The following is a 228657-nucleotide window of genomic DNA, read 5'->3' as shown; positions in this document are numbered from 1 at the left end:
TGCTCCTCCTCCACCTCCGCGACCGGAGGACCGAGGGCGGATGGGAGGTCGCCGACCTGCTCGCGGCCGGCGCGACCCAGTCCGAGGCCGCGGCACGACTCGGCATCACCGAGAGTTCGGTCAGTCGCCGGGTCGCGGCCGCCGGAGTCCGAGCCGAAGCCGCGGCGACCACCGCGCTCATCCGCCTCCTGGCGAAGCTCGACCAGGACGCCTCCGTGCACCACCCCGACGACCGAAAGGACGAGCGATGAACCTCGTCACGCTCACGCCCATCACCTGGCCGACCGTCATCGGCCTTCTCGGAAGCGCGCTCGTCTTCCTCCTGCTGGCCCGGATGCTGAGCGCGCGTCTCGCGGATCGTCTCATGGTCGTGGCGGCGGCCCTCATGGTGGTCGGGGCCTTCCTGATCGCGCTCGTCCCCTCGGTCCCGCCGACCGGTCCTGCACTCGTGCTCCTCGGCGTCTTCGTCCTGGCCGTCGCGGTCGCCGGCGGTGGTCCGGTCGCCTCCTTCGTCCTCACCCTCGCGACGAAGGGCAGCGTCGCCCCCGGAATCCACGGCGGCATCCTCGTGGAGCGCCGGAACCCGAGCGCCTCGCAGGTCGTCGGACGTCCCATCGAAGTGCTGCGCGGCGGGACCGCCATCGGGATCCTCGAACGGCTCGCCCTCGTCGCCGCGTTGTTCTCCGGCTATCCGGAGGCGATCGCGGTCATCGTCGCGGTGAAGGGTGTCGGACGCCTCACCGAACTCGACTCGGCCGAGGCGCGCGAGCGGTTCATCATCGGCTCGCTCGCCAGCATCCTCTGGGCTGCCGGGGTGGCGTCGATCCTGCTGCTCGCGCGAGGCTGAGTCGGCGGATCAGTCCACGGCCCTGGGAGAGCGGCGGTAGGGCGAGACGGTCGTCTCCCCCGGCAGCACGAACCGCCACGGGTAGGCGGCTCCCCCACCGACCCCGCTGACGCCAGTCCGCGGACCGGCCGCCGAGGCGAGCGGGCGCTCGGGCAGCAGCAGATCGAAGGGCGGCTCGGCGAGGTCGTCACCCGACTGGTCGAGCGCGATCCCGAGCGCCACGGTGAGCCGCGCCGGTCCTCTGGCCAGGTCGCGATCCGGCACCCGTTCACCGCGTCGCAGCCGCGCGAGCTCCAGGCCCGCGACGACCTCGCCGGCACGCAGGAGGACGGCCGACGCCGTGCCGACGGGTGAGCACACGACGTTGACGCACACGTGCATGCCGTAGCTGAAGTAGGCGTACAGATGCCCGGGCGGACCGAACATCGGACTCGTGCGCGGGGTCGGACCACGGTGCGCATGGGATCCGGGATCCTCACCGACCCCGAGATAGGCCTCGACCTCAGTGAGACGGACCGACACGGTGCCCTCGGGCGTCGTGTGGGACAGCACCGCTCCGAGCAGCGCGGGCGCGACCTCGAGGGCCGATCCCGAGGTCAGTGCCCGCAGCGGACCGGCCGTCGTCATCGGACCCCGCCCCGTCTAGAGCGAGAGGGCCTGTGACAGCGCGCCCACCCGCCCGACGAGTGTCACGAGCTGGTCCTGGACCCGCTCCGGCGCAGTCCCGCCGGCGCCGAGTCGGCTGCCGATCGAGCCGTCGACGGTCAGGACGCTCCGCACGGCCGGGGTGAGATGTTCCGAGACACCAGCCAGTGCGGCGTCGTCCGGTTCGTCGAGTGCAAGGCCGCGCTCCTCGCAGTACCGCACGAGCTCGCCGCTGATCTCGTGCGCGTCACGGAAGGCGACACCCTGCTTGACGAGCCACTCGGCGACGTCCGTCGCGAGGGAGAACCCCTCCGGTGCGAGCTCGCGCAGCCGTGCCGTGTCGAAGCGGAGCGTCGCCACCATCCCGGTGAACGCCGGCAGCAACACCTCGAGCTGGTTCACGGAGTCGAACACCGGCTCCTTGTCCTCCTGCAGGTCGCGGTTGTACGCGAGCGGCAGCGCCTTCAACGTCGCCAGCAACCCGGTCAGGTTCCCGATGAGTCGCCCGGACTTCCCGCGGGCGAGTTCGGCGATGTCGGGGTTCTTCTTCTGCGGCATGATGCTCGAGCCGGTCGAGTAGGCGTCGTCCAGGGTCACGAACCCGAACTCGCGGGTGTTCCAGACGATGATCTCCTCGGCGAACCGGGACAGGTTGATCCCGATGAGCGAGGTGATGAACGCGAACTCGGCGACCACGTCGCGGCTGGCGGTGGCGTCGATCGAGTTCTCCGTCGGCCGGTCGAGCCCGAGTTCGTGCGCGACGAGCACCGGGTCGAGCCCGAGGGAGCTCCCGGCGAGCGCTCCGGAACCGTACGGCGATGCGCTCGCCCGGGCGAGCCAGTCGCGGAGCCGTTCCAGGTCGCGGGTGAGCGGCCAGGCGTGCGCGAGCAGCTGGTGGGCGAGCAGCACCGGCTGGGCGTGCTGCAGGTGCGTGCGGCCGGGCATGACCGCGTCCGGGTGTGCTTCGGCCTGGGAGACGATCGCGTCGACCAGGTGGATGACGTCGCGGGCGATCACCCGTCCGTGATCGATGAGGTAGAGGCGCACGAGCGTCGCGATCTGGTCGTTCCGGCTCCGGCCGGCACGCAGCTTCCCACCGAGTTCCTTGCCGGCCCGTTCGACGAGCCCGCGTTCCAGCGCCGAGTGGACGTCCTCATCGCTCGCCGCCGCGACGAACGTCCCGTCGGCCACGTCGGCGTCCAGGACGTCGAGGGCGGCGAGCATCCCACCGAGCTCGTCCTCGTCGAGGTACCCCGCCGACGCGAGCGCTTTGGCGTGGGCACGGGAACCCGCGATGTCGTATGCGGCGAGGACCCAGTCGAACTGCGTGGACTTGCTCAGACGGGCGAGTTCCGGTGACGGGCCGCTCGCGAAGCGTCCACCCCAGAGGGCCCCGGATTCGCCTGCTCGATTCTGCTGATCTGCCACGATGGGCCTCCTGTACTGCTGGCGTCCGGAGTGCTCCGGACTGGTCGGTCGGCCGCAGCCGGGGAAGGGTCAGGCCGCAGAGCCGGCGTGCTGCTGCTCGAGCAGCCACACGAGCAGGGCCTTCTGCGCGTGGAGGCGGTTCTCCGCCTCGTCCCAGATGATGCTCTGTGCCCCGTCGATGACCTCGGCCTCGACCTCGAAGCCGCGGTCGGCGGGCAGGCAGTGCATGAAGACGGCGTCGGAGGCTGCGAGCCCCATGAGCCTGCGGTCGACCCGGTAGCCGCCGAAGATGGCGACGCGTTGCGCCTTCTCGTCCTCCTTGCCCATCGACACCCAGGTGTCGGTGATCATCACGTCGGCATCCGTCGCCGCAGTGTCGGGGTCGGTGGTCACGAGCACTGATCCTCCCGTCGTCGCGGCGATGCGCTCCGCGTCGGCGACGACGTCCGCAGCCGGGGCGAACTCGGCCGGGGCGGCGATACGGACGTGCATCCCCGCCGTCGCGCCGGCCAACAGGTAGGAGTGGGCCATGTTGCTCGCTCCGTCGCCGAAGAACGACATCGTCAGACCGGCGAGCCGGCCCTTGTGTTCGCGGATCGTGAGGAGGTCGGCGAGGAGCTGGCACGGGTGGAAGTCGTCGGAGAGCGCGTTGACGACGGGCACGGTCGTCCCGGCCGAGATCTCCTCGAGACCGGACTGGGCGTAGGTCCGCCAGACGATCGCCGCGACCTGACGTTCGAGGACGCGGGCGGTGTCGGCGGCCGTCTCCTTGCCGCCGAGCTGGCTGTTGGCCGTCGAGATGATGAGCGGTGATCCGCCGAGGTCGGCGATCCCCACGGCGAAGGAGACGCGTGTCCGCGTCGAGGACTTGTCGAAGATGACCGCGACGGTCTGCGGGCCTTCGAGTGGCTTGCGAGACCAGCGGTCACGCTTCAGCTCGGTGGCGAGATCGAGGATCTCGGCCTGCTCGGCCGGGCTGAGGTCGTCGTCGCGGAGGAAGTGACGGGTCATGGCTGGTGGTCCTGTTCGTGTGGGTCGATGGCCGGTCAGGCCTGGACGGCGTCGAGCGCCGCGCGGAAGAGGGAGGTGAACTCGTCGATCTCTGCGTCGCCGATGATGAGCGGCGGCGCGATCCGGATGCTCGTCGCGTTCGGGGCGTTGATGATGAGCCCACGGTCGAACGCAGCAGCAGACAGCTCGGCCGCCACCGGGGCGCTCAAGCCGATGCCGATGAGCAGCCCGTGTCCGCGGACCTCCTCGACGAGCGGGGAACCGATGGCGGTGATGACGCCCCGCAACTGCTCACCACGCGCGGCGGCGTTCTGCACGAGACCGGCGCGCTCGATCTCCTCGAGCACCGCGTTCGCCGTCGCGGTCGCGAGCGGGTTGCCGCCGAACGTGCTGCCGTGCTGGCCGGGTCCGAACAGCTCGGAGGCGGCGCCGAAGGTGACCAGGGCGCCGATCGGCATGCCACCGCCGATCCCCTTGGCGACGGTGATCGCGTCCGGGACGATGCCGTCCCGCTGGAACGCGAACCACTCCCCCGTCCGACCGGCCCCGGTCTGGATCTCGTCGATGATGAGCAGCACGCCGTGTGCCTCGGTGAGTGCCCTGGCACGGGCGAGGTAGCCCTCCGGCAGGTCGATGACGCCGGCTTCGCCCTTGATCGGTTCGATGATCAGCGCGGCGACCCGGTCGTCGATCGCCGCCTCGAGTGCCTCGATCGTAGTCGGGATGTGCTCGACGCCGCCCGGGAGCGGATGGAACCCCTCCTGCAGCGCGGGCTTTCCGGTCAGGGCCAGCGCGCCGAAGGTCCGCCCGTGGAAGGAGTTCTCCAGGGTGAGCACGCGGGTCCGCGATCCGTCGCCGTGGTTGAGTCGGGCGAGCTTGAACGCCGCCTCGTTCGCCTCGGCACCGGAGTTCGCGAAGTACACCCGACCGCCCTCGTCCGCTCCGGCGAGACGCTTGAGTCGGGCCGCGAGCTCGAGCTGCGGCGGACTCGAGAAGTAGTTGGAGACGTGCGCGAGCGTGCCCGCCTGTCGCGTGATCGCACCGACGAACGCCGGATGCGCATGTCCCAGTGCGTTCACCGCGATGCCCGCGAGGAAGTCGAGGTAGCGGTTGCCCTCGGCGTCCCAGACATGGCATCCCTCACCGCGCGTCAGCATGGCGATCGGCGTGTTGAACGTGCGCATCATGTCGCGGTCGACGCGGCTCTTCCAGTCGCTCATGAGTCCTCCGGGACGACCTCGGTGCCTGAGCCGTTCTGGGTGAACACCTCGAGCAGGATGGAGTGGGGTACGCGGCCGTCGATGATGGCAGCCTTGGCGACCCCGCCGTCGACGGCGTCGAGGCAGGCGGTCATCTTCGGGATCATGCCCGATTCGAGCGAGGGCAGCATGGCTCGGAGTTCACTCGTCGTGATCTGCGAGACGAGCGAGTCGCGGTCGGGCCAGTCGCTGTACAGGCCGGCGACATCGGTCAGGATGACGAGCTTGGCGGCACCGAGTGCGACGGCGAGCGCCGCGGCGGCCGCATCGGCGTTCACGTTGAGCGTCTGGCCGGGCTGGTCGAGGTCGGGGGCGATCGAGGAGACCACCGGGATGTTGCCGGCGTCGAGGTAGGCCTGCACCGAGGTGGGGTCGACGCTGACGACGTCGCCGACGAGCCCGATGTCCACGGTCTCGCCGTCGACGACGATCGAGCGACGACGTCCGCCGAACAGGCCCGCGTCCTCGCCGGACAGTCCTGCGGCGAGCGGGCCGTGTTCGTTGATCCGCCCCACGAGCTCGGGGTTGACCTGGCCAGTGAGGACCATGCGGACGACCTCCATGGCCTCGGGCGTCGTGACCCGGTACCCGCCGCGGAACTCGCTGTGGATGTCGAGCCGGTCGAGCATCGCGGAGATCTGCGGGCCACCACCGTGCACGACGACGGGCTTCAGCCCCGCGTAACGCAGGTAGACCATGTCCTCGGCGAACGCCTGCGCGAGCTCGTCGCTCACCATCGCGTTGCCACCGAACTTCACGACGATCGTCTGGTCGCGGAAGGTCTTCAACCAGGGAAGGGACTCGATGAGGGTGGCGGCCTTGATCGCCGCCTCCTCGGGAGAATTGTCTCGGTACTGGGTCATCATCAGCTCGCGTAGGCGCTGTTCTCGTGCACGTAGTCGTGCGTGAGGTCGTTCGTCCAGATGGTGGCTCCCGTGTCACCGGCATGGAGGTCGATGAGCACGTGCACTGCGCGCGGTGAGAGGTCGACGAGGTCGCGCGGCTGATCCGGCTCGCCGGCCGTGCACACCTGGACGCCGTTCATGGCCACGTCGATCCCGTACGGGTCGAACTCTGCGCCCGTGGTCCCGACGGCCGCGAGCACCCGGCCCCAGTTCGGGTCGTTGCCGAAGATGGCCGCCTTGAAGAGGTTGCTGCGGGAGACCGCGCGGGCGACCTCGACCGCGTCGTCCTCGGACACCGCGCCGACGACCTCGATCGCGACGTCGTGGGCCGCGCCCTCGGCATCGGCCTGCAACTGCAGGGTGAGGTCGCGACAGACCTCCGTCAGCGCCTCGGTGAAGGAGGACAGCTCCGGGGTGACGCCGCTCGACCCGGAGGCGAGGAGCGACACCGTGTCGTTCGTGGACATGCAGCCGTCGGAGTCGAGGCGGTCGAAGGTGACGCGGGTCGCGCTGCGGAGCGCCTGATCGAGCTGGGACGGCTCGAGCACGGCGTCGGTCGTGATGACGACGAGCATCGTCGCGAGCCCGGGGGCGAGCATGCCCGCGCCCTTCGCCATGCCACCGACGGTCCATCCGTCCGCGCTCCGCACGGCCTGTTTCGGCTTCGTGTCGGTCGTCATGATGGCGGTCGCCGCGGCGAGCCCGGCCGCTTCGCTCGCACCGTCCTGGCCGGCGACCGCGCGGGTGGCGTCCCACACGCCTGCGGTCAACTTGTCGAGGTCGAGCTGTTCGCCGATGAGCCCCGTGGAGCAGACGAGGACGTCGCCGGCCGAGACCGCGAGTCGCTCGGCGACGGCCTCCGCGGTCGCGTGCGTCGTCTGGAAACCGCGCGTCCCCGTGTAGCAGTTCGCGCCGCCGGAGTTCAGGACGATCGCCGAGACGATGCCGTCCTGCATGACCTGCTCGCTCCAGAGGATCGGGTTGGCCTTGCACCGGTTGCTCGTGAACACCGTCGCCGCGTGCTGCAGCGGACCGACGTTGTGGACCACCGCGAGGTCGAGGCCCCCGGAGGTCTTGAGGCCGCAGGCGACGCCCGCCGCGAGGAATCCTGCTGCTGCTGTCACACTCACGGTGCCACTCCATTCACACTCAAGCCGGTCGTCTCGGGAAGCCCGAGCGCGATGTTCGCCGATTGGATCGCCGCGCCGGCGGTCCCCTTCACGAGGTTGTCGACGGCGGTCACGACGACGACCCGTCCCACCGTCTCGTCGACGGCGAGTCCGATCAACGCGGTGTTGGCGCCGAGGACGTCGGCCGTCCGTGGGAACGAGCCCTCCGGCAGCACCTGGACGAACGGTTCGTCGGCGTAGGCCGTCTCCCAGGCTTCGCGGACGGCTGCCGCCGTGGTGCCCGGGACGATGCGTGCCGTCGAGGTGGCCAGGATGCCGCGCGACATCGGGACGATGACCGGGGTGAACGAGATGGAGGCGCGATCGGCACCGGCCGCCCGGAGGCTCTGCGTGATCTCGGGGATGTGCCGGTGGGTACCGCCGACGGCGTAGGGGTTGGCCGTGCCGAGCACCTCGCTCGCGAGCAGGTTGACCTTCAGGCTCTTCCCCGCACCGGACGGCCCGACCGCGAGCACGGAGACGAGGTCGAGCGGCTCGATCACCCCCGCGGCGATGCCGGGCGCGAGGGATAGGGCGACCGTGCTGGCGTTGCATCCGGGAGCGGCGATCCGCTTGGCGCCGGCGAGAGCGTCGCGCCCCCGACCGGTGGACGTCTGGAGCTCCGGCACGCCGTAGGCCCAGGCGCCGAAGTAGTCGCCGCCGTAGAACGCGTCCCAGTCGGCTTCGTCGACGAGCCGGTGGTCGGCTCCGCAGTCGACGACGAGGGTCTCCGGTGGAAGCGATGCCGTCACCTCACCCGACTTGCCGTGCGGCAGGGCGAGGAAGACGACGTCGTGTCCCGCCAGCACCTCCGGCGTCGTCGCCTCGAGGACAAGATGCCGGAGGGAGCGGAGGTGTGGCTGGTGGTCGACGAGCGGTTGACCGGCGTTCGCGTGCGCGGTCACCGTCCTGACGTCGAAGTCGGGGTGGTCGGCGAGCAGCCGAAGCAGCTCGCCTCCTGCGTAGCCGGATGCTCCGGCCACCGCTACAGAGAAGGACATGGCTCTACCTTATTGAGTGGACGCTCGAGGGGCGGAGGCGGCGACTCCTGGACGACGGCACGATCACCTGGACCGTGCGAGCACCGGGGTCGCCTATCGTCGCTCTGCGGTAGCGCGCGCGGACACGGGACGGCGGAGGGCGCGGAGCGTGATCGCCCGCGAAGAACCCTGTGCCTGGAAACGTGCCATGTCGAGAGCGTACTACGACGACGAGGATGCCGACGAATCCGCGCCCGGCGCAGCCCGCTCCGCGATGAGCGCCGCCTGCACCCGCGACCGCGCGTCGAGCTTCACGAGGATCCGGGACACGTGCGTCCGGGCCGTCGCCTCCGACAGCCCGAGCACGGTCGCGATCCCCGCGTTGCTCAGGCCCTCGCGCAGTCGCTCGAGGACCTCACGCTCCCGCGGTGTCAGCGTGGCCAGACCGGGGTGCTCCGGAGCCGGTGCCGGCACGACCGGAGGTCTGGCCGCGGCGAGACGTTCGATGACTCGGCGGGTCACCTCCGGCGCGAGCACCGCCTCGCCCGCGTGCACTCGTCGGATCGCATCGACGAGGCCGGCAGCGGAGACCGTCTTCACCAGGAAGGCGTTCGCCCCGGCCGCCAGCGCCTCGTCGACGTACCGGTCGAGCGCGAAGGTCGTGAGCATGATGATGCTCGGCGGTGGGGTGGCCGCGGCGAGGATGGCCGGGATCGCGTCGATCCCGGAGGCACGCGGCATCTGGACGTCGAGCAGCACGACGTCCGGTCGGTGTCGCACGGCTTGCGCGACGACGGCCTCCCCGTCCGCCGCCTCGGCGATGACCTGGATGTCGTCCGGCTCGTCGAGCAGCGCCCCCAGACCCGCTCTGACGGCCGCGTGGTCGTCCGCGATGAGGACCGTGATGGTCATGACGCCCCTCCTGCGGTGACGACCGCGGGGGTGGCCGGCGACGCCAGGGTCGGCACGGTGAGCGCCGTCCGCCAGTCGGGACCGTCCGGCCCCGCGGCGAGGTCGCCTCCGACCAGGCGTGCCCGCTCGGCCAGGCCGACGAGGCCGACCCCACCGGACCCGGCGAGCACCGAAGACACGGTCGCCGTCGGCAGCGGGTTGCTGAGCGTGACCGACAGGGCACCGGGCGGGAGCGAGACCTCCACCCGCACGGAGGCACCCGGAGCGTGCTTCGCGGTGTTCGTCAGGCCTTCGACGAGCGTGCGGAGGCCGACGATCGAGGTCTGCGCGGGGACCTCGGCGAGCGCCGCGTCGTCCGGCGCCCGCACCTCCACCTCCAGTCCGTTGGCACGGGCGACCTCGACCGCGCGGCGCACCGACTCGGCCGTGAGTCGGTCTGGTGCCTGGGCCAGGTCGTCGGTCGACTGGTCACCACGGAGCACGTCGATCATCGTGCGCATGTCGGCGAGCGCGTCGAGACTGCTGGTCCGGACGAGTGCCAGGCTGCGCCGCAGCGCCACCGGGTCGGTGCCGTCGCGTCGTTCCAGTGCCGCCGCCGACTGCATCGCGATCGCCGAGAGGTGACCGGCGATGACGTCGTGCAGCTCCCGGCTGAGCTCGAGCCGTTCACGGGTCACGGCGTCCTGCCGGAGCGCAGCCGCTGCCTGGGCGATCGTGTCCGCGCGCTCGCGCTGGCGTTCGGCCTCGAGGCGGGGGTACCGGACCATCCTGCCGTACCAGATCGAACTCGCCAGGATGACCGGGACGATGATGAGCGAGCCGAGGACCACTCCGCGACCGAGCCGGGCGATGGCCTCGACGTCGTCGGTGAACCAGATCACCGCGAAGACACCGACCGACACGACGGCGAGCGCGGTGCAGGCGAACGCGGCGACGTCGATGACCCGGGACCGCGAGTAGAGCGCCGCCGCGTAGGCGAGGTCGGACACGACGATGAGCATCCCGAGGCCGCTGCCTCCGGTGGTGAGCGCCTCGGCGAGGGCGATCAGGATGCCGACGGCCAGCGTGGTCAACGGGCGTCGGCGGCGGAGCAGGTGCACCGCCAGGATGGCCGTGAGGAAGACGAGCGTCAGGAGGAGCGGCGGTTCCGACACGGTCGTCCCCCAGGGGACATGGATCCCGAGGAGGGCGAACAGGAGTCCCATGGCTGCGCACACCGTGGTGATGACCGGCTCGCGGTGTCGATCCACCCATGCGCGCGGTCCTTCGAGAGCAGCCATGCCTCCATCACATCAGCTCGAGCCGCGCGGCGCGAGCGTCGGAGGGACGAACCCGCCTACGCAGTTCCGCTGACCCCGTCGCCGGAGGATCAGCAGCACGGTCGATGTGGCACGGCATCATCCCGCGACACCATCGGAACATGGACAGCTTCACTGAACTCTTCGGCACGAGCCCGCTCATCTGGGCCATCCTCGGCGCGGAGGCCGCGTTCTGGATCCTCCTCTTCGGCGGGCTCGCGGTCCGCTACCTCCTCCGGCGGCGGCGGCTCAGCGCGATCATGTTGATCGGTGTACCGATCGTGGACCTCGTCCTCCTCGTCCTGACCGCGATCGACCTCGCGTCCGGCGAGGAGCCCAACGTCACGCACCTCCTCGCGACCATCTACCTGGGCTTCACGGTGGCGTTCGGGCACGCGCTCATCACGAAGGCGGACGTCTGGTTCGCACACCGGTTCGCGGGCGGTCCAGCACCCCGGCCCAAGCCGAAGTCCGGTCCCGCGTACGTCCGTGCCGCCTGGTCGGAGTGGCGTCGGGTGGTCCTCGCCGTCGTGATCGCGATCACCGGGCTCCTCGCGATGCAGGCCATGATCGGCTGGAGGGTCCCCGCGTCCTTCGCCCTCGCGAACGAGGACGTCATCTGGGGCATGATCATCAAGCTCGTCGCGATCACGGCCATCTGGTTCGTCGCAGGCCCGGTCTACGCCGCCGTCTTCCGGAGCTCCGCGCCAGCGCCTGACACCACGGAGCGGGTTTCGAATGCAGCCGAGTCACCTCAGGGGCGCCCCTAACGGCGTTCTATCTCATATCTGAGATAGAGTGACGACATGGAAGACACGGCAACGTTTGAACGAACGGACCCTGCGGCACCGCTCCGGCAGGTCGGAGCACTCATCCGCGGCGCCCGACAGGGACGCAAACTCACCCAGGCCCAGCTGGCGGAACGCGTCGGCACGAGCCAGAGCGCGATCAACCGGATCGAGCAGGGTAGTCAGAACATCAGCATCGACCTCCTGAGCCGGATCAGCACCGCGCTCGAGAGCGAGATCGTCAGTTTCGGCGAACAGAAGAAGAACTCGCACCTCCGCGTCCAGGGCGGCCGACAGCTGCACGGGACGATCGCGGTGCGTTCGAGCAAGAACGCCTCGGTCGCGCTCCTGTGCGCCGCACTCATGAACCGCGGCCGCACCACGCTGCACGGCATCGCCCGGATCGTCGAGGTCGACCGCATCATCGACGTCCTGCGCAGCCTGGGCGTCTCGGTGGTCTGGTCGCCCGACGGCCAGGACGTCGAGATCCACGTCCCGGACGACCTCTCGCTCGAGAGCATCGACGAGGACGCTGGTCGCCGGACCCGCAGTGTGCTGATGTTCCTCGGTCCGCTGCTCGGCCGCTACGACACCTTCGCCCTCCCCTACGCCGGTGGTTGCGACCTCGGGACCCGCACCGTCGAACCGCACCTCATCGCGCTCCGGCCGTTCGGCCTGTCCATCGAGGCGACCGCCGGCTGGTACCAGGCCACCGTCGCCCCCGACGTGCCCGAGGAGCTGAGCGTCGTGCTCACCGAGCGGGGCGACACCGTGACCGAGAACGCCATCATGGCCGCCGCGGTGCGCGACGGCGTGACGATCATCCGCAACGCCAGCCCGAACTACATGGTGCAGGACCTGTGCTTCTACCTGGAGCTCCTCGGCATCACCATCGAGGGCATCGGGAGCACGACGCTCCGGATCACCGGTCGCAGCGTCATCAACGAGGACGTGGACTACTGGCCGAGTGAGGACCCGGTGGAGGCGATGAGTCTGCTCACCGCGGGGATCGTCACCGACTCGGAGATCACCGTCACTCGCGTGCCGATCGAGTTCATGGAGATCGAGCTCGCGACGCTCGGCGAGATGGGACTGCGCTACACCCGCTCCCCCGAGTACGCGGCGGCGAACGGTCGGACCCGACTCGTCGACGTCACCGTGCACCCTTCGAAGCTGCACGCCCCGATCGACAAGATCCACCCCATGCCGTTCCCGGGGCTGAACATCGACAACCTCCCGTTCTTCGCGGTCATCGCGGCCTGCGCCGAGGGCGACACGCTCATCCACGACTGGGTGTACGAGGGCAGGGCGATCCACCTCACCGATCTGACGCGGCTCGGCGCCAACGTCCGTCTGCGCGACCCGCACCGCATCGACGTCTCCGGGCCGACGCACTGGTCCGGCGCCGAGGTGAGCTGCCCTCCCGCGCTGCGACCGGCCGTCGTCATCCTGCTCGCCATGCTCGCCGCGAAGGGTACGAGCGTGCTCCGCAACGTCGACATCATCGCTCGCGGGTACGAGCAGCTGCAGGAGCGGCTCATCGCCCTGGGTGCGTCGATCGAGACCTTCCGCGACTGAGTCCGTCCCGCCAGACGGACGCGGCCCCGCAGATCGTCGATCCGCGGGGCCGCTGTCGTCCGGTACGACCGGCTCAGTCCCGGATGCTCGCGCCGAAACGCTCGGCCGCCACTGCCGCGCCGGCGAGCTTCGCGTCGCTCGCCTCCGCCGCGGTGAGCGTGCGGTCCGGCGCCCGGAACCGCAGGGCGAAGGTCAGGCTCTTGCCGCCCTCGGGGACACCCGAGCCGCGGTAGTCGTCGACGAGGCGGATGTGCTCGAGCAGCGAACCGGCGCCGACGCGGACGGCGTCGAGGACCTCACCCGCTGCGACCGTCGCGGGGACGAGCAGCGAGAGGTCCTGCGTCGCCGCAGGCAGGGTGCCGATGCCGACGGCCTCGGGCAGTGCGTTGCCGAGCGCGATGATGCGATCCAGGTCGAGTTCCGCGACCGCCACGACGCGCGGCAGGTTCGCCTCCTCGGCGACGGCCGGGTGCACCTCCCCCGCATACCCCACCAGGACGTCGCCGACGTGCAAGGCCGCGGTCCGTCCGGGGTGCAGTGCCTGGTGGCTGCCCTGCGAGACGGTGATGTCGACGCCGGTCGCCACCGCGACGGCCTGGACGGCCTCGAGCGCGTCGGCGATACCGGCCGCGACCGCGGGCTGGCCCGGCTGCTTCGGGACGGCGTTGCCGACCGCGAGGAAGCCGAGATGACGCGGTTGAGCCGGGACGCCCGCCTCGAGCTCCTGGAGCTGGGCCTCGCTCGGACGGACCGCCGCCTGCGGGAGTTCGGCCTGGCCGAACGCACCGTGACGGGACGGGCGGAACACCGCGCCGACCTCGAAGATCGAGAGGTCGGTCAGACCACGCGAGACGTTCCGGTGGGCCACCGCGAGGAGACCGGGCAGGATCGACGCGCGGAGGAAGGGGGCCTTCGCGTCGAGCGGGTTCGCGAGCTTCACGGCCGGGAACTCACCTGGTTGCGGTGCGCCGAACCGCGCGTTCTCCTCGGCGGAGACGAACGGGTAGGCCAACACCTCGGTGGCGCCGCCGTAGGCGAGCGCATCGGAGACCCCGCGGCGCAGCCGCTGCGAACGCGAGAGCCCGCGTCCCGGAGGCGCGACGGGGAGCACCGACGGGATGCGGTCGTATCCGAGGATCCGCGCCACCTCCTCGGCGAGGTCCTCCTTGCCGGTGATGTCGTGGCGCCAGCTCGGCGGCGTCACGAGCAGGCCGCCATCGGTCGCCTCGACGGCCGCGCCGATCTCGGCGAGCGCGGATCGTGTCTCGTCCGCTCCGAACGTGACGCCGATGAGGCCGTTGATGTAGTCGTCGGGGAGCAGGATCGGCTCGCGATCGGGCGCCGTGGTGACGGTGGAGCCGAGGTCGTCCGTCCGGCCACCGGCCAGGTCGACGAGCAACTGCGCGACGCGACCGGCGGCCGCAACGGCGATCTGTGGATCGACACCGCGCTCGAACCGCTTGGACGCCTCGCTCGGCAGCTTGTGGCGACGTGCGCTCCGCGCGATGGACACCTGGTCGAAGTTCGCGGCCTCGATGAGGACGTTGCGCGTGGCATCGGTGATCTCGGTGTCGAGGCCACCCATCACGCCGGCGAGCCCGATCGGGCCCGAGTCGTCGGTGATTAGCAGGTCCTCGTCGTGGAGCTTCCGCTCCTGGCCGTCGAGCGTGACGAAGGTCTCGCCGGACTGCGCGCGCCGCACGACGATGCCGCCCGTGAGCTTGTCGAGGTCGTACCCGTGGATCGGCTGCCCGAGCTCGAGCATGACGTAGTTCGTGATGTCCACGACGAGCGACAGCGAGCGGATGCCCGCGAGCTTCAACCGGGCCACCATCCACGGCGGGGTGGGCTTCGTCGGGTCGACGTCACGCACGACGCGCGTGACGAAGACGCTCGACCCGACGCGACCGCGGATCGGCGCTGCATCCTCGATCGTGACGGGGAAGCCGTCGAGTGGCCCGGTGAACGCCTCGGGGACGCTCCCGGCCGGGTCGCGGAAGACCGCACCGGTCGCGTGGGAGTACTCGCGTGCGACCCCTCGGATCGAGAACGCGTAGCCGCGATCGGGCGTCACGTTGAGCTCGACTGCAGCGTCGTCGAGACCGAGCAGGCTGATCGCGTCGGTGCCGACAGGCGCCTCGACCCCGATCGTCGAGAGGCGCAGGATCCCGTCGTGGTCCTCACCGAGACCGAGTTCGCGAGCCGAGGCGATCATCCCGTCGGACACGTGGCCGTAGGTCTTGCGAGCGGCGATTGGGAACGGACCGGGCAGCACGGCGCCGGGCAGCGTGACGACCACCTGGTCGCCGACGAAGAAGTTGCCGGCGCCGCAGACGATGCCGCGCACGGCCCCCTCGGCGTCACCCTCGGCGACGCGGACCTGGCACCAGCGGATGGTCTTGCCGTTGGACTGCGGCTCCTCGACGAACTCGAGGACCTCGCCGACCACGATGGGACCCGTCAGCTCGAAGCGGTGGACGTCCTCCTCCTCGAGTCCGACGCGCACGAGCGCTGCGTGGACGTCCTCAGGGGTGGTCCCCGGGGCGAGTTCGACGAACTCCCCGAGCCAGCTCAATGGAACACGCACGACTACACCACCATCCCGAACTGCTGGGAGAAGCGGACGTCGCCCTCCACCATCTCTCGCATGTCCTGCACGCCGTCGCGCAGCATCAGGCCGCGCTCGACACCCATCCCGAAGGCGAAGCCCGAGTAGACCTCGGGGTCGATACCGGCGGACCGGAGCACGTTCGGGTTGATCATGCCGCACCCGCCCCACTCGATCCAACGCGGTCCGTCCTTGAAGGTCGGGTGCCAGAAGTCGAGCTCGGCGCTCGGCTCGGTGAAGGGGAAGTAGCTGGGACGCAGGCGGACCTTCGCGTCGTCGCCGAAGACGCTCTTCACGAAGTGGTCGAGCGTTCCGCGCAGGTGCGCCATCGTCAGGCCCTTGTCGACGGCGAGACCCTCGAACTGCATGAAGACGGGCGTGTGCGTCGCGTCGAGCTCGTCGGTGCGGTACACGCGCCCGGGGGCGAGCACGTACACGGGGAGCTCGCGCTCGAGCAGCGAGCGCACCTGGACCGGCGAGGTGTGCGTCCGCAGGACGAGGTGCGACTCCAGCGGCTCCACGAAGAAGGTGTCCTGCATCGCACGGGCCGGGTGGTCGGCGTCGAAGTTCAGGGCGTCGAAGTTGAACCACTCGCTCTCGACCTCGGGGCCCTCGGCGATCTCCCACCCCATGCCGACGAAGATGTCGGACACGCGGTCCTGGAGCAGCGTGAGCGGGTGCCGGGCACCGGGCACGCGACGCAGCGGAACGGCGGTGACGTCGATCGCCTCGGCGGCGAGGCGTGCCTCCGTCTCGGCGGCGACGATCTCGCCCTCGCGCTCGCTCAACGCCTTCGAGACGCGCCCGCGAGCCTGACCGACCAGCTTGCCGAGCGCGGCCTTCTGGTCGTTCGGCACGCTGCGGAGCGATCCGTTGAGGGCGGCGAGCGGTGACGCCTCGCCGGCGTGGGCTGATCGGACCGCTTTCAGGGCGGCCGAGTCGGTGGCTGCGGCGATCGCTTCGAGAGCGGCGTCGACCGCGGCGTTCACCGCTGGTTCGGAGATTGGGGATGCGTCGGACACGAGAGCCAAGTCTACCCAGGCGGTCGGCCCGCATGGGCGACCGTCCTCGCCCCGACGGCGAGCCGGTCGACCGGTCACCGTCGGGACGACGTCAGATGCTCGCGCCGGACGACTGGTTCCCCGCCTGGATGCCGAGGATCTTCGTCGTCGTGTCCTCGGTCACGGCCTGTTCCTTCGGCGTCCGCGGCGACCGTCGGGTGCGCACCTCGACAATCTTCGCGACGCCCGAGAGGATCAGGCAGAGCACGATGTAGATCGAACCCATCACGATGATCGAGGGGATGATCGGGCTACCGTAGAGCGCCTGCGACCCGAACTGCTTCGCGAGGTAGAGGAGCTCCTGATAGGTGATCAGGAAGCCGAGCGCCGTGTCCTTGAGCGCGACGACGAGCTGGGCGATGATCACCGGCAGCATCGCGCGGATCGCCTGCGGGAACAGGATGAGGCGCAGGACCGCGGACTTGCGCAGGCCGATGGCGTAGGCGGCCTCGCCCTGTCCCTTCGGCAGCGACTCGATGCCCGCTCGGAAGATCTCGGAGAACACCGCGCCGTTGTACAGCGTCAGCGCGACGGCGACGGCGACGAACGGCGTCACGAAGGTGAAGCCGAGGGGCGGCAACCCGTAGTACATGAGCATCATCAGGATGAGGACCGGGACCGCCCGGAAGAACTCGATGAAGATCGTGAAGGGGACGTTGATGACCTTGTGGTCGGACAGTCGGCCGATCGCCAGCACCAGTCCGAGGACGACGCTGCAGACGGCGGCGACCGCGAACGCGGACAGGGTCGCGCCCGTCGCCTGGAGGATCTGCTCCCAGACGCGCGGGAAGGTGAAGAGCTTCCACTTCGAGGCGGTGAACTGTCCGGTCTCGATGAAGCGGAAGACGACGAAGGCGAGGATGCCGGCGACGACGAGCACCGTCGCCGCACCGATCCAGCGATAGCGGACGATGGCCTTCGGGCCGGGGGTGTCGAACAGGACGGAGCTCATCGCGCGATCCTCCACTTCTTCTCGAAGGCCCGTTGGGCGAGGGACAGGAGCGACACGAGGGCCACGAAGATGAGGGCCACCCACAGCAGTCCGATGAGGAGCGGCTCGCCGCGCTCGGACAGGTTCGCGCGGATCGCGCCCGCTTCGGCGACGGAGAAGCCGGCGGCGACCGTCGTGTTCTTGAGCAGGGCGATCAGCACGCTGAACAGCGGTGGCAGGACGGCACGGAACGCCTGGGGCAGGATGACGAGCGTCATGGTCTGTCCGAACGGGAGCCCGATCGCGCGTGCGGCCTCGGCCTGCCCGATCGGCACCGTGTTGACGCCGGACCGCAGGACCTCCGCGACGTAGGTGGCGGTGTAGAGGCTCAGCCCGATGATCGCGAGCGTCGTGTAGCTCACTTCGGGGAGCCCGAGCTTCGGGTAGCCGAACGCGAAGAAGAAGAGGATGAGGGTCAGCGGGGTGTTGCGCACCGTGTTGACGTACACGGTGCCGAAGAGGCGCATCGCCGGGACCGGCGAGACCCGCATGGCACCGACGATGGTGCCGAGGACGAGCGCGAAGAACCCCGACACCACGAAGAGCAGCAGGGTGTTGCGGAAGCCCGTGACGAAGAGGTCGAGGTTGTCGAGCAGGACGTTCATGTCGCGCACGCCTTTCGGGAGGGGGACGCCCGTGGCGGGCGCCTGGGCGGAGTCGACGGGACAGCTCCACCGGACGGCCGCTGGTCGGCGGCCGCCCGGGGCGCTGCTTAGTAGTCGTCGACCGCCGGCTGGGTCACCTTGGTGCCGGAGGCGCCGAGGGTGGCGTCGTAGATCTTGGTCCAGGTGTCGCCGCCATCGGTGAACATCGTGTTGATGAAGTGGCGGAGGGCGTCGTCACCCTTCGGCAGACCGATGCCGTACAGCTCGGTGCTGAACGGCTCGCCCACGACCTTGAGCTCGTCGGGGAACTGCGCCGCATACCCGATCAGGATCGCCTGGTCGGTCGTGACCGCGTCGACCTTGCCGTCGTTCAGGGCCTCGACACACTGCGAGTAGGTGTCGAACTCCTCCGTCTTGGTGTCGGGGAAGTTGTCCTTGATGTTCTGGATGGGCGTCGAGCCCGTCGCCGAACACACGGTCTTGCCGGCGAGGTCGTCCTCGCCCTTGATGTCGTCGTTGTCCGCGGCGACGAGCAGGCCCTGGCCGGTCTCGAAGTACGGTCCGGCGAAGTCGATCTGCTCCTTGCGCTTGTCGGTGATCGAGTAGGTGCCGACGTAGTAGTCGATGTCACCGTTCACGATGGCCGACTCGCGGTTGGCGCTCGGGATCGCCTTGAACTCGATCTTGTCGGCGTCGAAGCCGAGCGACGCGGCGATCCAGGTGGCCATCTCGACGTCGAAGCCGGAACGCTCGCCGGTGGCGGCGTCGAGGTAACCGAGACCGGGCTGGTCCTCCTTGACGCCGATGCGGACCTTGTCGGCCTTCACCATCGCGTCGTACGTGGGGCTGCCCTCGAGCTGGACGTCGGTGGCGACCTCGAAGAGTGCGCCGCCGTCGGACGCGCCGTCGGTCGATCCGGTGCCGGCGTCGCCGCCGCTGCACCCGCTGAGCGCGAGCGCTGCTGCAGCGACTCCCGCGGTGATGAACATGAGCCTCTTGCGCATGTTGTCCTTCCTTCCTTGGTGCCCGGGACGGGCCGATCGGTTGGTCAGTTCCGGGTCGCCGCGCGGGTCGCGCGATCCGGAGTCGGATGGGTCAGTGGGTGAGCAGCTTCGACAGGAAGTCCTTCGCCCGCTCGGACTGCGGGTTCGTGAAGAACGACTCGGGGTCGGTGTCCTCGAGGATCTCGCCATCGGCCATGAAGACGACGCGATCGGCGGCCTTCCTGGCGAAGCCCATCTCGTGGGTGACGACGATCATGGTCATGCCCTCACCGGCGAGCTGCACCATGACGTCGAGGACCTCGTTGATCATCTCGGGGTCGAGGGCCGAGGTCGGTTCGTCGAACAGCATGACCTTCGGCTTCATCGCGAGGGCGCGGGCGATCGCCACGCGCTGCTGCTGCCCGCCGGACAACTGTGCCGGCAGCTTGTCGGCCTGCACGCCGATGCCGACGCGCTCGAGCAGCACCTTCGCCGCATCGTCGGCGTCGCGCTTCTTCTGCTTGCGCACCTTGATCGGGCCGAGGGTGACGTTCTCGCGGATCGTCTTGTGCGCGAACAGGTTGAACGACTGGAACACCATGCCGACGTCGGCGCGCAGCTCGGCGAGCTGCTTGCCCTCCTCCGGCAGCTTCTTGCCGTCGATCCGGATCTCCCCCGAGCTGATCGTCTCGAGCCGGTTGATCGTCCGGCAGAGGGTCGACTTGCCGGACCCGGACGGTCCGATCACGACGACGACCTCGCCCTTGTTGACGGTGAGGTTGATGTCCTTCAGGGCGTGGAACTCGCCGTAGTGCTTCTCGACGTTCTCCATGACGACGAGGGGCTCGCCGCGCCCTGCCTGGATCGGGTTGCTCGTGGTCTCGTATACGCCGGCGGCACCATGCGAGGCTGCTGCATCGGGTTCCGTCGGGCCGGAGTTCGGGGACACTGTTGGCTCCATGTAACCCAAACTAGGTGACCGTGTGTTTCGTGCGCATGACGGAAGCGCTACGGTTACCGTTTCGTAACCTCGACGGTCGACGCCTCAGACGCTCAGGCGTGCTGCGCGAACGCGCTCTCGAAGACGCACACCGACGCCGCGGTGGCCAGGTTCATGCTCTCGGCACGGCCGTAGATCGGTACCGTAACCGCACGGTCGACGAGCTCGAGGTGCTCGTCGGTGAGTCCCCTGGCCTCGTTGCCGAACACCCATGCCGTCGGCTTCGCGAGCACGCCTTCCGACCGGACCACGAGGAGGTCCTCGCCCTTGATGTCGGCCGCGAGCGTCTGCAGTCCCGCCGCACGGGCCCGTTCCAGCACGGCGGGCAGCTCGACACCGACCGCGACGGGCAGGTGGAAGAGCGAGCCGGTCGTGGAGCGCACGACCTTCGGGTTGTAGAGGTCCACGGTCCGTCCGCTCAGGACGACGGCGTCCGCTCCGGCGGCGTCGGCGGCTCGGATGATCGTCCCGAGGTTGCCCGGATCCCGGACCTCCTCCAGGATGACGACGAGCTGCGGCTCCCCGGCGAAGATGTCCTTGATGGAGGTCGGGAACTGCTGCGCGACCGCGATGAACCCCTGCGGGGTGACGGTGTCGGCCATCGACTCCAGCACCTGCTCGGTGACGAACTCGACCTCGAGTCCCGCATCGGTGGCCGCGGCCCCGATGTCGGTGTAGCGCTCGAGGGCCGTCGGCGTCGCGTACAGCTCGAGGATCAGGTCGGGCCGGAACTGCAGGGCCTCCGACACCGCCTGCGGTCCTTCGAGGAGGAACAGGCCGGTCTCCTGTCTCGCCGGACGCTTGGCGAGTTTGGCGACGGAACGGACGCGCGGTGACCGCGGATTGTCAAGCACGCACCCATCCTATGGGTCGCACTCCGGACAGACGAAACGGCCCGATCCCTGGTGGGATCGGGCCGTTCGAACACGTCGTCCGGTCGGACGCAGGGCTTCCGACTAGGCGGAGACCTTGGGTGCCGAGGTGTCGGCGGGCAGTGCGGCCTTGGCCGACGCGACGAGGGCCGCGAAGGTGGCGGGCTCGTGCACCGCGAGGTCCGCGAGGATACGGCGGTCGACCTCGATCCCGGCGAGGCCGAGACCCTGGATGAAGCGGTTGTACGTCATGCCGTTGGCACGCGAAGCCGCGTTGATGCGCTGGATCCAGAGGCGACGGAAGTCACCCTTGCGCGCACGACGGTCGCGGTACGAGTAGACGAGGGAGTGAGTGACCTGCTCCTTGGCCTTGCGGTACAGACGCGAACGCTGACCGCGGTAACCGGCGGCGCGCTCGAGGATGACGCGACGCTTCTTGTGAGCGTTGACCGCCCTTTTGACTCTTGCCATGTTCCTAGTTCCTTACGGGTAAACGGTCTAGCGACCGAGCAGCTTCTTCATGACCTTGGCGTCGGCGGGCGCCAGCACCTGGTCCTGGTTCAGGCGACGGGTGCGACGGCTGGACTTGCTCTCCAGGTTGTGTCGCATACCGGCCTGCTGCTTCATCAGCTTGCCGCTGCCAGTGACCTTGAATCGCTTCTTGGCCCCGGAGTGGGTCTTCTGCTTCGGCATGGGATTCCTCGTTTCTTATCGGTTCTCGTCGGTGGATGACTCCACCGGAGCAGCCTCGTCGGCTTCGTCGGCTTCAGCCGGACGTGCCTTGGATGCCGCACGTTGTGCGTTGGCTTCGGCTTTCGCCTCGGACTTGTTCTTGAGCGGACCGACGACCATCACCATGTTGCGACCGTCGACCATGGGGGTGGACTCGACGGTGCCCCACTCGGACACGTCCTCGGCGAACTTCTGGAGCAGGCGGACGCCCTGCTCTGGGCGGGACTGCTCGCGGCCGCGGAACTGGATCATGGCTTTCACCTTGTCACCGGCCTTGAGGAAGCCCTCGGCGCGCTTGCGCTTGGTCTCGTAGTCGTGCTGGTCGATCTTGAGGCGGAACCGGACCTCTTTGAGGATCGTGTTCGCCTGGTTGCGCCGGGCCTCTTTGGCCTTCTGCGCAGCCTCGTACTTGAACTTGCCGTAGTCCATGATCTTCGCGACGGGCGGCTTGGAGTTGGGTGCGACCTCGACGAGGTCGAGATCCGCTTCCTGCGCGAGGCGAAGGGCGACCTCGATTTTGACGACGCCGACCTGTTCTCCGCCGGGACCGACGAGTCGGACCTCCGGGACGCGGATACGGTCATTGGTACGGGGATCGCTGATGCGGAGCTCCTCTGACTGGGTGGGATGCCACGCGACCAGGTCCGATACCTGCGACGCGACGAAATCGGTTCACCACACACCCGTACCCTCCGCCGGTGTTCAGAACACCTGTCGGAAGGCACCACGCCCTGCTACCCGAAGCGGTGAAGCGACAGGCGGAGCGTGACAACCCGGTAACCTTGTGAAGCGGTCGAGCGCGGGTGGGAGAATCTCCTCTTTCGTACCGAGACATGTCTCGGAGCACCGCACGAGTCTAACAGAGGATCCACGTGAACAACACCACCAGCCCGTACGACCACGACGACGAGTCGGGAGGGGCCGATCAGGCCACCCGGGACATCGCCGACGTCCCCGCCGTCGAGGTCATCACCACGGCCGCCGTGCACCTCATGAGCGCTGCAGCGGTCAAGTGCGGCCTCGCGGACGCGCCCGACGCCCAGACGGACCTCGACGAGGCCCGCAAGCTCATCAACGCCCTCGCCGGGCTCATCACCGCGGGAGCCCCGGAGATCAGCGACATGCATGCCCGCTCGCTGCGCGACGGCCTGCGATCCCTCCAGCTCGCCTTCCGGGAGGCGTCCACCATCCAGGATCCCATCGGCAAGGGTCCCGGCGAGAAGTGGACCGGGCCGGTCACCTGATCGCAGCGCGGCGCTCCGCCTCGCCGATCAGTCGGCGGGGCGGAGCGACACCGCGAGCGAGTCGACGCGCGTCGCGATGACCTCGTCCGCGGCCCAGCGCTGAGCGAGCCGCGCGAGCACCGCGTCGAGCTCCTGCTGGGTCAGTCCCTGCAGCAGGCCGAGCTCGACCACGAGCTCGGATCCGGTGAGCTTCGCCTCCGGGTCTCCGGCTCGCAGGCGCACGCTCACGACGGCGAGCTCCTGCTCGATCGACCGCTCGAACGCGCCGCGCACCAGCGGGTCCGCGAAGCTGGGCGTCCACGGCTGCGACTGCGCGATCGCCCATAGCGCGGGGCGGCGTACGGCGAACTCGGTGCTCGACGTCGGATCGAGGACCACGACGTCCGTCTGCTCGCTCGCGGCCGCCAGGGCGACCCTGACGCCGTCGGCCGGGATCGGCCTCGCCGTCCGGTTCCACGCGGACATCGCCTGCACCGAGCTGAACACCGGGAGCACGGTACGGCCGTCCGGACCCGTCACGGTCACGATGGACAGCTCCTGCGACTTGTCGACCAGCTGACCCTGCTCGTTCTCGCCGGCCTCGCCGAGGTGGGCCACGAGCGGGATGAGCAGGCGGGAGTCCCGGAACGCGTCGACGACCTCGGCCTCGCCGACCTCGCCGGCTCGGAAGCGTCGCAGGGACTCGATCAGCCGCTCGGGCGCACTGCCGTCGTCACCGGAACTCGCGTTCGGCTGGAAGCTCCGACCCGCCCAGGGCTGGCCGGCAGAGTCGGCACCACCTGCCGCCGGGTGGGCATGCCCGCCTGAGGGACCGTGCCGGTCGGGCGCGGAGGATTCGTCAGCGGCCCGAGACATCCAGCGCCTCGGCCAGGGTGAATGCGCCGTTGTAGAGCGCCTTCCCGATGATGGCGCCCTCGAGCCCCAGGGGGACCAACTCGCGCAGTGCGACCAGGTCGTCGAGGCTCGAGATGCCGCCGGAGGCCACCACCGGCCGCTCCGTGCGCTCGAGCACCTGTCGGAGTAGGTCGATGTTCGGCCCCTGCATCGTGCCGTCCTTCGTGACGTCCGTCACGACGTAGCGTGCACAGCCCGCCTCCTCGAGGCGGTCGAGGACCGTCCACAGGTCGCCGGCGTCCTGCGTCCAGCCGCGAGCGGCGAGCGTCGTGCCACGGACGTCGAGGCCGACCGCGATCGCCTCGCCGTACTGGGCGATGACGCTCGCGGCCCACTCGGGGTTCTCGAGCGCCGCGGTCCCGAGGTTGACGCGCGCGACGCCCGTCTCGAGCGCCTGCTCGAGGGAGGCGTCGTCGCGGATGCCGCCCGACAGCTCGATGTTGACGCCGCGCGCCTTCGAGATGACCTTGCGGATGATCGACCGGTTGTCACCACGACCGAACGCGGCGTCGAGGTCGACGAGGTGGATCCACTCCGCCCCCTGACGGGCCCAGTCCAGGGCTGCGTCGACGGGCTCACCGTAGTTCGTCTCCGAACCGGCCTCGCCGCGCGTCAACCGGACGGCCTTGCCGTCCACGATGTCGATCGCGGGGAGCAGCGTCAGTCCGGCCGTCGTGTTGAACTCGTTCATGATCCACCGTCTCTTCGGGAGCTGCGAGCCCCTCGGTTCCCGGCGCACAGCATGCCTCGCGGCACAAGCACCTGATCCTAGTCGGCTACAGGGTGCCGAGCCAGTTGGACAGCAGGCGGATACCGGCGTCGCCCGACTTCTCCGGGTGGAACTGCGTCGCCGACAGCGGACCGTTCTCGACGGCTGCGAGGAACGGCACGCCGTGGGTCGCCCAGGTGAGGCGCGGCTCGGGGAACGGCGGCATGACCTCGAGGGTCCACTGCTGTGCGGCATAGGAGTGGACGAAGTAGAAGCGCTCGTCGGCGAGGCCGTCGAAGAGCACGGACCCCGCGTCCGGCGACACCGTGTTCCAGCCCATGTGCGGCAGGACGGGCGCTTCGAGTTCCGTGACCGCACCGGGCCACTCCCCCAGGCCGTCGGCCTCGGACCCGCGCTCCACGCCACGCTCGAACATGACCTGCATCCCCACGCAGATGCCGAGGACCGGACGCCCTCCCGCGAGACGGCGGTCGATGACCTCGTCGCCGTGGGACGAACGGAGTGCGCCGATCACCGCGTCGAAGGCACCGACACCTGGCACGACGAGACCGTCGGCGGCCTGGGCCGCCTGACGGTCGCCCGTCAGCACGACGTCTGCGCCGGCGAGCTCGAGGGCCTTGACGGCGGAGTGCACGTTGCCGGAGCCGTAGTCGAGGACGACCACCGACGGGCGTGCACTCACAACGCGCCCTTCGTCGACGGGATGCCCTGGACCAGCGGGTCGAATGCCTTCGCCTGCCGGAAGGCCCGCGCGAACGCCTTGAACTCCGCTTCGGCGATGTGGTGCGGATCGCGTCCGCCGAGGACGTTCACGTGCACGGTGAGGCCCGCGTTGAAGGTGATCGCCTCGAAGACGTGACGCACCATCGAACCCGTGAAGTGCCCACCGATCAGGTGGAACTCGAATCCGGCCGGTTCCCCGCCGTGCACGAGGTACGGACGACCGGAGATGTCGACGACGGCCTGCACGAGGGCCTCGTCGAGCGGGACCAGTGCGTCGCCGTACCGGGAGATGCCGGCCTTGTCGCCGAGCGCCTGACGGATCGCCTGGCCCAGGACGATCCCGACGTCCTCGACCGTGTGGTGGACGTCGATGTCGACATCGCCCGTCGCCCGGACGGTCAGGTCGGTCAGCGAGTGCTTCGCGAAGGCCGTGAGCAGGTGGTCGTAGAACGGGACGGAGGTCTCGATGCTGCTCGTGCCGGTGCCGTCGAGGTCCAGTTCCAGCTCGATGCTGGACTCGCTCGTCGCGCGCTGGATCCGGGCCGTGCGCTGCTGGGTGGTCATGGGATCCAGTGTATCGAGCGCACCGAAGCTGCACGCCGTGTGTCGACGGGTGTGGATCGTCGCGTCATCCGGCTGCACCAGGCTCTGCCGACGCCTATCGTTGAGAGGTCATGACTTCCACACCCAGCATCGCCCCGGCCGTCCCACTCGACCAGGCGGAGATCGCCGCTCTCCGTGAACGGTTCCCGATCCTCGCCCGGGAGATGAACGGACACCCGCTCGTCTATCTGGACTCCGGCGCCACCTCGCAACGTCCGATCGAGGTCATCGACGCGGAGCGCGACTACGCGACGCACCGGAACGCCGCCGTCCACCGTGGAGCCCACCTCCTGGCCGCCGAGGCGACGGAGCTCTTCGAGGACGCTCGCGCGACCGTCGCCGCGTTCATCGGTGCCGATGAGCGGGAACTCGTCTGGACCTCCGGCGTGACCGCGGCCCTCAACCTCATCGCCGGGGCCATCGGGAACGCGAGCGCCGGTCTCGGCGGTGCTGCCGCCGAGCGGTTCCGACTCGGTCCAGGCGACGAGATCGTCGTCACGGAACTCGAACACCACGCGAACCTCATCCCCTGGCAGCAACTCGCAGCACGCACCGGTGCGACCCTCCGTCACCTCCCGGTCGACGACCACGGCGTGCTGCGCTTGGACGCCGTGGACGACATCATCGGCGAACGCACGCGCATCATCGCCTTCGCGCACGTGTCCAACGTCACCGGGGCAATCGCGCCGGTCTCCGAGCTCGTCGGCCTCGCCGAACGCGTCGGCGCGCTGACCGTGCTCGACGCCTGCCAGTCCGTGCCGCACCTGCCCGTCGACGTCGCGTCCCTCGGCGTCGACTTCCTCGTGTTCTCCGGCCACAAGATGCTCGGTCCCAACGGGATCGGTGCGCTCTGGGGTCGCCGTCAGCTGCTCGACGCCCTTCCGCCCTTCCTCACCGGCGGGTCGATGATCACGACCGTCACACTCGAGGGTGCGGAGTTCCTTCCCGCGCCGCAGCGGTTCGAGGCGGGGACCCAGCCGGTGTCGCAGGCGATCGCCCTCGCGAGCGCCGTCCGGTTCCTGCAAGCGGTCGGCATGGACCGTGTCCACGCCACCGAGGCGGCCTACGGACAGCGTCTCGCGGCCGGACTCGCCGCCACCCCCGGCGTCACGCTCATCGGCCCGCCGCCCGGGACACCTCGCGCCGGGCTCGCGAGCTTCGACCTCGCCGGCGTGCACGCTCACGACGTCGGTCAGTTCTTCGACGATCGCGGCATCGCGGTCCGCGTCGGTCACCACTGCGCACAACCACTCCACCGCCGATTGGGGCTCACCGCGTCCACCCGCGCCAGCAGCTACCTCTACACGACGGAGGCCGAGATCGACGCCTTCCTCGAGGCTGCCACGCTCGTCGGTCCGTTCTTCGGGGTGTCCCGATGAGCGGCCTGGAGAGCCTCTACCAGGAGCTCATCCTCGACCACGCCCGCCAGCGCCACGGCTTCGGCTTGCGGGAGGCGCCCGCCGCCGAGTCGCATCAGCTCAACCCCACCTGTGGCGACGAGGTCACCCTGCAGCTCCATCCCGGGCCCGACGGTCGTCTCGCACCGATCGCCTGGGAGGGGCACGGCTGCTCGATCTCGCAGGCGTCGAGCTCCTGCCTGAGCGACCTCGCGGCAGGCCTCACCCCGGCCGAGCTCGAGGCTCTGATCGACGAGTTCCGCACGGTGATCCGCTCGCGGGGCACGCTCGAGTTCGACGAGGAACGGTTCGGAGACGCGGCGGCGTTCAGTGGCGTCTCGCGCTACATCGCGCGCGTCAAGTGCGCCATGCTCCCATGGGTCGCGGCCGAGGAGGCCATCTCCCGCCTGCCGTGAGCGGCGCGCCACCTCCGCCCGCCGATGGCCTGGTCAGGCGGGGCTGATCGCCGCCAGGGCTTCGAGGAACGCGGTCGTCTCCGCTTCGGTGCCTGCGGTGACCCGCAGGTGGTTCGGGATGCCGACGTCGCGGATGAGGATCCCCCGCGCGAAGAGCGCCTCGAACGCCGCGTGCGGATCGGCGACGCCGCCGAACAGGACGAAGTTGGATCCGCTCCGCTTCGGGTCATAGCCGAGACGCGCGAGCTCGACGACGAGACGATCGCGCTGAGTCCGGATGTCGTCGACCATCGCCAGCATCTCGTCGGCGTGCCGAAGTGCGGCGGTCGCGGCCGCCTGCGTCAGGGCGCTCAGGTGATACGGGAGCCTGACGAGTCTCAGCGCGTCGACGACCGCGGGGTCGGCGGCGAGGTACCCGAGACGGACCCCGGCGAAGGCGAAGGCCTTGCTCATCGTCCTGGAGACGATCAGGCGCGGACGCCCCTCCAGCAGGGTGAGCGCGCTCGCCTCGTCGTCGGGTGCGAACTCCGCATACGCTTCGTCGACGATCACCATGCCCCGCGACGCCTCGTACACCGCGGTGACGGTCTCGAGCGACAACGGTGTCCCGGTGGGGTTGTTCGGTGAGCAGAGGAACACGAGGTCGGGATCCGCCTCGGCCACCTGACGCGCGGCGGTCTCGGGCGAGAGCTCGAACTCGGCGTCACGCGTCGCGGGGATCCACCTGGTGCCGACGCCGGCGGCCAGGAGCGGATACATCGAGTACGTCGGCGTGAACCCGAGGAGCGATCGCCCGGGACCACCGAAGGCCTGCAGGATGTGCTGCAGCACTTCGTTCGACCCGTTCCCCGCCCAGATCTGCTCCGGGGTCACCCCGTGGCCCAGGTATCCCGCCAGCGCCTCCCGGAGTTCCGTGAACTCGCGATCGGGGTACCGGTTCACCGTGAGGACCGCCGACGCGAGCGAGGCGACGATGTCGTGCGCGACCGCTTCAGGAATGGGGTGCGTGTTCTCGTTGACGTTGAGCGCCACCGGCACCAGGGCCTGGGGAGCGCCGTACGGGCGCTGTCCTCGGAGGTCGTCGCGGATGGGGAGGTCGTCGAGAGCGGTCACTCCACAATGCTAGCCACTCCGACCGGCGCGCTCACTCCGCCTGGCGCTCCCGACGAAGGACCTCGTGGCGGGGGCTCGCCGGGTTCAACAGCGAGTTGCGTCGCCCGTAGGCGAAGTAGACGATGAGGCCGATCACGAGCCACACCCCGAACCGTAGCCAGGTCTCCCAGTGCAGCTGCAGGATCAGGAAGCCGGACGCCAGGACGCCGAACGCCGGGACGAACGGCATCAACGGCAACCGGAAGGAGCGGGGCTCATCCGGCTTCGTGTACCGGAACACGATCACCGACACGCAGACCACGATGAAGGCGGCCAGGATGCCGATGTTCGTGAGGTCGGCGACCTGCTTGATCGGGAACACACCGGCGAAGACGGCTGCCGCGCCGCCGGCGATCCAGGTCACCCGCTGCGGCACGCCTCGTCGGTCCGTGCGCGAGAACCACCGCGGCAGGAGACCGTCGCGACTCATCGAGAACCACACGCGGGTGACGCCCAACAGGAACGTCAGCATCACGGTGAGGATCGACAGGACGGCGAAGACGGAGATGATCGTCGCGACCACGGGCAGACCGACGCTCTGGAACGCCGATGCGAACCCGGCCGTGGGGTCGATGTCGGTGTAGTTCTGCATACCGGTCAGGACGAGGGTGGCCGCGACGTACAGGAGCATCGCGATGATGAGGGAGAGGATGATCGCCTTCGGCATGTGCTTCTTGCCGTCCTTCGCCTCCTCGGCGGCCGTGCTCATCGCGTCGTATCCGAAGACCGCGAAGAAGACCGTCGCGGCACCGGCGAACACCGGCCCGAAACCGCTCGGGAGGAACGGATCGTAGTTCTGTCCGTCGATGTAGAAGACACCGAGGCCGATGATGAACAGGATGAGCAGGACCTTGATCCCGACCGCGACGAGCTCGAATCGACCGAAGGCCTTCGTCCCTCGGCTCAGGATGAAGGTCACGAGGAGACAGACGAAGATGGCGGGGAGGTTGACGAGGCCGCCCTTCCCCTCGTCGGCGGTCGAGGTCATCCAGTCCGGCATGTGGATCCCGATGCCGGACAGGAAGGCGTCGAAGTAGCCGGAGATCCCGATCGCGACCACCGCGACGATCGCGATGTACTCGAGCAACAGGTCCCAGCCGATGAACCAGCCGATGATCTCGCCGAGCGCCACATACCCGTAGGTGTAGGCGGACCCGGCTCTCGGGATCATGCCGGCGAACTCCGCGTACGACAACGCCGCGGCCGCGGAGGCGAGCCCCGCGATCAGGAACGAGAAGAGGACCGCCGGCCCGACAGCGGGCGAGGTATCGCTCCCGTGAGCGACGAGTCCGGCGAGTGAGAAGATCCCCACCCCGATGATGCCACCGACCCCGATGGCCGTGAGTTGCCAGAGCCCGAGACTCTTGAACAGCTTCGAACCGGAGGTCTCATCCTCGATCTCCGCGATCGGCTTCTTCCGGAGCAGCGAGCGGCTCCGATCGTCTGTACTCATGCTTGCCTCCGACGATGCTGCGGGCGTCGTTGCACCGCGCCATCGACGATAGCTGAGAACCAGCGCGGAGGGACCCGCCGATTGTCGGCCTACTCGGCCGCGTACCGCTGCGGGATCGCCAGGCGCTGCCCCGGCTCGACACCGGCGGTGCTGAGCTGGTTGAGGTTCATGATCTCGGCGATGACGTCGCGCGGGTCGGCGTCGGGTGCGATGGACTCGGCCAGCTGCCAGAGCGACTCGCCCGGGTCGACCGTGATGTACGTGAACGTGGCTCCAGCCGCCGCCGTGTTGGCCGCGGCACCGCCTGCGGAGAGTCCGACGACCGCGACGCCGATGACCAGCGGGATGGCGGCGAGCGTGGTGAAGACGACACGACCGCGCTTCGTCAGGCGGAGTCGGCGTGTAGACGGTGCGTCTGACGTCGGTACCTGCGCCGTCTGTGCGGGAAGCGCCCGGTGGGACCCGATCAGTGCTGCGCTCATGTCAACCCTCCAAGAGTGTGCTCATCGTGTGATGAGGACTCGTACCCGACACTCGGCCAGGAGTGCCGAATACGAACCTGTGTTCCGAATATATCTTCGATTGTTCGAATACTCAACCCTGTCTTCGTACCTGAGACGCGCGGGATCGGCGACACGCTCGAACAGATGTTTGTCTGGACGAGCCGGTGCGGATACAGTTTCGAGTGTTGGAAGCAGTACACCACCACCCACCGACATCGGTCACCGACAGCCGATCAGGGCAGGAGCGAAGATGGCAGCGAACACGGCGGGCGACGGAGCCCGGGAGCGCCAGATCGGCGGCACCCGGCGACGGAAGAGCCTGAGCGACAAGCAGCTGGCGATCCTCGACGTCATCCAACGCTCGGTCTCGCAGCGCGGCTATCCGCCGAGCATGCGCGAGATCGGCGACGCCGTCGGGCTCGCCTCCCTGTCGAGTGTCACGCACCAACTCGGACAGCTCGAACTCAGCGGATACCTCCGACGCGATCCCAACCGTCCCCGCGCCATCGAGGTGCTCATCGACCTGCCGAGCGCCGTCGAGGGCAGCGATCCCGACTCCGCTCCCCCGGTCGGTGACGCCGCCATGGTCCCGCTCGTCGGTCGCATCGCCGCCGGCATCCCGATCACGGCCGAGCAGCAGGTCGAGGAGATCTTCCCCCTGCCCCGCCAGCTGGTCGGCAAGGGCAGTCTGTTCATGCTGAAGGTCGTCGGCGACTCGATGGTCGACGCCGCGATCTGTGACGGTGACTGGGTCGTCATCCGCGAGCAGAAGACCGCTGAGAACGGCGAGATCGTCGCGGCCATGCTCGACGAGGAGGCGACCGTGAAGGTGTTCCGCCAGCGCGACGGCCACACCTGGCTGCTCCCTCGGAACTCGGCCTTCGAGCCGATCCTCGGCGACCACGCCGAGGTCCTCGGCAAGGTCGTCGCCGTGCTCCGGACGGTCTGACCGACCGGACCACTCCTCCACACCGATGTGGGCCGGACCGATCCGTGGATCGTCCCGGCCCACATCCGTGCCGGACCGACGACGTCAGCCGGTCGCACCGACTCGTGCGCGGACGACGCGCGTGGCCTCGACGATGTTGGTGAGGGAGGCGACCGTCTCCTCGTAGCCTCGCGTCTTGAGCCCGCAGTCCGGGTTCACCCAGACCTGGCGCTGCGGGATCCCCTCCAGCGCGATCTCGAGCAACGCGGTCACCTCCGCGACGCTCGGCACCCGAGGCGAGTGGATGTCGTAGACGCCCGGGCCGATGCCGTGGTCGAAACCACTCGCCCGGATGTCGGACACGACCTCCATCCGCGACCGAGCCGCCTCGATGCTCGTCACGTCGGCGTCCAGTCGTCGGATCGCGTCGATCACCACCCCGAACTCCGAGTAACAGAGGTGGGTGTGGATCTGGGTCTCGGCGCGCACGCCCGCGGTCGCCAGCCGGAAGGAGCCCACCGACCAGTCGAGGTACCCTCCCTGGTCGGCCCGCCGGAGCGGGAGCAGCTCGCGGAGTGCGGGTTCGTCGACCTGGATGATGCGGATGCCGGCCCGCTCCAGGTCGGCGATCTCGTCACGCAGGGCGAGGGCGACCTGGTTCGCCGTCTCGGCGAGCGGTTGGTCGTCACGCACGAACGACCACGCGAGGATCGTCACCGGGCCCGTGAGCATGCCCTTCACCGGCTTGGTGGTCAACGACTGCGTGTAGGCCGACCACTCGACCGTGATCGGCGCCGGTCGCGAGACGTCCCCCCACAGGATCGACGGACGGGTGCACCGTGAACCGTAGGACTGCACCCAGCCGTGCTCCGTCACGGCGAAGCCGTCGAGGTGTTCGGCGAAGTACTGGACCATGTCGTTGCGCTCGGGCTCGCCGTGGACGACGACGTCGATCCCCAGATCCTCCTGCAGCGCCACGACGCGCCCGATCTCCGCGCGCATCGTCGCGACGTAGGCCTCCTCGTCGAGTGTCCCTGCGACCCGCTGTGCGCGGGCGCGACGGATGTCCCCGGTCTGCGGGAAGGAGCCGATCGTCGTCGTCGGGAGGAACGGCAGGCCGAGCGCCTGCTCCTGCGCCGTTGCGCGCTCCTGGTAGTCGTCCCGGGTGAAGTCCGCTGGCGCGAGCGCCGCCGTCCGTGCGCGGATGGTGGCATCGACGACCCCGGGCGCGGCCAGCCGATCGTCGAGCGCGGCCGACGCTGCGGTGAGCTCGGTCGCGATCGCTGCGCGCCCTTGGGTGAGACCGCGTGCGAGGACCGCGATCTGATCCACCTTCTGGTCGGCGAAGGCGAGCCAGCTCCGGAGACGAGGGGCGAGCTTCGTCTCCACCGACACGTCGTGCGGGACGTGCAGGAGGGAGGTCGAGGTGGACACCGCGAGCTGCGGGAAGCGCTCCGCCGCGCGCTCCAGGAGATCGGCCGCGGCTGCCAGGTCGCCGCGCCACACGTTGTGGCCGTCGATCACTCCCGCGACGACGGTCTTCGTGGCGAGTCCGGGTGACGAGTCCGGCAGGCCTCCTCGGACGAGGTCGACACCGACGGCCTCGACCCCCGACTCGGCGAGCACCGGGAGGGCGTCGCCCAAGGCACCGTAGGGAGCCGCGACGAAGATCGCCGGGCGGTCCGACACGGCGGACAGGACGCTCGTCGATCGTTCGAGCGCCGCGAGGACCGTCGACCTCGGCACGTCGAACGTCTCCGACACCAGTGCGGGTTCGTCGAGCTGCACCCAGGGCGCGCCGGCAGCGGCGAGGCGCTGGAGGAGTTCCGCGTAGACGGGCAGCAATGCCTCCAGTCGATCGATCGGGGCGAATCCCGCTGAGGCCCCCTCGGCCGCCTTGGACAGCAGCAGGACCGTCACGGGGCCCACGATGACCGGCCGCGTCACGTACCCCTCGGCGAGGCCCTCGCGGAACTGCTCGACGACCCGGTCGTCGGAGAGCGCGAACGGCGTCGACTCGCCGATCTCCGGGACGAGGTAGTGGTAGTTCGAGTCGAACCACTTCGTCATCTCGAGCGGCGCGAGGTCGCCGGCGCCACGAGCGATCGTGAACGCCCCGGCGAGGTCGACCCGACCGTCGGCCCCGACGAGCGACGAGAAGCGCTCCGGGACGGCACCGACGGTGAGCGCGGCGTCCAGGACCTGGTCGTAGAACGAGAAGCTCTCGGGGATCGCGGCGTTCGTCGGGTCGAGGCCGAGCCCCGCGAGGCGGGCACGCGTGGCGGCGCGCAGCTCGGCGGCCGTCCGCTCGAGCGCCTCGGCGTCGATCCGGCCGGCCCAGAAGGACTCGACGGCGCGCTTCAACTCCCGGTTCGGCCCGATGCGCGGGTAGCCGAGGATGGTGCCGGCGGGGAATGCGGAGGTGGGGTTCATCGTGCGTCCTTGCTGGTGAGTGGATCGGGGATGGGATGACGGACCGGTCGGTCGCCCGGCACGGGGATGCCGGCACGGTGCAACACGTCGAGCACCGTCCGATGCTGGTTGAAGGCGTAGAGGTGTACGCCCGGCGCGCCGCCCGCGACGACGTCGCGGATGAGCCTCGCGGAATAGTCGATGCCGATGTCGATCCGTCCCGCTTCGTCCGGCTCGACCTCGAGCGCGATCGCCAGGTCGCTCGGGAGCGCCTCGCCGCTGAGCTCGAGCACCCGACGCAACCGCGCCGGACTCGTGATGGGCATCACGCCCGGCAGGATGGGCATGGTGACGCCGTGACGTCTCGCGCGTTCGACGAAGGCGAGGTAATCGTCGGCGTGGAAGAAGAGCTGGGTGATGGCGAGCGTCGCCCCAGCCGCCTGCTTGGCCAACAGGGTGTCGAGGTCCTGCGTCGTCGACCGCGACCGCGGGTGTCCGTTGGGGAACGCGGCGACCGCGATCCGCGGCCGATGGCGTCGCCCGAGCTGCACCGCGCCCGGGAGGCCGACCAGCGACCCCTCGGCGTAGGGCTCGTGCTCGGCACTGACCCGGCCGATGAGCTGCACGAGTTCCGCGGCACTCCCCAGATCACCGAGGAAGGCGTCGCCCTCGACGGCTCCGGCAGGCGGGTCGCCGCGGAGCGCGAGGAAACTGTGCACCCCGGCGTCGAGGAAGTCCTTGATGAGTCGGCTGGCCTGGGCGTGCGTCGACCCGACGCAGGTGAGGTGGGCCATCGGGTCCACCGAGGTCGACGTCCGGATGCTCCGCAGCACGTCCAGGCTCGCCGTTCGCGAGGAACCACCGGCGCCGAAGGTGACCGAGATGAACTCCGGGCCGGCGGCGGCCAGGTGCTCGACCGTCCGTGCGAGCGCGACGCCGCCGTCGAGCGTCTTGGGCGGGTACAGCTCGAACGAGAAGGGGGTGCGCCCGGGACAGGCGGGCTCCGTCGTGATCATGAGGTCTCGTCTCGGTGGCAGCGGATCGAGAGCCGGCGACCACGCAGCACGCAGCGGTTCCGCTGGTGTGTCGTGGGCGGGTGCCGGGCTCGGCTGTCGCTCCGATTCCGCCGGTGAGGGCGGGTACGATGCGCACGACGATAGCAACGCCCGACGATCCGCGCGACGGACATCCGTCCGACAGCGTCATCCTGCGACACATTCCCCTGGCGGCGCTCCGGTCCTACGCTGATGCCATGACCGTGGGCACCAGGCACCGGGGCGGCGAGCGCCGAGCACTCGGCTCGCGCGTCATCGGGTCCTGCGTGGCGGTGGTGCTCGCCGTATCCGGGTGCACGACCACCGGTGCGCCCCTGCCGCGGGCGACGCGCGCAGCCTCAGCGGAGGACCTCGTGATCGAGTTCCGCCAGAACCGCGACCAGTATGCGAGCGACGCCGCGATCGTCCGGGTCGGCAACGGCGGAGACGACGACATCACGATCGTCGGACTCGAGCTGGCGGGGTCGGCGTTCACCGCGCCGACCGTCCGGGACCGATCCTCGACGATCCGCGCTGGACAGACCACGGATCTCGCCGTCGAGCTGCCACCGGTCGACTGCGACGCACGCGACGAGGACGTGCAGGTCGATCTCCAGCTCAGACTCGACGACGGCGCCGTCCTCACCGCATCCGGCCTGTCCGATCCGACGAACGCGCTGCAGCGGATCCGTGCCTCGACGTGCACGGTGTCGGCGGTGCAGCGCATCGCCGAGGTGGCCGCCACTCCCGGGATCCGCCTCGAAGGTGCCGGAGCCACGACGGTCGCCGTCCTGACGATCACGGCCGTGCCGACCGGCGCTCCGGGTCGGCTGGAACTCGTCGCGCTGCGCTCGACGGTCCTGCTGCAACCGGCACCGAGGGACGGCGGCGGTGACCCACCCCAGGACTGGCCACTCAGCCTGACCGTCGACGCCGCAAGCGGTCCGCAGTCCATCGAGCTGCGGATCGTGCCGACCCGGTGCGACCCGCACGCCCTGGCGGAGGACAAGGTGGGGACCCTCTTCCCACTCGTCGTGCGGATCGACGACGGCCCGGAGGCCGTCATGACCCTCCCGCTCGACGCCGACACGGCGGAGGCGCTCAAGGATGCCGTCCGCGCGCGCTGCGTGTGAGGAGTCGGGTCAGCCGGCCACGGCTGGTGCCGGGACGACCTCGGCGAACGGCGCGAGGGCGGCGGCGAGCTCGGCACCGACCAGGGCGTGCACGATCGTGCCACGCTCGTCGTAGTCCGTCGACAGCACCTTGCCGCGTTCGTGCAGCAGCGTGACCAGGTCTCCGCGGTCGAAGGGCACGATGACGTGGACCTCGTTGCTCGGCGACGGGATCAGCGTCTCGATGCGCTCCATGAGCTCGTCGATCCCGAGACCGGTGCGGGCCGACACGAAGACGGCGTCCGGGACGAGACCGCGGAGCACGAGCAGCTGGCCGTCGTCCACGAGGTCGGCCTTGTTGAACACGACCAGCTCGGGGATGTGCCGAGCTCCGACCTCACCGATGACGTCGCGCACGGTGGCGATCTGGCCGGCAGGGTCGGGGTGCGCGGCGTCGACGACGTGCACGATGACGTCGCTGTCGGCGACCTCCTCGAGCGTCGAGCGGAAGGCTTCGACCAGCTGGTGCGGCAGGTTGCGCACGAAGCCGACCGTGTCGGCCAGGGTGTACTCGCGTCCGTCGGAGGTCACGTTGCGTCGGACCGTCGCGTCGAGCGTCGCGAAGAGCGAGTTCTCGACCAGGACGCCGGCCTTCGTGATGCGGTTCAGCAGGCTGGACTTGCCGGCGTTCGTGTAACCGGCGATCGCGACCGACGGCACCGTGTTGCGGCGGCGGTTCGCCCGCTTGGCCTCGCGCGCCGGCTTCATCGCCGTGATCGACTTGCGCAGTTTCGCCATCCGGGTGTGGATGCGGCGCCGGTCCAGTTCGATCTTCGTCTCACCGGGGCCCCTCGACCCCATACCGGCGCCGGCACCACCGACCTGACCACCGGCCTGACGGCTCATCGACTCACCCCAGCCGCGGAGGCGGGGCAGGAGGTACTCGAGTTGGGCGAGCTCGACCTGCGCCTTGCCCTCTCGGCTCTTCGCGTGCTGACTGAAGATGTCGAGGATGACCGCCGTGCGGTCGATGACCTTCACGCCGACCGCGTCCTCGAGTGCGCGACGCTGGCTGGGTGCGAGTTCCGTGTCGGCGATGACCGTGTCGGCGCCGAGCGCCTGGACGATGGACTTCAGTTCCTGGGCCTTGCCGCGACCGAGATACGTGCTCGGGTCGGGGTGCGGTTTGCGCTGCAGGAGCCCGTCGAGGACGACGGCGCCGGCGGTCTCCGCGAGCGCTGCGAGTTCGCGCAGGGAGTTCTCCGCGTCGTGCAGCGCACCCTGCGGGTAGACGCCGATGATGACGACGTTCTCCAGCCGGAGTTGCCGGTACTCGACCTCGGTGACGTCCTCGAGCTCGGTCGAGAGCCCGGCGACGCGACGGAGGGCCTGCCGGTCCTCACGGTCGTACTGTTCGCCGTCGTCGGAACTGCCTCCTGAGGCATCGCCGGTCTGCAGGGCCGCTGCACCGCTGCCGAACAGGGTGTACCCGTTCGATCGGGACGCGGCGCTCGTGAGCACGCGTGCGACGACGTCGTCGGGATCGGTGACCGAGGCGTCGTCCACCACCGCCTCGACATCGACATCGGTGTCGTCTGCGTGGTCCTGGGGTGCGTCCATCGGTGGTCTAGGCATCGCGTTAACCCTACTTCCTCCTGGTCCGGTACCGTTCCTGTATGTCGAACGAGCACTACTTCACCGCCGAACCCGCGAGCGAGTTGCAGCTCAAACCGATCACCGCACGCCTCGGCGGCGTCGACCGTTCGCTCGTCTCAGCGGGCGGCGTCTTCAGTCCGGGTCACCTCGATCAGGGCACCCAGGTGCTGCTCGCGAACACCCCTCCTCCCCCGCCGACGGGCGACCTCCTCGACATCGGCTGCGGCTGGGGCCCGATCGCCCTGTCGCTCGGGCTCGCGTCGCCGGACGCGACCGTCTGGGCGGTCGACGTCAACGAACGCGCGCTCGACCTGACCCGGATCAACGCGGAGCGCCTCGGACTCGTCAACATCCGTGCCGTCCTCCCAGACGACGTCCCCGACACGGTCCGCTTCGCGACCATCTGGTCGAACCCGCCGATCCGCGTCGGCAAGGACGAACTGCACCGCATGCTGATGCACTGGTTGCCGCGGCTCGACGACGAGGGTGACGCCTGGCTCGTCGTACAGAAGAACCTCGGCTCGGACTCGCTGCAGAAGTGGTTGCAGGAGCAGCTGCCGACGTCGTTCCACGTGGGCCGTGCGGCCATGGCCAAGGGCTTCCGCGTCCTGCACGCCCGGCGCCGGGAGATCCGTCCGGCCTGACCGGCTCAGGCCAGGGTGATCGTCCCGGAGTAGACGAGCGTCGCCGGACCGGCCAGCACCACGTGCTCGCCGTCTGCGCCGGGAACCATGCGCACCCCGAGCACCCCGCCGGGCACCTCGACGCGCCAGTCGTTCGGAGCCGCCGCGCCCGCCCAGTGGCGGAACGCGAGCGCCGCGGCAGCCGTCCCGGTGCCACAGCTCAGGGTCTCGCCGCTCCCGCGCTCGTGGACGCGCATGCGGATCCGGGCCACACCGTCGGCGATGAGCGGCTCACCCGGGACGACCAACTCGACGTTGGCACCGTGCGGCGGTACGGGGTCGAGCTGTGGGACGTAGTCCAGTTCCGCTCCGTCGAGTTCGGCGGCGTCGGCGACCGCGACGACGATGTGCGGGTTGCCGACGTCGATCCCGATCCCCGGGCGGGCCACGGGCAGCCCCTTCACCCGGACGAGCGTCTCCCGCTCGTCGAGGCTCCATCGGCCGAGGTCGACGACGTAGCCGAGCGGGTCGTAGCCGACCATCCGGACGCCGGCGCGGGTTCCGATGGCGAGCTGTTCGCCGGGGGCCAGCTCCACGAGCCCGCTCTCGAGCAGGTAGTGGAGGAACACCCGGATGCCGTTGCCGCACATCTCCGCGACCGAACCGTCGGCGTTGTGGTAGTCCATGAACCACTCCGCGGCAGGGTCTTCAGCGAGCACGGCAGCCCCGGCTTCGAGGTGCGCGGACCGGACGGCGCGGATGACGCCGTCGGCCCCGATCCCGAAATGCCGGTCGCAGAGCGCCGCGATCTGGCTCGGATCGAGGGCCTCCTTGCCGTCAGGATCGGAGAAGAGCACGAAGTCGTTGCCCGTGCCGTGGCCCTTCGTGAAGGAGAGTGTCGACGCCATTAGACCAGTCTACGGGCGCACCCGGCGGGCCAGTTCACTCGCCTCGGCGCTGCCGCCCTCCACCCAGGTGATCGCCGGATAGCGCTTGAACCAGCTGACCTGACGGCGCGCGTACCGCCTCGTCAGACGCTGGGTCTCGGCGATCGCCTCCGCTTCGGTGAGCTCCGACCGCAGTTGCGCCACCGCTTGGGCGTACCCGATCGCACGGCCGGCGGTGACACCCTGCTCGAGGCCGTGCTGAAGCAGCTCGGCAGTCTCCGCGACGAGTCCTGCGTCCCACATCATCTCGACGCGCCGGTCGAGGCGCTGGACGAGGACCTCTCGCGGCGTCGAGACCCCGATGACCTCGACCGGCCGCCAGGGGACGGGGCGTTCCGGAAGCGCTGCACCGTGGCCGCGCTCGGCCAACCCGTGCACTTCGAGTGCGCGCACGACTCGGCGGGCGTTCGCCGTGTCGATGCGCTCGGCGGTCGCGGGATCGGCCATGCGGAGCCGCTCGATGAGCGACGGGAGCCCTTCCTCCTCGAGTTCCCGTTCCAGGCGCTCGCGCAGGGCGCGGTCTCTCGGCGGGAAGCGGAAGTCATGGATGACGCTCGAGACGTACAGCCCGGAACCGCCGACGAGGATCGGCGTCACCCCACGCGCGGTGAGCTCGTCGATCACCGCACGAGCCGTCGGCTGGTACCAGGCGACGGACGCCTCCTCCGTGACGTCCAGGACGTCGAAGAGGTGGTGCGGGATCCCGCGCCGCTCCTCCATGGGCAGCTTCGCGGTCCCGATGTCCATGCCGCGATAGAACTGCATGGCGTCGGCGTTGACGATCTCGGCTGGACGGCCCGCCTCGCGGAGAGCGGTCGCCAGCTCGAGCGACAGTGCGGACTTCCCCGTCCCGGTCGCTCCGACGACCGCGAGGAAGCCGGTCACCGGCGTTCGCCGTCGCTCGGGTCGTAGATGGGAGAGGTGGTCACGCCGACGGTCGGTGCCCCGATGCGCAGGCCGGGCAAGCCGAGCGAGACGCGGCCTGGCTCCGCCGCGGCGGCCGTCGTCGGCACACCGCAGGAATCGGCCTGAGCTCGATCCCAGGCGTCTCCGGCACGCGTCCGACGGACCCGCAGGGGTTCACCGCCGGGTGTGTCGGCGATGAGGTGGAACGACGCGGCCTCGGTGATCGTCACGGTCACGACGTCACCCGGTCGCGGCACCTCGGAACCCGCCGGCACCTCGAAGTGGACAAGACGCGAGTCCTCGGCCCGCCCGCTCAGTCGATGCGTGGCGTCGTTCTTGCGCCCCTCCCCGACCGCGACGAGCAACTCGACCTGCCGGCCCACTTGACGCCGGTTCTCCTCGAGACTGATGCGGTCCTGCAACGCGATGAGGCGCTCGTACCGCTCCTGCACGACGGCCTTCGGGATCTGATCGGGCATCGTGGCCGCCGGCGTACCCGCTCGGATCGAGTACTGGAAGGTGAAGGCGCTGGCGAACCGTGCGGCCTCGACCACGCGGAGGGTCTCCTGGAAGTCCTCCTCCGTCTCGCCGGGGAACCCGACGATGATGTCGGTCGAGATGGCCGCGTGCGGAATCCTCGCTCGGACCCGGTCGAGGATCCCGAGGAAGCGCTCGGACCGGTACGAGCGACGCATCGCCTTGAGGATGCGGTCGGAACCCGATTGCAGCGGCATGTGCAGTTGCGGCATCACATTCGGTGTCTCGGCCATCGCGTCGATGACGTCGTCGGTGAAGGCAGCAGGGTGCGGGCTGGTGAACCGGACGCGCTCCAAGCCCTCGATCGTGCCCGCCGCCCGCAGGAGCTTGCCGAACGCCTGACGATCCCCGAACTCGACGCCGTAGGAGTTCACGTTCTGCCCGAGCAGCGTCACCTCGATGGCGCCGTCCTCGACGAGCGCGCGCAGCTCACCGAGGATCTCGCCCGGGCGACGGTCCTTCTCCTTGCCACGGAGCGACGGCACGATGCAGAAGGTGCACGTGTTGTTGCACCCGACGGAGATCGAGACCCAACCGCTGTAGCTGGAATCGCGTTTGGTCGGGAGGGTGGAGGGGAAGGTGTCGAGCGACTCCAGGATCTCCAACTGGGCCTCGTCGTTGTGCCGAGCCCGCTCCAGCAACGACGGCAGTGAGCCCATGTTGTGCGTCCCGAAGACGACGTCCACCCACGGGGCCTTCTGGAGGATGACCTCTTTGTCCTTCTGCGCCAGACAACCGCCGACGGCGATCTGCATCCCGCTGCGCTGCTTCTTGATCGATGCCAGGTGGCCGAGGTTGCCGTACAGCTTGTTGTCGGCGTTCTCGCGGACCGCGCAGGTGTTGATGACCACGATGTCGGCCTGCTCGCCGTCCGCCTTGACGTAACCGGCTGCCTCGAGCGACCCGCTGAGCCGCTCGGAGTCGTGCACGTTCATCTGGCACCCGTAGGTGCGGACCTCATAGCTCCGCTGCCGACCTGACTCGTCGATCGCGGCGGGTGAGGCGCTGATGACCGTGGGCGTCTCGACGATGCTGCTCATACCGGAAGTCTACGCGCGGCCCGAGAGGCTTCCGGTCAGCGGAAACTCACGCCGGAACGCTTCGACCCCGACAGGGCACGTGAGCACGCCTCACGGATGATCGCCGAGCCGTATCCGCGTCTCGCGAGATAGGCCGACAGACGTCGCTCGGCCGTCGCCTGATCGAGGGACCGAAGTTGACCGGCACGCTTCTCGGCGACCACCAGCGCTCGTCGGAGCTCGTCGTCGTCGTCGATGGCCTCGAGGGCCTCGGAGACGATCGTGGCGTCGATGCGTCGCGAGGAGAGTTCGCGGCCGATCACCGCACGGGACTGCCCCTTGCGGGTGTGCAGGCTCTCGACGAGTTGGCGTGCGAGTTCGGCATCGTCGAGATAGCCGCGTCGGCGGAGTTCGGCGAGGACGTGCTCGACCTCGTCGGGTGCCGCGTCGTGGCCGCGGAGGAGCTCCGCGATCTCCCACTCGGAACACCCGCGGCGGGCGAGTCGTCGCACCGCGAGCAGGTCGAGTTCGGCCAGCCGAACCTCCGGATCGACCGGAGCCTGGACCTCATCGGCTTCGGCGCGGTCGTCGGCGTCTTCCGGCGCCTCGACGGCCGAGGTCCAGGCGAGCGTCCGCGGATCGGGCTCGGGTGGTGTCGTCGGGCTGGTCGCCGCCGGGGCATCGCTCGACACGTCGCCCGGCGGGGTGCTCTCCCTCTCGACGCGCTCGGTGGACGTCCGGCGCAACGGAGCGACGGGACGCGCGACGGGCGCGGCCGCGACCGGAGCCTCGTCGGTCTGCCCGACGAACCAGCCGTCGGGTTCTGCCGTTGCATCGGGGGCCTGACGCCGACCACCGAACAGCGAGGTCACGGGGGCCAAGCGCTCCGACGACTCGTCGGCCGGACCGGCGGGAGGGAAGGAGACGACCATGGTGACCTCGCTGTTCGGGGCGCGCGCTACGCGCTGCGCTTTGCGGCGGACTTCGATGCGCCGGCGGCTGCGAGCTGCGGGGCTCCACCGGTCGCCGCCTCGAGCGCGGCGGCCTCGGCAGCAGCGACCTCGGCCGCGGCGGCATCCGCAGCCTTCTTGGTGGCGGCACCCTCGGCGCCGACACCGAGCTTGCCGAGGATCCGGCGCTCGATCTCAGCGGCGATGTCCGGGTTCTTCAGCAGGAAGTTCCGGGCGTTCTCCTTGCCCTGACCGAGCTGATCGCCCTCGTAGGTGTACCAGGCGCCGGCCTTCTTGACGATGGCGTGCTCGACACCGAAGTCGATCAACGAGCCCTCGCGCGAGATGCCCACGCCGTACAGGATGTCGAACTCGGCCTGCCGGAAGGGCGGAGCCATCTTGTTCTTGACGACCTTCACGCGCGTACGGTTGCCCACGGCCTCCGTGCCGTCCTTCAGCGTCTCGATGCGACGGATGTCGAGGCGGACCGAGGCGTAGAACTTCAGGGCCTTACCACCGGCGGTCGTCTCGGGGCTGCCGAACATCACACCGATCTTCTCGCGCAGCTGGTTGATGAAGATCATCGTCGTGTTCGTCTGGTTCAGGCCACCGGTCAGCTTGCGCAGTGCCTGCGACATGAGGCGGGCCTGCAGACCGACGTGGGAGTCACCCATGTCGCCCTCGATCTCGGCGCGGGGTACGAGCGCGGCGACGGAGTCGATCACGATGAGGTCGATGGAACCCGAGCGCACGAGCATGTCGGCGATCTCGAGCGCCTGCTCACCCGTGTCGGGCTGGGAGACGAGCAGCGAGTCGATGTCGACGCCGAGCTTCTTGGCGTACTCGGGGTCGAGCGCGTGCTCAGCGTCGATGAAGGCGGCGATGCCGCCGGCACGCTGGGCGTTCGCGATGGCGTGCAGCGTGAGCGTCGTCTTACCCGAGGACTCAGGCCCGTAGATCTCGACGATGCGGCCTCGCGGGAGCCCTCCGATGCCGAGCGCGACGTCGAGGGCGATCGAGCCGGTGGAGACGACCTCGACCGGTGCACGCTCGTCGCTGCCGAGGCGCATCACCGAGCCCTTGCCGAACTGACGGTCGATCTGGGCGAGTGCGGTTTCGAGGGACTTCTCGCGTTCAGCTGGACTTGGCATGGTGTGCTTCTCTCTGCTCGGTGTCGGGTGCCTATAGGCTGTCGCCGCGTGTTCCGGGACCCGCTTCTGCTGAAGATCGGGGCCCGAGGGCGACAAGGCGTCGGTCGTTCCTGGTGTCTCCGACGGTACGCGCCACCACCGACATGCGCCGATGGACGACCCGATCCGTGCAGAACGCACTCACGAATGATCCTGTGGAGGACACTAGCACCACTAGAACGGATGTTCGATACCGATCGGGCGGCGTGTCGAAGACCACTTCGCCCGTGAGGCGGGACGCGTCACGCGCCCGGCTGCAGCCGTCCGACACCGTGGCGTCGCTCGTCCGGCACGTCGGTCGCGGTACACAGCGCGATCCAGACGTCGCGGGGCGGGACACCCGCGCGCAACGCCTCCTCGGCGGTCTTCGAGCCGAACTCGGTGAGTCCGAGGTCACCGGTGAGCACCGCTCCGTACGCCACACCGAACTCGTCGGCCACGGCCGTCCTGAACTCGCTCAGCTTCATTCCTGCTCCTGTCCCTTCCTCCGTCGTCCGTCCGGACGCGGAAACGCCCCGGGAGAGGGATCCCGGGGCGTTCTGCTGCCGTGCTCGCTCGATCAGCGGGAGACGAGTTCGTCCAGCTCGTTGACCAGTTCGTCCGGAACGGTGTCCGGGATGTTCGGGGAGAGACCCTCGATGACCGCGAGGCGGTCACCGACCTCTCGCATGATGACGGAGATGGGGGTGTCGAGGGCGTCGGCCACCGAGGCGAGGATCTCGCTCGATGCCTCCTTCTGGCCTCGTTCGACCTCGCTCAGGTATCCGAGTGCGACGCTCGCCTTACTCGCCACCTGGCGCAGCGTGCGACCCTTCTGCAACCGGAAGTCCCTCAGCACGTCGCCGATCTCTTGACGGACTAGAACCACGTGACCCTCCCTCTGTGCTCTACGACCTCGTGTCGTACAGCGCTCTGCTTCTGCAACGCGGATTCACGTCGTCCCAGCTGATCGCCGTCTCGTTCGTGGATGGCCAACATTACAACCACCGTATGCCGAACAGTAACCAGGATCACTGGGCTTTTCTTGTGAATACGTCATCTGTAACGCGATGGAAACGGACGGTATTCCGCCGATCGGAGTCGGCGTTCACTCGAGTGCGTCGAGTTCGCGAACGAGCGCCTCCAACGCGAGCTCGACGGTCCGGTGTCGGATCTCCTGACGGCCTCCGTCGAGGGTGAGCGGCACCACCCGTCCACCCGCTCGCGTCACGATGCCCACGAAGACCGTCCCGACGGCCTGGCCGTCCTGCGGGTCCGGTCCGGCGACGCCGGTCGTCGCGATACCGACGTCGGCTGGAAGCCCGTCGATCGCCAGGGCACGGCGCGCGCCGTCGGCCATCTGCAGGGCCACCTCCGGGTGCACGGCACCGTGGAGCGCGAGGAGGCCGGCGTCGACTCCGAGCAACGAGTGCTTCAGGCGGGTGTCGTACGCGACCACACCGCCTCGGACCGTTGCGGACGCGCCGGGGACGCTGATGAGCGCCGCGGCCAGCAGCCCGCCGGTCAGGGACTCCGCGACACCGATCGTCAACCGGGCGTCGATGAGGGCGTGGACCGCCGAGGCGGCACCGGCGTCGGCCGACTCGACGGCATCGGACGTCATCGCTCGACCTGCCGGTCGGCGCGCGACCCGCGGACGGCGGTGACGACGTAGTCGATGCCGCTCGCGATGGTCAGGAGCACGGCGATGGTCATGGACACCGCGTTCACCCAGAGCACCCAGTCACCGAGGAGCACCCAGAACGGCGCGAGGGCGAGCGAGATCGCGACGGCCTGGGCCAGGGTCTTGAGCTTCCCCATCCACGCGGCGGCGACGACATGGTCGGAGATCACGATGAAGCGGTGGACGGTGATGCCGATCTCGCGCACGAGCACGACGATCGTGACCCACCACGGCAGTTCGCCGAGGATCGACAACGCGACGAGCGCTCCACCCGTCAGCACCTTGTCGGCGATCGGGTCGAGGATCTTGCCGAGGTCCGTCACGAGGTTGCGACTGCGGGCGATGTGTCCGTCGATGCCGTCGCTCGCGATCGCGACGACGAAGAGCAGGGCCGCCCACCACCGCAGTGCGCCGTCGGAACCGTCGTCCGCCAGCAGCATCCACATGAACACGGGCGCGAGCACGATCCTCGCCACGGTGATCGCGTTCGGGAGGTTCCAGTTCGAGATGCGCGGCTCAGCAGCCGACGCGTTCGATGCCGTCATGTCTACTCCCGACCGGTGAGACTCCAGGCGTCTTCGTCAGAACCGCCCTCGACCTCAGGATAGTCCTGGAACTGGGCCTCGACCGGGTCCGCGCCGTAGGGGTCGGGCTCGACGCCGCCGGCAGCGCCGGTGACCGGAGCGGCCGCAGCTGCTGTCGACGCCGCCGCCGCGGGGGCCGGAGCGGCCGAGCCGTCGTCCTCGCCGCGCAGGCGGGCCAGGACCCCCGGCAGCTGCTCGGCGGTGACGAGGACGTCTCGGGCCTTCGAGCCCTCGGACGGGCCGACGATCTCGCGGGACTCCATGAGGTCCATGAGCCGGCCGGCCTTCGCGAAACCGACCCGGAGCTTCCGCTGCAGCATCGAGGTCGATCCGAACTGCGTCGATACCACGAGCTCCGCTGCGGCGAGCAGCAGTTCGAGGTCGTCGCCGATGTCCGCGTCGATCTCCTTGCGCTCCGCGACGGCCTGGACGTCCTTCCGGTACTCCGGCCGCGCCTGGTTGGTGACATGCTCGACGACCCGCTGGATCTCGTTCTCGCCGACCCAGGCACCCTGCACGCGGATGGACTTGTTCGCGCCCATCGGCAGGAACAGGGCGTCACCCTGGCCGATGAGCTTGTCGGCGCCCGGCTGGTCGAGGATGACCCGCGAGTCGGTGACGCTCGTGACGGCGAAGGCGAGGCGGGAGGGGACGTTCGCCTTGATGAGGCCGGTGACGACGTCGACCGACGGACGCTGCGTCGCGAGGACGAGGTGGATTCCGGACGCACGGGCCAGCTGCGTGATGCGGACGATCGAGTCCTCGACGTCGCGGGGCGCGACCATCATCAGGTCGGCGAGCTCGTCGACGACGACCAGCAGGTACGGGTAGGGCTTCAGCACGCGTTCGCTTCCCGCGGGGAGGACGATCTCGCCTGCCACGACGGCCTTGTTGAAGTCGTCGATGTGCCGGTAGCCGAAGCTCGCGAGGTCGTCGTACCGCATGTCCATCTCCTTCACGACCCACTGCAGCGCTTCCGCCGCCTTCTTCGGGTTCGTGATGATGGGCGTGATGAGGTGCGGGACGCCCGCGTACGGCGCGAGCTCGACGCGCTTGGGGTCGATGAGGACCATGCGCACCTCACTCGGCTTGGCGCGCATGAGCAGCGAGGTGATCATCGAGTTGACGAAGACCGACTTCCCGGAGCCGGTCGACCCGGCGACCAGGAGGTGCGGCATCTTCGCGAGGTTCGCGACGACGTAGCCGCCGCCGACGTCCTTGCCGACGCCGATCGTCATCGGGTGGTTGCTGTTCGTGGCCGCCGTCGACCGCAGGATGTCGCCGAGGGTGACGATCTCGCGGTCGGTGTTCGGGATCTCGATACCGATGGCGCTCTTCCCCGGGATGGGCGAGAGGATGCGGACCTCGTTGGACGCCACGGCGTAGGAGAGGTTCTTGCTGAGCGCCGTCACGCGCTCGACCTTGACGCCCGGGCCGAGCTCGATCTCGTACTGCGTCACGGTCGGGCCGCGGGAGAAGCCGGTGACCTTCGCGTCGACGCCGAACTGGTCGAGGACGCTCGTGATCGCGGCGACCGCTTCGTCGTTGGCCGCGCTGTGGGTCTTCGCGGGCTCCCCCGCAGCCAGTGTCCCTGCGGACGGGAGACGGTAGGGCGTGTCGTCCTGGCCCTGCTGCGCCATCGGGCGCGCCGAGAAGTCGATCTGATCGGGTGCACCGAGGAGTGCGGGGTCGAGGTCTTCGATGACCTCCGTCGCGCCGGGGATGCTGTCGTCGTGCAGACCCGTCTGCGGCTTGATCTCGCCCGTGTTGAACCGCTTGACGGCGCTCTCCGCCGCTTCGAGGTCGCCGAGGAGCTCGGAGCCGAAGGCGTCGTGCACCGGCGCGGCTTTCGGCGACGCGGCAGGCGCGGCCACCGGTTCGAGCGGCGAGTCGAATCCGCCGGACGGCTTCTCGAGACCGAGGAGCTCGGTCATGTTGTCGCCCATGAGCGGGTCCTCGAACGTCGGGTCGTCCTCGCGGCGGCTCGTGTTGCGACGCCACCACGGCAGGGCCGCCGGCTCGTCGGGTTCCTCGTCGAGGTCGTCGAGTCGCTTCGTCCGCGCACGCTTCGGCTCTGCGGGCTCTCCCTCAGGTGCCTCCGGCTGCTCGCCGAACATCCAGGTGGAGAACTGCCGCACGCGGGCACCGACGCGGTTCGGGGGCGTCTTCGTCACGATGAAGAGACTGAGGAGGATCAGGAGCGAGATGAGGACGGTCGCGCCGATCGGGGTGATGATCGCGGCGAGCGGAGCGCCGAGGATCCACCCGAGGAGACCGCCGGCCTGCGCCAACGCGGGCAGGCCCTGACTCGGGTTCGGCTGGCCACCGTGGATGTGGCAGAGCGCCGAGATGCTGATCAGGAGCAGACCGAGGCCGATGCTGATGCGGCCGTTGTCGTCGACCGAGGCCGGGTGCCGGAACAGCCAGACCGCGAAGACGATCATGATGACCGGGAGCACGAAGGCGAGTCGGCCGAAGAGGCCTCCGAACGACCAGGCGTCGAAGGTCTGGGCGACCGGGTCGGCCGCGCCGAACCACTCGACGACGGCACCGACGACGGCGAGCAGGAAGAGCAGGAAGGGGAAGCCGTCGCGACGGTCCTCCTTGGCGATGCGCTCGGGACCGAGGGCGCGGACCGCTCCACCGACGCCGTGCGCGAGACCGAGCCACATCGAGGTCAGCACACTGCGCTGCTCCTCGGCGGCCGGATAGGCGACGGTCTTCTGCTGCTTCGTCGTCGACGCGCCCGCCTTGGGGCCGGCTTTGGTGTTCGTCTTCGTGCTCGTGGTGCGCGACGAAGCGCCGCTCGGCGAGGAAGCGCTGCGCGAACGGCTGGTCGAGTTGGAACGTGCGGCCATGCGTTCACGGTACTCGTCGCCACCGACGCAGCCCGGCAAGCTGGCGGGGTGTCCACGATCCGCGATCCGCCGGGCGGTCAGCGCAGATTCAGGACCATCGTGTCGCGGCTCCCCCGCCGGTCCACGGTCGCGAACCCCTCGGTGCGGTACAGCGAGACGGCGTGGTTCGCCCGCTCCACGCTCAGGCTGATGCGCTGGTACCCGGCCGCTCTGGCGAGCTGCACGGTCGCGCGGAGCAACTGCCGTCCGACGCCCTGTGCGCGGTGGATCGGACTGACCCCCAGGATGAGTTCGGGGACGCCGCCCGCCACGTACCCGAACCCGGGTGCGTCGGACGGGAAGAGTCGATACCAGCACGCCCCGACCGGCGCACCGTCCTGCCCGACGGCGACGACCCCGGCGTCGCCGGGGCGACGCCACCCGCGCACGTACCGGGTGTGCTGCGCATCGGCGAGGACGGCGGACCGGGGACGGGGCGCGACGGCGTTCCAGTTCGCCGCCTCGACCATCATGTCGGTGAGGACGCGCACATCAGCCACCGCGGCTTCGCGGATCGAGTAGACCGCCATGGACGGATGGTACGCCAACGGTGTTTCGAGCAGATGACGCGTGAGGGGTCGCCGGCGCTCAGTACCGGATGGCGTCGATCACCTTCACACGGACGGCGACGAGCGCCGGGAGGAGCCCGGCGATCGCGCCGACGGCCGTCGCGCTGACCAGCCCGAGGACCGCCGCCTCGATGGGGAACGGCGGGAAGTCCGTCACGAGCCCTTGACCGATGAACTGCTCGACGATCGGACTCTTCACGACGGCGACGGCGAGCATGACACCGATCACCCCGGCGACGAAGGTGGCGACGACACTCTCCATCATCACGGCGAAGAACACGCGCGGCGCGGTCGCCCCGAAACTGCGTCGGATCCCGATCTCGCGGATGCGCTGGCGGACGGTGACGAGCGAGAGGTTGATCAGCCCGAGGGCTCCGAGCAGGAGGATGAGTCCGGCGACGGCACCGACCACGAGCTTCAACGACAGGAGCGGGTCCTCTCCTGTCTGGCCGAAGTCGTTGCGGAACACCTCGACGCCGTACGTGTCGCCGAGTTCGGCACGCAGGTCGGACTGGATCCGCTGGATGAAGGCCTCTGCGTCCGCGTTCGGGACCCAGAACTCGAACTGCGGCAGCTGACCGGGCTGGCCCATGCCCTCCTCGGCGCCGGCCGCCGGACCGATGAGCGCCGTCCCCGCGGGCAGGATCGACAGCTGCGGTTCGGTGTCCCACTCATTGCTGGCGTACACCCCGACGACCACGGCCGTGACCGGATGTTCACCGTGGACGGTGACCGTCGGGTGCGTCTCGATGGGCGGCGACCCGAGGCGCTGCCAGAACGCCGGGTTCACGACGATCGCGGGTGCGAGGCGGTCGCCGTCGTCCTCCTGGAACCAGGTGCCCTCGTCGAGTCTGATGCGGTGCATCTCGCCGTAGGGGACATCGACGACGGTCGCGGGTACCGGCACGGTCCCGTCGGCGAACTGCACGTTCAACTGGGTGCTCCCGGATTGCGAGACGTACCCGATGCCGTACCGCTCGGCGAGGTCGTGCACCGCCGTGATGTACAGCTCCGGGTCGGGCTGCTCCACTCCCGTGCCGTAGACCGACGCCATGAGCGTGGCGGGTCGGCCGCCGTAGCGTTCCTGCGACTCGGTCTGGGCCTGCGCCGCGAGCGACGACATGCCGACCATGCTCGTGAGGGCGCACACCGCGACACCGACGCCGATGAGCGAGAGGATGACCCGGCCACGATGGATCCGCAGCTCCTGGGCGGCCTCGACGACCGCTCCGACGATCGAGGTCAGGATCCTAGACATCCGTGGCCTCCAGTTCGTGATCGGGGGTGAGCACGCCGTGATCGAGACGGTGGTGGGTCGTCGCGAGTCGGGCGATGGCCCGGTCGTGGGTGATCGTCACGAGGGCGGCCCCCGTGGAGGACGCCACCTCATCGAGCAGGGACATGACGGAGGTGCCGGTCTCGACGTCGAGTGCGCCGGTCGGCTCGTCCGCGAGGATGAGCCGTGGCCCACGGACCAGTGACCGTGCGATGGCGACGCGCTGCTGTTCGCCGCCGGACAGTTTCGTGGGCATCGCGTCGAGGCGGTCGCCGAGTCCGACGCGTTCGAGCATCGCGGCGGCGATCTCCCGACGGCGCCAGAACGAGCGTCCGCCGGCATACAGGAGCGGCGTCGTCACGTTCTCGAGCGCGGTCCGGCCGGGCAGGAGGTTGAACTGTTGGAAGACGAATCCGATCTGGGCGCCGCGCAGTCGGTCGCGCGCACCGGAGCCGAGGCGTTCCGCAGGTCGACCGTCGAAGACGAGCGACCCGGAGGTCGGCTTGTCGAGCAGGCCGAGGAGGTTCAGGAGCGTCGACTTGCCCGAACCCGATCGGCCGACGATGGAGACGCGATCGCCCTCGTGCACCTCGAGGTCGACGCCGTCGAGGATCGTCAGCGGCGGCGCATCGGGGATCTGGACGACCCTGGTGACGCCGCGGAGTTCGAGGAGCGTCACCCGACCGACCCGTCGCAAGCCATGCTGCCGTCCGGAAGCGTCGTGCATCCCTCGGGCGCGGGCGCGACGGCTCCAGGGACGAACTGGAGCACCGAGTCGCCTTCGGCGACGCCGTCGACGATCTGCACCTGCTGCCCGTCGTTCAGTCCCAGCGTGACCGGCCGTTCCTCCTGGGCGCCGTCGGCGCCGACGACCCAGACGGTCCCGGTTCCGGCCGAACCCTTGACCGCGGTCGTCGGGAGCACGAGGACGTTCTCGGCGACACCGCCCGCGAGTTCGATCGTCGCGGCGAGTCCGGCGAACACCCGGACATCACCGGGCACCGCGCAGGTCACGGAGGTTCCGCTGCCACCGGGTGTCTGCCCGGATCCACCGCCCGTCGTCGGCTCCTCCTCATCGCCGCCGCTCGACGGCGTCGTGACGCGAACGGCCGGACAGACGAACGGGGCCGGGCCGCCGTTGATGGTGACCGTCGCCTCGCCGGGGATGGTGAGCAGACGGTACTGCTTGTCGGCGCTCAACGCCCCGGTGATGGAGAACGTGGCCGGCGACACCTGCGCAACCGCGTCGCCGATCTGGACCGACTGCCCGTGGATGAGCTTGACGTTGCCGAGAGTGCCCGCGACCGGCGCGGTCACCTGCACGTACCGCTCCTTGCCCTCCTCGTCGATGGTCTTGACGTCGAGGATGGGATCACCCTCCGCGAGGACGGCCCCCTTGGCGGCGAACACCTCGTCGACGGTGCCGGCGACGGTCGACTTCGCCGTGCTGGCCGGGTCGGCGACGACCTGGCCCTCCACCGAGACGGTGTTGACCACGGTGCCGACCGCCGCCTGGACCTGTGGTTCCACGAGGCTCCCGGTCGGCTGCGTCGGCCCCTCCTCCTGCGGTGCGTCCGGGAAGAACGCGACCTTCACGAGCGCCACCGCGATCGCGCTGAAGACGAGCAGTTTCAGAATGGGGAACACCCAGGTGCGGACAACGCCCACGCCGACCTCCGGAATCCACCGCAGTCGGAGTGACGAGCGGCCATAGGAAGTTCCAAGGTAGCAACGCGGAAGGCGGCCGGACATCACCCTCGCGGATGATGTCCGACCGCCTCCTGGCGGGTGGGACCGAACGGACCCGTCCGGTGATCAGGCCTCGATGACGAGCGGGACGATCATCGGGCGGCGACGGAAGGACGTGTTGACCCAGCGGCCGACGGTCCGACGGATCACCTGCGACAGCGCGTGCGTGTCGCGGACGCCGTTCTCCGCCGCCTCGGCGAGTGCCTTCGCGACCTTCGGCTTGATGTCGGCGAAGACCTTGTCGTCCTCGGCGAAGCCCTTCGCGTGCACCTCGGGACCGGAGATGATGTGCCCGGTCTTCGAGTCGACGACGACGATGACCGAGATGAAGCCCTCCTCCGCCAGGATGCGACGGTCCTTGAGGTCGGCGTCGGTGATCTCGCCGACGGTCGAGCCGTCGACGTAGACGAGCCCGACGTCGAGCTGCCCGACGACCTTCGCGACGCCGTCCTTCAAGTCGATGACGATGCCGTCCTCGCCGATGAAGGTGTTCTGCGCCGGGACACCGCTGTCGATCGCGAGCTTCTGGTTCGCGACGAGGTGACGGTACTCACCGTGGACCGGGAGCACGTTCTTCGGCTGGAGGATGTTGTAGCAGTACAGCAGCTCACCGGCGGCCGCGTGACCGGAGACGTGGACCTTCGCGTTGCCCTTGTGGACGACGGTGGCGCCGAGCTTCGTCAGGCCGTCGATGACCCGGTAGACCGCGTTCTCATTGCCAGGGATCAGGCTCGAGGCGAGGATGACGGTGTCGCCCGGGCCCGGTTCGATCGCGTGGTCGAGGTTCGCCATCCGGCTGAGGACGGCCATCGGCTCGCCCTGCGACCCGGTCGACATGTAGACGATCTTGTCCTCGGGGAGGTCCTTCGCCTTCTTGTAGTCGATGAGCAGGCCCTCGGGGACGTTCAGGTACCCGAGGTCTGCTGCGATACCCATGTTGCGCACCATGGAACGACCGAGGAACGCCACGCGCCGGCCGTGGGTGTGAGCCGCGTCGAGGACCTGCTGGACGCGGTGCACGTGACTCGAGAAGCTCGCGACGATGACGCGGCGCTCGGACTTCGCGATGACCTGGTCGAGGACCGGCCCGATGGACCGCTCGAGCGGCGTGAATCCCGGAACGTCGGCGTTCGTCGAGTCGACGAGGAAGAGGTCGACGCCTTCTTCACCGAGGCGGGCGAAGGCGCGGAGGTCCGTCAGGCGGCCGTCCAGCGGCAACTGGTCCATCTTGAAGTCACCGGTCACGAGGACCGTGCCGGCGTCGGTGTCGATGAACACCGCGAGCGCGTCCGGGATCGAGTGGTTGACCGCGACGAACTCGAGGTCGAACGGCCCCAGCGCCTCGATCTGGCCCTCCTTCACCGGCAGGGTGTAGGGGACGATGCGGTGTTCCTTGAGCTTCGCTTCGATGAGCGCGAGCGTCAGGCCGGAACCGATCAGCGGGATGTCCTTGCGGAGCTTCAGGAGGTAGGGCACGGCGCCGATGTGGTCCTCGTGACCGTGCGTGAGCACGACCCCGACGATGTCGTCGAGCCGGTCCTTGATGGAGGTGAAATCGGGAAGGATCAGGTCGACGCCCGGCTGGTGTTCTTCGGGGAAGAGCACGCCGCAGTCGACGATCAGGATCTTGCCGTCGATCTCGAAGCAGGTCATGTTCCTGCCGATCTCGCCGAGTCCTCCGATGGGGATGACGCGGAGCGTCCCCGGTTCGAGGACTGGCGGATCGATGATGGTATTGGGCATGTAGCCCCCCTCTGGTTTGTCTAGCGAGTCGTACCGGCGACCTTGGGCAGCGCGCCACCGGCGGCGGCGTTGCGGTCTGGCCGGAAGTTGCGGAAGTCGACGCCTGGGATGTCCTTCACCAGGTCGATCTCATCCTCGATCTGCGCGGCCTCCCACTCCTCCGGACCGACCAGCGGAAGACGCACCCGCGGGCTCTGGATCCGGCCGAGGCCGTGCAAGATGTATTTGGCGGCGACGGTGCCGGGGACGTGGGTCATGACCGCGCGCACGAGCGGCTCGAGCTGCCGGTGAGCGGCGGTCGCCGCGACGAGGTCGCCGGAGTTCACCGCGTCGACCATGTGTCGGTAGGGCGTGGGCGCGATGTTGGCCGTGACGCCGATGAGGCCGGTGCCGCCGATGGCGAGCGTCGGCAGCGCGTTGGCGTCGTCGCCCGCGAAGTACATGAGGTCCGTCTGGTTCATGACCCGGCTCACCTCACTGAGGTCGCCCTTGGCATCCTTCACCGCGAGGATGTTCGGGTGTTTGGCCGCGCGCAGGATCGTCTCGTAGGTGATGGGGATGCCGGTCCGCCCCGGGATGTCGTAGAGGATGACGGGCAGATCCGTGGAGTCGGCGATCATGCGGAAGTGGGTGAGCACGCCGGCCTGGGTGGGCTTGTTGTAGTACGGGGTGACGATCATGTTGCCGTCGGCGCCCGCCTGCTCGCTCTTCTTCGCGAGCTCGATCGCGTGGGCCGTCTCGTTGGAGCCACCACCGGTGATGATCTTCGCGCGCCCGCCCGCGACGGCCTTGCCGACCTCGACGAGCTTCACCTTCTCCGGGTCCGTCAGCGTCGACGTCTCACCCGTGGTGCCGGTGACGACGATGCCGTCGGCCCCCGCGGTCACGACGTCGTCGATGTGTCGCTCGACGGCCTTCCAGTCGACCTCGCCGTCGGCGGTGAACGGCGTCACCAGGGCGACGAGGACTTGACCGAAGGGGTTCTCTGCACGCGACACGCTCTCAGGCTATCGGGTTTCCCCCGTGCGGGTCACCATCCGCACAGGCGTCACCTCGCGTCACAGAGGCTCAGGGACCGGTACCCGGACCCTATGCTGACGGACACCATGCACCCGCCGGCCGCCCTCTCGCTGATCCTCGTCCTCGTCCTGTCCACGACGGCGGTGGGTCTGATCGTGCGTGCACGGAGCGGGCGTGCGACGCACCGCACCGACGGCGACCGCCTCTCGCCGGCGGCACTCGGGACGACCTCTCCGCTCGGCCGATCGGCCACCCTGGTGCAGTTCAGCACCGAGTTCTGTGCCCTGTGCCCCGGCACCAGACGACTGCTGCACGAGCTGGCCGACGGGGAGGCGGGCGTGGGCGTCCTCGACGTCGACCTGACCCACCGTCCCGACCTCGCGGACCGCTTCGCCGTCCTGCAGATGCCCACCGTCCTCCTCCTCGACCGCGCCGGGGTCGTGCGCGGTCGGTTCTCCGGGGCCGCACGCCGTGCGGTGCTCGCCGGCGAGCTGCGATCCGTCCTCGGGAGACCGGCATGACCTCGAACCCTCCAGCAGCACAGCCGACCGGCATCGACCCGCGCAGCCCGCGGTTCGGCGCGACCGTGACCGCCGTGCTCCTCCTCGTCGCCGTCTTCCTCGCGCTGACGGCGCCGCTCGCCGACACGCCGCCCGCGCGGGCGGGCCAACCGGCCTTCGTCCTCGTCGCCGTCATCGCAGCCCTGTTCGCGTGGGGCGCGTTCGCCGGGATCCGACGCCACCCGTACGGCGTCGTCTTCCGACGCCTCATCCGCCCGAGGCTCGGCCCGCCCACCGAACTCGAGGCACCTGAACCACCGACCTTCGCCCAGGGCGTCGGCCTGGTGGTGGTCGCGATCGGACTCGTGCTGCACCTCATCGGGGTGCCGGGATCCCTCGCCGTCTCCGCCGGTGCCGCGTTCGTCGCCGCCTTCCTCAACGCGGCGTTCGGGTTCTGCCTCGGCTGCCGCCTGTATGTGCTCCTCCTCCGCGCCCGTGTCGTCGGGCGACAGGCGTGACGGCGGCCCGAAGCACCTGACGACACCGTTTGTCGACGGGGTGACCGTCCAGGTCGATCCGGTTAGGCTGACCCCACGAACACCAGCGCCGATGCGCTCCTGCACGGCCCGACGATGGAGGTTGCACCATGGCGGTAACAAGCGAAGCCACGACGGTTTGGAACGGCACGCTCTTCGAGGGATCGGGGCACACGAGCCTCGACACCTCCGAGGCGGCCGAGTTCGCGGTCGACTGGAAGGCACGCTCCGAGGGATCCAACACGACGACGACCCCGGAGGAACTGCTCGGGGCTGCGCACGCCTCCTGCTACTCGATGGCGTTCGCCAACGAACTCACGAGCGCCGGATTCCCGCCGGAGCGCATCCAGGCGACCGCAGCGGTCTCCTTCACCCCCGGCACCGGCATCACCGGCAGCCACCTGCTCGTCAGCGCGGTCGTGCCCGGCATCTCCGAGGCCGACTTCGAGCGCATCGCCACGGCGGCGAAGGACGGCTGCCCGGTCTCGCAGGCGCTCGCCGGCATCCCGATCACCCTCGAAGCCAGCCTCGCGTAACCACCACCGTCCAGCAGCACGACCAGGAAGGCGACGCGCATGCGCATCGTGATCGGCGGGGCCTCCGGGCTCATCGGAACGGCGCTCGGGCGCTCCCTCGAGACCGACGGCCATGAGGTCGTCCGGCTCGTACGACGTCCGGCGCGCGGTGCCGGAGAAGCGGAGTGGGATCCGCTGGCAGGAACGCTGGACCCGCGAGTCCTGAGCGGCGCCGACGCGGTCGTCAACCTCTCCGGCGCCTCCCTGGGCAAGCTGCCGTGGACGGCGGCCTACCGATCCACGATCCTCTGGTCACGACTCAGCGCCACCCGGACCCTCGTCGACGCCATGAACCGGGCGGAGCAGCCACCGGCCGCCTTCCTCAGTGGTTCGGCGGTCGGGTACTACGGCGACCGTCCCGGAGAGACCCTCACGGAGGACTCCTCCAGAGGGGCCGGATTCCTCGCCGACGTCGTCGTCGCCTGGGAGGACTCGGCGCTCGCGGCGCCCGACGCCGTCCGCACCGTGCTGCTCCGCAACGGCATCGTCGTCGACCTGGCAGGCGTGCTCAAGCCGCTGGCACCGCTCACCCGGTTCGGGGTCGCCGGGCCGCTCGGTTCGGGCCGCCAGTTCTGGCCGTGGATCGGGCTGCAGGACGAGGTCCGGGCGATCACCCACCTGCTGACCTCGACGCTCTCCGGACCGGTGAACCTGTGCGGCCCGCAGGCCGCCCGCGCCGACGACCTCATGTTCGAGCTCGCCAGACGGATGAACCGGCCCTATCTGCTGCGCGTCCCGACGTTCGCCTTGAAGGCGCTCCTCGGCGACGCCGCCGACGGACTGCTGCTGAGTGATCAGCGCGTCGAACCTCGTCGGCTCTTGGACGACGGCTTCACGTTCAGCACGCCGACCGTCGAGCAGGCGTTGGCCGAAGCACTCGCCCGCGACTGAACGACGGGACGCCGCCGCTCCGGTCAGCTCCGCGAGAGCCGGATCGCCTGTCGGATGGCCTGCCGTGCGCGGCGGCGGTCTCCTGCACCGTCGTAGACGAGTCCGAGGCGGTACCAGGATCGCCAGTCGTCGGGAGCGGCCTCGGCCGCGTCGCGGTACTTCGGGAACAACTCGTCTGCGGCATCACGCATCGGCCGGCCGCTCTCGCGGGTCTCGACCTGCTCGGGCGGAAGGCCGCCCTCGGCCTCGAGGCGGACTCCGAGTCGCTCGGCGCCCAGCCCGAATGCGATCTCGCGCCAGAGCGCCCAGACGCCGAGGATCGGCAGGACGATGAGCGCCGCACCCATGGCGATGCCGACAGGCTCACCCGTGCCGAGGAGGACGACGGCACGGTACCCGACGAGGACGATGTAGAGGACGAGCAGGGCCGCGATGACCGCGACCATGACGCGGGTCTTCACAGGGCGCTGGCCGCCGCGGCCTGGCCGGAGACGTGCTCGGGCGCCCCCTGGGCGGGCCGCCGACCCGTCGGCCCTGGGCGATCGAGTCCGAGGTCGAGCAGGCTGTCGAGACCGACGGTGACCCCCCGGGCGTCGCGGGCGGCGACGAGGGCGAGCCGGATGCCCCGCTCGTAGGATGCTGGCGAGATCGTGTCGTGCGTGATCGTGACGAGTTCGTCGACGCCACCGAACACGACCTCCTGGCGGGCGACGACGCCCTGGAGCCGCAGGCTGTGGATCGGGATGCTCGAGACCTGCTGTCCCCTCGCCCGCTGGTCGGTGTGCGGAGCGGCGACGGGCCCACGGTCGCCACGAGCGGCCATCATCAACTCGGCGGTGCGCACGGCGGTCCCGGAGGGCGAGTCCACCTTCGTGTCGCGGTGGGACTCGATGATCTCGATCGAGTCGAAGAAGCGGGCCGCGACGGTCGCGAGACTCGTCGACAGGACGGACCCCAGCGAGAAGTTGGGGATGATGACGACGCCCTGCTCGGGCAGCTCGGCGAGTCGGCGGTCGAGTCGCTGGATACGCTCGGCCGACCAGCCGCTCGTCCCGACGAGCACGTTGATCCCCTGAGCGACGGCGTGGTCGACGATCCGCTGGCTGACACCCGGGACCGTGACGTCGACGACGAGGTCCGCCTCGTCCATCTCGCTCAGCTCGCTCGAGGAACCGAGCGATGCGACCAGCTCGAAGTCGTCGAGTGAACCGATGATGCTGGTGAACAGTCGGCCCATCTTGCCGCTCGCGCCGGCCAGCGCCACTCGTGTCGTCATGCCCTCAGCTTACGTGCTGCCCGTCCGGGAGGAGGCGGGCCGCCGACTAGACGATGTGCGGCTCGGGAAGTCCCGTGCGGAGTTCCATGGGGAGGTGCGCGAGGTCGTTGTGGGTGATGAGGCTCCACGGACGCCCGGCGCGCTGGTGCAGCACCGTCAGTCCACCGTTGGCCTGGTTGATGCTCACCCAGCGCCATGCGGGCGCCTGGAGCGCCTCGCGGACGAGCCACCCGATGACGAAGTTGTGCGTGATGAGCAGCTCGTGATGGTCACCGCGCTTCGGCGAGAGGAACTCGGCCGCGGCGTCGGCCATCTGCGCTTCGCCCGCCTCGATCTCCGCCTCGGTGATCGAACCGAAGAAGGGGTCGAACGCCGACGGCGTCTCAGGTGTGCGACCGCTCGGGACACAGTCGAAGAGCAGCGACGACGGCTCCGGTGTGACGGCCGGCATCCGCTCGGCGATGATCTGGGCGGTCTCCGCGGCACGCTGCAACGGCGAGTGCCACGCCGCGGTCATCGGGACACCGCCGAGGCGCTCCGCGAGCAGCTGCGCCTGGCGCCGACCGCGTGCCGACAGCGGTCCGTCGGGCAAGCCGTGCTCAGCGTGTTGCTGCTCGCCGTGTCTGACGAGATACAGGTAATGGGACATTCAACGCACCCCCGCGATGATCGGAGCGAAGGTGTCCTCGTCGACGGCTCCGACCGCCGACACCGTGATGGGCTGCGCGGCGAGGTGCTGCGCGAGCTGCTGGACGTCGTCCTGACCGACCGACTGCAGGCGACGGATGCTCTCGTCGAGGTCGATGAACTCGCCGAGGGTCAGCTCCGCTCGACCGAGGCGGCTCATACGCGAGTCCGAATCCTCCAGCGCCAGCGCCGAGGCGCCGCTCAGCTGCCCGAGCGCGCGCGACAACTCCTCGTCCGTCACGCCGTGCTCGGCGAGCCGGTGGAGCTCGGCGAGCATGAGTTCGGCGACGGTCGCCGCCTTCGCCGTGGAGCAGGCTGCAGCGAGGCCGAAGACGCCGGCGTCCGAGTAGCTGCCGGCGAACGAGTACACCGAGTAGGCGAGCCCGCGTCGTTCGCGGATCTCCTGGAACAGGCGGCTGGACATGCCGCCGCCGAGGATGGAGTTGAGCATGCTCATGGCGAATCGTCGCTCATCGCCTGCGATGAGGCCCGCCCCGCCGATCTGCAGGTGGACCTGCTCGGTGGGACGGTGCACGACCGAGAGGGGCGAGCCTCCGACGATGGCAGCAGGAGCGAGCGTCCGACGCGCGACCGGTGCGGCCACCGCGTCCGCCGGCCAGCCCGCTTGCACGAGCGCCTCGGACACCTGGGCGACGAGCGCGTCGTGGTCGACCGCGCCGGCCGCCGTCACGATGACGTCGTTCGCGCGGTAGTTGGCCCGGTAGTGCGCCACGACGGCGTCCCGGCCGACCTCGATGATCGACTGCGGGTGACCGCCGATCGGAGGCCCGAGCGGGTGCTCGCCGAGCACGCGCTCGAAGAACCGTTCGTTGGCGACGTCCCCCGGATCGTCGTCCATCATCGCGAGCTCTTCGAGGATGACGCCGCGTTCGTTCTCGAACTCCTCCGGGTCGAGCAGCGAGGAGGTGAGCATGTCGGTGATGACGTCCACCGCCATCGGCAGGTCGCGATCGCGCACCTTGGCGTAGTAGCAGGTGTGCTCCTTGGCCGTGAGCGCGTTGTGCTCGCCGCCGACGGCGTCGAAGGCGACCGCGATGTCGAGGGCGGAACGCGACGGCGTGCCCTTGAACAGGAGGTGCTCCAGGAAGTGCGTCGAGCCGAAGGTCGCCGGTCGATCAGCGGTCGCCGGTTGTTCGTCGCGGGAACCGACGGCCACCCAGTAGCCGATCGTGGCGCTGCGGCTGCCCGGCATGTGTTCACTCAGGATGCGCAGCCCGTTGGGCAGGACCGTCCGGCGGACGAGCGCGTCCCCGGATGCGGTGAACGCGAGCTCGGGACGAGTGAGCGGAAAGTCGACGGCGGCGTTCATCACCCCAACCATACGTCAGGTTCCCGGGCGTCGCGCGCGAGCGTCGGTGCACGGGCGCCCGCCGGTCGACTCAGCGCAAGCGACCCGAGACGCGGTCGAGCTCGAGGATCTGCCCACGACTCAGCCGCACGTCGGCCGCCGCGATGAGCGAGTCGACGTGAGCCGGCTGGGACGCGCTCGCGATGGGCGCGACGACGCCGGGACGTGACATGGCCCAGGCGAGCGCGGCCGAGGCGACCGTGCAACGGTTCTCCTCCGCGATCTCGTCGAGGACGTGCAGGACCCGCAGACCACGGCGGTGGAGATGGGTCGCGGCGCGACTGCCGCGGGTGCTCGGGTCGAGGTCGGAGCGGGTGCGGTAGCGGCCCGTCAGGAACCCGTTCGCGAGGGCGAAGTAGGGCAGGACACCGAGGTGCTGGGCCGTCGCGACGAGCGCGAGGGTGCTCTCGTACGGCTCCCGGTGCATGAGGCTGTAGTGCGTCTCGAGCGCGACGAACTGGGTGAAGCCGCTCGCCGAGAGGATCCGCGCCTCCATCAGCCGCTCGGGGGTCGTGTTCGAGGTGCCGAGGTAGCGGACCTTGCCGGTCTCGATCAACCAGTCGACCGTCCCGAGGCTGTCCGCCAACGGGATGCTCGGGTCGTCGTCGTGGAAGGACAGCAGGTCGATGTGGTCGGTCTGCAACCGTTCGAGCGCCGCCTCGACCGCACGGATGATGCTCACCGAGCCGAGACCCGGGTAGTCGGGGTGCCGGCCGATCTTCGTCGCGACGACCATGTCGTCCCGGTTGCGGCGCTTCCGCATCCAGTTGCCGATGAGGATCTCGCTGCGTCCGCCAGCGTAGCTGTCGGCGGTGTCGACCATGTTGCCGCCGGAGTCGTGGAATCGATCGAGGATGTCCGACGTCGTGTCGGGGTCGACGGTCCAACCGAACACGCTGCCGCCGAGCACGACCGGGAAGACCGACAACTCGGAGTCGCCGATCGTGCGCCTCGGTGCCTCCGACGGCTCGGGGTCCTGGACGGGCGTCGGGAAGGACGGGTGCGGGACGAGCTGCTCGGGACGCCGACTCGCGTCGTCGTCGACGCCGTCCGCTGCTCCACCGACGAGAGAACTGCCACGGGTGCTCGACGAGCGCCAGAGGTGTGGCATCCCCTGCCCCTCTCTCGGTCCGCCGACCGGTGACGCGCTGCACCGTCGGGATCCGTGCGTGGAGCGACGGGCCGGTGCTTGCTCACCAGGCTAGAGGAGACCGGCGACTTCGGCTGGACGACATCACGACCGGGTGGCAACTGATTCGTAACGATTGCTGGAGTCGGTCGATCACCTCGGATCGACGGTCACCTCGGCACGGGCGAGCACGAGTCGCGCGTGCCGCAGGAGCGGCTCGTCGACCATGCGTCCCTCGTGCCGGAACACGCCGGCCGCTCCCGCTGCGGCGTCGAGCAGGGCCTGCGCCGCTGCCACCGACCGGGGGTCCGGGCGGTAGGCGGCGCGAACGGTCGGGACCTGTCCCGGGTGGATGCAGGCGGAGGCGATGCAGCCGACGGCGGCCGCGTCCGCCGCCTCGTCCGCGAGCCCGTCGAGATCGTCGATGTCGAGGTGGACCGCGTCGATCGCGGCCACCCCGGCGGCTCCCGCGGCGAGCAGCACCGAGGAGCGAGCCTGTCGGACGACGTCCCGGTATCGCCCGTCGGCCAGTCTGCTACTCGTGCCGCCCAGGGAGGCGATGAGGTCTTCAGAGCCCCACATGAGCGCGAGGACCGCAGGATGGGCGGCCAACGCGGGTGCCTGCACGACACCGGCAGCGGTCTCGCACAGCGCGATGATCCGGACGTCCGGGATCGCGTCCACGAGCCGGTCGAGCGCCGCGGTCGTCTCCGTCTTCGCCAGCATCACCGTGCGATAGGCGGTGTCCGCGAGTGCCGCGACATCGTCGTCGAAGTCGACGGTGCCAGCCGGGTCGACCCGGACGACCGTGCGTGAGGGATCGAGCGGATGGTCGATGATCGCCCGGCGGGCGGCCGGCTTGTCGGCCGGGGCCACGGCGTCCTCGAGGTCGAGGATGACGGCGTCCGCGCGCGCGGCCGCTTTCGCGAAGCGGTCGGGGCGGTCCGCCGGGACGAAGAGGATCGCCGGCCCCAGGTCGAACGCCGCGGCGCCGGTCACGATGCACCCGAGCACTGGACGAGCGTGCTCCTGGTCGCGGTCGCGACGACGACGCCGTCCTGGTTCCGACCCGTGTGGAGCAGGGTGACGACACCCTCGCCCGGCCTCGACGACGACAGCCGTTTGGCCGTCACGAGCGTCTCGGCGTACAGCGTGTCGCCGTGGTGCATCGGATTCGGGAAGGCGACGTCGGCGAAGCCCAGGTTCGCGACGATCGTCTGCTCGGTGAGCTGCGCGACCGACAGCCCCACGAGCGTCGAGAGGGTCAGCATCGAGTTCACGAGCCGTTCCCCGAAGGGCCCGGTCGCAGACCACGCGGCATCCACGTGCAGTGATTGCCCGTTCATCGTGAGGGTCGAGAACAGGACGTTGTCGGCTTCTGTGAGGGTGCGCCCGGGGCGATGGCGGTAGGTCGCACCCACCACGAACTCCTCGAAGTACAGACCTCGCTGCTCGATCACGGGGCCGGACGACGTCTCGGACGAGTCGGTCATCATGACCTCACGACGCGAAGCCGAGTTCGCGGGCGATGATCATGAGCTGCACCTCGGTGGTGCCCTCACCGATCTCGAGGATCTTCGAGTCCCGGTAGTGCCGCGCCACCGGGTTCTCGTTGAGGAACCCGTAGCCGCCGAAGATCTGGGTCGCGTCGCGGGCGTTGTCCATCGCGGCCTCCCCGGCGACCATCTTCGCGATGGAGGCCTCCATCTTGTAGGGCGCTCCCCGGAGCATGCGCGACGCGGCGTCGTAGTACGCCTGCCTGGCGGTGTGGACCCGCGCCTGCATCTTCGCGATCCGGAAGGCGATCCACTGATTGTCGCCGATCGCCCGACCGAACACGACCCGCTCCTTGGCGTAGCGGATCGCCTCCTCGAGGCAGCCCTGGGCTGCTCCGACGGCGAGCGCGGCCACGGCGATCCGTCCACCGTCGAGCGCGGTGAGGAAGTTGGCGTATCCGCGCCCGCGTTCGCCGAGCAGGTTGCCCTCCGGTACACGGACGTCCTCGAACCGCAGCGGGTGGGTGTCGGAGGTGTGCCAGCCGACCTTGTCGTAGGGCGGTAGCGCGGTGAAGCCCGGCGTCGGGACCGGCACGAGGATCGACGACAGCTCCTTCGTCACCCGGCCGTCGGATCGGACCCGCTCCCCCGTGACGGCCGTGACCGTCACGAGACGGGTGATCTCGCTCCCGGAGTTGGTGATGAACTGCTTCGTGCCGTTGATCACCCACTCACCGTCGACGAGCTCGGCGGTGGTCTCCGTCGCGCCTGCATCACTGCCGGCACGCGCCTCGGTGAGACCGAAGGCGGCGAGCGCCTGCCCGCTCGCGAGCTGCGGGATCCATTCCTCGCGCTGGGCGTCGGTGCCGTACAGGTAGATCGGCATGGCTCCGAGGCCGACGCCGGCCTCGAGGGTGACGCCGATGCTCTGGTCGACGCGTCCGAGCTGCTCGACGGCGAGGCAGAGCGCGAAGTAGTCCATCCCCCCGCCGCCGAGTTCCTTCGGGAACGGCAGCCCGAAGAGTCCCAGCTCCCCCATCTGCGCGATGATGTCGTACGGCAGACGCCGTTCCGTGTCGTACTGGTAGGCGGCGGGCGCGACGACCTCGTCGGCGAACGCCTTGACCGTGTCGACGATCCGCTGGTGCTCGGGGCTGAGCTCGGTGTTCATGCTGATGCTCCGTTCGTGGGTGCTGCATCGGTTGGGGCTGCGTTCAGGTGGGCTGCGACGTGGTCTGCGGCGATCGTCGCGACCGACTGACGGGTTGCGACCGTGCCACCCGTGGAGACGTGGAGGGTGACCGTGCCGTCGGTCGTGGCGGTGAGGAGGTGCTCCATCTTCATCGCTTCGACGGTGACGAGCGGCTGACCGGCGGTGACGGCGTCGCCGCTCGTGACGTGCACCGCAGTGACGGTGCCGGGCATCGGCGTCCGCACCTCCGGATCGACCGCACCTGCCGCAGTCGGATCCCCGCCGGCTGGGAGCGCCTCACGCGGGACCACCTCGACCACACTGATGGCACCGTCGAGTGCGATCCATCGTTCGTCCCCCACGCGGACGGTCTCCAGGAGGGTGCTGACACCGCCGTGCTCGAACCGCAGGGTGCCGTCCGACCGGCTGAGGACCGCGGCCCGCGTCGGTGCCGCGTCGTCGACGGAGACGCTCGCGTCGTCGCTCGAGCCGCGCACCTCGATGCGGACGATGCGTCCGTCCTCCAGTCGCAGGTGCTGTCGCGTCGGTGCTGCCGCGCCGAGGCGCCACCCACCCGGATCCGACCACGGCGTCCCGAGTCCGGCGGTCCGCGCTTCGGCCTTGCATCGCCGGTGCTCCGTTTCGGCGAGCGCCGCGGCGGTCAAAATCCGCTCGGACATCGAGTCGGACGGACGGTCGTCGAGCAGTTCGGCGATGAGACCGGTGTGCAGCCGTCCCGCGACGACGTCCTCGTCGGCGAGGAGCCGCCGGAGGAAGCCGAGGTTCGTGCGGACACCGAAGACCACCGTCGCCGCGAGCGCGGCGTCGAGTCGCCGGAGCGCGGTCCCGCGATCCTCGGCCCAGCTCACGATCTTCGCGAGCATCGGGTCGTACCACGGGCCGACGAACTGCCCGGCGACGATGCCGCCGTCGACGCGGACCCCCGGCCCCTGCGGCAGACACACCCGTTCGAGCACCCCGGTCTGAGGCAGGAAGCCGCTCGACGGGTCCTCCGCGTACAGCCGCGCCTCCACCGCGTGACCACGCAGGACGACCTCCTCCTGCGTCATCGTCAGCGGTTCACCGGCGGCGACGCGCACCTGCCACTCCACGAGGTCGAGCCCCGTGACGAGCTCGGTGACCGGATGCTCCACCTGCAACCGCGTGTTCATCTCGAGGAAGGCGAACTCGTCGGGTCGGTCGTCGGCGACGAGGAACTCGACGGTCCCCACCCCTCGGTAGCCGACGCTCCGGGCGACCGTGCAGGCCGCCTCGCCGAGTCGCGCCCGCTGCCGGTCGTCGATGAGCGGCGACGGGGACTCCTCAACCACCTTCTGGTGCCGACGCTGGAGCGAGCACTCGCGCTCCCCGAGGTGCACGACCGCACCGTGGGCGTCCGCGAGCACCTGCACCTCGATGTGCCGGGGTCTCGTGACGAACCGCTCGAGGAGGAGCGTGGCGTCGCCGAAGGCCGCCTCGGCCACCCGGTGCGCGGAGGCGATGGCCGATGGGAGCTCCTCGGTGCGTTCCACCACCTGCATCCCCTTGCCGCCGCCTCCGCCCGCCGGCTTGACGATGAGCGGGAAGCCGATGGCGACGCCGGCACGGACGAGCGCGTCGTCGTCGAGCGAGGCGTCGGCGACGCCCTCGATGATCGGGACGCCTCGAGCCGCGACGTGGTCCTTCGCCCGGATCTTGTCGCCCATGAGGACCAGGGCGCGCTCGTCCGGTCCGATGAAGACGATCCCGGCAGCGGCGAGCGCCCTCGCGAGCGCGGGTTGTTCGGACAGGAAGCCGTAGCCCGGGTGCACCGCCTCGGCTCCGGTCGTGACGGCGGCCCGGACGACGGCGTCGACATCGAGATAGCTGTCCGAGGCCGGCGCGGGTCCCAGGCGGACGGCGCGGTCCGCGAGCCGGACATGCGGGGCGTCGCGGTCAGCGTCGCTGAAGACCGCGATGCTCTCGATGTCCATCGCTGTGAGCGTGCGGATGATGCGACAGGCGATCTCGCCGCGGTTCGCGACGAGGACGGAGCGGAAAGGACGCGCGGATGCCTGGCCCGGCCGGTTCGGTGTCTGGATCGTCATGCCGTCACATCCTGAAGAGGCCGAAGCCGGGTTCCGGCAGTGGCGCGCGGGAGCACACCTCGAGCGCGAGTCCGAGGACCGTGCGGGTCCGGGCGGGATCGATGATGCCGTCGTCCCAGAGCCGCGCGGTCGAGTAGTACGGATTGCCCTGCTCCTCGAAGTCGGCGAGGATCGGCGCCCGGAAGTCATCCTCAGCCTGGGCGGTCCACGCCTCACCTCGGGCCTCGAGCTGGTCGCGCTTGACGGTCGCGAGGACACTCGCCGCCTGCTGTCCCCCCATGACGGAGATGCGCGCGCCCGGCCACATCCAGAGGAAGCGGGGGTCGTAGGCCCGGCCGCACATGGAGTAGTTGCCGGCGCCGAACGAACCGCCGATCACGACCGTCAGCTTCGGCACCCGGGTGGTCGCGACCGCGGTGACCATCTTCGCGCCGTGCTTGGCGATGCCTCCGGCCTCGGCGTCACTGCCGACCATGAAGCCCGAGATGTTCTGGAGGAACAGCAACGGGATGCCGCGCTGGTCGGCGAGCTCGATGAAGTGGGCGCCCTTCAGGGCCGACTCGCTGAAGAGGACGCCGTTGTTCGCGATGATGCCGACGGGGTGCCCGTGCAGCCTCGCGAACCCGGTCACGAGGGTGTCGCCGTACTCCCGCTTGAACTCCGAGAAGTCGCTGCCGTCGACGAGCCGCGCGATCACCTCACGGACGTCGTAGGCCGTCTGCAGCTCCGCCGGGACGACGCCGTACAGCTCCGCCTCCGGGACGACCGGCGGCACGCTCGGATGCACCTCCCACGCGCGCGGGTGGGGCGCCAGCAGCGTCGCGACCGCATCCCGGAGGATGTCGAGCGCGTGCGCGTCGTCGTCGGCGAGATGGTCGGTGACCCCCGACACCCGGGCGTGGAGGTCGCCGCCGCCGAGCTGCTCCGGCGTCACGACCTCGCCGATCGCGGCCTTCACGAGGGGTGGACCGCCCAGGAAGATCGTGCCCTGACCGCGCACGATGACGTTCTCGTCGCTCATGGCGGGGACGTACGCGCCGCCGGCGGTGCAGGACCCGAGCACGGCGGCGAGTTGCGGGATGCCGGCCGCCGACATCCTGGCCTGGTTGAAGAAGATCCGGCCGAAGTGGTCCCGATCGGGGAAGACCTCGTCCTGCGTCGGGAGGTTCGCTCCCCCGGAGTCGACGAGGTACAGGCAGGGCAGCCGGTTCGCGGCCGCGATCTCCTGGGCCCGGAGGTGTTTCTTCACCGTCATCGGGAAGTACGAGCCACCCTTCGCGGTCGCGTCGTTCGACACGACGAGCACGTGTCGTCCGTGGACGAGGCCGATCCCGGCGATGACGCCCGCGCCGGGGGTCGCGTCGTCGTACATGCCGTGCGCGGCCAGGGGCGCGATCTCCAGGAAGGGGCTCCCCTCGTCGAGCAGGCGGTCGACCCGATCGCGAGGCAGCAGCTTCCCCCGGGCGACATGCCGGGCCCGCGATGCCTCCGGTCCGCCCAGGGCCGCGGTGGCCATCGTCTGCTCGAGCACCGTCACGAGCGCCCGCTGCGCCGCTTCCTGCTCGCGGAATCGGGCTGAGGTGGGATCGGCACCGCTCGTGAGGGTGGGCACTCGGGCTCCTGTCGTCGTCGACCGTGAGTGCATTCAGTTACTCATCACTCACTGAAAGAGAGGTTACAGTTCATTAACTGAAAAAGTCCACCCCGAGGAGATCCGATGACCGGTCGTGACACACCGTCCCCGAACCCACCGCACCTCGGGCGCTCGGAGGCGAAAGCGGCACGTCGCTCGGCCCTCCTGCGGTCAGCGGCCGGACTGTTCGCCGAGCGCGGCTTCGCCGGGGTGTCGATGGAGGACCTCGGAACGGCCGTCGGCATGAGCGGGCCCGCCGTCTACCGCCACTTCCCGAGCAAGCAGGCCGTCCTCGCAGCACTCCTCGTCGGCGTCAGTCAGGATCTGCTGGACGGCGGGACCCGCGAGGTCGAGCAGGCTCCGGACAGCGATCGGGCGCTGCGTTCGCTGGTCACCTTCCACGTGGCCTTCGCCCTCGACGACCCCGACGTGATCCGCATCCAGGACCACGACCTCGACAGCCTGGCACCGGACGACCGCCGCGCGGTCCGCACCCTGCAGCGGCGGTACGTCGAGCGGTGGGTGGACGTCCTCACGACGCTGCATCCCACGATCCCCACGGCGGAACTGCGGGTCCGCGCGCTCGCGGGTTTCGGACTGATCAACTCCACGTCCCACAGCACCTCCCGCGGCAGGAACGAGGCCGGGACACCCGACCGCGAGGCGGTGCGCTCGACGCTCGAGCGGATGGCACTGGCCGCCCTGCTCGCCGAGTGAGGACGCGGGACGGGTTCAGTCGACGAGCACGGACAGGACGTTCCCCGCTGGATCGGTGAACCAGGCGATGTCCGGGCCGTTCCCGCGCATGATCCCCTTCGCGTCCGTCGGCAGGACGTCGTCGGGGTAGAGCTTCGTCACCACACCGCGCGCCTGCAGCTCGTCGACCGCCGTGTCGATGTCGTCGACCACGAGGTTCAGCACCGTGAACGAGGCCGGCGTGTGGTCCGGCTTGCCGTAGACGAGCACCGACCCGCCGGCGGGCAGCGCCACGTCCAGGAATCCCATGGCGTTGTCGGTGACCGTGAGACCGAGGACGTCCCGGTAGAACGTCCTCGCCGCGTCGATGTCGTCGACCGAGAACCCGCTGAAGACATCCGTGTACGTGACCATGAGCCGCTCCCTCGCTGATTCCCGATGCGTACACGATGCACGATGCCACGTCGCGGTCGTCGCGTCCAGGCCCGAACGGCCGCCGGGGCGGGTGAGCGCGAGGGCCTGGACTCGACGATCACACCATCGTCAGGACCATCGCCGGATCCGACAGCATCGTCCCGAGGTCGACGAGGAACCGGGACCCCTGCTCTCCGTCGATGAGTCGATGGTCGAACGACAGCGACAGCGTCACGACGTGTCGCAGCGCGACCTGCCCCTCGAATTCCCACGGCCGGCGACGGACGGCACCGAGCGCGATGATCGCCGCCTCACCGGGATTGAGGATGGGCGTCCCCGCGTCGACGCCGAAGACGCCGACGTTGGAGATCGTGATCGTCCCCCCTCGCAGTTCCGCCGGAGCGGTGCGTCCCTCGCGGGCCGTGCGGACGAGGTCCGCCACGGCGTCCGCGAGTTCGAACAGGCTGAGCTCCTCCGCCCGTGCGATGTTCGGGACGAGGAGTCCCCGCGGCGTCGCTGCGGCGATCCCGAGTCCGACGTGCCCGTACTCGACGATCTCCCCGGCAGCCTCGTCCCAGCTCGCGTTGACCGCGGGGGTGCGTCTCACGGCGATGCACACCGCCTTGGCGAGGACGGTCAGGATGTTGACCCGGTGGTCCCCGGTCCGAGGCGAGCGGGCGAGCGCGTCCAGCAGCGACATCGTCGGCGTCACGTCGACCGTCAGGAACTCCGTCACGTGGGGAGCCGTGAACGCACTGCTCACCATCGCCTCGGCGGTGCGGCGCCTGACCCCCGTGATCGGCCGACGCACCGACCCGTCGGCCGCCGTGGCCGCCGTGGCCGGCGTCGCTGGGGTCCCGGCCGGCGCCGCTCCCGCTCCGCGAGCACGCTCCGGCAGCTGCCCACTCGGGCCGGTCGCAGCGCGCTCGACCTCCTCACGCGCGATCCGACCACCGACGCCGGTGCCGACGAGCGTTCCGAGGTCGACGCCGAGATCACGGGCGAGTCGCCGGACCGGTGGTGTCGCGCGAGGCCGGGAACGCTCCGGCACCGGGGCGGTGTGCGCCGGTACGGTGTGCGCCGGGGCAGGTGTGTCATCGTCGCCGGACCGCGCACGGCGCCGTGGCCGTTCACCGCTCGCCGTGCGAGGGCCGTAGCCGACGAGGACCGGCTCGCGGTCCGCCGCCCCACTCGGGCGGTCGACCTCCGCCCTGTCAGCCTCGGGGACCGACGGGGACGGAGCGGTCTCCCCATCGGGCGCGAAATCGACGAGCGCCTCGCCGACGAGGACCGTCGTCCCCGGTTCGACGTGGAGCCTCGTGACCACGCCGGCGGTCGGCGCGGGCAGTTCGACGAGCGCCTTCGCGGTCTCGACCTCGGCGATCACCTGGTTGAGCTCGACGTGGTCGCCGACGGCGACGCGCCAGGACACGAGTTCGCTCTCGGTCAGACCTTCACCGAGATCGGGCAGGGAGAACCGCTTCATCGCCGTCCCTCCCCACCGGTCACAGGCCGGGCCTCGGCCCTGCCCGCGGCCGAGGCGGAGGACCGACGCCCCAGTGCGCGATCGACCCCGTCCAGGATCCGGTCGAGGTCCGGCAGGAAATGGTCCTCGAGCGCCGACGCGGGATAGGGCGTGTCGAACCCCGTCACCCGCACCGGGGCCTCTTCGAGGAGGTCGAAGCAGCGTTCGGTGATCGAGGCCGCCAACTCGGCGCCGATCCCTCCGGAACGCTGCGCCTCGTGCGTGATGACGAGTCGCCCGGTCTTCTCGACCGAGGCGGCGATCGCGTCGACGTCGAGAGGTGCGAGGGATCGGAGGTCGATCACCTCCAGGTCGACACCCTCGTCGGCCGCGGCCTCCGCAGCCTCGAGCGCCGTCTGGACGAGCGGACCGTAGGCGACCAACGTCGCGTCCGTGCCGGCGCGAACGGTCCGCGCACGGGTGAACGCGAGCGGATCGGCTGGGAGGTCGTCGAGCACCTCGCCCTTCGTCCAGTACCGCCGCTTCGGTTCGAAGAACAGCACCGGGTCGTCGCACGCGATCGCCTGACGGATCATCGTGTGCGCGTCCTGGGGGTCGGAGCACGTCACCACGCGCAGTCCCGCGGTGTGCGCGAAGTACGCCTCCGGGGACTCGGAGTGGTGCTCGACGGCGCCGATGCCCCCGCCGTACGGCACGCGGATGGTGACCGGCATCCGCACGGCACCCTTCGTCCGGTAATGCAGCTTCGCCAACTGCGCGACGATCTGGTCGAAGCCCGGATAGATGAACCCGTCGAACTGGATCTCGCACACCGGGCGGAAGCCTCGGAACGCCAGGCCGATCGCCGCTCCGATGATCGCGGACTCCGCCAGCGGCATGTCGACGACGCGATCGGCACCGAACTCAGCCTGGAGGCCGTCGGTCACCCGGAACACCCCACCGAGTCGGCCGATGTCCTCGCCAAGCAGCAGGACCCGGTCGTCGTCGGCGAGGGCGTGGTGCAGTCCGGCGTTGATCGCCTTGCTGAGGGTGAGCGTGGTCATCGGGCACCACCGTCGAACATCGCGAGGTACGAGCGGTACTCCTCGCGTTGCCGTTCGAGCCCGGGATGGGCGGTGGCGTAGACCTCGTCGAAGAGTGAGAGCGGGTCAGGGGCAGGCAAGGCGAGGCACCCCGCACGGACCCGGGCGGCCGCGGCGTCGGCGACGGACGCGACGTGGGCTCGGGCGGTCTCGTCGAGGGCCCCCTCGGACTCCAGCAGACGCTCGAGCCGGGCGATCGGATCCTTCGCACGCCACGACACGACCTCGCTCTCGTCCCGGTACCGCGTCGGATCGTCCGAGGTGGTGTGCGGCCCCATGCGGTAGGTGACGGCCTCGATGAAGGTCGGCCCACCACCGGACCGTGCGCGGTCGACGGCGATCCGCATCGCCGCCGTCACGGCGAGCACGTCGTTGCCGTCGACCCGCATGCTCGGCACCCCGAAGCCCGGTGCCCGGTCCGCGATCGGGCGCTGAGCCTGCAGCCCGACGGGCTCGGAGATCGCGTACTGGTTGTTCTGGCAGAAGAAGACCACGGGTGCCTGGAAACTCGCGGCCAGCACCAGCGCCTCGTTCACGTCGCCCTGACTCGTCGCCCCATCGCCGAAGTAGGCCACGGCCACCGCGTCGGACCCGTCGCGCTGACAGCCCATCGCGTAGCCCGTCGCATGGAGCGTCTGGGCACCGATGATGACCGCCGGCGTCGCCATGCCGACCGCGAACGGGTCCCAGCCCGACAGCGCGGTCCCCCGCCACATCGCCATCAGTTGGTCGAGTTCGACGCCACGGCAGTACGCCACGGCCTGTTCGCGGTAGCTCGTGAAGACGAAGTCCCCGCGCCGCAGGACCCGCGCCGACCCCACCTGGGCGGCCTCCTGCCCGAGCGACGGCGGCCACAGACCGATCTCGCCCTGCCGTTGCAGAGCCGTCGCCTCCGTGTCGATGCGTCGTGTGACGACCATGTCCTCGTAGAGCGCGAGCAGCTCGGCGTGACCGAGGTCGGCGACGAAGAGGTCGTACAGGGCGTCCTCCTGGCGGACGCCGTCCGGATCGAGGAGCTGGACGCACCCGTGGTCGACCGGGACCGGTTCGCGTGCATCACCGCCCCGCTCGTCGGAATCCTGCGGGAATTGGGTGTGAGTCTCCATCGACACGATGCACGCCGCCTTGAGTTCGGTGACCTCACGGCGGTGCCTCGTGAGCGATGCCGTGCCCTCGCGTCGTCGCGAGGTGGTCCGAGGCTACGCCGGATCACCCTGGCGCTCAACCGTCGACACTCCGCGCAACGGCGAACGCCCGCCCCGCAGAAGCGGGACGGGCGTTCGGATGCAGCCTGCGGCTTAGCCTTCGGCCGGGGCCTGCTCTGGAGTCCCCTCCCGAGCAAACGACCGTTCGACCGAGATCTAGCCTTCGGCCGGGGCCTCAGGGCCCTCGCTGGCAGCGTCGCTGCCGTGCGTGTCGGCCTCATCGGCGACGACCGGAGCGAGCGAGAGCTTGCCGCGGTCGTCGATCTTCGTGATCTCGACGAGGATCTTCTGGCCGACGCCGAGCACGTCTTCGACGTTCTCCACACGCTTGCCACCGGCGAGCTTGCGGACCTCGGAGATGTGCAGCAGGCCGTCCTTGCCCGGGAGCAGCGAGACGAACGCACCGAACGCGGCGATCTTGACGACGGTTCCGAGGAACTGCTCGCCGACCTCCGGGTTGGTGGGGTTCGCGATCGCGTTGACCTGGGCACGAGCGGCCTCGGCCGACGGGCCGTCGACGGCGCCGATGTAGACGGTGCCGTCCTCCTCGATGGAGATGTCGGCGCCGGTCTCGTCCTGGATCGAGTTGATCGTCTTGCCCTTCGGGCCGATCAGCTCGCCGATCTTGTCGACGGGGATCTGGACGCTGATGACGCGAGGCGCGGTCGGCGCCATCTCGTCGGGAGCGTCGATCGCCGCGTTCAGCACGGAGAGGATCGTCGTGCGGGCGTCCTTGGCCTGCTGGAGCGCACCGGTCAGGACCGAGGTCGGGATGCCGTCGAGCTTCGTGTCGAGCTGGATGGCCGTGACGAACTCGGAGGTACCGGCGACCTTGAAGTCCATGTCGCCCAGGGCGTCTTCGGCGCCGAGGATGTCGGTGAGCGCCGCGTAGCGGGTCTCACCGTCGACGACGTCGGAGATGAGGCCCATGGCGATACCGGCGACGGGTGCGCGGAGCGGCACACCGGCGTTCAGCAGCGACAGGGTCGAGGCGCAGACGGAACCCATCGAGGTCGAACCGTTGGACCCGAGGGCCTCGGAGACCTGACGGATCGCGTAGGGGAACTCCTCGCGGCTCGGCAGCACCGGCACGAGGGCGCGCTCGGCGAGGAAGCCGTGCCCGATCTCGCGACGCTTCGGCGAGCCGACCCGGCCGGTCTCACCGGTCGAGTAGGGCGGGAAGTTGTAGTGGTGCAGGTAGCGCTTCTTCGTGACGGGCGACAGCGAGTCGATCTGCTGCTCCATCTTGAGCATGTTCAGCGTGGTGACACCCAGGATCTGGGTCTCGCCGCGCTGGAAGATCGCGGAACCGTGGACGCGCGGGATGACCTGCACCTCCGCGTCGAGCGGACGGATGTCGGTCAGGCCACGGCCGTCGATGCGGATGCCCTCGCGGAGGACACGGCCGCGCATGACGACCTTCGAGACGGACTTGTACGCCGCCGAGAACTGCGTGAGCACCTCGGCGTCGAGCGAACCGGCCTCGACGCGCTCGGTGATCTCCGCCTTGACGCGGTCCTTGAGGGCGTCGTCGGCGTTCTGGCGCTCGATCTTGTCGGCGATCTGGTAGACGTTCACCAGTTCGTCGTGCGCGAGACCGGCGACGGTGTCGTAGGTCTCCTGCGTGTAGGGGAGGAACACGGGGTAGGCCGCGATCTCCTTGGCCGCCTGAGCGGCGAGTTCGCTCTGCGCCTTGACGAGCTGCTTGAGGAACGGCTTGGAGGCCTCGAGACCGGCCGCGACGACCGCCTCGTCGGGCTTCGTGGCGCCGCCCTTGATGAGGTTCCAGCTGTTCTCGGTGGCCTCGGCCTCGACCATCATGATCGCGACGTCTTCGTTGCCGTTGGCGTCGGTCACGATGCGACCGGCGACGATGATGTCGAAGACGGCCTCCTCGAGCTGGTCGACCTTCGGGAAGGCGACCCACTGGTCGGCCTCGCCGGCCTGCCCGGGGATCAGCGCGAGACGGACGGCGCCGATCGGACCGGAGAACGGCAGACCCGAGATCTGGGTGGACATCGACGCCGCGTTGATCGCGAGGGCGTCGTAGAACTCACCCGGAGCGATCGAGAGGACGGTGATGACGATCTGGACCTCGTTGCGGAGGCCGGTGACGAACGACGGGCGCAGCGGCCGGTCGATGAGGCGGCAGACGAGGATCGCCTCGGTCGAGGGGCGGCCCTCACGACGGAAGAACGAACCGGGGATCTTGCCGGCGGCGTAGGAGCGCTCCTCGACGTCCACCGTGAGGGGGAAGAAGTCGAAGTTGTCCTTGGGGTGCTTTCCGGCCGAGGTGGCCGAGAGGAGCATGGTCTCCTCGTCGAGGTACGCGGCGATCGCGCCCTGGGCCTGCTGCGCGAGGCGGCCGGCTTCGAACCGGACCGTGCGCTTGCCGAACTTGCCGTTGTCGAGAACGGCCTCGGCGAACTTGATTTCTGGACCTTCCACAGGTCTCTCCTTCGTACGTGTGCGCTCCCGTCGAGTGACGGGCCGCGCGTCCCGAATGGACGCGCCGTCGAGCGCGGTCGTGCATGATGCAGCGCGCAACACAGCCGCAGTACTTGCTCAAGCCGCCCGGTCTTCCGGGACTTGGCTGGCCACCAGTAGAACACCACCCGCGGATCGCGAGGGATACACCACCGAGGACCAGCTTCCTGTCGGCTGGCTGTGCGCGGAGCGGACCATCACGGTCCGCCGTCGGCCAGCCTAGCAGAGGGGGGTTCGGCGATCCCCGGAACGACACGGATCCTCAGGTGATGGGCGGGGTGCCGGGAGCGGCCGGAGACGCCGCGCGGCGGCGATCGCGTCCCCAGGACACGAGCAGGAGGAGCATCGCGACGGCCGCTCCGAGGAGGGTGTCGAGCACCCGCTCCCCCACGATCGCGAGCACCGGCTGCTTCGACGAGGACGTGCTGATGATGAGCACGAGCGGCGTGATGAAGACGAGCGCCAACGCGTAGTGCCGGATGACGACGAGCTCGATCGTGAACTGCAGGGCGGCCAGCACGAGGGCGAGGACGTAGCCGTGCGGCTGGAGCGAGGCCACGGTGAGGAAGATCCCGGCGCCGACGACCGTCCCGAGCACGCGGTGCACGCCGCGTGTCGCGCTCAGGGTGCGCGAGTGCCCGACGCTGAGGATCGCGACGGCGGACCCGGCGATCCAGTACCCGTGACCGAGGCCGAGGACCGCTCCGAGGACCGCGCTGATCGCGAGCGCGACGGTGAGGCGTGTCGCGATCCGGCGGTCGGTCGCGCTCAGCCGGTACTCGGGGAACAGCACGCGCATCGGCGTCGGCTTCCCCGCGCCGCGGCGGACCGCCGGCACGAGCAACGGCGCGACGACCACCAGGAAGGCGAAGGCCGAACCGGCCGCCACGAGCAGGATGACCAGCCCGCCGTCGAGCCCGGCGCCGCCGATCGGGACGGGCGCGGTCAGGTGGCCGGCGATGCCGAACACGAGGATGAAGAACAGCGCGCCCGGAGGGCCGAGGACGATGCCCTGCACCAGCCAGATCACCACCGACCCGACGACGATGAGACCGACCGCGGTCAGCGGCCGAGAACCCGACATCGCGACACCCAGCGCCGCGGCCGTGACGAGTCCTGCTCCGATGAGCGGCAGCACCCGCAGACGGTCCCGGCGGCTGAGCGGCGCGCAGTAGAGCGCGGTGAACGCCCCGAGGCCGGTGAGCAGGCCGAGCGGCGTGAGTCCGAAGAACGTCGCGACCGCGACCGGCACGGCCATCGCTATCGCGGCGGTGAGGGCGGCCGGCCAGCGCTTGGGCGATGGCGCGAAGCTGATCAGCGAGGTCTTCAGACCGCGTTCAGCCATCCGGTCCTCCGCTCTCGTGCAACCATCCAACGCTACGCCATCCTGAGCCGGGTGCCCGGGCCCCGTCGTCGCGCGGGCCGCCCCGGGCTACGCTGGTGCGGACCCCAGGAGGTGACGTTGACGCATCCCGCGCCGGCAGCCGCTCGCCCGAAGCAGCGCGTCCCGTTCTGGGACAACGCCCGTTTCGCGTGCATCACGCTCGTGGTCATGGGCCACGCGATCCAGCGTCTGACCTCCGAGTCCGACCCCGCGCTCGTCGTGTACCTGTTCCTCTACGCCTTCCACATGCCGGCGTTCGCGATCATCAGCGGGTACTTCTCGAAGTCGGCCCCTCCCGGACGACGACAGATGCGTCGGGTGATCACGGACATCCTCGTGCCCTACCTGATCATGGAGGGGATCTGGTCCCTCGTGCAGTTCCTCGTCGAGGGCAAACGCGCGTTCAACCCGACCCAACCGTCGTGGACCCTCTGGTTCCTCCTCGCGCTCGGCATCTTCCGCCTCGTCCTGCCCTATCTCGCCCTCCTGCGCTGGCCATTGCTCTGGAGCGTGGTGATCTCGATCGGCGTCGGCTACCTCGACAACGTCGACAGCACGTTCTCGCTCTCGCGCGCGCTCGGGATCCTGCCGTTCTTCGTGCTCGGGTGGCAGATCAACCGGTGGCGGCTCGTGGACCGCTGGCGTCTCGTCCGTACGAGGGCCTGGTGGATCCGGATCGCCGCCGCCGTCGTCCTCATCGCGTGGGCGGTCGTCCTCGTCCTCGGGATCGACCTGTGGCGCCGCATCGACCTGCGCTACTGGTTCTTCTACGACCGGGGGTACACCGCGCTCGGGAACGAGGACGGGACGGGCGGCCTGGTGCGACTCGCGGCCATCCTGCTGGCCGTCGCCCTCACCGCGGCGTTCTTCGTGCTCGTCCCCCGCGGCCAGTCGTGGATCACCCGGTACGGACAGTCGACGATGTACGTCTACCTGCTGCACTCCTTCGTGCTCTACCCCCTGCGAGAGTCGGGCGTCCTCACCGACACGGGCAACCCGGAGCTCGTGCTCGTCGGCCTGCTGGTGCTGTCGGTCCTGATCGTCATCGTGCTCTCCAGCGGACCCGTGCGCCGCATCACGAGACCGCTCATCGAACCCCGCGCGGCGTTCATCTTCAGTCGCAAGCGGGCCTTCGACCCGGAGCCCCCGCGAAGCGACCCGACCGGATCGCGCCGCGACGTCACGAGGTGACGAGGACGACCTTCCCGCGGACGTGACCGTCGATGAGGTGGCGGTAGGCGTCGACGACCCGCTCGATGGGCCACACGCTGTCGATCGGGAGGACGATCTCACCCCGCGCGATCGACTCGCCGAGCGCTGCCAGCTCGTCGAGCGTCGCGTCCTGTCCGCCGACGCCGCGGAACCCGTGCTCGGTGGCGAAGGGTCGGTCCGCGATCGTGTTGACCCGCTCCGGCGCGACGCCGAGATCGCGCGCCAGCTCGAGGGTCGGCCGGCCGTGCGTGTCGATGACGGCGGTGATCCCGCCGGGGGCCGCCTCGAGGACACGCTCGCGCAGGCCGTCGCCGTACTGGACGGGGATGACGCCGAGACCGCGGAGAAACTCCTGATTGGCCGCACCGGCGGTGCCGAGCACGACCGCGCCGGTCCGCCTGGCGAGCTGCGCCGCGAGCACGCCGACCCCGCCGGCCGCAGCACTCACGAGCACCGTGTCCGACTGCTGGACGCCGACGGCGGCGACCGATGCGATCGCCGCGCGTCCCGCGATGTCGAGGGCACCGGCCTGCTCGATGGTGAGCCCGTCCGGCACGTGGTGGAGGATGCCGGCCGGAGCGATGAGGAAGTCCGCCTGCGCGTGGAACCGGTGTCCGCCGTACACGTGGTCGCCCGTCGCGAATCCCTGGACGCCGCTCCCCACACCGTCCACCACCCCGGCGAAGTCGTTGCCGTTCCCGCTCGGGACGTCCCGCCCGAAGGAGGCGAGCGCTTCGGGTGATGACGCGAGCTTGTGGTCGACGGGGTTGAGCCCTGCGACGAGGACACGGACTCGGACCTCGTCGTGGCCGGGCACCGGGATGTCGCCCTCGACGAGGTGGAACACCTCGGGGCCACCGAACCGGTCGAACCGCACGAACCTCGCCATGACGCCTCCTCCGCCGGCTTCCGCCGACCTCCATGCTCACACGCTTCCCGGGCGAGGACCACCCTGGCCGCAGCGGACGTCACGCGCCGTTCACCCGGCCGAGCGAGAATCACGGGCATGGCATGGGTCGATGAGCTGCAGACGGCGATCACGGCGTGGTTGCTCGAGATCGCCGCGTCGGGCTGGGTGTTCCCTGCGCTGTACCTGCTGACGGTCGCCGACGCCTTCCTGGTCGTCCTACCGAGCGAGACCGCGGTGACGGCGCTCGGAGCGATCTCGGCGTCGAGCGGCTCGCCGGACCTCGCCCTCCTCATCGGCGTGGCCTGGGCGGGCGCCGTGACCGGCGACGTGTCCTGCTACCTCCTCGGTCGGCGGATCGGGACCACACGGTTCGCCTGGATGCGGCGCCCGCGGGTCGCGGCCGCGATCGGACGTGCGGGCGTCGCGCTCGAGCGCCGCGCCGCTGCAGCCATCCTCACCGCGCGCTACATCCCGTTCGCGCGCATCGCGGTCAACCTCGTCGCCGGTGCGAGTGGCCTCCGCCCACGTCGGTACCTCCCGATCACCGTCCTCGCAGGGCTCGCCTGGGCACTGTGGAACGTGGGCGTCGGAGCCGTCGTCGGCCGGTTCCTCCCGGACCACCCGGTACTCGCGACCGCCGTGTCGATCGTCGTCGCGGTCGGCCTGGGCGTGACCGTCGACCGGATCAGCGCCGCCCTGGCCGCACGACGGCGACGGACACGGGCCTCACTCGACGAGCTCGCCCCGCGCCTTCTTGCCGACGATGGAGTGCCGCCGGCTGTAGGCGAAGTAGATGATGAAGCCGAGCGCCAGCCAGACGAGGAACCGCACCCAGGTCAGCGTCGTCAGGTTGAGCATGAGCCAGACGCAGAGCACCGCTGAGAGGATCGGGAGGAACGGCGACCACGGGACGCGGAACGCGCGCGGCAGCTTCGGGTACTTCTTCCGCAGCACGATCACGGCGATGCTGACGAGCACGAACGCGGAGAGCGTCCCGATGTTGATCATCTCCTCGAGGATGCCCACGTCGGTCAGGCCGGCGATCAGCGCGACGAGCGCGCCGACGATGAGCTGCACCCGCACAGGTGTCTTGCGCTTCTCGGAGGTGACACTGAGTGAGCGCGGGAGCAGGCCGTCGCGGCTCATGGCGAAGACCACGCGGGCGAGGCCGAGCAGGAGCACCATGATGACGGTCGTCAGGCCGGCGAGGATGCCGATCGAGATCACCTGCGCCGCCCAGTCCGCACCCACCGCGATGAACGCCGTCGCGAGTGAGGGGTCCTCAGCCTCGGCGAGCGTCGTGTACGGCACCATGCCGGTGAGGACGAGGCTCACGCCGACATAGAGGACGGTCACGATGGCGAGGCCACCGAAGATGCCGCGCGGCAGGTTGCGCTGCGGGTTCTCGACCTCCTCCGCGCTCGTGGCGACGACGTCGAACCCGATGAAGGCGAAGAAGACGAGTGAGGCACCGGCGAGCAGACCGAAGACGCCGTACTGCGCGGGCGCGGCCCCCGTCATGAAGGAGAACAGCGACTGCGACCAGGCATCGGACGCCCCGCCCTTCGTCGGGACCTCGTCGGGGATGAACGGCGTGTAGTTCGCCGCCTTGACGAAGAAGGCGCCGACGACGATGACGAAGATGACGATCGCGACCTTGATGATCGTGAAGACGCTCGCGACACGCGAGGACAGCTTCGTCCCGAGGACGAGCAGGGTGGTGAAGACCGCGACGATGACGAACGCGCCCCAGCTGACCTTGAGCCCGAAGACGTCGAGCTCGCTCGGCACGTCCCAGCCCCAGAGCAGGAAGACGTTGCTGAGGTAGATGCCCCAGTACTTGGCGATGACGGCGGCCGCCGTGAGCATCTCCAGGATGAGGTCCCATCCGATGATCCACGCGAGGAGCTCACCGAGGGTGGCGTAGGTGAAGGTGTAGGCGGAGCCGGCGACGGGCACCGTGGAGGCGAACTCCGCGTAGCACATGATGGCGAGGGCACAGGTGACGGCCGCGAGGATGAACGCGAGCGACACGGACGGGCCCGCGTAGTTGCCCGCGGCCTTGGCTCCGACGGAGAAGATGCCCGCGCCGACCGCGACCGCGACACCCATGATCATGAGGTCCCAGGTGCCGAGCGTGCGCTTCAGGCTGCGCCCTTCGACGCTGGAATCCGCGAGGGAGTCCTCGATGCTCTTCGTCCGCCAGATGCTCATGGTGCTCCTTGCCGTGGTGCGGTACCTCGTGGCCTCGCGCGAAGCCGACTCTCGACCTTGCCAGATGCGGGCCCCCTGGTCGAGTCACGGACGAGTTTTTCTGCAGCTGTGGGGTTCCCGGTGGAACACGAACGGGCCGTCATCCGAATGGATGACGGCCCGTCACGAAGAAGCTCGCGGTGTCAGCGCCCTTCGACAGGCTCAGGGACCGTGGGTCCGATAAGTCGCCGGAGGGTTCAGAGCTGCCTGCCTAGCGGCGGAGTCCGAGGCGCTCGATCAGCGAGCGGTAGCGCTCGATGTCGACGGCCTGGAGGTAGCCGAGGAGGCGGCGACGCTGTCCGACCAGGAGCAGCAGGCCACGACGCGAGTGGTGGTCGTGCTTGTGCTCCTTGAGGTGCTCGGTGAGGTCCTTGATGCGGCGGGTCATGACCGCCACCTGGACCTCGGGGGATCCGGTGTCACCTGGGTGGGTTGCGTACTCTTCGATGATCGCCTTCTTACGGTCTCCTTCAAGCGCCATAGTGGTGATCCCCTCTCTGTTCGTTGCGCGGTGCCCGTCGCCTGATGCGTGGGCTCTCTTGATCCGCGGCCGTTCGACGGCAACCTTGTGATTCTAGCAGGTTCAGAGCGAGGGAGGTTCGCGGTGGGTCGAGCGGCGCTTCGCGTTCGCCCGCTCCTCCGCCTCGGTGGCTGCGACCCGGCGCCGACGACGCAACACGAGGATGAGGGCGAGCGCGATGAGGTCCAGGACCAGGAAGGCGAGGAGTAGCCAGACCCAGAGCGGCGGTCCGGCACCGGCGCTCGGCGCAGGCTCGGCCGCGGCCTCCGCCGCCTCGGCCGTCGTCGTGGAATCGTAGACGAGCCGGACCGGGTCGCCGAGTGTGGCCCCGCCGTCGGCGTTCGTCGACACGAGGGCGAGGGTGATGTCGTACTCCCCCGCGTCCGCTCCACGAAGCCACTGGGTCATGTTGATCCTGGTGGACCATCCGCCGTCGCTGCCGATCTCGATCGGCTGCCCGTCGAAGCGGAACTCGGTCGCCCCCGTCCCGCCGGTGGACTGCAGGTCGCACGAGGCGTCGTCTGCCGTCGAGCTGCTGAAGCAGGCCTTCGCCGAGTCGTAGAGGTCGATCGAGCGCCAGTAGGACAGCACGACGTCGGCACCCGCGTCGGCGGTGCCGGTGACGTCGAATCCGCTCACCTGCTCGCCGTCCAGGGTGTAGTCGACACGGTAGACGGTGTCGCCGTCGGTCGGGCTCTCGATCGTGCCGTCGCCGGCGGCCGACGCGGGAGCGGATGCGGCGAGCTGCAGGACGACGGATCCGGCGCCGAGCGACACCGCCACCACGGCGAGCGCCGCGGCACGAGCGGCACGCTGCAGCAGCGGACCGAGTCGACGCACTCCGGGGATCACCTGGCCACCACTCCCTCCGGCGACGCCGGACGGCGACGCACGCCTCCAGTATCCCAAAGTCCGGGGTGCCGAGCCTGGGAACGACGAAGGCGGGGACCGCACCCGGCGGTCCCCGCCCGCATCGGGGCGGTCGGGCGGAGTCGTCCGATCAGGCCCCGCGACCACCGAGCAGCTCGGAGAACGGGCGGTCGAGCGCGAACGGGTCGTTCAGGCGCCCGGAACGGTCCGAGGCCGCCACGAGTGCGCTCAACTCACCGGCCGCACGGTCGATCCGCGCCGGCAGGGCGCCGAGCTGCGCGTCGCCCGTCCCCCAGTCCTCGGAGGCCGCGAACACGGCGGTCGGCACGGTCACCGCCCGCAGGTAGGCGAACAGGGGACGCACGGCGTATTCGAGGGCGAGCGAGTGCCTGGCCGACCCACCCGTCGCACCGAGGACGATGGGCACCCCGGTCAGAGCGGTCGGCTCCACCACGTCGAAGAACGACTTGAACAAGCCGGAGTAGCTGGAGGAGAAGATCGGCGTCACGGCGATGACGCCGTCTGCGCCGGTCATGGCTTCGATCGCCTCGGACAACCGTGGACTGGGGAACCCGGTCAGCAGGTTGTTCGTGATGTCCTGAGCCAGGTCGCGCAGCTCGATCGACGTCGTCTCGACGTCATAGCCGTCCTGCTCAAGGTGCGCCACGGTGGCGTCGCGGAGGCGGTCGGCGAGGAGGCGCGTCGACGACGGCTGGCTGAGACCTGCCGACACGACGGCGAGCGTACGCTTCGCGGTCATCGGGTCGCCCCGACCGCCGCCGCGCCGAACGCCGAACCGGATGCGACCCGGCTCGTCTCGACCGCACCGGAGCGCGAAGCGAGTTCCGCCTCAGCGGCTGCGACCATCGACGCGTGCGTCGGCGCCTCCGGGACGTCGGCCGGACGGTCCTTCGCGAACTCCTTGCGCAGCACCGGCACGACCTCGCCGCCGAGGATCTCGAGCTGGTCGAGCACCGTCGCGAGCGGGAGCCCGGCGTGATCCATGAGGAACAGCTGACGCTGGTAGTCGCCGAAGTGTTCGCGCATCCCGGCGTACCGGTCGATGACCTGCTGCGGGCTGCCGACGGTGAGCGGCGTCTGCTCGGTGAAGTCCTCGAGCGTCGGCCCGTGACCGTAGACCGGGGCGTTGTCGAAGTACGGCCGGAACTGGGCGACGGCGTCCTGCGAGTTCTTCGCCATGAACGCCTGACCGCCGAGTCCGACGATCGCCTGCGCGGCCGTGCCGTGTCCGTAGTGCTCGAACCGCTGACGGTACAGCTGGATGAGGCGCATGTAGTGCTCCTTCGGCCAGAAGATGTTGTTCGCGAAGAAGCCGTCGCCGTAGTAGGCCGCCTGCTCGGCGATCTCGGGGCTCCGGATGGAGCCGTGCCACACGAAGGGCGGCACGCCGTCGAGCGGTCGCGGTGTGGACTGGAAGCCCTGCAGCGGGGTGCGGAACTGGCCCTGCCAGTCGACGTAGTCCTCTCGCCACAGGCGGTGGAGCAACGCGTAGTTCTCGATGGCGAGGTTGATGCCCTCGCGGATGTCCTTGCCGAACCAGGGGTAGACGGGCCCCGTGTTGCCACGGCCCATGATGAGGTCGACCCGGCCGCCGGCCAGGTGCTGCAGCATGGCGTAGTCCTCGGCGATCTTCACCGGGTCGTTCGTGGTGATGAGCGTCGTGCTCGTCGAGAGGATGAGGTCCGTGGTCTTCGCAGCGATGTAGCCGAGCATGGTCGTGGGACTCGACGGGACGAAGGGCGGGTTGTGGTGCTCGCCGGTCGCGAAGACGTCGAGACCGACCTCCTCCGCCTTCACGGCGATCGCGACCATCGCCTCGATGCGCTCGTGCTCGGTGGGCGTGATCCCGGTGGTCGGGTCGGTGGTGACATCCCCCACCGTGAAGATTCCGAATTGCATCATGCGCTCCCACTCGTTCTTTCATGCATTTGCATGGATATCAAGGGCAACGGCGTTCACACCCGCGCTATTCCCGGCCCGTTCGGCATCCTGTCCACAGCGCGCCGCGCGAGCCGTACGCCGTGTCGGCGGGCTGTGGCAGGATCACCGCATGAACGGCTCACCGAACCCTTCGTCCAGCACGCCGACACCCGCCTCTCGGCACGTGTGCGGCATCGTCCCGCCCTGGTTGCTCGAGCGCATCGCCGGACTCGACGCTCCGCAGCTCGCTCGCGCCGCCAGTGCCGCGCGGTACTCGCTGCTCGCCACGCGACCATACCGCTTCCCCGAGCCCGGGTCGGAGCGGGCCGCCGATCCCGTGCGCGGCGCCACGGCCGGCAAGCGTCCGGTCGGCACCCCGGAGCGCAGCATCCACGACGCCGAGGGGACCGAGACCCTCCCGGGCACGCTCGTCCGCTCGGAGGGCGAGCCCGCCACCGCCGACACCGCGGTCTCCGCCGCCTACGACGGCCTCGGCGACACCCACGCCCTCTTCGCCGAGGCGTTCGCACGCGACTCCATCGACGGCCGCGGGCTGCCCCTGCTCGCCACGGTGCACTACGGCGACGACTACGACAACGCGTTCTGGAACGGCGAGCAGATGGTCTTCGGCGACGGCGACGGCGAGGTCTTCCGCAGCTTCACGAGTTCGCTCAGCGTCATCGGCCACGAGCTGGCCCACGGCGTGACGCAGTACACGGCGAACCTCGTCTACGAGGGTCAGCCCGGAGCGCTCAACGAACACGTGTCCGACGTCTTCGGCGCCCTCGTCGAACAACACGCGCGCGGCGAGGACGCGGCATCGGCGTCCTGGCTCATCGGCGAAGGTCTCTTCACGGACGAGGTCGAGGGCAACGCTCTGCGTTCCATGCTCGCCCCGGGCACGGCCTACGACGACGACGTCCTCGGCAAGGACCCGCAGCCGGCGCACTTCGACGACTACATCGAGACGACCGACGACAACGGAGGCGTCCACCTCAAGTCCGGCATCCCCAACCGGGCGTTCGCGACGCTCGCCGTCGCCCTCGGCGGCAATGCCTGGGAGCGCGCGGGGCTCATCTGGTACGACACCCTCGTCGGCGGTCTGTCGGAGCGCGCCGACTTCGCGACCTTCGCCGCGGCGACGATCGCGGCGGCCTCCGCCAGGTTCGGTGTGGACTCGGAGGAGCACACCGCGGTCGGGCAGGCGTGGGCGCTCGTCGGTATCGAGCCGTCCGCCTGAGCGTCGTGGCAGCGCCCGGGCTCGCGGAGTAGCATCGCGGCATGAAGGTCACGGTGACGAGGAGCGGCGGTGTCGCCGGTCTCACCCGACGCTGGGAGGTCGTCGTCGACGAGCAGCCCGACGTCGACCGGTGGATCGTCCTGCTCGACCGCCTCCCGTGGGACGACACCCCACAAGGACCTCCGGTCCCGGATCGGTACGTCTACCGCATCCGATGCGCCCCCAAGGAGGCCACCCTCGGCGAGCAGCAGCTCACCGGTCCCTGGCAGGAACTCGTCGAACGGGTGCGCGCCGTCCAGCCGCCACGCGACTGACGATTCCTCGCCGGTCGCATGACCCCGACGGCGTCAGCGCTGCGGGAAGCGCTCCGCCAGCAGTTCGATCGTCCGCTCACGTGCGGGCGCCGAGTTCGACGGCGTGCCCTCCCGTGCCGACCCGACGGGCGACACCATGACCTCGTCGACACCGAAGCGGTCGGCGAGACCCTGCAGCTCTGCCGCAGCCTGGTCGGCGTCGCCGATGATCCAGGCAGCGCGCATCTGCTCGACGAAGCCGAGCTCGAGATCGCTCTGCTCGGTGGCGGCAGCCTCTTCGACGGTCGCGATGGGTCCGAGCGGCTTGCCGGAGCGCAGTCGCGCCATCTGCTGCAGGTTCGGGAGCGCCAACGCTTCTGCCTCGGCGGCCGTGTCGGCGACCACGGCGTTCGCGGTCAGGAAGGTGCGCGGCGCGTCGAGATGTGCGGACGGCTGGAAACTGGACCGGTAGAGCTCGAGGGCCCGAGCCGTCCCCTGGCCGGAGAAGTGGTGCGCGAAGACGTAGGGCAACCCGAGTGCCGCGGCGAGCGCCGCCGAGTAGTCGCTCGATCCGAGCAACCACACGTCCGGCACGCTGCCGGCCTTCGGCGTCCCCCGCAGGGCGTACTCCTCGCCGGAGGTCATCCGCACGCTCGCGCCGTCGACGCCGAGGAGGGCGACGATGTCCTGCACGTTGTTCGGGAACCGGTCGACGTCGCTCGTGTTGCCGGACTGGCGGAGCACGGCGGAGATGACCGGGTCGCTGCCCGGTGCCCGGCCGAGGCCGAGATCGATGCGGCCGGGCGCGGAGGCCTCGAGGAGCGCGAACTGCTCGGCGACGACGAGCGGAGCGTGGTTCGGGAGCATCACGCCGCCGGAGCCGACCCGGATCCGCTGCGTGGCGGCGGCCAGGATGCCGATGACGACCGCGGGGTTCGTCGATGCGACGGACGGCATGTTGTGGTGTTCGGCCACCCAATACCGGTGGTACCCCAGCTCGTCGGCGCGCTTCGCCAGGGCGATCGTCGCTGCGAGGGCAGCCGCGGTGTCCTGGTCGGTGCGGACGGGGATGAGATCCAGTATCGAGAGTCGCATGGTCACCTTTCGTCGCGCTGCCGAACGGCGACAGACGCATCAGGGTGCAGCGCTCGGACGGCCCGACATATTCCGCCTCGGCCACCGCAGTGGATTCCCAGGGCGATCCAAGCCGGATGCCACACCTGACGCGTACGCTGGATGCCCGCGACCCTGAAGGAGCACAGCATGGGATTCCTCGATCGACTGCTCGGACGCCCTGAGTCCGATGGACCTGTCCAGGCGACGGGTGGTGGGAGCCCCGCCCCGACCAGTGCGCGGACGGAGGACGAGATCGCCGTCGAACGGTACCGCTACCTCCTGCGGACCGCGCCGCCGGAGACCATCGAACAGGTCCACGAAGAGGCCTTCACGAAGCTCACCCCCGAGCAGCGGGGCATCCTGTACCGACAGCTGTCGGAGGGCGCTCCGACCGGTGAGGCACCGGCCGATGACTCCCCCAAGGCCCTCGCGCGTTCGGCCACCAGGGCCGAAGTGCGGCAGCCCGGAACCCTCGAGCGGAACCTCGGTCCGCAGGGCGGCGGGATGGGCTTCGGGGGGATGCTGGCCAGCTCGATGCTCGGCACCATCGCCGGGGTCGTGGTCGGTTCGGCCATCGCGCAGGCGTTCATTCCGGACACCGTCGGAACCGATGCAGCAGCCGATGCCGGTGCCGATCAGGGTGGTGCCGAGGCCGGGGCAGGAGACGGCGGGACGACCGACGCCTCCGCAGCCGACACGTCCGCCGACGGCGGTGGCTGGGGTGACGGTGGATTCGGCGACTTCGGAGGCGGCGGCGACTTCGGAGGCGGCGGCGACTTCGGTGGCGGCGGCGACTTCGGGTTCTGAGCCCTGCCGACGCCCGGTCGCGGCACCATGCGTCCGTCAGCGCCGCTGACCACCCGCGGTTCGCGCCGGAGCGGCCGTCCGGAGCTCCACGGCCCGCTGGGCGAGCAACTCGATGACCGCTTCGATCCGTGCATCCCGGTGCGCGTCGTCGGATCGCTCCACCCACGTCGCGAGTTCCCGCTGTGCGCTGTTCGGCAGGCCGCGGAAGAACGACAATCGACCGGCGTCGTCGATCGCCTCCTCGAGGTCAGGCCGCAGCCGCACCACCGTGCCGGTCGCCGAGAGCGGCGCGGCTCCCACATCAGCGTGTCTGCCCATGCGGCAACGGTAGTGGGTCAGGCGGCAACCGTCGAGCGGCTCGGTCCTGACCGACCTCGGCCGGGTCGTCGGGCCGTCGGGACCTCAGGCGAGTTCCCACGAGGCGACGCCACCGCCGACGACGACGAACACCGGGTGCGGCTGCGGTCGCCAGACCTTCGCCCATCGGGACGCGACGTCCGGGCTGCGTCCGAGCAGGTGCCGCCGCAGGTTGCCCCATTCGTAGTCGAGCTGACCGTCGGTCACGACGAGGGGGTCCCGGAGGACGCCGGAGGCGACGACCCGCGCGCGGTCGAAGACGATGTCGCGCTCCTGCGCCTCGTCGGCGACACCGTTGAGATAGGCCGCGATCGCCTCCAACGGTTCGTCGGCCTCGAGGAAGCGCTGGAGCTGCGGGTGTGCACGGAGACTTGATCCTGGCTCCTGCAGGACCCGTTGGGCGATCAGCCCTTCACGCCAGGACGACGTCAGCGCCTGGGCGTCGAAGTACCGGGGATGGATCGACCAGAGACGCATGTCTCCATCCTGCCCGAGGGCGCTGACAACCGACTCCGGGCAGCCCCTGCCCCTCGCCGCAGCGCATGACCCTCGCCGTGGAGCCCTGCCGCGACGCGCGTAGGCTGAGGTGCATGTCTGAGCGCGCCACATCCCGTCGCCCGATGCGCCGGTGAGCGCTGCACCCGGATCCGGCCGGCGCGGGCTCCTCGTCGATCTGAGTCCGCTCCGGGAGAGTCCCGCCTTCGCCCGCCTGTGGATCGGCGGGGCGATCACCGGGATCGGCGGCCAGATGACCATCGTCGCCGTCGGCCTCCAGGTCTACGACCTCACCGCGTCGACGTTCGCCGTCTCGCTCGTGGGCGTCATCGCCCTCATCCCGATGATCTGCTTCGGGCTCTACGGCGGCATGCTCGCAGACGCGTTCGACCGACGCACGGTCGCCCTGACTGCCGCCGTGGTCACGTGGGTGTCCACGGCGATCATCGCGGTGCTCGCCTGGAGCGGCTCGGAGGTGGTCTGGCCCCTGTACCTCCTCACGACGATCAACGCCGTGTCGACGACCATCGTCGGGACGACGCGGCAGGCGATCCTCCCCCGGCTGCTGCCGGCCCGCCTCCTACCGTCCGCCGCGGCGTTGTCCGGCATGGCCGCGGGGGTGATGGTGACGGTCGGACCAGCACTCGCAGGCGTCCTCGTGGCCGGCGTCGGATTCCGCTGGACCTACACGATCGACGTCGTGCTGTTCGTCGCCGCCTTCCTCGGAATCGCGTCGCTGCCGAAGATCCTGCCCGAAGGCGGTGTCAGTCGACTTCCGGGCCTCGCGAGCCTGGTCGACGGCTGGACCTTCCTCCGGACGGCCCCCAACGTCCGGATGACGTTCATCGTCGACATCGTCGCGATGACGTTCGGCAATCCGCGGGTGCTCTACCCTGCCGTCGGCACCCTGCTGCTCGGCGGCGGGGCGATCACCGTCGGGGTCCTGACCGCGGCCGGCGCGGTCGGCACCCTGCTGTCGAGCCTCGTCTCCGGACGACTCGGCCGGATCGACCGTCAGGGCCGCGCCATCGAGCGGGCCATCATCGTCTACGGGCTCGCCATCGCCTCCTTCGGCGCGGTCCTCGCGTGGGTCACGTTCTCCGGAACGGCGACGCGCGATGCCGCCGACGCGAACCTGCCCGCCATCGTGATCGCGGCGATCGCCCTCGCCGTCGCCGGAGCGGCCGACAACATCAGCTCGATCTTCCGGATGACGATCCTCCAGGCGGCCGTGCCGGATGCCGTCCGAGGCCGGTTGCAGGGCGTCTTCACCGTCGTCGTGACCGGCGGACCCCGCGTCGGCGACCTCTACATCGGTCTCGCGGCTTCGGCCTTCGCGCTCTGGGTACCGGCGCTCGCCGGCGGACTCCTGGTCGTCGTGCTCGTCTGGACCCTCGTCCGCGTCCAGGGGGCCTTCCGCCGCTACGACGCCCGGACGCCGACGCCGTAGCGTCTAGGCGGGAGCCGTGGCGATCGAGAAGACGTCGCGACCGCTGAGCGAGGTTCGGCCGGGCAGCCCCTCGAGCTCGAGCACCAGCCCGAGCCCTGCCACCTCGTATCCGGCGCGCTCGATGAGGTTGACCGCCGCGCCGCAGCTGCCGCCCGTCGCGAGCACGTCGTCGAGGATGAGCACGCGCGTCCCGGCCGGCAGCTGCTCGGTGCGCAGTTCCAGGGCGGCGGCGCCGTACTCGAGTCCGTAGTCCTCGCGGAGCACCTCACCCGGCAGCTTGCCCGCCTTACGGATGGGGACCAGTCGCGTGTGGGTCGCGTACGCGACCGCCGCGGCGAGCAGGAACCCGCGGGCCTCGACACCCGCGACGGCGTCGAAGCGACCCTCGAAGCGCGCTGCCAGCTCGTCGATGATCGCGCGGAAGGCGTCGGCGTCGGCGAAGACCGGGGTCAGGTCGCGGAACAGGATGCCGGGCGTCGGGAAGTCCGGAATGGTCGCCGTCAGGCGGTCGACGTACTGGGTTGCGGTGGTCATGTGGTCCTCGTTCGGTCTGGGAGACATGCGACACCCCTCGCCTCCGCGACGCGTCGGTCGAGAGAGACGAGGGGTGACCTGCGGATGGTTACTTGACGCCCAGGAGGTCGATCACGAAGACGAGCGTCTGGCCCGAGAGCTGGTGGCCGCTGCCGGCAGGGCCGTAGGCGAGCTCCGGAGGGACCGTGAGCTTGCGACGGCCGCCGACCTTCATGCCGGGGATGCCGTGCTGCCAGCCCTGGATGAGGTTGCGCAACGGGAAGTTGATGGACTGCCCGCGGCTCCAGGAGGAGTCGAACTCCTCGCCGGAGTCGTAGCCGACGCCGAGGTAGTGGACGTCGACGGTCGAAGAGGCCTGCGCCTCGTCGCCCTCGCCGAGGAAGATGTCCTCGACGACGAGTTCGGTGGGGGCCGGGCCCGTGGGGGCGTCGACCTCGGGCTTGGTGCGTGCTGAATCGGTCATGACTCCATCCAAGCAGTTCCGCCCGATCGGTTCACGCGGATTTCGCTGAGCGCGTGACGCCCCGGGCCGACACCGGGTGGTGTGGTCGTCGCGTCACACCCGGTACTTGGGGGTTGCGGGCCGTGGCACCCGGGTGCATGCTGGAGGGACAGACCAACTCATCGCCCGGGCGACTCGCAGGCAGTGCCGCAGCACCGGGCGATGAGTCTGTCCGGGGCCGTCGCCCGAGGATCCGCCTCGCATCCCGTTCCGTCGTGTCCGGGCACCCGCAGCTCGGACCGGTATGTCCACAACGCCCGCGCCCGACGCGCCTGCGATACCGTAGACGGGTGAAGTTCGCCCATTTCGTCGCCACAGACCACCAGCCGAGTACCCCCGCAGAGCCGCGGGTCCGACTCGCCGTCATCAGCGACACCGGGGCGGTGTTCCTCGACGAGATCCTCGAGGACGCCCCGCGCGACCTCCAGGAGCTCATCGAGCGCGGCCCGGCCGAGCTGGACCGTGTACGGAGCTTCGTCGAGACGTCGCTCGCCCACGGTGTCAGCGGAGAACCCCTCGACGGGCTCGTCCACGCGTCCGCGGTCCTCCGTCCGCCGACGATCCTCGCGGTCGGGCTCAACTACTCGGCGCACTCGCAGGAGCTCAACCTCAAGACCGACAACGCCCCCACCATCTTCGGCCTGTGGGCGAACTCGCTCACCGGGCACGAGGGCACCACGAGCTGGCCCGCGGCGATCAGCGAGCAGGTGGACTACGAGGCGGAGCTCGGTGTCGTCATCGGCCGGGCCGCTCGCGACGTCGATGCGGCCGATGCGCTCGGCTACGTGTTCGGGTACACCGTCGTCAACGACATCACGGCCCGCAACATCCAGTACTCCGAGGCGCAGTGGTCGCGCTGCAAGTCCTTCGACGGGTTCACCCCGACCGGCCCGGTGGTCGTGACCGCGGACGAGATCCCCGACCCGCAGGACCTCCACATCTCGACCGTCCTCGACGGCGTGACGCTCCAGGACTCCTCCACCAGCCACATGGTCCGCAGTGTCGCGACGCTCATCGAACACTTGTCGGGCTCCGCGACCCTCCTGCCCGGAACACTCATCTCGACGGGCAGCCCGGGCGGCGCGGGATACTCGCGCGACCCGCAGGTCTTCCTGACCGACGGCGCGACGGTGACCGTGTCCGTCGAAGGCGTCGGATCGCTCACGACGCACTGCGCGGTCACCGCCGGGTAGTCAGTCCCTCACAGCACACGACGAAGCCGTCCGGACCCTGGTCCGGACGGCTTCGTCGTGTGCAGCCGCGTCGGTCAGCGACTCGGGTCGGAGTCCGCGCCCGGGATCGGCAGATCGATGATCGGGATGGCCGAGGTGACGGCCTCGATCCCCGAGAGCCGCGCGGGCGAGAGCTGCTTCGTCACCTCGTCGCGCGTCATGAGGTTGGCCTCGACCACGAGGTCCGCGACGTTGCGGCCCGTGAGCAGCGCGGTCTTCGCGAGCGCCGCAGCCGACTGGTACCCGATGAACGGGGTCAGGGCGGTGATGACACCGACGGACGCGCCGACCATCACCTCGAGTCGTTCCTCGTTCGCCGTGATGCCGTCGATGCAGTTCACCCGCAGCGTCTTGCACGCCTGCGCCATCCAGACGATGCTCTGCAGCAGCGAGTGGGCGATGACCGGCTCGAAGGCGTTGAGCTGCAACTGCCCGGCCTCGGCCGCCATCGTGACCGTCATGTCGGCGCCCACGACGCTGAACGCCACCTGGTTCACGACCTCCGGGATGACCGGGTTGACCTTGCCCGGCATGATGCTCGATCCGGCCTGCCGTGGCGGCAGGTTGATCTCGCCGAGCCCGGCCTGCGGACCGCTCGACAGCAGACGGAGGTCGTTGCAGATCTTGGAGAGCTTGATGGCGCTCCGCTTCAGGGTGCCGCTGAACGACATGAACCCGCCGGCGTCGCTCGTCGATTCGATGAGGTCAGGAGCCGTCGTGAGCGTGAGGCCCGTGATCTGGTTGAGGTGACGGACGACGGCTTCCGCGTAGCGCGGGTCGGCGGTGATCCCCGTCCCGATCGCGGTGGCGCCGAGGTTGACCTCGGCGAGCAGCCAGAGGGTCTCGTGCAGACGGTCGTAGTCCTCGGTGAGCGTCGTCGCGAAGCCGTGGAACTCCTGTCCGAGAGTCATCGGGACGGCGTCCTGGAGCTGCGTGCGTCCGACCTTGAGGACGTGGGAGAACTCGGCGGACTTGGCGCTGCACGAGTCGCGCAGCAGGCCGAGCTCCGTCAGGAGGAACTGCAGCGAGAACGCGAGCGCGATCTTGATCGAGGTCGGGTAGACGTCGTTGGTGGACTGCGACCGGTTGGTGTCGTCGAGCGGGTGCAGGTACTGGTATTCGCCCTTGGCGTGGCCGGCGAGCTCGAGCGCGATGTTCGTGATCACCTCGTTCGCGTTCATGTTCGTCGACGTGCCCGCACCGCCTTGGATCACGCCGACGAGGAACTCCTCGTGGAAGTCACCGTCGATGATGATCTGGCACGCGCGGTCGATGAGGTTCGCCTTCGCCGGGTCGAGGACTCCGATCTCGGCGTTCGCGCGGGCGGCGGCCTGCTTCACGCTCGCGATGGCGACGACGAGGTCGGGGTAGACGGAGATCGGACGCTTCGTGATGGGGAAATTCTCGAGCGCGCGTGCCGTGTGGATGCCCCAGTACGCGTCGGCCGGGATCTCCATCGAACCGAGGGAATCCGACTCCGTCCGAGTCTCGTCGCTGTTCGTCCTGTCCGCCATGTCGTCGTCTGCTCCAAGGGTGGTGGGGATGCTGCTGCTGGTGGTGCTGATCGTCACTCGTGGCTCCGTTGCCTGGTGGGTGGATGTCCCCTCCAGCGTAGCCGGGCGCGATCCCCGATGCCGCTGCGGTGTCTCGGACACGAGACGGTTCCGTGCCTGCGGTTCAGCTCCCGTGGGTCACCGCTTGCGCGAGAACGCCTCGAGCCGCTCGGCCGGGCTCAGGGCGGCCATGCGGTCGACGAACGCCGCGCTGAAGGTGTCGGCGGTGGTGTAGTCACCGAGCGGCACCGTCGAGTGGGTGATGCGGTCGTCGTAGACGTGGACGAGGTTGAACGACTGACCGCCGAACATCCCGTTCACCTCCGACGACGGGCGTGAGAGGTTCATCGAATAGCAGCTCGCGCTCGCGACCTGGACGGGGATGCCCGCGAAGGTGCTCGAGGTGGAGTAGTGCAAGTGGCCGCCCAGGATGGCGCGCACGTCGCTCCCCCGCAGCACGGCCTCGAGCCGGTGCTGATCGCGGAGTTCGAGGATGTCGAAGAACGGGATGCTCGAGGGCACCGGCGGGTGGTGCATGGCCAGGATGCTGCCGAGGGGCGCCGGGGTGGCCAGGACCGTCTGCAGCCACTCCAGCTGGCTGTCCTCCAGTTCGCCGTGATGCCAGCCCGGGACGGTCGAGTCGAGACCGATGACGCGCAGTCCGCCGAAGTCCCAGACGGCGTCGAGCGGCTGCTCCCCCGCCGGGAGGTCGAGCAGCTCCGTCCGCATGACCGAGCGCTCGTCGTGATTGCCCATGAGCCAGACGATCGTGGTACCGAGGCGCTCGGCAACGGGCTCGACGCGCTCGCGCAGGCGACGGTACGCGTCTGCCTCGCCGAGGTCGGCCAGGTCGCCCGTGAACACCATCGCGTCGGGCCGGAGCTGCATGCGCTCGATCTGGCGGAGGGCCTGCTCCAGGTTGGCCTGCACGTCGACCGCGTCGTAGAGGCGTCGGCCGTCGGCCAGGAGGTGCGGATCGCTGAGGTGGACGATGACCCGGCCGGGTGCCGGGTACTGACCGAATCGGACGTCGGAAGTCATGGCACGAGTCTAGGACGCACCCCCGACGGAGCCGTCGGCCGTCCGCGGACGGCCGACGGTCCGGTCAGGACGCGACGCCGAGGAGCTGCTCGATGGGTCCGCGGGCGAAGAAGACGAGGAACCCGGCTGCGACGACCCACAGCAGCGGGCTGATCTCGCGCGCCTTCCCGGACAGGGAGCGGAGCACGACCCAGGCGATGAAGCCGGCGCCGATGCCGTTGGCGATCGAGTACGTCAGCGGCATGACGACGACCGTCAGGAACACCGGGAGCGCGACCGAGAACTCGGTCCAGACGATGTCCTTGATCTGCGACATCATGAGCGTCCCGACGATGACGAGCGCGGCGGCGGCGACCTCGGAGGGCACGATCTGCGTGAGCGGCGTGAAGAACATGGCGAGCAGGAACAGCGCGCCGGTCACGAGGTTCGCGAGGCCGGTCCGTGCCCCTTCACCGATGCCCGCGCCGGATTCGATGAAGACGGTCGAGGAGGAAGACGAGGTCGCGCCACCCGCCACCGCGCCGACACCCTCGACGATGAGCGCCGAGCGGAGACGCGGGAAGTCACCCTTGGCGTCCGCCACGCCGGCCTCCTTCGAGAGCCCGGTCATCGTGCCCATGGCGTCGAAGAAGTTCGTGAACACGAGGGTGAAGACGAGCATGAGCGCGGCGAGGACGCCGATGCGCTCGAAGCCGCCGAAGCTCACCTGGCCGAGCAGGCTGAGGTCGGGGACCCCGACGACCTGCGTGGGCAGGGTCGGGACGCTCAGGTTCCAGCCACCGGCGTTCTCCCCGCCGTTCGAGGCACCGACCTTGAAGATCGCCTCGGCGATGATGGCGATGATCGTGGAGGCGACGATGCCGATGAGCAGGGCACCCTTGATCTTGCGCGCGACGAGCACGCCCGTGAGCAGCAGGGAGATCACGAAGACGGCGGTCGGCACCGTGGCGACCGAGCCCTCGATCCCGAGCCCGACCGGCGGCGAACCGGCGCCCGTCGACCGGACGAAACCGGCGTCGACGAAGCCGATGAACGCGATGAAGAGACCGATGCCCACGGTGATCGCGATCTTCAGCTGGATGGGCACCGCATTGAAGATCATGGCGCGGAGGCCGGTCGCCGCGAGGAGGACGATGATCAGACCGTTGATGACGACGAGCCCCATCGCCTCGGCCCAGGTGACCTGACCGACGACGCTCACGGCGAGGAACGAGTTGATGCCGAGACCCGCCGCGAAGGCGAACGGCAGGCGTGCGACGAGTCCGAAGAGGATCGTCATGACACCGGCGGTCAGCGCCGTCACGGCCGCGACCTGGGCGAAGCCGAGTTCGCCACCGGTGACGTCGGCCGAGCCGCTCAGGATGATCGGGTTGAGGATGACGATGTAGGCCATCGCGACGAAGGTCACGAGCCCGCCGCGCACCTCGCCTCCGACGGTCGAGCCGCGCTTGCTGATCTCGAAGAAACCGTCGAGACGCTCTCGGAACGAGCGCGGAGCGGTGGGCGTCGTGGTCACTGGACCTCCTGGGTCTGCATCGAAGCAACCAGCGTACCGGCACGGCGGACCGCCCCGCGACGACCGGGATGCGAGGGTGCCGCTACGATCGGCTGGACCCCTTAATCGGCACCCTCCTCACGGAATCGAGCTCACATGGCGCTGCCCTGGACTCTGCACGGCGACGGCAAGCACGTCCCGACCCACGCGATCGTCGGCCCCGGTGAACGCCTCACCTGGCCGCGGACCATCGGCCTCGGCATGCAGCACGTCGTCGCGATGTTCGGTGCCACGTTCCTCGTCCCGGTGCTGACCGGGTTCCCGCCCACCACGACGCTGTTCTTCTCGGGCGTCGGCACTCTCCTGTTCCTCGTCATCACCAAGAACCGCGTGCCGAGCTACCTGGGCTCGTCGTTCGCCTTCATCGCCCCCATCTCCGCCGCGGTCGCGAGCCAGGGCATGGGCAGCGCCCTCTTCGGCATCCTCGCGGTGGGCCTCCTCCTGGCGCTCGTCGGCGTCGTCGTGCAGGTCACGGGAACCGGGTGGATCGATGCACTCATGCCGCCGGTCGTCGCCGGTGCCATCGTCGCACTCATCGGGTTCAACCTCGCCCCCGCCGCGAAGAACAACTTCGTGGCGGCTCCGATCACCGCCCTCGTGACGCTCGCGGCCGTCATCCTCTCGACCGTGGTGTTCCGAGGGATCCTCGGTCGACTGTCGATCGTCATCGGTGTCGTGGTCGGGTACATCGTCGCGGCGATCCGCCAGGAGATCGACTTCTCGAAGATCGCGGACGCCGCATGGGTCGGGCTCCCCGAGTTCCACCTCGCGGACAACCCGATCTCGAACCCGGCGGTCTGGGCGGTCCTCCCGGCGTTCCTCCCCGTCGTGCTCGTCCTCATCGCCGAGAACGTCGGCCACATCCGCGGCGTCGCACAGATGACCGACGCCTCCGTGAACAAGCAGACCGGTCGCGCACTCCTGTCCGACGGGCTCGCGACGATGCTGGCCGGCTTCGGCGGCGGTTCGGGCACGACGACCTACGGCGAGAACATCGGCGTCATGGCGGCGACACGGGTCTACTCCACGGCGGCCTACTGGGTCGCCGGTCTGTTCGCGGTCCTCCTCGGCCTCTCCCCCAAGGTCGGTGCGGTCATCAACACCATCCCGGCGGGCGTCCTCGGCGGCGTCACGACGGCCCTGTACGGACTCATCGGCATCATCGGCGTGAAGATCTGGCTCGACAACAAGGTCGACTTCTCGAAGCCCGTCAACCAGTTCACCGCGGCGACGGCCCTCATCATCGGCATCGCCGACTTCACCTGGGTGGCGGGTGGTGACGTCAGTTTCAACGGGATCGCGCTCGGCACGATCGCCGCGATCGTCATCTACCACGTGATGTCGACCATCGGTCGCTGGCGGAAGACCGCCTGACCCGTCCGGTGCGGGGCGTCAGCGCGGTGCGCTGGCGCCAGCGCGGGTCGTACGCGTGAGCGCGGGTCTCTGGAGCCCCGCGCTCACGTGTGTGACCAGCGGTCACGCCGGGTAGGTGCGTTTCACGCCAGCGCACCGCGCCGGCGCACCCACACGCACCGGGCCCGGACCGGTGGCCCGCGCTCGCGTCAGCGCGGTGCGCTGGCGAACCCCAGGGGTCAGCCCTGGTGGAAGAAGGGCACGATCAGGTAGATGCCGAAGAGGACCGCCCCCGCACACAGGGCGAAGCAGACGTAGGCACCGGCGCGGGCCAGGTTCTGCTGGGCTGGGGTCAACGGGTTCTTCCGAGCGGCCTTCGCAGCGCGCTTCGCCGCCTTCGCGGCCTCCTCCGGCGTGATGACCGTGATCGCGTCGGTGAACTCGGCCGGCGCCACCACGGGCACGCGCCCGGCGGTGGTCAGGAGCCGGAGCCCGAGGGAGTACAGGCTGACGATCGCGGTCGCGCCGACGAGCGACGTCGCGAAGACGATCAGGAATGCTGCCCAGTCGATCACTTCTTCACCTTCTTGGGCTTGGGGTTGCGCTTGATCTTGACCGCGCGACCGGAATCGGCGACCTCACTGACGACGTTGCTGTGGTCGACCTGGTTCCGGCGCGAGATGAGGAAGATGGTGAGGATGACGCCGACCCCCACCACGGCGTCGATGATGATGCCGACGAGACCGAGGTGGGCGACGGCGGCGGCGAGTGCCCCGACGATGCCGGCCGCGGGAAGGGTCATCAACCAACCGAGGGCGATCCGCCCGGCGGTCCCCCAGCGGACCTTCGATCCGCGTCGCCCGAGGCCGGAGCCGATGACGGACCCGGAGGCGACCTGCGTGGTGGAGAGGGCGAAGCCGAGGTGGCTCGAGGCGAGGATCGTGGCGGCGGTGCTCGTCTCGGCCGCGAAGCCCTGTGCCGGCTTGACGTCGGTGAGCCCGGTGCCGATGGTCTTGATGATCCGCCAGCCGCCCATGTAGGTGCCGAGCGCGATGGCGAGGGCGCAGACGACGATGACCCAGAGTTCGGGGCCGGTGCCGACCGCCTGCACGCCGACCGCGATGAAGGTGAGGGTGATGACGCCCATGGTCTTCTGTGCGTCGTTCGTGCCGTGCGCGAGGGCGACGAGGGACGAGGAGAAGATCTGCGCGTATCGGAACCCGTCGCGACCGTCGGGCTTGCCGTCGTACCGCCGCGTGATCCGGTAGGCGAGCTTCGTCGCCGAATAGGCGACCACGCCGGCCGTGACGGGGGCGATCAATGCCGGGAGGATGACCTTGGAGAGGACCACACCGAAGTCGATCGAGCTGAAGCCGGCGCCGACGATCGCCGCGCCGATGAGTCCACCGAACAGGGCGTGACTGGAGGACGACGGCAGACCGAGGAGCCAGGTCAGCATGTTCCAGACGATCGCGCCGATGAGTCCGGCGAAGATCAGCTCCGGTCCGATCCGGATGCCGCCCTCGCCCTCCCGGATGAGCCCGCCCGAGATGGTCTTCGCGACCTCCGTGGACAGGAACGCACCGACGAGGTTGAGGATCGCGGCGAGCAGGACGGCGGTCTTCGGCTTGAGGGCGCCCGTGGCGATCGGGGTCGCCATGGCGTTCGCCGTGTCGTGGAACCCGTTCGTGAAGTCGAAGAACAGTGCCAGTGCGATGACCAGCACGACAGTCAGGGTAACGAGTTCCACTGGTGTCTTTCTCGAGGCGGAGCGAATACGGACACAGTGCTCCCCGACGAGATGTTTGGGGGGAATTCACGTGCTGGATACGGGCGGTTCACCCGCCGTACACGATCCTTACACCCTGCCCGGTCGAGGTCAACTCGACGCCGATCAGCGCCCGCCGCCGCCTCCGCCGCCTCCGCCGCCGCCCGCGAAGCCGCCGCCCGTCGAGCCGCCGGACGAGCTCGCTCCCCCACTGGTGGACCAGGACGCCGACGTACTCGAGGCCGATCCGGAGAAGCCGGAGAACGCGTTCGCGAACATCGCCGCCTGGAACGGGGTGTTCGAGGCGTACCACGACGGCGCGCTCCCGGCCTGCTCGTAGCGGATGCCCAGCTCCTTCGCCCACTCGCGCTCCACGCCCCAGAGCACGGCGAAGGGCAGGAGTCGTTCGGTGACCCGGACGAGCTGGCCGGGGTCGCCGAGGTCCACCCGTTCGGCACCGTCGGGGCTCTGCAACATGCGGAAGCGGTCCTGCTCCGCCAGCGCGAGGTAGTCGCGGAGGCCGAGCAACTCGTCCCGCGCATCGGCACCGGTGGCGGTGAGCGGTTTCGGCGCGATGGCCGACACGATCCCGGCGAGCAGCGCGATCCCGGTCACGAAGAGCGCAGCGACCGACCAGCCGTTGTCCGCTCGCTGGGAGTAGGCGACCCCGAAGAAGACGATCCCGGCGACGCCCAGGACGGCGAGCGCCCCCACGATGATCCACGCCCGCCCGGAGGAGACCGAGCGTCGGAGGCCGAGGTCGAGGGCGTTCCGCTTGGCGGCCGCGAGTTCCGCGGTGACCGCCTTGCCGAGCTCCGGGTCGACCTGCTTCATCTCCCGCGGTCGGTTCCGGTCGGGGAAGAGCGCGGCGAGCACGCGCCGTTCCTGCTCATCGGTCGCGCTGTCGTCGAGGTACTGCAGGGAGTAGTCCTTCTTGCCCGGTCCGTCCACGATCCGGAGCTTGCCGCGGACGGCGAGGCTGACGATCTCGGCTGCCATCGACGAAGAGGCGCGTCCGGCGAGGTCGCCCGCCAGGAGGAGGTTCATCCGCTTCGGGACGGAGTACTGCGGCACGATGACGCCACGACCGGGGTGGTCCCGCCAGAAGCGCAGTCGGATCCACAGGAGCGCCCCGAGCCCCGCGGCCGACAGCGCGCCGAGGGCGATCGGGACGATGGAGAACACCGGTGCCTCGCCGGGGCGGGCCGGTTGGACGAAGGTGCCCGGTTCGAACCCGATCGCGACCGTCAGCGTCTGGTGGGCCTGCAGCGGGACGGATGCGGTCGTGAAGACGTCTCCGTCGGCGTCCTCCGCCTGGGCGAGATCGCACGGCGAGCTGTCGTCCGGATCCCCCCGGTAGCAGGCACCGTCGCCGGTGAGCGCGTCAGCGATGTCGGGGGCGACCCGCACCGTCATGCTGGCGTCGGCGAACGGCTGATCCCAACCGGTCCCGGGCGCGTCCCAGTAGAACTCGTCGGAGCGTGTGTCGCGATAGGCGCCGACGACGCCGCGCTGCGTGTAGGTGATCACGTAGCTCTGCGTGCCGCGCACGTAGTCGTCCGTTCCGAGCGACAGCTCGAGGAAGTCGCCGTCGCGGTCGGTCTCCCACTCCACGGGCGCACCGTCGGCGTCGGTCACCGAGACGATCTCCGTGTGCAGCGGTGCCCGGTCGAACTCGTCGGGGATCGCTCGGATGATGCCCTTGTTCTGGTCGGACTGGGGGAACTCCGCGACGAAGGTCTCGACCGCGCGCAGCTCGGCCTGACCGTCGCCGCCACGGCTCAGGGTGTAGTCGCCGTCGAAGGACGAGAAGGTGAAGTCGGAGACGTCGGTCCGAGCGTCGGCCGCGGCGGGCGGCGTGCTCGCGAGGGTCGCGACGAGTGGTGCACCGACCGCCAGGGCGAGGGCGACGAGGAGCACCCGCGACGAGCGGGCACGGACCGGGGACAGGCGACGACGTCTGGGCTTCACCCGGCCAAGTCTAGGAGGGGTGCCGGCGGGCGCGCGGACGCGCCCGCCGGCACTCACATCTCCTCGTGGGTGTTGGGGTCGCCGTCGAAGAGCCTGCCGTCCGTCCGCCCGAGTGCGGTGATCGCCTGCACCTCGGTGTCGCTGAGTGCGAAGTCGAAGACGTCGATGTTCGTGCGCTGGCGTTCCGGGGACGCGGACTTCGGGATGGGGAGCACGCCGCGCTGGTGGTGCCAGCGGAGGACGACCTGCGCCGGCGAGACGTCGTGCGCCGCGGCGGCCGCTGCGACGGGCTCCTCGGCGAACGGTGCCTGCGCCTTGCCGAGCGGGCTCCAGGCCTCGGTGAGGACACCGTGTTCGCGGTGGAACGCGAGGAGTTCCTCCTGGGGGAAGTACGGGTGCAACTCGACCTGGTTGACGGCCGGCAGCACACCCGTCTCGTCGACGAGGCGGGTCAGGAACTCCTCGGTGAAGTTCGAGACGCCGATGCTGCGGACGAGGCCCTCGCGCTGCAGCTGGATCATGGCCTTCCACGACTCGACGAAGCGGCCGACGGAGGGGTTCGGCCAGTGGATGAGGTACAGGTCGATGTGGTCGAGGCCGAGCGAGGCCAGGGATCCGCGGCACGAGGTGATGGTCTCCTCGAAACCGTGGTCGCGGCCGGGCAGCTTCGTCGCGACGACGAGTTCGTCACGGGACACGTCGGTCTCGCGGACCGCTGCGCCGACGGCGTCCTCGTTGCGGTAGTTCACGGCGGTGTCGATCAGTCGATAGCCCGCGTCGATGGCGGACAGCGTGGCGTCGGTGCCCTCGCGGCCCCGCAGGGGGTACGTGCCGAAACCGATCGCGGGGACGCTCGAACCGTCGTTGAGCGCGAATGTTGGGATGGTCGTCATCACCCCACGCTAGACCCGGCGGCCCTCGGATGGCTCCGAGCGGGCTGGGAGGGCGCGCCTCGACTAGCGTTGGACCATGGCGAAGCTCTCTGCCCCCCGTGCCCAGACCCGACCGACCGAACGCACCCACCACGGCGACACCGTGATCGACCCGTACGAGTGGCTCCGCGAGAAGGAGTCGCCGGAGGTGATCGCGCACCTGGAGGCGGAGAACGCCTACACCGAACAGGAGACGGCGCATCTGGCCGGACTGCGCGAGCGCATCTTCCAGGAGATCAAGCGTCGCACGCTCGAGACCGACCTCTCGGTCCCGACCCGGTCCGGTGCATGGTGGTACTACGGCCGCAGTGTCGAAGGCCGCCAGTACGGCATCCAGTGCCGCATCCCGGTCGCCGACCCGGAGGACTGGACGCCGCCGACCCTGCCCGAGGGCGGCGCGGCCCCCGGCGAGCAGATCATCCTCGACGCCAACGTCGAGGCGGAGGGCCACGAGTTCTTCTCCCTCGGCAGCTTCGACGTGTCGGACGACGGCACGCGACTGCTCTACGGCGTCGACGTCGAAGGCGACGAGCGGTACACCGTCCGTGTCCGGGACCTCGCGAGTGGCGTCGACCTCGATGACGAGCTCCTCGGGACCGCGGGCGGGGCGGAGTTCTCCCCCGACGGCACCGCCATCGTCTACACGACGGTCGACGAGAGCTGGCGCCCCGACACCGTGCACCTGCACCGGGTGGGGACGTCCCAGGACGACGACACGGTCCTCTTCCACGAGCCCGACGAGCGGTTCTGGGTCGGCGCCGGATTCACCCGCAGCCGCGCGCTGCTCCTGATCGAGGCAGGCTCCTCGGTCACGAGCGAGACCCGTCTCGTCTCCGCCGACGCACTGTCCGAGGAGGCGCGGATCGTCTGGCCGCGGACCGACGGCGTCGAGTACAGCGTCGAACACCGGGTGGCCGACGGCGCAGACCGGTTGCTCATCCTGCACAACCGGGACGCGCCGGACTTCGAGCTCGTGGAGGTGCCGCTGTCGGATCCGCTCGGCACGGCGCGGGTCGTCGTCGCGCACAGCAGCGAGCGCCGGCTCGAGGACGTCGAGGCGTTCGAGGCCGTGACCACCGTCTCCTACCGGCGCGACGGCCTGACCCGCATCGGCCTGCTCGATCCGACGAGTGGCGACATCGACGAGATCGTCTTCGACGAACCGCTGTCCACCGTCGGCTGGCACGGCAACGGTGAATGGGCTCAACCGATGCTCCGGTTCGGATACGGGTCCCTCGTGACGCCGTCCACCGTGCTCGAACTCGACCTCCGGTCCGGCGAACGCTTCGTGCGCAAGCAGCAGCCGGTCCTCGGCGAGTACGACCCGGCGGATTACGAGCAGTTCCGGGAGTGGGCGACGGCCGTGGACGGGACCCGGGTACCGATCTCCATCGTGCGCCGGGTCGGTGTCGAGGGGCCCGGGCCGCTCCACCTCTACGGGTACGGCTCGTACGAGGCCAGCATGGACCCGTCCTTCTCGATCGCGAGACTGTCGATGCTCGACCGCGGCGTGACCTTCGCGATCGCCCATGTGCGCGGCGGCGGTGAACTCGGGCGCCGCTGGTACGAGGACGGCAAGAAGCTCCACAAGCAGAACAGCTTCAGCGACTTCGTCGACGTGGCCGACCACCTCATCCGCGAGGGCTGGACGACGCCTGCCCGCCTCGTCGCCGAGGGCGGCAGCGCAGGCGGCCTCCTCATGGGCGCCGTGGCGAACCGTGCTCCCGACCGCTTCGCGGGCATCCTCGCCGGCGTCCCGTTCGTCGACGCGCTGACGAGCATCCTCGACCCGTCGCTCCCCCTGACGGTCATCGAATGGGACGAGTGGGGCGATCCGCTCCACGACCCCGAGGTCTACGCGTACATGAAGGCCTACAGTCCTTACGAGAACGTCGACCCGGAGAAGCGCTACCCGCGCATCCTCGCGACGACGAGTCTCAACGACACCCGCGTCCTGTACGTGGAACCCGCGAAGTGGGTGGCCCGCCTGCGGGACGCCGGAGCGCCGGCACTGATGAAGATCGAGATGAGCGCCGGGCACGGTGGGGTGAGCGGTCGGTACAACGCGTGGCGTGAGCGCGCCGAGGAGCTCGCCTGGCTACTCGACGTGCTCGGACTCACGGACACCGATCCGGCCTGATCCGAAGCGACGACGCCCTGCTCCGTCGGGAGCAGGGCGTCGTCGGTGCGGCGGGTGTCTAGCCGAAGAGGATCGCCGCTTCGTCGTAGCGCTCCTGCGGCACGGTCTTCAGCTTGCCGAGCGCCTCTTCGAAGCGGCAGTTGACGAGTTCGGTGCCTCGGAGGGCGATCATCGTGCCCCAATCGCCGGCCATGACGGAGTCGATGGCGGCCATGCCGAGGCGGGTGGCGAGCACGCGGTCGTAGGCGCTCGGAACGCCACCGCGCTGCAGGTGGCCGAGCACGGTCGCGCGCGACTCGATGCCCGTCCGGCGCTCGATCTCGGGTGCCAGCACGTCGGCGATGCCGCCGAGACGGGGACGGTTGAACGCGTCGAGTCCCTTCTCGGAGTGCGCGGTCTCCATGGTGTCGAGCGTGAAGCCCTCTGACACCACGATGATCGGGGCGCGACCGCGCTGGTAGACGCTGTCCGCCCACTCGCAGATCTGCTCGATCGACTGCGGCTGTTCCGGGATGAGAATGGCGTGGGCACCCGCCGCCATACCGGCGTGCAGGGCGATCCAGCCGACGTGCCGGCCCATGACCTCGATGACCATGCACCGCTTGTGCGACTCGCCGGTCGTCCGGAGGCGGTCGATGGCCTCGGTCGCGATCTCTACGGCGGTGTCGAAGCCGAAGGAGTAGTCGGTGGCGTCGAGGTCGTTGTCGATCGTCTTCGGGACGCCGACGATCTTGAGGCCGGCGTCGGTCAGACGCTTCGCCGCGGCGAGCGTGCCCTCGCCGCCGATGGCGATGAGCGCGTCGATGCCGAGCCGGTCCATGGTGTGCTGGACGTTCTCCGGGCCGCCGTGGGGTCCTTCGAACGGGTTGGTCCGGCTCGTGCCGAGGATGGTGCCACCCTGCTTGGCGAGACCGCGCACACTGTGGCGGTCGAGCGGCATCGTCAGGCCCTCGACGACTCCTCGCCACCCGTCGCGGATGCCGATGAACTCCTGGTTGTGGATCTTCGTCCCCTTGAGGACCGCTCCTCGGATGACCGCGTTCAGGCCGGGGCAGTCGCCGCCGCTCGTGAGCACACCAATTCTCATATCAACAGTCCTCATGGGGATCGGGGCACCTCAGGTGCCGGGAGTCATCCCCGACAATACCGTCTCGCCGACGGTGCTTCATCCGGCGCCGGTGGTCCTCCGGCCCAGAGGGTCGGTGCCTCGTCCACCGGGGTTAGGCTGCTGGGATGAGTGCCGACGACTACCTGCCCGCCGATGGCGGCATCACGATGTTCTCCACGACCTGGTGCGGGTACTGCGCCCGACTGAAGCACCAGCTGTCCGCAGCCGGCATCCCGTTCACCGAGGTCGACATCGAGCAGGTCCCGGGCACCGCCGACCTCGTCGCCTCGCTGAACGGCGGCAACCAGACGGTCCCGACGGTGATCTTCCCCGACCGCTCGACCGCGACGAACCCGTCGCTCGCGCAGGTGAAGGCGGCTCTCGGCGTCTGACCCGCCGACGACGTCCGGCCGGGCGACCCGTGGTCATCCGGTCGGACGTATCGGTCGTCAGGCCCCCAGCGCCTCGCGGAGCAGGTGGACGAGGGCGTTCAGCTGCACCGAGTCGACCGATGCGACGTCCTGGTCGCTGCCGTCGAGCGCGCGAGCGGCCAGGCCCTGCTTGCTGTCGATGAGTTCCGCGACCTTCGCGTCGATCGTGTGCGCGGCGATGATCCGCCAGGCGGTGACCGGCTCCTCCTGACCGATGCGGTGCACGCGGTCGATCGCCTGGGTCTGCTCGGCGGCCGTCCAGGACAACTCGGCGAGCACGACGTTCGACGCGGCCTGCAGGTTGACGCCGACGCCGGCGGCGGTGAGCGAACAGACTGCGACCGCGACCTCCGGATCGGTGTTGAAGGCGTCGATCGCGGCCTGACGCGCCTGCGCGGTCTGGTCGCCGCGGAGCGACACCGTCTTCAAGCCGCGACCCGCGAACAACTGTTCGGCCGCGTTCATGACGTCGATGTGCTTCGCGAAGAACACGACCTTGCCCACGGACCGCGCGAGCTGCGCCGTGTAGTCGGCGGCGAGGACGGCCTTGGCCTGACCGATCTTGCGGATCATGGTGAACACGTTCTCCGTGCCACCGGCGGCCTTGGACTCGTCGAGCTCGGCCTGGGCGACCATGCGCATGAGGTCGGTGTTCGGCTCGTGCAGCGCGTCGACGCGCTCATCACGCGACTCCAGGACCCGCACGTAGCGGGACTTGAGCCGTTGCCCGAGCTCGGCCTCGGCGTCGCGGATGGACCGGATCGCCTCGTCGTCAAGCTCGACCGGGAGGTCGGCGACGCGCTTGGCGGGCAGGTCCTTGGCGACGTCGAGCTTCTTGCGGCGCACGATGCCCATGTCGATGACGGCGGACCGCGCGGCGGCGTAGAAGGCGTGCTCGGCGGGGGTCAGGCCGGTGTCCTCGAGCCGCTCCATAAGTTCGGCGGTCGGCTTGCCGTCCTTGATCCAGCCGAGGAACTGCCAGATGGCGTTGAAGTCCTCGACGTCGTTGATCAGCGGCGTGCCGGTGAGCGCGAGCAGCAGCGGGTCCTGGCCGGGCGTCGCCTTCCGGATCCGGTTCGCGAGTGACAGCACGTGCTGCGAGCGCTGGGAGTGGAGGTTCTTGATGAAGTGCGCCTCGTCGACCACCATGCCGCGGAAGCCGAGCGTCCCGAGCCAGGCGAGGTGACGGTCGAGGACCTCGTAGTTCACGATGATGACGTCGGCGAAGGCGTCGAGCGCCTGGCCGTCGCCGTGGATGACCGTGGCGCGTCGGTGCGGCGTCCAGCGCTCGACCTCGCGCGCCCAGTTCATCTTGACGACGTTCGGGACGATGACGAGGAGCGGGTACGCCTCGGCGACCGAGGCGGCGAGGACCGACTGTGCGGTCTTGCCGAGGCCCGGCTCGTCGGCGAGCAGGAACGAGCGGTGTCCTTCACGGACGCTCTCGACGAAGCGCGCCTGGTGCTTCATGACCTCGAGGCCGCGCGGCGAGAGCCGGTCGAGCTTCGGGGCCTCTGGTAGGTCCATCGAGGCCGCTCCCCCGCCGGAACCGAGCTCGAACGCCTTGTACAGGGGGCCCATGAGCTCCCAGCTGTCGAGTCGTCGACGCACGGTCGGCTGCGGTGCCGCCTGGCTGAAGTCCGGGGCGAGGAACGGATTGGCCAACTGACGTGCCTTCACCGACTGCGGGATGACCTGCTTCTCGGCGAGCTCGGCCGGGACGACGGACTCCACGACGGGCTTCTCGATGGTGATGATGAGTTCGTCGGCGCTGAGTTCGGCGCCCGACTCGAGGAGCCAGTCGCGCCGGAGCCGCTGCGCGACGGGGCTCGTCGCCGCATCGGCCTCGAGGAGCTGGATGAGCGAGGTGTCGCGCGCCGCCGTCTTGGCGAGGATGGTCGCCACACCGTCGAGGCGCTTCAGGAGCTCGGCCCGCGTGGCGTCACTGTAGGTCGTGTCGGCTTTGACCCTGGCACGTTCCTCGCGGACGAGGAAGGCGATGACCTGGTACTTGGTCCGGTTGGTCGGCCCGACCTTGCCCTTCTGCGCCTTCGCCTCGACCTCGCGCACCTTGCGGGCGAGGATGGGGATGATCGGCGCGTCGTCGTCGTGACGCGACGAGGATCCTCTGGGGTTCGAGCGGCCAGATGAACGGGTGCTGGAACGCCCCTGGGAACGGCGTTGCTGGCCGGTGTGCGGCATGCTCCTCCTGAGCAGTCGAAGAGCCTCATCGGCCGAGGGGCCGGAAGAGACGGGCGCCGGGCCCGACTGGTCGTCGTGGAGCAACAGAGCGTTGCACGAGACGGACACGGGCGCCCGACGGGCGTGTGCCCAGTCTACGCCATCGGCCGCTTCGGTCGCGAGCGCTCAGTCCGGCGCGCTGTCGACGAGCCCGAACCGCTCCAGTTCGGCGTCGTCGAGCATGCGCGAGCGGATGAGGAAGCGCTGTCCCGTCGGGGCTTCGACGCTGAACCCGCTCCCCCGCCCCTGGACGACGTCGATCGTCAGGTGCGTGTACTTCCAGTACTCGAACTGGGAACGCGACATGTAGACCTCGACGGGCGCGTCGAGCCCGGGCACGTCGAGCGTGTCGAGCAGGACGTCGACCGCGCCCGTACGGAACATCCCGACGGGGTAGCACATGGGCGAACTCCCGTCGCAGCAGCCGCCGGACTGATGGAACATGAGCGGTCCGTGCAGCGCGGTCATCTCCCGCACTAGTGCGGCCGCAGCGTCGGTGACGTCGACCCGTCCGGTCATGGTGTCCTCCTTCGTCGTGTCGTGTGCCCGGCCCTGCCCCTCCGCCGGTCCCCGAGCCTGTCGATGGGCGCCCTTCGACAAGCTCAGGGACCGGATGGGGCTCAGGGACCGGGGACGTCGATCAGAAGAAGCCCATCGGCCCCTCCGCGTAGCTCACGAGCAGGTTCTTCGTCTGCTGGTAGTGGTCGAGCATCATCTTGTGGTTCTCCCGGCCGATGCCCGACTGCTTGTACCCGCCGAACGCCGCGTGCGCCGGGTACTGGTGGTAGGTGTTCGACCAGACGCGTCCCGCCTCGATCGCCCGCCCGGCCCGGTACAGCGTCGTCGCCTCACGGCTCCACACCCCGGCGCCGAGACCGTAGAGGGTGTCGTTCGCGATGGAGATCGCCTCGTCGTAGTCCGCGAAGCTCGTGAGCGCGAGCACGGGCCCGAAGATCTCCTCCTGGAAGATCCGCATGTCGTTCGTCCCCTCGAAGACGGTCGGCTGGACGTAGAACCCGCCGCTCAACTCACCGCCGAGGTCGGCGCGCTCGCCGCCGATGAGCAGCTTCGCTCCGCCCTGTCTGCCGATGTCCATGTAGGAGAGGATCTTCTCGAGCTGGTCGTTCGACGCCTGGGCACCGATCATCGTGTCCGTGTCGAGCGGGTTGCCCTGCTTGATCCTGCCGATGCGGGTCAACGCGTCGCCCACGAAGCCGTCGTAGATGGACCGTTGGACGAGCGCCCGACTCGGGCAGGTGCAGACCTCGCCCTGGTTCAGGGCGAACATGCTGAATCCCTCCTGCGCCTTCTCGTAGTACTGGTCGTGCTCGCGCGCCACGTCCTCGAAGAACACGTTCGGGCTCTTGCCGCCGAGCTCCAGCGTCACCGGGATGAGGTTCTCGCTCGCGTACTGCATGATCAGGCGCCCGGTCGTCGTCTCGCCGGTGAACGCGATCTTCCGGATCCGCGGGTGGGAGGCCAGTGGGGCCCCGGCCTCGATGCCGAAGCCGTTGACGACGTTGAGCACGCCGGCCGGCAGCAGATCCTTCACGAGGTCGACGATGAGGTGGATCGACGCCGGGGTCTGCTCGGCCGGCTTCAGCACGACGCAGTTGCCTGCGGCGAGCGCCGGTGCGAGCTTCCACACGGCCATGAGGATCGGGAAGTTCCAGGGGATGATCTGTCCGACGACGCCAAGCGGTTCGTGGAAGTGATAGGCGACGGTGTCGTGGTCGAGTTCCGAGATGCCGCCCTCCTGGGCGCGGATCGCCCCCGCGAAGTAGCGGAAGTGATCGATGGCCAAGGGGATGTCGGCGGCCAGGGTCTCGCGGACCGGCTTGCCGTTCTCCCAGCTCTCGGCGACGGCGATCTCCTCGAGGTGTTCCTCCATGCGGTCGGCGATGCGGCCCAGGATCACCGCGCGCTCGGCGACGCTCGTCTTCGACCAGGCGGGGAACGCCTTCCATCCCGCCTCGACCGCTCGGTCCACGTCGGCCGCGGTGCCTCGGGCGATCTCGGTGAACACGGCACCGGTGACCGGGGTCGGGTTCTCGAAGTACTGGCCGTTCGCGGGCGGGACGTACTCGCCCCCGATGAAGTGGTCGTAGCGGGGGGCGTAGCTGAACACGGCACCTTCGGTACCCGGGTTGGCGTAGACGGTCATGTCACTCCTTGTCGACGACGTTGTCGGTGTCGCACCGCTCAGGTGCGTGCCGTCGACGCTAGTCGGCGGGAGGTTGCAGGAGGTTGCGACGAGGTCCGTGGACCGGATCGGCCGTCAGGACGCCGAGAGCTCGGCGTCGATCGCCTCGATGCGGGCGACGAGGCCGGCGCGCTTCGGTGACCGCGGCGGCAGCAGTCGGAGGCAGGCGTGCAGGACCTCGACGTCGTCGGGCGCGGCCGCGGTCCGGATGTAGTCGTGCAGCAGGTCCGCCGAGGCGTCGGTCAGCATCGCCTCGCGAAGGCGCGTCGCGACCCGCTCGCGGAGGTCGACGACACCGGGGGCGGTGGAGTCCGGCAGGAGCGGACCCGGGTACGCGGCGAGTGCTGCGCGGTGGGCGCCGCGGTCGAGGAGGGACAACACCTGGTGGGCGTCGAGCTGGAGCGGGGTGGTGAGCCGGTACGGCCGCGAGACCGGCACGAGTGTCGGCGCGGTCCCGCCGAGCACCTTCCGCAGCCGGACGAGCTCCGCCCGGAGGGTGACCGCCGCCTCGTCCCCGTCGTAGAGCAGCCCGGCGAGCGCGTCGGCGCTGAGGCCCTGGTGGTGCCAGGCCAGCAGCGTCAGGATCTCGGCGTGCCGTCGGCTGAGCTCGGTCGGGCGGCTCGCCCCGTGTCCGATCAGCAGGCCGGTGTCACGACCGAGCACCTGCAGGCCGGGCCGCACCGCGGTCGTCCGGCGGGGTGTGTCCGTGTGTGCGCGACCGGCGAACCGACGGTCGGCGACCGCGCGAAGCCGCTGCACCATGATCTCGGACTCGACGGCGGCCGCGGTGGCCTCCATCAGTGGCAGCGCATGCGAGGCGACCGCCTGCGGGCCACCGGTGATGTCGATCACACCGATGATCTGCCGGGTCTCGGGATCGTGCACCGGGACCGCCGTGCAGCTCCACGGGTGCACGAGCCGGTTGAAGTGCTCGGCCGCGTGGATCTGGATGCCGTGGTCGAGTTCGAGTGCGGTGCCCGGCGCGCTCGTCCCCACCTCCCGCTCGGACCATCCGGCACCCTCGACGAAGAGCATGCCCTCCGCCCGTCGCCGCAGATGACGGTCGCCGTCCACCCAGAGCAGTCTGCCCATGGCGTCGCCCACCGCGACGAGCATGCCGGAGTCGTCGTCCGCGTCGTTGACCAGCAGCTTGGTGATGACCGGGAGGACGCCGGCGAGCGGGTGCCCGAGCCGGTGGTCGCGCAACTCGTCCTCGTCGAAGGCGAGCTCCGGCATGAGGTTGTCCGGGTCGAGGTGACGGCCCATCGACCGTTCCCACGACTCGCGGACGAGCCGTCGGACGAGTCCGCGCTGCGCTTCGGCACGCGCCGGGGCCGCCAGCCACGGACTGGACACCTCACCACCACCCATCCACGTCGACCGGTTCTGCGGACAGTGTATCCGCCGCAGCCCGTCGGTCGACGGGTAACCTCAGGCGGCCGGACGGAACCGGCGGAGACGCAGGCTGTTGAGCACGACGAACACGCTGGAGAACGCCATCGCCGCACCCGCGATCATCGGGTTGAGGAGGCCGAGGGCGGCGAGCGGGATCGCCGCCACGTTGTACGCGAACGCCCAGAACAGGTTGCCGCGGATGATCCCGAGCGTCCGTCGGGAGAGCCGCACGGCGTCGATCGCCGTGGCGAGGGAACCGGAGACGATGCTGAGGTCGGCTGCACCCTTGGCCGCATCCGTGCCCGTCCCCATGGCGATCCCGAGATCGGCCGTGGCGATCGCCGCGGCGTCGTTCACCCCGTCGCCGACCATGGCGACGCGGTGACCGGCCGCCTGGAGCCGTTCGACGGCGGCGACCTTGTCGGCGGGGCTCGCGTCGGCGATCACCTCGGCGATCCCGACCTCGGCCGCGACCCGCGCTGCGACGGCCGCGTTGTCGCCGGTGAGGAGCACGGGTGTCATCCCCAGGGACACGGCGCGTCCGATGGCGGCGCGGGCCTCCGGCTTCACCGTGTCGGCGACCTCGACGACGCCGCGGACCTCGCCGTCCCAGGCGACGACCACCACGGTACTCGCACGCTCCGCGGCTGCAGCCAGGGCGCTCGCCGCGTCCGGTCCGATGCGGAAGCCCTGGTCCTCCGCGAAGGCGGGACGTCCGGCCAGCACGGTTCCGCCGTCGATCGTGCCGGTGACGCCGAGACCCTCGAGGCTCGCGAAGTCCGAGACCACCGGACGCGGTGCGTCGCGGCGGGTCGCTTCCGCGACGATCGCCTCGGCGATGGGGTGCTCGGAGGCCGCCTCGAGCGCCGCGCCGAGGGCGAGCACCTCGTCCGTCGCACCGGCCGCCCAGACCTCCGTGACGCTCATCCGCCCGGACGTGACGGTCCCCGTCTTGTCGAGCAGGATGCGGTCGATCCCGCTCGCCCGCTCGAGCGCCTCCGGTCCGGCGATGAGGATGCCGAGCTGCGCACCGCGTCCCGTCCCGACGAGGAGGGCCACCGGGGTCGCGAGCCCCAGCGCGCACGGGCAGGCGATGATCAGGACGGCGACCGCAGCGGTGAACGCCGCCTCCATGGTCGAGCCGGTGAGCGCCCACACGATGGCGGTGCCGAGGGCGATCACCAGCACGACCGGGACGAACACGCTCGAGACGCGGTCGGCGAGCCGTTGGACCCGGCTCTTCCCGAGCTGCGCCGCCTCGACCGCCTGAGCCATACGCGCCAGCTGCGTCCCGGCGCCGACGGCCGTCGCCCGCACCACGAGACTGCCGCCGCGCGCGATCGTGCCACCGATGACCCGCGAGCCGGCTACGAGCTCGACCGGGACGGACTCCCCTGTCACGAGACTCTCGTCGACACTCGCCGCCCCCTCGACGACGACCCCGTCGGTGGCGACGGACTCACCGGGACGCACGAGGAAGTGGTCTCCGACGAGCAGCTGCTCGATCGGGATCCGTTCCTCGGTGCGGGTGGGCGCCATGAGGTCGGTGGGGTCCGGCGCACGATGCCGGAGCACGGAGACCTCCGAGGCGCCCAGCGTCATGAGGTCGCGGAGTGCCTCGCCGGCGGCACGCTTCGACCGCTGCTCGATGAGGCGACCGGCGAGCAGGAAGACGGTCACGCTGGCGGCCACCTCGAGGTACAGCGCGCTCGACGGGTCGGCGTCGGGTGCGAAGAAGGCGAACTCGTGCCGCATGCCCGTCATCCCGGCCATGCCGAAGAAGAGCGCCCAGACGGACCACAGGTACGCGGCCCCCGTCCCGAGCGTGATGAGGGTGTCCATCGTCACCGAGCCGTGTCGCAGCGTCGCGAACGTCGCCCGGTGGAACGGGTACCCACCCCAGAAGACGACCGGCGTCGCGAGGGTCAGCGAGAGCCACTGCCAGTGGTCGAACTGCCAGGCGGGGATCATCGCGAGCAGCACGACGGGCAGCGCCAGCACCGCGCTGACGACGAGGCGGGTGCGGAGCGTCGTCACGGTCGCCGAGGGGTCGGGCGTCGTTCCCGACGTCGGAGTCTGCTCCCGGTTCACTGCGGCGCGTTCGTCAGCGGGCGGACGCACCGTCGCCGTGTAGCCGGCCTTCGAGACGGCCGCGATCAGCTCGTCCGCGGTGACGGTGGAGGGTGCGGTCACCGTCGCCCGTTCGGTCGCGAGGTTGACCTGCGCCTCGACACCGTCGAGCGCGGTCAGCCGCTTCTCGACGCGTGCCACGCAACTCGCGCAGGTCATGCCCTCGATGTCGAGGTCGAGCTGGATGAGTGGCGCGCTCATCAGCGACGACCCACGAGCGTGTAGCCGGCTTCCTGGACGCCGGCACCGATGGCGGCCTCGTCCGTCGAGGAGGCACCCGAGACCGTGACCGTCCCCGCGTCGAGATCCACGGCGACCCCGTCCACGCCGGAGAGCGCGGAGAGCTCGGTCGTGACAGCGGACACGCAGTGCGCGCAGGTCATGCCGTCGACGCGGTAGGTGGTGGTTGCGGTGGTCTCGGACATGCGTCCTCCTCAGTGGATCGGAGCCTTCACTATACCCCCAGGGGGTACCCCCTGCAACCGTCCGCGGGACGCGATCGCCTGATCAGCCGAGCAGGCCGAGCGCCCGCACCGCCGCCCGCTCCTCCTCGAGTTCCACCACGGAAGCGTCGATGCGCCGCTGCCAGACGGGCGCGATGTCGAGCCCCTCGACCACCTCCCAGCGTCCGTCGACCGAGCGGGCCGGGAACGAACTCACGAGCCCCTCCGGTACGCCGTACCAGCCCTCCGATGGGAGTGCCACGGAGGTCCAGCGCTCCGGCCGGCCCGGGGTCGCCGTGCCGTCCACCCAGTCGCGCACGTGGTCGATGGCGGCGGCAGCGGCCGAGGCGGCGGATGACGAGCCCCGGACCGCGATGATCTCCGCTCCGCGCTTCGCCACCCGTGGGATGAACTCGTCGGCGATCCACTCCTCCCCGACGAGTTCGAGGGCCGGACGACCACCGACCGTCGCGTGGGAGAGGTCCGGCACCTGGGTCGCCGAGTGGTTGCCCCAGATCACGACGCCGTCGATCTCGGACACGGGTGCGCCGGTCTTGGCGGCCAACTGCGCGACGGCGCGGTTGTGGTCGAGTCGGGTCAGGGCGGTGAACCGTTCGGCCGGCACCCCGGCGGCGGCCGACTGGGCGATGAGTGCGTTCGTGTTGGCCGGGTTGCCGACCACCAGGACGCGCACGTCGTCGGACGCACCGGCTCCGATCGCCGCGCCCTGTGGTGCGAAGATCCCGCCGTTGGCCGCGAGGAGGTCGGCTCGCTCCATGCCCGGACCACGGGGACGGGCACCGACGAGCAGGGCGACGTCCACCCCGTCGAAGGCGCGCGACAGCTCGGTCGTCGCCTCCACCCCGGCCAGGAGCGGGAACGCGCAGTCCTGCAGTTCCAATGCCGTCCCCTCGGCCGCTCCGAGCCCCTGCGGGATCTCGAGCAGGCGCAGGACGACGGGCCGGTCGGGCCCCAGCAGCTGACCTGACGCGATGCGGAAGAGCAGGGAGTAGCCGATCTGGCCTCCGGCTCCGGTGACGGTGACGACGGTGGGTTCGCTCATACGGCCACGCTACTCCGCGGCCTTCGGCGTGGGTCGTGAGGCCTGCATGTCCGCCTCGGCGGAGTCGACCGCCTCGTGCTCCTCCGGCGACACCGGACCGACGCGGTTCTTCCGTTGGGCCGAGGTCTCGGACGGCAGTGCTACGGCCGCCTCCGTGATGCGGTTCGCCATCCCGTTGAAGATGATCCCGTGGAACGGCAGGATCGCGAACCAGTACAGGCGTCCGCCGAGCCCCTTCGGGAAGAAGACCGCGCGCTGCCGGTAGACCGAGCCGTCGCCGACCGGGGTCGCGCTCATCTCCAGCCACGCGAGTCCGGGCACGCGCATCTCGGCGCGCAGGCGAAGCATCCGACCGCGTTCGAGGTACTCCACCCGCCAGAAGTCGAGGGCGTCCCCCACGCTGAGATGCTGCGGATCGTCGCGACCACGTCGGAGGCCGACACCACCGACGAGCTTGTCCATCCAGCCACGGATCGCCCACGCCAGCGGGAAGGAGTACCACCCGTTCTCGCCGCCGATGGACTCGATCACCGAGAAGAGGCGGTCGGCGCTCGCGGAGGTCTTCCGTTCCTTGAGATCGATGTAGACGGTGTGTCCGGCCCAGTCGGGGTCGCTCGGCAGCGGGTCGCTCGGCGCGCCGTCGACGGTCGCGTTCCGCCAGGAGGTCTCGACCTCACCGTCCCGCATGCGCTGCAGTGCGAGGCGCACCGCGCGTCGGTACCCCGTCAGACCGCCCTCCGGCGGCGGGATGACCGCATCGATGTCGTGGTCGCCCATGACGCAGTCGACGAGCAGCGACTCGATGATCGGCGACGCGAGCCGGCGCGGGATCGGCGTCACGAGGTTCACCCACTGCGAGGCCAACCACGGGGTGAGGACCGGGAGCGGCGCGATCGGGCGCTGCGAGAGGCCGGCCTCGACCGCGTAGCCGTTCATCATCTGTCCGTACCGGAGGACGTCGGGGCCACCGATGTCGAAGGCGCGGTTCACGTCGCGGTCGACCTCGGCGCCCGCGAGCAGGTAGTGCAGGACGTCACGGACCGCGATCGGCTGGATGAAGTTCCGGACCCAGCGCGGCGCCGGCATGTACGGCAGGATGTCCGTGAGATGGCGGATCATCTCGAACGAGGTCGATCCGGAGCCGATGACCACACCGGCCTGCAGGACGATCGTCGGAACGCCCGAGGCGAGCAGGATCCGCCCGACCTCGGTGCGGGACCGCAGGTGCTTCGACAGTTCGACGCCCTCGGGGTGCAGGCCACCGAGGTAGACGATGCGCGAGACCCCGGCCGCCGCAGCGCCGGCGGCGACGTGCTCGGCGGCGGCGAGCTCCGTCTGCTCGAAGTCGCCCTTGCCGCCCATGGAGTGCACGAGGTAGTAGACGACGTCGACGTCCTCGCAGGCCGAAGCGACCCGGGCGGCGTCCCCGAGATCACCCTCGACGACCTCTACCTGCTCGCGCCAGGGCACGTCGGTGAGCTTCTGCGGCGAGCGCACGAGCACCCGCACCGTGTACCCGGCCTCCAGCAACCGCGGCACGAGCCGCCCGCCGATGTAGCCGGTGGCACCCGTGACGAGTACGCGCTTCGGAGTCGATGATTCGGTCATGGATGCAACGTTACGACCCGTCGACGACGACGGCGCCCGGCTGTACAGCCGGGCGCCGCTGTGCAAGCACCACGCGGGTGCTGCAGGCCGCTAGAGGAGCGCCTTCGTGTGCCAGACGGTCTTCACCTCGGTGAACGCGGTGATGCGGTCGAGGCTCGCCGGAACCGGACCGCTGGCACCGCTCGGACGGACCACGCGCTTGAGCGTCTCGGCCGCGAGGACCTCGAGCTCGACCCAGTCGAGTGCTCCGGCGCCGGCGAGGTCGATCGCGTTGACGTCGGCGTGCGAGGCGAGCCACGGAGCCATCTCGGCCGGCGATCCGGTCAGCACGTTCACGACGCCGCCGGGGACGTCACTCGTGGCGAGCACCTCGGCGAGACTGATCGAGGAGAGCGGCAGGCGCTCGCTCGCGATCACGACGACCGTGTTCCCCGCGACCAGCGCTGGAGCGACGACGCTCACGAATCCGAGGAGCGACGAGTCCTGCGGCGCGATGAGCGCGACGACGCCCGTCGGCTCCGGAACCGAGAGGTTGAAGTACGGACCCGAGACGGGGTTCGCTCCCCCGACCACCTGGACGTACTTGTCCGCCCAGCCCGCGTACCAGACCCAGAGGTCGATGGCCTCGTCGACCTGCGCCGCGGCCTTCGCCTGCGAGACGCCTTCGGCCTGGACGATCTCTTCGATGAACTGCGCCCGCCGACCCTCGAGCAGCTCGGCGATGCGGTAGAGCACCTGGCCGCGGTTGTAGGCGGTGGCACCCGACCAACCGGCGAGTGCCGATCGTGCGGCGACGACCGCGTCGCGGGCGTCCTTCCGCGAGGCGAGCGATGCGTTCGCGAGGAACTCCCCCTTGGCGTTCGTCACCTCGTACGTCCTTCCGGATTCGCTGCGTGGGAACTTGCCGCCGATGGCGAGCTTGTAGGTCTTCGGGATGGTGAGCCGGCTCATCGCTGCTCCTCCTTCGTGGTGCTCGTGGATGGCGCGACGGTGGCGGCGGCCGATGATCCGGCTGGCGCGAGGTAGGCACCGAGCCCGTGGCGACCACCCTCGCGGCCGTACCCCGACTCCTGGTACCCGCCGAACGGGCTGGCCGGATCGAACCGGTTGAAGGTGTTCGCCCAGATGACGCCGGCGCGGAGCTTGTCCGCGACCGCGAGGATCCGGCTGCCCTTGTCGCTCCAGATACCCGCGGAGAGTCCGTACGGGGTGTTGTTCGCTTTCGCGATGGCCTCCGCGGGTGTCCGGAAGGACATGACCGAGAGGACCGGACCGAAGATCTCCTCGCGGGCGATCCGGTGACTGGTGGACACGTTCGTGAAGATCGTCGGCGCGAACCAGAACCCGTTCTCGGGCAGCTCGCAGTCCGGGCTCCACCGTTCGGCGCCTTCGAGCTCGCCGATGTCCGAGAGTTCGCGGATGCGGGCGAGCTGCTCGGCCGAGTTGATCGCGCCGACGTCCGTGTTCTTGTCGAGCGGGTCGCCGACGCGCAGCGTCTGCAGACGGCTCTTCAAGCGGTCGACGACCTCGTCGTGGATGCTCTCCTGGACGAGGAGCCGGGATCCGGCGCAGCAGACGTGCCCCTGGTTGAAGAAGATGCCGTTGACGATGCCTTCGATGGCCTGGTCGATCGGGGCGTCGTCGAACACGATGTTCGCGGCCTTGCCACCGAGCTCGAGTGTCAGGCGCTTGTCGCTGCCGGCGATGGTCTTCGCGATCTCGCGCCCGACGGCGGTCGACCCGGTGAAGGCGACCTTGTCGACGTCGGGGTGGCGCACGATCGCCGCCCCGGTCGCTCCGGCACCCGTGACGATGTTCACGACACCGGCCGGCAGCTCGGCCTGCTGGAGGATCTCGGCGAAGATGAGCGCCGTGAGCGGCGTGGTCTCGGCCGGCTTGATGACGACCGTGTTGCCGGCGGCGAGCGCCGGTGCGACCTTCCACGCGAGCATGAGGAGCGGGAAGTTCCACGGGATGACCTGCCCGGCCACGCCGAGGGCGCGCGGGTTCGCACCGAGGCCCGCGTAGTCGAGCTTGTCGGCCCAACCCGCGTAGTAGAAGAACCAGGCGGCGACGAGTGGGACGTCGACGTCGCGGGACTCCTTGATCGGCTTGCCGTTGTCGAGGCTCTCCGCCACGGCGAGCTCGCGGGCGCGCTCCTGCACGAGGCGCGCGATGCGGAAGAGGTACTTGCCGCGGTCGGCGCCCGACAGCTTCGACCACACCCGGTCGTAGGCACGCCGCGCGGCGGTGACGGCGCGATCGACGTCGGCGTCACTCGCCGCGGAGATCGTCGCGATCGACTGCTCGGTGCTCGGCGAGATCGTCTGGAAGGAGCCACCCGTGCCCTCGGTGAACTCGCCGTCGATGAAGAGGCCGTATTCGGAACGGAGGTGGAGGACGGAGGTCGACTCCGGGGCTGGTGCGTATTCGAGGAAGCTCATGATGTCCTAGTCGATGGTGACGTAGTCGGGGCCGGAGTAGTGGCCGGTGGTGAGTTTCTGACGCTGCAGGAGCACGTCGTTGAGGAGGCTCGAGGCACCGAAGCGGAACAGGTGCGGCTGGAGCCACTCCTCGCCGACCGTCTCGGCGACGGTCACGAGGTACTTGATCGCGTCCTTCGAGGAACGGATGCCGCCGGCGGGCTTCACACCGATCTGCTCTCCGGTGAGGCGGTACCAGTCCCGGACGACCTCGAGCATGAGGAGGGTGACCGGGAGGGTCGCGGCGGGCGCGACCTTGCCGGTGGACGTCTTGATGAAGTCGCCGCCCGCGAGGATGGCGAGCCACGAGGCGCGCTTCACGTTGTCGTAGGTGTTCAGCTCGCCGGTCTCGAGGATGACCTTGAGGTGGGCCGAGGAGCCGTCGCTGCGTCGGCAGGCCTCCTTGACCGCGACGATCTCGTCGAAGACCTGGCCGTACCGGCCGGAGAGGAACGCACCCCGGTCGATGACCATGTCGATCTCGTCCGCTCCGGCGTCGACGGCGTCGGCCGTGTCCGCCAGCTTGACCGCGAGGGAGGCGCGTCCGCTCGGGAAGGCCGTGGCGACCGCCGCGACGTTGATCCCGCCGGCGTCTGGTCCCGCACCCGGCTGGGTGTGCGCCGCGCCGAGCGCCTCGACGGCGTACGGCACCATGTCGCCGTACACGCAGACCGCGGCGACGCGCGGAGTGGACGGATCCCCGGCGTCCGGGGTGATGGCCTTGGCCACGAGGGAGCGCACCTTGCCGGGGGTGTCGGCGCCCTCGAGGGTGGTGAGGTCGATGAGTTCGATGATGCGGTCGAGGGCCCAGGCCTTCGACGTCGTCTTGATCGAGCGCGTACCGAGGTCCGCTGCGCGCTGTTCGAGCCCGACGGCGTCGACGCCCGCGAGGCCGTCGAGGTAGCGTCTGAGGCTGGCGTCGGTGACGGGGCCGTCGACGAGTTCGAGCGCCGTCGGCTTCGCCACGAGGTCGCCTGGTGGAGTGGTCATGGTGCGTTCCTTCCGAGCAGTTCCTGCTCCGGGGTGTGCTGCTTCGCGGATGATGGTTCGTGGTCGGCGAGGAGTGCCGTCGCGGTCGCCTCGTCGGTGACGAGCACGGTGCAGAGGCCGCTGCTGACGACGGCCCTCGCGACGGCGTGCTTCTGGGCTCCGGCGATGACCGCGATGCTGCGACCGGCACGTCGGAGCGCTTCGAGTCCGAGCCCGACCGTGCGCTCGTCGAGTGTGGGGTCGACGATCATGCCCTCGGCGTCGATGTAGCGCCCGACGACGTCGCCGACGGCACCGCGTGCGACCAGGACGTCGACGTCTGCGGCCGTGAGGTACCCGCTGTGGACGAGAGCGGAGTCCGGCCCGGCCACTCCGGCGCCGTACAGGTAGGTGTCGGCCGCTGCGGCCGTGCGGAGCACCTCCGCGACCGTGCGGTCCGACTCGATGCTCAGCTTCGTCTCCAGGCGCTCGAAGATCGCCGGGCTCGGGAGCAGGGTGACGTCACCACGGCCCTTCTCGGCGATCCGTGCAGCCGTGGCGGCCGCAGTGCCGACACGCTGGTTGAGACTCACGCCGCCGTTGATCTGCACGACGGAGAGCCCCGTCGCCCAGCCGTCGGACAGGTGGTCGGCGATGTCACGCAGCGTCCTCCCCCAGCTCACACCGAGCGTCCGCGGCACCGGTCGCATGGCGCCGAGGTAGTCGGCCGCCGCGCGCGCGACGCGTTCATGGAGGTCGGCACTGTCGCTCGGGCTCGGCACGACGACCGCGTCCGCGAGTCCGAAGCGCTCGCGGAGCGCCCGTTCGAGCGGGAGGCGGCGTGCGCGCGGGTGCACGATCTCGATGCGGATGTAGCCGAGTTCACGGGCCTGGGCGAGGAGCCGACCGACCTTCCACCGCGTGATGCCGAGCAGCGCGCCGATCTCGTCCTGGGTCTTCGTCTCGTCGTAGTACAGCTCCGCGGCGCGCACCGCGAGCAGCTCGTCGCTTTCGATCACCTCGGGCCTCCTCCGGATCGTCTCCAGCCTAGGACGCCACCACCACCCGGACAACGCCTGTTGGTACCCATGCTCAGATGAGCAGCGGCCGGTGCGCGGATGCGCATCGCCGCTGGGCGCCGTCGGGAGGACCAGACCGGTCAGCGACCGCGTGCTGCGAGGTCCGCCTCGATCGTCGTCGGTCGGCCGGTGATGCGGCCGGCGATGGCGCACAGCGCGCCCGTGGCCAGCAGGAGCAGCAACGGGACGGTCCACGATCCGGTCACGGCGTGCACCAGGCTCACGACCAGGGGGCCGAGTGCACCGAGGGTGTAGCCGACACTCTGCACGAAACCGCTCAGGGCGACCGCGCCCTCGTGGGTCGCCGTCCGCAGGTTGATGAGGACGAGGGCGAGCGGGAACAGCAGCGGGCCGAGGCCGGCCAGCAACACCCACAGCCACGTGAGCGTCGCCGGCCACAGGAGCAGCCCGAGATAGCCGAGCACGAAACACCCGCTCGCGACGTAGACGAGGACGGCGACGTTCCGCAGCCTCGCGACGAGCATCGGGACGATCAGGCTCGCCGGGACGCCCATCGCGGAGAAGAGCGAGAGCAGCAGGCCGCCCTGGGCCGGGGTGACGCCGGCGACGTCACCGACGATCGCGGGAAGCCAGGTGAACATCGCGTAGGCGTTCAGTGAGGAGGTGGCGAACACCGCCGCGATGGCCCACGCGATCGGTGAGCGGTGGACGAGGACGCGCCCGGCGCGGGGCACCTCCTCGATCTCGGGGTCGGTCGCTGCGGCGGCCCGGGCGTCCCGACGCTCCCGCACGATGAGCGTGATCCAGGGCAGGACCGCGAGCATGGCGACGATGGACCACACGCCGAGCGACACGTGCCACCCGGCGGCGTCGGCGACCGGCACGGCGATCAGTGGCGGGATGAACGTGCTGACCGACAGGACCGTCGCGTAGAGCGAGGTGACGAGGCCGATGCGGTCAGGGAAGTACTTCTTGACGAGCGGTGGGAGCACGACGTTGCCGATGCCGATGCCGGCGAAGCAGAGCGCACTGCCGATCGCGAGGACGGCGAAGTCGGGGGCGAGCGAACGCAGCAGGTGTCCGGCCACGATCGCCCCGAGCGCGATGAGCAGCACCGGCTCGAGGTGCAGCCGACGCACGAGCCGCGGGGTGAAGACGCCGAAGAGCGCGAAGCAGAGGGGCGGCAGCATCCCGAGGAGCCCCAAGCCGACCGCACCCACGCCGATGTCGCCGTCGATCTCGGCGAAGATCGGTGAGAGTGAGGTGACGGCCGTGCGGAGGTTCGCCGCGACGAGCACGATACCGACGAGCGCGAGGGCCCTCCCCCGCCACAGGGGACGCGGACCCACTAGGACAGCATCCGGCGCGCGCGCTCGACGTCGTCGGTCATCTGCACGATGAGCGGCTCGATCCCGGTGAACGCGACCATGCCGCGGATGCGCTCGACGAACTGCACCTCGACCTCGTCGTCGTAGAGGTCGAGATCGGTCTCGTCGAGGACGTAGGCCTCGACCTGCTTCTGCGGGACACCGTCGAAGGTCGGGTTGTTCCCGACCGAGATCGCCGCCGGATACCGACGTCCTCGCCAGAACAGCCACCCTGCATACACGCCGTCCGCGGGGATGAGCCCCTGCGAATCGGGAGACAGGTTGGCGGTCGGGAAGCCGAGTTCCCGGCCACGCTTGGCGCCGTGGACGACGACACCCCGCACGCCGGGCGGACGGCCGAGGAGCCGCGACGCCTCGCGGACGTCACCCTCCTCGAGGAGTTCGCGGATCCAGGTGGAGGACACCCGACGCCCGCCGCCGGGACGGACGTCGTCCACGACGCGCACGGAGAAGCCGTAGACCTCACCGAACGACTCCAGCGTGGCGACCGTTCCGAGGCCGCGATGGCCGAAGCGGAAGTCCTCGCCGACGAGGACCGTCTTGGCATGCAACGCTCCGACGAGGATCGAGGTGACGAACTCCTCGGGCGTGAGCTGGGCCAGTGTCTGGTCGAAGCGCAGCAGCAGGGCCGCGTCGACCCCGGCGTCCGCCAGGAGACCGAGCTTCTGCTCGTTGCTCACGAGCGACGCCGGGCAGCGGTCTGGGTTGATGAGGCTCAGCGGGTTGCGGTCGAAGGTGACGGCGACAGAGCTGAGACCGGCTGCCGCGGCCTCCTCGAGGAGCGCGGCGACGACCGCGCGGTGACCCGTGTGGACGCCGTCGAACTTGCCGATGGTGACGGCCGACGGTCCGAAGGCGTCAGGGACCTGGTCGAGCTCGGTGAACGTGATCATTTGCCGGTACGCCGATGTCCGGCCAACCACCACAGTCCGAGGACCGGGAGGACGAGCGGGATGTAGACATAACCGCGGCCGAAGCCGGACCAGACCGTGTCGTGGGGGAAGAGTTCGGGGTCGAGCAGGCTCAGCAAGCCGACGATCAGGACCCCGGCGAGTTCGAAGGAGATCGTGGCCCATGCGATCCGCCGCCAGACGGCGCCTGGAGCGACGAGCGAGACGGTCGCCAGGATGTACACCACCGCGGCGACGGCCGAGAGCAGATAGGCCAGGGGCGCCTCGTCGAACTTGGTCGTGATCTGCACCACGGACCGGCCGGTGGCGGCGAGCGCCAGGATGCCGTAGACGGCGACGAGGACGACCCCGACACCACGGACGCGTGGACGGGCTGGAGCGGTGGTGGGGAGAGGCATGACCCGACGATTCTATGCGACGCGGGCCCTCGCCCCGGCACTTCACGACCGTCACGCGAGCTGCGGTGCCGTCGTCCTCCACCGCCGTCGGTGCGCCGACGGTCAGCCGAGCTGGACGGTCCAGATCTGCTCCATGCGGTAGAGCATCACCGCGATCGCGAGACAGACGACGCCGAGGACGACCGTCGACCATCGGGTGCGTTCGACGAGCGCCCAGAATCCGCCGGCGATCGGCAGGATCATCGCGGAGACGAGGTAGGTGTAGAACTCGGGCACACTCCCCGTGGCGGTGTTCCCGAACGCGGGCGCGGCGATCGCCACCACCAGCTGCGCGATGAGGAGGACCTCGACGAGTGCCGTCGCCCCCATCGTCAGGTCGTTCGGCGCGCGCCCGGCGAACCCGAGCACGATGCAGAGGAGCCCGGCCACGACCGCGACCGCGATCTGGGCGAGGGTGAACCACTCGATCATGCCGGTTCCTCCGCCGGGAAGTTCACGACCGACTTGAGCGAGCCGCCACGGCGCTCGACGAGCCCCACCAGTCGGCCGTCCGGCGCGACGGCGGCGATCGGACCGGTGTGGCCGGCCGGCAGGTCGCGGTCGAGCCGCTTCCCGTGGCCGAGGTCGACCGCCTCCTGCTCCGTGAGCTCGAGGGCACCGAACAGGCGCTTCGCGACGTCGGCCGGGTGCAACAGCGCCGTCTCAACGTCGAGGTCGTCGATCGTCGATGCGTCCATGACGTCGAAGGGTCCGATCCGGGTCCGGCGAAGCGCGGTGAGATGGCCGCCGACGCCGAGGGCCGCCCCCAGGTCGCGGGCGAGGGCGCGGATGTAGGTGCCGGAGGAGCAGACGACCCGGACGTCGACGTCGATCGCCGCGCCATCCCGACGGATGGCCAGCACGTCGAACGCGCTGACCGTGACCGCACGGGACTTCAGCTCCACCTCGATCCCCTCGCGGGCCAGGGCGTAGGCGCGCTTCCCGCCCACCTTGATGGCGCTCACCGTGCTCGGCACCTGCTCGATGTCGCCCGTCAGCGGACGGATCGCGGCGATGATCGCGTCGTCGTCCACGGCAGCCACTGCGGCCTGGTCGGCGCGCTCGGTGACCTCACCTTCGGCGTCGTCGGTGGAGGTCGCCTCGCCGAGGCGGATGGTCGCCGTGTACTCCTTGTCGAGACCGACGATGAAGGTCAGCAGACGGGTCGACGAGCGCGTACCCAGCACGAGCAGCCCGGTGGCCATGGGGTCGAGCGTTCCCGCATGCCCCACCTTGCGCGTGCCGGCGAGCCGTCGCACCCGGGCGACCGCATCGTGGGAGGTGTGTCCCTGCGGCTTGTCGATGAGGAGGATACCGGGACGGGCGGACGCCGACCCGGGTGCTGCTGTGCTGTTCTCGACCACCTTGCAACGGTACCAGCGGCGGTCGGCACCGCCTGGCGGCCGGATCACCCCTGGGCGGCGGCGCTCAGCAGAAGTCGGCGAAGATCCGCCGTGGGTGCCGCTCGTCCGTGTTGTCCACGAGGGCGGTCGCCCGCGCGGTCGGGTCGTCGTCCTTGCGGTAGAGCGCCTGCCCGCCTACGTAGCGTGCGTTGGACGGCGCCGTCGGGTCGGCGTCGACGCCGAGGCGCTCGTGCAGCCGCTCGTAGGCCGTCGCCATCGGGACGTCGAGCCAGACCGACGCATGCCAGAGGCCGCGGAGCTCGGGACGGTTCAGGAAGACGCCGTCGACGATGAGGACGGCGTCCTGCGGGCCGGTCGTCCAACGCAAGGGAGCGCCGACGTCGCGCTGCTCGTCGAACCCGACGAGTTGGAAGCCGGCGCTGCCCGCCAGGCGGAAGGGCTCGACGAGCACCCTGCGGAACAGCGGATAGTCGAACGAGTCGAGCCAGTAGCCCTCGGCCGAGTCCCGCCCCCGCGCGTACCGTTCCTCGCGAGGACGGTGGAAGTCGTCGATCGAGGCACGGAACACCGCGCGTCCGGCCTCGTCGAACACCTCGGCCAGTCCGTCGGCGAACGCCGCCGTGCCGGAGCCGCTGACGCCGTCCACCGCGATGAGGGTGCGGCCTCGTGGGTAGTCCCGCTGGAACTGGTCTCGCAGCTGCCGGAGCAACTCGATCCGTGGTGTCGTGACGAGCTTCATGGCGCCGAGCCTACCCGCGCGGATCGTAGGCTGGTGCGGTGCCGCCCGAACCCTCCGACCTCGCCCCGCTCGTGACGGCCTGGTTCCGTACCGATGCGCGCGACCTCCCCTGGCGACGCCCGGGATTCCCCGCCTGGGGCACGCTCGTGTCGGAGTTCATGCTCCAGCAGACGCAGGTCAGCCGCGTGATCCCGCGGCTCGAGGAGTGGCTCGGGCGCTGGCCGACGCCAGCCGACCTGGCGGCCGAACCACCGGCAGAAGCCGTCCGCGCCTGGGGCCGGCTCGGCTATCCGCGCCGAGCGCTCTGGCTTCACGCGGCGGCCACCCAGATCGCCGAACGGCACGACGGCATCGTCCCGTCGGACGTGGATCAGCTCCTGGCGCTCACCGGCATCGGCGACTACACCGCCCGCGCCGTCGCCGTCTTCGCCTACGGGGACCGGCACCCGGTGGTGGACACGAACACCCGACGGGTCATCGCCCGAGCCGTCCGCGGCCAAGGCGAACCCGGTCCGCCGAACGCCAAGGCGGACCTCCCAGCGATGGAGGCGCTCCTACCGGAGTCCCGCTCGGAGGCAGCCGTCTTCAACGCCGGGATGATGGAGATCGGCGCGGTGGTCTGCACCGCTCGGGCACCTCGGTGCGAGGAGTGTCCGCTCCGCGAGGTGTGCGCCTGGCGCGCAGCGGGATACCCGGCCTACGACGGACCGGTCAAGACGAAGCAGAAGCAGTTCGCGGGCAGCGACCGACAGGTCCGGGGCATCATCATGGCCGAGCTCCGCTCGACCCACCGCTCCCTGACGGACGAGGAACTCCGGACGCTCTGGCCCGACGGCGAGCAGTTCGACCGCGCACTCGCCGGACTGGTCGCCGACCGCCTCGCGGTGCGCGTCGACGGCGGATACGCGCTCCCCCACGACTGACCGGTCCCTGAGCCCTATACGGCCCTCTCGTCCCATCCGGTCCCTCAGCCCCACACGGCCCCTGAGCCCCGCCCGGTCCCTGAGCCCGGCCCGCGGTCCCTGGGGCCCACTCGCGGTCCCTGAGCCTGTCGAAGGGCGCACGTCGACAGGCTCAGCGACCGGACGAAGCAACCCGGTCCCTGAGCCTGTCGAAGGGTCGTGCGAGGTGTCTAGTCCTCGGCGTCGACGTCGCGCGGCTTGACGTAGGGATCCTCGTCGCCGGCGTAGGCGGCACCGGCGGCAAGCCCGGCCACCTCGGTGTCGCGGTTCTTCGCCTCGCGCAGCAGGTCTTCGATGTGCTGCGCGTTCTCCGGGATCGCGTCCAGGAAGAAGTCGAGGCTCGGGGTCAGCCGGGTGTTGATGTTGCGCCCGATCTCGGCACGCAACAGGCCCTTGGCGGACTCGAGCGCGGCCGAGGTGTCGGCGCGTTCCTCGTCGGAGCCGTACACCGTGTAGAACACGTTCGCGTGTTGGAGGTCGCCGGTCACCTGTACGTCGGTGATCGTCACGAAGCCGAGCCGCGGGTCGCGGATGCCCTTGTCGAGCCGTTTGGCGATGACTTCCTTGATGCGGTCCGCCAACTTGCGGGCCCTGGGGTTCTCTGCCATCTCGTCCTCCTCTGATGACCGCGGGGCGGAGGGCCGCCCGACGGATGCTGCACACACAATACAAGCAGGAATCCCCGCCGCCCTCCCTGAGGAGGACGACGGGGACCGGCCGGGCGGACTAGCCGCGCGGCTTCTCCTTCATTTCGATCGTCTCGATCTCGTCGCCGATCTGGATGTCGTTGAACTTGCCGAGACCGATACCGGCCTCGAAGTCCGTACGCACCTCGGTGACGTCGTCCTTGAACCGACGCAGCGATTCGATCGCCAGGCTGTCGCCGACCACGACGCCGTCGCGGATGACCCGCGCCTTGGCGTTCCTCGTGATCGTTCCCGAGCGGACGATGACACCCGCGATGTTGCCGAACTTGGAGGAACGGAACACCTCGCGGATCTCGGCGACACCGGACTGGACCTCTTCGTACTCGGGCTTGAGCATGCCGGTGAGGCTCTGCTCGACGTCCTCGAGTGCGTTGTAGATGACCGAGTAGAAGCGGACGTCCACACCCTCACGGGCCGCGCGCTCGCGGGCCTTCGGGTCGGGGCGCACGTTGAACCCGATGATGATCGCGTTGTCGATCGTGGCGAGGTTGACGTCGGACTCGGTGACCGCACCGACACCGCGGTGGATGATCCGCAGCTGGACGCTGTCGTCGACGTCGATCTTGAGCAGCGACTCCTCGAGTGCCTCGACGGCACCGGAGACGTCACCCTTGATGATGAGGTTGAGCGCCTCGACCTTGCCCTCTTCGAGTGCACGGGTGAAGTCCTCGAGCGAGATGCGCTTGCGGGCCTTGGCCAGAGCGGCGTTGCGCTCCGCGGCTTCACGCTTCTCGGCGATCTGACGCGCGGTGCGGTCCTCCTCGGTGACGAGGAAGGTGTCGCCTGCCCGAGGAACGCTCGAGAGGCCCTGCACCTGGACGGGACGCGAGGGACCCGCCTCGGCGACGGTGTCGCCGTTCTCGTCGACCATCGCACGGACGCGGCCGTATGCCGTACCGGCGACGATCGCGTCACCGACGCGGAGGGTACCCGACTGGATGAGGACGGTCGCGACGGAACCGCGGCCCTTGTCGAGCTTGGCCTCGATGGCCACACCGCGTGCGTCCTTGTTCGGGTTGGCGCGCAGGTCGAGACCGGCGTCCGCAGTGAGCAGCACGGCGTCGAGGAGGTCCTTGATGCCGGTGCCGGCACGAGCCGAGACGTCGACGAACATGACGTCTCCGCCGTACTCCTCGGCGACGAGGCCGTACTCGGTCAGCTGCTGGCGCACCTTGGCCGGGTTGGCATCGGGCTTGTCCACCTTGTTGACCGCGACGACGATCGGCACGTTGGCCGCCTGCGCGTGGTTCAAGGCCTCGACCGTCTGCGGCATGATGCCGTCGTCCGCCGCGACCACGAGGATCGCGATGTCGGTGACCTGCGCACCACGAGCACGCATGGCGGTGAACGCCTCGTGACCCGGGGTGTCGATGAAGGTGATCGGACGCTCGATGCCCTCGTGCTCCGCGACGACCTGGTACGCACCGATGTGCTGCGTGATGCCACCGGCCTCGCCGGCGACGACGTTCGCATTGCGGATGGCGTCGAGGAGGCGCGTCTTACCGTGGTCGACGTGACCCATGACGGTGACCACGGGGGGACGGATGGCGAGGTCCTCGTCGGACTCGTCCTCCAGCTCCTGGTCGAGGTCGATGTCGAAGCCCTCGAGGAGCTCCCGGTCCTCGTCCTCGGGCGAGACCATCTGGATCTTGTAGCCGAGCTCGGAACCGAGCACGTCGAAGGTCGCCTCGTCGAGCGACTCCGTCGCCGTCGCCATCTCACCGAGGTGGAACAGCACGGTGACGAGGTTGCCGGGGCTGGCGTCGATCTTGTCGGCGAAGTCCGAGATGGACGCGCCACGACGCAGACGGATGATGGTGTTGCCATCGCCGCGGGGGACGCTCACGCCGCCGAGCGACGGGGCTTCCCGCAGCTCGAATTCGGCCCTCTTCGTCCGCTTCGACTTGCGTGCCTTGCTCTTGCCGCCACCGCGACCGAAGGCACCTGCGGTACCACCGCCGGGTCCGCGACCACGACCGCCGCCGCCACCAGGGCGACCGGCGAATCCACCGGCGGGTGCACCACCGGGGGCACCGCCGGGACGGAAGCCACCACCGGCACCACCGGGACGGAAGCCGCCGCCGCCGGCGGGACGACCTGCGCCACCCGGACGACCGGGGCCACCGGGACGCTGGCCCTGGCCGACGCCCGGACGGGGCGAGCCGGGGCGCGGAGCCTGCGGACGCGGGATGTTGCTGGGGTTCGGACGCTGACCCATGCCCTGAGCCGCTGCGAACGGGTTGTTCCCCGGACGCGGCGTGCCGGTGGGGCGCTGGCCCATGCCCTGCGAGGACGCGAACGGGTTGTTCCCCGGACGCGGAGCACCGGGACGGGGGCCGCCCGGCTTCGCGGCGTCGCCGGAGGGCGAGTCGCCGGCGGCCGGAGCCGCGGGTGCGGACGGTGCCGCCGGAGCAGCGGCAGCTGCTGCCTCCGCCGCGGGGGCGGGAGCGGGAGCGGCCGGAGCCTTCGGGCCTGGAGATGCCTGCTTCGGCGCAGGCGCAGCGGGCGCCTCAGCCTTGGGGGCGGGTGCCGCGGGGGCCGGAGCCTTCGGCGCTGCGGGGCCCGGGGTCGGAGCGCCGGGCGTGGCCGGACGCTTCGCCGGGGCGGCGGGGGCGGCTGGCGCCTTCGCGCCCTCGGCCTCGAGGGCGGCGCGCAGCTTGCGGGCCACCGGTGGTTCGATACTGGAAGACGGTCCCTTGACGAACTCGCCCAATTCCTTGAGCTTCGCCATGGCGATCTTGCTGTCTACTCCGAGTTCGGATGCGATCTCGTGTACACGTGGTTTTGCAGCCACAATTCTCCTGTCTGAGCTTGCACCCAGGCAGGGGCAAGCGTTAGTGGTGGACGGTGCTCATTTCGAGCCGCTCATGAGTTGTCCATTAGCCGTTCAGCCTGTTCTCTCGGAATGCCGCACCCGGGTGGGGCGGCAGCAGGATGGAGGCCCGGGATCCGGGCCTGATACCTGCGGTGGGAAGCACGGTGTGCGCCGGAGCGCTCTCGCGTGCACACACCATCGTACACCCCGACCCTGGGTGCGGGCTCACCACCGGGTCGTGAGCGGGTCGTTCGAGCCCGACGACGTCATTCAGCCGTCGGCGCGGCCGGTTCCGTCGACACGAAGGCCTGGACCGCCGACGCGTCGGGTCCCGCATGCAATCTGAGCGCCCTCGTGAACGCCCGGCGCTGCACCGCCTGGTCGACGCACGCCGACGTCGGGTGCACCCAGGATCCGCGACCCGGCAGGCGCGCCGCGGCGTCGGGGACGAGCGCCCCTTCGACCGCGACGACGCGCAGCAGTGCCGAGCGCGGCTCGCGACGGCGACAGCCGACGCAGGTCCGCACCGGTTCCATCCGGCTCAGTCCGATTCGAGGATCGAGTCCGGCTGGATGTCGATCTTGGCGCCGGTGAGCTTGGCGGCGAGACGGGCGTTCTGCCCCTCCTTGCCGATCGCGAGCGACAGCTGGTAGTCCGGCACGAGCGCCCGGACGGCCTTGAGCGACTGGTCGATGACGTACGAGCTCGTGACCTTGGCCGGGGAGAGCGCGTTCGCGACGAACGTCGGCAGATCGGGCGAGTAGTCGACGATGTCGATCTTCTCGGCGCCCAGCTCGTCGGTGACCGCGCGGACACGACGCCCGAGCTCACCGATGCAGGCGCCCTTGGCGTTGATGCTCGGGTCGTTCGCCTTCACCGCGATCTTGGTCCGGTGTCCGGCCTCGCGTGCGAGCGAGACGATCTCGACGATGCCGGATGCGATCTCCGGGACCTCCAACGCAAACAGCTTCCGTACGAGTCCGGGGTGGGTGCGCGAGACGGTGATCTGCGGACCCTTGAGGCCCTTCGTCACGCTCGTCACGTACACGCGGATGCGTGCACCGTGCGGGTACTCCTCACCGGCCACCTGCTCCTCGGGCGGAAGGATCGCCTCGATGGTGCCGAGGTCGACGTGGATCATGCGCGGGTTCGGGCCCTGCTGGATGACGCCCGCGATGATGTCGCCCTCGCGGCCCTTGAACTCACCGAGGACGGCGTCGTCCTGGATGTCGCGGAGCCGCTGGAAGATGACCTGCTTCGCGGCGAAGGCGGCGATGCGACCGAAGTCGTCCGGCGTGCTCTCAGCCTCCCCGATCAGGACACCCTCGTCGTCGAACTCGGGCACGAACACCCCGACGTGGCCGGTCTTGCGGTCGAGCTGGACGCGGGCCGCCGGGACGTCGCCGCGCGCGGTGGTGTCGGTACCCTCGGTGCTCTTCAGGTACGCACTCAGGATGGCCTGCTCGATGATCACGACGAGCTCCTCGAACGGGATCTCCTTCTCGCGTTCGATCGACTTCAACAAACCGAGATCGATGTCCATCGATGGCCTCCTCTATTCAACTGGTGGTGCCGCGGCAAGACGTGCAGCGGCACGACGGGCATGCTGCTGCCGTGCTGCCGAACCCGTCCGTCTACGGTACCGGATGCCGAGGGGTACGTCATCCACTCAGCTGGGAAGCGGCCGCGCGTCCTCGAGGGGTGCCGCCCCGGCTCGACCGCGTCTCGGAGCGGGTGACATGATTGGCCAATGGTCTTGGGCGAGCTGCGGAACGTCATGCGGAGCACGAGGGTGAGGATCCTCGTCGCGATCCTGCTCGCGACGACGCTCGCGATGACGCTCGTGGGCGTCTCCACCTACACGCTCGGCCGGCAGCAGACCCTCGCGACCATCGACGCCCGCCTGGAGCACAGCGCCGAGCTCATCGCCTTCATGGTGGTCGGTTCGGGCGACTCCGCCGACGCCCCGGCGACGAGCGACGCGGCCGTCGACGCCGTGATGCGACGCTGGATCTTCGCCGAGGACGAGACCGCCGTCGGCGTGCGCGCCGACGGCTCGACGGTCGCGCCCAGCGCCCCGTCCGCCTTCCGGCTGGACGACGACCCGCAGCTGCTCGACACCATCACGGCCCGCGCGTCCCGCGGCGTCGTCACGGGTGAGGCAACCGGTGACCGCACCGTGCGGTACGCGATCATCCCGGTGCAGGTCGTCGGCGACCCGAGTACGGCCCACGTCGTCATCGCCACGGACGTGCACGCGGCGCTCGCGGAGTCCCGAGGCATCCTCGCCGTCGAGATCGTGGTCGCCGTGGTGTGCCTGCTCCTGCTCGGCCTTGTCGGCTGGCAGCTCGCGGGCGGACTGCTCCACCCCATCCGGCTGCTGCGGGACGCCGCGGCCCGCATCACCGAGTCGGACCTCGACGAGCGGATCCCGGTCGTCGGTCGCGACGACGTCTCGGAGCTCACCACGACCGTGAACGGCATGCTGGACCGGCTCGACGAGGCCTTCACCAGTCAACGCCAGCTGCTCGACGACGTCGGCCACGAGCTGAAGACGCCGCTGACCATCGTGCGCGGACACCTCGAGCTCCTGGATCCGTCCGACCCCGCGGAGGTGGCCGCCACCCGGGACCTCGCCCTCGACGAACTCGACCGGATGAGCTCCCTCGTCGCCGACATCACGGAGCTCTCGACGGCCGGACTCGCGTCGACCCTCGACCGGGAGCCGGTCGACATCGAGGCGTTCACCGCCTCCGTCCACGAGAAGGCCACGGCGATCTCGCCCGAACACGAGTGGACCCTGGGCGAGCAGGCCGCACTCACCGCCGACGTCGACGCCGGGCGCCTGGCCCAGGCCTGGCTACAGCTCGCGGACAACGCCGCGAAGTACTCCCCGGCCGGGTCGACGATCGTGATCTCGAGCCGGTTCGACGAGTCGGACGATCCGGCGCTCGTGCTCTCCGTCGCCGACGACGGGCCCGGGGTGCCGGAGGCGCTCCGCGAACGCATCTTCGACCGGTTCACCCGGGTGAGCGGTGGACGGGGTGTCGCCGGCTCCGGCCTCGGCCTGTCGATCGTGCAGGCGATCGCCGCGGCACACGGCGGGTGGGCCGAGGTCGAGGACACGCGGCAGGCCGGCTCACTCTTCAGCATCCGACTGCCGCTCGCGGTGGCGGACGACGACGAGGGATCCGACGCGGACCTCGACCTCGACCCGGACGAGACCGCGGCGATCCCCCGCAGCGCGATGGCCCAGGCGATCGCGCTGCGAGAGGCGCAGGCTGCTCAGGAAGCCGCTGAGGCGCAGACGACCGCGGCGATGCAGGCCGGGCCGACACCCGGCGATGCACGATCCGCGACCGACGTTCCATCGCTCTCGCGAGCACCGTCCCCCGAGGACGACTTCCCGGACCTCGTCGACACCTCGGCTCGGCGGAGTGCGCCGGAGGGCCGCGCATGAGCCGGATCCTGGTCGCCGAGGACGAGACGCGGATCTCGGCATTCGTGAGCAAGGGCCTGCGCGCCGCCGGACACACGGCGGACGTGACGGTCGACGGCTCGCAGGTCGTCGAGCTGGCGGAGAGCGGCGACTTCGACCTGCTCGTCCTCGACATCGGACTCCCCGGCGTCGACGGCTTCGAGGTGCTCAGACGGCTCCGCGACGACGGCAGCCAGCTCCCCGTCATCATCCTGACCGCCCGTGATTCCGCGCGAGACCTCGTGGCGGGCCTCGACGGCGGAGCGAACGACTACATGTCGAAGCCCTTCCGGTTCGAGGAGCTCCTGGCCAGGATCCGCCGGCGCCTGGCCGAGCGGGCTCCGGCGTCGACCACCGCCGTCCAGGAACGGTTGTCGGTCGGTCATCTGGAGCTCGAGCTGCGCGAACGACGCGTCCTCGTCGACGGGGTGCCGGTCGAGCTGTCCACCCGCGAGTTCGCCCTCGCCGAGGAGTTCTTCCGCCACCCGGACCAGATCCTCAGCCGTGAGGAACTCCTCAGCCGGGTCTGGGGCTACGACTTCGATCCCGGTTCGAACGTCGTCGACGTCTACGTGCGGTATCTCCGGAACAAGATCGGCAAGGACGCCATCGCGACGGTCCGCGGGGCCGGCTACCGCCTCAGCACGAGAGCGCAGTAACGGTCGTCATCCCGTCCGGATGAGACGACCGCTACTGCGCTCTCGTGGCTCAGAGGGCGAGGTCGGCGATCGCGACCCGGTCCTTCGTGCCGGCGGCCCGGTCCCAGAGCTCGACGAAGCCCTCGGTGGCCTCGCGACCGACGACCACCACGACGGGCACGCCGATCAGCTCGGCGTCGCCGAACTTGACACCCGGGGACACCTTGCCGGTGCGGTCGTCGTAGAGGACGTCCTTGCCTCGGGCCTCGAGCGAGGCCACGAGTTCCTCGGCCACCTCGAAGATCGCCGCGTCGCGTCCTGCTGCGACGACGTGCACATCGAACGGGGCGACGGCCTTCGGCCAGATGAGACCGCGCTCGTCGTTGTTGCCCTCGGCGATGATCGCGAGGATGCGCGTGATCCCGATGCCGTAGGAGCCCATGGTCACCGTGACGAGTTTGCCGTTCTCGTCGAGCACCTTCAGTCCGAGCGCCTCGGCGTACTTGCGCCCGAGCTGGAAGACGTGCCCGATCTCCATGCCCCGAGCGAGCTCGACCGGTCCGGAGCCGTCGGGCGCGGGGTCGCCGGCGCGGACCTCCGCCGCCTCGACGAAGCCGTCGGCGGTGAAGTCCCGCCCGGCGACGAGGCCGAAGACGTGCTGCTGATCGACGTTCGCGCCGGTGATCCACTCGGTGCCGTCGACGACCCGGGGGTCGAGGAAGTACCGGATCTCCGTCGCCGACTCCTCACCGAGGACGGGCCCCTGCGGGGACCACGGTCCGATGTAGCCCTTGACGAGCCCGGCGTTCGCGGCGAAGTCCGCTTCGGTCGCGGCCTCCACCTCCGCGGGGCTGAAGGCCACCTCGACGCGCTTGAGGTCGACGTCGCGGTCGCCCGGCAGGCCGATGACGACCATCTCGCGCGTGCCGTCGAGGTGCCGCAGCGCCAGCACGACGTTCTTGAGGGTGTCGGCGGCCGTCCAGGCCCGTCCGTCGTCGCGCGGGTGCCGCTCGTTGGCGAGGTCGACGAGCGTCGAGATCGTCGGGGTGTTCGGCGAATCGAAGACCGTCGCGGGTGCCAGACCCTCGATGGGGCGGGCCTCCGGGACCTCGGTGGTGTAGGCCTCGACGTTGGCGGCGTACCCGCCGGCCGAACGCACGAAGGTGTCCTCACCGACCGCGGTGGGGTGCAGGAACTCCTCGCTGCGCGAACCGCCCATCGCACCGGCGTCGGCCTGCACGATCTCGTACTCCAGGCCGAGCCGCGTGAAGATGCGCTCATAGGCGTCGCGCTGCGCCTGGTAGCTCGCGTCGAGCCCGGCGTCGGACACGTCGAACGAGTAGGCGTCCTTCATCGTGAACTCACGACCGCGCAGGAGGCCTGCCCGGGGACGGGCCTCGTCGCGGTACTTGTCCTGGATCTGGTAGATCGACAGGGGCAGGTCCTTGTAGGAGGAGTACAGGTCTTTCACGAGCAGGGTGAAGACCTCCTCGTGTGTCGGCGCCAGCAGGTAGTCGGCACCCTTGCGGTCGTGCAGGCGGAAGAGGGCGTCGCCGTACTCCTCCCACCGGCCGGTGACCTCGTAGGGCTCGCGCGGCAGGAGCGCGGGGAAGTGCACCTCGAACGCGCCGGCGTTCGCCATCTCCTCGCGGACGATGGCCTCGATCTTGTTCTTCACCCGCAACCCGAGCGGCAACCAGGCGAAGACACCCGGCGCCTGGCGTCGGATGTACCCCGCCCGCACCAGTAGGCGGTGACTCGTCACCTCCGCGTCGGAAGGGTCTTCACGGAGCGTACGGAGGAAGTAATTCGAAAGGCGCGTAACCACCTGTCCATGCTAGTCCGTCACACGCAGGCAGCCCGGAACCGCTACCAGGGGCGATCGGCGAAGTTCCCGTTGTCGTTGTTCCGACCGCGGTTCTTGGCGTCCTCGGTCGACTTGTCCTGCTGGGCGTCCTGGCCGGCGTCCTTCAACTTGTCGACCTTCCCGTCGACCTCGCTGTCCCCGGTGCCGCTCGAGCCGCTCGCGTCGCCGTCGCCCTGTCCCCCGTTCGAAGGATCCTGCTGGCCCTGCCCGCCGGACCGGTCGCGCTGGTCGGTCGCATCCTGACGTTTGCGGTCGATGCGATCGCCGGTGTCCTGCAGGTTCTCACCGGGCGTGCCCTTCGGATCGATCACGTCGGGCTGCTGCCCGGTGCCGCCCTGATCGCCCTGGCCGCCTTGGTTCCCTTGGTCGCCCTGATCCCCTTGGTCGCCCTGGTCCCCTTGGTCGCCCTGGCCGCCTTGGTCGCCCTGGCCGCCTTGGTCGCCCTGCTCCCCTTGCTCACCCTGGTCGCCCTGGTCGTCTTGACCGCCCTGACCACCTTGATCGCCCTCATCCCCCTGGCCACCCTGGTCCTGCTGGTCCTGCTGGTCCTCGTTCTGCTCCTGGGACTCCCCCTCGAAGCAGCCCTCGCCCTCGTCGACGATGCGCTTCGCGGTGTCGTAGAGGTTGATGGCGCCCTGGAAGAACTGGCCCTTCACGTACTCGTCGGCCTGGGTCTCGTACGCGCGCGCCAGGTTGACCCGGACGATGCAGGCGGTCTCCTCCGTCGGCGCGAGCTCGAGCGCCTTCCCGAGGTCGTCGGTCCCCTGCACCCAGTCCTGTCCGGCCGCGGCTGCGGTGCCCCGGTCGAACCAGGCGATCCACGGCTCGACGACGTTCGCCGTGAAGAGGTGCCCCGCGCTCAACTGCGCCCCGGAGTAGTCCTCGGCGCGGTACCCGGCGATCGCCGACTGCGCGACGACCGGCAGACTCACGAACTTGACCCCGACGACGAGGGCGACGAGGACCAGCGGAAGGGACCACCAGAACAGCCGACGGCGCAACCGGCTGACCTCGGCAGGGGCCAGCGGCGGACGCCGCGGTTCCTCGAACCGTGGCCGTGGCTCCGGGCTGCGCGGCGCGTCGTCGGGCCGGTCGGTCCGGGTCCGGTCGTCGAAGAGGGTCATGCCTGCCCACCCTTCGTCCGTCGGAGCTCGCCCAGCGCGCCGACCAGGCCGGGGAGCTCGGTGAGGAGCAGCACACCGAACCCGAGCGCGAACACCCAGTACAGCTCATCGGTACGCCGGATGTCCACCTCGTCCTCGACGGTGACGCCGCCGACGGCGAGGCCGTCGAGCGCGTCGTCGAGCGACGCACCCGGGGTCCTGATCTCCGCTTCGACGCCGAGCTGCGACGCGATCGTCTCGAGCGCGCCCGGATCCAGCCGGGACACGGCGGGCTCACCGGTCGAGTAGTCCTGGATGTAACGGACGCTGCCGTCCTGGTATCCCGAGAACTCGCGCATGGTCCCGCCGGCCTCGGTCCCGTAGCCGAGCACGCCACCGCCGCCGATGAGCGGTGCGATGCTCTCGAACGACCCGGGCGCCGCGCCACTCGTCTGCTCGCCGTCACCGAGGTAGAACATGATCCGGTTCCGACCCGGTTCCTGCTCCTCGGCCTGGGTCAGCAGCGTGGTCATGAACTTTACCGGCGCGTCGATGCTGCTGCCGCGGGAGTAGGTGGTGATCTCCTGCGTCATCGCCTCCGCGGCCGACCGGAGCGCCGTCGCGTCCGTCGTGAGGGGCATGCGCTGGACGGCCACGGCGTCGAACGTCACGAGCGCGTAGCGCGCACCGGCCAGCCGGTCGGCGATGCCGGTGATGTCGGCCTTCGCCCCGTCGAGTCGGGTCGGCGGTTTCGGGGCCCCGTTCTCGTCCGTCCCCGACGCGGTCCCGTCCGGCCAGTCCTCGGCGGCCATCGAGCTCGTCGTGTCCACGACGAAGTAGACGTCGAGGTCGCCCATCGCGGACGGCGGGCGATGGTTGCCGGGAATGGTCGGTCGGAGGGCGATGATCACGAGCACGACGACCATGGCCAGTCGGGCGATCCAGTGCCAGGCTCCTGGCCGCCGCACCCCGGCGAGGAACTGCCAGACGGCGAAGACCGCGAGGACGGTGCCGAGCACGGCGATGGCCCAGATCGGCAGAACGGGGTTGATGGTCATCGGCGCAACCTCCAGGCGAGCAGCATGAGCGCCGCGAGGCCGCCGAACGCCACCAGCACGAACACGAACGGCTCGTCGACCTGCACGAGCTGTTTGGCGCCCTTCAGCGTCTTCGTCTGCTCCGCCGTGATCTGCTGGACGATGCCGCCGACCGCGCCGGGGTCGGCGAGCGCGTAGTAGTCCCCGCCGGTGGACGTCACGACCTCGTCCATCTCCGCGGCGAGGTCGTCGAGGTAGTCCTTGCTGGAGACGTCGCCGGGGTTGATCCCGTACACCGTCACGTCCTGCGCCTTCGCATAGGCGCCGGCCTCCTTGAGCGTGAGGATCGGCTCGCCGGCGACGTAGTTGTCGGTCGCGAGCACGATCGAGCGCGACCGTTCCTCGCCGACCTGGTCGAACCGCATGACGCAGGACCCGAGACCGTCGCCGATGAGGGACGACCCGTTCCCGAGATCGGTGCCGTTCCAGTACTCGTAGTCGCTCTCCGGCGAGGTGAGGTCCTCGACGAGGTGGTCGAGCTGCGCGGCCACGTAGTCGTAGTCGCTCGTCAGCGGGAAGTACGTGGTCGCGGACGCGTTGAACAGCACCAGGGCGATCCGCTCACCGTCGAACCGCTGTACGAGCTTCTCGAACACCCCGACCAGCGCGGCGTCGTACTCCGTCATCGACCCGGACACGTCGAGGCAGAGCACGATGTCGCGGTTGCGCAGTTCGGGCTGGAACACCGTCGTGCTCACCACGCGGGATCCGAGGGCCGTGCCGGCGAGCAGCAGCACCCCGAGAGCGGCGAGCGTCGCGATGATGAGGCGCCGGTACCGCGACAGTGCGCGGCGGTATCCGGGGAGCGCGGTGAGCCGTTCGGAGTGCGCGACCCACAGCGGCTCGGCGTTCGCCTTCCGGCGCCGCCCGGTGCGGGCCACGAGGACGACGACGGCGACCACCGCGGCCACGGCGAGGAGCCAGACGAGCGGCATCCACCAGTAGATCAGCTCCACGTCGTCACCACCTGGCGGGCGAGCGTGGCGGCCTCGGCGACACTGCCCGTCTCGGCCTCGCGGAACTCGACCGGGTAATAGGCCGAAACGGCACGACTGAGTGGCGCGAGTCCGGCGCGATCGAGGTCTGCGAGCGTCATGACCTGGGCACGGACGCCGCTGGACTCGTGCGCGTACATCCGGAGGATCGCGCCGAGCCGTTGGTGGGCGCGCCGCGTGCTCAGGGCGCCGTCCCCGTGCTCGCGCTCGATCTCGCCGATGAGCGCGAGGTAGCGATCGCGCAGGACGGTCGGAGACGGCTGCGGAGCAGGACGCGGAGCGCTCCCGCGCGCGCGACGGCGCACGTGGGCGAGCATCCAGACGTACCACCCGATCACGAGCGCGATGAGCACGAGTCCGAGCACCGGCCAGAGCAGCGTGTACTGGACCGGAGCGTAGTAGCCGTTATCGCCGGGCATGTCGGTGGGCCTCGAGGAGGTGGAAGAGGACGGGCACGACGTCGTCGGCCCCGGTCACGCGCTGACCGCTGATGCCGAGTTCCTCGAGCTGGTCGAGGTGTCGGGCGGTCGCGCTGGTGACGGCCTCGATGAACTCGCGACGGAGCGCGACGTCCGACCGGATGAAGGCCGGCAGGGACCGCTCGTCGGCGACGTCGACCATCGCCCGACCGGTGTACTCCGCGCGCATGAGGTCGGCGTCCCCGACCGAGATCCAGAGCACCTCGTGCTGGACGTGCAGTCGACGGAGGATCTCCGACCGCTTCGGCGTGATCTCCTCGTCGTCCGAGACGATCACGAGCAGACAGCGCTGCTTGACGGACCGTGCCGCATAGCCGAGCAGCTCGTCGAGATCGCTCTGGGGTGCCGCGAGCGATGCACGCCGGTCGATGTGCTGCAGCAGGCGCTCGAGTGCCGATTCGGTGCCGGCGGGTCGGACGAGTTCCGGTGCGGCGGCGTCACCGGCGACGAGACCGACGAGGTCGCCGTGCCGGATCGCGAGGTACCCCAGGATGCCGACCGCGAGGATGGCGACCTCGCGTTTGGTGCTCCCGCCCTCGGCGAGCGCCGCGAGATCACGACCCGTGTCGACGACGAACAGCACCTGGTGTTTCCGCGTGGCGATGTAGCGCTTCACGAGTGGAGCGCCGTGTCGGGCCGTCGCCTTCCAGTCGATGTCCTTGATCTCGTCGCCCGGCGTGTACTCGCGGAGGTCGTCGAAGTCGAGGCTCCTGCCCTGGAACACCGAGCGGTACTCGCCGTCGAGCATCCCCCGCACGCGGCGGTGGGCGTGGATGAAGAGTTTGGACTTCACCCGGTGGAGCAGCGGGGCTGACACGGGCCTACGGTGCCTGGACCGCTCCGAAGACGGCGTCGATGATCGTCTCGGGCGAGACGTCGTCGGCCGCGGCTTCGAAGTTCAGGATGATGCGGTGCCGCAGCACCTGGTGGCGGTAGCCCTTGACGTCCTCGGGGATGACGTGGTCCCGACCGGCGAGGATCGCGAGCGCCCGCGCGACGGTGCTGAACGCGATGCTGGCACGCGGGCTCGCCCCGTACTCGATGTAGCTCGCGAGCTTCGGCGGCAGGTAGTCGCTCGCATGGCGGGTCACGTAGACCGTCTGGACGATGTAGTTGAGGATCGACGCATCGAGGTAGACCCGCTTGGCGAGGGACTGCAGGAACAGGACGTCCTCGAGGCTCACCCCCGGGCGATCCTGGTCGGTCTCGTAGAGCCCGGAGTTCACCCGACGGACGATCTCGGCCTCCTCGCCGATCGTCGGGTAGTCGAGCACCTCCTTGAGGAGGAAGCGGTCGAGCTGCGCCTCGGGCAGGTGGTACGTGCCCTCCTGCTCGATGGGGTTCTGCGTGGCGAGCACGAAGAACGGCTTCGGCAACGGATAGTGCGTGCCGCCGATGGAGGTCTGGCGTTCCTGCATCGCCTCGAGCATCGCGCTCTGGGTCTTCGCGCTCGACCGGTTGACCTCGTCGAGGAGCACGAAGTTCGCGTGCACGGGACCGAGCTGGGTCTGGAACGCACCGGTGCGGGCGTCGTAGATCTGCGTGCCGATGATGTCGCTCGGCAACAGGTCGGGGGTGCACTGGATGCGTTTGAACGACGCGTTCACCGCTTGGGCGATCGATTCCGCCGCGGTCGTCTTCGCGAGTCCTGGGACACTCTCGAGCAGGACGTGTCCGCCCGAGACGAGTGCCGCGAGCAGGGTGGTGCGCAGGCCCTGCTGACCGACCACCTTCGCGTCGTATGCACCGACGATCTCGGAGAGGATGCTGCGGGCCCGTTGCAGCTCGGCTGGCGCGATGGGGGTGCTCGGCGTCACGGTCACTGGTCTCCCTGGCGAGGCTGGCGGTCCGGACGGATGACCGTCGAACGCGGATCCGCCTGGTGGAACCCGGCGGTCCGAACAGTCTACGTGTGAAGATCCGGAGCCCGGGCTCCTCGGCCACCGGATGGCCACCAGGGCGTCGGGAGCCGTTCGCCCACCGTCCCCCTCGCGGCCACCGCCGCTTCCTACCGTGGATCGATGACATCTGCAGCGCACGGGAGGCACCCGGAGACCGACGGCGCGACGGCGATCGTCCCGGTCAGGGGCGGTTCGAAGGGGATCCACCGCAAGAACCTCAGGACGGTCCGCGGGAGCACCCTCATCGCACGGTCGGTCGAAGGACTGCTGCGGTCGGGTGGCGTCTCGCGCGTGGTCGTCACGACCGATCACCCGGACCTCGCCGCCGCCGCCGTCGCCGCCGGTGCCGAGGTCATCGACCGGCCGGCCGAACTCGCCGAGGACAGCACCTCCTCCGAGGCCGCGCTCCTCCACGCGCTCGGTGTCCTCGCGGAGCGCGGTGAGCTGACCCCCGTGACGGTGTTCGCGCAGGCGACGTCGCCCTTCCTCGACGTGGAAGCGCTCGACGACGCCGTCGCGCTGGTCTCCTCCGGGCGGGCGGACTCCGTCTTCGCCGCGGTACTCGACCACGGATTCCTCTGGACGGAGAAGACGAAGGGTGCCCGAGGGATCGGCCACGACCACCGCGAGCGTCCCCGGCGGCAGGACCGCGCCCCGCAGTACCGCGAGACCGGCTCGTTCTACGTCTTCGACACGGACGGCTTCCTCGAAGCCGGGCACCGCTTCTTCGGCCGGATCGCGCCGGCCGTCACCAGGTCCTTCGCCGCGCTCGACATCGACGAACCGGAGGATCTGCTCGTCGCCGAGGCGATCGCCGGACTCGCCGAACGCCAGCTGGGCATCCCGTCGGGCTCGGAGCGTTCCGAGCACCACCTCGACGTCGACGCCGTCGTCACCGACTTCGACGGGGTCCACACCGACGACCGCGCCAGTATCGACGCCGACGGGGTCGAACGGGTGAGCGTCCATCGCGGTGACGGCCTCGGCGTCCGTCTGCTGCGCGAGGCCGGACTGCCGTTCCTGATCCTGTCGACCGAGCGGGTCCCGATCGTCGCCGCACGCGCGGCCAAACTCGGCGTCGACGTCGTGTACGGCTCCGCCGACAAGGCGACCGCGCTCCGCGACTGGGCCGCGACGAAGGGCGTCCCACTCGACCGCATCGCCTACCTCGGCAACGACGTCAACGACATCCCGGCACTCGAGATCGTCGGCTGGCCGGTCGTCGTCGCCGATGCGCACCCGGAGGCGCGTGCCGTCTCCCGGCTCGTCCTGGAACGCCGAGGCGGCGACGGCGCCGTCCGCGAACTCGCCGACCTCGTCCTCACCGCACGCGCACGCGCGGCCCTCGACCCCCTGAAGCTGTCCACGCTGCAATCGAACGGAGCACGACCATGAGCATCCACCAGGACGCGAACGACACCACCGACCTCGACGGCCGGACGCAGCCGTCTCCCGTGCGCATCGACGGCATCCCCGTCGGCGGCGGCGCTCCCGCGTACGTCATCGGGGAGATCGGTCTCAACCACAACGGCGACGTGGAGCTCGCGAAGCGACTCATCGACGTGGCCGCCGACGCCGGCGCACAGGCCGTCAAGTTCCAGAAGCGCACGCCGGAGATCTCCACGCCGACGCACATGCGCGACGTCCCGCGGCAGACGCCGTGGGGTGAGATGAGCTACCTCGACTACCGCTACCGGGTCGAATTCGACCGTGAGCAGTACATCGAGATCGGCGACCACGCCACCCTGCGCGGCCTCAGCTGGTTCGCGTCCCCGTGGGACGAACCGTCGGTCGACTTCCTCGAGGACCTGGGCGTCAGCGCCCACAAGGTCGCGTCCGCCTCGGTGACCGACTCGGGCCTCCTCACCCGTCTCGCCGCGACCGGGAAGCCGATCATCCTCTCGACCGGCATGTCGACGCTCGAGCAGATCGACCGCGCCGTCGAGATCCTCCGGGGCTCGCCGCTGGTCATCCTGCACGCGACCTCCACCTACCCCTTGCCCGCCGAAGAGGCGAACCTCCGGATGATCGACAGCCTCGCCGCCCGGTACCCCGGTGTGCCCATCGGGTACTCCGGCCACGAGACCGGTCTGCAGATCTCCCTCGCCGCGGTCGCCCTCGGAGCCACGATGGTGGAACGCCACATCACGCTCGACCGCGCCATGTGGGGCTCGGACCACGCCGCGTCGCTCGAACCGCACGGTTTCTCGAACCTCGTCCGCGACATCCGGGTCATCGAGACCGCCATGGGTGACGGCGTCAAGCGCATCTTCCCCGGCGAACTCGCCCCACTCGCGAAGCTGCGCAGGGTCGATGCCTGATCATGGGCCCCGACGTCGGGTGATCGGGGTGGTGGACTCCGACTCCTTCGTGAAGTGGGGCGCCGCCACCCTCTCCCGCGCGACCGGCTGGGACGTCGACCTCGTCCTCATCGAGAGCGACGTGTCCGCCACGGACCGGCAGGTGGACATCGCCCTGCTCCACACGGCGTTCGAGGGTCGGACCGTCCGTCGCCTGTCGCTCCGACGACTCGTCGACCTCATCCGGACCGAGCAGCCGGACGGCGTGTTCGTCTCCACGCGGGGGCCGGTCGCCGAGGTCGTCATCTCGGAACTCCTCGCGCTCGGCCGCGCCACCCGCCCGGTCCTCCTCACCGGTCTCCCCGGCATCTCCATCCCGGCGAAGTGGAAGGGGATCTTCCTCCGTGCGCAGGCAGACGTCTTCGTCCTGCACAGCCACCGCGAAGTCGCCGCCTACCGTGAACTCGCGCTGACGCACGGGGTCGAGCCGGCGTTCGCGCTCGCGACCCTGCCGTTCCTGACGGACCCGGCGACCGAGCCACCGGCCGAGCCCGCCCCGCGCACCCGGGTCGTCTTCGCCGCCCAGGCCACCGTCCCGGCCGACCGCGGCGACCGGCTCCGGATCCTCTCCTGGCTGCGGACCCTCGCGATCCGGCACCGCGACCTCGACGTCGTGATCAAGGTGCGCGGCCTCGCCGGCGACCCGCAGACCCATCACGAGCACTACCCCTTCGACACCCTCCTGACCGGTCCCACACCCGACAACCTCCGGGTCGCCACCGGGTCGATGGCGGTCCACCTCGGCCACGCGGCCGGGCTCGTCACCGTGAGTTCCACGGCTGCGATCGAGGCCATCGCCGCCGGGGTGCCGGTCATCCTGCTCGACGACTTCGGTGTTGACCCGGCGCTCATCAACACCGTCTTCGAGGGCAGCGGGCTGCTCGCCTCCAAGGATGACCTCATGGCCGCCCGCTTCCGGTTCCCGAACCCGGATTGGCTGCAGCAGAACTACTTCCACCCCGCCCCGGAGGACGACTGGATCCTGCGGTCGGAGGAGGCGTTCGCCGCGCGCGACCTCGGGACCCTGCCGGTCCGTCCTCGTGCACGACAGAGTCGCGGCGGCATGCTCCGCACCGGTTGGGAGCGTCGTCGGGCGTTCGGGCGGGCCGACACGAGCGCGCTGGGCACGGTCGCCTTCGTCATCGGGCGGCCACTGCAGATCGCTCGCCGTCTGGTCCGTCGCGCTCGGGGCGTCCAGCCGGCCGAGCGGCAACCGATCGCCTCCCGTCGGCTCGCACCGATCGAGACGGAGACGCCGGTGCGCGCGCCGCACGGGGCTCGTCACCGCACAGCCCGCTGACGGGATCACCGCTCGACCGGAGACCGGTCGGGCGGTGATCCGGCTCAGTTGGAGCCGACCGTCACCACCGGTGCGCCCGTGGAGGTGTCGTCCGCGGGCATCTCGGCGGCCAGACGGTTGGCCTCCTGGATGAGCGTCGCGACGATCTCCGACTCCGGAACCGTCTTGATGACCTCGCCCTTGACGAAGATCTGGCCCTTGCCGTTGCCGCTCGCGACGCCGAGGTCGGCCTCGCGAGCCTCTCCGGGGCCGTTCACGACGCAGCCCATGACGGCGACGCGCAGGGGGACGCTCATCCCCTCGAGGCCGTCGGTCACGTCGTTCGCGAGCTTGTAGACGTCCACCTGGGCGCGCCCGCAGCTCGGGCAGGAGACGATCTCGAGCTTGCGCTCGCGGAGGTTCAACGACTGCAGGATCTGGAGCCCGACCTTGATCTCCTCCGCCGGCGGCGCGGAGAGCGAGACACGGATGGTGTCGCCGATGCCCTCGGAGAGCAGGATGCCGAACGCGGTCGCGCTCTTGATGGTTCCCTGGAAGGAAGGACCTGCCTCCGTCACGCCGAGGTGCAGGGGCCAGTCACCGCGCTCGGCGAGCAGCCGGTAGGCCTTCACCATGACGACCGGGTCGTTGTGCTTGACGGAGATCTTGAAGTCGTGGAAGTCGTGCTCCTCGAAGAGGCTCGCCTCCCAGACGGCGCTCTCGACGAGCGCTTCGGGGGTCGCCTTGCCGTACTTCTGCAGCAACCGCGGGTCGAGGGACCCGGCGTTGACGCCGATGCGGAGGGAGACGCCGGCGGCTTTCGCGCGCCGGGCGATCTCGCCGACCTGGTCGTCGAACTTCCGGATGTTGCCGGGATTGACCCGGACGGCCGCGCACCCCGCGTCGATCGCGGCGTAGACGTAGGCGGGCTGGAAGTGGATGTCGGCGATCACCGGGATCTGACTCTTCTTCGCGATGATCGGCAGCACCTCGGCGTCGTCGCGGGTCGGGACGGCCACGCGGACGATGTCGCAGCCGGAGGCCGTGAGCTCGGCGATCTGCTGGAGGGTCGCGTTGATGTTGGTCGTCTGGGTCGTCGTCATCGACTGGACGCTCACCGGGGCGTCGCCGCCGACGAGCACCTTGCCGACCTTGATCTGTCGCGACTTGCGCCGCGGGCTGAGCGTCTCGGGAACCGACGGAAGACCCAGATTGATAGCTACCACGAGCCTCAGCTTACGCGCGCGACGCCCCCCAGGCTCCCCGTGAGCTGAATGCCTGCTGGGACGTCGCGATCCGCGGTCAACGGGCGGGTGGTGCCTCGCGATTCGCACGCAGGACGCCGAGCCGTTCCCGGTACTCGACCTCGTCGATGTCGCCCTGGGCGAAGCGCTCGGCGAGCGTCTGCTCTGCGCTCCGGGACCCGTCCTGACGCCAGGCCCACGGCGGGCCCTGGTGGCCGTCCGGGGACGCCCCGGACCAGGCTCGGCGACGCCACCGCCGACCGACCAGCGCGACGACGAGGACGATCACGGCGATCCAGAACGCGGGGATGAGCAGCAGCCAGAGGAGGTGGAAGCCCGGCCCGGGACCGCCGGGATGCATGGCGGTCGCGGCGAGCACGATCAGGGAGGTGGACATGGAGGACTCCGTTCGTCGGGCGGACGACCACCGTCGTCCGCATCACGACCCCGAGCCTCCTCCGGATGGTGGCCGAGGGCATCCGACGACGGGACGGATCACCGGACTCCCCCGGGAGTACGACCACCCGGCGCTCAGACGCCGGGACTGACGAGCCCCGTCTCGTAGGCGATGACGACGAGTCGGACCCGGTCGCGCGCCGCGAGCTTCGACATGATGCGCGACACGTGGGTCTTCGCGGTGAGCGGGCTGAGGAACAGCGCCGCTCCGATCTCCTCGTTGGTGAGTCCGCGTCCGACGAGACCCAGCACCTCGCGTTCGCGCTCCGTGAGCCCGGCGATCACGGCGTCGTCGAGCGGCGCGGCGATCGCTCCGGCGACCTGGGTGAGCAGGCGCCTCGTGACCCCGGGCGACAGCAGGGCGTCACCCGACGCGACCACACGGACGGCCCGGATGAGCTCGGCCGGCTCGGTGTCCTTCACGAGGAAGCCGCTCGCGCCCGCCCGGATCGCCTGCGCGACGTACTCGTCGAGTTCGAAGGTGGTGACGACGATGATGCGGGTGGCCTCGAGCGTCGGATCCGCGACGATGGCTTCGGTGGCGGCCAGACCGTCGCCTCCGGGCATCCTGATGTCCATGAGGACCACGTCCGGCTGCTCCCGACGGACGACCACGAGCGCCTCGTCCCCACCGGCCGCCTCACCCACGACCGCGATGTCGGGCTCCGCGTCGAGGAGGGCGCGGAACCCGCCGCGGATGAGTGCCTGGTCGTCGGCGACGACCACGCGGATCATGCGACGCCTCGGACCGGCACCCGGGCCGTGACACGGAAGCCACCGAGCGGACTCCGCCCGGTCTCGAGGGTGCCACCGAGGAGCTCGGCGCGCTCGGTCATGCCGAGGAGGCCGTTGCCGTGCTCCGCGGGTCCGGGTGGGGCACCGACTCCGTCGTCCTCCACGAGCAGGCGGTAGGTGCCGTCGACCTCGACGAGCTCGACGGAGACCCGTCCGGCCTGCGCGTGCCGGAGGACGTTCGTGACGCTCTCCTGCGCGATCCGGTACAGCGCCTGCTGCACGGCCGCGCCGGGCGTGGAGACGAGGCGCTGCTCGAGGACCGCGTCGACGCCCTGGTCTCGGAGGGACTGGACGAGGACGGGCAGTGCCTCGAGATCCGGCCCCGGGCGCCTCGGCGCGCCGGTCGTGGGATCCTGGGCCGCATCGGCACCACGGAGGACGTCGAGGAGGCCGCGGACCTCGTCGAGCGACGCCTTGCTCGACCCCTTGATGTTCGTCAGCGCCTCCCTGGCACGTTCGGGCTGGGTGTCCATGAGGTGCAGCCCCATACCGGCCTGGACGGTGATCTGCGCGAGCGAGTGGGCGACCACGTCGTGCAGCTCACGGGCGATGCGCACGCGCTCCTCCTGAGCGGCGGACGCCCGACGTTCGCCTTGACGCCGGCGATCCGCGTCGAGCTGTTCGCGCCGGGTGCGGAGTCCCTCGGCGAGGAGGACGGCGACGATGACGAGGGCGGTCGTGGCCCCGACGCGGAAGCCCGACACCCTCCAACCGACGGCGAGCGCGATGGTCAGGGCGAGCGCCCACCCGAGTCCCAGCGACGGATAGGTCCAGCCGCGAGCCCCACGGACGATGCCGGACCCCGCGGCGAACGCGAGCGCCACGGCGGGAGGGCCCCAGGTGGGACCCGTCAGCATCGAGGCGCTCGACAACACGGCGACCGCCGCGACCGTCGGCCCGGGCGACCGCCTGGCAGCGAGCAGGCAGAGCACGCCGGCGAGTGCCAGGAGGACGGCCGAGGTACGTGACCACCCCGAGGCACCGGCACCCGGGCCGAAGGAACCGTGGAGGGCGAGCACCGCTGTCGCGGGCACCTGGACGAGGAAGGACACCACCACCGGTGCCCAGAGGCGCCAGACGGGGCGCCCGGGTCGGCGATCGCCCGGCGTCATCCAGGGTGCCGAACCCGTCTCGACCGATGCCATCCCTGCATGCTACTCGCGGGTCGGAGCCGCCGCGTCGCCCGCACGGAGCCTCGCGCCGTACTCCCCGAGGAGTACGACCGTACCGGGATGGGAGGCTCCCGCGGGCCCCGTTGGCGTCGGCCTAGCCGAAGAGGTTGACCGGCTTGACGATGTCGGCGTACACGAGGAGCGCGCTCATGCCGCCGAGGACGATCACCACGCCGAAGGTGAGCGGGATGAGTTTCGCCGCGTCCACCGGCCCAGGATCGCGACGTCGGAAGACCTTTGCGAAGCGGCGACGGATCGCCTCCCAGAGCGCTGCTGCGACGTGCCCGCCGTCGAGGGGTAGCAAGGGGATGAGGTTGAAGACGAAGAGCGCGACGTTGAGCGACCCGAGGATGCCGAACACGGTCGCCGCCTTCGACGCGACGGGGATCTCGTCGAGGCTGACCACCTCGCCGACGACCCGTCCGACGCCCACGACGCTCATCGGCCCGTTGGGGTCGCGCTCACCGGATCCGAATGCTGCCTGCCCGACGTCGATGAGTCGCTGGGGCAGGTTCAGGATGATGTTGGCGGTCCGGGCGATCGTGTCGCCGACGGTCGGCAGGATCGTGGTGACGGGCTGCGCCACCATCTGCTGCTGCGGGGTGATGCCGACGAAACCGACCTCGTGGGTCTTCGCCGAGCCGTCGGCGTTCGTCTCGATCTTGCCGGTCTTGGCGTCGACGACGTCCCGTTCGAGCAGCAACGGCGTCAGGGTGAGGTCGAGTCGCTGCTCACCGCGGGCGACCTCGAGGGCCAACGGCTTGCCCGGCGAATCCTGAACGGCCGCGGAGATCTCGGCGAAGGTGGAGATCGGCGTGCCGTCGATCGAGAGGATCGTGTCACCCGGCTTCAGCCCTGCGGCGGCCGCCGGACCCTGCGGATCCCCCGCTGCACAGCTCTGACGGTCACTCGTGGACGGCAACACGCACTCGTACACCGAGGTCAGCGTGCTGCTCTGCTGGGGGACGCCGAACCCCGACACGGCGACACCGATGAACAGGACGGCGAGGACGAGGTTCATGAACGGGCCGCCGAGCATGACGACGATCCGTTTCCAGACGGGCAGCCGGTAGAAGGTGCGCTCCTCGTCGCCGGCGCCGATCGTGTCGGCACTCGCCTCACGCGCGTCCTGGACCAGCGTGTCGAAGAAGCCGGTGCTGGCGTTCCGGGCGGCACCGCCGGGCTGCTTGGGCGGGAACATGCCGATCATCGAGATGTAGCCGCCGAGCGGGATCATCTTGACGCCGTACTCGGTCTCCCCCTTGCGACGCGACCAGATGGTGCGACCGAAGCCGATCATGTACTGGGTGACCCGCACGCCGAACAGCTTCGCGGGCACGAGGTGACCGACCTCGTGCAGCCCGATGGACACGATGAGGCCCACGAGCACGATCACGATGCCGAGGAGGTAGAGGAGGACGGATTCCACGGCGTAACCCTACTCGCGCGGTCGGGTCACCGGCTGCACGCCGGCTGTACGGCCGCTCGGAAGCTTCCGACGATGAACGGGCAGGTCAGCCGATGCGCTGCTGCGCGCGAGCCCTCGCCCAGCGCTCCGCCTCGGCGAGCGCCTCCCGGGTGAGCTCGCCTTCGGGCGCCTCGTGGTCGTCCACGACCGCGCGGACGGTGTCGAGGATGCCCAGGTATCCCAGCCGACCCGCGTGGAAGGCCGCAACGGCCTCCTCGTTCGCGGCGTTGAACACGGCCGGATAGGTGCGCCCCTGTCCGCCCACGAGTTTGGCCAGTCGCACGGCCGGGAAGGCCTCGTGATCGAGGGGCTCGAACGTCCACTGCTGGGGCGAGGTCCAATCGAGCGGGACGCCGACGCCTCCGACCCGGTTGGGCCAGTCGAGCCCGAGGGAGATGGGGAGCCGCATGTCTGGCGGCGACGCCTGGGCGATGGTGGAACCGTCGATGAACTCGACCATCGAGTGGACGATCGACTGCGGGTGGACCGTCACCTCGATGCGGTCGTACGGGACGTCGAACAGCAGGTGCGCCTCGATCACCTCGAGCCCCTTGTTGACGAGGGTCGCCGAGTTCGTCGTGACGACGAGACCCATGTCCCAGGTGGGGTGGGCGAGCGCCTCAGCCGGCGTGACGCCGACGAGCGATGCGCGGTCCCGTCCGCGGAACGGTCCTCCCGAGGCGGTCAGGACGAGCCGCCGCACCTCGGTCGCGGTGCCGGAACGGAGGGCCTGGGCGATCGCGGAATGCTCGGAGTCGACTGGCACGATCTGGCCGGGTGCCGCGATCCGCCGCACGAGGTCGCCACCGACGATGAGCGACTCCTTGTTCGCGAGCGCGAGCGTCCGGCCCGTCTCGAGCGCCGCGAGGGTCGGGCCGAGCCCGATGGAGCCCGTGATGCCGTTCAGCACCACATCGGCGTCGACACTGCGGATGAGCCGCTCGGCGTCGGCCGCGCCCAGGGCCGTGTCGTCGACGTGGAAGGCGGCGGCCTGCTCGGCGAGCAACTCGGCGTTCGAGCCGGCCGTCAGGCCGACGATCTCGAAGCGGTCGCGGTCACCCCGGATGACGTCGAGTGCCTGCGTGCCGATCGAGCCGGTTGATCCGAGGATGATGACGCGTCTCACGGCGGTCAGTCTACGTCGGCGACCGAGTCGGCCGCTCAGCCCGCGGCGGGAGCCGTGGTGCTGCTCGCATCGAGGATGTCGATGACGAACACGATGGTGTCGTCGGCCTCGATACCCGCCTGGCTGTTGCCGCCACTCGGTCCGTACCCGAGGTCGGGCGGGATGACGGCGATGACCTGCGAACCGATGTGCTGGCCGGCGATGGCGCTCGAGAAGCCCTTCACCACGGCGGACAGCTGGAAGTTGGTCGGCCCGTTGCCCCAGCTCTCGTCGAAGACCTCGCCGGTCCGCCAGTTCACACCCTGGTAGTTGATGATGACCTCGGCGTCGGGCTGCACCACCGCGCCGTCGCCCTGCTTGAGCACCGCGACCTGGAGATCGGCCGGAGCGGGCTCCTCGGGGATGGTGACCGTGGGTCGTCCGGCGGTGTCGAGCTCGACCGCAGGCATCCCGGCGACGGGCTCCTGCGGGACGCCGTCCGCCTTGGCGTCGCTGTGCACCGTGCTGAGGACGTCGGCCACGACGACGAGCGGCTGGTCGGCCTGGACCGTGCCGTCGCTCGACCCCGCGGATCCGAACCCGTCGCCCGCCGTGACGAAGGCCGCGACGCGGGATCCGACCGTCGTGCACTCGACGGCTCGCACGAGGCCCTTCAGGTACTTCTGATCATTGACGACGATCGCCGTGGCCGGGCTGGCGCCGTAGGCGGTCTGCGCGACGATCGACCCGGTCACGGCGTTGTAGATGGACATCTCGACGAACGTCGTGTCGCCGGGATCGACCCGCTCGCCGTCGCCCTTCGCCACGATCGTGCGTTCTGTGGTGTCCGCGGAGAGCGTGCCCTTGGCGAAGGTGACCTCGGGGATCGAGCCGAAGTCACCGCTCACGTTGATCGCCTTGGACGCCTTGCCTGCGCTCGTGTCGGCGCACTCCCCCGGGCTGGCCAGCGCCTGCGACTGCGACGTCGCCGAACTGCACGCGGTCAGCGACACGAGGGACGCGATGACGGCCAGAAGGCAGAGGCTCTTGCGCACAGGGGAACTTTCGGTCGTTGCTGAGGGGTCGGTCCAGTCTCACCCACCAGGCTCCATGCTGGCTGACAGCGCGCCGAACATCCTCGGTGCACCGGCGCGCGTCAGTATGCCGGGTCGCGCATGCGTCGGCGGGTACAGTCGTGCGCATGGCCGATGAGGAGCAGACGCAGCGACGCGCCCAGGAACCTTCCGACCAGGCCACCGTCGAGCCGACGACGGACGACACGGTGGCCACGCCCTCGAAACCCGGTGTCGTCTACTACTTCGGACGAGCCGTCCTGAACACGACGGCGAAGCTGCTCTACCGCCCGAAGATCATCGGCCGGAAGAACGTCCCGAAGCGTGGGCCGGTCATCCTGGCGAGCAACCACCTCTCGTTCATCGACAGCATCGCGATCCCCATCAGCGCCCCACGCCGGGTGCAGTTCCTGGCGAAGTCCGACTACTTCACCGGACGCGGCCTGAAGGGCTGGGTCTCGCGCACGTTCTTCACCTCGATCGGCGCTGTCGGGGTCGAACGTGGTGTCGGGCAGGCAGCGCAGGAAGCCCTCGACCAGGGACGCCGGATCCTCGAGAGCGGGGAGGCCTTCGCCATCTACCCCGAGGGCACCCGGTCGCTCGACGGACGGTTGTACCGCGGCAGGACCGGTGTCGCCTGGCTGGCACTCACCACGGGTGCGAGGGTCGTCCCGGTCGGCCTCATCGGCACCGACGACCTCATGCCGGTGGGCACGACGATCCCGAAGTTCAAACCGGTCACGGTGATCTTCGGTGAACCCATCGACGTGAGCCACCATGGACCTGCGACCTCAGGACGCGCCAGACGCAAGGCGACGGACGAGATCATGGCGGCGATCCACGCCCTCACCGGCCAGGAGCTCGCGAACGCCTACAACGAGTCGCCGCCCGCCGACACCGTCGAGCGCATCAAGCGCGCCTTGCGCCCCGAGCGCCTCTGAGCCGCGGCGTCGGTCCACTCCTCAGGTGGTCGTCGCGACCACGATCGTCGGCTCATGACGGACCGGGAAGTTCACCGAATTGGCGATGAAGCACAGCTCGCTCGCGCGGGCGTGCCCGGCTCGCGCCGCCTCGACCATCGATGCATCGGCGACCGTGACCTGCGGACGCAGGACCACCTCCGTGAACGCACCGCTCCCCGCGCCGTCCTCGACCATGGTCCCGACGGCGTCGTCCGTGTAGGCCGTCACCACGACACCGAGGGTCACGGCGACGTGCAGGTAGGACAGCAGATGGCACTGCGCGAGGGCCGCCAGGAGCAGCTCCTCAGGGTTCCACCGACCCGGGTCGCCGCGGAACGGTTTGTCGGCCGAGCCCTCGAGGTCGTGCTTCCCGGCGGCCGTCACCGTGAGCTCCCGGGAGTAGTCCCGGTACCCGCTCGTGCCCGTCCCGAGGTCCCCGTCCCAGCGGACGCCGATGGTGTAGTCGTGGTGGCCCGTGATCATGCCACCAGTATCCCACTGGCCTCTCCACCGCGGCCCGCGTTCGCGGCCCCGCTGTCGGGAGGTCGCGCTACGCTGGAGGACTATGACTGACACGCTCGACACCACGGACCAGACGACCGCCTCCGCCCCCAGCGTGACGCAGGAGCGTCGCATCGTGACGGCCGTCCCGGGCCCGCGCTCACAGGCGCTGCACGCCCGCCGGACCGCAGTCGTGTCCGATGGCGTGTCGAGTGTCCTCCCGGTGTACATCGAGCGCGCGCACGGCGCCATCGTCGTCGACGTCGACGGCAACCAGTTCATCGACCTCGGTGCCGGCATCGGCGTCACCACCATCGGCCACACGGAGTCCTCCGTGGTCGGCGCCGTCCAGGACCAGGCGGCCGACGTCCTGCACACCCTGTTCACGATCACCCCCTACGAGGAGTACGTGCGCGTCGCGGAGCTCCTCGCCGAGCACACTCCGGGCGACTTCGCGAAGAAGTCGGTGCTCGTGAACTCGGGCGCCGAGGCGGTCGAGAACGGCGTGAAGATCGCCCGCAAGTACACCGGTCGGCGGGCTGTCGCGGTGCTCGACCACGGCTACCACGGTCGCACCAACCTGACCATGGCGATGAACTACAAGGCCGCCCCGTACGCGACCGGCTACGGCCCGTTCGCCGGCGACGTCTACCACGCCCCCAACTCCTACCCCTACCACGACGGCCTGTCCGGAGCGGCGGCTGCTGCCCGCACCATCGCCTACCTCGAGAAGCGCATCGGCGCCACCGACCTCGCGTGCCTCGTGGTCGAGCCGATCCAGGGCGAGGGCGGCTTCGTCGTCCCCGCGGAGGGCTACCTCCCCGCGCTCCAGGAGTGGTGCACGGCCAACGGCGTCGTGTTCATCGCCGACGAGATCCAGAGCGGCATGGCGCGCACCGGCGAGTACTTCGCGAGCTCGCACTTCGGCCTCGTCCCCGACCTCGTGCTGAGCGCGAAGGGCATCGCCGGCGGTCTGCCGCTCGCGGCGGTCACGGGGCGTGCCGAGATCATGGACGCGAGCCAGCCCGGCGGCCTCGGCGGCACCTTCGGTGGCAACCCCGTCGCGTGTGCCGCGTCGGTCGCGGTCTTCGAGTCGATCGAGTCCCGTGGCCTGCTGGCCGAAGCGGATCGCATCGGCGCCACCCTGACGGCGGCGCTGCTCGAACTCCAGGGCAAGTACGACATCATCGGCGACGTCCGCGGCATCGGTGCGATGATCGCGATGGAACTCGTCCAGCCGGGTACCGCCTCGACGACGAAGGAGCCCAACCCGGCCGCCGTCAGCGCCATCGCCGCAGCCGCCGCGCAGCAGGGCGTGCTCGTCCTCACCGCCGGCACCTACGGCAACGTCCTCCGCTTCCTCCCGAGCCTCGCGGTCTCCGACGAGCTCATCGCCGACGCGATGACGGTCATCGATCAGGCGCTCGCAGCACTGTGAGCACGGCGGTCCCCCAGACCTTCGGTGTCTCGGACGCGGTGGAGTTGGCCGTCGTCGAGCGCAGCGGCTTCATCGAGTCACGACACGCCGGGTCGGCGATCGTCCTCGGGCCGGACGGCGAAGTGCTCGCGAGTCTCGGAGCACCGGACGCACCGGTCTTCCCCCGTTCGTGCCTCAAGCCCTTCCAGGCCATCACGATCATGAACGCCGGGGTGTCCCTCGAGGGCGCTCAGGCCGTGCTCGCCACCGCGAGCCATGCGGGGACCCGGAAGCACGTCCAGGTCGTCCGCAGCATGCTCGGCCGGGCCCGGATCGAAGACTCGGCGTTGCAGTGCCCGGCCGATTGGCCCGGTGATCGCGTATCCCGCGACGAGCTGGTCCGGGACGGCCTCGGCACGAGCCCCCTGTACATGAACTGCTCCGGGAAGCACGCGGCTATGCTGCTCGCCTGCGCGCAGAACGGGTGGGACCAGGCGACGTACCTCGAGCCCGACCACCCGTTGCAGCTCGCCGTCCGCGACACCGTCGAGCGCTTCACCGGCGAGAAGCCCGCCGCCAGCGGGGTCGACGGCTGCGGGGCGCCGGTCTACGCGATCTCCCTGACCGGACTCGCACGCGGCATCGGACGCGTCGTCAACTCCTCCCCCACCTCGCCGTTCGCCCTGTACCGGAATGCCGGCCTGCTCACGGCGGCGGTGCTCGCCAACGGCTGGGCACTCGACGGACCAGGGCGGGCGAACACGCTCGTCATCGAGCGCCTCGGCCTGTTCGCGAAGCTCGGGGCGGAAGGCGTGATGGTCATGTCGGCACCCGGCGGCGCGACCGTCGCGCTGAAGGTCCTCGACGGCTCGCTCCGGGCCTCGACGATCGTCGCCCTCCGGCTGCTCGTCTCGGTCGGAGCGCTCGATGCGGCCGCCGTCGACGCCCTCGAACCGGAACTCGACCTGGCCATCCACGGTGGAGCCGCCGTCGTCGGGCGGATCGCCGTCACCGCGGTCTGACCACCCGGCCGACAGCCTCAGTGCCTTCGGGTCAGGAACCGAGCAGGTCCACACGCATCGCCTCCTGTCCGGCTCGCCACCACCAGGCACGGCCGCTCGCGTAGCCGAGGAGCGGTGGGAGTTCACGGCTCCTGGTCACCTGTCGGAAGTCGGCGGCGGAGCAGCCGTGGACCACCAGGTCGGCACCGGCGGTGCTCGGCGGAAGGTCTCGCCCGACGACCAACCGGCCCGACAGCCACGTCTCGGGGTCGACGAGGACGACGATCGCGGCGTCGTCCTCCAGGACGTCGCTCTCGATGCCCGCGACGCCCGCGAGCGGTGCGGACGGGAACAGGTGCGCCGCCGGTTCGATGAGCCGCACGCGTTGCTCCGTACCGGTCGAGCGCTGCAGCATCGCCCGGACCGCTCCGGTCGCGCGCGTGACGATGACGGTCGCGCGTGCCGGGCTCGGCCGCCAGCGGTGGACCCCGGGCGCCGAGGACGGAGACGCCGAAGACGGTGGAGCGAGCGCGATCTGCACTTCCGTGTCCTGCCAGTGCGCGCGGCCGGCGGGTCGGCGTGGATCGAAGCAGGAGGCGGGTGCGCCGGCGACGAGATGATCCTGCCGATCGGCGAGGCGGAGGACGAGCGTGCTGCGCAGCTGAGCCGAGAACCGGTGGACCACACCGCCGAGCCGGGAGGCGGCGAGGACGACGCTGATCCCGCGGCGGCCGCCGTCTCGAAGCAGGCCCAGCAGTGCGTCGCGGAGGGCGGCGCCGTGCTCGTCCCCGGCGGTGGCGAGGAGCGACTCCACGTCGTCGACGAGGAGGAGGGTGCGCTCGGTCGGGCGGAGCGGATCCGACAGCGCCATGACGGTGTCCCAGGCCTGCTCGGCATCCTGGCCGACGCGCTCCACGCGGAAGCGATCGCGCGCGCCGACCTCGAGCGTGTCCAGCAGGGTCGTTCGACCGGAACGTCCGGTGCCGAGCACCAGCAGCGAGCCGTCGTGCTCCGGACACCACACCGCGGGGCGTTGCGCCTGCTCCTCGGGGAGGTCCGCGAGGCCGAACACGATGCCCTCCCCGGGAGGACAGTCGACACCGGTGCTCTCCGAGCCTCCGGCACGTCCCGCCTCGATCGCCGAGACGGCACCCAAGGCCAGGCGTGCCGGCAGGGGGTCGAGCCATGGTCGCCGAGGTGCAGGCGCGTCGCGCCACCGCTCACGCACCGCGAGGACGTCGTCGGACGACGTGACCGCGGATTGGAACACGAGTCGTCGGTCGCCGTTCCAGACGATGCAGCGGCCCGGTGTTCCGGCCGGGATCGCAGCTGCATCGGGCACACCGAGGATCGCGGCGCTGTCGGGGCGCGAGGTGACCCGGAGCGAGAGACGGAGCGTGCAGTTCGCGAGGATGGCATCGGCGGCGACCGCCGCCGGACGCTGACTGCAGAGGATCAGGTGCAGGCCGAGCGATCTCCCGCGGGCCGCGAGGTCTGCGAACACCTGATGGAGGTGCGGGCTGGCGTCGAGCAGCGCCTGGAACTCGTCGACGACGACGACGAGCCGTGCCGGGCGATGCTCCGGCAGAAGCACGGGGTCGAGCAGGTGCCGCGCCCCGTGTCCGGCGAGCACACGCTCGCGGTGGCGGAGCTCGGCACGCAGACTCGACACGACCCGGTCCGCCGCTCCCGGTTCGAGGTCGGTCACCATCCCGACCACGTGCGGCAGGGCTTCCACCGCTTGGAAGGAGGCGCCGCCCTTGCAGTCGACGAGGAGCAGGGAGAGCTCCTGCGGCGAGCACTGCGCGGCGAGAGCCGTGATCCAGGTGATGAGCAGCTCGCTCTTCCCGCTCCCGGTCGTGCCGCCGACCAGCGCATGGGGCCCGTCCGCCCCGAGGTCCAGCAGCTGCACGCCCTCGACGCCGGTGCCGACGGCGACCCGGAGCGCATCCGGCCGCCAGTCGGATCCCGCCGGCGGGCGACGGCCCCGCACCGGATGCACCTGCGCGAAGGCGACGTCGGTCGGCAGACTCGAGAGGGCCGGGGACTCCCCCGTCGTGAGTGCGGCTGCGGTGAGCGCCCCGACGACGTGCTCCGCCTCGGCTTCCGCGAGCAGGGTCGGCGACACCGACACGGACGAGGAGGCGCCGGTCCCGTCGGCGAGGACGGTCTGCCCGTCGGCGCCGAGCACGAGCAGGTGTCGGCAGCGGGTGGGGATGAGCTCGACGGTGTCGGACAGGGCGACGAGCACACCGCCGGTCGGTGGGCGTCCTCCCGAGCGCCCCGCGGTGGCCCCGACCGCTTCCCAACGCTCGACGACCGAGACGAGGGTCGTCGGGTCCGCCGCACCCCCGTCGCGCACCGGCTCCACCGGGTCCGAGACCGCGCGGTGCGGGAGGTCCTCCAGGAATGCCCACGTGCGGTCGTCGGGAGCCGCGGGGTCCCCGGAGAACTGCGCTGCCTGCGGCGGGAACTGTCGGGCGAGCTGCAGGAGGACGCTGCGTGCCACCGCGCGCGCGAACACCTTGCCACCGACGATGCCGATCCCCTCGACCGCGTCGACCACGACCGGCGCCTCGGACAGCCGTGCCGCCCACGCCCACCGGTCGTCGTCGGCCCCGGCATCCACCCGGACGGCACTCTTCGTCTCCCCTCGCCCGATGCAGACGAGCGTGCGGCGGGCCTCCGGCACCCGCCACCTGGCGCGATCAGGTCCGTCGAGGACGTCGAGGAGCCGACCGGCAGGGTGGAGTGCTCGCAGTTCCTCGCGTTCCTCGGCATGCGCTCGCGCGACGTCCTGTTCCAGCTCCTGCGTCGCAGCGTCGTACGCCGCACGCGCCCGTCGTCCGCGCCGCCGTCTGGTCCAGCGTGCGTCGATGTAGCCGGCGACGGCGATGAGGGGCCCGAGCGCGGCGAAGACGAGGGTCACGGGTGAGCCGGTGATCGCGAACAGGGCGACCGACCCGACGACCGGGGCGAGACTTGCGAGGATCGGGAGCGACCCGGTGGGCGGCTCTGCCGGCGGGCTGGGGGCACGGAGGCGGGCCGACGTCGTCGCGGGCCGGTGCGAGTTGGTCGCGGAGGGCGTCACGTCCGAAGGGCTCATGGCTCCAGTGGAGCACCCAGCGGCCCTGACCGGCTGACGGGACGGTCCGACCGGGCGCGAAGCCCGCGCGAGCAGCGGCTGTGGAGCGGGCTCAGGAGGAGGGCTGCTCGACGCTCTCGTCCACGGCCTCGTCGACCGCCGCGATATCGAGCACGATGACCGAGACGTTGTCGCGTCCGCCGTTGTCGAGGGCGGCACGTAGGAGGAGTTCGGCCGCGTCGACCGGCGTGGCCCCCTCCGTCAGGAAGTACCAGATCCCGTGGTCGGTGAGTTCCTTCGTGAGCCCGTCCGAGCAGACGAGCCATCGGGCACCGGTCTCGATCGGGAAGAGCTCGACGTCAGGTACGGGGTCGTCCGACGGACCGACGGCCCGGGTGATCATGTTGCTGTTCGGGTGGAACTCCGCCTCCTCCGGGCTGATCGCCCCTGCGCGGATCAGCTCCTGGACGATCGAGTGGTCCTCGGTGACCTGGACCAGCTCGCCCTCCTGCAGGCGGTACACCCGGGAGTCGCCGATGTTGAAGACCGCGACGCGACCCTCGCCCTCGTCCGCCGTCAACACGACACCGGTGACGGTCGTACCCATGCCGAGTTCGCCCTCCTCCGCGGTGTCGATCATGTCCGCGACGGCCATGCGCAGCGCGTCGACGAGGCCGTCGACGGTGAGGATCTCGGCTCCCTCGGTGGCCTTGGTCAGGCGGTGCGCGACCGCCGCACTCGCGACCTCGCCGGCGGAGTGCCCACCCATGCCGTCGGCCACGGCGAACACGGGAGGGAGCGCCACGAAGGCGTCCTCGTTCAATTCGCGCCGCTTGCCGACATCGGTCATGCCGGCCCACGCGAGTGAGACTCGACGCCCGCCGGGCAGCGTGACGGTCCGTTGCCCGTGCTCGGTCACGTCTGCTCCTCTAATACGGCTGGCGGTGGCTGATGCACCCTCGACGATAGTACGGTACCGGCCGACCGCAGGACCGCCCCACCCGGCTCGGCGGATTCCGTCCGGGGATCGGCGACGACGGATCCGGACGCCGGGATCGGTCGGCCCTGCGGATCCGCTTGCCGCGACCCGTCTGCGCTGTCATGATCGACGCATGACACGAGCGAGCTCCGATGCACCGGCGAAGGCGGCGCCGCCCGACGACACGTCGAAGGCGATCATCGAGCAGCTCCAGACCGACGGACGTCGCTCCTACGCCGAGATCGGGAAGGCCGTCGGGCTCAGTGAGGCCGCCGTACGGCAACGGGTGCAGAAACTCACGGAGTCCGGCGTCATCCAGATCGTCGCGGTGACCGACCCGATGCAGCTGGGCTTCACCCGGCAGGCGATGATCGGTGTCCGTGTGACCGGTGACACGCGAGTGGTCGCGGACCGCCTGTCCGCGTTGTCCGCCGTCGACTACGTCGTCCTGACCGCCGGCTCCTTCGATCTGCTGGTCGAAGTGGTCTGCGAGGACGACGAGGAACTGATCGCGCTGCTCAACGACGAGATCCGCACCGTCGACGGCGTCTCCGGAACCGAGACCTTCGTCTATCTGCGCCTGCACAAGCAGCTCTACGACTGGGGCACCCGCTAGGGGGATTCTCCCGCGCCAGCGCAAGCCGTCCCTCGTATCACGCTCCGCCACCCCCCGACAGAGGTACGCTCGACCCATGCCCGCGAAGCCGACCGGAGAACGGACTCCCCCGTCCGGCCCGTCGACGTCGGGTGACACCGCCTCGGCACCGGGTCGCTCGGACACCGGCCCCACGAGAACGGGCCCGCACGCGGTCGAGGTCCCCCGACGCGTCGGCCGGATGACCGGCTACAGTGCCTTCCCACAGCTGCTCTTCGGCCTCGCGGTCGTCGCGATCCTGTTCGCCACGCTCCTGTTCCAAGGCGTCGACGAGAACTCGGTCCTGTTCTACGTCGGCGTGATCCTGGCGTTCATCGCCACGGCACTCGCACCGATCGTGCCCTGGCACCAGGCACCGCGCCTGCTCATCGTGCTTCCCATCCTCGACATCATCGCCATCGCACTCATCCGGCAGGGCGAGCCACTGATCGGTGCGGGCCTCCTCTGGGTCTTCCCGACCATCTGGATGGCGACGGCCTTCGGCCTCGCCGGCGCCGTCACCGCCATCGTGCTCGTGTGCACGTCGAGCTGGTCCACCCTGGCGATGACACCGGGGCAGATCACGATCGCCAACCTGCCGGCGCTCGTCATCCTGCCGACGGTCCTCGCGTTCGTCGCCGTCTCCACCGCGATGACGGCGAAGCGGACGGAGGCGCAGCGCGTGCTGCTGAACAAGCAGGCCGGCCAGCTCGAGACCGCCCTGGGTCGCGCGCAAGACCAGGAGAGCCGCCTCGCGGAGATCCTGAACGCCGTGAACTTCGGCGTCGTCCGCTTCGACCGCATCGGAGCCAGAGCGATGGTGAACCGGTTCCAGACGCGGCTGCAGGACGAGGTCGGCGAGCTGTCCGACGTCAATCCTGCACTCCCGGTGTGGGCCGAGGACGGACTGACCCTCCTCCAGCCGCAGGACAAGCCGTACATCCGCGCACGTCGTGGTGAGGAGTTCGAGAACCTCACGGTGTGGCTCGGCGCCCCCGGCACCGAGCGGATCGCCCTCGCCCTCACCTCCCGCCGCCTCTACGACCACGAAGGCGGATACGACGGCACGGTGCTCGTCTCGCGCAACGTCACGAGCGAGATCAACGCGATCCGCGCCAGGGACGACCTGGTCGCCTCCGTCTCGCACGAACTCCGGACGCCGCTGACGTCCATCCTCGGCTACCTCGACCTCGCCCTCGACGACCCCGGGCTCCCCCCGCGGGTCGCGAAGCAGCTCACGATCGCCCAGACGAACGGCGATCGACTCCTCGAACTCATCGCGGACATCCTCGCCGCCTCGCGCGACGTGAACCGGACCATGGTGCTCGAACGCTCCGAGTGCGAGCTCCGGGAGATCGTCGACCGGTCGGTCGAGTCGTTGGCGCACCTGGCCGCCGAACGGAGCATCAGCATCGTGCGCCACGACGAGGAGACCGTGCCGCTCTTCGCCGACCCGTTCCGCCTCCGGCAGGTCGTCGACAATCTGCTCTCGAACGGCATCAAGTACAACCGCGACGGCGGGGAGCTGAGCGTCGGCGTCACCGCGGAGGGCGACACCGCCTGGGTCATCGTGCGCGACACCGGCATCGGCATCTCCGAGGAGGATCAGCCGAAGCTCTTCGAGCGGTTCTTCCGCTCCGACCTCGTCCGCAACTCCACGGTGCACGGCAGCGGTCTCGGCCTCGCGATCAGTCGGGACATCGTCCGCTTGCACGGCGGCGACCTCACCGTCCACAGCGTGCTCGGTGAGGGCACGACCGCGGTGGTCCGTATTCCGAGAGGCGGCACCGAATGACCTTCGACAGCGAGACCGTCGCGGTGATCAACGCGCTCGTGATCTTCGTCTGCGGCGCCACGTTCATCGTCAACACCTTCATGCGGAAGGACGACGCGAGCGGGCGGGTGTGGTCCGTGTCCTACATGGCCGGGATGTTCACCAGCTTCTCCTACGTCGTCAGCGCGCTCAGCCAGGAGGCCTGGTGGGCGACCGCCGCCGGGAACGGTGGCTATGTGCTGAGCATCGCCGCCCTGTGGTCCGGCGCACGGCTCTTCAACGGCAAATCGAGTCTGCTCTGGGTCTCGCTCGTCGGAACGGCGGTCACGATCGTCGCCGCGCTCGCTGCCGGGCCCTCGGGAGGCCCCTGGGCGGGCGCGCCTGCGACGTTCCTGTGCATCGCCCTGTTCGCGGGCCTCGGCACCGCGGAGACGCTCGTCGGCGCGATGCGGGACAACCCGACCACCCGTGGCTTCACCATCGTGCTCGGCATCGCGTCCCTGTTCTTCGCAGCCCGGCTGATCACACTCCTCGTGGAGGGGCCGGACGGTGCGTTGTTCACGACGCTCTTCGGGACCGTGGCCGCCTCGCTGCTGCTGATCGCGCTCCTGATCGTCGCGACCGTGGTGCTCTCCGTACTGCGTGCGGAGCGGGCCGCGCCGGCGAGCCGACGGCACGGGAGCATCGTCGCGTACACGGGTGACGACGTCCTCCTCCAGGAGTCCTTCGTCCGCATCGTCGAGGACTGGCTGGAGCGGGCCAACTTCCACGACGAGCAGCTCGCGATCCTCCACGTCCGACTCGACGACCTCGATGAGATGACGACGGCGTTCGGAGCGGCGTTCAGCAGTGAGGTCGCCGAGGGGTTCATCTCCTCGGTCCGTCGATACGGTCCGACGCTCTCCGACATCGGCGAGGACGGCGCCGGGTGTCTCCTGATCGCGACCCCCGCGGTGGATGCCGACGTCGCGCTCCAGGCGGCCAAGAGCATCCAGGACGGTCTGCTCGACCACCCCGTCGAGACCACACCGCGCCTGCGCCCGACGGCGAGCATCGGGATCGCGTTGACCGACTACCTCGGATACGACGTCGCCGTCCTCACGCGCGCCGCCGGCGACGCCAGCCTGCGTGCCGCGGCAGCCGGCGGGAACCGCGCGGTCCTCGCCTCATCGTCGCCGACGGGCCGCTGACGGCTCCGCGGGACTTCGGTCAGCCGCGCGGGGCGATCGCGATCGTGAGGGTGTCCACCGCAGTCTGCTTCGCATACTCGGCGGACGTCGGCGTCGCCTGCACCAGCAGCTCGTAGGTGATCGTCAAGGTGACGCCGGTCGCCGCGCTGTCCACCTCGGGCAGGACGAACGTCTGGCTGTAGCTGTACGGCGCCTTGATGAGATATCCCGGCGCCACCGTCGACTGGTCGGTGAACGGCGCAGGCGACTCCAGCTGCCCCTTCGGCCCGTGGACCGTCGTGGTCAGCGTCACACGCGACAGGTAGAGCGCCTGGAGGTCGTCGGGGTTGAGCACGCCGCTGAGCGAGAAGCTCACGGGCTTGTTGACGTCGGCGGTCCACGCGTCCATCGACAGGGTGGACCAGTAGTCGACCGTGAGGGTCGCCGCTCCGGCGGTCAGCGTGTGCTTGGCGCTGCCGCTCGCGAGCTCGTTCGTGATGGCGCTGACCGTGGGCCTCGGCGTCTTCGAGGCGCTCGGCGAGGTCGTGGGCTGCGCACCCGGTTCCTCCCAGGGCGGCGTACCGCACGCGCTCAGACCGAGGACGAGCACGGCGGCGGTCGCAGCCTGGAGCACGTGCTGCACGCGCCGGTTCCGGGCCGGGCTGGGGTGGATCGACATGAGACTCCTGACGGGTTTCGGAGGGATGATCGAGTGGTCCTCGCGGGTCCGCATGACCCACGAACTGGGGCCAGGGCGAATCTTGAGGAAATCCTGAGGCGACGCTATCGCATTCACGCGCGAAAGCCGCGCCGAACGCGGCAGAGTTGCAACTGCAGCGCGACCCGCTGCACTCGACCCTCTCGGAACAGGACCCCTGATGTCAGATCTCGAAGCGCGACCGGACAACGCTCGGCCCAACGTCCAGCAGCCTGACCCTCGGTACATTCAGACGCAGCCGCTTCTCGCACCCGAACTTGAAGCGTATGCCAACGAGTTCATCGACTCGGTCAACTCGCTCCCCGAGTACCGCGCGACCATCGGGTGCATCATCCCCGCCTACAACGAGGAGGAGTCGCTGCCGGCCGTGCTCGCGTCCCTCCTCGAGCAGACGCGGATGCCCGATGTGATCCACGTGGTCATCAACAACACCACGGACCGGTCGGTCGACGTCGCCGCGCCCTACGCCGGCCCGCACTCCCGCGTCGACGAGGACGGCTACGAGCAGTTCACCGAGGTGTTCATCCACGACATCGGGAAGAACCCCGACAAGAAGGTGGGCGCGCTCAACTACGGCTTCACGCTCGTCGAGGGCTACGACTACCTGCTCGGCGTCGACGGTGACACGGTCGCCGACCCGACCGCGATCGAGTCGCTCGAAGCCGAGATCGTCTCGGACAGTCGCATCGGCGGCATCTCCGCGATCTTCTCGATCGACGACGAGCCGTTCAAGAAGCAGATCGTCCCGGCGTTCCTCATCGCCGGCCAGCGCACGCAGTTCGCCGCGTTCAACATGCAGAACATGCTCCGGGGCCGCAACATGGCCGTGCTCGGCGGACAGTACTCGATCTTCTCCGTCCAGGCGCTGCGCGACGCCATGGAGCAGAACCACCAGTCCACCCCGTGGGTCAAGGACTCCGAGGTGGAGGACTCGCTCCTGTCGCTGCAGATCAAGAGCGCGGGCTACCTCACGAAGATCAGCGCCCGCGCCCGTGCCGACGTCGGTGGCATGACCACCGTCCGCTCGCTCGACGCCCAGCAGGTCAAGTGGAACTACGGCGCGATCGAGCTCATGTGGCCCGGCCAGCGCGGCGACACCAAGGGACAGCCGTTCCACCCGAACCTCCGACTGCGGTGGCTCGAGAACGCGGAGATGCTCCTCAACATGGTCACGCGCATCCTCTTCGTCGTGCTGCTCGCCGGCTCGCTGTCGATCCACGCCTTCGTGTTCAGCCCGGTGTGGCTCATCCCACCGCTGATCGCGATCCTCCTCAACCTGCGTATCGCGCTCTCGATGAAGAAGCGGAACGTGCGCGACATCCTCTTCGCGGTCCTCGTCTTCCCGGCCGAGTTCTACATGTGGATCCGCATGGGGCACTTCATCCGAGCCTGGTCGAAGTTCGCGTCGAACAAGAAGGTCGACAACTGGGCCGAGCAGGCGAAGGCCGAGCGAGGCTCGGGCAACGCGCACCTCGCGCCGCTCCTGTTCGTCCTCGCCGCCATCATCGCCATCGTCGCCGCCTGGACCCAGCTCTCCCCCGTCGTCCAGTCCACGATCCTCTGGGCGGGCTGGCCGGTCCTCGGCGTCATCACCGTGCTCCAGACGCTCAGCATGTTCGGCAAGCTCATCCGTCGTCAGCGCGGCTACCGGGTGTGACCTCCCCCGACCCGGGCACGGTCGACGCCGACGAACTGCGCAGGTTGCTCCGAGAACTCTCGGGCGACCTGCGCAGTCGTCGTCGCTTCGTCCAGACCTACGTCGAGATGTGGCCCGTCCGTCTGGCGCGTCTGCGAGCGGCTCTCGACGCCGACGACGCCGACGAGGCCAAGGTCGTGCTCCTGAGCATCCGCTCCTCCAGCGTCATGCTCGGCGTGATCGGGGTGTCCGGACTCGCGAGTGCCGGGCTCCGGGCGATCGAGCTGGGGCAGTTCGAACGCGCGCGCGAGATCCACGGCGCCCTCGACGAGGTCGGCCGTCGGAGCTGCGACCGGCTGCTCGAACTCGACGCGGCGGACGCGGCGGAATCCTGAGCTCCGGCCACCCGGCGTCGTTCGTCGCCGGTGAGCCTGCGTCGCGGTCGGGACCGCGGCGTTCTCAGTCGTCGGAGGTCATGCGGTAGCCGACGCCGCGCACCGTCTCGATGAACCGCGGCGCGACCGTGCTGTCCGCGAGCTTCCGTCGCAGGTTGGCGAGATGCACCTCGATCGCACGCTTGTCGGCTTCGCTGACGTAGTAGGCCGTGATGTAACTCTCGCCACGGAGCATGAGCGCGAGATCAGCCTTGCTGCGCACCCGACGACGGGACTCCATGAGTGCCTGCAACAGGTCGAACTCGCTCCGGGTGAGGTCCACTTCGGTGCCGTCGACCTCGACGATGCGGGTCGCCGAGCTGAGCTTCAGACCGCGGTGGACGAGCCACCCCTCGCCGTCGTCAGGCGCCGCGGCGGCCGGTTGCATGATGATCGGGACGACCGACTGACCGACGGGCGCGACATGACGCGCGACGTTCTCGTGCACGATCGTGGGGTCGGGCGACGACATCTGCTGCTGCAGCGGCGGCGTGGCGACCTGGGCCGGCGCGGCCGGAGCGGCTGCAGCCGGCGCCACCGCGGTCGGAGCCGGTTGTGCCGGTGCCACAGCGGCGACGGCCGGAGCATCCCCGTTCGCGCGAGGCCGACGGAGCATCGCCTCGATGCGGGCACGGAGCTCGCGCGGACGGAACGGCTTCGTCATGTAGTCGTCGGCGCCGGAGTCGAGGCCCTGCAGGGTGTCGATCTCGTCGCCGCGCGCGGTGAGCATGACGATGTAGGTGGAACTGATGGCGCGGATGCGCTTGGCAGCCTCGAACCCGTCGATACCCGGCATGCTGACGTCGAGGGTCGTGACGAGGGGGTTGTGCGTCCGGACCGCCTCCACTCCGTCGAGACCGTTCGCTGCGGACACCGTCTCGAAGCCGGCCTGCTCCAGGACGGTCTCGAGCAGTTGGCGGATGTCCGCGTCGTCTTCGATGACGACCGCGGTACGACGTTCGCTCAGCTCTTCGGTCACGATGCCCCTACCCGTTCCACCCGTCAGCGACGTGCCGGATGTGGCCGGTCCCGACTCACCACGCGCTGAATCCCTTGGCCAGTTGCACGGCCTGCTCCGGCCACCATACCCCAGCAAGGGGGCCACCGTTGCACGCTCCGTCGCTCTCTCCGGGGGCTTTCACCCAGAGGTTCGCGTCGAGGTGTTCGGCCTGCGCGGTGAGGGGCTGTTGTCCCACCGTCCGGCCTGACGGATTGCACCACTCGCCGTTCGAGCCGCTGCCGTTCCGAGAGGTGTCGATCACGTAATGGGCGCCGTCGAGGAGGCCGCTCAGCTCCTCCGCATAGGCGATCTCGTCCTCGGTCGTGTTGTAGTTGGAGACGTTGGTGGCGAAGCCGGTGGCGTCGGCGACACCGGCTTCCCGGAGGAGCTCGGCCATCTCGGCGGGCGGACGCCAGTCGGAGTGCCCGCCGTCAAGGTACACGGGGACGGATGCGTCCGCGAACTGCTCGGTCGCGGCTTCCAGTTGCCGCATCCGCGCGGTGCGGTCACCGCAGTCCGGTGCGAGCGCGACGGCATCCGGTTCGAGGATGACGGCGACGCGGTGATCCGCGACGGCGGCGACGATCTCGGCGACCCAGTCCTGGTACTCGTCACTCGACAGCCCACCTGCGGACTGGTTGCCGCAATCCCGCTCCGGGATGCCGTAGACCGTGAAGACCGGCATGGAGCCGGAGCGCTCGGCGGACCGGACGATCTCGGAGACGGTGTCCCGGACGGTTCCCATCGGGTAGCGCTCCGGCACGAGCCAGATCGCGGTCGGCTCCGCCGCGAGCCGCTCCGCCGCTGCGAGCTGTTGGGCGACATCGGTCGGGTCGCCGTTCGAACCACCGCTCGTCCCGGCCGTGGCGGACGTCGTCGGTTCCTCGGTCGCGGCCGCCGGATCGGCCGCGGCGGCGCGAGCGGCCAGCGAGGACGGATCGACGTACAACTGCGCTCCGTCGAACGGGCCAGCGGCGGCGTTCGGAACACGGCTCACGAGCGACACCGCGAGCGCACCGCCGGCGAGGAGGACGGCGACGACGCCGAGGGCGACGGCCGTCCGGGCACGTCGTCGGTCGCGGGGTGTTCTCGGCACGGATCCTCCTGCATGGTCATCCGCAATTGTGCCCGACATTCCCGCGGTACGGTGTCGATTCCCGCGAATCCGTGCCCCGAGTGGGGGACGGATTCGCTCAGTGGCCGCATGGACGGCCCCACGACGCGCCGAGCTCCGCGAGCGACCCTCCCACTGGGACTGCACACCAGGGCTCCCACCGCAACGTTGTCCGGATCGCCGCTGCTCCCTACCCTTGATGATCGGGGCGACGCAAGGTCGCCCGCCCGGCCCGAGGAGCGCACACGTGAGCACGAAGACCATCCCCACCTCCGACGCGGCGGCCGGTGACGCCCCCGCGAAGGTCATCCCCTGGGTGCTCGGGCCCTCCCTCGTCGTCATCCTCGGTGTCGCGCTGTTCTCGATCCTGCTCCCGGAGCAGGCGGAGTCCGTCTTCAACGCGATCCAGTCCGGCATCATCGGTGGCCTCGGGTGGTACTACGTCCTCCTCGTCGCGGCCTTCGTCATCGTGGCGATCGTCTTCGCCGTGTCGAAGTTCGGCGACATCAAGCTCGGCAAGGACGACGACGAACCGGAGTTCTCACTCCTGTCCTGGTTCTCCATGCTCTTCGCCGCCGGCATGGGCATCGGGCTCGTCTTCTACGGTGTCGGTGAACCGTTGACACACTTCCTCGAGCCGCGTCCCGGCGTCACGGGGTCCGAGCAGTCCCTCGCCCAGCAGGCGATGAGTCAGACGTACCTGCACTGGGGCCTGCACGCTTGGTCGATCTATGCGGTCGTCGGCGTGGCCCTGGCCTACGCCGTGCACCGGAAGGGACGACCGATGTCGATCCGCTGGGCGATCGAACCGCTCCTCGGCAAGCGCGTGCAGGGCGGCTGGGGCAACGCGATCGACACCATCGCCGTCATCGGCACCGTCTTCGGCGTCGCGACCTCACTCGGGCTCGGTGTGCTGCAGATCTCCGCAGGACTCGGCTACACGGGCATCGCCGAGCCGAACATCCTCACCCAGGTCATCCTCATCCTCGTGATCACCGGGGTCACGATCTTCTCCCTCGTGTCCGGTGTGCACAAGGGCATGAAGTGGCTCTCGAACACCAACCTCATCCTCGCCGGGCTCCTCCTGTTCTTCGTCCTGTTCGCCGGCCCGACGCTGTTCCTCCTGCGCGAATGGGTGCAGTCGATGGGCGCCTACCTCCAGAACGTGGTCGGACTCACCTTCAACGTCTCCGCGTACCAGGGTGCTGCGGGCGAGGCCTGGCAGTCCTCGTGGACGACCTTCTACTGGGGATGGTGGATGTCGTGGGCGCCCTTCGTCGGCGTCTTCATCGCCCGCATCTCGAAGGGGCGCACCGTGCGGCAGTTCGTGCTCGGCGTCCTGCTCGTCCCGACCCTCGTCACCTTCCTCTGGTTCGCCGTGCTCGGTGGCACCGCCATCATGCAGTCGCTCGAGGGTCGTGACTTCAGCGGCGCCGACGGCCCGGTGGATCTCAACACCGCCCTGTTCAACATGCTCGCAGGCCTCCCCGGCGGATCGATCGCGACCGTCGGTGCTCTGCTGCTCATCCTCCTGTTCTTCGTGACCTCGGCCGACTCGGGATCGCTCGTGATGGGCATGCTCACCACCGGCGGGACAGAGCCGCGGAACCGGGTCCGGATCGCCTGGGCGCTCGTGACGAGCCTCCTGGCCATCTCGCTGCTCATCGCGGGCGGGCTCGCGTCGATGCAGACGGCGGCCATCATCACGGCGCTGCCGTTCAGCGTCGTGATCATCCTCATGTGCGTCTCCTCGTTCAAGGCCTTCGGCATCGAGGTGCGACGGGAGCAGCGGGCGAAACGTCGCCTGTTCGCCGCAGAGCTCACCGAGAGCGTCTCAGCGGACGTGAGCGAACAGCTGTCGGATCAGGTCTCCGAACAGGTCACGGAGCACTTCGGGACGATGACCGCCCAACTCGACCTCCGGCAGCTCGCCTCCCCGGACGCCCCGGGAACATCGGCCGCGTCCCCGGGCCCGCAGCAGCATGACCCGAAGCAGCGCCGCTCGAAGGACTGACCGGGCGCCTCAACCGACGGGGAAGCGGTCCGAGATCCAGGCCGCTTCCTCGGCGGTCGGCGACCACGCCGAACCGGCCGCGGCGTTCGCGCGGATCTGCTCCGGAGTGGTCGCGCCGGCGATGACACTCGAGAGCCCGTCCTGGGCGAGCAACCAGCCGAACGTCGCCTCCAGCATGGAGATGCCGCGTTCGTCGCAGAAGGCCTGGTAGGCCTCGATCGCGTCCCAGGGCGCCGCGTCGAGCAGGTGCTTGCGCTGGCGCATGATGCGGCTGTCCGCCGGCCCGCCGTCGCGGGAGAACTTCCCCGTGAACAGGCCGTTGTAGAGCGGGAAGTACGGGAGGAAGCCGACGCCGGCGGCGCGCATGGCCGGGAACAGCTCGCGCTCGGCGCCCCGGACGAGCAGGCTGTACTCGTTCTGGGCCGAGATGAAGGCCGGGTGGCCGGCGGTGCGAGCCGCCCAGTCCGCCTCGGTCAGCTGCCAACCGGCGAAGTTCGAGTGGCCGGCGTAGCGGATCTTCCCCTCGTGGACGAGTTCGTCCAGGGCGGCGATCGTCTCCTCGATGGGCGTGAACGGGTCTGGCGTGTGCAGCTGGTAGAGGTCGATCCAGTCAGTGCGCAGGCGGCGGAGCGAACCCTCGACCGCGAGCCGGATGTAGCGACGGGAGCCCTTGGCACCCCAGTTCGGGATCGGGCTCTCGTAGTCCACATGGCCGAACTTGGTCGCGAGGACGATCTCATCCCGCCGTCCGGCGATCGCCTGCCCGAGGAGTCGTTCGCTCAGCCCGTACTCCCGGCCGTAGATGTCGGCGGTGTCGAAGAGGGTGACCCCGGCGTCTATCGCCGCGTCGACGACGGCTCGCGTGCCGTCCAGGCTCTCGGTGACCGTGCCCTCGCGCCCGAAGTTGTTGCAGCCGATGCCGACCGCTGAGACGAGGAGGCCGCTGCGACCGAGCGGGCGATAGCTGAGATCAGACATGCATCCAGGCTAGCCCGAGCGTCCTCCACAGGCACCCGTCGGCCCCCGACGCCGCGGCCAGGCCCACGTGACGCATCGCGCCGATCACGGGCTTCCTACGCTCGGTGCATGACCACACACCTCACCATCACCGATCCCGTACTCCCCTGCTCCGTCATCGCCGACCCGACCACCGAGGGCTTCGTCAGGATGCCGACACCGGTGGGGCGGATCGAGCTCCGCTCCGTCGACGAAGCGGTCTCAGCCGTGCGCTTCGAGCACCACGGGCGACTCCCACTCGACGGGGTGGACGAACGCCCCACCGCGGTCCTCCTCGACGCCGCGGAGCAGATCGACGAGTACTTCCGCGGACGACGCACCGTGTTCGACCTCCCACTCGTCACGACCGGCACGCCGTTCCAGCAGGCGGTCTGGTCGGCGCTCGGCGAAGTGCCGTTCGGCGACACCATCGGGTACGGCGCCCTTGCGGCCGCGGCCGGTGCCCCGCAGGGCGGCCGGGCGGCCGGCCAGGCGGTTCGGGCGAACACCATCGCGCTCCTCATCCCCTGTCATCGCGTCCTCGGAACCGGGCGGATCGTGACGGGCTATTCTGGCGGAGACGGACCGGCCACCAAACGCTGGCTCCTCGACCACGAAGGGATCCCATACCGCCGATGAGTCCAGCCTCCCCGACCATCGTCGGCACCGACGGCCTGACCCGCTGCGCTTGGGCCGGGACGGACACGGAGTACCAGCGCTATCACGACGAGGAGTGGGGCGTGCCGCTCCACGGACAGCGGCAGGTCTTCGAGAAGATCAGTCTCGAAGGGTTCCAGGCGGGGCTCTCCTGGATCACGATCCTCCGGAAGCGACCGGCTTTCCGGGAACGGTTCCACGGCTTCGACCTCGACGCCGTCGCAGCCATGACGGAGGCTGATGTCGAGAGCCTGCTCGATGACGCCCGGATCATCCGGCACCGCGGGAAGATCAACGCGGTCATCGGCAATGCCCGCACCGCCCTCGAGCTGGGCGACGACCTGGACGAGCTCCTCTGGAGCTTCGCTCCCCCGTCACGGCCGGCCCGGTTCGCCCAGTGGACCGAGGTGCCTGCGGTGACCCCCGAGTCCACCGCGCTCAGCGCCCACCTGCGGAAGCGCGGCTACCGGTTCGTCGGCCCGACGACGATGTACGCCCTCATGCAGTCCGGAGGGCTCGTCGACGACCACCTCGTCGGCTGCTGGCGCTCGGAGAGCGCTCCCTGATCCGAAGGGGTCAGACGACGAGGGCGAGCTCGGTCACCCGACCGTCGTCGGCACGGGCGTGGACGTCGAGCACCCACCCGGTCGCTCGCGCCCAGTCGAGCAACGAGTCGACATCAGGGTGGTCGACGCCGGCCTCCAACAGCGCGCGGGTGAAACGGCCCTTGCCCTGCTTGTTGAAGTGGTTGAGCGCGCGACGGCGGCCATCGTCGCCGACCGTGAGCACGCGCAGGTAGACGGCACCGACGCGGTCCGGCAACGGCCCGAGCGCTGCGTAGCCTTCCGAGCGCAGGTCCAACAGGACACCCGGGACGGCGTTCAACTCGCGGGCGACGGGCCCCGCCCAGTGCCGCTTGAGCACGAACCCCGGGAGCCTGGAGTCGTGGGAGAGCCGATAGGCCGGAATGGGATCGAGCGCGCCGACCGGGCCGAGCAACGCCGAGTGCACGACCAGGTGCTGAGCGGCGAAGCGTCGCGCGTCTGCTGGGAGTGTGGCGGCTTCGAGCGCGTCGTACAGCACCCCCGTGTACCGGTCGATCGCCGGCATCGTCGCTGACGTCGCCGCCACGCGGTTGCGCTGGACCTCGCCGAGCTGCTTGGGGCCGAGCTTCAGAGCCTTCACCGTCGCAGCCTCATCGGCGGCGAGCGACACCAGGGCGTCGAGGCAATCATTCCGGGACGAGGAGAGCCCTGGAAACCGCAGCAGGGCGGTGTCCAGGGCTCGTCCGTCGCCGCCGTCCCGCTTCGTCTCCGAAGGGGGAAGGAGGATCAGCACCGAATCAGGAGCTGGTCACGAGCGTGGCGTTGCCGGCCACGACGGTGACGGTGTTGTTCTCGACCGACAGGAAGCCGTCTTCAGCGTTCGCGACGATCTTCGAGCCGTCTTCGAGCGTGACACGGACCTCACCGGCGGCGAGGATGGCCAGCATCGGCTCGTGGCCGGGCAGGATTCCGATCTCGCCGTCGACGGTCTTCGCGATCAGCTGGCGTGCCGGGCCCGACCACACTTCGTGGTCGGCCGCGACGACGCTCACGGTCAGAGGAGCGGAGGCCATGACTAGCCGTTCTCCTTCTGGATCTGAGCCCACTTCTCTTCGACGTCGGAGATGGCACCGACGTTGAAGAAGGCCTGCTCGGCCACGTGGTCGAACTCACCCTTGGCGATGGCGTCGAACGACTCGATCGTCTCCTTGAGCGGAACGGTCGAACCCTCGACACCGGTGAACTTCTTCGCCATGTAGGTGTTCTGCGAGAGGAACTGCTGGATCCGGCGCGCACGCGACACCGTGATCTTGTCTTCCTCGGAGAGCTCGTCGACACCGAGGATGGCGATGATCTCCTGCAGTTCCTTGTTCTTCTGGAGGATCTGCTTGACCGTGGTGGCGACGCGGTAGTGGTCGGCACCCAGGTAGCGGGGGTCGAGGATCCGGCTCGTCGAGGTCAGCGGGTCGACGGCCGGGTACAGACCCTTCGACGCGATCTCACGGGAGAGCTCGGTCGTTGCATCGAGGTGCGCGAAGGTGGTCGCCGGTGCCGGGTCGGTGTAGTCGTCGGCGGGGACGTAGATCGCCTGCAGCGAGGTGATCGAGTGGCCACGCGTGGAGGTGATGCGCTCCTGGAGGAGACCCATCTCGTCGGCGAGGTTCGGCTGGTAGCCCACGGCGGACGGCATGCGACCGAGCAGGGTCGACACCTCGGAACCGGCCTGGGTGAAGCGGAAGATGTTGTCGATGAAGAGCAGCACGTCCTGCTTCTGGACGTCGCGGAAGTACTCCGCCATCGTCAGCGCGGAGAGGGCGACCCGGAGACGCGTTCCCGGCGGCTCGTCCATCTGGCCGAACACGAGGGCCGTCTTCTCGAAGACACCCGCCTCCTCCATCTCGTGGATGAGGTCGTTGCCCTCACGGGTGCGCTCGCCGACACCGGCGAACACCGACACACCACCGTGGTCCTGCGCGACGCGCTGGATCATCTCCTGGATGAGGACGGTCTTGCCGACACCGGCACCACCGAAGAGGCCGATCTTGCCGCCGAGGACGTACGGCGTCAGGAGGTCGATGACCTTGATGCCGGTCTCGAACAGCTGCGTCTTCGATTCGAGCTGGTCGAACGACGGCGGCTGGCGGTGGATCGGCCAGCGCTCGGTGATCTCGATCTGCTCGCCGGGCTCGGCGTTGAGCACCTCGCCGATGACGTTGAAGACCTTGCCCTTGGTGACGTCGCCGACGGGCACCGAGATGGGCGAACCCGTGTCGGTGACCTCCTGGCCGCGGACGAGGCCGTCCGTCGGGTTCAGGGCGATGGCGCGCACGAGGTCGTCGCCCAGGTGCTGTGCGACCTCGAGCGTGAGGACCATCGTCTGCTCGCCGATCACGACGCTGGTCTTCAGGGCGTTGTAGATGCCCGGGATCGCGTCGTGCGGGAACTCGATGTCGACGACCGGGCCGGTGACGCGGGAGATGCGGCCGACGGCGCCGGCCTTCACCTCTGCAGCGCCCTGCTCGGCAGTTGCGGTGGGAGTCATGTTCTTCTCTTCTCTGTCTCTACAGATACGTGTGCGTGTTGCGATGACTAGGACGAGAGCGCGTCTGCGCCGCCAACGATTTCGGAAATCTGCTGGGTGATCTCGGCCTGCCTCGCGTTGTTGCGGAGGCGGGTGTAGTCGGTGATGAGCTTGTCGGCGTTGTCGCTGGCCGACTTCATCGCCTTCTGCGTCGCGGCGTGCTTCGCGGCGGAGGACTGCAACAGCGCGTTGAAGATCCGGCTCTCGATGTAGTTCGGGAGCAGCGCATCGAGCACGCTCTCGGCATCCGGCTCGAACTCGTACAGCGGCAGCACAGCGGTGTCGGTGGGCTCCTCGACGCCTTCGACGACCTCGAGCGGCAGGAGACGGACGACCTCGGGGGTCTGCGTCATCATGCTCACGAGGCGGTTGTAGACGATGTGGATCTCGTCGACGCCACCCTCGGAGGCGTCCGTGAGGAACGCCTTGAGGATGGATTCGCTGATCTCCTGCGCCGTGGCGAAGTCGGGGTTCTCCGTGTTGCCGACCCACTCCCCTGCAGCCTGCATCCGTCGGAACGTGAAGTAGGCGACGGCCTTCCGGCCCACGAGGTAGTGCGTGACGTCCTTGCCCTGGCTGCGCAGGAGCTCGGTCAGCTCGGCGGCCTCACGGAGGACCTGCGAGTTGAAGGCGCCGGCGAGGCCTCGGTCGGATGCGAACACGACGACCGCAGCCCGCTCAACCTTCTCCGGCTCGGTCGTGAGCACGTGGTCGACGTTGGAGTACGTCGCGACGGCGGACACGGCACGAGTGATCGCACGAGAATAGGGTCCGGATGCCGCCACCCGCGCCTGCGCCTTCTGGATGCGCGACGCGGCGATGAGCTCCATCGCCTTCGTGATCTTCTTGGTCGTCTGCGCAGACTTGATCTTCTGCGTGTAGACCCGGAGTTGAGCGCCCATGGACTAGCGGCGACCCTTCACGATCTTCTCCTGGTTGACGTCTTCAACCGGGAGCTCCTCGACCTGCTCCGAACCGAGGGCAGCGCCCTCGCCCGTCTGGAACTCGAGCTTGAACTGGTCGACAGCGGCATCGAGCTTCGAGACGGTGTCGTCGTCGAGCACGTTCGTGTCGCGCAGCGTGGTGAGGACCTCGGTGTTCCGACCCAGGTAGTCGAGCAGTTCGCGCTCGAAGCGGAGGACGTCCTCGACGGGGACATCGTCCAGCTTGCCCTTGGTTCCGGCCCAGATCGAGACGACCTGCTCCTCGACGGGGTACGGCGAGTACTGCGGCTGCTTGAGCAGCTCGGTGAGGCGAGCGCCACGGGCGAGCTGACGGCGGCTGGCAGCGTCGAGGTCGGATGCGAACATCGCGAAGGCCTCGAGTGAGCGGTACTGCGCCAGCTCGAGCTTCAGCGTTCCGGAGACCTTCTTGATGCTCTTCACCTGAGCATCGCCACCGACGCGCGAGACGGAGATACCGACGTCGACCGCGGGGCGCTGGTTCGAGTTGAAGAGGTCGGACTGCAGGAAGATCTGGCCGTCGGTGATCGAGATCACGTTGGTCGGGATGTACGCCGAGACGTCGTTGGCCTTGGTCTCGATGATGGGCAGACCCGTCATCGAACCGGCGCCGAGCTCGTCGGACAGCTTCGCGCAACGCTCCAGCAGACGGGAGTGGAGGTAGAAGACGTCACCCGGGTACGCCTCGCGTCCCGGCGGACGACGGAGGAGGAGGGAGACGGCACGGTAGGCCTCGGCCTGCTTCGACAGGTCGTCGAAGATGATCAGGACGTGCTTGCCCTCGTACATCCAGTGCTGACCGATGGCCGAACCGGTGTACGGAGCGAGGTACTTGAAGCCGGCCGGGTCGGACGCAGGCGAGGCGACGATCGTCGTGTACTCGAGCGCGCCGGCCTCTTCCAGCGCACCCTTGACGGAGGCGATGGTCGAGCCCTTCTGGCCGATGGCGACGTAGATGCAGCGGACCTGCTTGTTGACGTCGCCGGACTCCCAGTTGGCCTTCTGGTTGATGATGGTGTCGATCGCGATCGCGGTCTTGCCGGTCTGGCGGTCGCCGATGATCAGCTGGCGCTGGCCACGGCCGACGGGGATCATGGCGTCGATCGCCTTGATGCCGGTCTGGAGCGGCTCGTGCACCGACTTGCGCTGCATGACGCCGGGAGCCTGGAGCTCCAGCGCGCGGCGGCCGGTGCTGGCGATCTCGCCGAGGCCGTCGATCGGGTTGCCGAGCGTGTCGACGACACGTCCGAGGTAGCCGTCGCCGACGGGGACCGACAGGACTTCGCCCGTGCGGGTGACGTCCATGCCTTCGACGATCTCGTCGAACTCACCGAGGACGACGACGCCGATCTCGTGCTCGTCGAGGTTGAGCGCGAGGCCGAGAGTGCCGTTCGCGAAGCGGAGGAGCTCGTTCGCCATGGCGCCCGGGAGGCCCTCGACGTGGGCGATGCCGTCAGCGGCATCGATCACGCGTCCGACCTCGGTGGCCGCGGCGGTGCCGGGCTCGTAGGCCTTGACGAAGTCCTTGAGAGCATCCCGGATCTCGTCTGGGCTGATCGTGAGTTCTGCCATCATGTTCCTTTTGGTTGTGGAACCCGGGGGTTCCGAGAGGTGCGATCCGTCAGGATCAACGTCTTGAGTTGTGGAGACCGTCGGGCCGGTCTCCGCGCTGCACGGGCCGTTATCCGGCCAGTTGCAGACGGAGGTCGTTCAGTCGGGCAGCGAGGCTGCCGTCGATGACGTCGTCCCCGAGCTGCACGCGCAGTCCACCGACGACGGCGGGGTCGATCACCTGGTTGATCTTCACCTGACGGCCGTAGGCCGTGGCGAGGTGGCGCTCGAGGCGCTGGAGCTGCGACGCCTCGATCGGTGCGGCTGCCGTGACCGTGGCGACCGCGAGGCCCTGCTGGTCGGCGACGATGCCTGACGCGTACCGGAGCAGTTCTCCGATTCGACGGTCTCGCGGCTGCTGCACGAGCTGACCGACGATGCTGACGGTCTGCGGGCTCGCCTTGCCCGCGAGGAGGGACGCCGCGAGGGCACCCTTCGCAGCGGACGAGCCGAGCTTGCTGCTGAGGGCCAGTTCGAGCTCGTGGTTGCTCGACACGAGCTTCCCGAACTCGAACAGCTCGGCCTCGATGTCGCCCTGCGCACCGGCGGAGATCGAGGCGGCCCGGAGGCCGAGCTCCTCGATGCCCGCGAGCAGGTCCGCCTCGCTGGACCAGCGGCCGGAGACGACGGTCTGCAGCAGGCCGAGCGCCTGAGCGCTCAGCTGCGTGCCGAAGATCCGCTCGACGACGGTGCGCTTGGCACCGGCGTCGGCTGCGGGGTCGCTGAGCGCCGCGCTCAGGTGGCTCGAGCCGCCGATGGCCCGGCCCGCTGCGAACAGTCCGTCCGCGGTGGCCAGATCGGCCCCGGCGCCGAGGGCGGCGAGGGCCTCCTTCGACGAGGCGAGTGCTTCTCTGGTCGCGCTTCCCATTACTTGGCTGCCTTCTCCGACGCTTCGAGGTCCGCGAGGAACCGGTCGACGACCGCCGTGGCCTTCGCGTCGTCGTTCAGCGTCTCGCCGATGACACCACTGGCGAGGTCGAGCGCGAGCGTGCCGACCTCGGCACGCAGCGACACGACAGCCGCCTGACGCTCGGCTTCGATCTGTGCCTGAGCGCTCGCGGTGACGCGAGCGGCTTCGACCGTGGCCTGCTCCTTGAGCTCGGCGAGGATCGTCTGACCCTCGACACGAGCCTGCTCGCGGATGCGGCCGGCTTCCTGACGGGCCTCGGCGAGCTGAGCGTTGTACTGCTCGAGCGCCGCTTCGGCCTGCTTCTGCGCTTCATCGGCCTTGGCGATGTTGCCCTCGATGGCCGCTGCGCGGTCGTCGAGGAGCTTCTGCACCTTCGGCAGGACCAGCTTCCAGAAGAAGCCGAGGATGATGATGAAGACGACGGCAGACCAGAAGATGTCGTAGACCGCTGGGATAAGAGGGTTCGTCGGTGCGCCCTCTTCAGCAGCGATGATCACTGCATCAAACATCTTGCCTCCTTCGGAGATGTGAAAGGGGGCTTAGACGAAGATGAAGTAGGTCGCGATGCCGATGAAGGCGAGCGCCTCGGTGAAGGCGATACCGATCCACATGAGGACCTGGAGACGACCACCCAGCTCGGGCTGACGCGCGGTGCCTTCGATCGTCTTGCCGACGACGATACCCACGCCGATGGCGGGGCCGATGGCTGCGAGACCGTAACCGACCGTCGCGATGTTTCCTTCAAGGGCGGCGAGAACGGTAGTTGCGTCCACGTTTGTTTCCTTCCGTTGGGTGAGACCTGGCGGGTGCCGGGCTCGATTAGTGCTCTTCTGCGACCGCGAGCTGGATGTAGACCGCGGTGAGGAGGGTGAAGACGTAGGCCTGGAGGACTGCGACCAGGAGTTCGAAGAGGGTGAAGACGAGGCCGAAGGCCAGCGTCCCGACACCCATCAGAGCGAACCATCCGCCGAGGTTCACGATGAAGAACTGCGTCGCCGCGAAGAACAGGACGAGGAGCAGGTGCCCGACGATCATGTTCATGAGGAGTCGGAGCGTCAGCGTGAGCGGGCGGATGACGAAGGTCGAGATGAGCTCGATCGGCGTGACGATGATGTACACCGGCCACGGCACCCCGGAGGGGAAGAGGGAGTTCTTGAAGAACTTGCCCGGGCTCTTCTTGATACCGGCGTAGATGAAGGTGACGTAGGAAACCAGCGCGAGCACCAGCGGGACACCGATGACCGAGGTACCGGCCAGGTTCAGCCCGGGGATGATGCCCGTCAGGTTCATCGCGAGGACCATGAAGAAGATGGTCGTCAGGATCGGCAGGAACCGGAGGCCGTCCTTCTTGCCGAGCAGGTCTTCCGCGATGTTGACGCGGACGAAGCCGAGCCCCATCTCGGCGAGGCTCTGCGCACGGCCGGGGACGAGGCGCATCTTGCGCGTCGACAGCCAGAAGAACAGGAGGAGAGCGATCACCGCGATGAACCGGATCAGGATGACCCGGTTGATCGCGAAGGGCGTGCCCTCGAAGAGGATGATGTCGGGGAAGAACTCGTCGATCGACGGACCGTGGAACTCGCCATCTTCGGCGGCCATCGGTGCGATCAGGTGCACGGCGTTAGCGAACAGCACGTATCTCCAGTTTCGGGGGCGTGGAGCAGAGCTCTCGCGGCGACGAACAGGGGGGATGTCTCCTCGCCGCACGCCGAAGCGGTGCTAGTGGGAGGATTCGTTGACGAGTCTAGCAAGGAAACCGGGCCCCGACGAACCCAGGGGTGGTATTCCACGGCTATATTCCGAGCCGCGACCTCGACTGCGACCCGGATACCGGTTCCGGCATGCTCCCGCGCGACCACGATGCGTCCGCAGCGTCAGCCCTGGTCGGAGTCGTGCGGCGACGCCTTCGGGAGGATGTCGTCCGAGACGTAGGGCACCCGCACCTTCGCGGCCACGACGGCGTCGATCACGAGCGATCCGACGACGCCCACGATGACGCTCCCGAACAGGATGGGCGCGTTGACCCACGGCTGGTCCTTGAGGATGAAGCCCAGGACGAGGAAGATGACGAACTTCACGAGCCAGCTGCCCATCACCACCCCGAACAGGATGCCGACGAAGAACTCCTGGCCGGACCAGCGGTTGGCGAAGAGGATGCTCACCGAGGTGATGCCGAGGAACACGAGCGCCATCGCGGTGCCGATGAGCGCACTCGTCAGCCCGCGGGAACCGTCGACGCTCCAGCCGACCACTCCCCCGACGACGGCGATCACGAGCGCGAGGAGCGCGCTGTACCGGAGTGCCGTGCGGAAGACCCGGTTGGCGCTCACGTGCGAGCCGGCCTGGGCGGGAGGAGTCATGGGTGCTGGTCCTTCTTGGCGAGAGAGTCGAGGGTGTCGAGGGTGTCGCCGCTCACGGGCGCCTCGGGGTCGCGCTGCCCGGAGGCCTCGTCGAGCCGATCGTACAGCGCCGACCCGGGAGCCTCCTCAGCGCCGGCGGCCACACGCTGCGCGAGCCGGTCTGCCCGCCTGCGGCGACCGATCGGCAGGAGCGTGAACGCCGTGCAGGTGACGACGCCCACGGAGACGAAGAGCACGGCCAGCCACGTCGGGGCGGCGAAGAACGCCAGGCATCCGACGGAGATGACCACCGTCCAGCCGTAGAAGATCAGGACGGCGTGCACCTGGCTGTGACCGAGGTCGAGCAGCCGGTGGTGCAGGTGCATCCGGTCCGCGCTGAACGGCGACTTGCCGGCGCGGAGACGACGGAGGACGGCGAGGACGAAGTCGGCGAGCGGCACGACCAGGATGGCGAACGGCAGCAGGATCGGGATGAACGCGGGCAAGAGTTGCGTGCGGCCCAGGGCGGCCGGGTCGACCTGGCCGGTCACGGCGGCTGCGGAGGTCGCCATGAGCAGCCCCACGAGCAGCGCACCGGCGTCGCCCATGAACAGTCGGGCGGGGTGCCAGTTGAGCGGGAGGAAGCCGAGGCACGCACCGACGAGGATCGCGGCGATGAGCGAAGCGAGGTTGAAGTAGTCGCTCGCCCCGGTGGACGTCACGAGCAGCTGCGTGTAGACGAAGAAGACGGTGTTCGCGATGACGGCGACACCGGCGACGAGCCCGTCGAGTCCGTCGACGAAGTTGATCGCGTTCATCACGAGGACGATGGCGAAGACCGTCATCGAGAAGGACACCCACGACGAGCCGACCGTCAGGCCACCGATGGGCAAGGAGTAGATCTGCACGCCGAGCCAGGCGACGAGCCCTGCCGCCATGAACTGCGCGGCGAGCTTGATCATCCAGTCGAGGTCCCACAGGTCGTCGGCGACGCCGATCCCGACGATGAACAGGGCGGCACCGAGGATCGCGAGCACCGGCTCCGGATCGGCGAACACGAGGTCGAAGAAGGGCAGCTGCCAGGCCACACCGAACGCGACGAGGATGCCGATGAACATCGCGACCCCGCCGAGGCGCGGCGTCGGCGTCTGGTGGACGTCTCGCTCGCGGATCGGTGGGTGGAGACCGTACTTCACACCGACGCGCCGCGCGAGGTGGGCGAAGCCGAAGGTGATGCCCGCGCTCACGACGAGCACGATGAGGTACCCGGAGAACTGGTTCATGGTTCGCGCGACTCGGGGAGCAGATCGCCCACCACGTCGCGGATCGCCTCGCGGGAGACGGCTCCGTCGCGCAGGACGACGATCCGTTCGTCGGCCGTGCCGAGTCGGGTCGCGTCGATGATCGTCGACGACTGCTCGCCGCTCTCGCCGCCGTCGAGGTAGACCGAGACCGAATCGCCGAGCATCTCGAGCGCGGCAGCGGCGGACGTCGCGGCCGGTCGGCCGGTGAGGTTCGCCGAGGAGACCGCGAGCGGGCCGGTGTCCTGCAGGAGTTCGAGGGTCACCGGGTTCGACGGCATCCGGAGCGCGACCGTGCCCGCGGTCTCGCCGAGGTCCCAGGCGAGCGACGGCTGGGCCTCGAGCACGATGGTCAGGCCTCCGGGCCAGAACGCCTCGACGAGCCGGTGCACGGCATCGGGCACGGACGCCGCCAAGGCCTCGAGCGTGTTCACACCGGAGACGAGGACGGGCGGCGGTGACTGCCGGGTCCGACCCTTCGCGTCGAGCAGTCGCTGCACCGCGGCCGGGGAGAACGCGTCGGCGGCCACCCCGTAGACCGTGTCGGTCGGGAGCACGACCAGCTCACCCCTCGCCAGGGCCGTCCGCGCCAGGCGCATCCCGGCGAGCAGCTGCGCGTGATCCTGGCAATCGAAGGTCTGCGGCATGTGGTGGGTCCTGGCTGAACGGGGCCGCCGATCGGTGATCAGTCGGCCGGATGATCGGGGTGACGACGCTCAATCATAGCCTCGGGCGTCTTCCGAGCAGTCTGGGCAGGCACAGGTAGACCGCGAGGACGAGCAGGACACCGAGGACGGCGAGGACCTGGAGGGGCCACGCGCCCGTCGCGACGACCACCCCGAGGAGCCCGGTGGCGAGGGTCGCGACGCTGACGACGGCGGTGGACCCGAGGTGACCGAGTCCGCCGGCGGCGAGCCGCTGGTACACGTGGCTGCGATGCGCCTCGTGCAGCGGCTCCCCCCGCCGCCAGCGCGCGATGATCGTCGTGCCGGTGTCGGCGACGTACACGAGGACCGGGCCGATCAGCGCGACGAAGGAGATGCCGCTGAAGGCCGCGTAGATGGCGACCGCGACGAGGGAGCCGCCGAGGAGGTAGCTGCCGACGTCGCCCAGGAACATCCGGCGCCGAGCGAGGTTCCACGGCAGGAACCCGAGGAACGCTGCCGCCACGACGAGGCCTGCTGCCGTGACGCCCGGGAGACCGGCCACGGCGCCGAGACCGGCGTAGAACCCGCCGACGACCGTGCCGTGCATCGAGGAGATGCCGTTGACGCCGTCCATGAAGTTCGCGATGTTCGTGTAGGCGACGAGCGCCACGATCCCGAGCGGGATCCACCAGGAACTCGCGGCCATCGAGACGACGAGCACCCAGGTCGCCACGAGTCCGAGCACGACCTGCAAGCCGAAGCGCACCCGGACGGGGAGTCCGCGGACGTCCTCCACGGCTCCGATGGCCGCGTTGACGATCGACACGGCGGCGACGATCCAGAGCGGCAGACTGTGGAGCAGGACCGCGGCCGTACCGAGACCGACGGCGACCGCGAGCGCGACGCCGATCCCTCCCCCGCGGATCGTCGGGGTGACGTGCATGGATCGGTGGTTCGGGGTGTCGACGACCGCCCGACGGATGAGGATCGGGCGGATGGCGAGCTGGGATAGCAGGCTCACGACGAGCGCGAGCACCCCCGCCAGGATGGCAACCGTCATTGCACCAGGTGGTGGGTGCCGGCGCCCTCGTCGGCGATGGTCTCCCGCCAGACGGCGATGTCGAGGAGTGCCGGGTCGAGCGGCTGGATCCGCGTGTGCGAGACCTTCGGGTGCTTCGAGCGGTCGGCGATCTCGTCGGTGTCGATGAGGACCTCGTGCAGCTTCTCGCCGTGCCGGAGACCGGTGTACACGATCTCGACGTCCTTGCCGGACGCGGCGATCATGCGCTTGGCGACGTCGAGGATGCGGACCGGACGGCCCATGTCGAGGATGAGGACCTCGCCCGGGTCGCCGATCGCGCCGGCCTGGATGACGAGCTTCGACGCCTCGGGGATCGTCATGAAGAAGCGGGTGACGTCGGGGTGCGTGACCGTGACCGGGCCACCGGCCTCGATCTGGGCGGTGAACGCCGGGATGGCGGAGCCGCGGCTGCCGATGACGTTGCCGAACCGGACCGAGAGGTACCGTGCGTCGGTCTCCTGGGCGCTCATCCAGGCGGTGAGCTTCTCGGCGATGCGTTTGCTGTAGCCGAGGACGGTCGTCGGGTTCGCGGCCTTGTCGGTCGAGATGTTGACGAAGGTGCCGACGCCCACGGCTCGTGCCGCGTTCAGCACGTTCAGGGTGCCGAGGACGTTGTTCTTCCAGGCCTCGTCGGGGTACTGCTCGAGCATCGGAGCGTGCTTCAGCGCTGCCGCGTGGAACACGACGTCGGGACGGCGGTCCTCGAAGATCTCCATGAGCGAGGGGAGATCGCGGATGTCGGCGAGCACGACCTCCTTGGTGTCGAGCAGACCGTGTCCGGAGATCGAGAGCTGCGTGGTGTGGAGCCCCGTCTCGTCGCGGTCGAGCAGGACGAGCTCCGCCGGACCGAACTGGTTGACCTGCCGGGCGATCTCGGAGCCGATGGATCCGCCGGCACCGGTGACGAGCACGCGCTTGCCGGTCAGGTACCCCGCGATGCTCTCGACCTGCAGGTCGACGGTGTTGCGGCCGATGAAGTCCTCGACGTTGAGGTCGCGCAGGCTCGGCGCGCTCTCGCCCGTCCCGGGAGCCAGCATCGTGTCGATGGGCGGCACGACGAGCACCCGGAGCTTCGCCTCGTCGGCTCGCTCACTGACCTGGCGGATGAAGTCGTTGTCGACGTCCGCGATGCTGATGATGAGCGCCTGCGCCCCGGTGCGCTTGACGGCCGCCACCAGGTCGGCTCCCGTGCCGACCACGGCGACGGAGGCGATGCGGAAGTTGCGCTTCGAGGGGTCGTCGTCGATGACACCCACCGGGAGGTAGGGCGACTGCGGGTCGCGCATGAGCCGAGGGATGATCGACATCCCGAGCGCACCGGCTCCGTAGACGAGGACGCGCTGCGCCTCGATCGGCCGGCTGCGGCTGTCGACGAAGAGTCGCTTGACGTAGCGCGTGATGCCCATGAAGACGATCGCGAACGGGAACGCGATGACCGTGGTGGACCGTGGAACCCCCCACGCGACGCCGAACACCGCGTTGACCGCGATGAGGATCGCGGTGACGATCAGCGCGACGACGATGAGCTGTTTCGCCTCATAGAAGCTGCCGAAGCTGTGCAGGCCGTGGTAGTAGCTCCACAGGTAGGCCACGACGAGCTGGGCGACCACGGCGATGACGCACAGGAGGACCGTCCCCACGAGGGCCACGCGCTCGTACTCGAGCTCGAACCGGACGAGCTGGGCGACCACGATGGCGAGCACCCAGCACAGTGCGTCGAGGGCGGTCTTCGCGGCGAAACGAGGACCGGGCGCCTGCGTCCATCTACGGGGGGCGTCGGGGAGCGTGGAGGTCATAACGTGTCGATCCTACCGATCGCCGGCTCCGCGTTCGCTGCGCACGGACTGCGCGTCGGGGCCGGGCGCACCGCGCTCCGCGGCGAGGGCTGCGATCGAGGACCGGAGACCGTCGTCCGTCGCCGTCGGCATGCGCTCGTGCCCGAGTGCACCGAGCAGTCGGGCACCGGAGACGCGGTAGTCCTCGGTGAGCTTGGCGAGACGCCCGGAGTTGAGCGGCACGGCGGGGACGCGATCGCCGACGGCGGCCGCCAACCGCACGAGGGCCGGTGGGAGCGCCAGGCGACGGACCCGGCGACCGGTGACCTCGGCGATGAGGGTGACGAGGTGCCCCGTCGACACGGGCTCGTCGTCGGCGACGAGGTACACGCCCGTCGTGACGGTGGGCGTGTCGATGATGCTCGTGATCGCCCACGTGAGGTTCTGGATCGACACGAAGCTGCGCTCGTTGCGGAAGGCGTCGAGCGGGTACGGGATGCCGCGGGAGAGCAGACCGAACAGGAGGCGCAGATTGCCCTTGTCCCCCGGCCCGTGCACCATCGTCGGACGGAGGACGATCGTCCGGCGACCGGCGGGCGGTTCGACGGCGAGCAGGAGCCGCTCGGCTGCGAGCTTCGACTTCCCGTACGGCGTCACAGGGTGGGGCTCGGCGGACTCGTCGAGCACGCCGTCGACCGTCGCCTCGTTCACCGCGGCGACGCTGCTCAGCTGGATGAAGGTGGTGGCGTCCGACGCGAGGAAGGCGACGTACGCACGTTCGGCGAGGTCGGTGTTGATCCTGCGGTACACCTCGGGAGAGGCGGTGCCGTCGAGGTCGTGCGCCTTCCCGGCGAGGTTCACCACGACGTCGACGTCCGCGGGGAAGGGCTCCCCCGTCCACCCGCGTAACGAGAACGGCACGACCTCGTGGCCGGCCGCCTCGAGGACGGGGACGAGGTTCGTCCCGATGAAGCCGGTCGCACCGGTCACGAGCACCCGGCTCATCGTCCGAACCATCCCCACGTGCGGAAGTACACGAAGGCCCCCTGGATCGAGTACCACATCAGCTTCCGGTTGTGATGCGAGCCCTTCGCGAAGTGGTGGTAAATCGTCGCGCCGGGGTAATACGCGGTCCGGGACACCTGGAGGAAGCGTCGGGTGAGGTCGGCGTCCTCGATGTACATGAAGATCCGCTCGTCGAAGAAGCCGACGCGGTGCAGGGTCGAGGTCCGGAGGAACATGAAGCACCCCGAGAGGTAGGGCACGTCGAACATCGTCTTGTTGTAGTCGTGCGCCGGGTTCTCGTCGATGTCGCGGTACTCGTAGCGGGCCATGCGCTTCGCGACGAGCGGCTTCAGCGGACCGGGCAGGAACCGGCGGGCGAAGAGGTCGAAGACGGAGGGGTTCCGCTTCACCAGGTACTGGAGGGAGCCGTCGGGGTACAGCACCTTCGGCATGACGTGCCCGACCTCGGGGTGCTCGAGCATGAACTCGTGGAGCTCCTCGACCGCCTCCGGCTCGAAGTACACGTCCGGGTTGACCACCATGTGGAACTTCGAGCGCCCGAGGACCTTCGCGATCGCGAGGTTGTGGGCGGCGCCGAAGCCGGGGTTCGAGGGGTTGTGCAGGTACTCGATGCGCGGGTCGTCCACGAGGTCGCGGAGCTCGTCCGTCGGCGAGTTGTCGACGAGGTAGAGCGTCTCGACGAGCGGGCTTCCGAGGGTCGAGTCGATGGCCGCACGCAGCTTGTCGCGATCGTTCCGGTACATGACGATGCAGGCGGTCACAGGACGGTCCACGGTTCACCCTCTCCGGCGGCGGGGACGGCACCGCCGAGGCACGTCGGACGTGGGCCCGACGCGCCTGGTCAGTCTACGTGCTGCCCGCGTCCGGTCCTGGGAGCCCGGGGCCGCATACTGGAGTGGTGCCAGAGCGTGTGTTCTTCTTCGACTGCGACAAGACCCTGTACGACTACGACTTCCGGAAACGCCTTCCGGCGCTCTCGCGGTTGACGGGCGTGAGCCAGTACCGGCTCGCGAAGCAGTGGTGGGTCGGCGGGCACGAGGCCGCGGCCAACATCGGCGAGTACCCGACCAGTGACGACTACCTGGCGGTGTTCGCCGAGGTCACCGGATACCCGCTGACCCTCGCGGAGTGGCGCGAGGCCCGTGCGGCGGCGATGACACCGGTTCCCGGCGTCCTGGCCACCCTCGCCCGCGCCTCGACCCTCGGCACGGTCTCCCTGCTGTCGAACAATCCGATCCCGTTCCGGGACTCCTTCGCGCAGCTGGCTCCCGAGGCCGCAGCCCTCCTCGGCGAGAACGACCTCGTGTCGGCCGTCCTCGGAGCGGAGAAGCCGGAGCCCCGCGTCTACACCCGGGCGCTCAGCCGGTACGGCGTCGCACCCGGTCGCACCATGCTCATCGACGACTCCGCGGCGAACTGCGCGGGTGCCGAGGCCGTGGGGATGCACGCCTTCCGACTGACGAAGGACGCCTCAGGTGCCTTCGACGTCGCGGGACTCGACGCCGCCGTCGACGCGTTCGTGGCTGCCACCCCCTGACCCGACCTCCGGCCGCGACGGGTCAGCGGATCGCGATGGTGGTGCGGTCGCGGGTGGTGAGGTCGCGGTGCGTCGCCGCGGCGTGCCAGCCGTCGGCCGTGAGCAGCTCGCGGATGGCCTGCCCCTGGAGTTCGCCGTGCTCGATGATGAGCGTGCCGCCCCGGTGGAGCAGCCGCTGCGCGGTCGCGGACACCTGGCGCACCACGTCGAGACCGTCCGGTCCGCCGTACAGCGCGGCCGAGGGGTCGTGGAGACGCACTTCGGGATCGCGTGGGATCGCGTCGTCCGGGACGTACGGGGGGTTCGAGATCACGACGTCCACCGAGCCGTCGAGCTCGTGGAAGGCGTCGGCGAGGTGCTCGAAGACGACGGTGGCGTTGTCGGCACCGGACTCGGCGAAGTTCCGTTTCGCCCAGATGAAGGCCTCGACCGAGTTCTCGGTCGCGTAGATCGCCGCGTTCGGGACCTCGGTCGCCATCGCCAGCGCGATCGCTCCACTGCCGGTGCCGAGGTCGACGCCGATGGGCCGAGGGATCGGCACCGCCCGGAGCGCGTCGATGGCGAACTGCACGACCGACTCGGTCTCGGGGCGCGGCACGAAGACGCCTGGTCCGACCGCGAGTTCCATCGAACGGAACGCGGCACGACCCGTGATGTGCTGCAGCGGTTCACGCGCGGCCCGACGTTCGACCAGCTCGGCGAACACGGTGCGCTCCTCGGCGTCGAGCACGCGACCGGTGATCGCCGCGGCCTGCACGGCACCGCGACCGAGGCCGAGCACGTGTCCGAGGAGGAGCTCCGCGTCGACGTCGGGTGACGGCACGGCCGCGCGGGTGAGGATCTCGACGGCGTGTTGGCGCGCGAGTTCGACGGTCGCAGGGTGGCCGGCTGACGGGGTGTCTGCGGCGGCGGCGGAAGGGGTGCTGGGCATGAGCGAGGTCATCATCTGGGGCGGCCTGGTCGGGTGGGCCGCACCGAGCCTACCCCACCGCCTCGATGCGGCCGCGGGCCGTCGACCCTCCTCGTCACACGGGAGACCGCCGATCGACCAGGTCGTAGGCTGAACCGAGCCCCGTTCGAGGAAGAGGAACACCGTGACCGGCACCGTCTACACCGACATCACCCAGGCCTACGGCCGCACCCCGCTCGTCCGCCTGAACCGCATCGCCGAGGGCGTCGGCGCGACCGTCCTGGCGAAGCTGGAGTTCTACAACCCCGGATCGAGTGTCAAGGACCGCCTGGGCATCGCGCTCGTCGATGCGGCGGAGGCCTCGGGCCAGCTGCAGCCCGGAGGGACCATCGTCGAGTCGACGAGCGGGAACACCGGTATCGCGCTCGCCCTCGTGGGAGCCGCGCGGGGCTACCGGGTCATCCTCACGATGCCCGCCTCGATGAGCAAGGAACGCCGGACCCTCCTCCGTGCCTACGGTGCCGAGCTCGTCCTCACCGATCCGACGAAGGGGATGGCGAACGCCGTGCAGGAGGCGCAGCGCATCGTCGCCGAGAACCCCGGCGCCGTCTGGGTCAGGCAGTTCGAGAACGAGGCGAACCCCGCCATCCACCGACGGACGACCGCGCCCGAGATCTGGGAGGACACCGCCGGCACGGTCGACGCGTTCGTCGCGGGCATCGGGACGGGCGGGACCATCACCGGCGTCGGCGGCTGGCTCCGTGAGCACAACCCCGACGTGCAGATCATCGCGGTCGAGCCCGCGGACTCCCCGCTGCTCAGCGAGGGTCGTGCCGGTGGACACAAGATCCAGGGCATCGGCCCGAACTTCGTGCCCGACATCCTCGACACCTCCTTGTTCAGCGAGATCATCCCGGTCGAGACCGACACGGCCTACGCGACCGCACGACGCCTCGCGACCGACGACGGCATCATCGGCGGCATGTCCTCCGGCGCCGCCGTCTGGGCCGCCCTCGAGGTCGGACGCCGTCCGGAGATGGCCGGCAAGACGATCGTCGTCATCATCCCCGACGCGGGCGAGCGCTACCTGTCGACGACGATGTACGACGACCTGCGCGACTAGGCTCGACGCATGGGAATGCTGTCGCGGGTCCGCGAGGACATCGGTGCCGCACGCGCACACGATCCGGCGGCCCGCGGCACCATCGAGATCGCGCTCAGCTACTCCGGCCTGCACGCCGTCTGGGCGTACCGGCTGCACCATCGCCTGTGGCGGCGCGGCTTCCGCACCCTCGCCCGGTTCGGCTCGCAGTTCACCCGGTTCCTCACCGGGATCGAGATCCACCCGGGCGCCCGGATCGGCAGGCGGTTCTTCATCGACCACGGTATGGGCGTCGTCATCGGTGAGACGGCCGAGGTGGGCGACGACGTCATGATCTTCCACGGCGTGACCCTCGGCGGGAAGAGCCGCGGCGTCGGCAAGCGCCACCCGACCATCGGTGACGGCGTCGCCGTCGGTGCCGGGGCGAAGATCCTCGGGCCCATCCGGATCGGTGCGGGCACCATCGTCGGCGCGAACGCCGTCGTCACCAAGGCCTGCCCACCCCGCAGTCTGCTGCTCGGCGTCCCCGCGGTCGAGCGCCCGCGCGGGAGCGGCGCCCACGGCCTCGCGTTGCTCGATCCCGAGTACCACATCTGATCCGCGAGCGGTGAGGCGATCCGTCGCCCGCGCCTCCCCCGGACGACGAACTCCCGCATCCCACCCGCATCCCGCTCCTCGAGAGGTCCCCATGAGTCTCATCCGCCTGCACGACGTCACCGTCCGGTTCGAGGAACGCCCGGTGCTCCGCGACGTCTTCTTCCGGCTCGAGCCAGGCGACCGGGTCGGGCTCATCGGCAGGAACGGTTCAGGCAAGTCCACCCTCCTGAAGCTCGCGCTCGACCAGCTCCAGCCGGACTCGGGCACGGTGACCATCGAGGACGGGACGCGGATCGGGTACTTCTCGCAGTTCTCGGAGCTCGACGGTAGCGCCACCATCACCGAGGTCCTCGAAGGACTCTTCGGTCACATCCACGCCATCGAGGCGGAACTCGCATCCATCGACGCCGCGATCGCCGCCGACCCGAACGACCTGGACGGGATGACGAAGCTCATCGAACGGCAGGCCGAGCTCTTCGAGGAGATGGAGCGCCAGGACGGCTGGGACTACCAGCGCCACATCGACACCGCCCTCACCACGCTCGGCTTCGACGCCGCGCGCCGCGTGCTCCCCATCGACTCGCTCTCCGGGGGTTGGCGCAACCGCGCGGCGCTCGCGAAGATCCTCCTCGAGCGCCCGGACGTCCTGCTCCTCGACGAGCCGACGAACTTCCTCGACGTCGCGGGCGTCGAGTGGCTCGAATCCTGGTTCGGCTCGTTCCGCGGCGCAGCGATCGTCGTCTCGCACGACCGGACCTTCCTCGACGCCGTGGTCACCCGCATCGTCGAGGTCGAGAACTTCCACCTCCACGAGTACCCCGGCAGCTTCGACGAGTACGTCGTCCAGAAGCAGTTCCGGCTCAAGAGCCTCGAGGCGCAGTTCGTCCACGAGTCCGAACTGCTCGCCTTCGAGGCCGAGGGCATCTCGGACCGTCGCGAGGCGGCCAAGGCCGCCGGGAAGAAGGACCTCTCCTCACAGCTGGCGAAGATCAAGAAGGCCAGGCCGCCGCGTCCGGTGGACGACATCATCACCGACATCTACGGCGGCCTGCACATCAAGGACACGCTCTGCCGGATCCAGGGGCTCACGAAGGCCTACGGAGACCACACGCTGTTCGACGGGCTCGACCTCGAGATCGGCCGCCGCGAACGCATCGTCGTCCACGGACCGAACGGTGCGGGCAAGTCCACGCTCCTCCGGATCCTCGAGGGCGACGAACGCCCCGACGCCGGTCACGTCACGTGGACCGGCGGGGTCCGATACGCGTCCTACAACCAGATGGTCGACGAGCTGGACCTCACTGACACGGTCGCGCACGCCGTCGGCGCCATGCCCGACAGCCTCGCCTTCGCGGCGACGAAGAAGTCGGTGAACCGCTTCCTCGGCATGTTCCAGTTCTCGGACGCCGACCTCAAGCAGAAGATCGGCATGCTCTCGGGTGGGCAGCGCGCCCGCGTCGCCATGGCCCAGTGCCTGCTCTCCGGAGCTTCGGTGCTCCTCCTCGACGAGCCGACGAACCACCTGGACCTCGCGAGCACGCAGGTGATGGAGCGAGCACTCGTGCACTTCCCCGGCGCCATCGTCGTGGTCAGCCACGACCGGTTCTTCGCCGACAAGGTCGCGACGAAACGACTGCGCATCGGCTGAACGACGAAAGCGCAGTCGTGGTCGTCATCCGAGAGGGATGACGACCACGACTGCGCTCTCGAGTCCTAGTCCTGGTCGCCGATGTCGGCCAGGCGCGCTTCCTCATCGGCGGTGATCGCCGATTCGATGATCGGACCGAGCGCGCCGTTCATGACGCCGTCGAGGTTGTACGCCTTGTACCCGGTCCGGTGGTCGGCGATGCGGTTCTCGGGGAAGTTGTAGGTGCGGATGCGCTCGGAGCGGTCCATCGTGCGGATCTGCGTCTTGCGCGCCGCGCTGTCGAGCGCCGCCTGCTCCTCCTGCTGACGCGCGAGGATCCGTGCGCGGAGGACGCGCATACCGGCCTCGCGGTTCTGCAGCTGGCTCTTCTCGTTCTGCATCGACACCACGATGCCGGTCGGCAGGTGGGTGATGCGCACCGCGGAGTCCGTGGTGTTGACCGACTGACCGCCGGGGCCGCTCGACCGGTAGACGTCGATCTTCAGGTCGTTCTGGCTGATCTCGACCTCCTCCGGCTCATCGACCTCGGGGAAGACGAGGACACCCGTGGTGGAGGTGTGGATGCGGCCCTGGGACTCGGTGGCCGGCACACGCTGCACGCGGTGCACGCCGCCCTCGTACTTGAGGTGCGCCCAGACCCCCTGCGACGGGTCGGTCGCGTTCGACTTGATCGCCACCTGGACGTCCTTGTAGCCGCCGAGGTCGCTCTCGGTGCGTTCGAGGAGCTCGGTCTTCCACCCCTTGGACTCCGCGTAGTGCAGGTACATCCGGAGCAGGTCGGCGGCGAAGAGCGCGCTCTCCGCGCCGCCCTCGCCACCCTTGATCTCCATGATGACGTCGCGGCCGTCGTCGGGGTCGCGCGGGATGAGGAGACGGCGGAGCTTCTCCTGGTTGGTCACCAGCAGCTCTTCGAGCACCGGCACCTCCTCGGCGAACGCCTCGTCCTCCTTGGCGAGTTCCCGAGCGGCGTCGAGGTCCTCCTGCGTCGCCTGCCAGGTGTGGTAGGCCGCGATGATCTTCGACAGCTCGGCGTAGCGGCGGTTGATCTTCTTCGACCGCGCGGGGTCGGCGTGGACCGCCGGGTCGGCGAGCTGGTCCTGGAGATCCTTGTGCTCGGCGACGAGCGTCTCAACTGATTCGAACATCGTTCTCTTCCTTCATCACCATCATGCGGCACCGGGGGCGAAACGGGACCGACCCCACCCGTTCCCGGTGCCGGTGCGGCGCGGGTACGGATGGGGTCGGTCGGGACCGCTAGCGGTGGTTGTTCTCGTGTCCGTGGCTGTGCGAGGTCGGTGCGGGCATCGACTTCTGCATCTGGACGAGGAACTCCACGTTGGACGTGGTCTCCTTCAGCTTGCCGAGGACGACCTCGAGGGCCTGCTGCTGGTCGAGGCCGGCGAGGGCACGACGCAGCTTCCAGGTGACCTTGACCTCGTCGGGGGCGAGCAGCATCTCCTCGCGGCGGGTCGAGGACGCGTTGACGTCCACGGCCGGGAAGATCCGCTTGTCGGCGAGCTGGCGCGAGAGCCGGAGCTCCGAGTTGCCGGTGCCCTTGAACTCCTCGAAGATGACCTCGTCCATCTTGGAACCGGTCTCGACGAGCGCGGTCGCGAGGATCGTGAGGGATCCACCGTTCTCGATGTTGCGAGCGGCACCGAAGAAGCGCTTCGGCGGGTACAGCGCCGCGGCGTCGACACCACCGGAGAGGATCCGACCCGAGGCGGGTGCGGCCAGGTTGTAGGCACGACCGAGACGCGTGATCGAGTCGAGCAGCACGACGACGTCGTGGCCGAGCTCGACGAGACGCTTGGCACGCTCGATCGCGAGTTCGGCGACCGTCGTGTGGTCCTCGGCCGGCCGGTCGAAGGTGGAGGCGATGACCTCACCCTTCACCGTGCGCTGCATGTCGGTGACCTCTTCGGGACGCTCGTCGACGAGCACGACCATGAGGTGGACCTCAGGGTTGTTGATCGAGATCGCGTTGGCGATCTGCTGCAGGACGATGGTCTTCCCGGCCTTCGGCGGGGCGACGATCAGGCCGCGCTGTCCCTTGCCGATCGGTGCGACGAGGTCGATGATGCGCTGCGTGAGCTTCGTCTGCTCCGTCTCGAGACGGAGGCGCTCCTGCGGGTACAGCGGGGTCAGCTTGCCGAACTCGACGCGGGCGCCGGCCTCGTCAACGGACAGGCCGTTGACGGAGTCGACCTTGACGATCGCGTTGTACTTCTGGCGGCTGCTGCTGTCGTTGTCGCGCGGCTGACGGATGGCCCCGACGACGGCGTCGCCCTTGCGCAGGTGGTACTTCTTCACCTGGCCGAGGGAGACGTAGACGTCGTTGGTGCCCGGGAGGTAGCCGGAGGTGCGCACGAAGGCGTAGTTGTCGAGGACGTCGAGGATGCCGGCGACCGGGATGAGGACGTCGTCCTCGGCGATCTCGGGCTCGACGTCGTCGTTCTGCACGGATCCGCGACGCTTGCGGTCGCGGTAGCGGCTGCGGCCGCCACGACCCTCGGACTCGTCGCCCGGTGCGCCCTGGTTGCCCTGACCGCCCTGGTTGCCGCGGTTCTGCCCCTGCTGCTCCTGCTTGGCGTCGGCCTTCTGGCCGGCGTCGGCGTTCTGGCCACCGTTGTTCTGGCCACCGTTGTTCTGGTTGCGCCCACGGCCGCGACCGCGACGTCCGCCGGACGACTGGCCGTCCTGCTGCTCGCCGTCCTGGGTGTCGTCGGCGTCCGTGTTCGCGGCGTCGTCGTTCGAGTCCTGCTCGGAGGCGTTCTGTGCGGCGCGGCGCTGCTCGCCGCCGGCCTGCTCGCCGGTGCCCTGCTCAGCCGTGTTCTGCTCGGCGTCGTCGGTGTTGCGGTCGCGATCGCGTCCGCGACCACGGCGGTTGCCGCGCGAACGCCTCGGCGTCTGCTCGGGGGTCGTCTCGTCGGCGCTCTGCGACGCAGCGGTCGCGGCGGCGTCGTCGGACTGCTCGGCGGGAGCCGCGTCGGCCGGAGCGGACGGTGCCTCGGCCTCGACCGGGGCGGGTGCGGCGGCCGGCGCAGCCGGTGCCTCGACGACGGGGGCGCCGACGATCGGGGTCGCGTTCGGGGCGACGGTGGCCGTCGTGGCCCGGCGGGACTTGCGTCGCGCCGGCGGGGCCGCCTTCTCGGCACCGAAGGCCTGGTCGAGCGCGAGGTCGAGCTCGGGCAGCTTGGACTGCACCGGTGCCTCCGGCGCGACTTCGAGCGCGGAGACCGACTCGATGACGTCGGCGGTCTCGGTGGCCGCGGCGTCGGTGTCGGTGTCGGTGCTGTTCTGGATGGTCTGGATGGCTTCGACCAGCTCGCCCTTGCGGAGCTTGGAGGCTCCGGCCACTCCAAGAGCGGCGGCGAGACGCTGAAGGTCGGCGACCTTGAGCGTCTTCGGGTCGGCATCCAGCGAGACGCCCGAGGCGCCTTCGTTGACGTCTGTCACGTGTGTCTTCCTTCCCTTGCGTCGAGACAGAGCTGTCTCGCGCAGGCGGCGATCGCACCGGAATCCTGTGCGGCGGGTGGGTGATGTTCACACGACGCAGAGCCTGTGCGGATAGCCCGGTGCGACGACCCGGCGGAGCGCTGCTCAGCAGGATGGAAACACGGTGGGACCCGAACAGACGCGATCAATTGGTGCGAAAGCGATGATTGTGCGGAATTGCCCCGGAAGCCGGTTACGCCGAAGAGGCGGGGTGGGCCGGGTGCCCTCCCACTGTAGCACCCTTGAAGTCGACCGCGAGCATGAGCGACTGCCACGGGGTGGTGGCGTGCTCGGCGACCAGCGCGGTGGCTTCGAGGCGTCGTCCGGGATCGTCCGCGAGGACGAGGATCGACGGACCGGCGCCGGACACGACGGCGGCGAAGCCGCGCTCGCGCAGCAGCGTGATGAGGGTGTTCGTCTCGGGCATCGCTGCGGCGCGGTAGCTCTGGTGGAGTCGGTCCTCGGTGGCCGCGAGCAGGAGCTCGGGGCTCTGCGTGAGCGCGGCGACGAGGAGGGCCGAACGCGAGACGTTGAACGCCGCATCGGCGTGTGGCACGTTGGCGGGCTGCAGACTGCGGGCGAGTTCCGTGGACATCGTGTGCTCGGGGACGAGCACGAGCGGCGAGACCCCGCGGTGCACGATGAGCTTCTTGTGCTGTGGGCCGTCGTCCGTCGTCCACGCGATCGTCAGGCCGCCGAACAGCGCCGGAGCGACGTTGTCGGGGTGACCCTCCATCTCCGTCGCGAGCCGGAGGAGGTCGTCCGGACCGAGCTCGACCCGACCCTCGAGGAGCCCCTTTGCCGCCATGATGCCGGAGACGATCGCGGCGCCCGAGGAACCGAGGCCGCGGCCGTGCGGGATGACGTTCCGGGCGACGACGTCGAGACCGGGGAGATCGTGGCCGTAGGCACGCAGAGCGTGCGCGATCGCGGTGATCACGAGGTTCGAGGCGTCGGTCGGCACCTCGCCGGCGCCGACACCGATGACCTCCACGAACACGCCGGGCTCCTCGCGGACCGTGACGGTCAGCTCGTCGTACAGGGCGAGCGCCAGACCGAGCGTGTCGAAGCCGGGGCCGAGGTTGGCGGTGGTCGCCGGCACCTTCACGGTGACGGTGCGTCCGATCGCAAGCGGTTCGGTGTGACTCATAGGGATGCCTGCAATCTGGTGAGAGGTCGTCGAGCGACGCGGTCGGGGGTCGTGCGGTTCGGCACCTACTCGGCTCCTTCGACCCGGAGCACGGACACGACCCGCTCGACATGGGCGTTCGAGGCGAGCTGCTCGACCGTGGCCGCGAGGGCCGATTCGAGCGCCCGGTGGGTGCCGATGACCAGGGTAGCGGTCGACAGCGTCCCGTCCGAGGAGGCCACGGACTGCTGGAAGGTCTCGACCGAGACGCCGCCGTCGCTGAGGATCCCCGCGACCGCGGCGAGCACGCCGGGTTCGTCGGCCACCTCGAGGGTGACCTGGTATCGCGTCGTGACGCGGCCGATCTCGAGGACCGGCAGGTCGGCGTGCGTGGACTCGCCGACACCGGGGCCGCCGGCGACGTGACGACGGGCCGCGGAGACGAGGTCGCCGAGCACCGCGGAGGCGGTCTCCTTACCCCCGGCGCCGGCGCCGTAGAACATCAGGCTCCCGGCGTTCTCGGCCTCCACGAAGACGGCGTTGTTGCCGCCGTGCACGGCGGCCAGTGGGTGCTCGCGACCGATCAGGGCCGGGTAGACACGGGCGGACAGGCCTTCCTCGCCGGTCGTCTCATCGACGATCCGCTCCGCGATCGCGAGCAGCTTGATGACGTAGCCCTCGCTGCGGGCGAGGTCGACCTGGGCCTTCGTGATGCCGGTGATGCCCTCACGGTGGACGGCCTCGACGGGGACGGTGGTGTGGAAGGCGAGACTCGCGAGGATGGTCGCCTTCTGCGCCGCGTCGTAGCCCTCGACGTCGAGGGTCGGGTCGGCCTCGAGGTACCCGAGCTCGCTCGCGACGGCTGCCGCGTCCTCCATCGTGTCGCCGAAGCGGTCCATCCGGTCGAGCATGTAGTTCGTGCTGCCGTTGACGATGCCGAGCACCCGGTTGATGCGGTCGCCCGCGAGGCTCTCCCGCAGGGGTCGGATGATCGGGATCGCCGCGGCGACGGCCGCCTCGTAGTACAGCTGGGCGCCGACCTGCTCAGCGGCGTCGAACAGTTCCGGGCCGTGCGTCGCGAGCAGCGCCTTGTTGGCGGTGACGATGTCGGCACCGGCGTTGATGGCCTGCAGGATGTGGCTGCGCGCCGGCTCGATGCCGCCGATGAGTTCGATCACGATGTCGGCGCTCAGGATGAGCTGCTCGGCATCGGTCGTGTACAGCTCCTTCGGCAGGTCGACGTCGCGAGGTGCGTCGACGTCGCGCACGGCGATGCCGATGAGCTCGAGGCTCGCTCCGGCGCGGGACGCCAGTTCGTCGGCGTGCTCGAGCAGCAGACGCGCCACCTGCGAGCCCACCGATCCGGCGCCCAGCAGGGCGACCTTCAGTCCGCGGTATTCGATCATTCCGTGTCCAATCCCGCATCGCGGCTGAGGAGGTCGTGCTCGGTCTCGCCCCGCACGATGACGCGGGCCGCGCCACCCGACACGGCGACGACGGCCGGGCGACCGAGGTAGTTGTAGTTGCTCGCGAGGGACCAGCAGTAGGCCCCGGTCGCGGGGACGGCCAGGAGGTCGCCGTCGCGGACGTCGGCCGGCAGGTAGTCGGCGTTCACGACGATGTCGCCCGACTCGCAGTGCTTGCCGGCGATCCGGACGAGCGCAGGAGGCGCCTCACTCACGCGGTCGACGATCCGGACCGTGTAGTCCGCGCCGTACAGCGACGGCCGGGCGTTGTCGCTCATTCCACCGTCGACGCTGACGTAGCGTCGGACGGCCGTCTCACCCTCGTCGTTCCAGGCGACCACGACGTCCTTGATCGTGCCGACCTCGTAGAGCGTGATGCCAGCGCCGCCGATGATCGCGCGTCCCGGTTCGAAGGCGAGCTTCGGGATCCGGACGCCGTGGAGGTCTGCCGCAGCCTGGACACCGGCGAGGATGTCCGCCGCGAGCTGCGCGATCGGCGTCGGGTCGTCGGCGCTGGTGTAGGCGATGCCGAAGCCACCACCGAGGTTGAGCTCGGGCACGGGGCCGCCCTCGAGCAGGCGCGCGTGCACGGCGAGCAGGCGGGCGGCGGATTCGGCGAACCCGTCGGACCCGAAGATCTGCGAGCCGATGTGGCAGTGGAGTCCGAGGAAGTCGAGCGAGGCGTGGGACCGGATGCGCGCGACGGCGTCGGCGGCGTCCTCGAGCGGCAGGCCGAACTTCTGGTCCTCGTGGGCGGTCGCGAGGTACTCGTGCGTGTGGGCGTGGACGCCGCTGTTCACGCGCAGGCGCACCGACTGGACCCGGCCGGCGCGCTCGGCCGCCGCGGCGACGCGGTCGATCTCGGTGAGGCTGTCGAGCACGATCGCGCCGATCCCGACACCCACGGCTCGCTCGATCTCCGCGACCGACTTGTTGTTGCCGTGGAAGCCCAGCTGGGCCGGGTCGGTTCCGGCGGCGAGTGCGACGGCGAGTTCTCCACCGCTGCAGATGTCGATGCGGAGGCCCTCCGCCGTCATCCAGCGCGCGACCTCGGCCGAGAGGAACGCCTTCCCCGCGTAGTAGACGGCGACACTCGTGCCACGGGCCGCCGCTTCACGCTCGAACGCCTCTCTCAGCGTGCGGGCGCGGGCCCGGGCGTCGTCCTCGTCGACGACGTAGAGGGGCGTGCCGAAGCGCTCCTGGAGCGTGCGGACGTCGACGCCGCCGAGCTGCAGGAGGCCGTCGGTGTCGCGGGCGGCCGAGGCCGGCCACACGGCCGAATCGAGCGCGTTCGGATCGACGGGCTCGGCGAGCCAGTCGGGGGCGAGGGGGTTTCTGGCCACGGGGGTGTCCTGAGTCCTGTTGAGCGGAAAAGGAGGTTCTCGTTGGGCGAGCGGACCCGGTTTGGCCCCTGAAGCACCGATTTGCAGAGCACCGATGAAGGTGGATGCGCACGACCCGGTGGTTGGTGATCCCGGTCGTCCGCACCCATCGCCGCTCGGTTGGAACGACTGTGGTGGAACACGGGCCCGAGGGCCCGACGGCACACCTCACCGCCCGGTCGGAGCAGTGGGTGTGTGGAAAGTCTAGCGAGACGCGCGTGACCGTGCAGCATCGTGACGTCGGGCGGCCCGCTCCCCTCCCCCGCCGGGTGGCGGGTGAGGCTCAGTCGCAGCTGCCGAGCGTCTGCAGCGACGCCTCGTCGAGCCGGAGCGTCGTCGACGTCAGGGTGGCGGTCGCCGCCTCCGGCGTCACCGCGAGTCCATCGAGGTCGACCCCCTCTGGCAGGTACTGGGCGACGCAGATGCTCGGCGGGTCGCCCTGCAGGAAGCCGGTCACGAGCGCCCGCAGGTCGATGACGCCGAGGAGCCCGGTGTCGACGTTCACGGACGTCGGCATGAGGTTCACCCGGTCGGCCGTGGTGGTCGGCGCCACGGAGAAGTCGTACGGGATCGTGAACCCGAGGACGGTCGCCTCACCCGCGTACCCGATCTCTTCGGCGCCGAGGGTGAGCGTGCCAGGGAGCCCGGCCGTCTTGGCGAGGTCCGCCGCTCCTGCGGCATCGATCCTGATGGTCGCCACCACCCGACCGATGGTCTGCCTCGGGTCGAGGGGGACCCGGTCCGCGCTGACACGGAGATCCAGCGGGATGCCGTCGACGCTCGCGTCCGGAGCACGCAGGTCGACGTGCTCGAACGTTCCGGTGAGGTACTGGGCGATGACCGAGGCACCGCCGATCGACACGGAGACGTCCGCGTCGACGTTGTCGGGCAGGCTCTGCTCGATCTGCGTCGCGACGCGCTCCTCGGCGACGCCGCGCACGATCGTGTCGGCGATCAGGAACGCGCCGACGAGGACGACGAGCACCCCGACGACGATGACGATCGGAAGCCAGGGACGCCTGCGCTTGCCCGACGGTTGCTGCTCACTCATGTTCCGAGGGTAGCGAACCGTCGTCTCCGGGCCGTGTCAGCAGACCTGGTCGAGCTCGACCTCCGGCATGTCGAGCACCCTGCCACTGAATCGCTCCCAGTCGGCAGCCGAGGTGGGATACAAGGCCGCCAGTGTGAACCCTTCCAGCTCGGTGAGGTTGGAGTCCTCCAGGGAACTCCTCGTCAGGACGTCCGGTGAGATGAACGCCGCACGAACCGGGTCACCGGGGATGACGAACGCCGGCGCGACCGTCTTCCCGCCCTCGCCCCGGACGACGACGGAGAGTGCCCCGTCGATCTGCAGCGTGCTCGTGCCCACCTCCTCGAGCTCGATCTCGAACTGCGCGCACTGCACGGGAGGCGAGACGATGTTCTGGAGGTAGTCCATGGTGCCCACACTGCCGGCGCGCAGGCCATCGGGGAACTGCAGGCGGATCGAGACGCCGGACCCTTCCGTTCCGAACGGTGCGAACGCGCGGAGGTCCACGGCCGACGCGGAGGTCGCGCTCGGCGCCGCGGTGCCGGGAACGCCCGAGCCCTGGCCGACACAGCCGGAGAGCGACACGGCCGCCGCGATCACGACGACGACGAGGGACGGGCGGGACGTGAGGCTGCGCATCCTGTCACGCTACCGAAGGACTCGCCGCTCGGACAGCGCACACCGTAGATCGGAGCGAGCGCAGGACCGTTCCCGAGGAACCGTCCTGCGCTCGCGCGGATCTCCTGCTGCGGGGACGCTACATGCGCTCCGGCGCGGAGACGCCGAGGAGCGCCAGCCCGTTCCGGATGACGGTGCCGGTCGCGTCGTTCAGCCAGAGGCGCGTGCGGTGCAGGTCGGTGACCGGCTCCTCCCCCATCGGGACGACCCGGCAGCTGTCGTACCACTTGTGGTACAGACTCGCGGTCTCCTCCAGGTGCCGGGCGACGCGGTGCGGCTCGCGCAGCTGTGCGGCCTGCGCGACGATCCGCGGGAACTCCTGGAGGACGCCGAGGAGCGCCGACTCCGTCTCGTGGACGAGCAGCTCCGGTGCGAAGGCGCTGCGATCGACCCCGGCCGAAGCGGCGTTGCGCGCCACCGAGTTCGTGCGGGCGTGCGCGTACTGGACGTAGAACACGGGGTTGTCGTTCGTCCGGCTGCGGAGCTGCTCCGGGTCGAGGGCCAACGGCGAATCGGCCGGGTAGCGACCGAGCGAGTACCGCAGGGCGTCCGTCCCGATCCAGGCCTGCAGGTCGTCCAGCTCGATGATGTTGCCGGCCCGCTTGGAGAGCCGGGCGCCGTTCACGCTCACGAGCTGCCCGATGAGCACCTCGATGTCGCGGTCCGGGTCGTCTCCGGCCGCGCCCGCGAGCGCCTTCAGCCGGTGGACGTAGCCGTGGTGGTCGGCACCGAGCAGGTAGATCTTGTGCTGGAAGCCGCGGTCGCCCTTGTTCAGGTAGTACGCGGCGTCGGCGGCGAAGTAGGTGTAGACGCCGTTGGAGCGACGGATGACGCGGTTCTTGTCGTCGCCGAAGTCCGTCGTGCGCACCCAGACGGCGCCCTCCTCGTCGAACACGTGCCCCTGCTCGCGCAACCGGTCCACGGCCTGGTCGATGAGGCTCGTGCCGTCCTCGCCCGTCGCGTGCAGCGTGCGCTCGCTGAACCAGACGTCGAAGTGGACGTTGAAGCGCTCGAGGGACGCGCGGATCTCACCGAGCTGCAGGGCGTAGGCGCGTTCCCGCGCGACCTCGCGGGCGTCCGGACGCTCGAGGAGGTCGGGGATCTCGGTCAGCACGGTCTTCGCGAGGTCGCCGATGTACGCCCCGGGATAGCCGCCCTCCGGCGTCGGCTCCCCCTTGGCCGCGGCGAGGATCGAGTCCGCGAACGTGTCCATCTGGTTGCCGGCGTCGTTGATGTAGTACTCGCTGACGAGCGTCGCGCCGGACGCGCTCAGGACGCGGGCCAGGGAGTCGCCGAGCGCGGCCCAGCGCGTGTGGCCGATGTGGAGCGGGCCGGTCGGGTTGGCCGAGACGAACTCGATGTTGATGGTCTGACCGGCGAGGCTGTCGTTGCGGCCGAACGCGTCGCCGGCGTCGACGATCACCTTCGCGAGCGCACCCGCGGCAGCGGCGTCGAGGCGCACGTTGATGAACCCAGGACCCGCGACCTCGACCGAGGCGACACCGTCGACCTGCACGAGCGCGTCGGCGAACTCCTGCGCGAGTTCGCGCGGGTTCGCGCCCACCCGCTTCGCGAGCTTCATCGCGATGTTGCAGGCCCAGTCGCCGTGATCGCGGTTCTTCGGCCGCTCCAGCACCACGTCGTCGACCGACACCGCGACCTCGTCGGTGATACCCGCCGCCTCGCGTCGTCGTTCGACGATCGGAACGACGATGGCGTGCAGGGCGGAGGCGAGGTCTTCAGGAGTCACGAGGAGCGATTCTACCCGGGCGCGTCGCAGCAGCGACACGGTGGTCCTCGGGGTGACCGTCAGGCGAGCACGACCGCCTGCGCCGGGTCGTCGGCGGGCAGGACGTCGATCAGGGCGTCGATCCGCATGTCTTCGACGGTCACGTTGCCGTGGTGGTTGCTCAACCAGGCCACGTCCGCCGCGTCGCGTCCGGTGGCGATGCGGACGAGGGACTGGCGCGGTGCCAGACCCGTCGCGTCGACCACATGCCAGGCGCCGTCGACGAAGCCCTCGGCGACCGCGTGGAAGTCCATGGGCACGAGACCCGGGGCGTAGACCGCGGCGTACCGGGCCGGGATGTCGAGCGCCCGCAGCATCGCAATGGTCAGGTGTGCGAAGTCCCGGCACACGCCACGCCCCGCGGCCAGGGTCGACACCGCACTGTCCGACACGGTCGTGGAGCCGGAGACGTAGGAGAGGTGTCGTCCGACCCAGGCCGCCACCCATGGCAGCACCTGCAGACCGCCGGAGACCGTGCCGTCCTCGTGCAGACGACGGTGCTCGAGCAGGTAACCGAGCTCGGAACGCGCGAGCGAGAACAGCGCGTCCGACTCGCAGTACCGGCTGGGACGGAGGTACGTCACCGTCTCCAAGGCGTCCACGGGACGCGGCACGGCCTGCCCGACGACCACCGCCTCGTAGTCGACCTGCAATCGGCCGGGCTCGGCGATGACCCGGTGGAGTCGTGTGTCGTCCGGACCCGCGATCTCGGTCACGGCGCACGGGCCGTCCGAGGAGTGCACCTGCAGTCGCTCGCTCGCCAGCGGGGTGCCGCCGGCTGCAGCGATGGAGAAGATGAGGTCGGCTCGATCATGCACCCGCAGATCGAGCGACGCGGTCAGGGTGCGCTGCATGTCCTCATTGTTCCACGCGATGGGCGACACCGAGCCCGCACGCCTCCGGTACCGGCGTGGGTCCCGACTCTGGTAGCTTGGAGGTGTTCCGCCTTCGTAGCTCAGCGGAAGAGCGCTTCCCTCCGGAGGAAGAAGTCGCTGGTTCGAATCCAGTCGAGGGCACCATCACCATCTCGCGAGGTCCTGCTTCGCATCGCTCCGACTCCGGGACGCGGGGGCCATGCACCGAGCCGATCCCCTGCCGCAGCCGACGGTCCGCCTCCTGCGCTGGGCCAGCGCCGTCGAGCTCGACCTCGCCGGCACGGCCGCCCTGCTGGACGCGCCCGCCCGAGACCGCCTGGACACCTCCTCCGCGACCTCGGCCCGGCGGTTCCTGTTCGGTCGTGCACTGCTCCTGCGCACCGTCGCGGAGACGATCGGTACCGACTCCGAGCGGATCGAGGTCACGGCGGTCTGCCCGGACTGCGGTCTCGCGCACGGACGACCACGGGTGCGCGCGGAAGGCCGGACCGTCCACGTGAGCGTCTCCCACACCGCCGACGCCTCAGCGGTGGCGGTGTCGACCGAGCACCCCGTCGGTGTCGACGTCGAACGGATCGACGCGGCCCGGTTCACCGGGGTCGAGGACGTCGCCCTCACCCCCGCGGAACGGGAGCAGTGGCAGCGGCTGCCGGACCGACGACGCCTGCGGGCGCTCGCCGAGCGCTGGACGGCGAAGGAGGCCGTGACGAAGGCTCTCGGTACGGGCCTCACGACCGATCCCGCGACGATCGACCTCGGGCCGGATGCCGGACCGCGCGTCACCGAGACCGCCGGCCACCACTTCGTCATCGACCACCCGGAGCGTGCGCCGGGATTCGTCGTCGCGACGGCCCTCATGCTCCCCTGACCCGGTTCAGCCGACGGGGAACGGCGGGAGCGCCTCCTGGAACAGCCACGCGTCGAGGAGCGGCTCGACCGGAGCCGGCGCATGTCGATCGGCCGTCCGGACGAAGTCGTCCGTCGACACGCTCGAGTGCCGGAAAGACGCCACCCAGTCACGCAGGAGGTCGAAGAAGGCCTCGTCGCCGAGCAGCCGGCGTACGGCGTGGAGGGCGATCGCGCCCCGCTTGTAGACCCGGTCGTCGAACATGTCCGCGGGTCCCGGATCGCCGACGACGAGGTCCTGCGGTGCACGTCGGAGCGCCGCGTAGTGCGCCCGGGCACAGGCGTCGGCGCTCTCGGCCCCGGACTCCTCCGACCACAGCCACTCGGCGTAGCAGGCGAAGCCCTCATGCAACCAGATGTCGCGCCAGGTGGCGATCGTCAGGCTGTTCCCGAACCACTGGTGGGCGAGCTCGTGCGCGATCAACCGCTCCGAACCGCTGACGCCGTCGACGTGGTTGCGGCCGAACACGCTCATCCCCTGCGCCTCGAGCGGGATCTCCAGCACGTCGTCCGTGACGACGACGCCGTAGCTGCCGAAGGGGTAGGGCCCGAAGGCGCGCTCGAAGCACGCCAGCATGTCGACCTGCTCGGCGAAGTCGTGCCGGAACCGCGCGGTGAGGTCGCGTGGCAGGTGTGCGACGACGGGCACCGTGCTCGTCGCGACCCGAGCGCTGACGGCGAGCCGCTGGTACCGGCCGATCTGCACCGTCGCGAGGTAGGCGGCCATCGGTTCGGGCTGCTCGTAGACCCACGTGGTCCGGCTCGCGCGGGCGACCCGCGACACCAGCTCCCCGGGGGCGACGACCGTGTACGCCGACGACGCCGTGACACTGATCCGATAGGACGACTTGTCCGAGGGGTGGTCGTTGCAGGGGAACCAACTGGACGCACCGCACGGCTGGGACGCCACGATGACGCCGTCCTCGAGTTCCTCCCAGCCGATCTCGCCCCAGGGGCTGCGCACGGGACGGGGCGCACCCGAGTACCGGACGAGCACGGAGAACTCGGCGCCGGCCGCGATGGTGTTCCGGGGCGTCAGCGTGAGCTTGCCCGAGCCGTGCGTCCGCTTCGCCTCGGCCCCGTCGACCTGGACACGGGTGACGCGCAGCGCGGCGAGGTCGAGCGAGAACCGTGTGAGCTCCTCCGTCGCGACGGCGGTGAGCCGAGCCGTGGCGGACAGGGCGTTGCGGTCGACGTCGTAGTCGAGCTCCAGCTCGTACCGGACGACGCGGTAGCCACGATTCCCGCTGGAGGGCGTGTAGGGGTCGCCTGCGCTCCGCAGACGGGCGAGAGCCTCCCCCATCAGGACGCGACCTGGGGCTCCCGGTACTCCGCCGTCGTCACCTCGCGCCACGGGCCGATCGGGTTGCCGCTCCACCGGGTGCCGGCCGGGACGCGTTCGCCGCGCATGACGAGCGAGGCCGGTCCGACCGTCGCATCGTCGTCGATCCGCGCCCCGGGAAGGATGACGCTGTGCGGCCCGAGCGTGGCGCCCGATGCGAGTTCGACCTGATCCATACTCATGATTCGATCATGGAACAGGTGCGTTTGCACAACGCAGCCCCGGTTGACCGTCGCGCCGTCGCCGAGTCGGACGAGGTCGGCCTCCGGCAGCCAGTAGCTCTCGCACCAGACCCCACGACCGATGCGGGCGCCGAGCGAGCGCAACCACCAGGTGAGGGCGGGGGTACCGGTGGCGGGTGCCGCGAACCAGGGCGCCGCGACCATCTCGACGAAGGTGTCGGACACCTCGTTGCGCCAGATGAACGAGGACCAGAGCGGGTGCTCCCCCGTGCGGATCGGTCCGACGATCACCCACTTGGCGACGGTCGTGATCCCCGCCGCGACCGCGCCGGCCGCCAGGAGCACGGCTCCGCTGACGGCGATCGCGACACCGAGACCCCAGGTGTCGGCGAACCAGGCGAGCGCGAGGAGCACCAGGAGCGCGATGCCGGTCGTCACCATGACCGGGACGATGCGGCAGAGCTCCCACAGTGCGCGGGCGACCCGGAGCCGGAGCGGCGGATCGTAGGTCCGGTCGAGATCGGCGTCGGACACCTGCCGCCGGAGTCGCATCGGTGGGCTCCCGAGCCAGGACGAGCCGGTCTTGGCCTTCCGCGGTGCGGCCGACAGCACGGCGACGAGCCCGTTCTTCGGCACGTGCATGCCGGGGCCCGCCATGCCGGAGTTGCCGAGGAAGGCGCGCTTGCCGACGGACGCACCGGCGATCCGCATCCACCCGCCGCCGAGCTCGTAGGAGGCCACCATCGTGTCGTCCGCGAGGAACGCGCCGTCGCCGACGGTCGTCATCCGCGGGAGGAGGAGCACCGTCGAGGCCTCCACGTTGCGCCCGACCTTCGCCCCGAGCAGGCGGAGCCAGACGGGCGTGAAGAGGCTGGCGTAGAGCGGGAAGAGGAGGGTGCGCGCGGCGTCCAGGAGCCGCTCCGTGGCCCACACCTGCCAACCGACCCGACTGCGCACCGGGAAGTAGCCCTCGCTGAGACCGAGGCCGAGCAGCCGGACCAGGCCGATCGTGCTGATCGCCAGGACCACGAACCACACGAGGGTGGCGACGGGCACCCAGAGGAGCGCGCGCCAGGAGAAGTCGAGCAGGCTGGTCGCGCCGGATGCGCCCGCCGCCACGACCGCCGCCGCCAGCACGAAGGCGAGGAACGGCAGCACCGACAGCAGCGCCGATCCCGCGCCGTACGCGAACAGCCAGCGTCGGCGACGCGGGGGCCGCTCGGTCGGCCAGACCGGTTTCGCCTTGCCGACGCGGACGGCGGGCGACCCCGACCACAGGTGTCCGGAGGGGACACGGCCGAAGACGGAGGATCCTGGAGCGATCTCCGCACGCTTGCCGATCCGGGTGCCGGCGAGCAGGGTGCTGCGAGCGCCGACCGTGCTCTCCGCGCCGATGTGGACGTGACCGAGTCGGAGCGTGTCGCCGTCGACCCAGTAGCCGCGGAGGTCGACCTCGGGCTCGATCGATGCGCGTGCCCCGACGGTGAGGAACCCGGTGACGGGCGGCACGCTGTGGAGGTCCGCGTCGGCACCGATCTTCGCGCCGAGCGCCCTGGCGTAGCTCGAGATCCACGGGGCACCGGCGAGACTCACCGCGCCGACCGTGTCGGCGACGCGTTCGGCGAGCCAGAGCCGCACATGGACCGAGCCGCCGCGCGGGTAGTCGCCCGGGCGGACGCCGACGAGGAGGAGCTTCGCCGCGACGACGGAGATCGCCATGCGTCCGATCGGGGTGATGACCACGAGGAACCCGAGGGCGATCCACCACCAGGAGACCATGGGGAGGTACGGGACGTCCGCGACGAGGCCGAGGACCCGACTGCCGGCGAGCAGGTACACGAGCCACCGGAGTCCGACGAGGATGAGGAGCGGGACACCCAGGAGGGTCTGTGCCCACTGGGTCGCGAGCGGCGTCGGGAGCACGGGGTCCGCGACGGCCGCCCGACTGCGACGCTCGGGGCGTCGGCCGTCGAGTTCGGCGGCCATCGCGCCGAGTCGGGGGTGGCCGTAGATGTCGGCGACGGTGAACTCGGCATCGCGGGTGCGGATGAGCGAGACGAGCTGCGCGGCCGCCAGGCTCCCGCCGCCCAGGCTGAAGAAGTTGTCGCTCTCGGCCGTGACCCGGACCCCGAGGACGGCCGTCCACTGCTCGGCGAGCCACGCGGCGGTGCCCGACAGGGTCGAGGCGTCCTCCCCGTCGGCGGCGTCGAGCGGCCACGGCAGCGCGGCTCGGTCGACCTTGCCGGAGGTGCGGGTGGGCAGCTCGCCGACGACCGCGAGGAGCGGGACGAGCGGTGCCGGGAGCTGCTCACGGAGGGTGTCGAGCGCCCGCTCGAGGGAGAACCCGTCGCGGTCGGGCACCGCGAGGTACCCCACGAGGACGGCGTTCCCGGCGGCGGTGCGCTGGACGGCTGCTGCCGCACCTGAGACGCCCGGCAGCGCCTGCAGGGCGGCCTCGATCTCCCCGAGTTCCACGCGCCGACCGCCGATCTTCACCTGATCGTCCGCGCGCCCCTGGAACACGAGTCCTGCGGCCTCGTAGCGGACGAGGTCGCCGCTCCGGTACGCCCGCGACCACCCGATGCTCGGCATGGGCGCATACCGTTCGGCGTCCTTGGCTGGGTCCAGGTACCGGGCGAGTCCGACGCCGCCGATGATGAGTTCGCCGACGCCGCCCTCCTCGACCGGGACGCCCTCGGCGTCGACCACGGCGAGGTCCCACCCGTCGAGTGGCAGCCCGATCCGCACGGGCTGCTCGCCGGTCAGCAGCGCGGCGCAAGCGACGACGGTGGCCTCGGTCGGTCCGTAGGTGTTCCAGACCTCTCGGCCGTCCACGGCCAGCCGCGCGGCGAGCTCCGGCGGGCAGGCCTCGCCGCCGAAGATGAGCATGCGGATGTTCTCGAGGGATTCGGCGGGCCACATCGCCGCCAGCGTCGGCACCGTCGACACGACGGTGATGCCCTTCGCGGTGAGCCAGGGTCCGAGGTCCATCCCGCTGCGGACGAGCGAGCGCGGCGCCGGGACCAGGCATGCGCCGTGTCCCCAGGCGAGCCACATCTCCTCGCAGGACGCGTCGAAGGCGACGGACAGGCCGGCCAACACACGATCACCGGGGCCGAGCGGTTCCGCCTGGAGGAAGATCCGCGCCTCGGCGTCGACGAACGCGGCGGCAGAGCGGTGCGAGACAGCGACGCCCTTCGGCGTGCCCGTCGAGCCGGAGGTGAAGATGATCCAGGAGTCGTCGCCCGGTCGCGGTGGTTCGAGGACCGGGATCGCCCGGGTGCCCGGGTGGGGTGCCGCGCCCGTCGCGAGTTGCACCCGGTCGGGGTCGGCGTCGTCATCGGCCGGGTCCTCCGTTCCGCGGCGCGAGCGCTCGAAGACACCGCCGTCGACCAGCACGCCGACGACGGCCGCCTCACCGAACACGAGTCGTGCCCGCTCCTCCGGGTCGTCGGCGTCGACGGGGACGTAGGCCGCTCCGGTGAACAGGATCCCGAGGATCCCGAGGTAGAGGTCGCGGGTGCCCGAGGCGATCCGGACACCGACCCGGTCGCCGCGGCAGACCCCGGCGGCGAACAGCCCGGCCGCGACCCGCTCGGCACTGAGGACGAGCTCGCGGTAGCTGAGCGCGCCCTCCGCGTCCTCGATCGCCGAGGCCTCGGGATGCGACTCGGCGACGTCACGGAGGACGTCGAGGAGGGTGCGTTCGGCCGGTGCGCGCACGCCACCGAGCAGCACGGACTGCCGCTCGATGAGGAGGGCGGTGCTGGTGTCGGCGTCCATACGCGATCCCCTGTCGTCCGGCTGTTCAGCGCCGCCAACGGTAGGCAGCGCGCATGGACGGTTGGTGAACACCAGTCAACCGCCAGATGTCGTGGAATCGTCGGCGACGCTCCGCCGACCCCCGGCATCCTCGGAGGACGCGCGCCTACCATGGCTTGCATGACCATCGACTACTCCGTGCCCCAGGAACGCCAGCTCGTGACCGCCATCCCCGGCCCCCGATCGCTCGCACTCACGGAACGGCGCCGCCGGGCGGTGTCGCGCGGTGCCGGCAACCTCGCGCCGGTGTGGATGGACCACGGCTCCGGCGGCATCCTCGTGGACGTCGACGGCAACCACATCATCGACCTCGGAACGGGCATCGGTGTGACGACCATCGGACACGCCAACCCCGACGTCGCCGCGGCAGCAGCCGAGCAGGCCACGAAGCTCACGCACACGCTCTTCACCGTGACGCCGTACGAGAACTACCTGCGGGTCGCGGAGAAGCTGTCCGAGATCACGCCGGGCGACTTCGAGAAGCGATCGATCCTCCTGAACTCCGGCGCCGAGGCCGTCGAGAACGCCGTGAAGATCGCGAAGAAGTACACCGGACGTCGCGCGATCGTCGCCCTCGACCACGCCTTCCACGGACGCACGAACCTGACGATGGCGATGACCTACCGGCCGGCGCCCGAGCGCCTCGGGTTCGGTCCGTTCCCCGGCGAGATCTACAGCGTCCCGCTCTCCTACCCCTTCCGCGACGGACTCGACGGACCGGCGGCCGCCGAAGTGACGATCGACTACATCGAGCGGCACATCGGTGCGAGTGAGGTCGCCGCGTTCTTCGCCGAACCGGTCCTCGGCGACGGCGGCATCGTCATCCCCGCGCCCGGCTACTTCGCGCGCATCAGCGAATGGTGCACCGAGAACGGGATCGTGTTCGTCGCCGACGAGATCCAGGCCGGCATCGGACGCACCGGCGCCTGGTACTCGATCGAGCACCACGGTGTCGTGCCCGATCTCATCACGAGCGCCAAGGGCATCGCCGGCGGCTTCCCACTGTCGGCCGTGACCGGGCGCGCCGAGATCATGGACGCCGTCCAGCCCGGTGGCATCGGCGGCACCTTCGGCGGCAACCCGGTGTCCACGGCGGCCGCGCTCGCGACGTTCGAGGTCATCGAGCGCGAGGACCTGTTGGGCGAGGCCCATCGGGTGGAGGCGACCTTGCGATCGCTCATGGGTGACTGGGCCGAACGCTTCGACATCGTCGGCGAGGTCCGGATCATCGGTGCGATGGCCGGCGTCGAGTTCGTCGTCCCCGGCACGAAGCAACCGCACCCCACGGCACTGCAGACCGTCATCGACGCGGCGATCGCCCAGGGTGTGCTCGTGCTCGACGCCGGCTCCTGGGACTCGGTGCTGCGACTCCTTCCGAGCGCGGTCATGTCCGACGAGCTCCTCCGCGACGCGGTGTCCGTCCTCGAGGACGCCCTGGGTCAGGTCGCCAGCGCGGTGCGCTGACGCGAGCGCGGGTCTCTGCGCACGGAACTCACCGGCCAGCGCGGTGCGCTGACGCGAGCGCGGGTCTCTGCGCGCTGGGGCCTTCCGCCAACGCGGTGCGCTCACGCGAACCCGCCCGAATCGGCGCGGGCGCGGCCCGCGCGCGTGAGCGCGGGTCTCCAGAGGGGCGCGCTCGCGGCTGTGCCCCGCGGTGACGTCAGCGCACCGCGCTGGCGCAACCGATGAACGGGTCAGTCGACGGTGACGAAGTCGATGAGCTGCTCGACGCGACCGAGGAGCTCCGGCTCGAGGTCGTTGAAGGTCCGGACCTGACCGAGGATGCGCTTCCAGGCACGGGCGATGTCGGCCTGCGAGTCGTGCGGCCAGCCGAACGCCTGGCAGATGCCCTTCTTCCACTCGATGGAGCGAGGGATGGTCGGCCACTCGCGCAGACCGACCCTGGCGGGCTTCACGGCCTGCCAGACGTCGACGTACGGGTGCCCGACGATGAGGACGTTCCGGCCGTTCGGTCCGGCCATGACGGCGTCGGCGATCCGCTGCTCCTTCGAGCCGGGGACCAGATGGTCGACGAGCACGCCGACACGACGGTCGGGGCCCGGCCGGAACTCGGCGAGCGCGGCGTCGAGGTGGTCGACGCCCGCGAGGTATTCGACGACGACGCCCTCCACGCGGAGGTCGTCGCCCCAGACCCGCTCGACGAGTTCCGCGTCGTGGCGGCCCTCGACGAAGATCCGGCTCGCGCGAGCCACTCGAGCGGTCGTCTCCACCGCGAAGGAGCCGGAAGCGGTGCGCGCCCGCCCGGTCGGTGCACGCTTCGGCACGACGAGGACGACGGGCTCACCCTCGAGGAGGAACCCCGCCCCCATCGGGAACACGCGCCGCTTGCCGCGGTAGTCCTCGAGCTCGACCGTCTTCGCCTCGACGCGCGTGATCGCGCCGCAGAAGCCGCCGAGTTCCTCGACCACGAGGTCGGTCACCGCCTCGACCTCGCGGGCCACCACGCGGTTCTTCTTCCGCCAGTCCCCCGCGAGGACGTCCTGACCGTACCTGTCTTCGAACACCCGTCAACGCTACGACAGCACCGTTCACAACTCAGGATCACCGCGGCGTGGCGGCGGCACCTGCCGCCTCGGGCCGACGACACTCCGAGATCGTCCTGAATTGCGAACCGCGCCGGTACTCAGGCTGCGGCGCGCTCGGCCTCACGGGCGAGACCGCCGAGCAGGAGCCCGAGCTGGTCGTCCACGGTGCCCGGGTCCTCCGGGTGCCACTGCACGCCCGTGATCGGCAGGGTGCGGTGCTCGATCGCCTCGACGGTGCCGTCGGAGGCCCAGGCGACGGCACGCAGACCCTCGCCGAGCTCGCCGACCGACTGGTGGTGGGCGCTCTGCACCTGGAGGTGACGGGCGCCGAGTCGGAACGCGAGGGCGCTCGAGGGGTCGAGCTCGACCTCGTGCGGGGTCATGCTCTCATCGACCGGGACGCCCTCGTTGCGGTGGGCGCTGTGCTCACCGAGGTCCTGCACGAGCGTCCCGCCGAGGGCGACGTTGATGATCTGGTGACCGCGGCAGATCCCGAGCAGCGGCGTGCCACGCTCGGCGGCGCGACGGGCGACCGCCAGCTGGGCGCGGTCGGCCTCGGGGAAGTGCTGGCCCTCGGCGCGGTAGCCGGTGGTGCCGCCGTACTGGGCGGGATCGATGTCGGCTCCGCCCATGATGACGACGGCGGAGGCCCCGTCGGTCGAGGCGAGGAGCGCATCGGTGCCGAGGTCGTGCGCGGCCAACCGGGTCACGCGCCAGCCTGCCCGTTCGGCGGCGGCGATGGTCCGTCCGACGAGGATCTGCACGTACTCGTGGTACGCCTGGTCGTCCTCACGGAACCTGGTGACCTCGACGAGCGCCAGCATGGGTGAGACGTGTCCTTGCATGATGCTCCTTCCAGGCGTTCCGTGAGGTGACTCCACCAGTCTCACCGGGCGGATGCCCTCGCGCGAGCTACCGCGTCACGGTCGGTAACAGAGTCCCGGTGGGCGTCAGTGGAGCCCGGTCACCGCCGTATAGCACAGCTGTGGTTCGGCAGGCTCGCTGGGAGCCCGCTGTAGAGATGTCGAGGGCCCGGACCTAGACTCGGAACCGAGCCGCGGGGTGGGGCTCCATGGTCCGAACGAGTGACGAGGTGGCCGATGCGGGTTCGCTGGGCGGTATCGATCTGGGCCTGCTGCGTGGCCGTGCTCCTCGGAGTGGGAGCCATCACCGCCTGGGCGGAGACCCCGGTGCAGCTCGGGGCCGGGCGCGTGTCCGACAGCGCAGGTGTCCTCAGCAGCGGCGAGGTCACCGAGATCACGACGGCCGTCGACGAGCTGGCCGCGGATCACGGCGTCGACCTCTGGGTGGTCTACGTGCCGACCTTCACCGACCCGAGTGACGCCGAGTCCTGGGCGAACCAGACCGCGAAGGACAACAACCTCGGACCGAACCAGTACCTGCTGGCCGTGGCGACCGAGGACCGCGCCTACTACCTCTCCGGCGACTCCAGCGGACCGGTGAGCGGTGACCAGCTGACCGAGATCGAGCAGCAGCGGATCCTGCCGCAGCTGCGTGATGACGACTGGACCGGCGCCGGCGTCGCTGCCGCCGAAGGCCTGGGTGCCGCCGTCGGCGGCGGGTCGATCGGGGGCACCGGTAGCGGATCAGGTGGCTCGACCGGGTGGCTGACCATCCTGCTGATCGTGGTCGTCGCTGTCGTGGCCGTCGTCATCCTGGTCGTCTTCCTCCGCCGGCGCCGCGCTGCGAACGGCGACGGCGCGGTGACCGCGGGCCGGCAGGGGGCGCCGGTCGACCCGCTGACCATCGCCCCGATCCCCGAGCTCGAACGACTCGCCGGCAGTGCGCTCGTCCAGACCGACGACGCGGTCCGGACGAGCGAGGAGGAGCTCGGCTTCGCGACCGCCTCCTACGGCGAACCGGCCACGGCCGCGTTCACCGCTGCCCTCGCCGGAGCGAAGGACGACCTCTCGCAGGCCTTCGCACTCAAGCAGCGGCTCGACGACGCCGAGCCGGACACGGAGGAGCAACAGCGCGACTGGAACCTCCAGATCATCCGGCTCTGCGAGCACGCGAACCACGTACTCGACGAACAGGCCGCCTCGTTCGACGAGCTCCGCGCGCTCGAGAAGAACGCGCCCGCGGCGGTCGAGGAGCTGCGAGCCAGGGCGGCCGCAGCCGGACCGACGGTGACGGCCGCGCAAGACGCGGTGCACGCCCTGCAGACGCGCTACAGCCCCGACGCCCTCATCACCGTGATCGACAACCCGGCGGAGGCGACCGAGCGACTCGCCTTCGCCACTGCGGCGATCTCGGACGCAGCTGCGCGGCTCGCCGCCGGAGACTCGGGCGAGGCCGCCGTCGGCATCCGCGCCGCGGAGGAAGCGCTCGACCAGGCCACCCAGCTCACCGTGGCCGTGAAGCGGCTGCAGGCGGATCTGACGACCGCCGAGCAGCACCTCGCCGCCAGACTGGCCGAATTGGACGGGGACGTCGCCGCGGCGGGCGGCCAATCCGACCCGACCGGCACCCTCGCCGCAGCGGTCGCGAGCACCACCGCGACGGTCTCCCAGGTGCGCGGCGCGCTCGGCGCACCGAACAACCCGATCGCCCTCCTCGCCCGCCTGGATGCGGCGAACACGCAGATCGACGGTGCTCTCCAGGGAGTGCGCACCGCGGCGGAGCAGCGACAACGCGCCGCGGCCGCCCTCGGACAGACCCTGCAGACGGCGGGCGCGCAGGTGTCGGCTGCAGAGGACTTCATCGTCTCGCGGCGCGGAGCCGTCGGCCCGGAGGCCCGGACGCGCCTCGCCGAGGCCGGCCGAACCCTCGTGCAGGCCCAGGGCCTCGCCGCCACCGACCCGACGCAGGCGCTCCCCCTCGCCCAGCGCGCCAACTCGCTCGCGAGCCAAGCGGTGCAGCTCGCCCAGGCCGACCTCGGGCAGTTCCAGAGCCAGTCGGCGGGCGGACTCGGCGGCATGTTCGGCGGCGGCCAGGGTCAGCAGGGCGGCAACGGGATGCTCGGTGCGGTCCTCGGCGGCATCCTGATCAACTCCGTCCTCGGCGGCGGGTCCCGTTCCGGCGGCGGCATGTTCGGCGGCGGCGGATCGAGCGGCGGCATGTTCGGCGGCGGCTCCGGTCGCTCACGCAGCGCCGGCAGCTTCGGTGGCGGCGGCACCCGATCCCGACGCGGCGGCGGTCGCTTCTGATCCGCTGCACCACCCATCTCATCACCAGACACCGACCGACACGACCCAGCAGGACACGAGAGAGGAACCACACCATGGCAGAGAAGCAGTCCATCTTCGGACGCATCGCCCAGCTGACCAAGGCCAACATCAACGCGCTGCTCGACTCCGCCGAGGACCCGCAGAAGATGCTCGACCAGATGGTCCGGGACTACACGAACTCGATCGCCGACGCCGAGAGCGCGATCGCCGAGACGATCGGCAACCTCCGGCTCCTCGAGCAGGACCACCAGCAGGACGTCGAGGCGGCCTCCGAGTGGGGCACCAAGGCGCTGGCCGCGAGTCGCAAGGCCGACGAATACCGTCAGGCGGGCAACGCCGCAGACGCCGACAAGTTCGACAACCTCGCGAAGATCGCGCTCCAGCGCCAGATCGGCGCCGAGAACGAGGCCAAGCAGGCCGAGCCGCAGCTGGCGTCCCAGACGAAGGTCGTCGAGCAGCTGAAGAACGGCCTCAACGGCATGAAGACGAAGCTCGAGCAGCTGAAGACGAAGCGCAGCGAGCTGGTCGCCCGGGCCAAGACCGCCGAGGCGCAGCGCAAGGTCGCGGACGCGGTCGGCAGCATCGACATCATGGATCCGACGAGCGACCTCAGCCGCTACGAGGACAAGATCCGTCGCGAGGAGGCGAAGGTGCTCGGCCAGCAGGAGCTCGCCGCCTCGAGTCTCGACGCGCAGTTCAACGACCTCGAGGACCTCGGCGAGCTGACCGAGGTCGAGGCCCGCCTCGCCGCGCTGAAGGGCGGCGGTTCCGCGTCGCCCGCGATCGAGTCCTCCGGCCCCGAATACACCCCCAACGCCGGCCAGTAGTGCCGATCCGACGGGCCCTCGGGACAGCCCGAGGGCCCGTCGCCCTCGCCCCCTCGCACCATCTCCAGGAAGGCACCGCATGACGAAGTTCGTCGTCGTCCCCCAGTGGCAGGGCTCCGGCTCATCCAGGGCCATGCAGTTGATCGATGGAGCCGAGGCGATCCGTGGCGACCTGCCCACGGCGGCCACGACACTCGTCCACGTGCCGACCGAGGCCGGCGAGGCCCTCGACACCGACATCCGGCGCGCCAGTTCCCTCGTGACGACCGCGGAACTCCAACGTCAGGCACTCGTCGGGATCGACGAGCCCGTCATTACCATCGGTGGGGACTGCGGCGTCGAACTCGCTTCGGTCGGTGAGGCCCTCCGACGCGACCCCGGCATCGCCGTCGTCTGGTTCGACGCCCATGGCGACCTCAACACCCCGCTCAGCTCGCCGTCCGGGTCGTTCAGCGGCATGGTCGCCCGGGCACTGACCGGCGAAGGCGCCGCGATGCTCCTGCCCGAGGCCCCGCTCGATCCCGCCCGGCTCGTCCTCGTGGGGGTGCGCGACCTCGATGACGGTGAACTCGCCCACATCGAGGAGCGTGGCATCCCCATGGTCTCCTCGGTGATGACGAGCGCCGCCGAGGTGGTCGCGGCCGTCGAGGCGACGGGCGCCGACCGCGTCTACCTGCACGTGGACGTCGACGTCCTCGACCCCGCGGTCATCGCCGGCGTCAGCTCGGCCGTTCCCTTCGGTCTCGAACTCGGCACCCTGCTCGACTGCATCACCACCCTCCGGGCACGGTTCGGCTTCGCCGGGGCCGGGGTCACGGGCTTCTCGCCCGGCTCCCCCGACGCCGCAGCCGACGACCTCGGCACCATCCTCCGCATCATCGGCGCGATCAGTCGCGAACCGAAACCCGACAGCATCAACCCGACAGGAGTCACCCCATGAGCCGTACCGTCGATCTCGTCGTCATCGGAGCCGGACCCGTCGGCGAGAACGTCGCCGACTACGCCCACAAGGGCGGTCTGAGCGTCGTCATCGTCGAGAGCGAACTGGTCGGCGGTGAGTGCTCCTACTGGGCCTGCATGCCGTCCAAGGCCCTCATCCGCTCGGGAGCCGCCCTGCGGGCCGCCAAGCGCACGGGGGGAGCCATCCCCGAGGACACCGCGCTCGATCCGCTCAAGGTCCTCGCGCGACGGGACTCGTTCACGAGCGACTGGTCGGACGACGGCCAGGTCGAGTGGCTCGAGGGCGCCGGCATCGAGCTGGTGCGTGGGCACGGTCGCCTGACCGGCGAGCGCGAGGTCACCGTGACGGCCGCCAACGGCTCGACGACGGTGCTCACGGCGACGCACGCCGTCGCGGTCTGCACCGGCTCCGCGGCGCTCCTTCCCGACATCCCCGGGCTGTCGGCGGTGGAGCCGTGGACGAGCCGCGAGGCCACGAGCGTCCAGACCCTGCCGGAGTCCGTCGCCTTCCTCGGTGGCGGCGTCGTCGCCGTCGAGCTCGCGACCGCCTACCGCTCGCTCGGGGTCGACGTCACGCTCGTCGCCCGCAGCGGCCTGCTCGGCAACACCGAGCCGTTCGCCGGCGAGCTCGTCGAGTCCTCCCTGCGTGAACTCGGCGTGACGATCGTGCACGCCTCCCCCACCGCCGTCTCCCGGGCCGCCGACGGCGCCGTCACGCTCGAGTTCGACGACCGGGACGCGGTGACGACGGCGGAACTCGTCGTGGCCACCGGCCGGACGCCCCGGACGGACGACGTCGGGCTCGAGACCGTCGGCCTGGAACCGGGTGCCTGGATCGAGGTCGACGATCAGCTCCTCGCTCACGGCAGCGACTGGCTCTACGCCGTCGGCGACGTCAACCACCGGGCGCTCCTGACGCACCAGGGCAAGTACCAGGCACGCGCCGCTGGAGCGGTCATCGCAGCACGGGCGAACGGCGAGGACGTCGACACCAGCCCGTGGAGCGACCACGCGGCGACCGCCGACCACCGTGCCGTGCCGCAGGTCATCTTCTCCGAGCCCGAGGTCGCAGCCGTCGGACTCACGGCCGCGCAGGCCGAGGCGGCGGGGATCGCCCACCGGGTGGTCGACTACGACCTCGGTGGCATCGCGGGCTCGAGCCTCCACGCCGACGGCTACACCGGGCAGGCGAGGATGGTCGTCGACGAGGAGCGCGGCGTGATCATCGGGATGACCTTCGTGGGTCAGGACGTCGCCGAACTCGTTCACGCCGCGACGATCGCCGTCGTCGGTGAGGTGCCGCTGCACCGCCTCTGGCACGCGGTGCCGTCCTACCCGACGATGAGCGAGATCTGGCTGCGACTCCTCGAGACCTACCGGAGCGGTGCGTGACCCGTCCCGGCGACGTCGACGAACCGCGGAGCCGTCGTTCCGGCGGCCCGTGGCTCGACTCGCCCATGAGCCGGATCGGGTACTGGTACGCCACGCTCACCGGGCTCGTCTGGGGCGCACTCTGGAGCACCGGCCCGGTCGAACGGCGGGGCGGGATGATCGTCTTCCGCGGGATGCCGTCGTGGACGTTCGGCCGAGGTGGCTCATGCGTCGGCGGGGTGTACCTCACCGACCGGAACGTGTCGACCCGGGTGCTCGAACACGAGGCGGTGCACAAACGGCAGTGGCAGCGGTACGGCATGCTCTTCCCGCTGATGTACGCGATCGCCGGTCGTGATCCGCTCCGGAACCGGTTCGAGATCGAAGCCGGGCTCGAAGCGGGAGGCTACCTGCCGAAGCGCCGCTGACGAGCGTCGCGGCGTCTGTGCGGTGCCGTGCCGGAGCGGGGGCGTGTCAGTGCGATGCGCGCTCGACCGAGCTCGAGCGCTGACGCGCACCGATGCTCGCCAGGGTCATCCTGAGGTCGTTCCGGAGGCCCGTGAGGTGCTCCGTCTCGCCGCCGATCCACACGTGGTAGTCGGCCGCATCGTGTCCGTCGACGTCGAGCATCTCGCTCGCCCAGGCCCGCGTCGCTCGCGCGACGGCCTGACCGCGTGCGCACCGGCTGCCCGTTCCGGGTTCCCCCGAACGCGCTGCGCGGACGAGCCACGTCACGACGACGCGTCCCGGCGAGTCGAGGGTGGTGATCGACGCGGCGTCGTCGACCTCGACGAACACCTGACCGCGGGCGCAGATGGGGAGCAGCGCGAGGACGTCGGCCAGCTCGCCGACCGACGACTCGTCGCCCGCGAGCAGCACGTGGCGTGCGTCCGCGACGGCGAACTCCGCCGGATCCTCGAAATAGCTCACGCGATCAGTATAGGCGAGCCTAAGCTCACTTCGATCCCCTGCGCAGGGTCTTCCAAGGCGACGCAGCACATCACGATCCGATCACTCTGTGACGCCCCCTGACACCGTGGCTGGCACCACACACGTCGACTGGGTACGCTCGCTGGAGCCCCAGCGATGCGGCTTTCCGGACGCGGTCCAGTATTCACGCGGCCCAGGCGGGAATGCCCGCTGCCCGGAACCGGTTGTGCGTCTCCAGATGCCGGCCACTCCAGCATCCCCGAAAGGACCTCCATGCGTCATCGTCAGCTGCGTCGTCAGCTCCTCACCGCCGCGATCGCGGTCACCGGCGCCGCCCTCGTCCTCACCGGCTGCGCAGGCCCGGCCGCGACGCCGACGCCCGACGCCGACGCGACCCTGCGGGTCGGGCTCGTCCTGGAGCCCTCCGACCTCAACATCCGCACCACCTCGGGCGCCGCGCTCGATCAGATCCTCATCGACAACGTCTACCAGGGCCTCGTGTCCCGCACCGAGGACAACCAGATCGTCGACACGCTCGCCAAGAGCCATGACATCAGCGCCGACGGTCTCACCTACACCTTCGTCCTCCGCGACGGCGTGACCTTCCACGACGGCGCCGCCCTGACCGCGGCCGACGTCGTCGACTCCATCACCCAGGTGCAGCAGGACCCGACCTTCGTCGACAACGTGGCGCTCCAGAAGGTCGCCTCGATCACGGCCGTCGACGACTCGACCGTGCAGTTGCAGCTCACCTCGCCCGACTCCAACCTGTTGTGGACCCTGACCGGTCGCGCAGGACTCGTGCTGGAGTCGGGCGCCACCAACGACCTGTCGACGACCGCCAACGGCACCGGGCCGTTCACCCTGAAGACCTGGAAGCAGGGCGACAGCATCACCTTCGACCGGAACGCGAAGTACTGGGGCGACGCTCCGAAGGTCAAGGAGGTCGTCTTCAGCTACATCCCCGACGCCTCCTCCGCCGTCAACGCCACCCTCGCCGGCGAACTGGACGTGCAGACGGCGCTCGACGCGAACCTCAAGGACCAGATCACCCGCGCCGACGGGTTCAGCATCACCGAAGGCAAGACGACCGACAAGTACACCCTCGCCTTCAACAACCAGCGCGCTCCCCTGAACGACCCCCTCGTCCGGCAGGCGCTCCGCTCCGCCATCGACCACGCCGCGATCGTCGAGGCCGTCGGCGGCGCCGCGGTCGAGCAGTACGGGCCGATCCCCGAGCTCGACCCGGGCTACGAGAACCTCAGCGAGCTGGTGAAGTACGACCCGGACCAGGCGAAGGCGCTGCTCGCCCAGGCCGGCCAGGAGAACCTGTCGCTGACGCTCACGATCCCGAGCTTCTACGGCACCTCGGTGGCCAACGTCCTCGTGTCCGAGTTCAAGGCCATCGGCGTCACCCTCACCGTGAAGAGCGTCGAGTTCCCGACCTGGCTCAACGACGTCTACACGAACAAGGACTACGACCTCAGCTATGTGAACCACGTCGAGGCGCGCGACTTCCAGAACTGGGCGAACCCGAACTACTACTTCGGCTACGACAACGCGCAGGTCCAGTCGCTCTATGCTGAATCCGTAGCGGCGACCGACCCGGCCGTCGCAGCCCAGAAGCTCAAGGAGGCGGCGTACCTCGTGTCGAAGGACAACGCCGCCGACTGGCTCTACACCGCGATCACCCTCACGGTGGTGCGCGACGGCGTGACCGGCTTCCCCGTGGACTCGGTCAACTCGCGCATCAACCTGGCGAAGGTCGCCGTGACCGGGTGACCCGCTTCATCCTGACGAGGCTGGTGCTCCTCCTCGTCGGGCTGCTCGCCGCGAGCGCCCTGATCTTCTTCACCATCAGGGTGCTGCCGGGCGACGTCGCCCAGGTCATCGCCGGAACGGACGCGACGCCCGAAGCGGTCGCCGCGATCCGCGAACAGTTGGGACTCGGCCAGCCCGTCCTCCTGCAGTACCTCGACTGGATCGGCGGGTTGCTCCGCGGCGATCTCGGGAACTCGCTCATCACGGGCACCCCCGTCGCCAGCGAACTCGCCCAGAAGGCGCAGGTCACCGTCCCGCTCGGCATCATGGCGCTCGTGATCGCGCTCGCGTTCAGCGTGCCGCTCGGGGTGTTGGCCGCCGTCCGGCGTACCCGCGCGACGGGCGTCGTCATCTCCTTCGCGTCACAGGGGCTCGCCGCCGTCCCGGTCGTCTGGGCCGGCATGATGCTCGTGCTCCTCTTCGCCGTCGTGCTCGGTTGGCTCCCGGCGCAGGGCTTCCCGCGCGCGGGCTGGAACGATCCGCTGGCGGCGATCCGCGCCCTCCTCCTCCCGGCACTCACGATCGGCGTCGTCGAGGGCGCGGTCCTGCTGCGCTTCGTCCGTTCCGCCGCCCTCGACGCGATCGGCCAGGACTACGTCCGGACGGCGGCGGCCAAGGGGCTGACCCGTTCGCAGGCACTCATCCGCCATGGGCTGCCGAACGTGGCCCTCTCGGTCGTCACCGTGCTCGGGCTCCAGATCGCCGGGCTCATCGTCGGCAGCGTCATCATCGAACAGCTCTTCACCTTGCCCGGCATCGGGCGCATGCTCGTCGCCGACGTCGGCAACCGCGACCTCGTGAAAGTGCAGGGCGAGCTCCTCGTCCTCACCGGGGTGGTCCTCGTGATCGGTGCCGTCGTGGACGTCGTCCACCGTCTCGCGGACCCGCGACTCCGAGAACGGGAGCGCAGCGCATGACCGCTCGTCAGGATCACCCGCTTCGGCGCGCGGGATCAGGCGGACTCCGCACCCTCGTGTCCGGCCCGGCCGGCGTGTTCGGGCTCGTCGTGGTCACCCTGCTCCTGCTGAGCGCCGGCGTCTCCTTCCTCTGGACGCCGTACGACCCCCAGCTCACCGACCCGTTCGCGAAGTGGCTGGCTCCGTCGCCGGCCCATCTGCTCGGCACGGACGAGGTCGGACGCGACATCTTCAGCCTGCTGCTCGTCGGTGCGCGAGTGACCGTGGCCGTCGCGATCGGTTCCGCAGTGGTCTCGACGGTCATCGGGGTCGCCCTCGCCGCCCTCGGTTCACTCACGCGGCGCTGGGTCCGGGAGACCGTCGCGGTGCTGATCGACATCCTCATCGCGTTCCCGACCCTCCTGATCGCCATGATGATCGCCTCGGTCTTCGGTGGCTCGCTGTGGGTCGTCATCTGGGCGGTGGGCATCAGCTTCGGCGTGAACATCGCCCGGGTGACCCGCCCCGAGATCCGCCGGGTCTCGCACAGCGAGTACGTGCTCGCCGGCAAGGCCGCCGGTCTCGGGCCGGTGAGGAACCTGACACGACATCTCCTGCCGAACGTCGCACCGGTGTTCATCGTCCAGCTGTCGTGGTCGATGGCGGTCGCGGTCCTCGCCGAGGCGGGCCTGTCGTACCTCGGCTACGGCGCCCCCTCCAGCGTCCCCTCGTGGGGTCGCATGCTCAGTGAGCTGCAGACCTACCTCGCCGTGCACCCGCTGTCGGTGCTGTGGCCGGGGCTCGCCATTACCATCACCGTCCTCGCCCTCAACCTGCTGGGTGACGCCCTGCGGGATGCGACCGATCCGACCCTCGGTCGCCGAGGACCCGCCTCGACCCCCACCTCGCCCCAGGGGGTGACCGCATGAGTCTCGACGTCCAGGACCTCGTGGTCACGCTCGGCGGCCGCCGGGTCGTCGACGGCGTGAGCTTCAGCGTGCCGGCGGGCGCACGGTTCGGCCTCATCGGCGAGTCCGGATCCGGGAAGTCGCTGACGGCGCTGGCGATCCTCGGACTCCTCCCCGACGGCGCTTCGGTGAGCGGCAGCATCCGCTGGCAGGGCGAGGAACTCCTCGGCCGTGACGACCGCGAACTCGCGCGGATCCGCGGGCGTGAGATCGGGATCGTGTTCCAGGAGCCTCGGACGGCGCTCAACCCGATCCGCACCATCGGACGTCAGATCGGCGAGTCACTGCGCATCCACGAGGGGCTGTCGAAACGGGAAGCGCTCGACCGGGCCGTCGAACTCGCCGCGCGGGTCCGTCTGCCCGACCCCGAGCGCATCGTCCGGCGGTACCCGCACCAGCTGTCCGGCGGGCAACGCCAGCGGGTCGCGGCCGCCATCGCCCTCGCCTGCCGACCCTCCCTGCTCATCGCGGACGAACCGACCACGGCGCTCGACGTCACCATACAGTCGGAGATCCTGGGCCTCTTCGAACGTCTCGTGAGCGAGACCGGGGCGTCGCTCGTCTTCATCACCCACGACCTCGCGGTCCTCTCGCGGATCGCCAGTGACGCCGTGGTGCTCGCGCAGGGGAAGGTCGTCGAGGCCGGGCCCGTCGCACAGCTGCTCTCGACACCGGTGTCGCCCGTGACGCAGCGGCTGTTGGCCGCCGCGAAGACCATGAGCTGGAAGGGCCAGGACGATGACTGAGCCGCTGCTCCACGCCCAGGGGCTCGGACGGGTCTACACCAACCCGCGGGAGTCGCTCTTCCAGCGCCCGAGCCGCACTGTCGCGCTCCACCCGAGCGACCTCGTCGTGGCTCCCGGTGAGGCCGTCGGCATCATCGGTGAATCGGGGTCGGGCAAGTCGACGCTCGTCCGCCTCCTGCTCGCGCTCGACGCCCCGAGCTCCGGCACGGTCGAGTTCGACGGCCGTCCGGTCAGCGCCGCGGCGAGCGCCAGGAGTCTGCACTGGTTCCGTCGCCAGACGGGCGTGGTGTTCCAGGACCCGTACGCGTCGCTCGACCCGCGGATGAGTATCGGGCGGATCGTCGCCGAGCCGCTCTCCGCGCTCGGGATCGACGGCGACCACCGTTCCAAGGTGCGCGCGGTACTCCGGCTCGTCGGTCTCGACGCCGACGCGGCCGACCGCTTCCCGCACGAGTTCTCCGGTGGTCAGCGCCAGCGCATCGCCCTCTCGCGAGCGATCGTGCACCGCCCTCGCCTCCTCGTCGGCGACGAACCCCTCAGCGCGCTCGACGTCACCGTCCGCGCGCAGATCCTCGAGTTGCTCGGCGGGCTGCGGCAGGAGCTCGGGCTCGCGATCGTGCTCGTCTCGCACGACATCGGCGTGGTGCAGCATCTCTGCGACCGGGTCGTCGTCATGCGCGACGGATCGATCGTCGAGGAGGGTCCGGTCGCCAAGGTCCTCAGTCGGCCCTCGCACCCGTACACGACCCAGCTGCTCGCCTCGGTCCCCCGCCTCTGACGCCGCCCAGCTCCCGAGCCACCGTCTCGGTCCCTGAGCCACCATCCCCCGGTCCCTGAGCCACCATCTCCGGTCCCTCAGACACCATCCGGTCCCTCAGACACCATCCGGTCCCTCAGACACCATCCGGTCCCTCAGACAC

The 228657-nt window shown here is 69.9% G+C and carries 211 protein-coding genes, 1 tRNA gene and 1 pseudogene (1 of these 213 only partly in view); 59 read left to right on the top strand and 154 right to left on the bottom strand.

Translation table 11 applies throughout. The annotated features are described in order from the left end of the window. Both QRN44_RS15910 and QRN44_RS15905 read left to right on the top strand, forming a co-directional pair. Window positions 1-251 carry the 3' portion of a DNA-binding protein gene (locus QRN44_RS15910; protein WP_285039604.1) on the top strand. Its footprint begins 382 nt before the window's first position, so the window shows 251 of its 633 coding nt (coding positions 383-633); its start codon lies beyond the left edge, outside the window; its stop codon occupies window positions 249-251. After that, entirely contained in the window at window positions 248-847 is a 600-nt protein-coding gene (locus QRN44_RS15905) for a hypothetical protein (protein WP_285039603.1), read from the top strand. The genes QRN44_RS15910 and QRN44_RS15905 overlap by 4 nt, the downstream gene beginning before the upstream one ends. Window positions 848-856: 9 nt before the next feature. Here the strand turns inward: QRN44_RS15905 and QRN44_RS15900 are convergent, their stop codons facing one another. The 9 genes from QRN44_RS15900 to QRN44_RS15860 all read right to left on the bottom strand — a co-directional run bounded on the left by QRN44_RS15900 (window position 857) and on the right by QRN44_RS15860 (window position 10436). Next, window positions 857-1474 (bottom strand): DNA-3-methyladenine glycosylase, encoded by a 618-nt coding sequence (locus QRN44_RS15900; RefSeq protein WP_175117854.1) that lies wholly within the window; start codon window positions 1472-1474, stop codon window positions 857-859. A gap of 15 nt (window positions 1475-1489) precedes the next feature. Next, the gene (gene argH, locus QRN44_RS15895; protein ID WP_285039602.1) at window positions 1490-2920 is read right to left on the bottom strand and encodes an argininosuccinate lyase; all 1431 of its coding nucleotides are present in this window, start codon (window positions 2918-2920) and stop codon (window positions 1490-1492) included. Between the two features lie 69 nt (window positions 2921-2989). After that, entirely contained in the window at window positions 2990-3931 is a 942-nt protein-coding gene (gene argF / locus QRN44_RS15890) for an ornithine carbamoyltransferase (protein ID WP_121291728.1), read from the bottom strand. A 35-nt stretch (window positions 3932-3966) separates the two neighbouring features. Continuing rightward, on the bottom strand, window positions 3967-5151 hold the full coding sequence (locus QRN44_RS15885; RefSeq protein WP_175117852.1) for an acetylornithine transaminase: 1185 nt from the start codon (window positions 5149-5151) through the stop codon (window positions 3967-3969). After that, on the bottom strand, window positions 5148-6053 hold the full coding sequence (gene argB, locus QRN44_RS15880; protein ID WP_285039601.1) for an acetylglutamate kinase: 906 nt from the start codon (window positions 6051-6053) through the stop codon (window positions 5148-5150). The genes QRN44_RS15885 and argB overlap by 4 nt, the downstream gene beginning before the upstream one ends. A gap of 2 nt (window positions 6054-6055) precedes the next feature. Further along, window positions 6056-7225, bottom strand: coding sequence for a bifunctional glutamate N-acetyltransferase/amino-acid acetyltransferase ArgJ (argJ, locus tag QRN44_RS15875; RefSeq protein ID WP_285039600.1), 1170 nt, complete (start codon window positions 7223-7225; stop codon window positions 6056-6058). After that, complete coding sequence (argC, locus tag QRN44_RS15870; protein ID WP_121291731.1) at window positions 7222-8265, bottom strand: N-acetyl-gamma-glutamyl-phosphate reductase; 1044 nt, start codon at window positions 8263-8265, stop codon at window positions 7222-7224. The genes argJ and argC overlap by 4 nt, the downstream gene beginning before the upstream one ends. A gap of 201 nt (window positions 8266-8466) precedes the next feature. Beyond that, window positions 8467-9156, bottom strand: a complete 690-nt coding sequence (locus tag QRN44_RS15865) for a response regulator (RefSeq protein ID WP_175117848.1) — start codon at window positions 9154-9156, stop codon at window positions 8467-8469. Beyond that, on the bottom strand, window positions 9153-10436 hold the full coding sequence (locus QRN44_RS15860) for a sensor histidine kinase (protein WP_175117847.1): 1284 nt from the start codon (window positions 10434-10436) through the stop codon (window positions 9153-9155). The genes QRN44_RS15865 and QRN44_RS15860 overlap by 4 nt, the downstream gene beginning before the upstream one ends. A 140-nt stretch (window positions 10437-10576) precedes the next feature. Between QRN44_RS15860 and QRN44_RS15855 the strand changes: the two genes are divergently transcribed. Together QRN44_RS15855 and QRN44_RS15850 are read left to right on the top strand one after the other, a co-directional pair. Beyond that, window positions 10577-11224 carry a hypothetical protein gene (locus QRN44_RS15855; RefSeq protein ID WP_285039599.1) on the top strand — a complete coding sequence of 216 codons (648 nt, stop codon included), beginning with the start codon at window positions 10577-10579 and terminating at the stop codon, window positions 11222-11224. Window positions 11225-11260: 36 nt separating this feature from the next. Then, window positions 11261-12820 carry a helix-turn-helix domain-containing protein gene (locus QRN44_RS15850; RefSeq protein WP_285039598.1) on the top strand — a complete coding sequence of 520 codons (1560 nt, stop codon included), beginning with the start codon at window positions 11261-11263 and terminating at the stop codon, window positions 12818-12820. Window positions 12821-12893: 73 nt separating this feature from the next. Here the strand turns inward: QRN44_RS15850 and pheT are convergent, their stop codons facing one another. The 10 genes from pheT to infC all read right to left on the bottom strand — a co-directional run bounded on the left by pheT (window position 12894) and on the right by infC (window position 22275). Next, window positions 12894-15407 carry a phenylalanine--tRNA ligase subunit beta gene (pheT, locus tag QRN44_RS15845; protein WP_285039597.1) on the bottom strand — a complete coding sequence of 838 codons (2514 nt, stop codon included), beginning with the start codon at window positions 15405-15407 and terminating at the stop codon, window positions 12894-12896. 2 nt (window positions 15408-15409) lie between these two features. Then, window positions 15410-16450 (bottom strand): phenylalanine--tRNA ligase subunit alpha, encoded by a 1041-nt coding sequence (gene pheS, locus QRN44_RS15840; protein ID WP_064294511.1) that lies wholly within the window; start codon window positions 16448-16450, stop codon window positions 15410-15412. Between the two features lie 91 nt (window positions 16451-16541). Next, window positions 16542-17441: an amino acid ABC transporter permease gene (locus QRN44_RS15835; protein WP_064294512.1), complete on the bottom strand. Its 900-nt coding sequence runs from the start codon at window positions 17439-17441 to the stop codon at window positions 16542-16544. Next, entirely contained in the window at window positions 17438-18085 is a 648-nt protein-coding gene (locus QRN44_RS15830; protein WP_056013357.1) for an amino acid ABC transporter permease, read from the bottom strand. The genes QRN44_RS15835 and QRN44_RS15830 overlap by 4 nt, the downstream gene beginning before the upstream one ends. 107 nt (window positions 18086-18192) lie before the next feature. Beyond that, a complete protein-coding gene (locus QRN44_RS15825) occupies window positions 18193-19089 on the bottom strand; it encodes a glutamate ABC transporter substrate-binding protein (protein WP_064294420.1) in 897 nt (298 codons plus the stop codon). Window positions 19090-19180: 91 nt separating this feature from the next. Further along, a complete protein-coding gene (locus QRN44_RS15820; RefSeq protein ID WP_064294513.1) occupies window positions 19181-19900 on the bottom strand; it encodes an amino acid ABC transporter ATP-binding protein in 720 nt (239 codons plus the stop codon). A gap of 221 nt (window positions 19901-20121) precedes the next feature. Beyond that, the gene (locus QRN44_RS15815) at window positions 20122-20922 is read right to left on the bottom strand and encodes a TrmH family RNA methyltransferase (protein ID WP_285039596.1); all 801 of its coding nucleotides are present in this window, start codon (window positions 20920-20922) and stop codon (window positions 20122-20124) included. A gap of 102 nt (window positions 20923-21024) precedes the next feature. Continuing rightward, complete coding sequence (gene rplT, locus QRN44_RS15810; protein ID WP_064294422.1) at window positions 21025-21411, bottom strand: 50S ribosomal protein L20; 387 nt, start codon at window positions 21409-21411, stop codon at window positions 21025-21027. Between the two features lie 27 nt (window positions 21412-21438). Then, a complete protein-coding gene (gene rpmI / locus QRN44_RS15805; protein WP_056012069.1) occupies window positions 21439-21633 on the bottom strand; it encodes a 50S ribosomal protein L35 in 195 nt (64 codons plus the stop codon). A 15-nt stretch (window positions 21634-21648) separates the two neighbouring features. Next, entirely contained in the window at window positions 21649-22275 is a 627-nt protein-coding gene (infC, locus tag QRN44_RS15800; protein ID WP_079002671.1) for a translation initiation factor IF-3, read from the bottom strand. 269 nt (window positions 22276-22544) lie between these two features. On the opposite strand from infC, the gene QRN44_RS15795 reads away from it, so the two are divergent. Further along, window positions 22545-22916 carry a DUF1844 domain-containing protein gene (locus QRN44_RS15795; RefSeq protein WP_056012072.1) on the top strand — a complete coding sequence of 124 codons (372 nt, stop codon included), beginning with the start codon at window positions 22545-22547 and terminating at the stop codon, window positions 22914-22916. A 27-nt stretch (window positions 22917-22943) separates the two neighbouring features. On the opposite strand, the gene QRN44_RS15790 is transcribed toward QRN44_RS15795, so the two are convergent. From QRN44_RS15790 to hisB, 4 genes are all read right to left on the bottom strand, one after another. Continuing rightward, window positions 22944-23771: an SseB family protein gene (locus QRN44_RS15790; protein WP_121291736.1), complete on the bottom strand. Its 828-nt coding sequence runs from the start codon at window positions 23769-23771 to the stop codon at window positions 22944-22946. Then, the gene (gene priA / locus QRN44_RS15785) at window positions 23755-24501 is read right to left on the bottom strand and encodes a bifunctional 1-(5-phosphoribosyl)-5-((5-phosphoribosylamino)methylideneamino)imidazole-4-carboxamide isomerase/phosphoribosylanthranilate isomerase PriA (protein ID WP_064294425.1); all 747 of its coding nucleotides are present in this window, start codon (window positions 24499-24501) and stop codon (window positions 23755-23757) included. The genes QRN44_RS15790 and priA overlap by 17 nt, the downstream gene beginning before the upstream one ends. An 85-nt stretch (window positions 24502-24586) precedes the next feature. Further along, a complete protein-coding gene (hisH, locus tag QRN44_RS15780; RefSeq protein ID WP_071262295.1) occupies window positions 24587-25222 on the bottom strand; it encodes an imidazole glycerol phosphate synthase subunit HisH in 636 nt (211 codons plus the stop codon). Next, complete coding sequence (gene hisB, locus QRN44_RS15775) at window positions 25219-25827, bottom strand: imidazoleglycerol-phosphate dehydratase HisB (RefSeq protein ID WP_064294427.1); 609 nt, start codon at window positions 25825-25827, stop codon at window positions 25219-25221. The genes hisH and hisB overlap by 4 nt, the downstream gene beginning before the upstream one ends. Before the next feature lie 110 nt (window positions 25828-25937). Between hisB and QRN44_RS15770 the strand changes: the two genes are divergently transcribed. Further along, window positions 25938-27245, top strand: coding sequence for a SufS family cysteine desulfurase (locus QRN44_RS15770; protein ID WP_285039595.1), 1308 nt, complete (start codon window positions 25938-25940; stop codon window positions 27243-27245). After that, a complete protein-coding gene (sufU, locus tag QRN44_RS15765; RefSeq protein WP_064294429.1) occupies window positions 27242-27679 on the top strand; it encodes a Fe-S cluster assembly sulfur transfer protein SufU in 438 nt (145 codons plus the stop codon). Before QRN44_RS15770 ends, sufU begins: the two co-directional genes overlap by 4 nt. A 33-nt stretch (window positions 27680-27712) precedes the next feature. Here the strand turns inward: sufU and QRN44_RS15760 are convergent, their stop codons facing one another. From QRN44_RS15760 to QRN44_RS15750, 3 genes are all read right to left on the bottom strand, one after another. After that, window positions 27713-28792, bottom strand: coding sequence for a histidinol-phosphate transaminase (locus QRN44_RS15760; RefSeq protein WP_071262297.1), 1080 nt, complete (start codon window positions 28790-28792; stop codon window positions 27713-27715). Window positions 28793-28823: 31 nt separating this feature from the next. Beyond that, window positions 28824-30284: an amino acid permease gene (locus QRN44_RS15755; protein WP_285039594.1), complete on the bottom strand. Its 1461-nt coding sequence runs from the start codon at window positions 30282-30284 to the stop codon at window positions 28824-28826. 89 nt (window positions 30285-30373) lie between these two features. Then, the gene (locus QRN44_RS15750) at window positions 30374-30766 is read right to left on the bottom strand and encodes a LysM peptidoglycan-binding domain-containing protein (protein ID WP_285039593.1); all 393 of its coding nucleotides are present in this window, start codon (window positions 30764-30766) and stop codon (window positions 30374-30376) included. Window positions 30767-31037: 271 nt separating this feature from the next. Between QRN44_RS15750 and lexA the strand changes: the two genes are divergently transcribed. Continuing rightward, a complete protein-coding gene (gene lexA, locus QRN44_RS15745; RefSeq protein WP_071262299.1) occupies window positions 31038-31736 on the top strand; it encodes a transcriptional repressor LexA in 699 nt (232 codons plus the stop codon). A gap of 84 nt (window positions 31737-31820) precedes the next feature. On the opposite strand, the gene metE is transcribed toward lexA, so the two are convergent. Beyond that, entirely contained in the window at window positions 31821-34148 is a 2328-nt protein-coding gene (metE, locus tag QRN44_RS15740; protein ID WP_285039592.1) for a 5-methyltetrahydropteroyltriglutamate--homocysteine S-methyltransferase, read from the bottom strand. Then, window positions 34145-35143 (bottom strand): methylenetetrahydrofolate reductase, encoded by a 999-nt coding sequence (locus QRN44_RS15735; protein ID WP_285039591.1) that lies wholly within the window; start codon window positions 35141-35143, stop codon window positions 34145-34147. The genes metE and QRN44_RS15735 overlap by 4 nt, the downstream gene beginning before the upstream one ends. Before the next feature lie 236 nt (window positions 35144-35379). Between QRN44_RS15735 and QRN44_RS15730 the strand changes: the two genes are divergently transcribed. Continuing rightward, window positions 35380-36294 carry a hypothetical protein gene (locus tag QRN44_RS15730; protein WP_285039590.1) on the top strand — a complete coding sequence of 305 codons (915 nt, stop codon included), beginning with the start codon at window positions 35380-35382 and terminating at the stop codon, window positions 36292-36294. A 9-nt stretch (window positions 36295-36303) separates the two neighbouring features. On the opposite strand, the gene hflX is transcribed toward QRN44_RS15730, so the two are convergent. After that, window positions 36304-37908 (bottom strand): GTPase HflX, encoded by a 1605-nt coding sequence (gene hflX, locus QRN44_RS15725; RefSeq protein ID WP_254773643.1) that lies wholly within the window; start codon window positions 37906-37908, stop codon window positions 36304-36306. A gap of 41 nt (window positions 37909-37949) precedes the next feature. On the opposite strand from hflX, the gene QRN44_RS15720 reads away from it, so the two are divergent. Beyond that, window positions 37950-38573 carry a class I SAM-dependent methyltransferase gene (locus QRN44_RS15720; RefSeq protein ID WP_285039589.1) on the top strand — a complete coding sequence of 208 codons (624 nt, stop codon included), beginning with the start codon at window positions 37950-37952 and terminating at the stop codon, window positions 38571-38573. Window positions 38574-38578: 5 nt separating this feature from the next. Here the strand turns inward: QRN44_RS15720 and dapF are convergent, their stop codons facing one another. From dapF to dapA, 16 genes are all read right to left on the bottom strand, one after another. After that, the gene (gene dapF, locus QRN44_RS15715; RefSeq protein ID WP_285039588.1) at window positions 38579-39460 is read right to left on the bottom strand and encodes a diaminopimelate epimerase; all 882 of its coding nucleotides are present in this window, start codon (window positions 39458-39460) and stop codon (window positions 38579-38581) included. A gap of 9 nt (window positions 39461-39469) precedes the next feature. Further along, a complete protein-coding gene (gene miaA / locus QRN44_RS15710) occupies window positions 39470-40384 on the bottom strand; it encodes a tRNA (adenosine(37)-N6)-dimethylallyltransferase MiaA (RefSeq protein WP_285039587.1) in 915 nt (304 codons plus the stop codon). Further along, window positions 40381-41982: a tRNA (N6-isopentenyl adenosine(37)-C2)-methylthiotransferase MiaB gene (miaB, locus tag QRN44_RS15705; RefSeq protein WP_285039586.1), complete on the bottom strand. Its 1602-nt coding sequence runs from the start codon at window positions 41980-41982 to the stop codon at window positions 40381-40383. The genes miaA and miaB overlap by 4 nt, the downstream gene beginning before the upstream one ends. A gap of 35 nt (window positions 41983-42017) precedes the next feature. After that, window positions 42018-42893, bottom strand: coding sequence for a regulatory protein RecX (locus QRN44_RS15700; protein ID WP_285039585.1), 876 nt, complete (start codon window positions 42891-42893; stop codon window positions 42018-42020). Window positions 42894-42919: 26 nt separating this feature from the next. After that, window positions 42920-44062 (bottom strand): recombinase RecA, encoded by a 1143-nt coding sequence (gene recA / locus QRN44_RS15695; protein ID WP_079002686.1) that lies wholly within the window; start codon window positions 44060-44062, stop codon window positions 42920-42922. Window positions 44063-44343: 281 nt separating this feature from the next. Next, window positions 44344-44568: a DUF3046 domain-containing protein gene (locus QRN44_RS15690; protein ID WP_064294442.1), complete on the bottom strand. Its 225-nt coding sequence runs from the start codon at window positions 44566-44568 to the stop codon at window positions 44344-44346. Window positions 44569-44660: 92 nt separating this feature from the next. Then, window positions 44661-44969, bottom strand: coding sequence for a helix-turn-helix domain-containing protein (locus QRN44_RS15685; protein ID WP_056012120.1), 309 nt, complete (start codon window positions 44967-44969; stop codon window positions 44661-44663). A 219-nt stretch (window positions 44970-45188) separates the two neighbouring features. Beyond that, the gene (locus QRN44_RS15680) at window positions 45189-45704 is read right to left on the bottom strand and encodes a CinA family protein (protein WP_285039584.1); all 516 of its coding nucleotides are present in this window, start codon (window positions 45702-45704) and stop codon (window positions 45189-45191) included. Further along, the gene (gene pgsA, locus QRN44_RS15675; protein WP_285039583.1) at window positions 45701-46309 is read right to left on the bottom strand and encodes a CDP-diacylglycerol--glycerol-3-phosphate 3-phosphatidyltransferase; all 609 of its coding nucleotides are present in this window, start codon (window positions 46307-46309) and stop codon (window positions 45701-45703) included. The genes QRN44_RS15680 and pgsA overlap by 4 nt, the downstream gene beginning before the upstream one ends. Before the next feature lie 2 nt (window positions 46310-46311). Next, the gene (locus tag QRN44_RS15670) at window positions 46312-49206 is read right to left on the bottom strand and encodes an FtsK/SpoIIIE family DNA translocase (protein ID WP_285039582.1); all 2895 of its coding nucleotides are present in this window, start codon (window positions 49204-49206) and stop codon (window positions 46312-46314) included. Window positions 49207-49283: 77 nt separating this feature from the next. Next, the gene (locus QRN44_RS15665; RefSeq protein ID WP_285039581.1) at window positions 49284-49775 is read right to left on the bottom strand and encodes a GNAT family N-acetyltransferase; all 492 of its coding nucleotides are present in this window, start codon (window positions 49773-49775) and stop codon (window positions 49284-49286) included. 58 nt (window positions 49776-49833) lie between these two features. Continuing rightward, window positions 49834-51072: an ABC transporter permease gene (locus QRN44_RS15660; protein ID WP_121291749.1), complete on the bottom strand. Its 1239-nt coding sequence runs from the start codon at window positions 51070-51072 to the stop codon at window positions 49834-49836. Then, window positions 51065-51769: an ABC transporter ATP-binding protein gene (locus QRN44_RS15655; RefSeq protein ID WP_064294447.1), complete on the bottom strand. Its 705-nt coding sequence runs from the start codon at window positions 51767-51769 to the stop codon at window positions 51065-51067. The genes QRN44_RS15660 and QRN44_RS15655 overlap by 8 nt, the downstream gene beginning before the upstream one ends. Beyond that, window positions 51766-52758 (bottom strand): permuted SH3 domain-containing protein, encoded by a 993-nt coding sequence (locus tag QRN44_RS15650; RefSeq protein WP_285039580.1) that lies wholly within the window; start codon window positions 52756-52758, stop codon window positions 51766-51768. Before QRN44_RS15650 ends, QRN44_RS15655 begins: the two co-directional genes overlap by 4 nt. Before the next feature lie 147 nt (window positions 52759-52905). Beyond that, entirely contained in the window at window positions 52906-54582 is a 1677-nt protein-coding gene (locus QRN44_RS15645; RefSeq protein ID WP_121291751.1) for a ribonuclease J, read from the bottom strand. Between the two features lie 20 nt (window positions 54583-54602). Further along, window positions 54603-55580, bottom strand: a complete 978-nt coding sequence (gene dapA, locus QRN44_RS15640; protein WP_064294450.1) for a 4-hydroxy-tetrahydrodipicolinate synthase — start codon at window positions 55578-55580, stop codon at window positions 54603-54605. Window positions 55581-55673: 93 nt separating this feature from the next. On the opposite strand from dapA, the gene QRN44_RS15635 reads away from it, so the two are divergent. The 4 genes from QRN44_RS15635 (at window position 55674) to QRN44_RS15620 (ending at window position 58104) form a co-directional block, all read left to right on the top strand. Then, the gene (locus QRN44_RS15635; protein WP_285039579.1) at window positions 55674-56123 is read left to right on the top strand and encodes a thioredoxin family protein; all 450 of its coding nucleotides are present in this window, start codon (window positions 55674-55676) and stop codon (window positions 56121-56123) included. After that, the gene (locus tag QRN44_RS15630; protein WP_285039578.1) at window positions 56120-56620 is read left to right on the top strand and encodes a DUF4395 domain-containing protein; all 501 of its coding nucleotides are present in this window, start codon (window positions 56120-56122) and stop codon (window positions 56618-56620) included. Before QRN44_RS15635 ends, QRN44_RS15630 begins: the two co-directional genes overlap by 4 nt. A 128-nt stretch (window positions 56621-56748) precedes the next feature. Continuing rightward, the gene (locus QRN44_RS15625; protein WP_064294452.1) at window positions 56749-57174 is read left to right on the top strand and encodes an OsmC family peroxiredoxin; all 426 of its coding nucleotides are present in this window, start codon (window positions 56749-56751) and stop codon (window positions 57172-57174) included. Window positions 57175-57213: 39 nt separating this feature from the next. Then, window positions 57214-58104 (top strand): TIGR01777 family oxidoreductase, encoded by an 891-nt coding sequence (locus QRN44_RS15620; protein ID WP_071262312.1) that lies wholly within the window; start codon window positions 57214-57216, stop codon window positions 58102-58104. A 23-nt stretch (window positions 58105-58127) separates the two neighbouring features. On the opposite strand, the gene QRN44_RS15615 is transcribed toward QRN44_RS15620, so the two are convergent. The 10 genes from QRN44_RS15615 to QRN44_RS15570 all read right to left on the bottom strand — a co-directional run bounded on the left by QRN44_RS15615 (window position 58128) and on the right by QRN44_RS15570 (window position 68985). Beyond that, window positions 58128-58550 (bottom strand): hypothetical protein, encoded by a 423-nt coding sequence (locus QRN44_RS15615; protein WP_217485360.1) that lies wholly within the window; start codon window positions 58548-58550, stop codon window positions 58128-58130. A gap of 11 nt (window positions 58551-58561) precedes the next feature. Next, on the bottom strand, window positions 58562-59380 hold the full coding sequence (gene dapB, locus QRN44_RS15610) for a 4-hydroxy-tetrahydrodipicolinate reductase (protein WP_350310102.1): 819 nt from the start codon (window positions 59378-59380) through the stop codon (window positions 58562-58564). A gap of 46 nt (window positions 59381-59426) precedes the next feature. Beyond that, a complete protein-coding gene (locus QRN44_RS15605) occupies window positions 59427-60029 on the bottom strand; it encodes a histidine phosphatase family protein (RefSeq protein ID WP_071262315.1) in 603 nt (200 codons plus the stop codon). Next, window positions 60030-61397, bottom strand: coding sequence for a M16 family metallopeptidase (locus QRN44_RS15600; RefSeq protein WP_285039577.1), 1368 nt, complete (start codon window positions 61395-61397; stop codon window positions 60030-60032). It lies immediately after the preceding gene. 70 nt (window positions 61398-61467) lie between these two features. Continuing rightward, window positions 61468-62547, bottom strand: a complete 1080-nt coding sequence (locus QRN44_RS15595) for an aldo/keto reductase (RefSeq protein ID WP_079002693.1) — start codon at window positions 62545-62547, stop codon at window positions 61468-61470. Window positions 62548-62718: 171 nt separating this feature from the next. Next, complete coding sequence (locus QRN44_RS15590; RefSeq protein ID WP_071262383.1) at window positions 62719-63564, bottom strand: HpcH/HpaI aldolase/citrate lyase family protein; 846 nt, start codon at window positions 63562-63564, stop codon at window positions 62719-62721. Further along, window positions 63561-64058, bottom strand: coding sequence for a MaoC family dehydratase (locus tag QRN44_RS15585; RefSeq protein WP_071262384.1), 498 nt, complete (start codon window positions 64056-64058; stop codon window positions 63561-63563). The genes QRN44_RS15590 and QRN44_RS15585 overlap by 4 nt, the downstream gene beginning before the upstream one ends. Window positions 64059-64065: 7 nt before the next feature. Further along, window positions 64066-65232 (bottom strand): acyl-CoA dehydrogenase family protein, encoded by a 1167-nt coding sequence (locus tag QRN44_RS15580; protein ID WP_064294458.1) that lies wholly within the window; start codon window positions 65230-65232, stop codon window positions 64066-64068. Beyond that, entirely contained in the window at window positions 65229-67340 is a 2112-nt protein-coding gene (locus QRN44_RS15575; protein WP_285039576.1) for an acetyl/propionyl/methylcrotonyl-CoA carboxylase subunit alpha, read from the bottom strand. Before QRN44_RS15575 ends, QRN44_RS15580 begins: the two co-directional genes overlap by 4 nt. 4 nt (window positions 67341-67344) lie before the next feature. Beyond that, a complete protein-coding gene (locus QRN44_RS15570) occupies window positions 67345-68985 on the bottom strand; it encodes a carboxyl transferase domain-containing protein (RefSeq protein ID WP_502928647.1) in 1641 nt (546 codons plus the stop codon). Between the two features lie 72 nt (window positions 68986-69057). Between QRN44_RS15570 and QRN44_RS15565 the strand changes: the two genes are divergently transcribed. Further along, window positions 69058-69690, top strand: coding sequence for a TetR/AcrR family transcriptional regulator (locus QRN44_RS15565; protein ID WP_175117823.1), 633 nt, complete (start codon window positions 69058-69060; stop codon window positions 69688-69690). A gap of 15 nt (window positions 69691-69705) precedes the next feature. On the opposite strand, the gene QRN44_RS15560 is transcribed toward QRN44_RS15565, so the two are convergent. The 6 genes from QRN44_RS15560 to QRN44_RS15535 form a co-directional block, all read right to left on the bottom strand. Beyond that, on the bottom strand, window positions 69706-70083 hold the full coding sequence (locus QRN44_RS15560; RefSeq protein WP_064294462.1) for a VOC family protein: 378 nt from the start codon (window positions 70081-70083) through the stop codon (window positions 69706-69708). 118 nt (window positions 70084-70201) lie between these two features. After that, a complete protein-coding gene (locus tag QRN44_RS15555; protein WP_285039574.1) occupies window positions 70202-71569 on the bottom strand; it encodes a dihydrolipoamide acetyltransferase family protein in 1368 nt (455 codons plus the stop codon). Further along, the gene (locus tag QRN44_RS15550; RefSeq protein ID WP_285039573.1) at window positions 71566-72612 is read right to left on the bottom strand and encodes an alpha-ketoacid dehydrogenase subunit beta; all 1047 of its coding nucleotides are present in this window, start codon (window positions 72610-72612) and stop codon (window positions 71566-71568) included. The genes QRN44_RS15555 and QRN44_RS15550 overlap by 4 nt, the downstream gene beginning before the upstream one ends. Continuing rightward, entirely contained in the window at window positions 72609-73757 is a 1149-nt protein-coding gene (pdhA, locus tag QRN44_RS15545) for a pyruvate dehydrogenase (acetyl-transferring) E1 component subunit alpha (RefSeq protein ID WP_079002699.1), read from the bottom strand. The genes QRN44_RS15550 and pdhA overlap by 4 nt, the downstream gene beginning before the upstream one ends. A gap of 255 nt (window positions 73758-74012) precedes the next feature. Beyond that, a complete protein-coding gene (locus QRN44_RS15540) occupies window positions 74013-76304 on the bottom strand; it encodes a polyribonucleotide nucleotidyltransferase (protein WP_079002700.1) in 2292 nt (763 codons plus the stop codon). A 301-nt stretch (window positions 76305-76605) separates the two neighbouring features. Continuing rightward, window positions 76606-77688 carry an FUSC family protein gene (locus QRN44_RS15535; RefSeq protein ID WP_079002701.1) on the bottom strand — a complete coding sequence of 361 codons (1083 nt, stop codon included), beginning with the start codon at window positions 77686-77688 and terminating at the stop codon, window positions 76606-76608. A gap of 117 nt (window positions 77689-77805) precedes the next feature. Between QRN44_RS15535 and QRN44_RS15530 the strand changes: the two genes are divergently transcribed. Further along, window positions 77806-78918 carry an acyltransferase family protein gene (locus QRN44_RS15530; protein WP_285039572.1) on the top strand — a complete coding sequence of 371 codons (1113 nt, stop codon included), beginning with the start codon at window positions 77806-77808 and terminating at the stop codon, window positions 78916-78918. On the opposite strand, the gene QRN44_RS15525 is transcribed toward QRN44_RS15530, so the two are convergent. Next, on the bottom strand, window positions 78908-79828 hold the full coding sequence (locus QRN44_RS15525; protein WP_285039571.1) for an NADP-dependent oxidoreductase: 921 nt from the start codon (window positions 79826-79828) through the stop codon (window positions 78908-78910). The two genes, QRN44_RS15530 and QRN44_RS15525, sit on opposite strands and share 11 nt — an antisense overlap. A 117-nt stretch (window positions 79829-79945) precedes the next feature. Between QRN44_RS15525 and QRN44_RS15520 the strand changes: the two are divergent. Continuing rightward, window positions 79946-80431 (top strand): annotated as a pseudogene (locus QRN44_RS15520) (DedA family protein); the annotation flags it as partial. A 144-nt stretch (window positions 80432-80575) separates the two neighbouring features. On the opposite strand, the gene QRN44_RS15515 reads toward QRN44_RS15520, so the two are convergent. From QRN44_RS15515 to QRN44_RS15495, 5 genes are all read right to left on the bottom strand, one after another. Further along, a complete protein-coding gene (locus tag QRN44_RS15515; RefSeq protein ID WP_285039570.1) occupies window positions 80576-82063 on the bottom strand; it encodes an amino acid permease in 1488 nt (495 codons plus the stop codon). Between the two features lie 250 nt (window positions 82064-82313). Beyond that, complete coding sequence (rpsO, locus tag QRN44_RS15510; protein WP_056012204.1) at window positions 82314-82583, bottom strand: 30S ribosomal protein S15; 270 nt, start codon at window positions 82581-82583, stop codon at window positions 82314-82316. Between the two features lie 102 nt (window positions 82584-82685). After that, window positions 82686-83462, bottom strand: a complete 777-nt coding sequence (locus tag QRN44_RS15505; RefSeq protein WP_285039569.1) for a hypothetical protein — start codon at window positions 83460-83462, stop codon at window positions 82686-82688. Between the two features lie 160 nt (window positions 83463-83622). Continuing rightward, the gene (locus QRN44_RS15500; protein WP_079002705.1) at window positions 83623-84252 is read right to left on the bottom strand and encodes an FMN reductase; all 630 of its coding nucleotides are present in this window, start codon (window positions 84250-84252) and stop codon (window positions 83623-83625) included. Further along, window positions 84249-85412 (bottom strand): LLM class flavin-dependent oxidoreductase, encoded by a 1164-nt coding sequence (locus QRN44_RS15495; RefSeq protein ID WP_064294472.1) that lies wholly within the window; start codon window positions 85410-85412, stop codon window positions 84249-84251. The genes QRN44_RS15500 and QRN44_RS15495 overlap by 4 nt, the downstream gene beginning before the upstream one ends. 151 nt (window positions 85413-85563) lie before the next feature. Here QRN44_RS15495 and QRN44_RS15490 point away from each other — a divergent pair, with 151 nt between their 5' ends. Together QRN44_RS15490 and QRN44_RS15485 are read left to right on the top strand one after the other, a co-directional pair. Further along, window positions 85564-86673, top strand: a complete 1110-nt coding sequence (locus tag QRN44_RS15490) for a M4 family metallopeptidase (protein ID WP_285039568.1) — start codon at window positions 85564-85566, stop codon at window positions 86671-86673. A 41-nt stretch (window positions 86674-86714) separates the two neighbouring features. Further along, complete coding sequence (locus tag QRN44_RS15485) at window positions 86715-86987, top strand: protealysin inhibitor emfourin (protein WP_064294474.1); 273 nt, start codon at window positions 86715-86717, stop codon at window positions 86985-86987. 33 nt (window positions 86988-87020) lie between these two features. Here the strand turns inward: QRN44_RS15485 and QRN44_RS15480 are convergent, their stop codons facing one another. Next, window positions 87021-88061, bottom strand: coding sequence for an LLM class flavin-dependent oxidoreductase (locus tag QRN44_RS15480; RefSeq protein WP_079002707.1), 1041 nt, complete (start codon window positions 88059-88061; stop codon window positions 87021-87023). 168 nt (window positions 88062-88229) lie between these two features. Between QRN44_RS15480 and QRN44_RS15475 the strand changes: the two genes are divergently transcribed. After that, the gene (locus QRN44_RS15475) at window positions 88230-88889 is read left to right on the top strand and encodes a hypothetical protein (protein WP_285039567.1); all 660 of its coding nucleotides are present in this window, start codon (window positions 88230-88232) and stop codon (window positions 88887-88889) included. A gap of 36 nt (window positions 88890-88925) precedes the next feature. Here QRN44_RS15475 and QRN44_RS15470 read toward each other — a convergent pair whose 3' ends face one another. Both QRN44_RS15470 and QRN44_RS15465 read right to left on the bottom strand, forming a co-directional pair. Beyond that, window positions 88926-89207: a YdeI/OmpD-associated family protein gene (locus QRN44_RS15470; protein WP_137243255.1), complete on the bottom strand. Its 282-nt coding sequence runs from the start codon at window positions 89205-89207 to the stop codon at window positions 88926-88928. An 84-nt stretch (window positions 89208-89291) separates the two neighbouring features. Continuing rightward, the gene (locus QRN44_RS15465; protein ID WP_064294478.1) at window positions 89292-89723 is read right to left on the bottom strand and encodes a pyrimidine dimer DNA glycosylase/endonuclease V; all 432 of its coding nucleotides are present in this window, start codon (window positions 89721-89723) and stop codon (window positions 89292-89294) included. Window positions 89724-89874: 151 nt separating this feature from the next. Here QRN44_RS15465 and QRN44_RS15460 point away from each other — a divergent pair, with 151 nt between their 5' ends. Continuing rightward, on the top strand, window positions 89875-91191 hold the full coding sequence (locus tag QRN44_RS15460; RefSeq protein ID WP_285039566.1) for an MFS transporter: 1317 nt from the start codon (window positions 89875-89877) through the stop codon (window positions 91189-91191). A 3-nt stretch (window positions 91192-91194) separates the two neighbouring features. Here QRN44_RS15460 and QRN44_RS15455 read toward each other — a convergent pair whose 3' ends face one another. Both QRN44_RS15455 and QRN44_RS15450 read right to left on the bottom strand, forming a co-directional pair. Continuing rightward, entirely contained in the window at window positions 91195-91725 is a 531-nt protein-coding gene (locus tag QRN44_RS15455) for an adenine phosphoribosyltransferase (protein WP_285039565.1), read from the bottom strand. An 88-nt stretch (window positions 91726-91813) separates the two neighbouring features. Next, window positions 91814-92188: an FKBP-type peptidyl-prolyl cis-trans isomerase gene (locus tag QRN44_RS15450; RefSeq protein ID WP_121291767.1), complete on the bottom strand. Its 375-nt coding sequence runs from the start codon at window positions 92186-92188 to the stop codon at window positions 91814-91816. Between the two features lie 329 nt (window positions 92189-92517). On the opposite strand from QRN44_RS15450, the gene QRN44_RS15445 reads away from it, so the two are divergent. Beyond that, window positions 92518-93420 (top strand): fumarylacetoacetate hydrolase family protein, encoded by a 903-nt coding sequence (locus QRN44_RS15445; protein ID WP_371743699.1) that lies wholly within the window; start codon window positions 92518-92520, stop codon window positions 93418-93420. 74 nt (window positions 93421-93494) lie between these two features. Here the strand turns inward: QRN44_RS15445 and QRN44_RS15440 are convergent, their stop codons facing one another. The 3 genes from QRN44_RS15440 to QRN44_RS15430 all read right to left on the bottom strand — a co-directional run bounded on the left by QRN44_RS15440 (window position 93495) and on the right by QRN44_RS15430 (window position 97569). Beyond that, window positions 93495-94973 (bottom strand): aspartate ammonia-lyase, encoded by a 1479-nt coding sequence (locus QRN44_RS15440; protein WP_079003955.1) that lies wholly within the window; start codon window positions 94971-94973, stop codon window positions 93495-93497. A gap of 177 nt (window positions 94974-95150) precedes the next feature. Further along, the gene (locus QRN44_RS15435; RefSeq protein ID WP_079002711.1) at window positions 95151-96053 is read right to left on the bottom strand and encodes a phosphodiesterase; all 903 of its coding nucleotides are present in this window, start codon (window positions 96051-96053) and stop codon (window positions 95151-95153) included. A 64-nt stretch (window positions 96054-96117) separates the two neighbouring features. Beyond that, window positions 96118-97569, bottom strand: coding sequence for an NCS2 family permease (locus QRN44_RS15430; RefSeq protein ID WP_064294483.1), 1452 nt, complete (start codon window positions 97567-97569; stop codon window positions 96118-96120). 135 nt (window positions 97570-97704) lie between these two features. Here QRN44_RS15430 and QRN44_RS15425 point away from each other — a divergent pair, with 135 nt between their 5' ends. Then, window positions 97705-98982 carry a uracil-xanthine permease family protein gene (locus QRN44_RS15425; RefSeq protein ID WP_079002712.1) on the top strand — a complete coding sequence of 426 codons (1278 nt, stop codon included), beginning with the start codon at window positions 97705-97707 and terminating at the stop codon, window positions 98980-98982. Between the two features lie 218 nt (window positions 98983-99200). Here the strand turns inward: QRN44_RS15425 and QRN44_RS15420 are convergent, their stop codons facing one another. From QRN44_RS15420 to QRN44_RS15405, 4 genes are all read right to left on the bottom strand, one after another. Further along, window positions 99201-99536 carry a peptidase gene (locus tag QRN44_RS15420; RefSeq protein ID WP_079002713.1) on the bottom strand — a complete coding sequence of 112 codons (336 nt, stop codon included), beginning with the start codon at window positions 99534-99536 and terminating at the stop codon, window positions 99201-99203. Beyond that, window positions 99533-100711, bottom strand: a complete 1179-nt coding sequence (locus tag QRN44_RS15415; RefSeq protein ID WP_285039564.1) for an inorganic phosphate transporter — start codon at window positions 100709-100711, stop codon at window positions 99533-99535. The genes QRN44_RS15420 and QRN44_RS15415 overlap by 4 nt, the downstream gene beginning before the upstream one ends. Before the next feature lie 144 nt (window positions 100712-100855). Then, the gene (locus QRN44_RS15410; RefSeq protein ID WP_285039563.1) at window positions 100856-102700 is read right to left on the bottom strand and encodes a DUF2207 domain-containing protein; all 1845 of its coding nucleotides are present in this window, start codon (window positions 102698-102700) and stop codon (window positions 100856-100858) included. Between the two features lie 53 nt (window positions 102701-102753). Continuing rightward, window positions 102754-103593, bottom strand: a complete 840-nt coding sequence (locus QRN44_RS15405; protein WP_285039562.1) for an aldo/keto reductase — start codon at window positions 103591-103593, stop codon at window positions 102754-102756. Between the two features lie 76 nt (window positions 103594-103669). Here QRN44_RS15405 and QRN44_RS15400 point away from each other — a divergent pair, with 76 nt between their 5' ends. Continuing rightward, the gene (locus QRN44_RS15400; RefSeq protein WP_121291771.1) at window positions 103670-105772 is read left to right on the top strand and encodes a S9 family peptidase; all 2103 of its coding nucleotides are present in this window, start codon (window positions 103670-103672) and stop codon (window positions 105770-105772) included. Between the two features lie 58 nt (window positions 105773-105830). Here the strand turns inward: QRN44_RS15400 and QRN44_RS15395 are convergent, their stop codons facing one another. Further along, complete coding sequence (locus QRN44_RS15395) at window positions 105831-106859, bottom strand: 6-phosphofructokinase (RefSeq protein ID WP_064294489.1); 1029 nt, start codon at window positions 106857-106859, stop codon at window positions 105831-105833. A 146-nt stretch (window positions 106860-107005) separates the two neighbouring features. On the opposite strand from QRN44_RS15395, the gene QRN44_RS15390 reads away from it, so the two are divergent. Next, window positions 107006-107272: a mycoredoxin gene (locus QRN44_RS15390; RefSeq protein ID WP_064294490.1), complete on the top strand. Its 267-nt coding sequence runs from the start codon at window positions 107006-107008 to the stop codon at window positions 107270-107272. 57 nt (window positions 107273-107329) lie between these two features. Here QRN44_RS15390 and QRN44_RS15385 read toward each other — a convergent pair whose 3' ends face one another. The 18 genes from QRN44_RS15385 to QRN44_RS15300 all read right to left on the bottom strand — a co-directional run bounded on the left by QRN44_RS15385 (window position 107330) and on the right by QRN44_RS15300 (window position 127725). Then, window positions 107330-109513 (bottom strand): DEAD/DEAH box helicase, encoded by a 2184-nt coding sequence (locus QRN44_RS15385; RefSeq protein WP_285039561.1) that lies wholly within the window; start codon window positions 109511-109513, stop codon window positions 107330-107332. A 165-nt stretch (window positions 109514-109678) separates the two neighbouring features. Further along, complete coding sequence (locus QRN44_RS15380) at window positions 109679-110071, bottom strand: DUF779 domain-containing protein (protein WP_079707135.1); 393 nt, start codon at window positions 110069-110071, stop codon at window positions 109679-109681. 121 nt (window positions 110072-110192) lie between these two features. Further along, entirely contained in the window at window positions 110193-111716 is a 1524-nt protein-coding gene (gene exaC / locus QRN44_RS15375; RefSeq protein WP_121291772.1) for an acetaldehyde dehydrogenase ExaC, read from the bottom strand. Between the two features lie 114 nt (window positions 111717-111830). Next, the gene (locus QRN44_RS15370; RefSeq protein WP_285039560.1) at window positions 111831-113111 is read right to left on the bottom strand and encodes a GAF domain-containing protein; all 1281 of its coding nucleotides are present in this window, start codon (window positions 113109-113111) and stop codon (window positions 111831-111833) included. Window positions 113112-113186: 75 nt separating this feature from the next. Next, window positions 113187-115481, bottom strand: a complete 2295-nt coding sequence (locus QRN44_RS15365) for a heavy metal translocating P-type ATPase (RefSeq protein WP_285039559.1) — start codon at window positions 115479-115481, stop codon at window positions 113187-113189. Further along, entirely contained in the window at window positions 115481-115705 is a 225-nt protein-coding gene (locus tag QRN44_RS15360; RefSeq protein WP_064294496.1) for a heavy-metal-associated domain-containing protein, read from the bottom strand. Before QRN44_RS15360 ends, QRN44_RS15365 begins: the two co-directional genes overlap by 1 nt. A gap of 82 nt (window positions 115706-115787) precedes the next feature. Beyond that, entirely contained in the window at window positions 115788-116786 is a 999-nt protein-coding gene (locus QRN44_RS15355; RefSeq protein ID WP_121291775.1) for a malate dehydrogenase, read from the bottom strand. 9 nt (window positions 116787-116795) lie between these two features. Further along, the gene (locus tag QRN44_RS15350) at window positions 116796-118394 is read right to left on the bottom strand and encodes an SDR family oxidoreductase (protein ID WP_285039558.1); all 1599 of its coding nucleotides are present in this window, start codon (window positions 118392-118394) and stop codon (window positions 116796-116798) included. A gap of 90 nt (window positions 118395-118484) precedes the next feature. Beyond that, entirely contained in the window at window positions 118485-119345 is an 861-nt protein-coding gene (locus QRN44_RS15345; RefSeq protein WP_121291777.1) for an aldehyde dehydrogenase family protein, read from the bottom strand. Beyond that, window positions 119342-120838, bottom strand: a complete 1497-nt coding sequence (locus QRN44_RS15340; RefSeq protein ID WP_079002725.1) for an aldehyde dehydrogenase family protein — start codon at window positions 120836-120838, stop codon at window positions 119342-119344. Before QRN44_RS15340 ends, QRN44_RS15345 begins: the two co-directional genes overlap by 4 nt. A gap of 6 nt (window positions 120839-120844) precedes the next feature. Then, window positions 120845-121867, bottom strand: a complete 1023-nt coding sequence (deoC, locus tag QRN44_RS15335) for a deoxyribose-phosphate aldolase (protein ID WP_121291779.1) — start codon at window positions 121865-121867, stop codon at window positions 120845-120847. Continuing rightward, the gene (locus QRN44_RS15330) at window positions 121864-122865 is read right to left on the bottom strand and encodes a sugar-binding transcriptional regulator (protein WP_083397443.1); all 1002 of its coding nucleotides are present in this window, start codon (window positions 122863-122865) and stop codon (window positions 121864-121866) included. Before QRN44_RS15330 ends, deoC begins: the two co-directional genes overlap by 4 nt. 140 nt (window positions 122866-123005) lie before the next feature. Then, window positions 123006-124235, bottom strand: a complete 1230-nt coding sequence (locus QRN44_RS15325) for an MFS transporter (RefSeq protein ID WP_285039557.1) — start codon at window positions 124233-124235, stop codon at window positions 123006-123008. Continuing rightward, window positions 124235-125167, bottom strand: coding sequence for a bifunctional riboflavin kinase/FAD synthetase (locus tag QRN44_RS15320; protein WP_064294502.1), 933 nt, complete (start codon window positions 125165-125167; stop codon window positions 124235-124237). The genes QRN44_RS15325 and QRN44_RS15320 overlap by 1 nt, the downstream gene beginning before the upstream one ends. Continuing rightward, window positions 125164-125583 carry a hypothetical protein gene (locus tag QRN44_RS15315; protein WP_064294503.1) on the bottom strand — a complete coding sequence of 140 codons (420 nt, stop codon included), beginning with the start codon at window positions 125581-125583 and terminating at the stop codon, window positions 125164-125166. The genes QRN44_RS15320 and QRN44_RS15315 overlap by 4 nt, the downstream gene beginning before the upstream one ends. 102 nt (window positions 125584-125685) lie before the next feature. Next, on the bottom strand, window positions 125686-126054 hold the full coding sequence (locus QRN44_RS15310) for a hypothetical protein (protein WP_064294504.1): 369 nt from the start codon (window positions 126052-126054) through the stop codon (window positions 125686-125688). Further along, window positions 126051-126986: a tRNA pseudouridine(55) synthase TruB gene (gene truB / locus QRN44_RS15305; protein ID WP_285039556.1), complete on the bottom strand. Its 936-nt coding sequence runs from the start codon at window positions 126984-126986 to the stop codon at window positions 126051-126053. The genes QRN44_RS15310 and truB overlap by 4 nt, the downstream gene beginning before the upstream one ends. Before the next feature lie 64 nt (window positions 126987-127050). Then, the gene (locus tag QRN44_RS15300) at window positions 127051-127725 is read right to left on the bottom strand and encodes a nucleoside/nucleotide kinase family protein (protein ID WP_285039555.1); all 675 of its coding nucleotides are present in this window, start codon (window positions 127723-127725) and stop codon (window positions 127051-127053) included. A gap of 38 nt (window positions 127726-127763) precedes the next feature. On the opposite strand from QRN44_RS15300, the gene QRN44_RS15295 reads away from it, so the two are divergent. Further along, window positions 127764-128648 (top strand): iron-sulfur binding domain-containing protein, encoded by an 885-nt coding sequence (locus QRN44_RS15295; protein ID WP_285039554.1) that lies wholly within the window; start codon window positions 127764-127766, stop codon window positions 128646-128648. A 209-nt stretch (window positions 128649-128857) separates the two neighbouring features. Here the strand turns inward: QRN44_RS15295 and rbfA are convergent, their stop codons facing one another. The 4 genes from rbfA to nusA form a co-directional block, all read right to left on the bottom strand. Continuing rightward, window positions 128858-129295, bottom strand: a complete 438-nt coding sequence (gene rbfA, locus QRN44_RS15290) for a 30S ribosome-binding factor RbfA (RefSeq protein WP_079707157.1) — start codon at window positions 129293-129295, stop codon at window positions 128858-128860. Window positions 129296-129413: 118 nt separating this feature from the next. Further along, window positions 129414-132188 carry a translation initiation factor IF-2 gene (gene infB, locus QRN44_RS15285; RefSeq protein WP_285039553.1) on the bottom strand — a complete coding sequence of 925 codons (2775 nt, stop codon included), beginning with the start codon at window positions 132186-132188 and terminating at the stop codon, window positions 129414-129416. A gap of 287 nt (window positions 132189-132475) precedes the next feature. Then, a complete protein-coding gene (locus tag QRN44_RS15280) occupies window positions 132476-132745 on the bottom strand; it encodes a YlxR family protein (protein ID WP_285039552.1) in 270 nt (89 codons plus the stop codon). 5 nt (window positions 132746-132750) lie between these two features. Then, window positions 132751-133752: a transcription termination factor NusA gene (nusA, locus tag QRN44_RS15275; RefSeq protein ID WP_079707160.1), complete on the bottom strand. Its 1002-nt coding sequence runs from the start codon at window positions 133750-133752 to the stop codon at window positions 132751-132753. Window positions 133753-133959: 207 nt separating this feature from the next. Here nusA and QRN44_RS15270 point away from each other — a divergent pair, with 207 nt between their 5' ends. Both QRN44_RS15270 and QRN44_RS15265 read left to right on the top strand, forming a co-directional pair. Continuing rightward, window positions 133960-135669: a sensor histidine kinase gene (locus QRN44_RS15270; RefSeq protein WP_285039551.1), complete on the top strand. Its 1710-nt coding sequence runs from the start codon at window positions 133960-133962 to the stop codon at window positions 135667-135669. After that, window positions 135666-136346, top strand: a complete 681-nt coding sequence (locus tag QRN44_RS15265; protein ID WP_285039550.1) for a response regulator transcription factor — start codon at window positions 135666-135668, stop codon at window positions 136344-136346. The genes QRN44_RS15270 and QRN44_RS15265 overlap by 4 nt, the downstream gene beginning before the upstream one ends. A 49-nt stretch (window positions 136347-136395) precedes the next feature. On the opposite strand, the gene QRN44_RS15260 is transcribed toward QRN44_RS15265, so the two are convergent. Genes QRN44_RS15260 through QRN44_RS15230 form a run of 7 tightly spaced genes read right to left on the bottom strand, consistent with a single transcriptional unit; the run spans window position 136396 to window position 143689 of the window. Further along, a complete protein-coding gene (locus QRN44_RS15260; RefSeq protein ID WP_175117802.1) occupies window positions 136396-138153 on the bottom strand; it encodes a proline--tRNA ligase in 1758 nt (585 codons plus the stop codon). A gap of 41 nt (window positions 138154-138194) precedes the next feature. Next, window positions 138195-139316, bottom strand: coding sequence for a hypothetical protein (locus tag QRN44_RS15255; RefSeq protein ID WP_285039549.1), 1122 nt, complete (start codon window positions 139314-139316; stop codon window positions 138195-138197). Then, window positions 139313-140353, bottom strand: coding sequence for a VWA domain-containing protein (locus tag QRN44_RS15250; protein WP_285039548.1), 1041 nt, complete (start codon window positions 140351-140353; stop codon window positions 139313-139315). The genes QRN44_RS15255 and QRN44_RS15250 overlap by 4 nt, the downstream gene beginning before the upstream one ends. Further along, on the bottom strand, window positions 140350-141348 hold the full coding sequence (locus QRN44_RS15245; protein WP_121291789.1) for a vWA domain-containing protein: 999 nt from the start codon (window positions 141346-141348) through the stop codon (window positions 140350-140352). Before QRN44_RS15245 ends, QRN44_RS15250 begins: the two co-directional genes overlap by 4 nt. Next, window positions 141339-141806 carry a hypothetical protein gene (locus QRN44_RS15240; protein WP_079002737.1) on the bottom strand — a complete coding sequence of 156 codons (468 nt, stop codon included), beginning with the start codon at window positions 141804-141806 and terminating at the stop codon, window positions 141339-141341. Before QRN44_RS15240 ends, QRN44_RS15245 begins: the two co-directional genes overlap by 10 nt. Continuing rightward, the gene (locus QRN44_RS15235; RefSeq protein ID WP_240555483.1) at window positions 141793-142683 is read right to left on the bottom strand and encodes a DUF58 domain-containing protein; all 891 of its coding nucleotides are present in this window, start codon (window positions 142681-142683) and stop codon (window positions 141793-141795) included. The genes QRN44_RS15240 and QRN44_RS15235 overlap by 14 nt, the downstream gene beginning before the upstream one ends. A gap of 4 nt (window positions 142684-142687) precedes the next feature. Next, window positions 142688-143689: an AAA family ATPase gene (locus QRN44_RS15230; protein ID WP_064295340.1), complete on the bottom strand. Its 1002-nt coding sequence runs from the start codon at window positions 143687-143689 to the stop codon at window positions 142688-142690. A gap of 198 nt (window positions 143690-143887) precedes the next feature. Here QRN44_RS15230 and QRN44_RS15225 point away from each other — a divergent pair, with 198 nt between their 5' ends. From QRN44_RS15225 to QRN44_RS15215, 3 genes are read left to right on the top strand one after another with little or no spacing between them, the layout of a single operon-like run. Continuing rightward, a complete protein-coding gene (locus tag QRN44_RS15225) occupies window positions 143888-145162 on the top strand; it encodes an acylneuraminate cytidylyltransferase (RefSeq protein ID WP_285039547.1) in 1275 nt (424 codons plus the stop codon). Continuing rightward, window positions 145159-146088 (top strand): N-acetylneuraminate synthase family protein, encoded by a 930-nt coding sequence (locus tag QRN44_RS15220; RefSeq protein WP_079002740.1) that lies wholly within the window; start codon window positions 145159-145161, stop codon window positions 146086-146088. The genes QRN44_RS15225 and QRN44_RS15220 overlap by 4 nt, the downstream gene beginning before the upstream one ends. 31 nt (window positions 146089-146119) lie before the next feature. Next, window positions 146120-147427 carry a DUF6716 putative glycosyltransferase gene (locus tag QRN44_RS15215; protein ID WP_175117798.1) on the top strand — a complete coding sequence of 436 codons (1308 nt, stop codon included), beginning with the start codon at window positions 146120-146122 and terminating at the stop codon, window positions 147425-147427. A 44-nt stretch (window positions 147428-147471) separates the two neighbouring features. Here QRN44_RS15215 and ispG read toward each other — a convergent pair whose 3' ends face one another. The 7 genes from ispG to QRN44_RS15180 form a co-directional block, all read right to left on the bottom strand. Beyond that, window positions 147472-148632, bottom strand: coding sequence for a flavodoxin-dependent (E)-4-hydroxy-3-methylbut-2-enyl-diphosphate synthase (gene ispG / locus QRN44_RS15210; protein ID WP_064295337.1), 1161 nt, complete (start codon window positions 148630-148632; stop codon window positions 147472-147474). A gap of 76 nt (window positions 148633-148708) precedes the next feature. Next, a complete protein-coding gene (locus tag QRN44_RS15205) occupies window positions 148709-149047 on the bottom strand; it encodes an SHOCT domain-containing protein (RefSeq protein WP_121291791.1) in 339 nt (112 codons plus the stop codon). Window positions 149048-149181: 134 nt separating this feature from the next. After that, window positions 149182-149841, bottom strand: a complete 660-nt coding sequence (locus QRN44_RS15200) for a response regulator (protein WP_285039546.1) — start codon at window positions 149839-149841, stop codon at window positions 149182-149184. Continuing rightward, window positions 149838-151046, bottom strand: coding sequence for a sensor histidine kinase (locus tag QRN44_RS15195; protein ID WP_175117795.1), 1209 nt, complete (start codon window positions 151044-151046; stop codon window positions 149838-149840). The genes QRN44_RS15200 and QRN44_RS15195 overlap by 4 nt, the downstream gene beginning before the upstream one ends. Before the next feature lie 121 nt (window positions 151047-151167). Next, window positions 151168-152502 carry a M50 family metallopeptidase gene (locus QRN44_RS15190; protein ID WP_121291794.1) on the bottom strand — a complete coding sequence of 445 codons (1335 nt, stop codon included), beginning with the start codon at window positions 152500-152502 and terminating at the stop codon, window positions 151168-151170. A gap of 85 nt (window positions 152503-152587) precedes the next feature. Further along, window positions 152588-153667, bottom strand: coding sequence for a 1-deoxy-D-xylulose-5-phosphate reductoisomerase (locus QRN44_RS15185; RefSeq protein WP_121291795.1), 1080 nt, complete (start codon window positions 153665-153667; stop codon window positions 152588-152590). Window positions 153668-153702: 35 nt separating this feature from the next. Further along, window positions 153703-154701, bottom strand: a complete 999-nt coding sequence (locus tag QRN44_RS15180; protein WP_175117792.1) for an FKBP-type peptidyl-prolyl cis-trans isomerase — start codon at window positions 154699-154701, stop codon at window positions 153703-153705. A gap of 146 nt (window positions 154702-154847) precedes the next feature. On the opposite strand from QRN44_RS15180, the gene QRN44_RS15175 reads away from it, so the two are divergent. Beyond that, window positions 154848-155660, top strand: coding sequence for a lysophospholipid acyltransferase family protein (locus QRN44_RS15175; RefSeq protein WP_121291797.1), 813 nt, complete (start codon window positions 154848-154850; stop codon window positions 155658-155660). Window positions 155661-155681: 21 nt separating this feature from the next. Here the strand turns inward: QRN44_RS15175 and QRN44_RS15170 are convergent, their stop codons facing one another. Further along, complete coding sequence (locus QRN44_RS15170) at window positions 155682-156164, bottom strand: OsmC family protein (RefSeq protein ID WP_285039545.1); 483 nt, start codon at window positions 156162-156164, stop codon at window positions 155682-155684. Window positions 156165-156246: 82 nt separating this feature from the next. Between QRN44_RS15170 and gabT the strand changes: the two genes are divergently transcribed. Together gabT and QRN44_RS15160 are read left to right on the top strand one after the other, a co-directional pair. Then, a complete protein-coding gene (gabT, locus tag QRN44_RS15165) occupies window positions 156247-157620 on the top strand; it encodes a 4-aminobutyrate--2-oxoglutarate transaminase (RefSeq protein ID WP_121291798.1) in 1374 nt (457 codons plus the stop codon). Continuing rightward, a complete protein-coding gene (locus QRN44_RS15160) occupies window positions 157617-158621 on the top strand; it encodes an asparaginase (protein WP_121291799.1) in 1005 nt (334 codons plus the stop codon). Before gabT ends, QRN44_RS15160 begins: the two co-directional genes overlap by 4 nt. Window positions 158622-158652: 31 nt before the next feature. Here the strand turns inward: QRN44_RS15160 and QRN44_RS15155 are convergent, their stop codons facing one another. Beyond that, a complete protein-coding gene (locus tag QRN44_RS15155) occupies window positions 158653-161706 on the bottom strand; it encodes an FtsK/SpoIIIE domain-containing protein (protein ID WP_285039544.1) in 3054 nt (1017 codons plus the stop codon). A gap of 91 nt (window positions 161707-161797) precedes the next feature. Beyond that, window positions 161798-162604, bottom strand: a complete 807-nt coding sequence (locus tag QRN44_RS15150) for a PP2C family protein-serine/threonine phosphatase (RefSeq protein WP_285039543.1) — start codon at window positions 162602-162604, stop codon at window positions 161798-161800. A 193-nt stretch (window positions 162605-162797) separates the two neighbouring features. Here QRN44_RS15150 and QRN44_RS15145 point away from each other — a divergent pair, with 193 nt between their 5' ends. The 3 genes from QRN44_RS15145 (at window position 162798) to QRN44_RS15135 (ending at window position 166262) form a co-directional block, all read left to right on the top strand. Further along, window positions 162798-163280: an Lrp/AsnC family transcriptional regulator gene (locus QRN44_RS15145; protein WP_064295326.1), complete on the top strand. Its 483-nt coding sequence runs from the start codon at window positions 162798-162800 to the stop codon at window positions 163278-163280. A 76-nt stretch (window positions 163281-163356) separates the two neighbouring features. After that, window positions 163357-165093, top strand: coding sequence for a sensor histidine kinase (locus QRN44_RS15140; protein WP_121291802.1), 1737 nt, complete (start codon window positions 163357-163359; stop codon window positions 165091-165093). After that, window positions 165090-166262 (top strand): diguanylate cyclase domain-containing protein, encoded by a 1173-nt coding sequence (locus QRN44_RS15135; RefSeq protein ID WP_285039542.1) that lies wholly within the window; start codon window positions 165090-165092, stop codon window positions 166260-166262. The genes QRN44_RS15140 and QRN44_RS15135 overlap by 4 nt, the downstream gene beginning before the upstream one ends. 19 nt (window positions 166263-166281) lie before the next feature. On the opposite strand, the gene QRN44_RS15130 is transcribed toward QRN44_RS15135, so the two are convergent. Continuing rightward, window positions 166282-166920, bottom strand: coding sequence for a hypothetical protein (locus QRN44_RS15130; RefSeq protein ID WP_285039541.1), 639 nt, complete (start codon window positions 166918-166920; stop codon window positions 166282-166284). A gap of 199 nt (window positions 166921-167119) precedes the next feature. Between QRN44_RS15130 and QRN44_RS15125 the strand changes: the two genes are divergently transcribed. Further along, window positions 167120-168616 carry a glycosyltransferase family 2 protein gene (locus QRN44_RS15125; RefSeq protein ID WP_175117788.1) on the top strand — a complete coding sequence of 499 codons (1497 nt, stop codon included), beginning with the start codon at window positions 167120-167122 and terminating at the stop codon, window positions 168614-168616. Beyond that, the gene (locus QRN44_RS15120; protein WP_079002750.1) at window positions 168613-168990 is read left to right on the top strand and encodes a hypothetical protein; all 378 of its coding nucleotides are present in this window, start codon (window positions 168613-168615) and stop codon (window positions 168988-168990) included. Before QRN44_RS15125 ends, QRN44_RS15120 begins: the two co-directional genes overlap by 4 nt. A 64-nt stretch (window positions 168991-169054) precedes the next feature. Here the strand turns inward: QRN44_RS15120 and QRN44_RS15115 are convergent, their stop codons facing one another. After that, entirely contained in the window at window positions 169055-170008 is a 954-nt protein-coding gene (locus QRN44_RS15115) for a response regulator transcription factor (RefSeq protein WP_350310101.1), read from the bottom strand. A 55-nt stretch (window positions 170009-170063) separates the two neighbouring features. Continuing rightward, entirely contained in the window at window positions 170064-171125 is a 1062-nt protein-coding gene (locus QRN44_RS15110; protein ID WP_167620473.1) for a glycoside hydrolase family 6 protein, read from the bottom strand. A 217-nt stretch (window positions 171126-171342) separates the two neighbouring features. Between QRN44_RS15110 and QRN44_RS15105 the strand changes: the two genes are divergently transcribed. Next, complete coding sequence (locus QRN44_RS15105) at window positions 171343-173157, top strand: BCCT family transporter (protein WP_502928646.1); 1815 nt, start codon at window positions 171343-171345, stop codon at window positions 173155-173157. Window positions 173158-173166: 9 nt separating this feature from the next. On the opposite strand, the gene QRN44_RS15100 is transcribed toward QRN44_RS15105, so the two are convergent. Next, window positions 173167-174135 carry an aldo/keto reductase gene (locus QRN44_RS15100; protein WP_285039540.1) on the bottom strand — a complete coding sequence of 323 codons (969 nt, stop codon included), beginning with the start codon at window positions 174133-174135 and terminating at the stop codon, window positions 173167-173169. Between the two features lie 108 nt (window positions 174136-174243). Here QRN44_RS15100 and QRN44_RS15095 point away from each other — a divergent pair, with 108 nt between their 5' ends. Together QRN44_RS15095 and QRN44_RS15090 are read left to right on the top strand one after the other, a co-directional pair. Next, a complete protein-coding gene (locus QRN44_RS15095; RefSeq protein ID WP_285039539.1) occupies window positions 174244-174792 on the top strand; it encodes a methylated-DNA--[protein]-cysteine S-methyltransferase in 549 nt (182 codons plus the stop codon). Then, window positions 174789-175376: a DNA-3-methyladenine glycosylase I gene (locus QRN44_RS15090; RefSeq protein ID WP_121291808.1), complete on the top strand. Its 588-nt coding sequence runs from the start codon at window positions 174789-174791 to the stop codon at window positions 175374-175376. Before QRN44_RS15095 ends, QRN44_RS15090 begins: the two co-directional genes overlap by 4 nt. Window positions 175377-175386: 10 nt before the next feature. Here the strand turns inward: QRN44_RS15090 and QRN44_RS15085 are convergent, their stop codons facing one another. The 16 genes from QRN44_RS15085 to QRN44_RS15010 form a co-directional block, all read right to left on the bottom strand. Continuing rightward, window positions 175387-176148, bottom strand: coding sequence for a YaaA family protein (locus tag QRN44_RS15085; RefSeq protein ID WP_121291809.1), 762 nt, complete (start codon window positions 176146-176148; stop codon window positions 175387-175389). A 4-nt stretch (window positions 176149-176152) separates the two neighbouring features. After that, window positions 176153-176428, bottom strand: coding sequence for a F0F1 ATP synthase subunit epsilon (locus QRN44_RS15080; RefSeq protein WP_064295316.1), 276 nt, complete (start codon window positions 176426-176428; stop codon window positions 176153-176155). 2 nt (window positions 176429-176430) lie between these two features. Further along, window positions 176431-177897 carry a F0F1 ATP synthase subunit beta gene (gene atpD / locus QRN44_RS15075; protein ID WP_064295315.1) on the bottom strand — a complete coding sequence of 489 codons (1467 nt, stop codon included), beginning with the start codon at window positions 177895-177897 and terminating at the stop codon, window positions 176431-176433. 47 nt (window positions 177898-177944) lie between these two features. Then, entirely contained in the window at window positions 177945-178838 is an 894-nt protein-coding gene (locus tag QRN44_RS15070; protein WP_064295314.1) for a F0F1 ATP synthase subunit gamma, read from the bottom strand. Between the two features lie 3 nt (window positions 178839-178841). Continuing rightward, window positions 178842-180470, bottom strand: coding sequence for a F0F1 ATP synthase subunit alpha (atpA, locus tag QRN44_RS15065; RefSeq protein WP_071262368.1), 1629 nt, complete (start codon window positions 180468-180470; stop codon window positions 178842-178844). A 109-nt stretch (window positions 180471-180579) separates the two neighbouring features. After that, window positions 180580-181377: a F0F1 ATP synthase subunit delta gene (locus QRN44_RS15060; RefSeq protein WP_071262369.1), complete on the bottom strand. Its 798-nt coding sequence runs from the start codon at window positions 181375-181377 to the stop codon at window positions 180580-180582. Beyond that, window positions 181377-181928, bottom strand: coding sequence for a F0F1 ATP synthase subunit B (locus QRN44_RS15055; protein ID WP_121291811.1), 552 nt, complete (start codon window positions 181926-181928; stop codon window positions 181377-181379). The genes QRN44_RS15060 and QRN44_RS15055 overlap by 1 nt, the downstream gene beginning before the upstream one ends. A 30-nt stretch (window positions 181929-181958) precedes the next feature. Beyond that, window positions 181959-182192 carry an ATP synthase F0 subunit C gene (gene atpE, locus QRN44_RS15050; RefSeq protein WP_064295310.1) on the bottom strand — a complete coding sequence of 78 codons (234 nt, stop codon included), beginning with the start codon at window positions 182190-182192 and terminating at the stop codon, window positions 181959-181961. Between the two features lie 46 nt (window positions 182193-182238). Next, complete coding sequence (atpB, locus tag QRN44_RS15045) at window positions 182239-183018, bottom strand: F0F1 ATP synthase subunit A (protein WP_175117868.1); 780 nt, start codon at window positions 183016-183018, stop codon at window positions 182239-182241. 275 nt (window positions 183019-183293) lie between these two features. Next, window positions 183294-183779 carry a Cg1360 family ATP-synthase-associated protein gene (locus tag QRN44_RS15040; protein ID WP_121291812.1) on the bottom strand — a complete coding sequence of 162 codons (486 nt, stop codon included), beginning with the start codon at window positions 183777-183779 and terminating at the stop codon, window positions 183294-183296. Continuing rightward, window positions 183776-185041, bottom strand: coding sequence for an MraY family glycosyltransferase (locus QRN44_RS15035; protein ID WP_121291813.1), 1266 nt, complete (start codon window positions 185039-185041; stop codon window positions 183776-183778). The genes QRN44_RS15040 and QRN44_RS15035 overlap by 4 nt, the downstream gene beginning before the upstream one ends. After that, on the bottom strand, window positions 185038-185706 hold the full coding sequence (locus QRN44_RS15030; protein ID WP_064295307.1) for an L-threonylcarbamoyladenylate synthase: 669 nt from the start codon (window positions 185704-185706) through the stop codon (window positions 185038-185040). The genes QRN44_RS15035 and QRN44_RS15030 overlap by 4 nt, the downstream gene beginning before the upstream one ends. Window positions 185707-185779: 73 nt before the next feature. Beyond that, a complete protein-coding gene (locus QRN44_RS15025; protein ID WP_121291814.1) occupies window positions 185780-186766 on the bottom strand; it encodes an MraY family glycosyltransferase in 987 nt (328 codons plus the stop codon). Further along, the gene (locus QRN44_RS15020) at window positions 186763-188583 is read right to left on the bottom strand and encodes a polysaccharide biosynthesis protein (RefSeq protein WP_079002758.1); all 1821 of its coding nucleotides are present in this window, start codon (window positions 188581-188583) and stop codon (window positions 186763-186765) included. Before QRN44_RS15020 ends, QRN44_RS15025 begins: the two co-directional genes overlap by 4 nt. 12 nt (window positions 188584-188595) lie before the next feature. After that, the gene (locus QRN44_RS15015) at window positions 188596-189567 is read right to left on the bottom strand and encodes an NAD-dependent epimerase/dehydratase family protein (protein ID WP_285039538.1); all 972 of its coding nucleotides are present in this window, start codon (window positions 189565-189567) and stop codon (window positions 188596-188598) included. Then, window positions 189564-190361, bottom strand: coding sequence for a glycosyltransferase family 2 protein (locus QRN44_RS15010; RefSeq protein ID WP_121291815.1), 798 nt, complete (start codon window positions 190359-190361; stop codon window positions 189564-189566). Before QRN44_RS15010 ends, QRN44_RS15015 begins: the two co-directional genes overlap by 4 nt. 125 nt (window positions 190362-190486) lie before the next feature. Between QRN44_RS15010 and QRN44_RS15005 the strand changes: the two genes are divergently transcribed. Continuing rightward, window positions 190487-191125, top strand: a complete 639-nt coding sequence (locus tag QRN44_RS15005) for an HAD-IA family hydrolase (protein WP_231884337.1) — start codon at window positions 190487-190489, stop codon at window positions 191123-191125. Window positions 191126-191147: 22 nt separating this feature from the next. Here QRN44_RS15005 and prmC read toward each other — a convergent pair whose 3' ends face one another. Beyond that, a complete protein-coding gene (prmC, locus tag QRN44_RS15000; protein WP_285039537.1) occupies window positions 191148-192056 on the bottom strand; it encodes a peptide chain release factor N(5)-glutamine methyltransferase in 909 nt (302 codons plus the stop codon). 163 nt (window positions 192057-192219) lie between these two features. On the opposite strand from prmC, the gene cysK reads away from it, so the two are divergent. The 3 genes from cysK to QRN44_RS14985 all read left to right on the top strand — a co-directional run bounded on the left by cysK (window position 192220) and on the right by QRN44_RS14985 (window position 195382). Further along, window positions 192220-193158, top strand: a complete 939-nt coding sequence (cysK, locus tag QRN44_RS14995) for a cysteine synthase A (protein ID WP_064295302.1) — start codon at window positions 192220-192222, stop codon at window positions 193156-193158. Between the two features lie 9 nt (window positions 193159-193167). Next, window positions 193168-193734 (top strand): serine O-acetyltransferase EpsC, encoded by a 567-nt coding sequence (gene epsC / locus QRN44_RS14990; RefSeq protein ID WP_079002761.1) that lies wholly within the window; start codon window positions 193168-193170, stop codon window positions 193732-193734. Window positions 193735-193825: 91 nt separating this feature from the next. Then, window positions 193826-195382: an ABC-F family ATP-binding cassette domain-containing protein gene (locus tag QRN44_RS14985; protein WP_285039536.1), complete on the top strand. Its 1557-nt coding sequence runs from the start codon at window positions 193826-193828 to the stop codon at window positions 195380-195382. Window positions 195383-195447: 65 nt separating this feature from the next. Here the strand turns inward: QRN44_RS14985 and prfA are convergent, their stop codons facing one another. From prfA to QRN44_RS14940, 9 genes are all read right to left on the bottom strand, one after another. Next, window positions 195448-196527: a peptide chain release factor 1 gene (prfA, locus tag QRN44_RS14980; RefSeq protein WP_071262434.1), complete on the bottom strand. Its 1080-nt coding sequence runs from the start codon at window positions 196525-196527 to the stop codon at window positions 195448-195450. Between the two features lie 109 nt (window positions 196528-196636). After that, window positions 196637-198841: a transcription termination factor Rho gene (gene rho / locus QRN44_RS14975; protein ID WP_285039535.1), complete on the bottom strand. Its 2205-nt coding sequence runs from the start codon at window positions 198839-198841 to the stop codon at window positions 196637-196639. A gap of 232 nt (window positions 198842-199073) precedes the next feature. Next, window positions 199074-200030 (bottom strand): homoserine kinase, encoded by a 957-nt coding sequence (gene thrB, locus QRN44_RS14970; protein WP_064295297.1) that lies wholly within the window; start codon window positions 200028-200030, stop codon window positions 199074-199076. 65 nt (window positions 200031-200095) lie between these two features. Then, window positions 200096-201415 (bottom strand): homoserine dehydrogenase, encoded by a 1320-nt coding sequence (locus QRN44_RS14965; protein ID WP_079002763.1) that lies wholly within the window; start codon window positions 201413-201415, stop codon window positions 200096-200098. Further along, window positions 201412-202818: a diaminopimelate decarboxylase gene (gene lysA / locus QRN44_RS14960; RefSeq protein ID WP_285039534.1), complete on the bottom strand. Its 1407-nt coding sequence runs from the start codon at window positions 202816-202818 to the stop codon at window positions 201412-201414. The genes QRN44_RS14965 and lysA overlap by 4 nt, the downstream gene beginning before the upstream one ends. Window positions 202819-203140: 322 nt before the next feature. Further along, on the bottom strand, window positions 203141-203908 hold the full coding sequence (locus tag QRN44_RS14955) for an LmeA family phospholipid-binding protein (RefSeq protein WP_285039533.1): 768 nt from the start codon (window positions 203906-203908) through the stop codon (window positions 203141-203143). A 36-nt stretch (window positions 203909-203944) separates the two neighbouring features. Further along, window positions 203945-204526 carry a hypothetical protein gene (locus QRN44_RS14950; RefSeq protein ID WP_285039532.1) on the bottom strand — a complete coding sequence of 194 codons (582 nt, stop codon included), beginning with the start codon at window positions 204524-204526 and terminating at the stop codon, window positions 203945-203947. Window positions 204527-204644: 118 nt separating this feature from the next. Next, window positions 204645-206315, bottom strand: a complete 1671-nt coding sequence (locus tag QRN44_RS14945; protein WP_079003965.1) for an arginine--tRNA ligase — start codon at window positions 206313-206315, stop codon at window positions 204645-204647. Window positions 206316-206374: 59 nt separating this feature from the next. Further along, on the bottom strand, window positions 206375-207208 hold the full coding sequence (locus QRN44_RS14940; RefSeq protein WP_071262441.1) for a transglutaminase-like domain-containing protein: 834 nt from the start codon (window positions 207206-207208) through the stop codon (window positions 206375-206377). Window positions 207209-207298: 90 nt separating this feature from the next. On the opposite strand from QRN44_RS14940, the gene QRN44_RS14935 reads away from it, so the two are divergent. Together QRN44_RS14935 and QRN44_RS14930 are read left to right on the top strand one after the other, a co-directional pair. Beyond that, window positions 207299-207373 (top strand) — tRNA-Arg (locus tag QRN44_RS14935). A gap of 55 nt (window positions 207374-207428) precedes the next feature. After that, on the top strand, window positions 207429-208097 hold the full coding sequence (locus QRN44_RS14930) for a 4'-phosphopantetheinyl transferase family protein (RefSeq protein ID WP_285039531.1): 669 nt from the start codon (window positions 207429-207431) through the stop codon (window positions 208095-208097). A 6-nt stretch (window positions 208098-208103) separates the two neighbouring features. Here the strand turns inward: QRN44_RS14930 and QRN44_RS14925 are convergent, their stop codons facing one another. Beyond that, a complete protein-coding gene (locus QRN44_RS14925; protein WP_285039530.1) occupies window positions 208104-209438 on the bottom strand; it encodes a M1 family metallopeptidase in 1335 nt (444 codons plus the stop codon). Next, a complete protein-coding gene (locus QRN44_RS14920; RefSeq protein WP_285039529.1) occupies window positions 209438-213442 on the bottom strand; it encodes a Pls/PosA family non-ribosomal peptide synthetase in 4005 nt (1334 codons plus the stop codon). Before QRN44_RS14920 ends, QRN44_RS14925 begins: the two co-directional genes overlap by 1 nt. A gap of 159 nt (window positions 213443-213601) precedes the next feature. Between QRN44_RS14920 and QRN44_RS14915 the strand changes: the two genes are divergently transcribed. Further along, complete coding sequence (locus QRN44_RS14915) at window positions 213602-214945, top strand: aminotransferase class III-fold pyridoxal phosphate-dependent enzyme (RefSeq protein WP_436278727.1); 1344 nt, start codon at window positions 213602-213604, stop codon at window positions 214943-214945. A 230-nt stretch (window positions 214946-215175) separates the two neighbouring features. Here QRN44_RS14915 and QRN44_RS14910 read toward each other — a convergent pair whose 3' ends face one another. Together QRN44_RS14910 and QRN44_RS14905 are read right to left on the bottom strand one after the other, a co-directional pair. Then, the gene (locus tag QRN44_RS14910) at window positions 215176-216006 is read right to left on the bottom strand and encodes a DUF3097 domain-containing protein (protein WP_071262446.1); all 831 of its coding nucleotides are present in this window, start codon (window positions 216004-216006) and stop codon (window positions 215176-215178) included. A 119-nt stretch (window positions 216007-216125) separates the two neighbouring features. Continuing rightward, window positions 216126-216872, bottom strand: coding sequence for a gamma-glutamyl-gamma-aminobutyrate hydrolase family protein (locus tag QRN44_RS14905; RefSeq protein WP_064295286.1), 747 nt, complete (start codon window positions 216870-216872; stop codon window positions 216126-216128). A 255-nt stretch (window positions 216873-217127) separates the two neighbouring features. On the opposite strand from QRN44_RS14905, the gene QRN44_RS14900 reads away from it, so the two are divergent. The 5 genes from QRN44_RS14900 (at window position 217128) to QRN44_RS14880 (ending at window position 222804) form a co-directional block, all read left to right on the top strand. Then, entirely contained in the window at window positions 217128-219197 is a 2070-nt protein-coding gene (locus QRN44_RS14900; RefSeq protein ID WP_285039527.1) for a TPM domain-containing protein, read from the top strand. 74 nt (window positions 219198-219271) lie between these two features. Next, on the top strand, window positions 219272-220045 hold the full coding sequence (locus tag QRN44_RS14895) for a PspA/IM30 family protein (RefSeq protein ID WP_064295284.1): 774 nt from the start codon (window positions 219272-219274) through the stop codon (window positions 220043-220045). A gap of 79 nt (window positions 220046-220124) precedes the next feature. Then, entirely contained in the window at window positions 220125-220985 is an 861-nt protein-coding gene (locus tag QRN44_RS14890; RefSeq protein ID WP_285039526.1) for an arginase family protein, read from the top strand. Then, entirely contained in the window at window positions 220982-222397 is a 1416-nt protein-coding gene (locus QRN44_RS14885; RefSeq protein ID WP_285039525.1) for a dihydrolipoyl dehydrogenase family protein, read from the top strand. The genes QRN44_RS14890 and QRN44_RS14885 overlap by 4 nt, the downstream gene beginning before the upstream one ends. 65 nt (window positions 222398-222462) lie before the next feature. Then, window positions 222463-222804, top strand: coding sequence for a Fe-S oxidoreductase (locus QRN44_RS14880; RefSeq protein WP_121292028.1), 342 nt, complete (start codon window positions 222463-222465; stop codon window positions 222802-222804). A 46-nt stretch (window positions 222805-222850) separates the two neighbouring features. Here QRN44_RS14880 and QRN44_RS14875 read toward each other — a convergent pair whose 3' ends face one another. Beyond that, the gene (locus QRN44_RS14875) at window positions 222851-223306 is read right to left on the bottom strand and encodes an SIP domain-containing protein (RefSeq protein ID WP_175117768.1); all 456 of its coding nucleotides are present in this window, start codon (window positions 223304-223306) and stop codon (window positions 222851-222853) included. A gap of 273 nt (window positions 223307-223579) precedes the next feature. Between QRN44_RS14875 and QRN44_RS14870 the strand changes: the two genes are divergently transcribed. Genes QRN44_RS14870 through QRN44_RS14850 form a run of 5 tightly spaced genes read left to right on the top strand, consistent with a single transcriptional unit; the run spans window position 223580 to window position 228515 of the window. Then, window positions 223580-225088 (top strand): ABC transporter substrate-binding protein, encoded by a 1509-nt coding sequence (locus tag QRN44_RS14870; protein WP_071262450.1) that lies wholly within the window; start codon window positions 223580-223582, stop codon window positions 225086-225088. Continuing rightward, window positions 225085-226044 carry an ABC transporter permease gene (locus tag QRN44_RS14865; protein ID WP_079002777.1) on the top strand — a complete coding sequence of 320 codons (960 nt, stop codon included), beginning with the start codon at window positions 225085-225087 and terminating at the stop codon, window positions 226042-226044. The genes QRN44_RS14870 and QRN44_RS14865 overlap by 4 nt, the downstream gene beginning before the upstream one ends. Beyond that, window positions 226041-226952: an ABC transporter permease gene (locus QRN44_RS14860; protein ID WP_121291830.1), complete on the top strand. Its 912-nt coding sequence runs from the start codon at window positions 226041-226043 to the stop codon at window positions 226950-226952. The genes QRN44_RS14865 and QRN44_RS14860 overlap by 4 nt, the downstream gene beginning before the upstream one ends. After that, on the top strand, window positions 226949-227737 hold the full coding sequence (locus QRN44_RS14855; RefSeq protein ID WP_285039524.1) for an ATP-binding cassette domain-containing protein: 789 nt from the start codon (window positions 226949-226951) through the stop codon (window positions 227735-227737). The genes QRN44_RS14860 and QRN44_RS14855 overlap by 4 nt, the downstream gene beginning before the upstream one ends. Next, window positions 227730-228515: an ABC transporter ATP-binding protein gene (locus tag QRN44_RS14850; protein ID WP_079002780.1), complete on the top strand. Its 786-nt coding sequence runs from the start codon at window positions 227730-227732 to the stop codon at window positions 228513-228515. The genes QRN44_RS14855 and QRN44_RS14850 overlap by 8 nt, the downstream gene beginning before the upstream one ends. The last annotated feature ends 142 nt before the right edge of the window (window positions 228516-228657 follow it).

Origin of the sequence: Plantibacter sp. lyk4-40-MEA-4, assembly GCF_030209415.1 — a bacterium.
GTDB classification, from domain to species: Bacteria; Actinomycetota; Actinomycetes; order Actinomycetales; family Microbacteriaceae; genus Plantibacter; species Plantibacter flavus_A.
This window is presented reverse-complemented; position numbering and strand designations above follow the sequence as displayed.

Excerpts from the sequence above, each read along its gene's own strand:
- QRN44_RS15300 (WP_285039555.1), bottom strand. The coding sequence starts at position 127,725 with ATGAAGCTCGTCACGACACCACGGATCGAGTTGCTCCGGCAGCTGCGA.
- QRN44_RS14880 (WP_121292028.1), top strand. The coding sequence starts at position 222,463 with ATGAGCCGGATCGGGTACTGGTACGCCACGCTCACCGGGCTCGTCTGG.
- argF (WP_121291728.1), bottom strand. The coding sequence starts at position 3,931 with ATGACCCGTCACTTCCTCCGCGACGACGACCTCAGCCCGGCCGAGCAG.
- QRN44_RS15660 (WP_121291749.1), bottom strand. The coding sequence starts at position 51,072 with ATGTCTAGGATCCTGACCTCGATCGTCGGAGCGGTCGTCGAGGCCGCC.
- QRN44_RS15570 (WP_502928647.1), bottom strand. The coding sequence starts at position 68,985 with ATGCACTCACGGTCGACGACGACAGGAGCCCGAGTGCCCACCCTCACG.
- QRN44_RS15575 (WP_285039576.1), bottom strand. The coding sequence starts at position 67,340 with ATGACGATCCAGACACCGAACCGGCCGGGCCAGGCATCCGCGCGTCCT.
- QRN44_RS15440 (WP_079003955.1), bottom strand. The coding sequence starts at position 94,973 with ATGGCGGACAGGACGAACAGCGACGAGACTCGGACGGAGTCGGATTCC.
- nusA (WP_079707160.1), bottom strand. The coding sequence starts at position 133,752 with ATGGACATCGATCTCGGTTTGTTGAAGTCGATCGAACGCGAGAAGGAG.
- pgsA (WP_285039583.1), bottom strand. The coding sequence starts at position 46,309 with ATGACGGCATCGAACGCGTCGGCTGCTGAGCCGCGCATCTCGAACTGG.
- QRN44_RS15525 (WP_285039571.1), bottom strand. The coding sequence starts at position 79,828 with ATGGCGAGGTTCGTGCGGTTCGACCGGTTCGGTGGCCCCGAGGTGTTC.
- QRN44_RS15860 (WP_175117847.1), bottom strand. The coding sequence starts at position 10,436 with ATGGCTGCTCTCGAAGGACCGCGCGCATGGGTGGATCGACACCGCGAG.
- QRN44_RS15490 (WP_285039568.1), top strand. The coding sequence starts at position 85,564 with ATGAACGGCTCACCGAACCCTTCGTCCAGCACGCCGACACCCGCCTCT.
- QRN44_RS15470 (WP_137243255.1), bottom strand. The coding sequence starts at position 89,207 with ATGGGCAGACACGCTGATGTGGGAGCCGCGCCGCTCTCGGCGACCGGC.
- QRN44_RS15435 (WP_079002711.1), bottom strand. The coding sequence starts at position 96,053 with ATGACTTCCGACGTCCGATTCGGTCAGTACCCGGCACCCGGCCGGGTC.
- QRN44_RS15615 (WP_217485360.1), bottom strand. The coding sequence starts at position 58,550 with ATGGTCGCGGTCATCGCGGCCCTGCTCGTCCTCTACATCGTCCTCGTC.
- QRN44_RS15555 (WP_285039574.1), bottom strand. The coding sequence starts at position 71,569 with ATGAAGCGGTTCTCCCTGCCCGATCTCGGTGAAGGTCTGACCGAGAGC.
- rbfA (WP_079707157.1), bottom strand. The coding sequence starts at position 129,295 with ATGGCAGAGAACCCCAGGGCCCGCAAGTTGGCGGACCGCATCAAGGAA.
- QRN44_RS15480 (WP_079002707.1), bottom strand. The coding sequence starts at position 88,061 with ATGCGACTCTCGATACTGGATCTCATCCCCGTCCGCACCGACCAGGAC.
- QRN44_RS15600 (WP_285039577.1), bottom strand. The coding sequence starts at position 61,397 with ATGAACGCCGCCGTCGACTTTCCGCTCACTCGTCCCGAGCTCGCGTTC.
- QRN44_RS15670 (WP_285039582.1), bottom strand. The coding sequence starts at position 49,206 with ATGGCCGCACGTTCCAACTCGACCAGCCGTTCGCGCAGCGCTTCCTCG.
- QRN44_RS15040 (WP_121291812.1), bottom strand. The coding sequence starts at position 183,779 with ATGACTCCTCCCGCCCAGGCCGGCTCGCACGTGAGCGCCAACCGGGTC.
- QRN44_RS15155 (WP_285039544.1), bottom strand. The coding sequence starts at position 161,706 with ATGAGCCCTTCGGACGTGACGCCCTCCGCGACCAACTCGCACCGGCCC.
- QRN44_RS14920 (WP_285039529.1), bottom strand. The coding sequence starts at position 213,442 with ATGGACGCCGACACCAGCACCGCCCTCCTCATCGAGCGGCAGTCCGTG.
- prmC (WP_285039537.1), bottom strand. The coding sequence starts at position 192,056 with ATGCCCAGCACCCCTTCCGCCGCCGCCGCAGACACCCCGTCAGCCGGC.
- QRN44_RS15500 (WP_079002705.1), bottom strand. The coding sequence starts at position 84,252 with ATGACCGCGAAGCGTACGCTCGCCGTCGTGTCGGCAGGTCTCAGCCAG.
- recA (WP_079002686.1), bottom strand. The coding sequence starts at position 44,062 with ATGCCAAGTCCAGCTGAACGCGAGAAGTCCCTCGAAACCGCACTCGCC.
- QRN44_RS15730 (WP_285039590.1), top strand. The coding sequence starts at position 35,380 with ATGACCGTGGGCACCAGGCACCGGGGCGGCGAGCGCCGAGCACTCGGC.
- pdhA (WP_079002699.1), bottom strand. The coding sequence starts at position 73,757 with ATGGAGACTCACACCCAATTCCCGCAGGATTCCGACGAGCGGGGCGGT.
- QRN44_RS15130 (WP_285039541.1), bottom strand. The coding sequence starts at position 166,920 with ATGTCGATCCACCCCAGCCCGGCCCGGAACCGGCGCGTGCAGCACGTG.
- QRN44_RS15565 (WP_175117823.1), top strand. The coding sequence starts at position 69,058 with ATGACCGGTCGTGACACACCGTCCCCGAACCCACCGCACCTCGGGCGC.
- QRN44_RS15080 (WP_064295316.1), bottom strand. The coding sequence starts at position 176,428 with ATGGCCTCCGCTCCTCTGACCGTGAGCGTCGTCGCGGCCGACCACGAA.
- deoC (WP_121291779.1), bottom strand. The coding sequence starts at position 121,867 with ATGACCACTCCACCAGGCGACCTCGTGGCGAAGCCGACGGCGCTCGAA.
- QRN44_RS15280 (WP_285039552.1), bottom strand. The coding sequence starts at position 132,745 with ATGGAACCGGTGCGGACCTGCGTCGGCTGTCGCCGTCGCGAGCCGCGC.
- QRN44_RS15030 (WP_064295307.1), bottom strand. The coding sequence starts at position 185,706 with ATGCCGCAGACCTTCGATTGCCAGGATCACGCGCAGCTGCTCGCCGGG.
- rpmI (WP_056012069.1), bottom strand. The coding sequence starts at position 21,633 with ATGCCGAAGCAGAAGACCCACTCCGGGGCCAAGAAGCGATTCAAGGTC.
- QRN44_RS15395 (WP_064294489.1), bottom strand. The coding sequence starts at position 106,859 with ATGAGAATTGGTGTGCTCACGAGCGGCGGCGACTGCCCCGGCCTGAAC.
- lexA (WP_071262299.1), top strand. The coding sequence starts at position 31,038 with ATGGCAGCGAACACGGCGGGCGACGGAGCCCGGGAGCGCCAGATCGGC.
- QRN44_RS15750 (WP_285039593.1), bottom strand. The coding sequence starts at position 30,766 with ATGAGCGCAGCACTGATCGGGTCCCACCGGGCGCTTCCCGCACAGACG.
- QRN44_RS15320 (WP_064294502.1), bottom strand. The coding sequence starts at position 125,167 with ATGATCACGTTCACCGAGCTCGACCAGGTCCCTGACGCCTTCGGACCG.
- QRN44_RS14890 (WP_285039526.1), top strand. The coding sequence starts at position 220,125 with ATGACGAAGTTCGTCGTCGTCCCCCAGTGGCAGGGCTCCGGCTCATCC.
- QRN44_RS15495 (WP_064294472.1), bottom strand. The coding sequence starts at position 85,412 with ATGCAATTCGGAATCTTCACGGTGGGGGATGTCACCACCGACCCGACC.
- QRN44_RS15250 (WP_285039548.1), bottom strand. The coding sequence starts at position 140,353 with ATGACCATCAACCCCGTTCTGCCGATCTGGGCCATCGCCGTGCTCGGC.
- QRN44_RS15630 (WP_285039578.1), top strand. The coding sequence starts at position 56,120 with ATGACCTCGAACCCTCCAGCAGCACAGCCGACCGGCATCGACCCGCGC.
- QRN44_RS15680 (WP_285039584.1), bottom strand. The coding sequence starts at position 45,704 with ATGACGTCCGATGCCGTCGAGTCGGCCGACGCCGGTGCCGCCTCGGCG.
- QRN44_RS15095 (WP_285039539.1), top strand. The coding sequence starts at position 174,244 with ATGACCACACACCTCACCATCACCGATCCCGTACTCCCCTGCTCCGTC.
- QRN44_RS15135 (WP_285039542.1), top strand. The coding sequence starts at position 165,090 with ATGACCTTCGACAGCGAGACCGTCGCGGTGATCAACGCGCTCGTGATC.
- QRN44_RS15200 (WP_285039546.1), bottom strand. The coding sequence starts at position 149,841 with ATGATCCGCGTGGTCGTCGCCGACGACCAGGCACTCATCCGCGGCGGG.
- QRN44_RS15455 (WP_285039565.1), bottom strand. The coding sequence starts at position 91,725 with ATGACCACCGCAACCCAGTACGTCGACCGCCTGACGGCGACCATTCCG.
- QRN44_RS15170 (WP_285039545.1), bottom strand. The coding sequence starts at position 156,164 with ATGATCACGGGCCACCACGACTACACCATCGGCGTCCGCTGGGACGGG.
- QRN44_RS15310 (WP_064294504.1), bottom strand. The coding sequence starts at position 126,054 with ATGATCGAGTGGTTCACCCTCGCCCAGATCGCGGTCGCGGTCGTGGCC.
- hisB (WP_064294427.1), bottom strand. The coding sequence starts at position 25,827 with ATGACCACCCAGCAGCGCACGGCCCGGATCCAGCGCGCGACGAGCGAG.
- QRN44_RS15145 (WP_064295326.1), top strand. The coding sequence starts at position 162,798 with ATGACACGAGCGAGCTCCGATGCACCGGCGAAGGCGGCGCCGCCCGAC.
- epsC (WP_079002761.1), top strand. The coding sequence starts at position 193,168 with ATGGGAATGCTGTCGCGGGTCCGCGAGGACATCGGTGCCGCACGCGCA.
- QRN44_RS15090 (WP_121291808.1), top strand. The coding sequence starts at position 174,789 with ATGAGTCCAGCCTCCCCGACCATCGTCGGCACCGACGGCCTGACCCGC.
- QRN44_RS15060 (WP_071262369.1), bottom strand. The coding sequence starts at position 181,377 with ATGGGAAGCGCGACCAGAGAAGCACTCGCCTCGTCGAAGGAGGCCCTC.
- QRN44_RS14870 (WP_071262450.1), top strand. The coding sequence starts at position 223,580 with ATGCGTCATCGTCAGCTGCGTCGTCAGCTCCTCACCGCCGCGATCGCG.
- rplT (WP_064294422.1), bottom strand. The coding sequence starts at position 21,411 with ATGGCAAGAGTCAAAAGGGCGGTCAACGCTCACAAGAAGCGTCGCGTC.
- QRN44_RS15265 (WP_285039550.1), top strand. The coding sequence starts at position 135,666 with ATGAGCCGGATCCTGGTCGCCGAGGACGAGACGCGGATCTCGGCATTC.
- QRN44_RS15350 (WP_285039558.1), bottom strand. The coding sequence starts at position 118,394 with ATGACCGAATCATCGACTCCGAAGCGCGTACTCGTCACGGGTGCCACC.
- QRN44_RS14950 (WP_285039532.1), bottom strand. The coding sequence starts at position 204,526 with ATGCGCAGCCTCACGTCCCGCCCGTCCCTCGTCGTCGTCGTGATCGCG.
- atpB (WP_175117868.1), bottom strand. The coding sequence starts at position 183,018 with ATGGCCGCCGAAGATGGCGAGTTCCACGGTCCGTCGATCGACGAGTTC.
- atpD (WP_064295315.1), bottom strand. The coding sequence starts at position 177,897 with ATGACTCCCACCGCAACTGCCGAGCAGGGCGCTGCAGAGGTGAAGGCC.
- rpsO (WP_056012204.1), bottom strand. The coding sequence starts at position 82,583 with ATGGCGCTTGAAGGAGACCGTAAGAAGGCGATCATCGAAGAGTACGCA.
- QRN44_RS15855 (WP_285039599.1), top strand. The coding sequence starts at position 10,577 with ATGGACAGCTTCACTGAACTCTTCGGCACGAGCCCGCTCATCTGGGCC.
- QRN44_RS14850 (WP_079002780.1), top strand. The coding sequence starts at position 227,730 with ATGACTGAGCCGCTGCTCCACGCCCAGGGGCTCGGACGGGTCTACACC.
- sufU (WP_064294429.1), top strand. The coding sequence starts at position 27,242 with ATGAGCGGCCTGGAGAGCCTCTACCAGGAGCTCATCCTCGACCACGCC.
- QRN44_RS15865 (WP_175117848.1), bottom strand. The coding sequence starts at position 9,156 with ATGACCATCACGGTCCTCATCGCGGACGACCACGCGGCCGTCAGAGCG.
- QRN44_RS15055 (WP_121291811.1), bottom strand. The coding sequence starts at position 181,928 with ATGTTTGATGCAGTGATCATCGCTGCTGAAGAGGGCGCACCGACGAAC.
- QRN44_RS15340 (WP_079002725.1), bottom strand. The coding sequence starts at position 120,838 with ATGAGCTTCCTCGAATACGCACCAGCCCCGGAGTCGACCTCCGTCCTC.
- miaB (WP_285039586.1), bottom strand. The coding sequence starts at position 41,982 with ATGAGCAGCATCGTCGAGACGCCCACGGTCATCAGCGCCTCACCCGCC.
- QRN44_RS15475 (WP_285039567.1), top strand. The coding sequence starts at position 88,230 with ATGGGATTCCTCGATCGACTGCTCGGACGCCCTGAGTCCGATGGACCT.
- QRN44_RS14965 (WP_079002763.1), bottom strand. The coding sequence starts at position 201,415 with ATGATCGAATACCGCGGACTGAAGGTCGCCCTGCTGGGCGCCGGATCG.
- priA (WP_064294425.1), bottom strand. The coding sequence starts at position 24,501 with ATGAACGAGTTCAACACGACGGCCGGACTGACGCTGCTCCCCGCGATC.
- QRN44_RS14955 (WP_285039533.1), bottom strand. The coding sequence starts at position 203,908 with ATGAGTGAGCAGCAACCGTCGGGCAAGCGCAGGCGTCCCTGGCTTCCG.
- hflX (WP_254773643.1), bottom strand. The coding sequence starts at position 37,908 with ATGCCTAGACCACCGATGGACGCACCCCAGGACCACGCAGACGACACC.
- atpA (WP_071262368.1), bottom strand. The coding sequence starts at position 180,470 with ATGGCAGAACTCACGATCAGCCCAGACGAGATCCGGGATGCTCTCAAG.
- QRN44_RS15240 (WP_079002737.1), bottom strand. The coding sequence starts at position 141,806 with ATGCCCGGCGATAACGGCTACTACGCTCCGGTCCAGTACACGCTGCTC.
- QRN44_RS15690 (WP_064294442.1), bottom strand. The coding sequence starts at position 44,568 with ATGAAGCTGAGCGAGTTCAGGACGGCCGTGGCCGACGAGTTCGGTGTG.
- QRN44_RS15720 (WP_285039589.1), top strand. The coding sequence starts at position 37,950 with ATGTCGAACGAGCACTACTTCACCGCCGAACCCGCGAGCGAGTTGCAG.
- QRN44_RS15345 (WP_121291777.1), bottom strand. The coding sequence starts at position 119,345 with ATGAGCCGGCTCACCATCCCGAAGACCTACAAGCTCGCCATCGGCGGC.
- QRN44_RS15465 (WP_064294478.1), bottom strand. The coding sequence starts at position 89,723 with ATGCGTCTCTGGTCGATCCATCCCCGGTACTTCGACGCCCAGGCGCTG.
- QRN44_RS15015 (WP_285039538.1), bottom strand. The coding sequence starts at position 189,567 with ATGAGCCGGGTGCTCGTGACCGGTGCGACCGGCTTCATCGGGACGAAC.
- QRN44_RS15885 (WP_175117852.1), bottom strand. The coding sequence starts at position 5,151 with ATGAGCGACTGGAAGAGCCGCGTCGACCGCGACATGATGCGCACGTTC.
- QRN44_RS14885 (WP_285039525.1), top strand. The coding sequence starts at position 220,982 with ATGAGCCGTACCGTCGATCTCGTCGTCATCGGAGCCGGACCCGTCGGC.
- QRN44_RS14905 (WP_064295286.1), bottom strand. The coding sequence starts at position 216,872 with ATGCAAGGACACGTCTCACCCATGCTGGCGCTCGTCGAGGTCACCAGG.
- QRN44_RS15400 (WP_121291771.1), top strand. The coding sequence starts at position 103,670 with ATGGCGAAGCTCTCTGCCCCCCGTGCCCAGACCCGACCGACCGAACGC.
- QRN44_RS15425 (WP_079002712.1), top strand. The coding sequence starts at position 97,705 with ATGGCGCTGCCCTGGACTCTGCACGGCGACGGCAAGCACGTCCCGACC.
- QRN44_RS14915 (WP_436278727.1), top strand. The coding sequence starts at position 213,602 with ATGACCATCGACTACTCCGTGCCCCAGGAACGCCAGCTCGTGACCGCC.
- prfA (WP_071262434.1), bottom strand. The coding sequence starts at position 196,527 with ATGTTCGAATCAGTTGAGACGCTCGTCGCCGAGCACAAGGATCTCCAG.
- QRN44_RS15595 (WP_079002693.1), bottom strand. The coding sequence starts at position 62,547 with ATGCCACACCTCTGGCGCTCGTCGAGCACCCGTGGCAGTTCTCTCGTC.
- QRN44_RS15580 (WP_064294458.1), bottom strand. The coding sequence starts at position 65,232 with ATGAACACCGAGCTCAGCCCCGAGCACCAGCGGATCGTCGACACGGTC.
- QRN44_RS15270 (WP_285039551.1), top strand. The coding sequence starts at position 133,960 with ATGGTCTTGGGCGAGCTGCGGAACGTCATGCGGAGCACGAGGGTGAGG.
- QRN44_RS15905 (WP_285039603.1), top strand. The coding sequence starts at position 248 with ATGAACCTCGTCACGCTCACGCCCATCACCTGGCCGACCGTCATCGGC.
- QRN44_RS15830 (WP_056013357.1), bottom strand. The coding sequence starts at position 18,085 with ATGAACGTCCTGCTCGACAACCTCGACCTCTTCGTCACGGGCTTCCGC.
- QRN44_RS14895 (WP_064295284.1), top strand. The coding sequence starts at position 219,272 with ATGGCAGAGAAGCAGTCCATCTTCGGACGCATCGCCCAGCTGACCAAG.
- QRN44_RS15790 (WP_121291736.1), bottom strand. The coding sequence starts at position 23,771 with ATGTCTCGGGCCGCTGACGAATCCTCCGCGCCCGACCGGCACGGTCCC.
- QRN44_RS15355 (WP_121291775.1), bottom strand. The coding sequence starts at position 116,786 with ATGAGCGAACCCACCGTCGTCACCGTCACCGGAGCCGGAGGCCAGATC.
- QRN44_RS15025 (WP_121291814.1), bottom strand. The coding sequence starts at position 186,766 with ATGACGGTTGCCATCCTGGCGGGGGTGCTCGCGCTCGTCGTGAGCCTG.
- QRN44_RS15755 (WP_285039594.1), bottom strand. The coding sequence starts at position 30,284 with ATGAGTACAGACGATCGGAGCCGCTCGCTGCTCCGGAAGAAGCCGATC.
- metE (WP_285039592.1), bottom strand. The coding sequence starts at position 34,148 with ATGAACCCCACCTCCGCATTCCCCGCCGGCACCATCCTCGGCTACCCG.
- QRN44_RS15255 (WP_285039549.1), bottom strand. The coding sequence starts at position 139,316 with ATGACCCTCTTCGACGACCGGACCCGGACCGACCGGCCCGACGACGCG.
- QRN44_RS15385 (WP_285039561.1), bottom strand. The coding sequence starts at position 109,513 with ATGCCGCACACCGGCCAGCAACGCCGTTCCCAGGGGCGTTCCAGCACC.
- QRN44_RS15450 (WP_121291767.1), bottom strand. The coding sequence starts at position 92,188 with ATGACCGATTCAGCACGCACCAAGCCCGAGGTCGACGCCCCCACGGGC.
- QRN44_RS15620 (WP_071262312.1), top strand. The coding sequence starts at position 57,214 with ATGCGCATCGTGATCGGCGGGGCCTCCGGGCTCATCGGAACGGCGCTC.
- QRN44_RS15360 (WP_064294496.1), bottom strand. The coding sequence starts at position 115,705 with ATGTCCGAGACCACCGCAACCACCACCTACCGCGTCGACGGCATGACC.
- QRN44_RS15105 (WP_502928646.1), top strand. The coding sequence starts at position 171,343 with ATGATCGGGGCGACGCAAGGTCGCCCGCCCGGCCCGAGGAGCGCACAC.
- QRN44_RS15140 (WP_121291802.1), top strand. The coding sequence starts at position 163,357 with ATGCCCGCGAAGCCGACCGGAGAACGGACTCCCCCGTCCGGCCCGTCG.
- QRN44_RS15560 (WP_064294462.1), bottom strand. The coding sequence starts at position 70,083 with ATGGTCACGTACACGGATGTCTTCAGCGGGTTCTCGGTCGACGACATC.
- QRN44_RS15585 (WP_071262384.1), bottom strand. The coding sequence starts at position 64,058 with ATGACCGACTCGTCCGAGACGTCGTCCGGCCCCGTGATCGAGCAGCGA.
- QRN44_RS15205 (WP_121291791.1), bottom strand. The coding sequence starts at position 149,047 with ATGTCCACCTCCCTGATCGTGCTCGCCGCGACCGCCATGCATCCCGGC.
- argC (WP_121291731.1), bottom strand. The coding sequence starts at position 8,265 with ATGTCCTTCTCTGTAGCGGTGGCCGGAGCATCCGGCTACGCAGGAGGC.
- QRN44_RS15515 (WP_285039570.1), bottom strand. The coding sequence starts at position 82,063 with ATGAGCATCTGGCGGACGAAGAGCATCGAGGACTCCCTCGCGGATTCC.
- QRN44_RS15605 (WP_071262315.1), bottom strand. The coding sequence starts at position 60,029 with ATGTCCCATTACCTGTATCTCGTCAGACACGGCGAGCAGCAACACGCT.
- QRN44_RS15820 (WP_064294513.1), bottom strand. The coding sequence starts at position 19,900 with ATGGAGAACGTCGAGAAGCACTACGGCGAGTTCCACGCCCTGAAGGAC.
- QRN44_RS15070 (WP_064295314.1), bottom strand. The coding sequence starts at position 178,838 with ATGGGCGCTCAACTCCGGGTCTACACGCAGAAGATCAAGTCTGCGCAG.
- QRN44_RS15405 (WP_285039562.1), bottom strand. The coding sequence starts at position 103,593 with ATGACGACCATCCCAACATTCGCGCTCAACGACGGTTCGAGCGTCCCC.
- QRN44_RS15770 (WP_285039595.1), top strand. The coding sequence starts at position 25,938 with ATGACTTCCACACCCAGCATCGCCCCGGCCGTCCCACTCGACCAGGCG.
- QRN44_RS15175 (WP_121291797.1), top strand. The coding sequence starts at position 154,848 with ATGGCCGATGAGGAGCAGACGCAGCGACGCGCCCAGGAACCTTCCGAC.
- QRN44_RS15850 (WP_285039598.1), top strand. The coding sequence starts at position 11,261 with ATGGAAGACACGGCAACGTTTGAACGAACGGACCCTGCGGCACCGCTC.
- QRN44_RS15035 (WP_121291813.1), bottom strand. The coding sequence starts at position 185,041 with ATGAACCAGTTCTCCGGGTACCTCATCGTGCTCGTCGTGAGCGCGGGC.
- QRN44_RS15900 (WP_175117854.1), bottom strand. The coding sequence starts at position 1,474 with ATGACGACGGCCGGTCCGCTGCGGGCACTGACCTCGGGATCGGCCCTC.
- QRN44_RS15665 (WP_285039581.1), bottom strand. The coding sequence starts at position 49,775 with ATGGCGGTCTACTCGATCCGCGAAGCCGCGGTGGCTGATGTGCGCGTC.
- QRN44_RS15635 (WP_285039579.1), top strand. The coding sequence starts at position 55,674 with ATGCTGACGGACACCATGCACCCGCCGGCCGCCCTCTCGCTGATCCTC.
- QRN44_RS15125 (WP_175117788.1), top strand. The coding sequence starts at position 167,120 with ATGTCAGATCTCGAAGCGCGACCGGACAACGCTCGGCCCAACGTCCAG.
- QRN44_RS15835 (WP_064294512.1), bottom strand. The coding sequence starts at position 17,441 with ATGAGCTCCGTCCTGTTCGACACCCCCGGCCCGAAGGCCATCGTCCGC.
- QRN44_RS14940 (WP_071262441.1), bottom strand. The coding sequence starts at position 207,208 with ATGCAGCGCACCCTGACCGCGTCGCTCGATCTGCGGGTGCATGATCGA.
- QRN44_RS15645 (WP_121291751.1), bottom strand. The coding sequence starts at position 54,582 with ATGCCCAATACCATCATCGATCCGCCAGTCCTCGAACCGGGGACGCTC.
- QRN44_RS15365 (WP_285039559.1), bottom strand. The coding sequence starts at position 115,481 with ATGAGCGCGCCACTCATCCAGCTCGACCTCGACATCGAGGGCATGACC.
- QRN44_RS15020 (WP_079002758.1), bottom strand. The coding sequence starts at position 188,583 with ATGACCTCCACGCTCCCCGACGCCCCCCGTAGATGGACGCAGGCGCCC.
- QRN44_RS14930 (WP_285039531.1), top strand. The coding sequence starts at position 207,429 with ATGCACCGAGCCGATCCCCTGCCGCAGCCGACGGTCCGCCTCCTGCGC.
- QRN44_RS15380 (WP_079707135.1), bottom strand. The coding sequence starts at position 110,071 with ATGACCGGACGGGTCGACGTCACCGACGCTGCGGCCGCACTAGTGCGG.
- QRN44_RS15485 (WP_064294474.1), top strand. The coding sequence starts at position 86,715 with ATGAAGGTCACGGTGACGAGGAGCGGCGGTGTCGCCGGTCTCACCCGA.
- QRN44_RS15535 (WP_079002701.1), bottom strand. The coding sequence starts at position 77,688 with ATGGCTGAACGCGGTCTGAAGACCTCGCTGATCAGCTTCGCGCCATCG.
- QRN44_RS15195 (WP_175117795.1), bottom strand. The coding sequence starts at position 151,046 with ATGGCATCGGTCGAGACGGGTTCGGCACCCTGGATGACGCCGGGCGAT.
- QRN44_RS14985 (WP_285039536.1), top strand. The coding sequence starts at position 193,826 with ATGAGTCTCATCCGCCTGCACGACGTCACCGTCCGGTTCGAGGAACGC.
- gabT (WP_121291798.1), top strand. The coding sequence starts at position 156,247 with ATGACTGACACGCTCGACACCACGGACCAGACGACCGCCTCCGCCCCC.
- QRN44_RS15700 (WP_285039585.1), bottom strand. The coding sequence starts at position 42,893 with ATGGTCGTCTCCTTCCCTCCCGCCGGTCCGGCCGACGAGTCGTCGGAG.
- QRN44_RS15225 (WP_285039547.1), top strand. The coding sequence starts at position 143,888 with ATGACATCTGCAGCGCACGGGAGGCACCCGGAGACCGACGGCGCGACG.
- dapF (WP_285039588.1), bottom strand. The coding sequence starts at position 39,460 with ATGGCGTCGACACTCTCCTTCACGAAGGGCCACGGCACGGGCAACGAC.
- exaC (WP_121291772.1), bottom strand. The coding sequence starts at position 111,716 with ATGACCGTCTACGCCAACCCGGGTACCGAAGGTGCCGTGTTCAGCTAC.
- QRN44_RS15735 (WP_285039591.1), bottom strand. The coding sequence starts at position 35,143 with ATGATCACGACGGAGCCCGCCTGTCCCGGGCGCACCCCCTTCTCGTTC.
- QRN44_RS15625 (WP_064294452.1), top strand. The coding sequence starts at position 56,749 with ATGGCGGTAACAAGCGAAGCCACGACGGTTTGGAACGGCACGCTCTTC.
- QRN44_RS15825 (WP_064294420.1), bottom strand. The coding sequence starts at position 19,089 with ATGCGCAAGAGGCTCATGTTCATCACCGCGGGAGTCGCTGCAGCAGCG.
- argB (WP_285039601.1), bottom strand. The coding sequence starts at position 6,053 with ATGACCCAGTACCGAGACAATTCTCCCGAGGAGGCGGCGATCAAGGCC.
- QRN44_RS15390 (WP_064294490.1), top strand. The coding sequence starts at position 107,006 with ATGAGTGCCGACGACTACCTGCCCGCCGATGGCGGCATCACGATGTTC.
- QRN44_RS15550 (WP_285039573.1), bottom strand. The coding sequence starts at position 72,612 with ATGACCACGCTCACCCTCAGCAAGGCGATCAACGCCGGACTGCACCAC.
- QRN44_RS14925 (WP_285039530.1), bottom strand. The coding sequence starts at position 209,438 with ATGGGGGAGGCTCTCGCCCGTCTGCGGAGCGCAGGCGACCCCTACACG.
- QRN44_RS15315 (WP_064294503.1), bottom strand. The coding sequence starts at position 125,583 with ATGCCTCTCCCCACCACCGCTCCAGCCCGTCCACGCGTCCGTGGTGTC.
- QRN44_RS14900 (WP_285039527.1), top strand. The coding sequence starts at position 217,128 with ATGCGGGTTCGCTGGGCGGTATCGATCTGGGCCTGCTGCGTGGCCGTG.
- QRN44_RS15220 (WP_079002740.1), top strand. The coding sequence starts at position 145,159 with ATGAGCATCCACCAGGACGCGAACGACACCACCGACCTCGACGGCCGG.
- thrB (WP_064295297.1), bottom strand. The coding sequence starts at position 200,030 with ATGAGTCACACCGAACCGCTTGCGATCGGACGCACCGTCACCGTGAAG.
- QRN44_RS14860 (WP_121291830.1), top strand. The coding sequence starts at position 226,041 with ATGACCGCTCGTCAGGATCACCCGCTTCGGCGCGCGGGATCAGGCGGA.
- dapB (WP_350310102.1), bottom strand. The coding sequence starts at position 59,380 with ATGACGACACGAGTGGCGCTGGCCGGCGCGAGCGGCAAGATGGGCCGA.
- QRN44_RS15100 (WP_285039540.1), bottom strand. The coding sequence starts at position 174,135 with ATGTCTGATCTCAGCTATCGCCCGCTCGGTCGCAGCGGCCTCCTCGTC.
- QRN44_RS14855 (WP_285039524.1), top strand. The coding sequence starts at position 226,949 with ATGAGTCTCGACGTCCAGGACCTCGTGGTCACGCTCGGCGGCCGCCGG.